At 72.8% G+C, this 230,686-nt stretch carries 170 protein-coding genes, 3 pseudogenes and 1 riboswitch (2 of these 174 only partly in view); of the genes and pseudogenes, 99 read left to right on the top strand and 74 right to left on the bottom strand.

What is annotated here, in order from left to right:
- From WMF26_RS02630 to WMF26_RS02595, 8 genes are all read left to right on the top strand, one after another.
- Positions 1-1,550 carry the 3' portion of an Eco57I restriction-modification methylase domain-containing protein gene (locus WMF26_RS02630; protein WP_437999034.1) on the top strand. The gene continues 142 nt to the left of window position 1, outside the view, so the window shows 1,550 of its 1,692 coding nt (coding positions 143-1,692); its start codon lies beyond the left edge, outside the window; the stop codon is at positions 1,548-1,550.
- Between the two features lie 74 nt (positions 1,551-1,624).
- The gene (locus tag WMF26_RS02625; RefSeq protein ID WP_437999033.1) at positions 1,625-3,928 is read left to right on the top strand and encodes a DUF4139 domain-containing protein; all 2,304 of its coding nucleotides are present in this window, start codon (positions 1,625-1,627) and stop codon (positions 3,926-3,928) included.
- Positions 3,929-3,947: 19 nt separating this feature from the next.
- Positions 3,948-5,711 (top strand): DUF4139 domain-containing protein, encoded by a 1,764-nt coding sequence (locus tag WMF26_RS02620; protein ID WP_437999032.1) that lies wholly within the window; start codon positions 3,948-3,950, stop codon positions 5,709-5,711.
- Positions 5,712-5,824: 113 nt separating this feature from the next.
- A complete protein-coding gene (locus tag WMF26_RS02615; RefSeq protein WP_437953809.1) occupies positions 5,825-6,181 on the top strand; it encodes a cupin domain-containing protein in 357 nt (118 codons plus the stop codon).
- 16 nt (positions 6,182-6,197) lie between these two features.
- Positions 6,198-7,193 carry a phosphatase PAP2 family protein gene (locus tag WMF26_RS02610; protein ID WP_437999031.1) on the top strand — a complete coding sequence of 332 codons (996 nt, stop codon included), beginning with the start codon at positions 6,198-6,200 and terminating at the stop codon, positions 7,191-7,193.
- A 2-nt stretch (positions 7,194-7,195) separates the two neighbouring features.
- Positions 7,196-8,089: a hypothetical protein gene (locus WMF26_RS02605; RefSeq protein ID WP_437999030.1), complete on the top strand. Its 894-nt coding sequence runs from the start codon at positions 7,196-7,198 to the stop codon at positions 8,087-8,089.
- Positions 8,090-8,127: 38 nt separating this feature from the next.
- The gene (locus WMF26_RS02600) at positions 8,128-8,826 is read left to right on the top strand and encodes a thioredoxin family protein (protein WP_437999029.1); all 699 of its coding nucleotides are present in this window, start codon (positions 8,128-8,130) and stop codon (positions 8,824-8,826) included.
- A 542-nt stretch (positions 8,827-9,368) separates the two neighbouring features.
- A complete protein-coding gene (locus WMF26_RS02595) occupies positions 9,369-12,689 on the top strand; it encodes a protein kinase domain-containing protein (RefSeq protein WP_437999028.1) in 3,321 nt (1,106 codons plus the stop codon).
- 159 nt (positions 12,690-12,848) lie between these two features.
- Here WMF26_RS02595 and WMF26_RS02590 read toward each other — a convergent pair whose 3' ends face one another.
- From WMF26_RS02590 to WMF26_RS02580, 3 genes are all read right to left on the bottom strand, one after another.
- Complete coding sequence (locus WMF26_RS02590) at positions 12,849-13,373, bottom strand: J domain-containing protein (protein ID WP_437999027.1); 525 nt, start codon at positions 13,371-13,373, stop codon at positions 12,849-12,851.
- A 13-nt stretch (positions 13,374-13,386) separates the two neighbouring features.
- Positions 13,387-14,607, bottom strand: a complete 1,221-nt coding sequence (locus WMF26_RS02585; protein ID WP_437999026.1) for a GNAT family N-acetyltransferase — start codon at positions 14,605-14,607, stop codon at positions 13,387-13,389.
- A 70-nt stretch (positions 14,608-14,677) separates the two neighbouring features.
- Positions 14,678-15,841 carry an alpha/beta hydrolase gene (locus WMF26_RS02580; protein WP_437953804.1) on the bottom strand — a complete coding sequence of 388 codons (1,164 nt, stop codon included), beginning with the start codon at positions 15,839-15,841 and terminating at the stop codon, positions 14,678-14,680.
- Positions 15,842-16,175: 334 nt separating this feature from the next.
- Between WMF26_RS02580 and WMF26_RS02575 the strand changes: the two genes are divergently transcribed.
- The 3 genes from WMF26_RS02575 (at position 16,176) to WMF26_RS02565 (ending at position 22,365) form a co-directional block, all read left to right on the top strand.
- Entirely contained in the window at positions 16,176-17,129 is a 954-nt protein-coding gene (locus tag WMF26_RS02575; protein WP_437999025.1) for a hypothetical protein, read from the top strand.
- Positions 17,130-17,141: 12 nt separating this feature from the next.
- Positions 17,142-21,872, top strand: a complete 4,731-nt coding sequence (locus WMF26_RS02570) for a sigma 54-interacting transcriptional regulator (protein WP_437999024.1) — start codon at positions 17,142-17,144, stop codon at positions 21,870-21,872.
- A gap of 145 nt (positions 21,873-22,017) precedes the next feature.
- On the top strand, positions 22,018-22,365 hold the full coding sequence (locus WMF26_RS02565) for a hypothetical protein (RefSeq protein ID WP_437999023.1): 348 nt from the start codon (positions 22,018-22,020) through the stop codon (positions 22,363-22,365).
- 323 nt (positions 22,366-22,688) lie between these two features.
- On the opposite strand, the gene WMF26_RS02560 is transcribed toward WMF26_RS02565, so the two are convergent.
- The 3 genes from WMF26_RS02560 to WMF26_RS02550 all read right to left on the bottom strand — a co-directional run bounded on the left by WMF26_RS02560 (position 22,689) and on the right by WMF26_RS02550 (position 26,390).
- Positions 22,689-24,341 (bottom strand): tetratricopeptide repeat protein, encoded by a 1,653-nt coding sequence (locus WMF26_RS02560; RefSeq protein ID WP_437999022.1) that lies wholly within the window; start codon positions 24,339-24,341, stop codon positions 22,689-22,691.
- Positions 24,342-24,657: 316 nt separating this feature from the next.
- Positions 24,658-25,986, bottom strand: a complete 1,329-nt coding sequence (locus WMF26_RS02555; RefSeq protein ID WP_437999021.1) for a LysM peptidoglycan-binding domain-containing protein — start codon at positions 25,984-25,986, stop codon at positions 24,658-24,660.
- Positions 25,983-26,390 (bottom strand): hypothetical protein, encoded by a 408-nt coding sequence (locus tag WMF26_RS02550; protein ID WP_437317709.1) that lies wholly within the window; start codon positions 26,388-26,390, stop codon positions 25,983-25,985. Before WMF26_RS02550 ends, WMF26_RS02555 begins: the two co-directional genes overlap by 4 nt.
- Before the next feature lie 216 nt (positions 26,391-26,606).
- On the opposite strand from WMF26_RS02550, the gene WMF26_RS02545 reads away from it, so the two are divergent.
- The 4 genes from WMF26_RS02545 (at position 26,607) to WMF26_RS02530 (ending at position 29,563) form a co-directional block, all read left to right on the top strand.
- Positions 26,607-27,125 (top strand): hypothetical protein, encoded by a 519-nt coding sequence (locus tag WMF26_RS02545; RefSeq protein WP_437999020.1) that lies wholly within the window; start codon positions 26,607-26,609, stop codon positions 27,123-27,125.
- Positions 27,122-27,742, top strand: a complete 621-nt coding sequence (gene ruvA / locus WMF26_RS02540) for a Holliday junction branch migration protein RuvA (protein ID WP_437999019.1) — start codon at positions 27,122-27,124, stop codon at positions 27,740-27,742. Before WMF26_RS02545 ends, ruvA begins: the two co-directional genes overlap by 4 nt.
- Positions 27,743-27,970: 228 nt before the next feature.
- A complete protein-coding gene (locus WMF26_RS02535) occupies positions 27,971-29,074 on the top strand; it encodes an FHA domain-containing protein (RefSeq protein WP_437999018.1) in 1,104 nt (367 codons plus the stop codon).
- Between the two features lie 90 nt (positions 29,075-29,164).
- Entirely contained in the window at positions 29,165-29,563 is a 399-nt protein-coding gene (locus WMF26_RS02530; protein WP_437317705.1) for a (deoxy)nucleoside triphosphate pyrophosphohydrolase, read from the top strand.
- A gap of 29 nt (positions 29,564-29,592) precedes the next feature.
- On the opposite strand, the gene WMF26_RS02525 is transcribed toward WMF26_RS02530, so the two are convergent.
- The 3 genes from WMF26_RS02525 to WMF26_RS02515 form a co-directional block, all read right to left on the bottom strand.
- Complete coding sequence (locus WMF26_RS02525; protein WP_437999017.1) at positions 29,593-30,675, bottom strand: FecCD family ABC transporter permease; 1,083 nt, start codon at positions 30,673-30,675, stop codon at positions 29,593-29,595.
- On the bottom strand, positions 30,672-31,547 hold the full coding sequence (locus WMF26_RS02520) for a type III pantothenate kinase (RefSeq protein WP_437999016.1): 876 nt from the start codon (positions 31,545-31,547) through the stop codon (positions 30,672-30,674). Before WMF26_RS02520 ends, WMF26_RS02525 begins: the two co-directional genes overlap by 4 nt.
- Positions 31,548-31,640: 93 nt before the next feature.
- Positions 31,641-32,282: an O-methyltransferase gene (locus tag WMF26_RS02515; protein ID WP_437953791.1), complete on the bottom strand. Its 642-nt coding sequence runs from the start codon at positions 32,280-32,282 to the stop codon at positions 31,641-31,643.
- Between the two features lie 86 nt (positions 32,283-32,368).
- Between WMF26_RS02515 and WMF26_RS02510 the strand changes: the two genes are divergently transcribed.
- Complete coding sequence (locus WMF26_RS02510) at positions 32,369-33,064, top strand: hypothetical protein (RefSeq protein WP_437999015.1); 696 nt, start codon at positions 32,369-32,371, stop codon at positions 33,062-33,064.
- 56 nt (positions 33,065-33,120) lie between these two features.
- Positions 33,121-33,555, top strand: a complete 435-nt coding sequence (locus WMF26_RS02505) for a hypothetical protein (RefSeq protein WP_437999014.1) — start codon at positions 33,121-33,123, stop codon at positions 33,553-33,555.
- Between the two features lie 188 nt (positions 33,556-33,743).
- Here the strand turns inward: WMF26_RS02505 and WMF26_RS02500 are convergent, their stop codons facing one another.
- Positions 33,744-34,148, bottom strand: coding sequence for a GFA family protein (locus WMF26_RS02500; protein ID WP_437999013.1), 405 nt, complete (start codon positions 34,146-34,148; stop codon positions 33,744-33,746).
- Between the two features lie 85 nt (positions 34,149-34,233).
- On the opposite strand from WMF26_RS02500, the gene WMF26_RS02495 reads away from it, so the two are divergent.
- The 4 genes from WMF26_RS02495 (at position 34,234) to WMF26_RS02480 (ending at position 38,953) form a co-directional block, all read left to right on the top strand.
- A complete protein-coding gene (locus tag WMF26_RS02495; RefSeq protein ID WP_437999012.1) occupies positions 34,234-34,440 on the top strand; it encodes a hypothetical protein in 207 nt (68 codons plus the stop codon).
- 40 nt (positions 34,441-34,480) lie between these two features.
- Positions 34,481-35,470, top strand: a complete 990-nt coding sequence (locus WMF26_RS02490) for a hypothetical protein (RefSeq protein ID WP_437999011.1) — start codon at positions 34,481-34,483, stop codon at positions 35,468-35,470.
- Positions 35,471-35,657: 187 nt separating this feature from the next.
- Positions 35,658-38,555, top strand: a complete 2,898-nt coding sequence (locus WMF26_RS02485) for a kelch repeat-containing protein (protein ID WP_437999010.1) — start codon at positions 35,658-35,660, stop codon at positions 38,553-38,555.
- Between the two features lie 41 nt (positions 38,556-38,596).
- Entirely contained in the window at positions 38,597-38,953 is a 357-nt protein-coding gene (locus tag WMF26_RS02480; RefSeq protein ID WP_061622189.1) for a hypothetical protein, read from the top strand.
- A 70-nt stretch (positions 38,954-39,023) separates the two neighbouring features.
- Here WMF26_RS02480 and WMF26_RS02475 read toward each other — a convergent pair whose 3' ends face one another.
- On the bottom strand, positions 39,024-39,806 hold the full coding sequence (locus tag WMF26_RS02475; RefSeq protein ID WP_437999009.1) for an alpha/beta fold hydrolase: 783 nt from the start codon (positions 39,804-39,806) through the stop codon (positions 39,024-39,026).
- Positions 39,807-40,120: 314 nt separating this feature from the next.
- Complete coding sequence (locus tag WMF26_RS02470; protein ID WP_437999008.1) at positions 40,121-41,011, bottom strand: SDR family oxidoreductase; 891 nt, start codon at positions 41,009-41,011, stop codon at positions 40,121-40,123.
- 367 nt (positions 41,012-41,378) lie between these two features.
- On the opposite strand from WMF26_RS02470, the gene WMF26_RS02465 reads away from it, so the two are divergent.
- Positions 41,379-41,957: a protoglobin family protein gene (locus WMF26_RS02465; RefSeq protein ID WP_437999007.1), complete on the top strand. Its 579-nt coding sequence runs from the start codon at positions 41,379-41,381 to the stop codon at positions 41,955-41,957.
- Positions 41,958-42,239: 282 nt separating this feature from the next.
- The gene (locus WMF26_RS02460) at positions 42,240-43,595 is read left to right on the top strand and encodes a hypothetical protein (RefSeq protein WP_437999006.1); all 1,356 of its coding nucleotides are present in this window, start codon (positions 42,240-42,242) and stop codon (positions 43,593-43,595) included.
- Between the two features lie 216 nt (positions 43,596-43,811).
- On the opposite strand, the gene WMF26_RS02455 is transcribed toward WMF26_RS02460, so the two are convergent.
- Positions 43,812-44,018: a hypothetical protein gene (locus WMF26_RS02455; RefSeq protein WP_437999005.1), complete on the bottom strand. Its 207-nt coding sequence runs from the start codon at positions 44,016-44,018 to the stop codon at positions 43,812-43,814.
- Positions 44,019-44,396: 378 nt separating this feature from the next.
- Positions 44,397-47,822: a DUF2126 domain-containing protein gene (locus tag WMF26_RS02450; RefSeq protein WP_437999004.1), complete on the bottom strand. Its 3,426-nt coding sequence runs from the start codon at positions 47,820-47,822 to the stop codon at positions 44,397-44,399.
- Between the two features lie 371 nt (positions 47,823-48,193).
- On the opposite strand from WMF26_RS02450, the gene WMF26_RS02445 reads away from it, so the two are divergent.
- The gene (locus WMF26_RS02445; protein WP_437999003.1) at positions 48,194-50,104 is read left to right on the top strand and encodes a serine/threonine-protein kinase; all 1,911 of its coding nucleotides are present in this window, start codon (positions 48,194-48,196) and stop codon (positions 50,102-50,104) included.
- A 10-nt stretch (positions 50,105-50,114) separates the two neighbouring features.
- Complete coding sequence (locus WMF26_RS02440) at positions 50,115-51,209, top strand: hypothetical protein (protein WP_437999002.1); 1,095 nt, start codon at positions 50,115-50,117, stop codon at positions 51,207-51,209.
- Positions 51,210-51,375: 166 nt separating this feature from the next.
- Here WMF26_RS02440 and WMF26_RS02435 read toward each other — a convergent pair whose 3' ends face one another.
- The gene (locus tag WMF26_RS02435; protein ID WP_437999001.1) at positions 51,376-52,917 is read right to left on the bottom strand and encodes a spermidine synthase; all 1,542 of its coding nucleotides are present in this window, start codon (positions 52,915-52,917) and stop codon (positions 51,376-51,378) included.
- Positions 52,914-53,576 (bottom strand): fused MFS/spermidine synthase, encoded by a 663-nt coding sequence (locus WMF26_RS02430; RefSeq protein ID WP_437999000.1) that lies wholly within the window; start codon positions 53,574-53,576, stop codon positions 52,914-52,916. The genes WMF26_RS02435 and WMF26_RS02430 overlap by 4 nt, the downstream gene beginning before the upstream one ends.
- A gap of 88 nt (positions 53,577-53,664) precedes the next feature.
- Between WMF26_RS02430 and WMF26_RS02425 the strand changes: the two genes are divergently transcribed.
- Positions 53,665-53,949 carry a hypothetical protein gene (locus WMF26_RS02425; RefSeq protein WP_437998999.1) on the top strand — a complete coding sequence of 95 codons (285 nt, stop codon included), beginning with the start codon at positions 53,665-53,667 and terminating at the stop codon, positions 53,947-53,949.
- Positions 53,950-54,116: 167 nt separating this feature from the next.
- Positions 54,117-56,066: a hypothetical protein gene (locus WMF26_RS02420; RefSeq protein WP_437998998.1), complete on the top strand. Its 1,950-nt coding sequence runs from the start codon at positions 54,117-54,119 to the stop codon at positions 56,064-56,066.
- Between the two features lie 185 nt (positions 56,067-56,251).
- On the opposite strand, the gene WMF26_RS02415 is transcribed toward WMF26_RS02420, so the two are convergent.
- Positions 56,252-57,424 (bottom strand): hypothetical protein, encoded by a 1,173-nt coding sequence (locus tag WMF26_RS02415; protein WP_437998997.1) that lies wholly within the window; start codon positions 57,422-57,424, stop codon positions 56,252-56,254.
- A gap of 640 nt (positions 57,425-58,064) precedes the next feature.
- Here WMF26_RS02415 and WMF26_RS02410 point away from each other — a divergent pair.
- On the top strand, positions 58,065-59,177 hold the full coding sequence (locus tag WMF26_RS02410) for a M23 family metallopeptidase (protein WP_437998996.1): 1,113 nt from the start codon (positions 58,065-58,067) through the stop codon (positions 59,175-59,177).
- Positions 59,178-59,401: 224 nt separating this feature from the next.
- On the opposite strand, the gene WMF26_RS02405 is transcribed toward WMF26_RS02410, so the two are convergent.
- Both WMF26_RS02405 and WMF26_RS02400 read right to left on the bottom strand, forming a co-directional pair.
- Positions 59,402-64,330 (bottom strand): AAA family ATPase, encoded by a 4,929-nt coding sequence (locus tag WMF26_RS02405; RefSeq protein ID WP_437998995.1) that lies wholly within the window; start codon positions 64,328-64,330, stop codon positions 59,402-59,404.
- A gap of 521 nt (positions 64,331-64,851) precedes the next feature.
- Positions 64,852-65,676, bottom strand: coding sequence for a 2-oxo acid dehydrogenase subunit E2 (locus tag WMF26_RS02400; RefSeq protein WP_437998994.1), 825 nt, complete (start codon positions 65,674-65,676; stop codon positions 64,852-64,854).
- Positions 65,677-66,266: 590 nt separating this feature from the next.
- Between WMF26_RS02400 and WMF26_RS02395 the strand changes: the two genes are divergently transcribed.
- From WMF26_RS02395 to WMF26_RS02365, 7 genes are all read left to right on the top strand, one after another.
- Complete coding sequence (locus tag WMF26_RS02395; RefSeq protein ID WP_437998993.1) at positions 66,267-67,826, top strand: ATP-binding protein; 1,560 nt, start codon at positions 66,267-66,269, stop codon at positions 67,824-67,826.
- Positions 67,827-68,130: 304 nt separating this feature from the next.
- On the top strand, positions 68,131-68,514 hold the full coding sequence (locus WMF26_RS02390; RefSeq protein ID WP_437998992.1) for a hypothetical protein: 384 nt from the start codon (positions 68,131-68,133) through the stop codon (positions 68,512-68,514).
- A 66-nt stretch (positions 68,515-68,580) separates the two neighbouring features.
- Positions 68,581-69,327 carry a radical SAM protein gene (locus WMF26_RS02385; RefSeq protein WP_437998991.1) on the top strand — a complete coding sequence of 249 codons (747 nt, stop codon included), beginning with the start codon at positions 68,581-68,583 and terminating at the stop codon, positions 69,325-69,327.
- Positions 69,324-70,400 carry a radical SAM protein gene (locus WMF26_RS02380; RefSeq protein ID WP_437998990.1) on the top strand — a complete coding sequence of 359 codons (1,077 nt, stop codon included), beginning with the start codon at positions 69,324-69,326 and terminating at the stop codon, positions 70,398-70,400. The genes WMF26_RS02385 and WMF26_RS02380 overlap by 4 nt, the downstream gene beginning before the upstream one ends.
- On the top strand, positions 70,397-71,389 hold the full coding sequence (locus tag WMF26_RS02375) for a class I SAM-dependent methyltransferase (RefSeq protein ID WP_437998989.1): 993 nt from the start codon (positions 70,397-70,399) through the stop codon (positions 71,387-71,389). Before WMF26_RS02380 ends, WMF26_RS02375 begins: the two co-directional genes overlap by 4 nt.
- On the top strand, positions 71,386-72,009 hold the full coding sequence (locus WMF26_RS02370; RefSeq protein ID WP_437998988.1) for an ATP/GTP-binding protein: 624 nt from the start codon (positions 71,386-71,388) through the stop codon (positions 72,007-72,009). The genes WMF26_RS02375 and WMF26_RS02370 overlap by 4 nt, the downstream gene beginning before the upstream one ends.
- Positions 72,010-72,054: 45 nt before the next feature.
- Positions 72,055-72,663 (top strand): Uma2 family endonuclease, encoded by a 609-nt coding sequence (locus WMF26_RS02365; protein WP_437998987.1) that lies wholly within the window; start codon positions 72,055-72,057, stop codon positions 72,661-72,663.
- 27 nt (positions 72,664-72,690) lie between these two features.
- On the opposite strand, the gene dnaX is transcribed toward WMF26_RS02365, so the two are convergent.
- The gene (dnaX, locus tag WMF26_RS02360) at positions 72,691-75,036 is read right to left on the bottom strand and encodes a DNA polymerase III subunit gamma/tau (protein ID WP_437998986.1); all 2,346 of its coding nucleotides are present in this window, start codon (positions 75,034-75,036) and stop codon (positions 72,691-72,693) included.
- A gap of 300 nt (positions 75,037-75,336) precedes the next feature.
- Here dnaX and WMF26_RS02355 point away from each other — a divergent pair, with 300 nt between their 5' ends.
- The 4 genes from WMF26_RS02355 (at position 75,337) to WMF26_RS02340 (ending at position 79,150) form a co-directional block, all read left to right on the top strand.
- Positions 75,337-75,660 (top strand): YbaB/EbfC family nucleoid-associated protein, encoded by a 324-nt coding sequence (locus WMF26_RS02355; RefSeq protein WP_044985452.1) that lies wholly within the window; start codon positions 75,337-75,339, stop codon positions 75,658-75,660.
- Positions 75,657-76,361, top strand: a complete 705-nt coding sequence (gene recR / locus WMF26_RS02350) for a recombination mediator RecR (protein ID WP_437953738.1) — start codon at positions 75,657-75,659, stop codon at positions 76,359-76,361. The genes WMF26_RS02355 and recR overlap by 4 nt, the downstream gene beginning before the upstream one ends.
- Positions 76,362-76,456: 95 nt before the next feature.
- The gene (locus WMF26_RS02345; RefSeq protein ID WP_061621620.1) at positions 76,457-76,843 is read left to right on the top strand and encodes a RidA family protein; all 387 of its coding nucleotides are present in this window, start codon (positions 76,457-76,459) and stop codon (positions 76,841-76,843) included.
- 54 nt (positions 76,844-76,897) lie between these two features.
- Positions 76,898-79,150: a hypothetical protein gene (locus WMF26_RS02340; protein WP_437998985.1), complete on the top strand. Its 2,253-nt coding sequence runs from the start codon at positions 76,898-76,900 to the stop codon at positions 79,148-79,150.
- 127 nt (positions 79,151-79,277) lie between these two features.
- On the opposite strand, the gene WMF26_RS02335 is transcribed toward WMF26_RS02340, so the two are convergent.
- The 3 genes from WMF26_RS02335 to WMF26_RS02325 form a co-directional block, all read right to left on the bottom strand.
- Positions 79,278-80,090 carry a hypothetical protein gene (locus tag WMF26_RS02335; RefSeq protein WP_437998984.1) on the bottom strand — a complete coding sequence of 271 codons (813 nt, stop codon included), beginning with the start codon at positions 80,088-80,090 and terminating at the stop codon, positions 79,278-79,280.
- Between the two features lie 149 nt (positions 80,091-80,239).
- Positions 80,240-81,223, bottom strand: a complete 984-nt coding sequence (locus WMF26_RS02330) for an aminotransferase class IV (protein ID WP_437998983.1) — start codon at positions 81,221-81,223, stop codon at positions 80,240-80,242.
- Positions 81,224-81,237: 14 nt separating this feature from the next.
- Positions 81,238-92,457, bottom strand: a complete 11,220-nt coding sequence (locus WMF26_RS02325) for a tetratricopeptide repeat protein (protein ID WP_437998982.1) — start codon at positions 92,455-92,457, stop codon at positions 81,238-81,240.
- Between the two features lie 234 nt (positions 92,458-92,691).
- On the opposite strand from WMF26_RS02325, the gene WMF26_RS02320 reads away from it, so the two are divergent.
- The 8 genes from WMF26_RS02320 to WMF26_RS02285 all read left to right on the top strand — a co-directional run bounded on the left by WMF26_RS02320 (position 92,692) and on the right by WMF26_RS02285 (position 102,448).
- Complete coding sequence (locus WMF26_RS02320; RefSeq protein ID WP_437953733.1) at positions 92,692-93,582, top strand: 3-hydroxyacyl-CoA dehydrogenase family protein; 891 nt, start codon at positions 92,692-92,694, stop codon at positions 93,580-93,582.
- Positions 93,583-94,162: 580 nt separating this feature from the next.
- The gene (locus tag WMF26_RS02315; protein ID WP_437998981.1) at positions 94,163-95,479 is read left to right on the top strand and encodes a neprosin family prolyl endopeptidase; all 1,317 of its coding nucleotides are present in this window, start codon (positions 94,163-94,165) and stop codon (positions 95,477-95,479) included.
- Between the two features lie 887 nt (positions 95,480-96,366).
- Positions 96,367-97,188: an enoyl-CoA hydratase/isomerase family protein gene (locus WMF26_RS02310; protein WP_437998980.1), complete on the top strand. Its 822-nt coding sequence runs from the start codon at positions 96,367-96,369 to the stop codon at positions 97,186-97,188.
- A gap of 1,210 nt (positions 97,189-98,398) precedes the next feature.
- A riboswitch (cobalamin riboswitch) is annotated at positions 98,399-98,602 on the top strand.
- Positions 98,603-98,679: 77 nt separating this feature from the next.
- Complete coding sequence (locus WMF26_RS02305) at positions 98,680-99,414, top strand: energy-coupling factor ABC transporter permease (RefSeq protein WP_061621266.1); 735 nt, start codon at positions 98,680-98,682, stop codon at positions 99,412-99,414.
- Entirely contained in the window at positions 99,411-99,713 is a 303-nt protein-coding gene (locus WMF26_RS02300; RefSeq protein WP_437953731.1) for a hypothetical protein, read from the top strand. The genes WMF26_RS02305 and WMF26_RS02300 overlap by 4 nt, the downstream gene beginning before the upstream one ends.
- Complete coding sequence (locus WMF26_RS02295; protein WP_437998979.1) at positions 99,703-100,452, top strand: CbiQ family ECF transporter T component; 750 nt, start codon at positions 99,703-99,705, stop codon at positions 100,450-100,452. Before WMF26_RS02300 ends, WMF26_RS02295 begins: the two co-directional genes overlap by 11 nt.
- On the top strand, positions 100,449-101,285 hold the full coding sequence (locus WMF26_RS02290; protein WP_061626885.1) for an energy-coupling factor ABC transporter ATP-binding protein: 837 nt from the start codon (positions 100,449-100,451) through the stop codon (positions 101,283-101,285). The genes WMF26_RS02295 and WMF26_RS02290 overlap by 4 nt, the downstream gene beginning before the upstream one ends.
- Positions 101,261-102,448 (top strand): CbiX/SirB N-terminal domain-containing protein, encoded by a 1,188-nt coding sequence (locus WMF26_RS02285; RefSeq protein WP_437998978.1) that lies wholly within the window; start codon positions 101,261-101,263, stop codon positions 102,446-102,448. The genes WMF26_RS02290 and WMF26_RS02285 overlap by 25 nt, the downstream gene beginning before the upstream one ends.
- A gap of 104 nt (positions 102,449-102,552) precedes the next feature.
- Here the strand turns inward: WMF26_RS02285 and WMF26_RS02280 are convergent, their stop codons facing one another.
- Both WMF26_RS02280 and WMF26_RS02275 read right to left on the bottom strand, forming a co-directional pair.
- A complete protein-coding gene (locus tag WMF26_RS02280) occupies positions 102,553-103,812 on the bottom strand; it encodes an FAD-dependent monooxygenase (protein WP_437998977.1) in 1,260 nt (419 codons plus the stop codon).
- Positions 103,813-103,898: 86 nt separating this feature from the next.
- Complete coding sequence (locus WMF26_RS02275) at positions 103,899-104,333, bottom strand: MarR family winged helix-turn-helix transcriptional regulator (RefSeq protein WP_437998976.1); 435 nt, start codon at positions 104,331-104,333, stop codon at positions 103,899-103,901.
- Between the two features lie 190 nt (positions 104,334-104,523).
- Here WMF26_RS02275 and WMF26_RS02270 point away from each other — a divergent pair, with 190 nt between their 5' ends.
- The 4 genes from WMF26_RS02270 to WMF26_RS02255 are packed head-to-tail and all read left to right on the top strand — an operon-like array spanning position 104,524 to position 107,508.
- Positions 104,524-105,210, top strand: a complete 687-nt coding sequence (locus WMF26_RS02270; RefSeq protein ID WP_437998975.1) for a TetR family transcriptional regulator — start codon at positions 104,524-104,526, stop codon at positions 105,208-105,210.
- Positions 105,207-105,944 carry an ABC transporter ATP-binding protein gene (locus WMF26_RS02265; protein ID WP_437998974.1) on the top strand — a complete coding sequence of 246 codons (738 nt, stop codon included), beginning with the start codon at positions 105,207-105,209 and terminating at the stop codon, positions 105,942-105,944. Before WMF26_RS02270 ends, WMF26_RS02265 begins: the two co-directional genes overlap by 4 nt.
- Positions 105,941-106,708: a hypothetical protein gene (locus tag WMF26_RS02260; protein ID WP_437998973.1), complete on the top strand. Its 768-nt coding sequence runs from the start codon at positions 105,941-105,943 to the stop codon at positions 106,706-106,708. Before WMF26_RS02265 ends, WMF26_RS02260 begins: the two co-directional genes overlap by 4 nt.
- On the top strand, positions 106,705-107,508 hold the full coding sequence (locus tag WMF26_RS02255) for a hypothetical protein (protein WP_437998972.1): 804 nt from the start codon (positions 106,705-106,707) through the stop codon (positions 107,506-107,508). Before WMF26_RS02260 ends, WMF26_RS02255 begins: the two co-directional genes overlap by 4 nt.
- Positions 107,509-107,513: 5 nt before the next feature.
- On the opposite strand, the gene WMF26_RS02250 is transcribed toward WMF26_RS02255, so the two are convergent.
- Positions 107,514-109,418, bottom strand: a complete 1,905-nt coding sequence (locus WMF26_RS02250) for a CASTOR/POLLUX-related putative ion channel (RefSeq protein ID WP_437998971.1) — start codon at positions 109,416-109,418, stop codon at positions 107,514-107,516.
- A gap of 154 nt (positions 109,419-109,572) precedes the next feature.
- Here WMF26_RS02250 and WMF26_RS02245 point away from each other — a divergent pair, with 154 nt between their 5' ends.
- The 9 genes and pseudogenes from WMF26_RS02245 (at position 109,573) to WMF26_RS02205 (ending at position 117,008) form a co-directional block, all read left to right on the top strand.
- On the top strand, positions 109,573-109,947 hold the full coding sequence (locus WMF26_RS02245; protein WP_061626878.1) for a DUF3209 family protein: 375 nt from the start codon (positions 109,573-109,575) through the stop codon (positions 109,945-109,947).
- Positions 109,948-109,978: 31 nt separating this feature from the next.
- Entirely contained in the window at positions 109,979-110,713 is a 735-nt protein-coding gene (locus WMF26_RS02240; RefSeq protein ID WP_437998970.1) for an FAD-dependent oxidoreductase, read from the top strand.
- A gap of 16 nt (positions 110,714-110,729) precedes the next feature.
- Positions 110,730-111,857 (top strand): cobalt-precorrin-5B (C(1))-methyltransferase, encoded by a 1,128-nt coding sequence (locus tag WMF26_RS02235; RefSeq protein ID WP_437998969.1) that lies wholly within the window; start codon positions 110,730-110,732, stop codon positions 111,855-111,857.
- Positions 111,854-112,561, top strand: coding sequence for a precorrin-8X methylmutase (locus tag WMF26_RS02230; protein ID WP_437998968.1), 708 nt, complete (start codon positions 111,854-111,856; stop codon positions 112,559-112,561). Before WMF26_RS02235 ends, WMF26_RS02230 begins: the two co-directional genes overlap by 4 nt.
- Positions 112,558-113,817: a precorrin-6y C5,15-methyltransferase (decarboxylating) subunit CbiE gene (gene cbiE, locus WMF26_RS02225; RefSeq protein ID WP_437998967.1), complete on the top strand. Its 1,260-nt coding sequence runs from the start codon at positions 112,558-112,560 to the stop codon at positions 113,815-113,817. Before WMF26_RS02230 ends, cbiE begins: the two co-directional genes overlap by 4 nt.
- Positions 113,814-114,617 carry a precorrin-2 C(20)-methyltransferase gene (gene cobI / locus WMF26_RS02220; RefSeq protein ID WP_061626870.1) on the top strand — a complete coding sequence of 268 codons (804 nt, stop codon included), beginning with the start codon at positions 113,814-113,816 and terminating at the stop codon, positions 114,615-114,617. Before cbiE ends, cobI begins: the two co-directional genes overlap by 4 nt.
- The gene (locus tag WMF26_RS02215) at positions 114,614-115,753 is read left to right on the top strand and encodes a cobalt-precorrin 5A hydrolase (protein ID WP_437998966.1); all 1,140 of its coding nucleotides are present in this window, start codon (positions 114,614-114,616) and stop codon (positions 115,751-115,753) included. The genes cobI and WMF26_RS02215 overlap by 4 nt, the downstream gene beginning before the upstream one ends.
- Positions 115,746-116,552 (top strand): annotated as a pseudogene (gene cobJ / locus WMF26_RS02210) (precorrin-3B C(17)-methyltransferase); the annotation flags it as partial. The gene WMF26_RS02215 and the pseudogene cobJ, both read left to right, overlap by 8 nt.
- A gap of 39 nt (positions 116,553-116,591) precedes the next feature.
- Positions 116,592-117,008 carry a precorrin-3B C(17)-methyltransferase gene (locus tag WMF26_RS02205; protein WP_437998965.1) on the top strand — a complete coding sequence of 139 codons (417 nt, stop codon included), beginning with the start codon at positions 116,592-116,594 and terminating at the stop codon, positions 117,006-117,008.
- A 127-nt stretch (positions 117,009-117,135) separates the two neighbouring features.
- Here the strand turns inward: WMF26_RS02205 and WMF26_RS02200 are convergent, their stop codons facing one another.
- The 9 genes from WMF26_RS02200 to WMF26_RS02160 form a co-directional block, all read right to left on the bottom strand.
- Positions 117,136-117,567 (bottom strand): hypothetical protein, encoded by a 432-nt coding sequence (locus tag WMF26_RS02200; RefSeq protein WP_437998964.1) that lies wholly within the window; start codon positions 117,565-117,567, stop codon positions 117,136-117,138.
- A gap of 522 nt (positions 117,568-118,089) precedes the next feature.
- A complete protein-coding gene (locus WMF26_RS02195; protein WP_437998963.1) occupies positions 118,090-119,268 on the bottom strand; it encodes an amidohydrolase family protein in 1,179 nt (392 codons plus the stop codon).
- Between the two features lie 26 nt (positions 119,269-119,294).
- Positions 119,295-121,520: a TOMM precursor leader peptide-binding protein gene (locus WMF26_RS02190; RefSeq protein WP_437998962.1), complete on the bottom strand. Its 2,226-nt coding sequence runs from the start codon at positions 121,518-121,520 to the stop codon at positions 119,295-119,297.
- Between the two features lie 116 nt (positions 121,521-121,636).
- A complete protein-coding gene (locus WMF26_RS02185; RefSeq protein ID WP_437998961.1) occupies positions 121,637-122,485 on the bottom strand; it encodes a BMA_0021/BMA_0022 family TOMM bacteriocin in 849 nt (282 codons plus the stop codon).
- Entirely contained in the window at positions 122,482-126,558 is a 4,077-nt protein-coding gene (locus tag WMF26_RS02180; protein WP_437998960.1) for a TOMM system kinase/cyclase fusion protein, read from the bottom strand. Before WMF26_RS02180 ends, WMF26_RS02185 begins: the two co-directional genes overlap by 4 nt.
- A 51-nt stretch (positions 126,559-126,609) precedes the next feature.
- On the bottom strand, positions 126,610-128,367 hold the full coding sequence (locus tag WMF26_RS02175) for a sigma 54-interacting transcriptional regulator (protein ID WP_437998959.1): 1,758 nt from the start codon (positions 128,365-128,367) through the stop codon (positions 126,610-126,612).
- A gap of 288 nt (positions 128,368-128,655) precedes the next feature.
- The gene (locus tag WMF26_RS02170; RefSeq protein ID WP_437998958.1) at positions 128,656-130,374 is read right to left on the bottom strand and encodes an ATP-binding protein; all 1,719 of its coding nucleotides are present in this window, start codon (positions 130,372-130,374) and stop codon (positions 128,656-128,658) included.
- A gap of 8 nt (positions 130,375-130,382) precedes the next feature.
- On the bottom strand, positions 130,383-132,338 hold the full coding sequence (locus WMF26_RS02165) for a protein kinase domain-containing protein (protein WP_437998957.1): 1,956 nt from the start codon (positions 132,336-132,338) through the stop codon (positions 130,383-130,385).
- Positions 132,339-132,425: 87 nt separating this feature from the next.
- On the bottom strand, positions 132,426-134,327 hold the full coding sequence (locus WMF26_RS02160) for a sigma 54-interacting transcriptional regulator (RefSeq protein WP_437998956.1): 1,902 nt from the start codon (positions 134,325-134,327) through the stop codon (positions 132,426-132,428).
- A 307-nt stretch (positions 134,328-134,634) separates the two neighbouring features.
- Here WMF26_RS02160 and WMF26_RS02155 point away from each other — a divergent pair, with 307 nt between their 5' ends.
- A complete protein-coding gene (locus WMF26_RS02155; RefSeq protein WP_437998955.1) occupies positions 134,635-135,477 on the top strand; it encodes a hypothetical protein in 843 nt (280 codons plus the stop codon).
- A gap of 54 nt (positions 135,478-135,531) precedes the next feature.
- Here WMF26_RS02155 and WMF26_RS02150 read toward each other — a convergent pair whose 3' ends face one another.
- From WMF26_RS02150 to WMF26_RS02140, 3 genes are all read right to left on the bottom strand, one after another.
- The gene (locus WMF26_RS02150) at positions 135,532-136,365 is read right to left on the bottom strand and encodes a hypothetical protein (protein ID WP_437998954.1); all 834 of its coding nucleotides are present in this window, start codon (positions 136,363-136,365) and stop codon (positions 135,532-135,534) included.
- Position 136,366: 1 nt separating this feature from the next.
- A complete protein-coding gene (locus WMF26_RS02145) occupies positions 136,367-136,831 on the bottom strand; it encodes an ABA4-like family protein (RefSeq protein WP_437998953.1) in 465 nt (154 codons plus the stop codon).
- 78 nt (positions 136,832-136,909) lie between these two features.
- A complete protein-coding gene (locus tag WMF26_RS02140) occupies positions 136,910-137,581 on the bottom strand; it encodes a TetR/AcrR family transcriptional regulator (RefSeq protein ID WP_437998952.1) in 672 nt (223 codons plus the stop codon).
- Between the two features lie 251 nt (positions 137,582-137,832).
- Between WMF26_RS02140 and cobM the strand changes: the two genes are divergently transcribed.
- The 6 genes from cobM (at position 137,833) to WMF26_RS02110 (ending at position 143,886) form a co-directional block, all read left to right on the top strand.
- Complete coding sequence (gene cobM, locus WMF26_RS02135; protein ID WP_020465100.1) at positions 137,833-138,624, top strand: precorrin-4 C(11)-methyltransferase; 792 nt, start codon at positions 137,833-137,835, stop codon at positions 138,622-138,624.
- Positions 138,621-139,181 carry a cob(I)yrinic acid a,c-diamide adenosyltransferase gene (cobO, locus tag WMF26_RS02130; protein ID WP_437998951.1) on the top strand — a complete coding sequence of 187 codons (561 nt, stop codon included), beginning with the start codon at positions 138,621-138,623 and terminating at the stop codon, positions 139,179-139,181. The genes cobM and cobO overlap by 4 nt, the downstream gene beginning before the upstream one ends.
- Positions 139,181-140,704 (top strand): cobyrinate a,c-diamide synthase, encoded by a 1,524-nt coding sequence (locus WMF26_RS02125; RefSeq protein ID WP_437998950.1) that lies wholly within the window; start codon positions 139,181-139,183, stop codon positions 140,702-140,704. The genes cobO and WMF26_RS02125 overlap by 1 nt, the downstream gene beginning before the upstream one ends.
- 70 nt (positions 140,705-140,774) lie before the next feature.
- Positions 140,775-141,362 carry a bifunctional adenosylcobinamide kinase/adenosylcobinamide-phosphate guanylyltransferase gene (gene cobU / locus WMF26_RS02120; RefSeq protein ID WP_437998949.1) on the top strand — a complete coding sequence of 196 codons (588 nt, stop codon included), beginning with the start codon at positions 140,775-140,777 and terminating at the stop codon, positions 141,360-141,362.
- A complete protein-coding gene (gene cbiB, locus WMF26_RS02115) occupies positions 141,359-142,297 on the top strand; it encodes an adenosylcobinamide-phosphate synthase CbiB (RefSeq protein WP_437998948.1) in 939 nt (312 codons plus the stop codon). The genes cobU and cbiB overlap by 4 nt, the downstream gene beginning before the upstream one ends.
- Complete coding sequence (locus WMF26_RS02110; RefSeq protein ID WP_437998947.1) at positions 142,294-143,886, top strand: cobyric acid synthase; 1,593 nt, start codon at positions 142,294-142,296, stop codon at positions 143,884-143,886. The genes cbiB and WMF26_RS02110 overlap by 4 nt, the downstream gene beginning before the upstream one ends.
- 210 nt (positions 143,887-144,096) lie before the next feature.
- On the opposite strand, the gene WMF26_RS02105 is transcribed toward WMF26_RS02110, so the two are convergent.
- Entirely contained in the window at positions 144,097-147,405 is a 3,309-nt protein-coding gene (locus tag WMF26_RS02105; protein WP_437998946.1) for a cadherin-like beta sandwich domain-containing protein, read from the bottom strand.
- A 501-nt stretch (positions 147,406-147,906) separates the two neighbouring features.
- Here WMF26_RS02105 and WMF26_RS02100 point away from each other — a divergent pair.
- Positions 147,907-148,851 (top strand): hypothetical protein, encoded by a 945-nt coding sequence (locus WMF26_RS02100; protein WP_437998945.1) that lies wholly within the window; start codon positions 147,907-147,909, stop codon positions 148,849-148,851.
- Between the two features lie 46 nt (positions 148,852-148,897).
- On the opposite strand, the gene WMF26_RS02095 is transcribed toward WMF26_RS02100, so the two are convergent.
- Positions 148,898-149,524: a hypothetical protein gene (locus tag WMF26_RS02095; protein ID WP_437998944.1), complete on the bottom strand. Its 627-nt coding sequence runs from the start codon at positions 149,522-149,524 to the stop codon at positions 148,898-148,900.
- A 379-nt stretch (positions 149,525-149,903) separates the two neighbouring features.
- Here WMF26_RS02095 and WMF26_RS02090 point away from each other — a divergent pair, with 379 nt between their 5' ends.
- The 7 genes from WMF26_RS02090 to WMF26_RS02060 all read left to right on the top strand — a co-directional run bounded on the left by WMF26_RS02090 (position 149,904) and on the right by WMF26_RS02060 (position 162,430).
- Positions 149,904-152,120 (top strand): DUF362 domain-containing protein, encoded by a 2,217-nt coding sequence (locus tag WMF26_RS02090; RefSeq protein ID WP_437998943.1) that lies wholly within the window; start codon positions 149,904-149,906, stop codon positions 152,118-152,120.
- 144 nt (positions 152,121-152,264) lie between these two features.
- Entirely contained in the window at positions 152,265-152,921 is a 657-nt protein-coding gene (locus WMF26_RS02085; protein ID WP_437998942.1) for a regulatory protein RecX, read from the top strand.
- 98 nt (positions 152,922-153,019) lie between these two features.
- Positions 153,020-156,427 carry an ATP-binding response regulator gene (locus WMF26_RS02080; protein ID WP_437998941.1) on the top strand — a complete coding sequence of 1,136 codons (3,408 nt, stop codon included), beginning with the start codon at positions 153,020-153,022 and terminating at the stop codon, positions 156,425-156,427.
- Positions 156,428-156,511: 84 nt separating this feature from the next.
- On the top strand, positions 156,512-156,928 hold the full coding sequence (locus tag WMF26_RS02075; RefSeq protein WP_020465086.1) for a GAF domain-containing protein: 417 nt from the start codon (positions 156,512-156,514) through the stop codon (positions 156,926-156,928).
- A 63-nt stretch (positions 156,929-156,991) separates the two neighbouring features.
- Positions 156,992-158,248 carry a radical SAM protein gene (locus tag WMF26_RS02070; RefSeq protein ID WP_437998940.1) on the top strand — a complete coding sequence of 419 codons (1,257 nt, stop codon included), beginning with the start codon at positions 156,992-156,994 and terminating at the stop codon, positions 158,246-158,248.
- Between the two features lie 517 nt (positions 158,249-158,765).
- Entirely contained in the window at positions 158,766-159,236 is a 471-nt protein-coding gene (locus WMF26_RS02065) for a hypothetical protein (RefSeq protein WP_437998939.1), read from the top strand.
- 377 nt (positions 159,237-159,613) lie between these two features.
- Positions 159,614-162,430 (top strand): YncE family protein, encoded by a 2,817-nt coding sequence (locus tag WMF26_RS02060; protein WP_437998938.1) that lies wholly within the window; start codon positions 159,614-159,616, stop codon positions 162,428-162,430.
- Here WMF26_RS02060 and WMF26_RS02055 read toward each other — a convergent pair whose 3' ends face one another.
- The 9 genes from WMF26_RS02055 to WMF26_RS02015 all read right to left on the bottom strand — a co-directional run bounded on the left by WMF26_RS02055 (position 162,431) and on the right by WMF26_RS02015 (position 168,913).
- Positions 162,431-163,384: a S1 family peptidase gene (locus WMF26_RS02055; RefSeq protein ID WP_437998937.1), complete on the bottom strand. Its 954-nt coding sequence runs from the start codon at positions 163,382-163,384 to the stop codon at positions 162,431-162,433. It abuts the gene before it with no gap.
- Positions 163,385-163,778: 394 nt separating this feature from the next.
- A complete protein-coding gene (gene ribD, locus WMF26_RS02050) occupies positions 163,779-164,255 on the bottom strand; it encodes a bifunctional diaminohydroxyphosphoribosylaminopyrimidine deaminase/5-amino-6-(5-phosphoribosylamino)uracil reductase RibD (RefSeq protein WP_437953682.1) in 477 nt (158 codons plus the stop codon).
- Between the two features lie 676 nt (positions 164,256-164,931).
- Positions 164,932-165,165 (bottom strand): hypothetical protein, encoded by a 234-nt coding sequence (locus WMF26_RS02045; RefSeq protein ID WP_437998936.1) that lies wholly within the window; start codon positions 165,163-165,165, stop codon positions 164,932-164,934.
- Positions 165,162-165,362 carry a hypothetical protein gene (locus tag WMF26_RS02040; protein WP_437998935.1) on the bottom strand — a complete coding sequence of 67 codons (201 nt, stop codon included), beginning with the start codon at positions 165,360-165,362 and terminating at the stop codon, positions 165,162-165,164. The genes WMF26_RS02045 and WMF26_RS02040 overlap by 4 nt, the downstream gene beginning before the upstream one ends.
- Before the next feature lie 627 nt (positions 165,363-165,989).
- A complete protein-coding gene (locus WMF26_RS02035) occupies positions 165,990-166,442 on the bottom strand; it encodes a hypothetical protein (protein WP_437998934.1) in 453 nt (150 codons plus the stop codon).
- Positions 166,443-166,483: 41 nt separating this feature from the next.
- Complete coding sequence (locus WMF26_RS02030) at positions 166,484-166,702, bottom strand: hypothetical protein (RefSeq protein WP_437998933.1); 219 nt, start codon at positions 166,700-166,702, stop codon at positions 166,484-166,486.
- Positions 166,699-167,178 carry a type II toxin-antitoxin system VapC family toxin gene (locus tag WMF26_RS02025; RefSeq protein WP_437998932.1) on the bottom strand — a complete coding sequence of 160 codons (480 nt, stop codon included), beginning with the start codon at positions 167,176-167,178 and terminating at the stop codon, positions 166,699-166,701. The genes WMF26_RS02030 and WMF26_RS02025 overlap by 4 nt, the downstream gene beginning before the upstream one ends.
- A gap of 450 nt (positions 167,179-167,628) precedes the next feature.
- A complete protein-coding gene (locus WMF26_RS02020; RefSeq protein ID WP_437998931.1) occupies positions 167,629-167,880 on the bottom strand; it encodes a hypothetical protein in 252 nt (83 codons plus the stop codon).
- Positions 167,881-168,409: 529 nt separating this feature from the next.
- On the bottom strand, positions 168,410-168,913 hold the full coding sequence (locus WMF26_RS02015) for a hypothetical protein (protein WP_437998930.1): 504 nt from the start codon (positions 168,911-168,913) through the stop codon (positions 168,410-168,412).
- Between the two features lie 798 nt (positions 168,914-169,711).
- Between WMF26_RS02015 and WMF26_RS02010 the strand changes: the two genes are divergently transcribed.
- Positions 169,712-173,266, top strand: a complete 3,555-nt coding sequence (locus tag WMF26_RS02010; RefSeq protein WP_437998929.1) for a PD-(D/E)XK nuclease family protein — start codon at positions 169,712-169,714, stop codon at positions 173,264-173,266.
- Between the two features lie 39 nt (positions 173,267-173,305).
- On the opposite strand, the gene WMF26_RS02005 is transcribed toward WMF26_RS02010, so the two are convergent.
- Positions 173,306-173,779 (bottom strand): GFA family protein, encoded by a 474-nt coding sequence (locus WMF26_RS02005; RefSeq protein ID WP_437998928.1) that lies wholly within the window; start codon positions 173,777-173,779, stop codon positions 173,306-173,308.
- Positions 173,780-173,817: 38 nt separating this feature from the next.
- Here WMF26_RS02005 and WMF26_RS02000 point away from each other — a divergent pair, with 38 nt between their 5' ends.
- Positions 173,818-174,984, top strand: coding sequence for an ABC transporter permease (locus tag WMF26_RS02000; protein ID WP_437998927.1), 1,167 nt, complete (start codon positions 173,818-173,820; stop codon positions 174,982-174,984).
- A gap of 66 nt (positions 174,985-175,050) precedes the next feature.
- Here the strand turns inward: WMF26_RS02000 and WMF26_RS01995 are convergent, their stop codons facing one another.
- Both WMF26_RS01995 and WMF26_RS01990 read right to left on the bottom strand, forming a co-directional pair.
- Positions 175,051-178,671 (bottom strand): GAF domain-containing protein, encoded by a 3,621-nt coding sequence (locus tag WMF26_RS01995; RefSeq protein ID WP_437998926.1) that lies wholly within the window; start codon positions 178,669-178,671, stop codon positions 175,051-175,053.
- A 227-nt stretch (positions 178,672-178,898) separates the two neighbouring features.
- Positions 178,899-179,702 (bottom strand): CPBP family intramembrane glutamic endopeptidase, encoded by an 804-nt coding sequence (locus tag WMF26_RS01990; RefSeq protein ID WP_437998925.1) that lies wholly within the window; start codon positions 179,700-179,702, stop codon positions 178,899-178,901.
- 303 nt (positions 179,703-180,005) lie between these two features.
- Between WMF26_RS01990 and WMF26_RS01985 the strand changes: the two genes are divergently transcribed.
- From WMF26_RS01985 to WMF26_RS01975, 3 genes are all read left to right on the top strand, one after another.
- The gene (locus WMF26_RS01985) at positions 180,006-181,526 is read left to right on the top strand and encodes a DUF4142 domain-containing protein (RefSeq protein ID WP_437998924.1); all 1,521 of its coding nucleotides are present in this window, start codon (positions 180,006-180,008) and stop codon (positions 181,524-181,526) included.
- Between the two features lie 171 nt (positions 181,527-181,697).
- Entirely contained in the window at positions 181,698-182,174 is a 477-nt protein-coding gene (locus WMF26_RS01980) for a hypothetical protein (protein WP_437998923.1), read from the top strand.
- 107 nt (positions 182,175-182,281) lie between these two features.
- Complete coding sequence (locus tag WMF26_RS01975) at positions 182,282-182,998, top strand: SDR family NAD(P)-dependent oxidoreductase (protein ID WP_437998922.1); 717 nt, start codon at positions 182,282-182,284, stop codon at positions 182,996-182,998.
- A 61-nt stretch (positions 182,999-183,059) separates the two neighbouring features.
- Here WMF26_RS01975 and WMF26_RS01970 read toward each other — a convergent pair whose 3' ends face one another.
- Positions 183,060-183,485 carry a hypothetical protein gene (locus WMF26_RS01970; protein WP_437998921.1) on the bottom strand — a complete coding sequence of 142 codons (426 nt, stop codon included), beginning with the start codon at positions 183,483-183,485 and terminating at the stop codon, positions 183,060-183,062.
- Positions 183,486-183,644: 159 nt separating this feature from the next.
- Here WMF26_RS01970 and WMF26_RS01965 point away from each other — a divergent pair, with 159 nt between their 5' ends.
- From WMF26_RS01965 to WMF26_RS01950, 4 genes are all read left to right on the top strand, one after another.
- On the top strand, positions 183,645-184,310 hold the full coding sequence (locus tag WMF26_RS01965) for a hypothetical protein (RefSeq protein ID WP_437998920.1): 666 nt from the start codon (positions 183,645-183,647) through the stop codon (positions 184,308-184,310).
- 294 nt (positions 184,311-184,604) lie between these two features.
- Positions 184,605-184,799 carry a hypothetical protein gene (locus WMF26_RS01960; RefSeq protein ID WP_437998919.1) on the top strand — a complete coding sequence of 65 codons (195 nt, stop codon included), beginning with the start codon at positions 184,605-184,607 and terminating at the stop codon, positions 184,797-184,799.
- A gap of 514 nt (positions 184,800-185,313) precedes the next feature.
- Positions 185,314-185,466 (top strand): hypothetical protein, encoded by a 153-nt coding sequence (locus WMF26_RS01955; protein WP_437998918.1) that lies wholly within the window; start codon positions 185,314-185,316, stop codon positions 185,464-185,466.
- Positions 185,467-185,785: 319 nt separating this feature from the next.
- Positions 185,786-187,426, top strand: a complete 1,641-nt coding sequence (locus WMF26_RS01950) for a sigma 54-interacting transcriptional regulator (protein ID WP_437998917.1) — start codon at positions 185,786-185,788, stop codon at positions 187,424-187,426.
- 50 nt (positions 187,427-187,476) lie between these two features.
- Here WMF26_RS01950 and WMF26_RS01945 read toward each other — a convergent pair whose 3' ends face one another.
- The 4 genes from WMF26_RS01945 to WMF26_RS01930 form a co-directional block, all read right to left on the bottom strand.
- On the bottom strand, positions 187,477-187,836 hold the full coding sequence (locus WMF26_RS01945) for an arsenate reductase family protein (protein WP_437998916.1): 360 nt from the start codon (positions 187,834-187,836) through the stop codon (positions 187,477-187,479).
- Positions 187,837-188,100: 264 nt separating this feature from the next.
- Positions 188,101-188,484, bottom strand: coding sequence for a hypothetical protein (locus WMF26_RS01940; RefSeq protein WP_437998915.1), 384 nt, complete (start codon positions 188,482-188,484; stop codon positions 188,101-188,103).
- Positions 188,485-189,119: 635 nt separating this feature from the next.
- Positions 189,120-189,440, bottom strand: a complete 321-nt coding sequence (locus WMF26_RS01935; RefSeq protein WP_437998914.1) for a hypothetical protein — start codon at positions 189,438-189,440, stop codon at positions 189,120-189,122.
- A gap of 45 nt (positions 189,441-189,485) precedes the next feature.
- Positions 189,486-189,638 (bottom strand): hypothetical protein, encoded by a 153-nt coding sequence (locus WMF26_RS01930; protein ID WP_437998913.1) that lies wholly within the window; start codon positions 189,636-189,638, stop codon positions 189,486-189,488.
- A gap of 807 nt (positions 189,639-190,445) precedes the next feature.
- On the opposite strand from WMF26_RS01930, the gene WMF26_RS01925 reads away from it, so the two are divergent.
- Both WMF26_RS01925 and WMF26_RS01920 read left to right on the top strand, forming a co-directional pair.
- The gene (locus tag WMF26_RS01925; protein WP_437998912.1) at positions 190,446-191,786 is read left to right on the top strand and encodes a sigma-70 family RNA polymerase sigma factor; all 1,341 of its coding nucleotides are present in this window, start codon (positions 190,446-190,448) and stop codon (positions 191,784-191,786) included.
- A 652-nt stretch (positions 191,787-192,438) separates the two neighbouring features.
- The gene (locus WMF26_RS01920; RefSeq protein ID WP_437998911.1) at positions 192,439-192,924 is read left to right on the top strand and encodes an SRPBCC family protein; all 486 of its coding nucleotides are present in this window, start codon (positions 192,439-192,441) and stop codon (positions 192,922-192,924) included.
- Positions 192,925-193,549: 625 nt separating this feature from the next.
- On the opposite strand, the gene WMF26_RS01915 is transcribed toward WMF26_RS01920, so the two are convergent.
- Both WMF26_RS01915 and WMF26_RS01910 read right to left on the bottom strand, forming a co-directional pair.
- On the bottom strand, positions 193,550-194,470 hold the full coding sequence (locus WMF26_RS01915) for a transposase (RefSeq protein WP_437998694.1): 921 nt from the start codon (positions 194,468-194,470) through the stop codon (positions 193,550-193,552).
- 504 nt (positions 194,471-194,974) lie between these two features.
- A complete protein-coding gene (locus WMF26_RS01910; RefSeq protein ID WP_061621297.1) occupies positions 194,975-196,099 on the bottom strand; it encodes a Gfo/Idh/MocA family protein in 1,125 nt (374 codons plus the stop codon).
- 177 nt (positions 196,100-196,276) lie between these two features.
- Here WMF26_RS01910 and WMF26_RS01905 point away from each other — a divergent pair.
- The 4 genes and pseudogenes from WMF26_RS01905 to WMF26_RS01890 form a co-directional block, all read left to right on the top strand.
- Positions 196,277-196,420: pseudogene (locus WMF26_RS01905) on the top strand (LysR family transcriptional regulator); the annotation flags it as partial.
- Positions 196,421-196,535: 115 nt separating this feature from the next.
- Positions 196,536-196,943 carry a LysR substrate-binding domain-containing protein gene (locus WMF26_RS01900; RefSeq protein WP_437998910.1) on the top strand — a complete coding sequence of 136 codons (408 nt, stop codon included), beginning with the start codon at positions 196,536-196,538 and terminating at the stop codon, positions 196,941-196,943.
- Between the two features lie 193 nt (positions 196,944-197,136).
- A pseudogene (locus WMF26_RS01895) lies at positions 197,137-197,644 on the top strand (catalase); the annotation flags it as partial.
- A gap of 335 nt (positions 197,645-197,979) precedes the next feature.
- Positions 197,980-200,514, top strand: a complete 2,535-nt coding sequence (locus WMF26_RS01890) for a PAS domain-containing protein (protein ID WP_437998909.1) — start codon at positions 197,980-197,982, stop codon at positions 200,512-200,514.
- Here WMF26_RS01890 and WMF26_RS01885 read toward each other — a convergent pair.
- From WMF26_RS01885 to WMF26_RS01875, 3 genes are all read right to left on the bottom strand, one after another.
- The gene (locus tag WMF26_RS01885; protein ID WP_437998908.1) at positions 200,466-201,446 is read right to left on the bottom strand and encodes an MBL fold metallo-hydrolase; all 981 of its coding nucleotides are present in this window, start codon (positions 201,444-201,446) and stop codon (positions 200,466-200,468) included. The two genes, WMF26_RS01890 and WMF26_RS01885, sit on opposite strands and share 49 nt — an antisense overlap.
- A 357-nt stretch (positions 201,447-201,803) precedes the next feature.
- A complete protein-coding gene (locus WMF26_RS01880) occupies positions 201,804-203,075 on the bottom strand; it encodes a cytochrome P450 family protein (protein WP_437998907.1) in 1,272 nt (423 codons plus the stop codon).
- Complete coding sequence (locus WMF26_RS01875) at positions 203,072-203,689, bottom strand: TetR/AcrR family transcriptional regulator (protein WP_437998906.1); 618 nt, start codon at positions 203,687-203,689, stop codon at positions 203,072-203,074. Before WMF26_RS01875 ends, WMF26_RS01880 begins: the two co-directional genes overlap by 4 nt.
- A 168-nt stretch (positions 203,690-203,857) precedes the next feature.
- On the opposite strand from WMF26_RS01875, the gene WMF26_RS01870 reads away from it, so the two are divergent.
- The 4 genes from WMF26_RS01870 to WMF26_RS01855 all read left to right on the top strand — a co-directional run bounded on the left by WMF26_RS01870 (position 203,858) and on the right by WMF26_RS01855 (position 209,113).
- Positions 203,858-204,610, top strand: coding sequence for an AzlC family ABC transporter permease (locus tag WMF26_RS01870; RefSeq protein WP_437998905.1), 753 nt, complete (start codon positions 203,858-203,860; stop codon positions 204,608-204,610).
- On the top strand, positions 204,607-204,936 hold the full coding sequence (locus WMF26_RS01865; protein ID WP_437335524.1) for an AzlD domain-containing protein: 330 nt from the start codon (positions 204,607-204,609) through the stop codon (positions 204,934-204,936). The genes WMF26_RS01870 and WMF26_RS01865 overlap by 4 nt, the downstream gene beginning before the upstream one ends.
- A 90-nt stretch (positions 204,937-205,026) precedes the next feature.
- Positions 205,027-208,248: a P-loop ATPase, Sll1717 family gene (locus WMF26_RS01860; RefSeq protein WP_437998904.1), complete on the top strand. Its 3,222-nt coding sequence runs from the start codon at positions 205,027-205,029 to the stop codon at positions 208,246-208,248.
- Between the two features lie 100 nt (positions 208,249-208,348).
- Positions 208,349-209,113 carry a glutathione S-transferase gene (locus WMF26_RS01855; protein WP_437998903.1) on the top strand — a complete coding sequence of 255 codons (765 nt, stop codon included), beginning with the start codon at positions 208,349-208,351 and terminating at the stop codon, positions 209,111-209,113.
- A 57-nt stretch (positions 209,114-209,170) separates the two neighbouring features.
- Here the strand turns inward: WMF26_RS01855 and WMF26_RS01850 are convergent, their stop codons facing one another.
- The 6 genes from WMF26_RS01850 to WMF26_RS01825 form a co-directional block, all read right to left on the bottom strand.
- Positions 209,171-209,851 (bottom strand): DJ-1/PfpI family protein, encoded by a 681-nt coding sequence (locus WMF26_RS01850; protein ID WP_437335521.1) that lies wholly within the window; start codon positions 209,849-209,851, stop codon positions 209,171-209,173.
- A gap of 260 nt (positions 209,852-210,111) precedes the next feature.
- Positions 210,112-211,038 carry a hypothetical protein gene (locus WMF26_RS01845; RefSeq protein WP_437998902.1) on the bottom strand — a complete coding sequence of 309 codons (927 nt, stop codon included), beginning with the start codon at positions 211,036-211,038 and terminating at the stop codon, positions 210,112-210,114.
- 51 nt (positions 211,039-211,089) lie between these two features.
- Positions 211,090-212,406, bottom strand: coding sequence for a hypothetical protein (locus WMF26_RS01840; RefSeq protein ID WP_437998901.1), 1,317 nt, complete (start codon positions 212,404-212,406; stop codon positions 211,090-211,092).
- 2 nt (positions 212,407-212,408) lie between these two features.
- On the bottom strand, positions 212,409-214,547 hold the full coding sequence (locus WMF26_RS01835) for a hypothetical protein (RefSeq protein ID WP_437998900.1): 2,139 nt from the start codon (positions 214,545-214,547) through the stop codon (positions 212,409-212,411).
- A gap of 29 nt (positions 214,548-214,576) precedes the next feature.
- Entirely contained in the window at positions 214,577-216,130 is a 1,554-nt protein-coding gene (locus WMF26_RS01830) for a DUF1501 domain-containing protein (protein WP_437998899.1), read from the bottom strand.
- 430 nt (positions 216,131-216,560) lie between these two features.
- Positions 216,561-217,223 carry a TetR/AcrR family transcriptional regulator gene (locus WMF26_RS01825; protein ID WP_437998898.1) on the bottom strand — a complete coding sequence of 221 codons (663 nt, stop codon included), beginning with the start codon at positions 217,221-217,223 and terminating at the stop codon, positions 216,561-216,563.
- Positions 217,224-217,355: 132 nt separating this feature from the next.
- Here WMF26_RS01825 and WMF26_RS01820 point away from each other — a divergent pair, with 132 nt between their 5' ends.
- Positions 217,356-217,964 carry a VOC family protein gene (locus WMF26_RS01820; protein WP_437335515.1) on the top strand — a complete coding sequence of 203 codons (609 nt, stop codon included), beginning with the start codon at positions 217,356-217,358 and terminating at the stop codon, positions 217,962-217,964.
- A 157-nt stretch (positions 217,965-218,121) separates the two neighbouring features.
- Complete coding sequence (locus WMF26_RS01815) at positions 218,122-218,547, top strand: organic hydroperoxide resistance protein (protein WP_061624513.1); 426 nt, start codon at positions 218,122-218,124, stop codon at positions 218,545-218,547.
- A 58-nt stretch (positions 218,548-218,605) separates the two neighbouring features.
- On the opposite strand, the gene WMF26_RS01810 is transcribed toward WMF26_RS01815, so the two are convergent.
- From WMF26_RS01810 to WMF26_RS01800, 3 genes are all read right to left on the bottom strand, one after another.
- The gene (locus tag WMF26_RS01810) at positions 218,606-220,480 is read right to left on the bottom strand and encodes an ABC transporter ATP-binding protein (RefSeq protein WP_437998897.1); all 1,875 of its coding nucleotides are present in this window, start codon (positions 220,478-220,480) and stop codon (positions 218,606-218,608) included.
- The gene (locus tag WMF26_RS01805) at positions 220,477-222,426 is read right to left on the bottom strand and encodes an ABC transporter ATP-binding protein (protein ID WP_437998896.1); all 1,950 of its coding nucleotides are present in this window, start codon (positions 222,424-222,426) and stop codon (positions 220,477-220,479) included. The genes WMF26_RS01810 and WMF26_RS01805 overlap by 4 nt, the downstream gene beginning before the upstream one ends.
- 218 nt (positions 222,427-222,644) lie before the next feature.
- A complete protein-coding gene (locus WMF26_RS01800; RefSeq protein ID WP_437998895.1) occupies positions 222,645-224,210 on the bottom strand; it encodes a hypothetical protein in 1,566 nt (521 codons plus the stop codon).
- A gap of 646 nt (positions 224,211-224,856) precedes the next feature.
- On the opposite strand from WMF26_RS01800, the gene WMF26_RS01795 reads away from it, so the two are divergent.
- On the top strand, positions 224,857-225,768 hold the full coding sequence (locus WMF26_RS01795) for a LysR family transcriptional regulator (protein ID WP_437953645.1): 912 nt from the start codon (positions 224,857-224,859) through the stop codon (positions 225,766-225,768).
- A gap of 130 nt (positions 225,769-225,898) precedes the next feature.
- Here WMF26_RS01795 and ilvE read toward each other — a convergent pair whose 3' ends face one another.
- Both ilvE and WMF26_RS01785 read right to left on the bottom strand, forming a co-directional pair.
- The gene (gene ilvE / locus WMF26_RS01790; protein ID WP_437998894.1) at positions 225,899-226,789 is read right to left on the bottom strand and encodes a branched-chain-amino-acid transaminase; all 891 of its coding nucleotides are present in this window, start codon (positions 226,787-226,789) and stop codon (positions 225,899-225,901) included.
- A 5-nt stretch (positions 226,790-226,794) separates the two neighbouring features.
- Positions 226,795-227,508: an IclR family transcriptional regulator gene (locus WMF26_RS01785; RefSeq protein ID WP_061626131.1), complete on the bottom strand. Its 714-nt coding sequence runs from the start codon at positions 227,506-227,508 to the stop codon at positions 226,795-226,797.
- Between the two features lie 291 nt (positions 227,509-227,799).
- Here WMF26_RS01785 and WMF26_RS01780 point away from each other — a divergent pair, with 291 nt between their 5' ends.
- The gene (locus tag WMF26_RS01780; RefSeq protein WP_061626130.1) at positions 227,800-228,495 is read left to right on the top strand and encodes an alpha/beta fold hydrolase; all 696 of its coding nucleotides are present in this window, start codon (positions 227,800-227,802) and stop codon (positions 228,493-228,495) included.
- Positions 228,496-228,615: 120 nt separating this feature from the next.
- Positions 228,616-229,920: a hypothetical protein gene (locus tag WMF26_RS01775; RefSeq protein ID WP_437998893.1), complete on the top strand. Its 1,305-nt coding sequence runs from the start codon at positions 228,616-228,618 to the stop codon at positions 229,918-229,920.
- 434 nt (positions 229,921-230,354) lie between these two features.
- Here WMF26_RS01775 and WMF26_RS01770 read toward each other — a convergent pair whose 3' ends face one another.
- Positions 230,355-230,686: the final stretch of an AAC(3) family N-acetyltransferase gene (locus WMF26_RS01770; protein WP_437998892.1), read on the bottom strand. Its footprint extends 466 nt past the window's final position; 332 of the gene's 798 nt are visible here — the last part of the coding sequence; its start codon lies off the right edge, out of view; its stop codon occupies positions 230,355-230,357.

Below are 230,686 nucleotides of genomic sequence, written 5' to 3'. Positions count from 1 at the left end.
CGGACCGGGATCTCGCGTCGCTGTCGCTGCTCGAGCCGGCCTGCGGCCACGGCGCGTTCCTCGTCCCGGCCGCCGAGCGCCTGATCCAGTCGGCGCGGCGCCACGACCGCGACCTCCTGCAAATCGCGTCCGCGATCCGGTCGTACGACGTCGCGCGCGATCACGTCGACCGCTCGCGCCTCGCCGTCGCCGGCGCGCTCGCCCGGCTCGGGCTGCCCCACGGCGACGCAGAGCGCCTCGCGGAGGCCTGGATCGCCCAGGGCGACTTCCTGCTCACGAGCCAGGGCCGCCGCTTCGACGCGGTGGTCGGAAACCCACCCTACGTCCGGATCGAGCAGCTCTCGCCCGAGCTCCAGGAGGAGTATCGCCAGCGGTACAGGTCGCTCTACGACCGCGCCGATCTCTACGTCGCGTTCATCGAGCGCGGCCTCGATCTCCTCGCGCCCGGCGGGGTCCTCTCGTTCATCTGCGCCGACCGGTGGACCCTCAACCGGTACGGCGCCCCGCTCCGCCGCATGCTCTCGACGTGGTTCCGGGTGCAGTGCTACGTCGACCTGCACCGCGCCTCCCCGTTCGAGTCGGACGTCGTCGCCTATCCTTCGATCTTCGCCGTGTCGCCCGGCAAGACAGGGAGCGTCCCGGTCGCGACGCTGCACACCGCCTCTCCGGAGGAGTGCGAGGCCGCGTCCGCGGCCCTGCGGGGCGCGCCGGAGCGCGGCGCCGGCGTCGCCGTGGCGGAGTACCCCTCCTGGTTCGAGGGGGACGACCCGTGGGTGCTCAGCTCCCCGGAGCACCTCGAGGCCCTGCGCGCCCTCGAGGCGCGGTTCGCGCCGATCGAGGAGGTGGGCGGGACCCGCGTCGGCATCGGCGTCGCCACCGGAAGCGACCGGATCTACATCGTCGGCGACGAGGTCGATATCGAGCCCGACCGGCTCGTGCCGCTCGTCATGCGAGACCAGCTCGACGGCGGCCGCGTCCGGGACGCCGGGCGGTTCGTCATCAACACGTTCGGCGACGACGGCAAGGTGGTCAATCTGGAAGAATATCCGAAGCTCGCCGGATACCTGCGCGCCCACGAGGCCGAGATCAGGAAACGCTACATCGCCCAGAGGAGCGCCGCGAGCTGGTTTCGCACCATCGATCGCGTGGTCCCCGAGCTCGCCTCCGCCCCGAAGCTCCTCATCCCCGACATCGCAGGATCCAACGAGGTGGTCTACGAGGGGGGCAGGTTCCTCCCGCACCACAACCTCTACTTCGTCACGTCGGAGGCCTGGGACATGGAGGCGCTCGGCGGCCTGCTCAGCTCCAGGGTCGCCCTCTTCTTCGTGTGGTCGTACGCGGTCAAGATGCGCGGCGGCTACCTGCGCTTCCAGGCCCAGTACCTGCGGCGGATCCGCCTGCCTCCGCCGGCGAGCGTCCCCGAGGAGCTGATCGGCGATCTCCGCGGCTCGTTCCGGGAGCGCGATTTCCACCGCCTCGACGCGCTCGCGCTCCGCGCGTACGGCATCGACGCGCTCCCGGGGTTCAGCTTCCTCGACAGGAGGAGATAGCCCGCTATCGGGCGCCGGGCGCGGCGTGATACCGTCGCGCCTCCACACAACGTTCGCGGGCGAGGGACGAACGGATGACGGCGGAGAAGATCGCGTGCGCTAGCCGTATCGAGTCGGTCGTCGTGTACGCGCGCGGGGCGATCGTCACCCGCCGCGTCGAGCTCGCGGCGCCCCTGCCCCGCGGGGCGCTCGAGATCTCGGTGCCCGGGGTCACGCCCCTCGCCGAGCCGGGGAGCTTCCGCGCGCTCGTGGCGGTCGCGGGCGGCCCGCCGGAGGCGGCGGCGGCGGCGCCGCGCGAGGTCGTCGGCGTGCGCGCGCGGCTCGTCGTGCCCCCGGCGCCCGTCTCGCGGGGCGCGCTCTCGGCGCAGCTCCGCGCGCTCGAGCTCGCGATCGAGCGGCTGTCGGCCGAGCACGACCACCTCCGCCGCTGGCGCGACCAGCTCGGGGCCGTCGCGCTCCACCCGGAGCTCGCGCGGCGCTTCCGGCCGGGCGACCCCGCGGCCCGGATCCGCGACGCCCTCGCGGTGAGCGGCCTGCTCTCGGGCGAGCTCGCCGCGCTCGACGCCCGCCTGGCCGCGCTCGAGGACGAGCTCGAGCGCGCCCGCAAGGAGCTCCTCTCCGCGCAGCTCGACGCCGCCCAGGCGACCAGCGGCGAGATCGAGGAGCGCGCGCCGGCGCGCCTCGACGTGGTCGTGCGGCTCGCGCCGGCGCGCGACGGGTCGGGCGGCGCGCCGGCGCTCCGGCTCGAGTACGCGGTCGGCGCCGCGCGGTGGTGGCCCGCCTACGCGGCGCGGTTCTCGCGCGGCGCGACCGAGGTCGCGCTGCAGCTCGACGCCCTCGTCGCGCAGGCGTCCGGCGAGGACTGGAAGGGCGTGCGCGTCGCGCTCGCCACCGCCGACCTCGCGCAGGACACGCGGCTGCCGGAGCTCGCCTCGCTCCGGCTGGGCCGCGCGCAGCGCCCCCCGCGCCGCGGCTACCGCCCCGCGCCGGAGGGCCTCGACGCCATGTTCGAGGGGTTCGACCGCTTCGTCGCCGCCCTCCCCCCGCCGGCCGCGAGGACCACGGCCGCCCCGGCGGAGCTCCCGCCCCCCGCGCCCGACGACGACGACGAGCCCACGCTGAGCCGGGCCGCGCCGGGCCAGACCAGCGACGATCTGCGGGAGGCGATGGCCCGGACGGCGCCGCCTCCCGGCGGGGCCGCGCTGCCGCCGCCTCCTCGCGCCGGAGCCGCCCCGCCGCCGATGCGGCGGGAGCGCGCCGCGGCCCCGAGGCCGCCCCCTCCCCCGGCGCCGGCCGCCGTGCCGATGCCGCTCGCCGCGCCGATGCCGGCCGCCGCGGCGCGCAAGTCGCGCGGGCTGTCGCTCCCCTCGTTCGGCGGCGGCTACGGCGGCCCGCCCCCGCCGCAGGCGCTCCAGGCGAGCGCGCCCGAGGCGCCCATGGCCGCCTTCGCCCACGACGCGAGCGTCGAGCGCTGGGCCGGCGCGGCCGACGAGCTGCTCGACCCTGGCGGCGAGCTCGAGGGCGCCGGCGCGGCCCCGGCGCCGGTCGAGCCCGCGCAGGTCGAAGGGTGGCTCGACTTCGACGCGCTGCACCTCCCCGGGACGGGCCCGCAGCGCGGCCGGCTCGCGCGCGACGAGCCCGGGCCCTCGAGGCGCGCCGCGCGGCGGGCGCAGATGGCCATCGACGACCTCGGACCGCCGCCCCGGGCCGTGGACCCGCGCGACTCGCGCGGGCAGTTCGACCACCTCTACGCGGGCGAGAGCGCCGCCGACGTGCCGTCGAACGGCAGGCTCCACCGCGTCGCCCTGAGCGCCGCGCGCGCCCCGGCGACGCCGCGGTTCGTCGCCGTGCCGCGCGAGGCCGCCGAGGTCTACCGCGAGGCGCGCGTCGAGAACCCGTTCGACGCCCCGCTGCTCGCCGGGCCGGTCGAGATCTTCGTCGACGGCGCCCTCGCCGCGCAGTCCTCGCTCGGGCACGTCGATCGGGGCGGCCTCCTCCGCGCCGGCCTCGGCGTCGAGGAGCGGATCCGGGTCGCGAGGAACGCCCGCGTCGAGGAGTCGAGCGCCGGCCTGCTCGGCGGTTCGCTCTCGGTCGAGCACGCGATCACCATCGACCTCTCCTCGTCGCTCGGCGTGGGCGTCGAGGTCGAGGTCCTCGACCGCATCCCGGTGACCGACGACAAGGACGTCGAGATCAAGCTGGTCTCGTCGCACCCGAGGGCCGAGCCGTACACCCAGGAGGACCTCGGCGAGCCCGTGCGCGGCGGGCTGCGCTGGCGCGTGCCGATCGCGCCCGGCGGCAAGGCCTCGGTCGCCTTCACCTACCGCGTGGCGCTCTCCTCCAAGAACGAGATCGTCGGCGGCAACCGTCGAGAATAACAGGAGAAATAGGCGCGCCATGGCGACGGCAACGAGTGCGAGCGGTTCGGACCGGGCGGAGCGGATCGCCGGCGGAGGGGACGCCGGCGGCGGGGCCGAGGGCGGCGTGATCGCCGGCGCAGCGGGCGCCGCCGAGGGGGCGCCTCACCCGAGCGCCGCGCGCGCGGTGACGCTGTTCGAGGATCGCGCCGAGGTCGTGCGCGCCGCGCGCGTCGAGGTCGGGGCCGGGGCGCAGTGGATCGCGATCGGCGGGGTGTCGGTGTTCGTCGACGAGCGCACCGTGCAGGCGCGCGTCGCGGGCGCGGGCGCCGAGGGCGCGGTCCGGGTGACGGCGGCGCGCGTGCGGTGGAGGGCGCACCGGGAGGCGGCGCTCGGGCGCGAGGCGATCGACGCGCTTTCGCGCGAGCAGCGCGAGGCGTCCCGCCGCGCCGGCGCCGCCGAGCGGGCGCGGGACCGGGCGTCGCGCCGCGAGGCGCACCTCGACCAGCTGCTGGCGAAGTGGTCGCAGGCGATGAGCGAGGTCCCGAAGGACGCCGGCGAGCCCGCGCGGCTCGCCTCGTGGCGCGCCGGCGTCGAGGCCCTGCACGCGGCGCTGGCCGAGGCCCTCGGCGCGTCGGCCGACGCGCGCGCGGCGCGGGCGCACGCCGAGGACGACGCCCGGCGCGCCGCGGCGCGGCTGCGCGAGGGGTCGATCGAGCAGCCGCGCTACGAGGCGGTGGTCGAGGTCGAGGTGCACGCGCCCGCGCCGCAGCCCGTCGAGATCGAGCTGACGTACCGCGTCGCGTGCGCGATCTGGCGCCCCGAGCACCTGGCGCGGCTCTCGGTCGCTCCCGCGGGCGCCGCTGCAGCCGGCGCGACCGCGGCCGGCGCGGGCGGCGCCGGGGCGCAGGGCGCCGGCGGCTCGGTCGAGCTCACCACCTGGGCCGCGGCGTGGCAGGCGACGGGCGAGGCCTGGGAGAACGTCACCGCGCGCTTCTCGACCGCGCGGCCGTCGCGGAGCGCCGAGGCGCCGCTGCTCGCGGACGACGTCCTCCGCGCGCGGCGCAGGGCGGAGGTCGACCGCCGCCGCGTCGTCGTCGAGGCGCGCGACCAGGCCATCGCCACGGCCGGGCTCGGCCGCGGGGCGCGGGCGGTCGACGAGATGCCGGGCGTGGACGACGGGGGCGAGCCGCTGATCTTCGAGGCGGCGGAGCCGGTGACCCTGCCCTCCGACGGCCGCCCGACGCGCATCGAGATCGCGCGGCGCGCGCTGCCGGCCGAGCTCGCGCTCGTGCTGTACCCCGAGGCCCACCCCGCGGCGCACCTGCGCGCGACCGTGACGCTGGACGGCGGCGGCGCCGGCGGGCGGCCGCGCCCGCTGCTCGCGGGCCCGGTCAAGGTCGCGCGCGGCGGCAGCCTCATCGGCCGCGCCCGGCTCGACTTCGTCGGCGCCGGGGAGCCGTTCGAGCTCGGCTTCGGCGTGGACGACGCGGTGCGCGTGCGGCGCACCGTGGACGAGGAGCAGGACACCTCGGCGATCACCGGCAGCCGCAAGATCCGCCGGCGCGTGAAGCTCTCGCTCTCCAACCTCTCCAGCGACGTGAAGCGGGTGCTGGTCACCGAGCGGATCCCGGTCAGCGAGGTGGCCGACGTCGAGATCGCGCTCGGCGAGGCCCCCGGCTGGACGCTCGACGAGGAGGACGGCTTCCTCCGCGGCCGCGTCGAGCTGCCGCCGAAGGGGCTGAAGACGATGTCGTTCAGCTACGAGCTCCGCGCCGCCGCGAGCGTGGTGTTGCCGTTCTGAAATGCCATCGTCACCGTCGCGCTCCTCGCGAGGAGCGCCGTTGACAGGACGCCGCACGCTTCTGTAACTGATGGATTCTCCAGCAGCTTCACTCGCCGAGGAGGAGGATCGCCATGAGGCAGCAGATCGACGGGGCCGTGGTGCTGACCGCGGCCGACGAAGACGCCACCGAGTATTTGCCCAACAGAGGCGTCTTCTTCGCGCAGCTGCTGGGAAAGGGGCTCGGGCAGGCCTTCGGCTTCTACAAGGGCACGATGGACCCCGGCTGCGAGATCTCGCGCGAGCTCCACACCGAGACGAGCGAGACCATCTACATTCTGTCCGGCAAGGCGCTCGGCATCGTCGGCGACCGCGAGGTGCCGCTCGGCCCCGGCCAGATGATGCACGTCGACAAGAACGTGCACCACGGGCTGCGCAACGCGGGCGCCGGGCCGCTGGAGTTCCTCGTCATCGGCCACCCCGACTTCTGATCGCGCGGTCCGCCCCTTGAGGTGCACCGCTGCCCTACGGTCCGCCGCCGGCGCGCTCGCCGCGGCGGCGACGCTCGGCGCGGCGGCGGCGCAGGCCGAGCCGGCCCCGGCGACGCCCGGCGCGGCGCAGGCCGAGCCGGCCCCAGCGGCGCCCGGCGCCGCGGCGGCCGCATGGACGACCGCGGCGCCGCCGGAGCGCGCGCGGCGCGAGGTCGCGTGGGACCCGCGCTGGCCGCGCTTCCGCGTGAGCGAGTACGTGGCCACGGGCCTCCTGGCCGCGACCGCCTTCGGGACGCTGGCGATCCCGCCCTCGGAGGGCCGGTGGACGACCGTGAACGGCTTCGACGGCTCGGCGCGAGAGGCGCTCCGCATCCGGAGCGATCGCCAGCGCGAGACGGCGCGGGACGCGAGCGATCTCCTGCTCACGCTGATGACCAACCACCTCGCGGTGGACGCCCTGCTGGTGACCTGGTGGGGGCACGGGCGCGGCAGCGTCGCGTGGGAGATCGCGATGATCGACATCGAGGCGCTCGCGTTCAACGCGGCGCTGAACGGCGTCGTCGCGGGGCTCACGAGCCGCGAGCGCCCCTACCGCGCCGGCTGCACCGGGCCGGAGGAGCAGCAGGACCACGACTGCCGGGGGAGCAAGCGCTACCGGAGCTTCTTCAGCGGCCACAGCTCGACCGCGTTCACGGCGGCGGGCCTCGTGTGCTCGCACCACGCGCACCTGCCCCTGTACGGCGGCGGCGCGCCCGACGCGCTCGCGTGCGCCGCGTCGCTCGGCACCGCGACCGCCGTGGCGACGCTGCGGGTCGTCTCGGACCAGCATTTCGCGACCGACGCGCTCACCGGCGCGGCCGTCGGCGCCCTCACGGGCCTCGGGCTCCCGTGGCTCCTGCACTACCGCGGCGGCGCCCCGGCCTCGACGTCGGCGCGCGCGCCGCGCGGGGACGGCGTCTCGATCCGCTTCGTGCCCGCGCCGCTCGGCGGGTACCTCGTGGGCAGGTTCTAGCGATGGCGCTGCGCCGCACGCTCGCCGCCGCCGCCGCGCTAGCCGCGCTCGCCCTCGCGCCCGCCGGGGCCCGCGCCCAGGACCCGGCCGACCTGCCGCCGCCCGCCGCCGATGCGCCGCCGGTGTCCTCGGGGGTCGACCTGCTCCAGAAGCGCTCGTACTGGGCGCGGAGCGCGGGCGCGCGCCCGTTCGTCTCCGCGGTGCTGGAGCTCGGCGTCATCTATTACCGGCCGAGCCTCGCGCTCGGCTACGGCAAGCCGCACTGGTCCTGGCTCGGGATCGAGGGCTACGCGAGCGTGTCGCCGAGCGGCGGCGCGGAGTACGTCGGCCTCCGCGCGGCGCTGCCCAGCGTGGAGATCCGCGGCGGCGCGCGATACGCCTTCTCGACGAGCCAGTATTTCCTCGAGCCCCGGGCGTCGTACACGCGCAGGGAGACCGAGCTCATGCAGGGTCCCCTGTCGCGCTACGTCGCGGGGGAGATCGAGGTGTCGGGCTCGATACCCCTGCTCGGAGGCAGCCTGTTCGGCGTGGCCACGGGCTACGCGGTGCTCGGCGCGCCCGAGGGGTTCTACCTCTACGAAGAGGCGCTCCACACGGTGATGAAGCCGCCGTACCTCTACCGCGCGCGGCTCGGGTTCATGGGGGAGATGGACAAGTTCGGCGAGCTCCGGTTCGGCGCCGCCGCCGAGGTGATCGGCAACCCCGGCCGCGGCAGCGTCGTCGTGCGCGTCGGCCCGATGCTGGCCATCGCGCTGACACACCACCTGGACGCGGTGGGGACGGCGATGGTGGTGGCGGCGACGCCCGATCGGCTCGGCCTGCTGGGCGCGGATCTCGGGCAGCTCGGCTTGCGGTACCGGTGGGCGACGGGAGATCGCTGGCCGGAGTTCCCCTGACGCATGCGCTCATCGCGGGGCGTGGTAAGCGTCTCGGCATGCACAAGCTCATTCCCCTGACCTTCCTCGCCGCGGCGCTCGCGGCGTGCACTCAGCCCGGCGAGCCCAGCGCGCCGGCGGCGAACGGCGCCGCGGCGGCGCAGCCCGCCAAGGCCGCCGAGGCGAAGCCCGCGGAGGCGAAGGCGGCCCAGGCGCCGGCGACCCAGGCGAAGATCGGCCAGCCCGCGCCCGATTTCACGCTGCCGGACCTCGACGGGAAGCCCGTCAAGCTGGCCGACTACAAGGGCAAGACGGTCGTGCTCGAGTGGTTCAACCCCGGTTGCCCGTTCGTGCAGCTCTCCCACAGGAAGGGCGGCCTGAAGGGCGTGCCGGCGCAGCACATCCAGAAGGGCGTCGTGTGGCTCGCCATCAACTCGGGCGCTCCGGGCAAGCAGGGCACCACCCGGGAGGAGAACGCGAAAGCAAAGCAGGAGTTCGGGATGAGCTACCCGCTCCTCATCGACGAGAAGGGCGATGTCGGTCGCGCGTACGGCGCCCAGCGCACACCACATATGTACGTCATCGACCCGCAGGGCACGCTCGTCTACGCGGGCGCCATCGACAGCACCAAGGGCGGTGAGCCCGAGCCGGACGAGCAGGTCACCAACTACGTCGACGCGGCGCTCGCCGAGCTCACCGCCGGAAAGCCGGTCTCCACGAAAGAGACCGAGGCGTTCGGCTGCACCGTCAAGTATTGAGCGCCCCGGAAGCGGGCCCATCCGCAGCATCGCATCTGGACCCACCCCGGCGTCACGTCGCGCGCCTCACCAAAATCGCCACGGACGTTGTCGGTCGCGTCAATCTCCTGCGTCCGCCCTGAGCAGCGCGCCCCCGCACCTGCGCGCCCGCCGCGCGGACATCGCCCCGCGGCCAGCATCGCACCTCGGCGCCGTCCTGAACGACAGCACGATACCGGGGCTCGGGCCGCCCGGGTGTTGACATGGACATAAACTACAGCTTACCGTTGCACGAAAGTTCTGTAACGACATCGCTCGTAGCTCACGCCCAGGCGAGACGCTCACTGGCTGGCGACCAGGCGTTCGGGAGATGGCGAGTCGAGGCCATCGCGCTGGGAGCTGCCGAGGCAGGTGCGGATGCGAAGGTTCATGTCGGTGCGCTCGCGGGCGATGAGCTATGAATCGAGCAGCGGCTCGCGCGCGGTCGTCGTGCCCCTCCTCGGGCGGGATCGGCGCCCAGAGCCCGGGGGGCTCCGCCTTCGATGTTGAAGAGGGTCCGGATCATGAGCCGAGCGGGGAGAGCGAGCCAGGAGAGCGCGAAGGTCGCGCGTCCGGCGGACCCGGAGCCCACGTCGAGGCCCGTCCCGCTCGCGCCCGAGAGCGGGCCGTCGCGCTCCGCGGCGCCGGGAGGCTCGGGCGCCACGCAGGACACCGTGTTCGCGTGCGTCGATCCGCCGTCGTCGCGCGTGCCGAGCCGGTTTCCCATCCGCGACTGGGACCGCTACGAGTGCGTGTCGCTCATCGGCAGGGGCGGCATGGGCACGGTCTACAAGGCCAAGGACCCGCGGCTCCAGCGGTACGTGGCGCTCAAGCTCATCCGGGGCAACGACCCGGATCTCGCCCAGCGCTTCATCTGGGAAGCGCAGGCCCAGGCCCGGGTCGAGCACCCGAACGTCTGCAAGGTGTACGAGGTCGGTGAGGCGCAGGGTCAGCCGTTCATCGCCATGCAGTACATCGACGGCCTGCCGCTCCACCGCGTGGCGCAGCAGACGTCGCTCGAGCAGCGGGTGAAGATCGTGGCCGACGTGGCGGACGGCCTCCACGCCGCCCACCGGCTCGGGCTGATCCACCGCGACATCAAGCCGGCGAACATCCTCGTCGAGCGGACGGCCGACGGCGCCTTCCGCCCCTACCTCCTCGATTTCGGGCTCGCGCGGGACATCGCCGCGGACGTCCGGGCGACGACCAGCGGCGAGGGGACGCCGGCGTACATGGCGCCCGAGCAGGTGTCCGGCGGCCAGCGCCAGCTCGACCGCCGCACCGACGTCTACTCCCTCGGCGCCACGCTCTACGAGATCCTCGCCGGGCGCCCGCCGTTCGTCGACCCGTCGGTGACGAGCCTCGTCGCCCGGGTGGCGAACGAGCTGCCCGTGCCGGTGCGCCAGATCGACAGGCGCATCCCGCTCGATCTCGAGACCATCGTGATGAAGTGCCTCGAGAAGGAGCCCCAGCGGCGGTACGACTCCGCGAAGATGCTCGCGCTCGATCTCGGGCGCTACCTCGAGGGCGAGCCGATCGACGCGCGGCCCGCGAGCCTCGCTTACCGCGCCCTGAAGCGGGCGCAGAAGCACAAGCTCGCGGTCGCGGCGGGCGCGGCGGCCCTCCTCGTGCTCGCCCTCTCGGGCGCCGTCGCCCTGCGCGCGAAGCTCGCCGCCGCGCGCCAGGCCGAGCGCTCGGCGCACATGGCGTCGCTGGCCCAGGGCTTCGGGCAGGACGTGAAGGAGATGGAGCTCTTCATGCGCTACGCGTACGCGCTCCCCCTCCACGAGGTGTCGCGCGAAAAGGAGGTCATCCGCGCGCGCATGGGCGAGATCGACCGGAAGATGCAGGCCCTGCGCGACGCCGGGGGCGATCTCGTCGAGGGCCCGGGCCACTACGCGCTCGGGCGCGGGCACCTCGCGCTGCACGAGCCCGAGGAGGCGCTCTCGCACCTCGAGGCCGCGCTCGCGAGCGGGTACGCCGCGCGGGAGGCGAAGCTCGCGGCGGGCCTCGTGCACGGGATGCTCTACAGAAAAGGGCTCGACCGGGCGCGGCGCCTCGCCGACAAGGGGGAGCGGTCCGCGCATCAGCTCGAGCTCGAGGAGCGGCACAGGCTCCCGGCGCTCAAGCACCTCCGGGACAGCGCGCGCTCGGCCGCCGAGCCGTCCTCGTACACCGCGGCGCTCATCGAGCTCTACGAGGGGCGCTTCGACGAGGCGCTCGCCGACGCGCGGCGCGCGTTCGCGCGATCGCCCTGGGAGTACGAGGCGAAGATGCTCGAGGGCGACATCCTGCTCGCGAAGGGGGCGGCGGCGCGCGACCTCGGGGAGCCCGAGGCGGCGCTCGTCGAGTTCCGGGACGCCGTCGCCTCGTACGAGGTCGCGGCGGAGATGGCCGAGAGCGATCCCGACGTCCACGAGGCGGCCGCGCGCGCCCTGAGCGAGATCATGCTGATCGAGGCGCAGCGCGGCGGCGGCGCCGACGAGCTCTTCGCGCAGATCATCGCCCGCTGCGACAAGGCGCTCCGCGCGAACCCGCGCGCGAGCGGCGCCCACGCGAAGAAGGCCTGGGCCCTCGTGCACCGGGCCAGGCGCGACCTCGCGCGCGGCGCGGATCCGCGGCCGGACCTCGTGCAGGCGATCGCCGAGAGCGAGCAGGCGGTGCTGGGCGACCCGTCGGACGCGACCGCGCACGGCGCGATGGGGGCGAGCATCTTCCTGCTCGCGTCGCACGAGAGCTCCCTCGGGCTCGACGTGCGGCCCTCGCTCGGGCGCGCGGTCGAGAGCATGGAGCGGTCGCTCGCGCTCGACCCGAGCTCCTTCTGGGCGTGGAACGACGCCGGCATCGCCTACGGCATGATGGCCGAGGACAGCGCGTCCCGCGGCGCCGACCCCCTCCCCCTCTTCGAGCTCAGCGCGTCGCACACCGCGCGGGCGATCGAGATCGCGCCGAACGACGCGCCGCTGCACCTCAACCAGGGCTGGTTCTACGCGCAGCGGGCGCAGTACGAGCTCGACCACGGGACGCCGCCCGAGGAGTCGCTCGAGCTCGCCAAGGACAACCTCGAGGCGGCGCTCCGGCTGCGCCCGGACAGCCACCCGGCCCACGGCGCCCTGGCCCTCGCCTACCTGATCCAGGGCCGGTACGAGCGGCTCGCCGGCGAGAGCCCCGAGGTCTCGCTCGCGCGGTCGCTCGACGGGTACGGCGCGGCGATGCGCCTCCGCCCGGGAAATCTCGAGGCGCAGCAGGGGGCCGGCCTCGCGCGCCTCGAGGCGGCGCGGTGGACGCTCGACCGCGGCGAGGATCCGGCGGCCGCGCTCCGCGCGGCGCGTGGCGCGGTCGAGCGCGTCCTCTCCGCGAGGCCGGCGAGCGCGGGGGTGCTCCTCGCGCTCGGCCAGGTCGACCTGCTCGCGGCGCGGTGGTTCGCGTCCCGGGGCCGGAGCCCGGCGCCGCCGCTCGACGCCGCGGAGCGCGCGCTGCTCCGGGCCCTCGGGTCGAGCGACCGGAACGCGCGGATCTTCGGCGCCCTGGCCGAGGTCCACCGGCTGCGCGCGACCTCGGCCGCGCCGAGCCTCGTCGACGTGCGCGCGGAGGTCGAGGCCGGGCTCGCGATGATCGATCGCGCGCTGGCCATCGACCCGGCCCTCCCCGCGGCGAGCGCCGAGCAGGGCGCGCTGCTCCTGCTGAAGGCGAAGGCGGAGCCCGAGCCGGCGCAGCGCCGGGAGCTCTCGCTGCGCGCCGCGTCCGCGCTGGAGCGGGCGCTCCGCCAAAACCCCCTCCTCGGCCACGAGTACGCGCCCCTCCTCGACGAGGCGCGGAAGGTCGCGGAGGCGGTGAAGCGCTAGAGCCGTTTTCGCCCGTCTCTGGCACATGCGTTACAGAGCGGCGGTCACCCGCACAGGAGACGGGCCCAGCTCGGCGTTTTCGGCGCGGAAGCGCACTCCGGTGCGCTGAGCACCGAAAACGTCGAGATGGGCCCGTATCCGAAGCGGGTGACCGCCGCTCTACGCCCGGCGCTTCGGGCGTGAGACCCTGGACATGGCTTCGTCGTGGGCCCACTTGACGCGCATGAACTCGCCGGCGTCGCCGCCGCGATCGGGGTGCGTGACCAGCGCGAGCCGGCGGAACGCCCGGCGGACCTCGGCCGCGCCGGCCGCCTCCGGGAGGCCGAGCACCGCGAACGGCGACACGCCGCGCGCGGACGCGGGCCGCGACGGGGCGCGCCGCGACGGCTCGGACGCGGGCGGCGGGGGCGCCTCCCGCCGCGCGCGCGGCTTGGGCCACGGGGGCTCGCCGCGCAGGATGCGCGTCCAGGCCGTCGCCCACGCCGGCTCGATCTCGACGAGCGGGCGCCCGGCGGCGCGCTCGGCCTGCGCCCTCGCCTCCTCCACGGTCCGCGCGCCGCCCTGGCTCGCGTCCGGCGGGCGGAACGGCTCGCGCACGGGCTCGGCCGTCCACCAGGCGGCCCACAGGAAGCGGCGGCGGCGCGTCGGGGTCACCGCGTAGACGCCGCGGAGCGGGAGCGTCATCGGGGGCGGGCCCTCAGAAGATCTCGGGGCACCACGGCGCGCGCGCGGCGCGGAACAGCCGATCCGCGCGCTCGACGGCGCCCTCGGAGAGCTGCTCGACCTGGCCGGCGTCGGCGAGGCACCGGAACGAGACGCCGCCGAGGTACGCCGAGCCGAGCGCCGCGACGTCGAGGCGGAGGTCCGGCGCCGCGCTGGTCCGCGCCGCGCGCCGCTCGCCGCCGTCGAGCCGGAACCGGCCGGCGTTCCAGGGGCAATCGCGGTCGGCGATCTCGAGCGTGAGCGCCTCGGCGCTGCCGTAGGCGCGCGCCGCGAGCGCGGCCTCGACGTCCACGATGCGCACCCAGATCCCGTCGCTCGCCGTGAGGCGCAGGCGCCGCGGCTCGACGAGGAGCAGGCCGAGCGGGTGATCCGGCGGCAGGAGGCTCGCCTCGATCCGCTGCGCCAGGTCGATGTCGAAGAGGTAGCGCCAGATGAGCCGGGTCCCGAGCGGCGTCGCGCCGATCGCCTCGATCACGCGGATCGAGCCGACCGGGATGCTGGAAGCGTCCCACTTGTGGTGCATGCAGTAGATCGCGTACGCCTCCGCGCGCCCGTCGACCTCGATGACGACGCGCTGGAGCGGGCCGCCCCCCTGGCGGGTGAAGTCGTTGTCGGCGAGCCGGCGGACCTGCCACCACGCCTTCGAGCGCGCGAGCATCCCGGGGGCGAACGCGCGGGCGCGCTCCCAGACCGGCGCGAACGCCTCGATCGCCGCCGCCTCGTCGAGCAGCCGCGCACGCCCCTCTGCGCCCGCCTCGTGGCGGAACGCGGCGCGGTCCCGCTCGATCGAGATGGAGCACGCCTGGGACGCGATGCCGTAGCCGAAGCGGCCGTAGATGCCGCCCTCCGTGGCCCAGAGCGAGGAGATCGGCCGCCCCTCGGCCCGCGCGTCGTCGAGGTGCCGGCGGATGAGGCGCGTGAGGATGCCGCGGCGGCGGTGCGTCGGGTTCACCGCGACCATGGTGAGCCCTGCGACGGGCACGGCGCCGCCCGGGGTGGTCATCGTGAGCGAGAACGAGCCGGCGGCCCCGACGACCGACGCGCCCTCGTAGGCGCCGATGCGCGACGTGAGCTCCGGGAGGCGCTTCACGCCCTCGAGGCGCTCGGGGGTCGTGGGCATGCCGAACGCGGTGAGGATGGGCTGACGGAACTCGGCGTGCTGCTCGGCCGCCATCTGCCGGAGCTCGATATCCATGTGGGCACGATAGCAAAGGAGCCGCGCGCGCTGGCGCAGAAGCAAAGGAGCGGCGCGCGCCCGCGGCGGCCTACGCGCTCAGCCGCTCCCGCTCCCGCGCCGCCGCGCGCCGGATGCGCGTCTTCAGCCACGCCTCGATGAGCGGCCACACCGTGAGCGGCGCGTCCCTCCCGACCACGATGTCGAGATGTCCGCGCGGGAACTCGCGGTACGTTTTGTCCGAGGACCGGCTGAAATCGTAGGCCGGCTTCACGGACGCCGGCGGCGCGAGGTCGTCGTGCGCGCCGGCGACGACGAGGAGCGGCAGATCCAGGCCCTCGAACGCCTTGGCGTAGCCGAAGAGGCTCCCCATGTGCTGGCCGCTCTTCCGCGACGCCGCCGCGTCCAGGAACATGTTCCGCAGCACCGTGATGCTGCCGCTGTCCATCGCGAGCGACATGTGCTGCGTGAGCACGCGGGTCTCCATCGAGCCCGGGACGAACCCGCGGATCGGCAGCGGGAAGATCGGGCTCTCGATGAACGCGCGCACGAACCGGAACGGCTCCCCCCACGCCGACAGCGGCAGCGCCCCCTGCCCGAGCGGGACCCGCTGATCGACCGTCAGCATCAGCCGGCCGACCAGCTCGAGCACCCGCGACCCGTGCGTGAACAGGTAAGGGCTCCCGAGGGTGATGATCCCGCCGACCGCGTCGCCCATCGTCGGCGCCGTCGCGTAGCTGATGAGCCCCCCGAGCGAGTGCCCGATCAGGTACACCGGCCGCGGGCCCGAGATGCGCCGGACCTCCTCGATCGCCGCCGGCACGTCCTCGCGGACGAAATCGGTCACGTGACCCGGCCGCCGCGCGCCGAGGTGCCGCGACCGCCCGTGCCCGCGCAGATCCAGGTTGAAGACGTCGAAGCCCGCCCGCGCCAGGTAGTTCGAGAAGCTGCGCGACGGCAGGTGCCAGATGTACCGGTTCTGGCCGTACCCGTGGATCAGCAGCACGCTCGCCACCGTGCTCCGCAGCCGCGCGCTGCGCTTCCGGATCATCGCGAGCGGCACGTCGTGCACCACCGGCTCCCGGTCGACCACCGGGTCCTCCCCGCCCGGCGCGCGCGCCCCCTCGATCCCGCGGCTCGCCGGCGCGACCTCGACCGCCGTGCTGCGGACCCGCACCACCACGAGCTCCTTGATGAACCTGTCCCGCTCATCGCGGTCGACCGTCTGCTCGACCTGAGACTGATGCAGGATCATCCTTTCCGTCTATTGCGGATTATTTTGCCGTGCGCAACCTCGGGCCGACGCGCTTCGCGCGCCGGGGACGCCGGCGCGGCGGCGCCGCCAGCGCCGGTGTCGCACGGCCGCCCAGGTCAGGGCGCGAGCGAGCGCGCTCGGGCACGCCCGGGTGGAAAAAGCTCTGCCTTGGGCGGTCCGCGGGCGTCACACCGCGCGGCGTCTCGTGTACCCTCCCCCTCGGCTGGTCCCCGGTGTACCGGGGCGCGCGGAGAACCGGAGCTTGGCCTCGGCGCGTTCGTTCCGTGCGTGCCCGGATCCGGCCTTGACCTTACGCATCGCTAGGTGACCTACAATGTACCACTTGAAGATGGGTCGGCTGCTCGCGGTCGGGGTGCCTGCCAGGGCCGCCGCGCTCGCCGCGTTGCTCGGCGCCGTGTGCTTCGTCGGGACGGCCCGCGCGCAGTCGAAGGACGGCGGCGGCAGCAATCCGGACGACGCCGTCGCCGCGGACGAGCAGGCCAAGGACGAGCAGGCCAATGACGAGCAGGCCAAGGACGACAAGGCGCCCGCCGCGAAGGACGACGTGCCGGAAGCGCCGCCCGAGGCCGCGGACGACAACAGCCCGTTCGAGAAGGACGGCAAGGCCCACAAGTTCATCGGCCTCCGGCTCCGGAACGTCATCGTCCCGAAGTTCATGATCAACCTGTTCGCCGACGGCGGCGCGACGGTGAACGTGTTCATGATCGGCCCGGAGTTCACCTCGCGCAAGAACGGGCTCGAGATCGATCTCGCGCTGTCCTACGCCGACTACTCGATGGATCCCTTCCTCTTCAAGGGGAAGAACGACGACCAGTTCGCCTGGGAAATGGTGTCGAGCGACATGAAGCTCCTCTATTTCACGAGCGACCTCCTCTTCGACGTCCCCATCGACGACAAGGGCCGCTTCTCGCTCCTCGTCGGCGGCGGCGTCGGGCTCGGCCTCGTGTTCGGCGATCTCCACCGCGCCCAGGCGTACCCGGGCGCCCCGGGGTCGAACCCGAGCCCCGACGACGTGAGCGCGTGGCGGAAGTGCTCCGGCGTGGGCGGCCCGGGCGGCGCCTACTGCGACGGCTCCAACAACCATTACGGCGATTACAGCGAGCCGAGCTGGGTCAACGGGGGCTCGAAGCCGTCGGTGTTCCCGTGGATCTCGTTCCCGCAGGTGAGCTTCCGGTACAAGCCGATCAAGCAGCTGCAGACGCGGCTCGACGCCGGATTCTCCATCACGGGCTTCTTCTTCGGGCTGTCCGCCGGATATGGCCTCTGATCGAGGGATCGCGTGACGTCACACCCGCTGTTTCCCCCGCGATATGAGCCGATCGGGACGCTCGGAAAGGGCGGCGGCGGCGAGGTGTGGGCGGTGCGCGACCGGATCACCGGCAAGGCGGTCGCGCTGAAGACGCTCGGCGAGGACGCGGACGAGCCGGAGGTGCTCGCGCTCGTCCGCGAGGCGGCGGCGCTGTCGGGCGTCGAGGGCCTCGGCGTGCCGCGCGTGCTTCGCTTCGGCCGGCTGCCCGCGTCGGGGCGGCCCTTCATGGTGCGCGAGCTCGTCGAGGGGACGAGCCTCGCCGACCTGCTCGCGCGCAAGGGCGACCTGGCCAGGAACCTCGCGGCCATCGCCGACGCGGCCGACCAGCTCACGCGCCTGCACCGCGCGCTCCTGCTGCACGGCGACGTGAAGCCCGCGAACATCATCGTCGGCGAGGGCGGGCGCGCCACGCTTGTCGACCTCGGCCTCGCCGCGCCGTTCCGCGACGACGGCTCGCGGCCCGTGGGCCTCACGCCCCGCTACGCCGCCCCCGAGCTCTTCAAGGGCGACCCGCTCACCGTCCGCGCCGAGGTGTTCGCGCTCGGCGCGACCCTCGCCGAGGCGCTCCGCCAGAGCGAGGGCGAGGGCGCGCGCGATCCGAAGGTCATAGGCGCGCTCCAGGAGGTCGTCGACCGGGCCACCGCCAGGGAGCCGAACGCGCGCTACCCGAGCGCGGACGAGCTCGCGAACGCGCTCCGGCGCGCCGCGCGGCTCCCCTGCGGGCCGAGCGAGGAGCCCGCAGGGCCCGCCGAGCCGGGCGCGCGGCCCGACGCCGGCGCGGGCGCGGTGGTCTGGCCGATCGTCGGGCTGGACGCGCCGTCCGGCCGGCTGCTCGCGCAGATCATGGCGCTGCCCGCGGGCTCCGGGCTCTCGATCGCCGGGCCGCCCGGGTCCGGGCGGAGCGCGCTGCTCCGGCGCATCGCGTGGTCGCTCGAGGTCGGCGGGTACGCCGTCGCGTGGGTCGAGGCGGCCCGCGTGGCCGACCCGCGCGGGGCGCTCGCGATCGAGCTGTCGGCGCACGATCTCGGCCGGGTGACGGCGCTCGTCGACGACGCCGATCGGCTCGGCGACGCGGAGATCGAGCGGCTCGACGAGGTCCGGAGGGCCGGCGGCAAGCTCGTGCTCGTGCTCGGGGACCCGCGGGAGCGCGCCGCCGACGGCGCCCCGGCGGCCGGCGCGCCCTCGCCCGGCCGCGCCGCCGACTTCGCCCGTGGGTTCCAGCGCTTCGAGATGGCGCCGCTCGACGAGCAGGTCGCCCGCGAGCTCGTGCAGCGCACCATCCTGTCGCTGAGCGACGCGGTGGCCGCGCACGTCGTCGCGCGCGCGGGCCGGTGGCCCGGGCGCATCCGGGAGATCGTCGCGCGCATCGCGCGCGCGCCCGTCGCGTCGACCGAGGACGTCGATCGGCTGCTCGAGGCGCCCCCCGCCTCGGGGGCGGCGGCGTCCGGGCCGGGCGGCGCCGGCGCCGAGGGCGCGGCGCTGCCGCCGGCGGAGATCCACCGGCTGCTCGACCGCGGCCACTTCGACGCGGCCGCGGAGGCGCTCGGCCGGCTCCAGGGCGACGGCTCGCCCGTCGTGGTGATCGCGCGCGCGCGGCTCGCCGTGAACCGCGGCGACACCGCGCGGGCGCTCGCGGAGCTCGCGCGCGCGAAGGACCAGGTCGAGGCCTCGGGCGATCGCGCGCAGGCGGCGTTCTGGTCGCTGCAGATGGCCCGGGCGCTGCTCCGCACCGGCGACTACGGCGAGGCGGAGCGCCGCGCGGGCGAGGCCGTCGAGCGGGTGGGCCCGGTCAAGCTCGAGGCGGAGCTCCCCGGCGAGCCGCGCCCCGAGCTCGCGACGGCCGCCGCGTTCGGCGCCTCGCCCGAGGCGATCGTCGCCGAGGCGGTGGCGACGCGCGGGCTCGCGCAGAGCTTCGCCTCGCGGCACGAGGACGCGAAGCGCACGCTGGAGCACGCGGTGCGGCTCGCGCGGCTCACGGGCGAGCCGCGGATCCTCTCGGTCGCGCTCGTCTCGCTCGCGTTCGCGCTCCAGCGGGACGACCGCCTCAGCGAGGCGAAGACCGTCTACGAGGAGGCGCTCACGGCGGCGGAGCAGGCCGGCGACGCGGGCACGCTCGCGACGACCCGCCTGAACCTCGCCGCGCTCACGAAGCTCCAGGGCGACCTCGGCGCGGCCATCCGCCACCTCGAGGCGGCCGTCGACCTGGGCCGGCGCTCGGGCCGCGTGACGACGATCCGGCAGGCGCTCCTCAACCTCGCGAACCTCGACCTCTACCTCGGGCGGCTCGCGCGCGCCCGGGTGTCGCTCGACGCGCTCGCGGCCCAGCGCGCGGATCTCGCGCCGCAGCAGCACGCCCAGCTGCTCGCGCTCGAGGCGGAGCACGCGGCGCGCTCCGGCGACCTCGAGCAGGCCGAGCGGCTCTGCCTGGAGTGCGCCGAGGCGTACGAGGCGATGGGCCGGCGGATCGACGGGGTCGAGGCGCGGCTCGAGCGCGTGCTCTTCGCGGTGGCGCGCGCCGGCGCGGACCCGCGCGCCCTCGGCGAGGAGATCGACGTGGCGGCGGAGCGCCTCGGGACGACCGGCGCCCACCGGGCGCTGCTCGCGCTCGCGCGCGGGCGCGTCGCGGCGCTCGCGCGCGACGAGCGGCGGGCCCGGGCGGCGTACGACGAGGCGCTCGAGGCGGCGCGCGCGGCGGGCCAGCGCGACTGGATCTGGCGCGCGCTGGAGGCGCGGGCGCAGCTCGAGACGGAGCGCGGGCACCTCATCCGGGCGCGCCACGACCGCGAGGAGGCGCTGATCACGCTGGAGGAGATCGCCTCCAAGCTGCCGCGCGACCTCCGGGAGGTCTTCTGGAACGACGCGCGCCGCAAGGAGATCCGGGCGGCGGCGATGCTCGAGCTGATGAGCAGCCGCACGGTGCCGTTCGCCCAGCCGGGCGCGGCGCCGGCGCCCGGCGCGGCGCCCGCGCAGGGCGGGGCGTCCCAGGCCGCAGCGCCGCCGCCGGGCGAGGACCGGCTGGCGCGGGTGCTCGAGATCAACCGGGAGATCGCGGGCGAGCACGACCTCACGCGCCTGCTCGCGAAGGTGACCGATCACGCGATCGCGCTGCTCCAGGCGGAGCGCGGGTTCATCATCCTGCAGCGTCCGCCGCGCGGCGAGCCGCCGCCCGCCGCGGGCGAGGGCGCGGTCGATCTCTCGATCCACGCCTCGCGCGACCAGGCCGGGGACGATCCGCACGCGCGCTTCTCCAGCTCGATCGCCGAGCGGGTGATCTCCACGGGCGAGCCGGTCGTGACCGCGAGCGCGCGGGACGACGCGCGCATGAGCGATTACGTCTCGGTCCACCAGCTCATGCTGCAGTCGGTCGCCTGCGTGCCGATCCGGCAGCGGAGCGGGCAGGTGATCGGCGCGCTGTACCTGGAGACGCGCCTGAGCGCGGCGGCGAAGTTCGAGGCCGAGCTCCCCACGCTGACGGCGCTGGCCGATCAGGTGGCGATCGCGATCGAGACCGCGCGCCTCGTCGGCGAGAACGAGCGCCGCGCCCGGGAGCTGGAGCGCGCGAACGAGGAGCTGCGCGCCGCGCGCGCGAAGCTGGAGGAGCTCCTCGGCCACCGCACCGCGCAGCTCGCCGCGACGCGGCGGGATCTGCGCTCGGCGCGCGCGGTGATCCGCGGCCATTTCGGCTACGAGGGCCTGGTCGGCACGAGCGAGGCGATGCGCCGCGTGTACGCGCTGATCGACCGGGTGAAGGACACGGACATCCCGATCCTCATCACGGGCGAGAGCGGGACGGGCAAGGAGGTCGTCGCGCGGACGATCCACAACGCGAGCCCGCGGGCGAAGAAGCCGTTCGTGGGCGTCAACTGCGGCGCGATCCCGGAGCACCTCCTGGAGAGCGAGCTCTTCGGGCACGTGCGCGGCGCGTTCACGGGCGCCGATCGCGACCGCAAGGGGCTCTTCCGCGAGGTGACCGGCGGGACGATCCTCCTCGACGAGATCGGGGAGATGCCGCAGAAGATGCAGGCGGGCCTGCTGCGGGTGCTGCAGGAGAAGGTCGTCCGCCCGGTCGGCGGCGCGCGCGAGGAGCCGGTGGACGCGCGGGTCATCGCGGCGACGCACCGGGATCTCGCCGACATGGTCTCGCGCGGCACGTTCCGCGAGGACCTCTATTACCGGCTGCACGTCGTCGAGGTGCGGGTCCCGTCGCTGCGCCAGCGGATCGAGGATATCCCGCTGCTCATCGACTACTTCCTCGGGATCTTCGCCGCGCGCTACGGCCGGGATCGCCGCAGCGTCTCGCGCGCCGCGCTGAAGCGGCTGTCGGCGTACAGCTGGCCCGGCAACGTGCGGCAGCTCGAGAACGTGCTGCTCAACGCGTGGGTCTTGTCGGACCGCCCCGAGCTGGAGAGCGACGACTTCGAGCTCCCCGACGCGGCGCCGCGGTCGCTCCGTGGCGCCGAGGCCCCGCCCCCGTCGCGCGCGCCGCTCGGCGGCGGGGCTCCAGCGAGCGCCGGCCGGGCCCCGCCGTCGAGCGAGCCTCTCCGCGTCGAGACGTCGCTCGACGCGCACAAGGCGAGCGAGCGCGAGCGGATCCTTGTGGCGCTGTCGAGCTGCAACTGGAACCGGGTGAAGGCGGCGCAGGTCGTTGGCTTGCCGCGCCGGACGTTCTACCGGCGCCTGAAGGAGTACGGGATCCAGTGAGCGCTCGCCGCCGCGCCCCGGGCGCCGGCGGGGTGGGGCGGCGCGCGCTGCGGTCTTGCCGGGCCGCGCGCGCGAGGGCACGCTTGGGCCGCGCGGAGCGGGCGCGCCCTGCCGGCGCGCCACCCCGAGACACGCGCAGGATCCCGTGAGCGATCGATCGAACCTCGCAGCCTCCATCGACGGTGCGCCCCTCCAGGACGAGGAGGCGCGCGATCTCTGGACGCGCTTCAGCCGGTACATGGATGAGCATCGCGGCGACATGGCGGGCTTCGCGCGCGAGAACGGCTACGTCAGCGTGACGCCGACCTTCGATCGCGGGCGCGCGCTGCTCGTGGTCCGGACGACGGAAGCGCCGCCGGAGAAGCCCGCGCCGCGGGGTGGTGGCGGGGGCGAGCCGGGGCCGCGCGGCGGCGGCAAGCCGGCTTCACGTGGCGGCGGCAAGCCGGGCCCGCGGGGCAGCGGTAAGCCGGCGCGCGGCGGGCGGCGGCGCTGAGAGACCGTCCTCGGTCTCTCGTCCCGGTCTTCTGTTCTCCTCTTCCCTCTCCCCTCTTCCCCTCTTCCCTCTCCCGTCTTCCCTCTCCCGTCTTCCCTCTCCCGTCTTCCCTCTTTCCTCTCCACTCTCCCCTCTTCGTGCGCGTGCGCGTGCGCGATTCCCCCGGAATCAGCGCGCACGCGCACGCGCACGAAGGACGCGCACGGGAGACGAAAGACGGGAGACGGGAGACGGGAGACGGGAGACGAAAGGCGGGAGATGGGAGACGGGAGAGGGAAGGCGGAAGACGGAAGCTTGAAGTAGAACCTCTGCCCTTCGGCCTCTCAAAACCTCTCTCGCTCGAACCGCCCCGGGCTGATGGGCACCCGGGAGTCGCGCGCGGCGCCCTCCTCCGGGCGCGCCGTGATCCGGCCGGAGAGGACCGCCTCCGCCAGCTCGCGGACCTCGGGGCTCGTCGCGCGATCGGCGCGCGCGAGCGCCTGCTCGGCCGCGGCGCGGGCCTCGGCCGCGCGGCCCGCGAGCGCGTGCGTCCGCGCGATCTCGGCGAGCGTCGCGGAGAGCTCCGCGGCGTTGCCCGAGACGTCCAGGAGCCGCTTCGCGCTCAGGTACAGCGCCAGCGCCGCGCCGAGATCCCCCTGGATGCGCGAGAGATCGCCGCGCGCCCGGAGCACCCCCGCCTGCCCCGCGCCGTCCTCGAGCACCTCGAACAGGGCGAGCGCCTGCTCGTAGTCCGAGAGCGCGTCCTCCAGATCCGACGCGTCGGCCGCCGCGACGCCCACGAGCTCGGCCACCAGCTCGAACTGCTTGCGGCGGAGATCGCCCCGCGCCTTGAGCGTCGCGGCCTGGCCCCGGCGCTCGAAGCCGGTGCGGAACAGCGCGAGCGCCCGGTCGTAGTCGCGCACCGCGTCCACGAGGTCCTCCTGCAGCGAGCGCATGTCCCCGCGCGCCTTCAGCACGGCGGCCTGCCCCAGCACGTCGCGCGTCGCCGTGAACAGCTCGAGCGCCTGATCGTAATCCCGCTCGGCGCCCGCGAGGTCCTCCTGCCGGGTCCGCAGATCGCCGCGCGCCTTCAGCACGCCGGCATGGCCGAGGTGGTCCTCGGTGGCCTGGTACAGCGTGAGCGCCCAGTCGTAGTCGCGCGCCGCGCCCGTCATGTTGTCCTGGCCGAGCCGCATGTCGCCGCGCGCCTTCAGCACGCTGGCCTGCCCGCTTCGATCCCCCGCGCCCTGGAACAGCGCGAGCGCGGTGCTGTAGTCGCGCGCCGCGCCCGGCAGGTTGCGGAGGCGGACGCGCAGATCGCCGCGCGACTTGAGCGCCCGCGCGTGCGCCGCGCCGTGCGGGCGGGCGCGGGGCGACTCCGTGGGCCCCGCGCCGTCGGCGTCGGGGGCGGCCGCGCGCGAGCCGGCACGCGGCTTGAGCGGCTCGCGATCGCCGAGCTGCAGGAAGAGCTGGATGGCCAGATCGTAGTCGCAGACCGCGCCGCCGAGATCGCCCTCCTCGGCGCGCGCGAAGCCCCGCGCCCGCAGCGCCTCCCCCTCCCCCGCGCGGTCGCCCGCGGCCTGGAACAGCGCGAGCGCCTCGTCGTAGTCGCGCACCGCCTGGACGGGGACGCCCTCCCGCAGGCGCAGCGCGCCGCGATCCATGAGCACCTGGGCCTGGCCGAGCCCGTCGCCCGCGGCCTGGAACAGTGCGAGCGCTTCGTCGTAATCGCGCGCGGCGCTCGCGCAGTCGTTGCGCCGGAGCAGCAGGTTGCCGCGCTCGCGCAGCGCGTGGCCGCGCGCCTCCGGCGCCGTGCCGGCGAGGCTCGGGGGCGCGCCGCTCGATCGGGGGGCCCGCACCGCGCCGTCGCCGAGCACCTCGGACAGCGAGCCGCTCTTCGGGGCGCAGCGATCCGACGCGCTCTCGAACGAGCGCTGCGTGGCAGGCTCTCCATCCACGCCCTTCAGCTCGGACTGGGCTTCTGCGCGGCGACGCATGATAGACGGAACATCATACCGCGACCGCGCCCCCCTCGTGGAGACATTGCGCCGACGCCCGCGCGTCGATGCACATTCCGACTCCGCGCCTTCCTCGCCCTCCACGCCTCCACGTACACGCGTCGGCGCGTCGCCGTACATTTCCGCGATGGCGCTTTTCGTCGCGGTCAGCGCGGCCCTCGACCCCGCCGTCCGGGTCGCGAGCCGCAGCGCGGCGACGCCCCGAATGTGCCGCCGCGCACCGCCGCGGTTCGCTCCCCCACGCAGGCGACGGCGACGCGGCGGCCCGACCTCGCCAGGCCCCGCGCCGCGGCGGTCAGAGGCCCTTGCGCGAGACGAGCACCGCGTCCCGCTCGACCTCGTACATCGCGCTCGTCACGAGCGCCGCGGCCGTGCGCTCGCGCACGTTGAGCACGCGCAGCTCGGCGTAGGTCTCGTCCGGGAGCAGCTCCTCGTCGACGCCGAACTTCGGCGCGTCGACCTGCGCCGGCCGCTCGTCCTGCACCCGCGGCCGGAGCGTCGCCAGCTTGCCGGCGCCCCCGAGCTGCTGCACCCAGCGGTCGCCGCGCCGGACCGCGAAGAAGCGCTGCCCCGGCTTCACCCCGTCCTTCTCGCCCTTGTCGATGAACACCACCTGGTGCTGCCCGAACAGCTGGTAGGGGTAGATCGCCGCGATGATCCGCGCCTCGAGGTCCGCGTCGGCGCTCGCCGGCGGCACCACGTCGAAGCGGCGCGCCACCGAGCCGACCCGGTCCCCGCGCTCGACAACGTCGAGCGACTCGATGAGCCGCGCGCGCACCATGTGCGTCTTCGGGTTGTAGCGATCGACGCGCGCGGTGCCGCGCACGGTCACGAGCTCGCCCTTGTCGTCGCCGCCGCTCTTCACCTTCTTGATCTCGCGGAAGATCGTGAGCTCCTGGCCGATCGCGACCTCGTGGTCGCCCGAGAGGCGGAGGTAGACGTCGTCGCCCTCGCTGAGGAGCATCTGGTCGTCGGGGCTGGCGACGAGCTCCCCCCACGTGTCCTTCTTCACGTCGTCGACCCAGCCGAGGTCGCGCAGGAAGATCGTCTTCGCCGGCACCCGCCCCCCGCGGCCCGCCTTGGTCAAGCCGAGCCCGATGCTGCCGCGGGTCGGGGCCTCGTTCGGGTCGCGGAGCCGGATCCGGTCGCCCGGGTAGATCCAGTGCGGGTTCTGGAGCTGCGGGTTCAGCGCCCAGACCTGCGGCCAGGCGTAAGGGTTCGTGTAGTACCTGCCCGAGATGTCCCAGAGCGTGTCGCCGCGCCGCACCGAGTGCGACTCGGGCACGAACTGCCCCTCGACGACGTAGCTCCCGTTCGCGCCGCCCCGCACCGAGGCGGGGCCCTCGCTGCGGCGGCCCAGATCGAAGCCGTCCGACGCGCGGGACGTGTCCGTGGTGCCGCGCGAGCTCGAGGGCAGGTGGGCGTTCGGATCGAACCCCGGCTGCGGGTAGCCCGGCACCACGACCTGCGTCTCGACGGTCGGCTGGGCCGGCGGGAGCTGGACCACGGTGACGCCCGGCCCGGCGCCCTCCTCGCCCCCCTGCTCCTGGGCGAGCGCCAGCGGCGTCGCCGCGGCGAGCGCCAGGGAGACCGGGACCAGCGTTGCCTTCGGGTGGAACTTCATCGCTTGCGCCTCGACGGGGTGGAGGGTGGCGGGCTCGGCGGCGGCGAGCCGCCCGGCGGCTCGTCGATCACGACGCCGTTCGCGGTCGAGCGGAGCACCGGCGGCCGCGCGCCGTCGTCCTCCGGCGCGAGCCGCACGACCTCGAGGTCGGGCCTGTCCAGCTCCTCCGGGGAGGCGGCGCGCGGCTCGGCCTCGTCCGGGCGCGCGGCGACGCGCGGGGCGACCCGCGCGCGCTCCAGCGAGCCCACCCGGTCCGCGAGCACGGCGTTGTCCGCGCGCACCCGGACGAGCTCCGCGCGCAGCTCGGCGAGCTGCTGTTCGACCGCGTCCCGCCCCCCGCCGCACCCGGCGGCGAGCGCGGCGAGCGCGAGCCCCATCGAGCCGATGCCCAGGCCAATCCTCATGCAGCGCCCAGCCTACCCGCCGCCGCGCCGGCCGGCCAAACGCACGGCGATCTCCGCGCGGCGCGCGGGTCGCTCCGGCGCGCCCCGATCGCCGCGCCGGGGCGACGCGCGCTCCGTAACGCGCCCCAATGCGCTCCGACGCCCTGCGCGACGTCGCGCGTTACGGAGCGCGCGCAGTTCTGCTAGGGTCGCGCCCCGAGGATCGAGCTGCGAGGGGTGAACGTGCGGAAATTCTTCTTGATTTTCCTGATCGCGGCGGCGAGCGCCGCGTGCGGCGGCGACGACGGCCCGGGGCCCGCGGAGACCGCGTGCTTCGACTACAGCAAGTTCGACGGGGCGACCCCCGAGGTGAGCTTCGCGACCGACGTCCTCCCCGTCTTCCAGCGGTCCTGCTCGTTCAGCTCGACCTGCCACGGCGCCGAGGCCGGCTCGGCCGGGTTCGCCTACCTCGGCCCGGCGGTGAGCGAGCAGGCCACGCCGGCGCAGATCGACGCGATCGTGGCCCAGAACGTCGGCGTCGCGTCGCGCGCGCCGTCCGGGATGCCGCGGATCGCGGCCGGCGACCCCGCGAACAGCTTCCTCATGCACAAGCTCGACGACACCCTGAGCTGCGGGGACCTCGAGTGCGCCCCCGACCAGTGCGGCGCCCCGATGCCCTACACCGGCGACACCCTGCCCGCGGCGGAGCGCGACGCCATCCGCCGGTGGATCCAGCAAGGGGCCAAGGTCAATTGATCGGCCGGCTCTCCGGCCACATCGTGGAAGAGGGCGACGAGGGCACGGTGGTGCTCGACGTCGCCGGGGTCGGCTACGAGGTGACGGTCCCGCTCGGCGCCGTGGGGCGCGCGCGCGGCCTCGCCGCGCCGTCCGGCTCGGACGCGATCACCCTGTTCGTCCACACCCACGTGCGCGAGGACGCGCTCCTCCTCTACGGCTTCGCGACCCGCGAGGACCGGGCGGCGTTCCGCGTGCTCATCGGCATCTCCAGCATCGGCCCGAAGATCGCGGTGGCCATCCTCAGCGCGCTCGGCGCGGGGGAGCTCGCCGCGGTCATCGCCCGCCGGGAGACCGCGCGCCTCACCGCCATCCCCGGCGTCGGCAAGAAGACCGCCGAGCGGCTCGTCCTCGAGCTGAAGGACAAGCTCGTCAACCTCCCCTCGGCCGCGCCCTCCGCCGCGGCGCCGCCGCCCGCGGCCGCCAGCGCGAAGCAGGACCTCCTGCACGGCGCGCTCACCCGCATGGGCTACCGGCCGGCCGAGGCCGAACGGGCCGTCGCCGCCCTCGGCGCGCGCGTCGACAGCGCCCCGCTCGGAGATCTCGTGCGCGACGCGCTCGCGCTCCTGTCCAAGTGAGCGCCGCGCAGGGCGCGCCGCCGGCGAGGCGAGCCGGCAGCCCCGCCGGGCCCAGCCGCCCGCGCACGCCGCCGGCCGCCCGCGCGCGCCGCCGGCCGCCCGCGCGCGCCGCCGGCCGCCCGCGCATGAAGGAGCGACAGACTGTCGACAGAGGGCGGCCGCGGCGAATATGCTCCCGCCGCCGTTCGCCTTGAGACCCTGTCCGGTCGCTCGTTGTGAGGAGGCCTGGTGATCACCTGTCCGAAGTGCTCCAAGGAAAATCAGGACCATTACAAGTTCTGCCTCGGCTGCGGCGCCGAGTTGCCTCGCGACGTTGCGCCGAAGAAGTTCGCGGCGGGCACCCCGCCCCACGGCGTGCCGGCGGCCTCGCGGTCGAACCAGCCCTACGGCGATGAGCCGACCGCCATCGGCACCGGCGCCCAGAAGGGCCCCGCGGTCGCGCCCCCGCCGCCCGCGCTCATCGATCCGGCGGCGTTCGCCACGCCGGTCCGCGGCGAGGACACCGGCACGAGCAGGAAGGCCGCCGCCGCGCAGCCGGCTTCGCCCGCGGCGTCGGCCGGCGCGGGGACGGTCGTCTGCCCGCAGTGCCAGGAGCCCAACCCGCCGTCGAACAAGTTCTGCGCGCTCTGCGGCTTCAAGCTCGTCAAGCCGGCGGGCGCCTCGGTGCAGCCGCCCGCGCCGGTCGTGTCCACGTCGGGCGCCGCGAACGTCGTGCTGACCGCGCTCCGGGCCGACGGCACCGAGGCCGGCTCGTACACCCTGCCCGCGAACCCCACGACCGTGGGGCGCGACGCGGGCGCGATCTTCGGCGGCGACAGCTACCTCTCCCCGCGCCACGCGACGTTCTCGATCAAGGGCGGGCGCCTCTTCGTCAAGGACGAGAGCTCGCTCAACGGCGTCTACCGCAGGCTGCGCAGGGACACGCCGGTGCAGCTCGAGAACGGCGACGTCTTCCGCATCGGCCAGGAGATCGTCCGCGTCGAGTCGCTCACCCCCGCGCCCGCGACGCCCGACGGGGTCGAGCGGCTCGGCAGCCCCTCGAAGGGCTACGTCGCGCGCCTGGCGCTGATCATCGGCAGGGACGCGACCGGCAACGCGTTCCCCGTCCCCGACACCGGCCTGCACCTCGGGCGCGAGCGCGGCGACATCCTCTTCCCCGAGGACGGCTACGTCTCCGGGCTCCACTGCCAGATCTCGCTCCAGGGCGGCCGGCTGTTCCTCACGGACCTCGGCAGCTCGAACGGCACCTTCCTCCGCGTCCTCGGCGAGACCGAGATCTCCGGGGGCGACATCCTGCTCATGGGCCAGCAGCTGTTCCGCGTGGGCGTGTGAGGCCACGCGGCCCGAGCTCCCAGGACACGCCCGTCCCGCTCGCACAACCCCACGCCCCGTCGTACGCTGGGCATCCCTGAGGCACTCGCCATGGAAATGGTCCGCACCATCCGCGTGGTCGCCGCCGTGATCGAACAGGACGGCCGATACCTCATCACCCAGCGCCGCCCGACCGCCGTGCTGCCGATGCTCTGGGAGTTCCCCGGCGGGCGCGTGGAAGAGTCCGAGACCGACGCGGCCGCGCTGAAGCGCGAGGTCCGGCACCGGCTCGGCGTCGAGATCGAGGTGGGCCAGCTGATCTCGTTCGTGAGCCACCCGTACGAGCGCTACATCGTCGACCTGTACCTCTACGAGTGTCACATCAAGAGCGGCGAGCTCGCCTCGCTGGCGGTGAACGCGTTCCGGTGGGTCACGAGCGCCGAGTTCGATCGCTACCCGTTCACGCCGGCCGACGAGGCCAGCATGAACAAGCTCCTCGGCATGGCCTGACGCGCCCGCGGCGGCCCGGCGCGCCGCCCTCACAGGCGCGGCGAGCGCCGGAGGAGCGCGAGGAACAGCGGCCCGCCGAGGACCGCGGTCACCGCGCCGACGGGCGGCTCCGTGCCGAGCCACCGGAACGAGAGGCGCGCGAGGAGGTCGCACGTCGTGAGCAGCACCGCGCCGGCGACCAGCGACAGCGGTAGCAGCCGCCGGTGATCCGCGCCGGCCAGCCGGCGGACCGCGTGCGGGACGATGAGCCCGACGAAGCCGATGAGGCCGGTGCGGCTGACGATCGCGCCGACCACGCACGAGGACGCGAAGAAGATCCGGCGCTCGACCGCGCGCACGTCGACGCCCAGGGTCCCGGCCGACTCGTCGCCGAGCGAGAGGAGGTTCAGGCGGGCGGCGTCGGCGAGGAGCACCGCGCAGCCGACGGCGACGTAGGCGGCGACGCCGAGGAGGACCGAGGCCGTGGGCAGCTCGACGAAGCCGATGAGCCACCGGAGCAGCTGCTGGGAGCGCGAGGGGGAGACGATCGTCTTCAGGAACGTGATGAGGCCGGCGGCGATGGAGTTCACGATCACGCCGGCGAGGAGCATCGAGGCGCCGGAGGTGCCCTCGGCCGCGCCGCGGGCGATGGCGTAGACGAGCACCGTCGCGACGAGGCCGCCGGCGAGCGCCGCCGCGGGCAGGAGCGTGGCGCCGAGGACGGTCGCCGAGCCGACGCCGAGCGCGATCGCGAGCGCGGCGCCGAGCGCGGAGCCGCCGGAGACGCCGAGCACGTACGGCTCGGCGAGCGGGTTGTGGAGCAGCGCCTGGAACGCGGCGCCCACGGCCGCGAGGCCGGCGCCGGAGATGGCCGCGAGGAGCACGCGCGGCAGGCGCACGTCGAGGAGGAGCGTCCGGTCGAGGCCCGGGCCCGCGAGGGCGCGCTCGACCGAGACGGGCTCGGCGCCGAGCAGAACGGCGAGGAGGAGCGCGAGGGCGAGCGCCGCGGGCGCCGCGGCGAGGGCGAGCGCGCGCGCGGGCCGAGACGCGCGGCCGGGCGCGGGCGCCGCGGCGGAGGCGAGCGCGGGCGCGCCCGCGGGCCGAGATGCGCGGCCGGGCGCGGGCGCCGTCAACCCTGGCCGCCTCCGCCCGCCGCGGTCGGGTGCGGGGACGGCCCGCCGCCGCGCTCGGCGTTCCGCTCGTAGATGAGGCGCAGCCCGGTGAGCGTCAGGTCGTCGTCGACCACCTCGATGGTCTCGGTCTGCGGCGCGATGAGCCGCGCCAGGCCGCCCGTGGCGATGACCCGGCACGGGTAGCCGAGCTCCCGCCGGAGGCGGTTCACGAGCCCGTCGACGAGCCCCGCGTAGCCGTACACGATGCCCGACTGCATCGAGTGGACGGGGTTGCGGCCGACGACCCGGGGCGGGAGCGCGATCTCCACGCGGGACAGCCGCGCGGCGCGGGAGAAGAGCGCCTCGGCGCTGATCTGGATGCCCGGCGCGATGACGCCGCCCAGGTACTCGCCCTTCGGGGTCACGCAGTCGAACGTGGTCGCCGTGCCGAAGTCGACGACGATGACGCCGGAGGCGGCGTGATCGCCCCGGGCGGGCTCGGGCGGCGGCGCGGGCTCGGGCGACCGCTTCATCCACTCGTGCGCCGCGACCGCGTTGACGATCCGGTCGGCGCCGACCTCGCGCGGGTTCTCGTAGAGGATGGCCATGCCGGTCTTGATGCCCGGGCCCACGACGAGCGGCTCGATGCCGAAGGCCCGCTCGACGAGCCCCACCATCGTGTCGGTCAGCGTCGGCACGACGCTCGCGATGATCGCGCTGTCGATGCGGGCGAGGTCGACGCGGCGGAGGTCGAGCATCTGCCGGACGAGCACCGCGTACTCGTCCGCGGTGCGCGAGCGCGCGCTCTCGCAGCGGAGGTGGTGCCGCAGCGCCTCGCCCTCCAGCACCCCGAAGCTGATGTTCGTGTTCCCGACGTCGATGGCGAGCAGCATGCTGGCTGGACTCTAGCGCCGCGCGCTGGAAATCACGGAGGGATTTCGGAAGCGCGCGGCGGCCTGCGGGCGGGGCGGTCCCCTCGGTTCTCCTCAGCGCTTGCGCGCGAGCGTCACCCCGTCGCGCACCGAGAGCATGACCTTCTCGACCCGGGGATCGCGGGCCACGAGGTCGTTGAAGGCGGCGATGGCGCGGCCGTCCGCGGTCACCGGGGCGACGACCTCGCCGCCCCAGAGGGTGTTGTCGGCGACGATCAGCCCGCCGCGGCGGACGCGCGGGAGGGCCTCCTCGAAGTAGGCCGAATACCGCTCCTTGTCGGCGTCGATGAACACGAGATCGAACGCCGGGCTCGCCGGCAGGGCGCGGATCGTCTCGAGCGCGTCGCCGAGCGCGATCCGGATCTTCTTGCCGTGCTCGCTGCGGTCGAAGAACGACCTGGCGACGCGGGTCACGTCGGGGTCGCGGTCGCAGGTGATGAGCTCACCGTCGGGCGGGAGCGCCTCGGCCATGCTGAGGGCCGAGTAGCCGGTGAAGGTGCCGATCTCGAGGACGCGGCGCGCCTGCATGAGGGCGCAGAGCAGCTTGAGCAGGGCGCCCTCGACCCGCCCGACCTGCATGCCTGCGCGCGGCTCGCTGGCGAGGGTGTGCTCGCGCAGCTCGTCGAGGAGCGCGGGAGGCGGCTCGGTGTGGTCGTGGACGTAGCGCTCCAGGTCTCGATCGAGGAGGGGGGCCATCGTGGAGGTTCCTTGTGGGGCCACGGTAGCACGCGGGCCCGTCACCCCACCTTGAGCTGCCGGCGATCTTCGGGGTAGCGTCGACCATGACCTGTTCTTCCTGGAAGACGTGTGCTGTTGTGGCGCTCCTCGCAGCGGCCTGCAGCTCGGCGCCGGACAGCCCCCGGACGGGCGGATCCGGCGGCGCGGGCGGCGCCGGAGCGAGCGGGTCGGGCGGCGCCGGCGCGGGGGGAGCGGGCGGCGCCGGGGGAACCGGCGGGGCGAGCTCCGCGGCGACCGGCGGCGGGGCGGGCGGAGAGGCGGAGTACGCGTGCGCTTCGCTCGGCGATCCCTGCACGACGTGCCTCGCGCTCCGCTGCCAGGAGCGCTATTGCGCGTGCCAGCGGAGCGCGGAGTGCGCCGCCCTGGCCAACTGCCTCCTCGGGTGCGCTCCGGGAGAGGAGCCCTGTCGGCAGACGTGCATGACCGCGCACCGGGAGGGCATCTCCGGCGTCTCGCTCGAAGGCGGCTGTGCGGCGGAGCGGTGCGCCGTGCAGTGCCCGTCGCGCGCCGCGCTGTCCCGGTGCGATTCCTGCCGGTACGCGCGGTGCGCCGCCGAGATGAACGCGTGCGCCGCCGACCCGTCGTGTCGAGCGCTCGTCGCGTGCACCGACACGTGCGCCGCGGGCGACGCCGCGTGCCGGGAGCTGTGCGCGATGCTGTACGAGAGCGGCGCGCCGGCGGCAGCGGAGGTGTTGGCGTGCGGAGGGGCGCAGTGCGGCGCCGATTGCGAGGGTGGGTGAGCCGCCGCGGCGCCGCGGGGGTCGACGTGGGGCGGCGATCCGCCTAACATCTGCGCGTGCCTCTCCACGGATTGCGCGAGATCGAGCGGGACCCGTACACGGCGGTCCATCACGATCCGACCCAGCAGCTCGTGTTCATCCGGCGGTCTTCGCTGCCCTATCCGAGCATCGAGGAGCTCGAGCAGAGCTTCCGGCGCATCGAGCAGGCGATCCGGATCATCTCCCGACCGCGCTCTCTCCTGCTCGTGGACGCCCGGGACGCGCCGATGCGCAACGACGACGGGTTCGAGGTGACGTTCGGGCAGGCGCACGCGCGGTTGTTGCAGGGGTTCAAGAGGGCGGCGGTCATCCTGAGGAGCGCGATCGGGGTGCTCCAGGTGGGGCGGCTCTCGAGGGGGTATGTCACGCCCGTGAGCACCTTCACCCGCCCCGAGGACGCGCTCCTTCACCTGGGCGTCCGCGTCGACCTGACGCAGCTCAAGAGCCCTTAAGGGTGCTGGCGGCGCGGGACGCCTCGCCGAGCAGTGCTCAAAATTGAACATGAAGGCGGGATGGCGGGAAGAAAAGATCGACGATCTTCCTGCCTTCCCGCCTTCATGTGAGCTCTCTCCGGGCAAATTTGAGCACCACCCCTCGCCGGGCTGCCCACCTCATCCACCGCGGGGAGCGGCGGCGACGCTCACAGGTGCCGGGTCTCTTCCGGTGGAGCTTGCCAGTTGTTGTTGCGCCCGTCGGCGTACCGGATCGAAGCGGCGAGGAGCTCGCCGGGATCGACGTCGTCGAGCGAGGCGAGCTGGACCGCCACGTAGTCGCCGCCGATCTCCTTCACGTGCCCGCGCCCGAACGAGCGCACGCCGCAGTGCCGGCAGAACAGGTGGTGCCCGGCCTTCATGCCGAACTGGTAGTCGCTCAGCGCGTCCTCTCCCGCGAGCAACCGGAACGCGTCCGGCTTGATGATCGCGTTCCAGTTCCTCGTCTTGGTGCAGATAGAGCAGTTGCACTTGTTGGTCCCGGCGCTCAGGTCGATATCGGCCTCGAAGCGGACCGCGCCACAGTGGCAGCTCCCTGCGTACGTTTTCTTCATCGATAGACCTCCCGGCAGGATGGGCGCTCACGTTGGAACGCTCGACGGACTGGAGGCCTGACTGTACTCCATCTCGGGGCTCCTCGTGCAGCCGTTCTACCCGGAGATCCCGCGCGGCGGCGAGCGGTCGTTCCTGTCCTTCGGAGGTGTGTTCAGCCATGCGCCCCTGAAGGTGCCGAGCCGCGGCGACTTCCGCTCTCCAACGACCTTCGGCGCGATGGCGGCGGCCGAGGAGCCAGCGCCGGCGCTCCTCGTTGAACCTGCGCGCGCGCCGTGCGACAACGATCCGTGAGCGTCGGCGCGGCGCGCCGGCGGAGAGGACCGGGACAGCGATGATTCACCGTGAGATCCTGGGCGACGGCTCGATCCGCCTCGCGAAGGACGGCTGCTCCTTCGTCTTCCGCCGGCTCCGCCCCGGCGCGGTGCTCGTGACCATCGCCGGGCGCGACACGGGCGGCCTCGGGGACGCGCCGCTCGACGAGCTCCAGGCGGAGATCGCGCGCTATCCTCCGGTCGAGCTCTACGTCGACGCGCGCGACGCCACCTTCGCCGCGGAGAGCGTGAGCGACGCGTGGACGCGCTTCTTCAGCGCCAACCGGGATCGGCTCCGGCGCGTCCGGATCCTCGTCGGCACGCCGTTCGTCCAGCTCGTGGTGGACGTCGCCAAGCTCTTCTCGCGCACGGGCGAGCTGATCCAGATCGAGTCCGACGCGCGGCGGTTCGACGAGGCGGTCGCGAGCGCCGCGCCGGCACGGGCGCCGTCGCAGCCGGGGCTTCCGCACGCCGCCGAGCCCGCGCGCATCGCCGAGCCCGCGGTCGCCCCCGGGGCGGCGCCAGCGGGCATCGCCGGCGCGACCGCGAGCACGGCGATCCGGCGCGAGGTGCTGGCGGACGGCGCGGTGCAGCTCGCGAACGACCGCTGCTCGTACACGTTCCGGCGGCTCCGTCCGGGCGTGATGCTGATCGCGATCGCGGGGCACGACGGCGGTGAATTCGGCGAGCTCCCGCTCGACGAGATCCGCAAGGAGATCGCGCGCTTCGGACCGGCCGCGCTCTTCGTGGACGTCCGCGCGGTGACCGTGGCGGCGCCGAGCGTCAGCGACGCGTGGACCGCGTTCTTCGCCGCGAACCGCGCGACGATCTCCCGCGTCCGGATCCTCGTGGGCTCGAAGCTCCTGCAGCTCGTCGTCGCCCTGAGCAAGGAGGCTTCGCGGACCGGCGACATGATCCAGATCGACGACGATCCCGAGCGCTTCCAGGCGGCGCTCGCCCGCGAGGCGGCCCCCGAGCGGCCGGCGCCGCGCGGGCCGTCGCGCCCATGACGATCCGGACGCGCCTGCGGCGAGAGCACCTTCGGCCCGCCCGCGCGGCGGATCGAGCCGACGGGCACGATTCCGCCGCGATCTCCTGAATCCCCGCGACGCGCGCTGCACCCCACGAGTGCCGGCCGCGCGGGGCGGCCCGGCCGATGCGTTCGCGGAAGACGCGTTCTCGAGGATCGAGGAGGGTATGGGCTCACGCGTGGTTTCCTGGGCAGGGTGGCGCTTCGCGCGATGGGTGGCGCTGCTCTGGACAATCCAACTGACATGCGGGCTCGGCTGCGCGGCGCCCTCGGGCGAGGCGCTCGACGTCGAGGCGACGGGCTCGCCGCTCCTCGTGGACCCGTCATGGACCGTCATGGCGGCCTCTGAGGCGACGATCCGCGCGCAGCACACCGCGACCTTGCTGCCCGACGGCAGGGTGCTCGTCGCGGGCGGGTGGCGAAGGCAGGGCTCGTCGACGCAGGTCCACCTCGCCAGCGCGGCCATCTATGATCCCGCGCTCGGTGCCTGGCTGACCGCTGCTCCGATGAGCGGGCCGCGGTCGGGCCACACGGCGACCTTGCTCGCCGACGGCAGGGTGCTGGTCACGGGCGGCGCCACCGACAGCGCCGCGTGGGTCGCCACGGCGGAGCTCTACGATCCGACGACCGACGCGTGGACCCCCGCCGCGACGATGACCTCGGAGCGCTCGTCGCACACCGCGACCTTGCTCGCCGACGGGCGGGTGCTCGCCGCCGGGGGCGCTCCGGCTGGCGCCGCTCCGTCTGCCGCCGCCGAGCTCTACGACCCCCTGTCGGACACCTGGTCGCCGACGCCTGCGGCGTCGAGCGTGCGCAGGGATCACGCGGCAACGCGCTTGCAGGACGGCCGCGTGCTGCTCGCGGGAGGCAGGGTCATCGGGGGCGACACCCTGTCCAGCGTCGAGTTCTACGACCCCGCGACGGGCGCGTGGACCGCGGGGCCGGCCATGCTCCGCGCCAGGCACCTGCCCACGGCGACCTTGCTGGGGGACGGCGACGTCCTGGTGACCGGCTGGGAGGCCGAGGCCGAGATCTACGATCCCGAGGCCAACGCATGGTCGGTCGCGGGCACGATGAGCGTGCGGCGCGGCTCGCACACGGCGACGCGGCTGTGCGATGGGCGCGTCTTCATCTCTGGGGCCCAGCCGCCCGAGCTCTACGATCCGAGCACGCGGACGTTCTCGACGGCGCCCAGGACCGAGGTGGGCCACAGCGACGCCACGGCGACGCTGCTCTCGGATGGACGGGTCCTCTTCGTCGGCGGCAATTCGAGCGCGCCGGGCGCCGCGATCTATGACCCGTCGGTGCCGCCCTCGGGGACGCAGCTCGGCCCCCTGAACGTCAACCGGAATTTCGCGAAGGCCGTGGCGCTGGAGGACGGGAAGATCCTTATCGCGGGCGGCACCGCCATCACGAAGACAACCGAGCTCTACGATCCATCGAGCATGGCGTTTTCCCTGGCGGCGCCCTTGAGCTTCGCGCGGTATTTTCCCGACCTGACACGCCTCGCCGACGGCAGGGTGCTGCTCAGCGGGGGCCCCCTCGATGGTTTCGAGACGGATCTCTACAACGAGATCTACGATCCGGCGGCGGACGCCTGGACGCTGGCCGCCCCCGACGACGAGCGTCGGACCAATCACACGGCGACCTTGCTCGGGAGCGGCGAGGTGCTCATCGCGGGAGGCGCGGTGATGGACTACCCGATGGAGCCGTACCTCGTCCGCAGGACCGGATCGGCTGCGCTGTATCGTCCAGCCGACGACACCTGGCTCACCGTCGCGCCGATGAACGCAGGCCGGGCGGAGCACGCGGCGACGTTGCTGAACGACGGCAGGGTGCTGGTCGTCGGCGGGATGCAGGGATACGACGACTACGAGATCTCGACCGCGGAGCCGCTCGCCAGCGCCGAGATCTACGATCCCGCGACCCAGAGCTGGTCTCTGGTGGCGCCCATGAGCGAGCCTCGGGGCAAGCCTACGGCGACGCGGCTCCTGGACGGTCGCGTGCTCGTCGTCGGTGGAGCCGCAGAGGTCTACGACCCGGTGACGAACGCCTGGACGCCCACCGGACCCATGAGCCCGGTGTCGAGCTTCGGTCATGTTGCCATGCTGCTGCCGACGGGCGAGGTGCTCGTCATCGAAGGCACGACAGCGCAGGAGTATAGCCCCGCGACGAACTCCTGGACACCTGCCCCGTCGACCTTGCTCTCTCACTTCGCTTCCGCGTCCGTGCTCCTGCCGAGCGGCCATGTCATCATCGTCGGCCCCAACAAGGACGCGGAGCTGTATGATCCTCGATGGCACGGCCCCGGCGACAACGGCTGCAGCACGGGCGCCGGCGGAGAGGGCGGCGCCGGCGGGGCTGAGCCCGGAGCTGGCGGGGCTGAGCCCGGAGCTGGCGGGGCTGAGCCCGGAGCTGGCGGCGCTGGCGGGGCTGGCGGGGCTGAGCCCGGCGCTGGCGGGGCTGAGCCCGGGACTGGCGGTGTTGGTGGCGGGGAGCCCGTGACCGGCGGCGCTGGCAGTGGCGGATCGGGGACTGGCAGCGTCGGCAGCGCCGGTGGCGGTGAGTCCGGCGCTGGCGGCATGGGCGGCGCTGGCAGTGGCGGATCGGGGACTGGCAGCGTCGGCAGCGCCGGTGGCGGTGAGTCCGGCGCTGGCGGCATGGGCGGCGCTGGCGGCGAAGACGCTGGTGCAGGCGGCAGCGGCGGCGATGGCGGCGGAGCCGCCGGCGCCGGAGGCGATGGCGGCGGCTCGGCGAGCGGCAGCTCGACGAGCACCACCGCCGGCGCTGGCGGCGATGGCGGATCGGGGACGGCGACCGCATCCAGCGGCGCTGGCGGCCCGGGGACGGCGACCGCATCCAGCGGCGCCGCGGGCGCGGGCGGCGACGGAGGCCCGGGTCCGACGAGCACATCGAGCGGCCCCGGAGCGGGCGAGCCGGTGGGCGCTGGCTGCGCCATGGGGCCAACGGCGCCCGGCGGCCAGGCCAGCGCCATCTACCTCGCTGTGGTCGGGGTCGCTCTCCGGCGGAGGCTCCGCCGCTCCAGGGCGGCAATCCCGCGGTGAATTCCGATCGCCGGCTGCTCCCGCTGAACTAGACTCCCGGGATGCAGCTACGGATCGAAGAGGATCGACTGACCCTCACCCTTGAGGGTGCCGAGCGGCTCTGGGCCGTGAAGCTCGCTCCCATCGTGGTGCCCCGCGCGCACGTGGTGCGGGCGGAAGCGGCGCTTCCGCCCGCCACGTGGCGGCAGATCCGCGCGCCGGGGACGTCGCTGCCCGGGGTGATCAAGGCGGGGACGTATTATACCGATCGCGGCAAGGAGTTCTGGTACACGCTGCAGAGCCGCAAGGACAATCCGCTGACCATCGAGCTGGAGGGCGAGCCGTATCGACGGCTCGTCCTCACCCCCGACGGCCCCCCTGGCTGGGCAGAGCGAATCAACGCCTGGGTCAGGGGCTGAGCCGCCCCGCTTCCGAGCTCGGGCCGGCCCCCTCTCGCCGCCGGCGAGCCGATGGGGACCCCTCCCCGGATTACTGCTTGAGAAAACGCGAGAGCATGGGCAGCAAAGCCTTCGCGCTGACCATGTGGTCTTGGCCTGCGAGCCGTTCGAACCTCGCGTTCGGGATCGCTTTCGTCAGCTGGCGCGCGACGTCGTGGATACCGGCCGGGCTCTTTTCGCCGACGATGATCTGCGTCGGCACGGCGACCTGGGCGGCCCGCTCGACCGGCGGGAGGTCCTTGGTCAAGGCGATGTCGTACGCGAGGGTCGGCGCGAGCGCGACCATCGTTTTCCAACCAGGGAACAGGGGCAGCAGCCAGACGAAGACGCCAGGCATGCCGATGCCCTTCAAGAAGGCGCGCATCGCCTCCTTGTTCTTGCCGTTATCGAGCAGCCTTTGCACCTCTTGGCTCAGCCGACCGTACGTGACCTTCTCTGCCTCGTCGTGCACATAGGAAGGGTCGTACATCGCCACTTTGTCGACCTTGTCGCCCAGGCGCAGGGCAGCCTCGAGGGCCAGCACGGCACCGGAGGAGTGGCCATACAGGTTGGCCTTGCCGCCGGCTGCGTCGATCATGGCCTCGATGTCCTCGACCTCGCGCTCTATCGAGTACTGCGGCGTGTCGCCGCTGTCGCCGCGCCCTCGGCGGTCGTAGTTGTAGACGGTGAACTCCTTGGCAAATTCCTTGGCATCTTGCAGGATGGGCTTGAAGGAGCGGAAGCAGCTGGCTCCAGTGATGTAAATGAGCGCGGGCCCGCTGCCATAGACATCGTACGCTAGCCCCGTGCCGTCTTTCGATGTGGCGATCTTCATGCTCGTTCTCTTCGGGTGGCTGGCGTCTATTGGCATGGGTCGAGCCTGGCGACGAGGCTCTCGTCGTCCTCCCGGACGAGGACCGCGCTCCCGCGGGTCGTCCCGCTGGCCGCGGCCTTCCGCGAGGCATGCCGCGCGCGTGCGGATCACCCCGGCGCGCCGTCACGGCGGCCCAGCGCCGGACGCGGCGCAGCGCCGGCGCCCCTGGTCGCGGGTCCACAGGAGGCCCCCGGCGAGGAACACCCTCGCCGGGGCCGGGCGGCTCGGCGAGCCCACCTGCGGGTCGAGGACGAGCTTGATCGGCCGAGCCAGCGCTAGGCGAGCGGCTTGCCGCCCGTGACCCCGAGCACCTCGCCGTTGATGTAGGTGGCCTCGTTCGAGGCCAGGAACACGAACGCCGGAGCGAGCTCGGCCGGCTGCGCGGGCCGCTGCATCGGCGAGTCTTTCCCGAAGCTGGCCACCTTCTCCTCCGGGAACGACTGCTGGATGAGCGGCGTCCACACCGGGCCGGGCGCGACGGTGTTCACCCGGATGCCGCGCTTGATGAGGTCCTGCGCCAGACCCTTGCTGAAGGTGACGATCGCCCCCTTCGTCGACGCATAGTCGAGGATGTTCGGGCTCGGCTGGTAGGCCTGGATCGAGGCCACGTTGATGATCGCGCTCCCTTCCTTCATGTGCGGCAGCGCGTGCCGGACGAGGTGGAACATCGCCATGATGTTGACGCGGAAGGTGCGCTCGACGCGCGCGGCGTCGATCTCCTCGAACCGCTCGGCGGACTTGCCCTGCTCCGCCGCGTTGTTCACCAGGATGTCGATCCGCCCGAACTTGCGCGCCGTCTCCTCGATCACCTTCCGGCAATGCGCCTCGTCGGCCAGATCGCCGGGGATCGTGATCGCCTCGCGCCCCGCCTCCTTGACGACCCGCACGGTCTCCTTCGCGTCCTCGTGCTCGCTCAGGTACGCGATCGCCACGTGGGCGCCCTCCCGGGCGAACGCGAGCGCGACGGCGCGGCCAATGCCGCTGTCCCCGCCGGTGATCAGCGCGACGCGGTCCTTCAGCCGGCCGAGGCCCTTGTACGACGATTTGCCGTAATCGGGCCTCGGATCCATCTTGGCCTCGATGCCCGGCCGGTCCTGGCTCTTGCCCTCGAAAGGCGGCTTCGGGCCCGCGCCCTTCGGATCCTCGCTCGGTCCAGTGTTCTGCATGCCTCCTCCTTCCCGCTGTCCTGTGGTGGGAAGCCGATCACGCTCCCAGCGGTACCTGGCCATAAGGACGCCAGGCCAGCCGGACCATCGGTCGCAGCCTGCACTCCGGATCGGAGCTCCCCCTACCCGGCTGCGCGCTTCGTGATCTCCGCCGCCGTCGCCGCGCGTCCGGCGGCGCAGGCGTCTCTCCGCGCTCGATCGCGCGACGCGACGGCATCCAGCGCGCGCAGCGCGCGACGCGACGTCCTGATGAGCCCGCGGCGGCCCGCCAGTCAAGGCTTGACAGCGGACAGCTGCTCCGGTGTCGTCGCCCAGCGTTGTCCCGCAGCACGCCGCGCGCGGCAAGGCGGAGAGGAGCACCGTTGCCATGAAACACATCGACGAGAAGCTGCTAGAGTCGGATCTCGAGTATCGCTTCGGGTATCTCATCGAGTTCGTCGGCTTTGGAGAGGCGGACATCGCCGCGATCCACGGCGCCGCGCTGCACCTCGCCCCGAAGGTCCAGGCGCTCGTCGACGCGGTGTACGAGAAGCTGTTCCTCTACGACGCCACGAAGCGCCACTTCGTGCCGAAGCAGCACGGCTACGAGGGGCAAGGGCCGGCGGACCTCCTGTCGCTCACCCTGAGCCACGAGCAGATCCAGTTCCGCAAGAAGCACCTCGCCGACTACCTCGTCCGGCTCGTGACCCACCCGTACGACCCGAAGATGGTCGCCTACCTCGACATGGTGGGGCGGATCCACACGGCCAAGGCCGGCAATCCAGAGATCGTCGTCCCGCTCGTGCAGATCAACGCGCTCATGGGCTTCGTCTCCGACGCCCTGCTCCAGACGATCCTGTCCCTCGGCCTGGACCGGGAGACCGAGGTGCGCACGCTGCGCGCCTTCAACAAGCTGCTCTGGATCCAGAACGATCTCCTCTCGCGCCACTACGTCCAGACGGCCTGAGCCGCGCTGGCCCCCTGAACGAGGCTGCCGCCTCTGGCCGCGATCGCGGCGCGCCCGCCGGCGACCACGCGGCGGCCCGGGGCGCAGCGCGGCCCGGGTCGCGCCCGGCCACGGCACCCCGGACGTGCGCGCGAGCGCCCCCCGTGAGAATCGTGCGACGCGGGCGCGGCGCTGGAACGCGCCGTCGGCTCGGGCGATGATCGCCGCTTGCCAAGAGCGTGGAGGCCGAAAGCGGTGGCCTCCACGGACCCGGCTCCACGCGAGACTGCGAGGTGAAAGGCCATGCGTCGATTCTTCAGACAACCAGCGCTCGTCCTCTTGATGTCGTCCCTCCCCGCGGCCGCCGGCTGCGGCGACGAGGACGACCCCGAGCCCAGCCGCTTCGCCTGGCTCGCCACGCGCGCCGAAGAGGTGCGCGAGCTGTCGTTCGAGCGCGAGGTGCCGGTCCGCACCATCTCGCGGGCCGAGGTCGACGCCGAGGCGGAGCAGGCCGCGGACGCGATCGACGACGAGGCGCTCGCCGCGCTCGCCGCCACCTACGGCCGACTCGGCTTCTTCCCGCCGGACACCGACCTTCAGGCCGCCTTCGGCCAGTCGATGGACGTGTTCGCCGCCTGGTACTCGACCGAGAGCAAGGCGATCTCGCTCATCGGCGACGTGGAGGACAACGTGCTCGTCCACGAGTACGTCCACGGGCTCCAGGACCAGCACTTCGACGTCGGAGCGCTCCTCAGCGCCTCGCTGACGAGCGACGCGCACCTCGCGCTGAGGGCGGCCATCGAGGGCGACGCGATGCTCGGCGAGGTGCGCTTCCTCATGCAGGAGACCAACGACGCCGATCTGGACCGGCTCAACTGGGCCGTCATCATCGACGCCGCCCAGGCCGCCGGAGAGCAGATCCTCGAGGAGAACGAGCTGCCTGCCCTGTTCGTCGACTATCCGTCGTTCGCCTACGGGTTCGGGTTCGAGTATTGCGCCCACAACCTGACCGGCGCGAGCGCGGCGTCGCCCACGCCCGACCGGGCCTTCCCGTTCGACTGGTCACGGCAAGACGCGCTCTTCTCCGACCGCATCCCCGCGACCACCCAGCAGATCCTCACCCTCGACGGCCAGGATCCCGTGGTGCGGGTCGGGCTGGAGGAGGTGCCGCCCGAGCTCGCCGATCGGCTGGAGGCGCTCGACTGGGACTCGCTCGGCGAGTGGCTCTCCTACCTGCTCCTGCGCCCGCTCGACGGCGCGCCACTGCTCGCGGACATGCGCGCGCTCGCCGCGACCTGGGACGGCGATCGCGCCCTGTTCGTGCGCGACCGGAAGACGGGCGCGACCGGCACCGCGTGGGCCTCCGAGTGGGACGACGAGGGCGCCGCGGCGGGCGTCGAGGCCGCGATGTGGCAGCTCTACGGCGGCGCGGCGCTCGACGAGGGCGAGCCGCGCCTCGGGCAGGCCGAGGACGGCGAGCTCGTCTGGATCGAGCGGCGGGAGGAGCGCGTGGTCGCCCTCAAGAACATCGACGAGGCGCTCCTGCCCGCGCTCGCCGAGGCGGCCTTCGCCTCCGGGATCAAGCCGATGCGCCTCACGCTCCGGAAGCGCCCCTCGCTCTCGGCGTGGCTCTCGCGGCGCCTGCCCGGGCCGCGCTGAGCCGCGCACGCCGCCCGGCCGACCGCGAGCCCCGGCCCGCGGGCCCCGAAATGGAGCGCTCCCGCCTCCGGGCCATCCGGCCTGGAAGCGGGAGCCATCAGCCATGTACGCACGGCGCCGCGCGCCGACAGAACTCCAGCGGAGCGCGCCGCGCGTCAGCACGGCGCGCTCCGGGCCATCAAGGCGCGCTCCGCGCCCTCGACGCGCGCTCGTCGCTCAGACGCACAGAGAATCGCAGTCGTGATCCTCTTCGCACGCCGAGACGCAATCGCCGTCGTCGTCGCACGCCGAGATGCAGTCGTCGCGCTCGGTCGAGCACGCGGTGATACAGCTGTCGTCGCCGTCGCCCGGCGTGTCGTCGTCCGCGTCGACGAAGCAGCCCGCCGCCAGGGGAACCGTGGAGACCAGAAGCATAGCCAACATCTTGCGAATCATGGGTTGTCCTCCTTCGTGGTGTACTGTCCGCATGCGATGCAGGGGACATCGACTCACCAAGCAGGGGACGTACCAACCGCCCTTCCGGCGCGACTCACGCGCTCTCGCGAGCCCCGGAGACGCGCGGCGCCGCGCGCGGCGGGCCCGGCGGCGGACATCGAGCCGCCGCGGCCGGTAGACGCAGCACGTCGCTCCAAGGCAAATCGCCACAGGGGCGCGGGCCAAGGCTGGGCTCGGCCCCCCGATGTCCGGGATTTCCCCGGCTTCAGCGCGGCTCGGGCGCGGTGAGATCGAATGTCACACCCGCCTCGACCGTGAGCGCCCGACATCCGTCCAGGCGCTCACCTCGTCTCCCACGTGGTCCGATCACCCCTCGTCCTCCGGCTTCGGCGGCTTCGGCGGCGGCCGGTCCATCGGGTAGCGCCGCAGATCCAGCGTGTACGGCGCGTCGCCGTGGGGGGCCGCCGGCTTCCCCGTCACCGGCCAGGGCGTCTGTCCCTCGATCGTGAACCGCTGCGCCCGCCGCGCCGCCGCCTCGAACCGCGTGAGCGGCGGCGCGTGGAAGGCGCGGCCCTCCGGGTGCCACACGTGATAGGCGCACGCGCCGATCGAGCGCTTGCCCCACGTGTCCACGATGTCGAGGTGGATCGGGTGGTGGATGCCGAGGTGCGCGTGCAGGCTGTGCGGCGGCGCCCAGGCGCGGAACCGCACGCCGCCCACGTACTCCGCCGCCGTCCCCGTCGGCCGGAGCGGCAGCACGTGGCCGTTCACGAGCACCCTGTGGCGCTCCGGCGTGAGCCCCTTCACCCGCACCTCGATGCGCTCCATCGACGAGTCCACGTAGCGCGACGTGCCCGACGTGGTCAGCTCCTCGCCGAGCACGTGCCACGGCTCGATCGCGTTGCGCACCTCCAGCATCACGTCGCCGGCGTGCAGCGTGCCCACGACCGGGCAGCGCAGCTCGATGAACGGGCGGTACGCGTCCGCGGGCAGGGCGAGCCCGCGCTGCTTCAGGTGATCGAGCACGTCCTCGAAGTCGCGCCACAGGTAGTACGGCAGGAGGAAGCGGTCGTGCAGGGCCTGGCCCCAGCGCACGAGCTGGCCGGTGTACGGCTCCTCGGCGAACGAGGCGAGGAGCGTCCGGACGAGCAGCGTCTGCGCGACCGCCATCCGGAAGTGCGGCGGCATCTCGAAGGCGCGCAGCTCGATGAGCCCCTGCCGGCCGTGCGCCGTCTGCGGATCGAACAGCTTGTCGATGCTCACCTCGGCGCGGTGCGTGTTGCCCGTCACGTCCACGAGCAGGTGGCGGAACAGGAGATCCGAGAGCCACGGCGGCTCGTCCTCGCGGCGCTCGAACGCGCGCGCGAGCGCGATCTCCAGCTCGTAGAGGTTCTCGTGGCGCGCCTCGTCCACGCGCGGCGCCTGCGACGTCGGGCCGACGAACAGGCCCGCGAACATGTACGAGAGCGACGGGTGGTGCTGGTTGAAGGTGAGCAGGCTGGCCAGGAGATCCGGCCGGCGCAGGAAGGGGCTCGAGAGCGGGGTCGGGCCGCCGAACGTGAGGTGGTGGCCGCCCCCGCTCCCCGCCATGCGCCCGTCGATCAGGTACTTCTCGCAGTGCAGCCCGCTGTGCAGCGACGCGTCGAACACCGTCTCCAGGAGCGAGGCGTACTTGCGCACCCCGTCGGTCGGCGGGAGGTTCACCTCGAGCACGCCCGGGTCCGGCGTCACCGAGAAGCGGAGCACGTCGGCGCCGGGCGGCGGCGGGTAGCCCTCGAGCAGCACGTCGACGCCCGTCTCCTGCCGGGTCGCGTCGATCGCGGCGATGAGCTCGAAGAAGTCGGCCGGCGAGAGGAGCGGCGGCAAGAAGACGTGGACGGCGCCGTCGCGCGTCTCGACGCAGAGCGCCGTGCGCACCCCGTAGCCCGATCGCCCGGCGGCCGGCGCGGCGCGCTGGGCGTGCGCGGCGCGCTCGCCGTCGTGGGCGTGGCGCTGCGCCGCGCGCGCGCGCGCCGTCTCGGCGTGCTCCGGGCCGCCGTCGCCCTCCACGAGCTCGACGCGGCGCTGCTGCTCCGCCGCCTCGTCGGCCTCGGGATCGCCGCGCCGCGGGTCGGGCGGCGACACGAGCTCCTCGAGCGGCGGCGGCGGGGCCACCGCGACGAGCGAGCGGAGCGGCAGGCGCAGGCCGATGGCGCTGTCGCCCTGGAGGAGGAAGAGGTGCCCGCGCCGGAAGCTCCAGCGCTCGCTGATCCACGCGCCCGACTGGCGCGCGAGGGGCAGGACGAAGCCGGCCTCGCTGCCGAGCCCCCGGTCGAGCACGCGCGCGAGGCGCCGCCGCTCCTCCGGGTCGTCGAGGTTCGCCTGGAGCGGGTCGACGTCGACGGGCAGGCTCGCCTCGTCCTGGAGGTGGCGCCAGGGGTCCTCGTGGGCCGGCAGCAGGAACTCGGAGAGGCCGAGCCGCGCCGCGAGCGCCTCGGCGAACCTCCGCGAGAGCGCGGCGTTCTTCGCGCGCGGCGAGCGGCCCGTCGAGGTCGCGGGGTCCGCGTGGCGCGCCCCGGACATCTCGGTCCAGAGGCGGACGCCGTCGCGCCGGCCGATGATCTCGAGGGCCCAGCGCGGCAGGCTCTCGCCGGGGTAGTGCTTGCCGGCGCGGAGCAGCACGACGCCGCCCGGCGCCATCCGGCGGCGGAGCTCGTGCGCGAGCCGGAGCCCTTGCGACCACTTGGTCGGCCCGAGCGCGCCCTCGCGCCACTCCGGCGCGTCCGGGTACTCGCGCGAGTTGAACGTCGGCTCGCCGCCCATGGTCAGGGTGAGGCCCGCGGCGGCGAGCCGCTCGTCCGCGCGGTCGGCCACGGCCAGGAGCTCCTGCCACACGGGCTCCTCGTAGGGCGTCGTCGGCCGCGGCTCGTGGCCGAGCCGGCCGACCTTCATCTCGAAGTGCACGTCGGTCGCGCGCGTGTCGCTCGTGCCCTCGACCGGCGCCGCGAGCGCGGGCGAGGCCGTGCAGGCGAGCGGGATGTGGCCTTCGCCGCAGAGCAGGCCGCTCGTCGCGTCGAGGCCGATCCAGCCGGCGCCGTGCAGGAAGACCTCGGCCCACGCGTGCAGGTCGACGACGTCGCGGCTGACGCCGCGCGGCTGGTCGGGGATCATCCCCTCGTCGGTCAGCTGCACGAGGTAGCCGCTCACGAAGCGCGCGGCGAGGCCGCGCGACCTCAGGGCGGCGATGAGCAGCACGGCCGAGTCGCGGCAGCTGCCGCGGCCGTGCGCGAGCGTCTCCTCCGGCGTCCAGATGCCGGGCTCCTCGCGGATGACGTACTTGACGCGCTGGTTCACGGCGGTGTTCAGCGCGACGATGAGCGACACGGTGTCGCCCTTCGAGGGCAGCCCGGCGAGGAACGCGTCGAGCAGCGGCCCGCGGGCGATCGACGGATCGGCGCTGTCGAGGAAGGGGGCGAGGTCCTGCTTGAGCTCGTCCGGGTACGCGAACGGGACCTGCTTGACGCGCTCGTCGAGGTAGAAGTCGAACGGGTTGACGGGGCGGACGTCGACAGCGAGCTCGACGAGGATGTCGAGGTGCGGGACGCGCTCGCCCGCGGGCAGGAGCACCCGGGCGACGTGGTTGCCGTACGGGTCCTGCTGCCAGTGGGCCGCGATCGGCGGGTCGATCTTGAGGCTGTACGACTCGATCTTCGCCTTCGCGTGCGTCGCGGGCCGCAGCCGGATGAGGTGCGGGCCGAGCGAGGCGGGGCGGGGGTACGTGTAACGGGTCCGGTGCTGGATGAGCAGGCGCACGGTGTTTGTCTCCGGGGGTGGTCCTATCCAACCAGAAGTGCCCCCGTTCCGTCTCGCCCTCCGCGACGCGCTCCGGACGTACGACGCCTTCGTTTCCAGGAGGATTCGGCCCGAAGACGGCGGTGTAGCGGCGCGAGGCGCTGCGGTGTGGCGGGCGCGGCGGTGCCTCCGCGCGGCGGTGCCGCGCGCGCGACGAGCGCGGCGCGACGAGCGACGGCGAGCGAGCAACGGCGCATTCGTGCTGCGGCGCGGGCGCGCGGCGGCCCGCGTTGCTGCATCTTTCGCGTTGTTCTGCCTGCCGTGCGGCGCGGCGCCCCGCGCGGGCGCCGCGCGCTTGCCGTCCGAGGGCGAAGCGGTGATCATCGCGCGCTGTGTCGGGTTCCGAGACGAAACAGCCCTCGCTGGCCCCTGTCGAGCTGGGCACCGTGCTCGCCGGCAAGTACCGCGTGGAGCGGATCATCGGCCAGGGCGGCATGGGGGTGGTCGTCGAGGCGCGGCACATCGTGCTCGACGAGCACGTCGCGCTGAAGTTCCTGCTGCCCGCGTTCACCGAACACCCGGAGGGGTCGGCCCGCTTCCTGCGCGAGGCGAAGGCGGGCATGAGGATCAAGAGCGAGCACGTCGCCCGGGTTTCGGACGTCGGCACGCTCGAGAACGGCGCCCCGTACATGGTCATGGAGCTCCTGACCGGGAGCGATCTCGCGCGCCTGCTCCGGGACCAGGGCGTGCTCGGCCTGGAGGACGCGGTCGACTACATCGTCCAGGGCAGCGAGGCGATCGCCGAGGCCCACGGGCTCGGCATCGTGCACCGCGATCTCAAGCCGGCGAACTTGTTCCTGACGGCGCGCGCCGACGGCTCGCCGCTCGTCAAGGTGCTCGACTTCGGCATCTCGAAGATGACGACCGCCGTCGACGTCCTGACGGGCACGGACGCGGCGCTGGGCTCGGCGCTGTACATGTCCCCTGAGCAGATGCGGCAGACGCGCTCGGTGGACCACCGCACCGACATCTACGCGCTCGGCATCTCGCTCTACGAGCTGCTCGCCGGCCGGCAGCCGTACTACGCGGAGACGCTGCCGCAGCTCTGCTCGGAGGTGCTGACGGGCACCCCGACGCCGCTCCGGGACCTGCGCCCCGACGTGCCCGCCCCGCTCGCGACCGTGCTCGAGAAGGCCTACGCCCGCGATCGCGAGCAGCGGTACGCGTCGGTCGCCGAGCTCGTCGTGGCGCTCGCCCCGTTCGCGCCCGCGCGCACGTACCCGACGCTCGTCCGCGTCGCGCGCATGGGCGGCCTGTCGCTGCACGCCGCGGCCGCCGGCGGGCACCGGGCGTCGCAGCCCTCGTTCTCCTCCGTGGACCCGCGGGCCTCGGCGCCGGCGCTGCGCGAGCCGTCGTGGCCGGGGCTCCCCTCGCCCGGGGTCGCCGGTCACGCCGACGCCGCGCCGTCGCCGCGGAACGGCACGCTGCCCGGCGCGGGGTCGCCGCTCTCCCGGCCGCCGCCGGTCGCCCAGGCGACGACGCCCTTCCCGCACCCGCCGTCGCCGTTCTCCCGGCCGCCGTCGCCGGTCGCTTCGGCGACGACGCCCTTCCCGCACCCGCCGTCGCCGTTCTCCCGGCCGCCGTCGCCGGGCGCGCCGCCGGGCGACGGTGGGCCGAGCCCGGCGCCCCCCGGCGACGGCGGCAGGCCGAGCCCGGTGCCGCCGGACGGCTTCTCGCCGCATCAGCAGATCGTCCCCGGCCCGTACAGCGCGCCGATGAGCTCGCGCGCCGCGGCGACCTTCGCCTCGTCGACCCACCTGGGGATCTCCTCGGACGGGCGCCGGCTCCCCGGCTTGCCCGCGTCCCCTGCCGTGGTCATCGCGATCGCGCTGCTCTCGGCGACGCTCGTGCTCGGAGCGCTCGCCGTCGGCGTGTTCATGCTCCGCGGGCGCGACGCGGACGACGCGGGCGGCGCGGCGGCGAGCGCGACCGAGGCCGCGAGCGCGACCGAGGCCGCGAGCGCGACGGCCGCGCCGGCGCCGGCCCCGGAGCCGCCTGTGCCCGGCGCCGGGGCGGCGACGCCGGAGGAGCCGACGATCCTGCCGACCGGAGCGGCGACCGCCGCCGCCGCGGCGAGCGCCTCGGCGTCGGCGAGCGCTTCCGCGTCGGCGCCTGCATCGGCGCCGACGAGGGCTGCGCCCCCGCGGGCGCCTGCGGGGCGCGGCGGGTCGGCCGCCCGCACCTCGCCAGCGCCATCGACCCAGCGTCCTCCCCGAGGCATCGACCTCAACGACCCGCACTGAGCCCACCACCATGATCCTCTCGAGATTGCCTGCGCCCCGCGCGATCCGTCGCGCTCGACTCGCCGTCGCCTCCGTCGTCCTCGCCTCGGCCGCGCTGCTCGCGCCCGCGGGCGCTCTGGCGCAGGGCATGAGCAGCGACCCGACGCTCGCCCAGACGCTGTTCGAAGAAGGGCGCCGCCTGATGGAGGCGAAGGCGTACGCGGAGGCGTGCCCCAAGCTGGCGGAGAGCCAGCGGCTGCGGCCTGGCACGGGCACGCTGCTCAACCTGGCGCTGTGCAACGAGGCGCTCGGCAAGACGGCGACCGCGTGGGGGCAGTTCAAGGAGGCGCTCTTCGCCTCGAAGAAGGAGGGCAACGCCGCGCGCGAGGCGTTCGCGCAGGAGCACATCAACGCGCTGGAGCCGAGGCTCTCGAAGATCGTGCTCAAGGCGGAGGGCACGCCCGGCCTCCTGGTGCGCGTCGACGGCCACGACATCCCCGCGGCCGCGCTGGGCACGCCGATCCCGATCGATCCGGGGGCGCACGAGGTCGAGGCGACCGCGAGCGGCTACTCGGTGTGGTCGACGATTGTGCAGGTCGGCGAGAGCGCGGATCTGAAGACGATCGCGGTCCCGAAGCTCCAGCCCGCGCCGCCCGCGCAGACGGCCGCGGCGCAGCCGGGGCCGGCGGCGGGCGGCGCCGGGATCGCCGCCGGTAGCAGCGCCGGCGGGGGCGGCGGCGAAGGGCTGCGCACCGCGGGCTTCGTGATCGGGGGCGCGGGCGCGGCGGTGCTCGGCGTGGGTGCGGTGTTCGGGATCCTCGCCGCGGGGCAGGCCAGCGACGCGGAGAAGGACCCGGCGCTGTGTCCGGGCAAGCAGTGCACTCCCCTGGGCCGCAAGGAGATCGACGCGGCGGAGACCAAGGCGCTCGTGTCGACGATCGGCATCGGCGTGGGCGTCGCCGCGATCGGCGCGGGGGCGATCCTGGTGCTGACGTCGGGCCGGCCTCGCGCCGAGGGCGCGAGCGCCGCCGGCGCGAGGCCGGGCGCGCCGGGGCGGGTGCACGCGCGCGTGGTGCCGCTCCTCGGCCCGGAGGGCGGCGGGGTCGGCGTGATGGGAGCGTTCTAGCGTCTAGAGCCGTATTCGCCCGTCTCTGGTACACGCGTTACAGAGCGGCGGTCACCCGCACAGGAGACGGGTCCAGCTCGGCGTTTTCGGCGCGGAAGCGCACTCCGGTGCGCTGAGCACCGAAAACGTCGAGATGGGCCCGTATCCGAAGCGGGTGACCGCCGCTCTAAGGGTACGTGTCGAACGCCCACCATTCGGTCGCCATGTTGTCGTCGGTGATGATCGGGTCGCCCTGCGTCCGCTGCAGGATCGACTCCCGGCCTTCCCAGGTGGGCCCGCCGCGCCAGTCCTGTTCTTTCAGCAGATCGAGCTGCGCGGCGCGGCTGCCGGCGGGCAGCACGGGACGGCCGTCGATACGCCATGCGTCGAGTTTCCTCTCGAAGCGCGCATGGTCGATGGTGATCGGACCGTCGCTCGCGATCAGCATGTTCTGGTAGCGGAGGGCGTGCGGGAATACGGTCGCCCCCGTCTTCTGAGCCGCGGTGGACATGGTGGTGTTGTAGTAGAGCGCGCCGCCCGGCTTCAGGCGCCGGCGGGACAGCTCCATCATCTCTCGGGAGAGCAACATCGAGGCATACGAGCGCCAGTACACGATCGTGTTCTCGACGATGACGTCGAAGCGCCGCGAGGTCCTCCCCATGTAGCGCCGGCCGTCGTCGATGAGCAGCTCCACCTTGGGGTTCTCCAGCGCGCTCGCGACGACAGGCGCGCGCCGCGCCGCCTCGACGAACCCGGGGTTGATCTCGACAACGGTGAGGTGCTCGACGTCGGGGTCGTTCGCCAGCACCTGGAGCCAGGAGCCGGATCCGAGGCCGATCATGAGGATGTCGCGCGGCTCGGGGTGGAACGCGGACACCAGGTAGGCCCGCAGCACCCGGTTCTCGTCCTGTTCCGGCAGCGGGCTGACGTTGGCGATGCCCTCGTAGGATCCGCCGCCGTACACGGTGCCCGACCGGGAGACCGTGACGACGCCTTCGCGACGCTCGATGACGTGGGCGAAGCGGCCGTGTTCGCGGTGCTCCTCCCCGTAAAGGAGCTTCTCGTAGAGGTCGCCGTAGAGCGCTTTCGCCGACCCCACGAAGGACCCGATGGCGGCCGCCAGCAGCGCGCCGCTGAGCACGCGCGAGCGCGCCGTCCTCGACGCGGACAGCATCAGCATCACGCCGAGCGCGGCGCCCGCGATCGCGAGGGCCACGTTGAGCTCGCGCAGGGGCAAGACATCCAGCAGCACGAGGCCGGTGATCAGGCCGCCCAGCGTCGAGCCCGCGATGTTGCCGACGTAGACGTAGGACAGCCGCGCGCCGGCCAGCTCGTCCGCGGGGATCGCGAAGTGGCACAGGAGCGGAAACCCCGCGCCGAGGCAGGTGCTCGCGAGCGCGAAGACAGGCAGCGTCGAGGCCGGCTCCACACCGCGGCCGACGAGGTGCGCGACGGCGGGGGCTACGAGGAAGGCCGCGAGCGCCCCGGCGACGATCACCCCGCCCACGCGGTAGAGCTGCCCGGAGCGCTCCGCCGCGGCGCTCCGGCAGTAGCGGCCGGCGAGGAGCGATCCGCCGGCCAGACCGGCGAGGTAGGCCGCGAGCAGGGAGCCGAAGGCCTCCGGCGCGCCTTCGGTCGCAAAGCTGTAGACCCGGATCCAAAGGACCTCGTGCGAGAGCGCGAGATAACCGCCGAGCGCGGCGACGAGGACGGCGACGAGGAGCCTCATGGCTCGCCGCGACGCCGCCGGCGCAGGGCCATCACGAGCACACCGAGGAGGACGTTGAGCGTCGCGGCGACCTCCGTGGTGGCCCGGAGGCCCAGCCCGCCCAGCAGGTAGCGCGCCGCCAGGAACGCGCCGAACGCCGCGCCCAGCGTGTTGGCGAAGTAGAGGTTACCCAGCGAGCGACCGACATTATGCGATCGCGACGCGGCGTGCCCGACCAGGAGGGGAAGTGTGGCCCCCATCAGCATGACCGGGAGCACCACGAGCAGGAAGGCCACCCCACCGGCGGCGACATGGCCAATGCCGTGCGTGACGCCCGCAATCAGGGCGAAGAGGCGGAGGCTGAGCGCGCCGTAGAGGCCGATCCCGAGCTCGGCGATCGCGAACAGCGTCACCGCCGCTCGCGGGTGCCGGCGCGAGAGCGCCCCACCCGCGAGGCTCCCGAGGCCGAGACCCAGCATGAACGCGGTGACGACGACCGTGACCGACAGGATGTCGACACCGTAGATCGCGTAGAGGGCGCGCTGCCAGACGACCTGATATACCAGCGCTGCCGAGCCCGAGAGGAAGAACACCGGGAAGAGCCAGGGCTCCGTGGCTTGCGCCTTCTGCTGCTCGGCGTCCGGCGCGGCGAGCTTGGTCGCGAGGGTCTGCGAGGGCATGCTTGCGGCCCTTGGGGGGCCCTGGCCATGATGCCCTCACAGAGCGGCCTGGCAAGCGCATTCTTCGGTGTCCGGAGCCCCACCGGACGTGGTGGTCAAGCGTGGCTCGGGCGGGGACGCGCTGGCCGAGCTGGTGCTGAAGACCTTCCGCCTCAACGGCCGCTTCCTCGAGGTGGCCGACGACATCACGGAAGGCAGCGGCCTCACCGCGGCTCGCTGGCAGGCGCTGGGTGCCGTGCTGCGCGAGCCGCTGTCGGTGGCGGCGGCCGCCCGGTCGTGCAAACGTCGCACGAGCCCGCCAGGAGGGCGCGCCGATGAGGCGGCGCGGATCCCAACCGACCGCTTGAACGGGGCGCTCCGAGCCGGCATCTAAGCCGGGCGTAACCATGGATCCATGGAGGACGCATGAACATGCACCGCGCGCTCATCGGGTTGGCCGTTCTGGGCTTGACGTCCCTCTCGTCCACCGCGGCTCTTGCGCGAGTTTCCGTGAGTCAATTGACCACCGATCCGAACGACTCGTCAGACAGCTCGGTCGGTGTGACCGGACTGAATTCGATGCGGGTGAGCGTCCGGGCGACACCGCCCGAGGAGGTCTACGCCGTCGAGGCGGAGTACGCCGGGGTGACGATCCCGCTCACGCGCAACCAGGTCAACGGCATGCATTCCGGGACGTTCGACCTGACCCCGATCCCCTACGGTCCGTACACCCTCAAGGTCACCGCGTACGACAGGTACGGGGAGGCTTCGACGGTTCAGCGACTCGTGCACCGGTACGCGCCCCCGACCATGTGGGTGATCAGCCCACGCCCCTACACCCCGATCACCAGGGGCACCCCCATCGTCGCGAGGTGTGTCGGAACGCCCCCCTACTCGTGCCTCAATTTCAGCGCGTTCGTGTCCAGTCAGATCCGCACCGCTGAGAAGCTGACAGGGGGGCCGTCGACGGTGCCAGGTGCGATGGAGATCAACCAGTCCCCATCGTCACCTCCGCTCCAGTCGGGCGAAGTGCTCAGGATCGTGCTCCAGTCCGAAAACCCCGGCGGCGGCAAGATGTCGATACCGGCCATCTATGGCATGTACGCCCCCGTCTACTACGTCGAGGAGAGCCCGAAGCTCTCCATGGTGCAGCGCGCCCCCGGCGCCATCATCGATTTCGACGCGACGCGCATCCTGTTCCTCGATCACAACTACCTGCTCGGCGTCGTCGACCGCGCGACCGAGCTGGTCACCTACATCGGGGAGCTCCAGCCGCCCACCCCCCATACCACGACCGAGGATTACGGCGCCCTCACGCCGTCAGGGGTCGTGATGCAGTCGTGGAACGGGTACCTCTTCGCGTGGGCGAACGGCCTCTTCAGCAGGACCGAGAGGCGAGGATGGATCGACGCGGTGAACGGCGACTCGCTCCTCTGGATGACGCCCGACGAAGACCGGATCAACCTGCTCACGCTGACCACGGACGTCGATACGACGTTCCATCTCAGGCCAGGCACCACCACACCGTTTCAAGCCGACATCGCGGATTCCGGCGACATCTACTACAGCACGTACGAGGAACCGTCGATCCGCGGCCCGGGCGAGCTCCGGCTCGGGGACCATCCCGGCTACCTGCAGCGGCCGATCACGGACGGCACGAACGTCGCCGGCCGGTGGTGGAACGGGGCCGTCTGCTCGAGCTACCTCTATACAGCGGACGGCCAGGAGGTGTTCCTCGGCGACTCGAGGCAAGGCAACGCCGCGGGGTTGCTCCTGCATGCGGGGTATACAGCTTTCCTGAAGAGCGACGGCGCCGTCAATCAGGTCTGGGTGCGGACCCCGGCGGGTGATCTGCACCAGCTCAGCGACTTCCCGACGTCGAGCCGGTTCGACCAGCAGAGGCTCCGCATCGGGCACGACGGCATCAGCGATACGGGGCATGTCGTGTTCCTGAACGACGGGAAACGTTACATCGGGCGCCCGGGGGAAGAGCCTGAAGAGATCGGCTCCGATCTCGGTCATGCGCGCTGGTTCGACGGGGGCTGGTACGTGACGCTCGGCAACACGCTGTTCGAGGTGGCGACCGGCGACGGGGTGACGGGAGATGGCACGGTCGCGGCGGAGGGGATGGCCGGGCGCCCCGTCATGGAACGACCGAAGGAGGAGCTTGAGCTCATGTACACGGCGCCGCTCGCCGCCGACGCCGCCGAACCGCCGGCGCCGGATCGCGGCGACCCCGAAGCCGCGCCGGACACCTTCGACGACCTCGAGGCGGCGCCGCTCTCCGGCGATCTCGCCAGTGCCGGCGCGCTCGGCGATCCGCCGCCGGCCGCCATGGGCTGCAGCGCCGGCCGGAGCGCCGCCGGCCAGAACGCAGGCTTGCAAGGAGCCGCCGCGCTCGCCTCGGCGCTCGTGGGGCTCACGCTCGCGCGACGCGGCCGCAGGCGCTGCTCATCGACGACTCCTCGGGCGGCTCTCGCCGCCGGGCCTGCGCGAGAGCGTTCCGCCTGACGCGCGGTGGTCGCCTCGCTCGCCAGCACCCCATGCCGCGCCGTCGCCCTCGGGGATGAGGTGGCGGCCCGGGTCGTTCACGAGGCGATCGGTCGGCTGCTCGGGCTGCGCTGCTGACGGAGTCCCCCGCGCTGCCGCTCGAGCTCGAGGCGGATGCGCCGCCCGCTCAGATCGGTCGATCGCGCTCAGAAAGAACCCTCATCGGGGTCGACATCGGGATCATAGCAGTCCGAGAAGCCGTCTCTGCTCGTCTTGCACACCTCGTCCCCGAAGCACCAGTAATAGCTCACGCCGGTCGTCGTGCCGCAGTACCGGACCCCGTGTGCCCCGTCCTCGACGACGCACGCTTGCTCACCGAGCTCGGAGCAGTCGGTGACGACAGGGTCCGGCTGGAACCAGCACCTCGGTCGGGCCCCGGCGCCGGTCTGGCACGCGAACGGGCGCGCTGCTTCTTGGCTCGCAGCGCTATACTCGCCGTACGGCGGCACGAACCCCGGGATCTCCGTCCCCGTGGCCTTCACGCTGCACACGGCTCCCGCCACCAGCGTGTCGAGGCGGCACTGGGACTCAGGATGGCCCTCCTTGGTCACCGCGACCTCGGTCGTGTCCGGCGTGTCGAATCGCGGGTAGACGAGCTCCCTGGGGGCCTGCAGCACGGCCTGCTCCTCGTACAGCCGCCCCGTCTGCAGGCTGGCGCGCAGGATCCGCCCGCAGAGCTGCTGGCTCGCCAGGTCGCTGTAGGCCGTCGAGCAACGCTCGCGCGCGGAAGGGTCGAGCTCGGCGAACGCCGCGGCGTTGGCCTCGGTTTCATTCGCCCACAGCCGCGGCAAGCAATCCTTTGTGGCGAAGTAGTCGGCCTGTCCCTCGGCGGCGACCGACGTGCCCAGCGCGCCGGTGCTGTCGCGGCCGGAGGTCTTGAACGGGAACCCGCCGATGAAGTGCCCCATCTCGTGGCACATCGTGAGCGCGAACACCTCCGTCGTCATGCTCGGGGCCGTGAGCCATCCCTTGCTCACCTCGATGATCCAGTCCTCCCCGCGTTTGAGCAGCACATGGGCGCTGACCGCATCGCTGTCCCAGTCGATCCTCCACGAAATCTTGTGGGTACCCGCCGGATTCGCGGCCGCGGCGTGGTCCTGGTAGAGCGCGACCACGCGATCGAGGATCGCCTCCGCCTCCTCGCGCGTCGGCGGGTGCGCCCCCGAGGGCGGCGCGCCCGCGCCATCGGCAGGAGCATCGACCGTGCCTCCGAGGATGGCGGCGGAATCGTCGTCCGTCCCATGGGCGGAGACGCCGTCCACCTCTCCCGTGCACGCCGAAAGGAGAGCTGAAGAAGCAAGAATGACGTAAATTTTCACGTTAGACTCCGTCGAATTGGATCAGGAGGATGGTCAACGTCCGTTCGAGGGGCGTCGCCCGACGTCGCCGAGAGATGGCTCACCGGCCGGATCTCTGCGCCTCACCGGGCTTCATGCCGTCACGGGGAGCGATCCTTCAGATTTTGTTCGTCACGGACTGGCCCCGTCCGCTCGCTCTGCCACGTGGTCATGGTGGCGGATTTTTTCGATGCGCCGACGCGCCGGGCTCGCGGCGCATCGAGGTGCAGAGGGCGAGTCACTCGTCGCGACGTTATCCGCTTGCCAGCCCAGCAGACACGACAATCCTGAAGACCTGAGAGCAGCGCTGAAATCGCATTTCGGCTGCATCAGCAAGAAGGACTTCACGGGAACAAAATCCCTAGCAACCCCTAACTTCGTCATCTACGAGGACAAGAAGGTGACAAACAACGACGGCCCGATCGGATCGCGCAAAAGGATGTTCTGTCGACCCAGGGCAGGCCCCAGCGCCAGCGATGCGGCCGCGAAGGGGGCCTTCCGTGCGGCCGGGCCGGGGTTGACGCGAGCGACGCTCGCGCATAGCGTGCGCGCCGTCTGCATGTCTCGTGCCCCTGTCACTGCCGCCAAGGCGCGTCGATGCCATAGCGCAAGGTGATCTCGGATGCCCGGTGGAAGCCCCAAGCGACCCGAGTCCACGTCTGACGGCTGGTCGCCCCGCACCGAGGCCTCGGTGTGGCTCGGGCTCGGGCTGCTCGGCGTCGTGGTCGTGTGGTTCACGGTGCGCGCCGTCGAGATCGACAGGTCGCTCGATGCCGCGAGCCGGAAGCTCGCGAGCGCCCGGCCGTTGGACGCGCCGCCGCCGCCTGCGCCGGCGCCCGACGCGGGCGCAGGACCGCATCTCGCGCTGGCGTGGACCGCGGGAGCCCCGGGCGAGCCGGCGGAGCCGCAGGCGAGCGTGCGGCGGGCAGCCGAGGGGCTGCTCGCGCGGCGCCTCCCTCACGGGCTCCGTCGCGGGGCGGTGGTCCGCGCCGTCGCCGACGTCGCCAGGGCGCCGGAGGAGCCTCGTGTTCTGGCGCTCGACGTGCGGGCGGCCGGGCAGCCGGAAGCCCGCTTCTACCGGTTCGACGGCGGCGCCACGGGGCGGCTCGTCGACGAAGACGGACGCGAGCCGGTGCCGAGCCCGTGGCAGGCGCCGCTCCCCACGCTGCGTCGGACGTCGCCGTTCAACCCCAAGCGGATGCACCCCATCCTGCACCGCGTGGTGCCGCACGAGGGCACGGACTACGGCGCGCCGTCGGGGACCCCGGTCTATGCCGCGCTCGAGGGCACCGTCTCCTGGGTGGGGCCGCATGGTGGTCATGGCAAGTGGGTCGCGATCCAGCACGACAACGGCGTCGAGACAGGCTACGCGCACCTCTCGAGGTACGCGGCGGGCCTGAAGCGCGGGGACCACGTGGCGACCCATCAGCTCGTCGGCTACGTGGGGTCGACCGGGCGGTCGACGGGGCCGCACCTGCACTTCAGCGCGAGCCGCAACGGCGTCTACTTCGACGCGGAGACGCTGCTCGCGACGCGCCTGCGGGAGCTCCCCGCCGATCAGCGCGACGCGTTCCGCACCGAGAAGGGCGAGCTCGACCGCGAGCTCGACGGCATCGGGGATCCCCTCCCCGCCGCGCCGCGGCCCGGCGGCGAGGACGAGCCGGCGTCGCCGGCGAGCGATTCGGCGTCGCAGCCGCGCGCGGCCGCGTCGGGCGCCCGGCGCCAGCGGCGATGACCCCGGCGAGGCCGCCCGGCGGCCTCGTCTCCCCCTGCGCGTCGGCGAGCCCTACGTACGGGGACGCGTCGCCGCGGCGTCCGGCGAGGACGCGCGCGGGCGCAAGCGGGAAGGCGGGAAGAAAACATTCATGATCTTCCCGCCTTCCCGCCTTCATGTGGACTCTCCCTGGGCAAAGTTGACCACTACCCGGCGGACCGGCGCGACCGGCGGGCTTCAGCCCCTCAGCTCCGCTGTGCCATGCACATCCGCAGGCCGTCGCGCAGCTTCGCGCGCGTCGTCACGCGGCTCAGGTCGAGCCCGTGCGAGATCATGGTCCGGGCGACCTCGGGCTGAATGCCCGTGATGATGCTCCGCGAGCCCAGGAGCTGCACGGATCGGATGATGCGCACGAGGCGCTCGGCCGTGCCGGGATCGATCGCGCTCACCCCGGTGAGATCGAGGATCGTGGACCTCGACTGGGTATGGACCACCCGTTCGAGCAGATCCTGCATGATCGTCGCGGCCCGGTCGTCGTCGAGCCCGCCCACCACCGGGATGGTGAGCACGCCGTCCCACACCTCGAGGATGGGCGTGGAGAGGGTGCGGATGAGCTCTTTTTGACGAGCGATGAGCGCGAGCTTCTCCGAGAGCTCGATCTCGATCCGCTCGTTGGCGACCTCGAGCTCGGCGGTGCGCGTCCTGACCTTCTCCTCGAGGCTCGCATAGAGGAGCGCGTTCTCCATGGAGATGGCCACCTGGGCGGCGAGCAGCCGGGTCACCTCCAGCCGGTCCGGCGTGAACGCTCCGGCGGCCAGCTCGTTCTCGAGGTAGATGACGCCCACGAGGCGCCCCTGCCGGAGGATGGGCGCCGCGAGGATCGAGCGGGCCTGGGTCCTCGCGATGTACGGGTCGCTCGCGAACAGATCGCTGCTGGCGGCGTCGCAGAGGACGACGCTCTCCGCGGTCCGCGTGACGTAGTGCACGACGCTCGCGGCGACATCCCCGCACGCCTCCAGCGGCACGGGCGACAGCACCTTGATCTCCCGCGCCTCGACGTGACCTTCCGCCTGGACCACGAGCCTGTCGTTGTCCCTGAGGATCACGAGCCCCTTCCTGGCGCCTGCGCTCTCGAGGATGCTCTGCATGAGCTTCTTGAGGAGCGAGGGGAACAGGATCTCGCCCGAGATCGCCTGCGAGGCCTTGATGACGGCGAGCGTGTCGAGCTTCGCCTTGCCGTGGTCCACCTCCGCGGCGTGATCGAGGGGGGCGCTCTGGGCGGCCCCGGCGTGGTCGCCCGGGCCCGCCTGGCGCGGCGCCTCCCGCCCTAGCGCCTGCGGGAACTCCCGCTCGAGGCGCTCCGTCACGCGCGCGGCGCCCCAGCGCGCGTAGAGCCGGTGCGCCTCGGCGATGTAGGCGTGCGCGAGGAACTCCCTGCCCATGTCGCGGTAATGGAGCGCGCAGAGCTCGTTCGCGAGCGCCTCGTCGTGGAGGAGCCGCGCCTCCCTCGCGGCGGAGATCGCCTGATCGTAGAGGGCGCCCGCGCCCTCGCGCCGCTCGATCCGCGCGAGCTCGGCCCGCAAGATCAGGCTGCGGTGGCGGAAGCTCTGCGGGTTGAGCCCTGCCCAGAGATCGAGCTTGCCCGCGAACGCCCTGAGCCGCTCGACGTACGCGCTCCCGAGCTCCGGGGCGGCGGCGATCGAGGCCCGCGAGGACGCCACGCCGCCATAGAAATAATAGCAAGGGCTCGCGTGCCAGGCCCCGAGCATCACGTCGGCGCCAGGGTCGGTCTCGCCCCAGACCGCGGCCACCCGCTCGTATTCGCCCTTGAAGACGCCGCCGATGACCGTGAAGATGTTGGTGAAGTAGAGGCTCGCGGTGTTGTTGATCCGCCTGGCCTCCGCGATGATGGCGTCGAGATCGACCCGGCGCGCGCGGGGCCTCTTGCCGTCCCCCTCGGCCGGCGTGCTGAGCTCTTCGCCGAGATCGGCGGCGGCGGCGACGATCCAGGTGATCGCGTTGAACCTGTCGAGCTTGCAGATGTGCTCGCTGTCCTTCGCCTCCTGGACGAGCTCGTGGAGGTTCTTCCCGAGGAGCAGGCTGCTCAGCTGCGAGTTGCACGCATTGTAAAAGGCCCAGATGTACTGGCCCGTCTCGAGGCCGACGTGCATGCCCTTGCGCAGCGACGCCTTGTAGGTCGCATAGCTCTCTTTCCAGTGCTGCACCCACGCGCCCCACATGTTGCACAGCATGGCCTCGGACTTCTTGTCCGGATTGAGCTCGTTGAGGCGGATGGCCGCCCTGCCGAACTCGTAGCCCCGCTCGACGTCGAGCCGGGCGCACAGGATCGTCCCGAAGTTGACGTACGCGTAGATCGAGTTCCTCGAGAGCCCGTGCGTGAGCGAGTTCTGCAGCATCTTCATCACGGTGATGCCGAAGTTGTTCGTCCCCAGCTGGTAGGTGGGCGAGAACATCTCCTGCAGCAGGTCCTGCAGGGCGGCGATCTCGGGATCCGTCAGGGGGGGCAGATCGATGAGCGACGCGATGGGCCGATCTCCGATCATGGCCATGGTCCGCTCGATCTCGGCGGTGAGCATGCCGTCGTCCGGGTACGGCGGAAGGTCGATGTCGAACGCGCGCAGCGCGGCGAGCCCCTCGTCCAGCGCGGCGGGCAGATCGTTCTTCAGGATCTGCACGTTGATCTTCAGGCGCCGGACCTCGGTCTCGTGCACCCGCCCCCTCGCCTTGTCGAGGCAGCCCGAGAGCGTCGCGAGCGCGTCGTCGTGCCGCTCGCAGAGCGACTCCAGCACGCCCTTCTTCGTGTGGTAGGCGAACGTCAGCTCGTACTCGGAGGCCCACGCGTCGACGGGCAGCAGGGAGATGCCGTGCTCCAGGTACTTCAGCGACGCGGAGAAGGCGCTCGACTCCTCGGCGCGCGCGGCCGCGCGGAGGTTGAGCCTGGCCGCGGTGAGCCGCTCCTCCGGCGCCTGGATCAGGTCGCCGGCGCTGTTCAGGTGATTGACGACATCGAACACGCTCTGCCCGTCGTCGGGGTCGAGCTTGCCGAGGAGCAGCCTCCCGATCCGGTGGTGGAACCCCGGCCGGTCCCGCGCGGGGATGAGGGAGTAGGCCGCCTCCTGGATCTTGTCGTGCGCGAAGCGGTAGCCCTCGCCGGCGCTCACGATCAGGCCATCGTCGATGGCCCTGGCGAGGCTACCGTAGGTGGCGTCGGGGGCCTCTGCGCTGACGGTGTTCAGGATCTCCAGCTCGAAGCTGTTGCCGATCGCCGCGGCGAGCCGGAGCACCTCTTGCGTGTCCTCCGGGAGGCGCCGGATGGTCTGCGCCATCAGGCTCAGGACGTTGTCGGTGTGCTCGAGCTCCTTGATCGTCGAGAGGTCCCAGCGCCACCCCGCCGCGGGGTCGAGGACCAGGGCCCTGACCTCCACCAGGTGCCTGAGGAACTGCTTGACGAAGAACGGGTTTCCGCCGGTCTTCTTCAGCACCGCGCGCGCGAGCGCGTCCGTGCCGCCGGTCCGCAGGCTGTCGCTCAGGAGCTCGCTCAGGTGGGCGAGCCGGAGCGGCTCGAGGACGATGTCGACGACCCCGAGGCGCGCCGCCTGGAGCTCCTCGAGCGCGACGAGGAAGGGGTGGGTCGGGCTCACCTCGTTGTCGCGGTAGGCGCCGCAGAAGAAGAGCGACTCCATCCCCTCGTCGGCGAGGAGGGACTTGAGCAGGCTGAGGCTTGCCGAGTCGACCCACTGGAGGTCGTCGATGAAGACGGCGAGCGGGTGGGCTGGGCGGGCGAACACCGCGACGAACTTCTTGAAATAGAGGTTCAGGCGGTTCTGGGCCTCGACCGGGCCGAGCGCCGGCACGGCCGGCTGCGCGCCGATGAGGTGCCCGAGCGACGGCAGGACGTCGCAGATGACCTGCGCGTTGCTCCCGAGGGCGTCGAGGATGGCCCTCCGCCACCGCTGGACGCGCTCCTCGCTCTCGGACAGGAGCTGCTTGACGAGCGCGTCGAACGCATGGACGACGGCGCTGTAGGGCGTGTCGCGGTTGTACTGGTCGAACTTGCCGCTGACGTAATAGCCACGCTCGCGCGCCAGCGGCTTGAGGATCTCCTGGACGAGGGACGATTTGCCGATCCCCGAGTAGCCCGAGACCAGCACGATCGCGCGCCTGCCCCGGATCACGTCGTCGAACGACTCGATGAGCCGCCGGATATCGCCTTCCCGGCCGTAGAGCTTCTGGTGGATCTGGAAGAGATCGGTCCTGTCGTGCTGGCCCGGGGTGAAATCGTCGATGGAGCCGCGCTCTTCCCAGCGCCGCCGGCACTCCTCCAGGTCGTCCCTCAGGCCTTCGGTGCTCTGGTAGCGATCCTCGGCGTTCTTGCCGAGCAGCTTCATGGTGATGGCCGAGAGCGCCGGGGGCACCTTCGGGCTCAGCTCCGACGGCGGGGTCGGCTTCACGGCGATGTGGGCGTGGATCAGCTCGAGCGGGTCCGCGGCCTCGAACGGCCTTCGTCCGACGAGGATCTCGTAGAACACGACCCCGAGCGAGTACAGGTCGGCGCGGTAATCGACGCTGCGGTTCATCCGGCCTGTCTGCTCGGGTGAGGTGTACGGGAGCACCTCCGAGAGGACCTCGCGGCCGTAGATGGCCTCCCGCTCGCGCGTCACGATGGATTCGACGCCGAAGCCGGTGAGCTTGATCTGCTCGCCCTCCCCGAGCAGGATGTTCCGGGGCCTGATGTCGCCGTGGAGGAGGCCGCGCCGGTGGATGTCGGCCAGGGCCTCTGTCATCCGGATGGCGCCGCTCAGGAACCCGCCGACGTCGAGCTCGCCCCGCTCCTTCAGGAGCTCGGACAGCGCGGCGCCCGGGAAATACTCGGTCACGAGCAAGAGCCCGTCCGCGTGCTCCTCGACGCCGTGGACCTTGACGATCCGCTCCGAGTCGATGCGCCGGATGGCGCTACAGGCATGCTTGAAGCGCGTGACATCGGCGATCCGCGAGAGATCGGCGTGGAGCATCCTCACCGCCACCTCCCTACCATCGCCCTCTCGGCGGGCTCGGTACGTGACCGAGGCCGCCGTCTCGCCCGTCTTCGCGGTGATTTGATATCCGTTGATTCGCGCCGTCCCTCGCTCAACCCCCGGGCGTCTCGTTGTCATGGTCGGTCGAAGGAGAGCGCCAAAGGTTCGATGATGTCAAGGACGAATCTCCGCGTTCCTCTCAGAGGATCGACGTTGGATGACGATCCGCTCATCTTCTCGAAAATAGATGAGCAATCAACGGTTTATCTACGCACCAGAGCGTCTGTCTTCACTGTACGGCCTGCGCGTCACAGCGGATGGAGAGCCAGCAAGCTCATGAGCGGTCGCCGACGGCGTCGCTGACGGGCCATCACCAACTTGGGTGAAAGGGAGGGCCGGCGGGATGGGGGCGGCTTCCATTCACGCTGGCCCGGCGGAGCGCGCTGCTTCAATGCAGCATCGTTCCCCCGACGCCCGCGATGAAGAGCACCTCTGGGCAGGATGAAAGAAATGGTTGCAGCAACGCCGCAGCAGTGTCCGTTCCGCTCACCGTATCCCCCTCCGGTGCCCAGCCCCCCTCGACGAAGATGGTTTGTATCAGAAGCGCGTGGCGGTTGGAACGCCGTGCTCGCGATCTCCCGCCGCGTCGGTGCGGTGGGCTACAGAGCGCGTCCAGCCGCTGGGCGGGGCGGCGCCTCGGGCTCGAACGCCGCAGGATCGGCGAGGTAGGCCCGGAAGTGACGGAGCACCTGGCTGAGATGCCATCCGTCCACGACCCGGTGGTCGATGGTCGCCGTGATCGGGATCATCGGTCGTACCTCGACGCGGCCTTCGATCGCGACCGGCTTGTCGGCGATCTCTCCGGCGAGGACCATGAGCGGCACCTTGAAGAACGACGCGAGCGGGGCGAACCCCGTGGGGATGCCGAACATCCCCACGCTGGTGACCATCGCGCTGCCAAAGGGGCTTCGCTCCAGGCCGAGCGCCGGGAGGTCGCGGTCGAGCGTCCCGGTCCACCACGACGAGAATCGGAGCACCTGGCGCAGGACCGGCCCGGGGAGCGCGTTCCCCGTCCGCTTCGTCCGGGCGAAGCCCGGATCGCGGCCCGCCTTGAGCCCACGCGCCCGCTCGGCGAGCTCGCGGGCGAGCTCGACAGCGCTCTTGCGATCGGCAGACGCGATCTTCACGCCGGAGAGATCCCTGTCGCCCTCGACCGTCGTGATGAAGAAGATGTCGATGGATCGGCGGGGCACCGCGCGCCCCGCGGCGATGCGGGTGTTCAGATCGGGCACTTCGAAGAGCGCGTGCGCCACGGCGCGGCCGACGAGGTGGGTCGGCGTGACGTGGTGGCCCGCCGCCCGCGCCGCCTCGATGAACGTCGAGAGCGGGCCGGCGTCGCAGTCGAACGCGCCGAAGATCTGCGGGTTCTCCGGCGCGCGCCAGATGGCCGACGCCACCCTTCGCCACCCGGTGATCTTTGCCATCGGTCCGCGGACCTCCAGAAGCGCGCGAGCAGCAGGGCCAGGCTTCCTGCCTGGCGCCCGAGACCGGTGTGTCTCCCCGGCAGCGCCGTCACTCCATGGTGACGCTTGATCGCTGCCGGAAGGCGCGATGCGCGGGCCGCAATCGCAAGTCGTGGTCAAATTTGAACATGAAGGCGGGAAGGCGGGAAGAAAATCTTGATGTTCTTCCCGCCTTCCCGCCTTCATGTGGACTCTCTCTGGGCAAAGTTGACCACTACCCGATCGCAATAACAAAGCGCCGATGCGAGGGTTTCCTAGCTCTCTTGACCATGACGGCTTTCGCTTTTCTCTCCTCTGGCGTGCTGGCTCCGCGGCGAGGTTGTCTCTCTCTGCTCTCCTCATCGGCGCTCTTGGCTCCTCGGCGGCTCCTCCCCCTCTCTTTTTCGTTTCTCCTCGTGGCGCCCAGAGGCGGCCCGTCTCCTCGCTGTCGCGTCCTCCTTGTCCGTGAGCGCGCTCGGCGCCGGCGCGAGCTCGTATGACGGCCACCGACGCGCCAATCAGGGGGTCCCCTCACGTGACATCCGCGGTGGCGCGCGCTCGCTTTTGTGGCGATGGATGACGCCGGTCCGCCCCTCGAGACCTCCCTCGCTGCCAGGCTGCGCAGCTGCAAGCGCGACGTGATCGAGCGCTGGACGCGCCGGGTGCTCGACGATCCGAGGGCGGCGGCGAAGCGGCACGGGGGTCCGTTGCTGGCGGACGAGGTCCCCAGGCTGTTCGATGATCTCATCGAGGCGCTCGCGGCGAGCCGGCGCGCCGAGCTCCGCGCCGGCGAGGACGGGGAGCCCGCGAGCGCCCACGAGCGCATCGAGGACCAGGCGCGCCTCCACGCCGCGCAGGTCCGCTGCATCGCGGCGACCCTGCGCGAGCTGTCGCACCTCCGGGCGGCGCTGATCGAGGTGTGCGCCGCACAGGGGATCTCCCTCGGCGTGCGGGAGGCGCAGGTCCTCCACGCGGTGGTGGACGCGAGCATGTGGACGAGCGCCCGCGAGATCGAGACGGCGACGCGCGCCGCGCTCGAGGACAGCGCCGCGCGCCTGCGGCTCGCCACGGAGGCCGGCGGCGTCGGGGTCTGGGATTACGACACCGTGACCGGCGCGCTGCGCTGGGACGACCGCTGCCGGCAGGTGTCGGGGGTGGGTCCGGAGCAGGACGTCGATTACGAGCTCTTCGTCTCGGCGATCCACCCGGACGATCGCGCGCGCGTGCAGGAGGCCGTGCTGCGCTCGCAGGATCCGGCGAGCGGCGGTGAGTACAACATCGAGTACCGCCTCGTGGGGCTCTGCGACGGGATCGAGCGCTGGGTCTGCGTGCAGGGGCGCGCCTGCTTCGACGCCGCGGGGCGGAGCGTCCGGATGATCGGCACGGTGATCGACATCTCGGATCGCAAGCGGGCGGAGGCCGCGCGGCGCGAGGAGCTCGCGTTTCGGGATCGGTTCCTGGGCGCGCTCGGCCATTACCTGCGCACGCCGCTCACGTCCGTCACGCTGGCGACGAGCGTGCTGATGCACCACGGCAACCTGACGCCGGGCCAGGCGAAGAGCGTCGAGCGGATCGCGGCGAGCGCGCGCCGCATGGGGCGGACGATCGAGGATCTGCTCGACCTGACGCGGAGCCGCTTCGGCGGCAGCATCCCGATCGCGCCGAGCCCGGGGGACCTCCATCTCATCTGCAAGGGGGCGATCGACGAGCTCGGGGCCATGCACGCGGGGGTGCCGATCCGGCTCGATCTGCACGGGAGCGGCGCCGGGCAGTGGGATCCCGAGCGGGTGGCGCAGATGGTGACGAACCTCGTGCAGAACGCGGTCGACTATGCCGCGCCCGGGAGCGCCGTCCGGGTGGCGATCCGGCCGCGCGGGGAGGACGTGCTGATCGAGGTGCACAACGACGGGCCGGCGATCGCGCCCGAGCTCCTGGCGACGCTGTTCGACCCGTTCCACCAGGCGATGGTCGGCGGGAGGACGAGCTCGGGGCGGGGGCTCGGGCTGGGGCTGTTCATCGCGCACCAGATCGCGAGGGCGCACGGCGGGGGGATCGAGGTCGAGAGCGAGGCGGAGCGGGGGACGACGTTCACCGCGCGGCTGGCGCGGGGGGCGGCGGTGGCGAGGTGTTGAGGTCGCGTGAGGCGATGCAAGAGAACGCGGACAGCGCCGCGCGGGCTCGCGGGGTGGACCGGCGGCCGACGAGAGGGGGAGAGCGGGGGAAGGCCCCGCAGGGCCGGCGACACCGCTCCTCGACAGAAGACACGAGAGCACATGAGCGCCATGAGCGTCACAGAGCAGAGTCAGATTTTCTGTGGTTCGCAAAATGGCTAAACAGGACGCATCGACACACGTAGATCGGATACTGGCACTTTGCGCATCCGCCCTTGAATCGAGGCGAGCGCTCCCGTGTTGCCGGTTTGGAAACCGAGCAGCCGTGGGGGCGCTGCTCGAGGAGAGCTCGACAAACAACGATGGAGGGCCGCTCGCCGGGCATGAGCCGACGGTCGACCACGACGGCGACGGGGTGGCCGTGATCTCGCTCGCGCCAGGCGAGGAGCTGCACGACGCGGGCTTCGGCTATCAGCCCTCCTGCGGCAACGGCGTCTGCGGCGGCGGCGAGAGCTGTTCGACCTGCGCCGCCGACTGCGGGACCTGCGCGCCCGGTTGCGGCGATGGCGTCTGCTCCGCGGGGGCCGAGGACTGCTCGAGCTGCGCGTCGGATTGCGGCGCGTGCGAGTGCACGTCCCCTGGCACGGCCACAATCGCCCTCGGCTACGCCTCGCACTTCGGCCTCGGCACCATGGCCCCGGCCCCCTGATCCGCGCCCCCCAGATCTCCTTCATCCCCTCCCCCCGCCGCCGTATCCTCCTCGCTGGAGGCCCCCATGCCGACCGCGACGAGACCCCAGAACGCCACGCTCACCGGCGCGCTCCCGCTCGACCGCCCCACGGCGGAGCGGCCGCACCGCCTCTACGTCGCCACCACGAACCACTGCAACCGCGCCTGCCCGTGGTGCTGCACCTGCTCGTCGCCCCGCGGCCGGACCTTCCTCGCCCTCGACCGCTACCGCGAGAGCTTCCCGGCCGAGGGCGCCTTCGAGGTGCAGCTCGAGGGCGGCGAGCCCACCATCCACCCGCACTTCGACGAGATGGTGCGGCTCGCCCGCGCCGAGCCCCGCTGCGCGCGCGTCGTCGTCGTCACCAACGGCGTCGAGATCCCGCGCGATCCGGCCGGGCTCGACGCCTGGCTCCAGAAGCTCGGCGAGCCCACCACCCTCAAGCTCTCGGTCAACCACCACCTCCTCGAGCACGACAGCGGCCTCCTCCCCCTCGCGCGCGCCATTCACGCGCGGCTCGCCGCGCTCGGCGGCGACCGCCAGCTCGTCCTCAACGTCCGGCTGCGCAAGACCGAGGCCGACGGCGACGCGTGGGTCGTGGAGGCGGTGCGCGACGCGGGGCTCCTCGCGCTCGCCAACGTGTTCCACCTCCAGCGCTACGGCTTCGCGCAGAAGCGCGAGGACTGGGACGAGCCGTTCCTCGTCGGCGCCCATTTCACGATGCTCAACCCGGACGGCCGCGCCTTCGGCCCCGACCTCGTTGCGCGCTCCGACGCCATGCGAGGCCTGCCGTGAGCGCGCGGCCCTTCCGCGACGAATGGCGCCGCCTGAAGAGCCGCGCCTTCGATCTCACGGGCAACAGCACCGCCGGCGAGACGGTGCGCTTCGACCTGTGGGGCCGGCCGGTCGAGATCTACCGCAACGCGAACTTCTCCATGTACAGCCGGCAGCCCTGCAATGCGAAATGCCACTTCTGCGTCGAGGAGCTCAGGCCGGCGTCGCGCGGGCGGAGCCTCTCGCTGCAGAAGACTGTCGAGGAAGACGACGCTCGCTATTTCGACGCCATGGCCGAGTCCCTCGACGCGCTGAGGCCGCTCGATCCGACGGTATCCATCACCGGCGGCGAGCCGAGCCACGATCCGCGGCTGCCCCGCATCCTCGCCCTCGGACAGGCCCGCCGAGGGCGCAAGCGGACGCTCACCACGAACGGCTCGGGGCTGCTCCAAGAGCGCGACGGAAAGCGGGTGATCGACTGGATCGCCGACACCGGCGTGCAGCACCTCAACATCAGCCGCGCCCACCCCGATCACGACACGAACGCCAGGCTGATGGTCATGAAAGACGGCCTGAGCGTCGACGAGCTGCGCAGCGTCGTCTCGGCGGCAGCGGCGGGCGGCACCCGGGTGCGCCTCTCGTGCGTGCTCCTCTCGGGGCAGATCGACTCGGTCGATGCCATCGTGGCCTATCTGCGGTTCGCCCGGTCCCTCGGCGTGGACAACGTGATCTTCCGGCAGCTGATGAAGACTGACCCGACCGCGGTGGTCGAGAACCACGTCGTGAAATACAGCGATCGCAGCCGCGTCCGGCTCGAGCCGATCCTCGACGCGCTCAGCGCCGACGCGCGGTTCTCGTTCGAGCGGCAGATCGTGGGCTATTATTACTATGTCGAGGTGTTCCGCTTCGAGGACATCGATGTGGTCTTCGAGGAGGCCGACCTCGCCCAGCTCGAGGAGACGAAGCGCTCGGGCCCGGGCATCGTCCACGAGCTCATCTTCCACCCGAACGCGCGGCTCGCGTCCACCTGGCAGCCCTGGGACGGCATCCTGGGCCCGCCCCCGGCGGCGCGCGCGTCCCTCGACCCGTCATGACGCCGCCCGTCATCCCCGTTCCGTACATCGGCCGGAACCTGCTCTTCCTCGAGGAGGTGCTGGACGAGCTCGACGCGCGCGGCGTCACAGGCCCTCTCCTGTTCCGCGCGAGCGAGGCGGACAAGCTGGCTCGCCTCCTCGAGCACGGCACCGACCGCGCCGGATATCCGGGAGAGCGGCCGTGGACCGACGGCCCTGACCAGGGGCGCCCGATCCGGCACGAGGACGTGATCTTCGCGACCACCGCCGAGGAGATCCGGCGCGGAGAGCGGGAGCCGGAGCGGTCCACGTCGCTCAAGAAATTCGCCGCGATCAAGCGACCGCTGTTCGTCGCGCACGACGCCCGCTGCTTCGTCAAGCTGTGCGACCGGCAGTACGAATACCGCGATCCAGCGCGGAAGCAGGCGGCGCTCCTCGCGCTGTTCCCGGTGACGCGGGTCGAGCCCATCCAGGGCTGGTTCTCCGAGGAAGACGGCCTCGCGTACCGCGCGCTGGTGCGCTCGCTCCGGGGCGGCGCGATGGTCGAGGTGGGCTCCTGGAAGGGGCTCTCCACGGCGTACGTCGGGCGGCTCGCGGCGAGGAACGGCGTCGCGCTCCATTGCGTCGACACGTGGGACGGCTCCAGCGATGCCTACGACGCGCGGTATCGCGCCCTCTTGGCCGCGGAGGACGTGCCGGGCGCGTTCCGGGCGAACATGGAGGCGCTCGGGATAAGACCTCACGTCCTCCGGATGCCGTCCACGGATGCGGCGGCGCGCTTCGCCGACGCGAGTCTGGATCTCGTGTTTCTCGATGGCTCGCACGACCGCGCGGCCGTGCTCGCCGATCTCGAGGCCTGGTGGCCGAAGCTCAAGCCGGGCGGCATCGTCGGGGGCCACGATCACAACGAGGAGCACGCGGGCGTCGTGGACGCGACAGCCCACTTCATGTCCGTGGCCGGGCGGCGGATCGAGCGCGGCGCCGGCTCGGTGTGGTGGGCGCGGCGATGAGAGCGCCGGAGACGAGCAAGCGCCTCTTCGTCGCGACAGGCGCCTATTCGTGCGGCAAGACCACGACGCTCCGCCACCTCGCGGCCACGCGGGGCTACCGCGTGCACGGCGAGGCGCACCGGCGCGTGCTCGACGAGCTCGGGGCGCGCACCCACGGGCACCCGCCCGACGCGCCGTTTCGCCCGATCGACGCGCCGGACCACGTCTGTCCCCTGTGCCGCAAGCGAGAGTTCGCCGGGCGGGTGCTGGAGACGCAAAAGGCGATCGAGGCGGAGGCGAGAGACGGGGACTGGCTGGAGCGCGGGTATCTCGATCCGGTCGAGTACTACCTGCGCACGAGCGGAGAGACCGAGTATCCCTGGCCGCCCGGCGAGCCCGCGTTCGAGCGCTATGCGCTTGTGTTCCTGTTCGCCGTGATGCCGGAGCTGCAGGCGCCGCGCTGGGGCAGGAGCAGCGAGGCGCGGGCCGCCGAGGCGGAGCGGATCAACCAGCGGCTCGGCGCGCTGTACCGCGCGGCCGGCTTCGAGGTGGTCGACGTCGGCCCGGGCACCGTGGAAGAGCGGGCGGAGCTCCTGGCGGCGCGGCGCGAGGCGCTCGAGGTGGACCGTCGCGGCGTGTGAGGGCGGCGATGCGCGGGACGAGCGTGCTATCCTGCGTGAGCGCCCATGGTAGCCGCCGCGCACACGCCGTCTCCGTCGTCGACTGCGCCCCCAGGTGAACAGCGGTTCGTGCTCCACGGCGTCTCCTGGCAGTCCTACGTGAGGCTGCGGGACGAGCTGGACACGCCCGGCCTGCGGATGACCTTCTGCGAAGGGACGCTGGAGCTGATGCGCCCGTCCATCGATCACGAATCGGCGAAGAAGAGCATCGCCCGCCTGATCGAGCTCTTCGCGCTGGAGCGGGATGTGCCGCTCTACAGCTACGGCTCGGCCACGTTCCGCCGCGAGGCCAAGGCACGCGGCCTCGAGCCCGACGAATGCTATTGCGTCGGCGAGCCGATCAAGGAATTTCCTGAGTTCGCGATCGAGGTGGCGCTGACGAGCGGTGGAATCGACAAGCTGTCTGTCTACAGCGGTCTCGGCGTCCGCGAGGTCTGGTTCTGGGAGAACGACGCCTTCCACCTCCACGCGCTGCGCGGCGAGGCGTACGAGGCCATCGCGGCCAGCGAGCTGCTCCCGGATCTGGATCTCGTCGCGCTCGCGCGGTTCGTGCGCTGGCCGGACCAGCACGCGGCGGTCAAGGCGTTCCGCGGCTGGCTGCGGAACGCCGGCTGAATCCGCGCGGGCGGCGGCGCCCGACGCTCACCCGTCGGCGAACTCCTGAGAGAGCCGCACGTCCTTGAGCTCCGCGCCGAGCAGCTCGATCGCGGCCGTGACGAGGGGGTGGTCGGCCACGGCCCGCCGGGCGGCCTCGACGCGCGCCTTGCGCTCGGCCGTCTCGACCTGCGCGAGCGACGGGCCGGCGCTGCCGCGGGTGACCGTCTCGAAGACCAGCTCGGCGGGGCCGCCGAAATGGGCATGCAGCACCCGGGCGAGCATGTCCCGGGCCGCGGGCTCGGTGGCCTGGCCCGACAGGAACGAGTTCGCCTCGTAGCCGAGGACGACGCGCGTCGGCGAGAGCTCCAGCACGGCCGCGTGCTCGAGCACCGAGGCGAGCGCCGGCCGCTGCGCCCGGACCGCGGTGATCACCGCGCGCCAGGTAGCGAGGTCGCTGGCGCTCATCGCCGGGGGCGGCGCGCTGCTCGTCCTTGACACCGGGCCCGACGGCGCGGGGGCCGCCGGGGCGCTCTGCGGAACGGAGTACAGCGCGCCGCGCGGCGACGGAGGCGGGGCGCTGTCGGGGCGGTACGCCGGCGCGGCCGCGCCGTTCGCGTACGGCGCCTTCGCGAACGCCGGCGCGGCCGCGCCCGCGAACGCCGGCGCGGCCGCGCCCGCGAACGCCGGCGCGGCGCTGCCCGCGAAGGACGCCGCCGCGCCGTTCACGCCCGGCGCGCCGTTCACGAGGGAGACGACGTTCGCCGCCGCGCCGTTCGCCGCCACGCCGCCGCTCGGGCGCGCCACCACGCCCGCCGCCGGCGCGCCGTAGGCAGCAGCCACCGCGCCGCCCGCAGCCACCGCGCCGCCCGCAGCCACCGCGCCGCTCGCCCTCGCCACCCCGCCCCCGCCCGGCGCGCCGCTCGCGAACGCGACGCCGTTCGCCGCTGCGCCGTTCGCCCTCGCCGGTGGGCCGTACGCCGCCGCGCCGTTCGCCGGCGCACCGTTCGCCGCCGCGCCGTTCACCGCCGCGCCGCTCGCCGCCACGCCGTTCGCCCTCGCCGCCCCGCTCGCCGCCGCGCCGTACGCCGGCGCCGCTCCCGCGCCGCGCGCGTCCTCCGGCGCAGCCTCCGCCGCGCCGCGCCGGGGCGCAGCCGCGCCGCCGGACGGCGCGCCGGGCCGCTGCGGCGCACGCTCCGGCGCACCGCCGCCACCGCCGCCTCCGCCGTTGCCGCCGCCGTTCAGGCGCCGCTCGAGATCGCCGAGGCGGCGCAGCAGCTCGTCGATCGGCAAGAGCGGCGGCCGCCTCGCGAGCCGCACGAGCGCCATCTCCAGCGAGGCCCGCGGCTGGCCGCTCCGGACGATGTCGTCGAACGCGCGCGAGAAGCCCTGGTGCAGCCGCGTGAGATCGTCCGCGTCCGCGCGCGCCGCGAGCGCCCGCGCGTCGGCGACCTCCTCGTCGGCCAGATCGAGCAGCGGCGCCGGATCGTCGCAGACCTTCGCCACCACGAGATCGCGCAGGTGCGCGAGGAAGTCGCGGGCCACGTGCGGCAGGTCGTACCCCTCCTGCGCGAGCTCGCCGACGATGCGCACGCACGCCGCAGGATCGCCGTCCACCAGCGCCTCCGCGAGCCGGTGCAGCACCACGCGATCGGCGACGCCGAGCACCTTCGCCACGCCCTCGGCCGTGATGCGATCGCCGCTCGTCCCCACCCACGCGATCACCTGGTCGAGCAGGCTCATCGCGTCGCGCATGCTCCCCGCCGCCTCCCGCGCGAGCGCGCTGAGCGCCGGATCGTCGGCGGGGATCTTCTCCTGATCGAGCACCCAGCGGAGCCGCGCCGCGATCTGCTGCGCCCCGATGAGCTTGAAGTCGTAGCGCTGGCACCGGCTCAGGATCGTGACCGGGACCTTGTGCACCTCCGTCGTCGCGAAGATGAACTTCACGTGCGGCGGCGGCTCCTCCAGCGTCTTCAGGAACGCGTTCCACGCCGCGTTCGAGAGCATGTGGACCTCGTCCACGATGAAGATCTTGAACCGGTCGCGCGCCGGCCGGTACGGCAGGCTCTCCTGGAGCTTGCGCACCTCGTCGACGCCGTTGTAGCTCGCGCCGTCGATCTCCTGGACGTCGACGTCCGCGCCGACGGTGATCTCGGCGCACGCCGGGCACGCCTGGCACGGCTTCGCCGTGGGGCCGTGCACGCAGTTCAGCGCCTTGGCGAGGATGCGCGCGCTCGTCGTCTTGCCGACCCCGCGGACGCCCGTGAACAGGAAGGCGTGCGCGACGCGATCCCGCGCGATGGCGTTGGCGAGCGTCGTGGATACGTGCTCCTGGCCGACGAGATCCTCGAAGGACTGCGGGCGCCATTTCCGCGCGAGGACGACGTAGCTCATACGCTGCTCGACTAGCACCTTCTCGCGGGCGCGTCGCCGCAGCTGTGACCGGCACGGACGGCGCCCCGCATTCCGGTCAGTTTGCCAGAGTTGCCGCTCGAAACGCACCCCCGCTCCGCGGGGGCCGGGGCGGCCGACGCGCGCCGGGGAGTCACCGGGGAGCCGCCGGGGAGTCCCTGGAGAGGCGGAAGCGCCCGCTCGCGGCGAGACGGACCGGACCGGGCAGGGCCGGCCGGGCTCTCCGCGTCCCCTTCCCGGTTGCGGCGCGGCGCGGTTCACGGCATAGACCGCCGTCTGACCATGCAATTTCGCGGCGGAATGAATGAGCTGGTTCGCCAGGCGGCGCGCATGCAGCGCAAGATCGACCAGGTGAAGGGCGAGCTGAAGGACCGCGAGGTGAGCGCGACCGCCGCCGGCGACAAGGTCACCGTCGTGGTCTCCTGCGAGGGAAAGGTGCGCAGGATCGACGTCGACCCCGCCTTCCTCGCCAGCGAGGGCCTCGAGATGGCGCTCGACGCCATCGTCGCCGCGTCGAACTCGGCGCTCGAGACGGCCGACAAGCTCGTCGAGAGCGAGATCGCCAAGGTGACCGGCGGCGTGAAGCTCCCCGGCATGCACACTTGATCGCGTTGCGTCCCCCGGCCTCGCTCCCCGGCTCCTCGAAGCTCCCGAACGGCGGCCCCGCCGGCTTCCGCAGCGCGCCCGGCGGCCTGCCCGGCCGGCTGTCGCGCGTCGCCCAGCTGCTCGCCCGCCTGCCGGGCGTCGGCGAGAAGACGGCGCAGCGCTTCGCCCTCTTCCTCGTGACCGCCGGCGAGGACACCGCGCGCGACCTCGGCAGCGAGCTCGCGGAGCTCTGCGACCACATCCGGCCGTGCACCCGGTGCGGCCACATCGCCGAGCTCGACGACGACGGCCGGGCGCTCTGCGCCATCTGCCAGGACTCGCGGCGCGACGGCGCCCTCCTCTGCGTCGTCGCGCGCGTCCAGGACCTGCTCGCGATCGAGCGGAGCGGGGCGATGCGCGGGCGCTACTTCGTGCTCGGCCGGCTCCTCTCGCCGCTCGAGGGCGTCGGGGCCGAGGAGCTGCCCCTCGAGGCGCTCCGGGCGCGCGTGCGCGACCCCGAGCAGCCGGTGCGGGAGGTGCTCGTCGCCACCCCGCCCTCGGTCGACGGGGAGGCGACCGCGCTGCTCCTCGCGCGCGAGCTCGGCGCCATGGGGATCCAGGTCACGCGGATTGCCAGCGGCGTGCCGCACGGGGGAGATCTGGAGTTCGCCGACCAGGTGACGCTGGGGCGAGCCATCGAAGGCCGGAAGAGCTTCGGCTAGCGAAAACCGCGCAGCCGGCCCCCGACCCACGCGAGCGAGGGCCGGGGCCGGCGGGCCTTCCGCACGCCGGGGCGCTCCACGATTCAGAGGTCGACATGTCCAAAACCGCAATCACATCCGACCGGGCACCGCGCGCCATCGGGCCCTACTCGCAGGCCGTCAGGGCCGGCGACCTCGTGTTCTGCAGCGGCCAGATCCCGATCGATCCCGCGACGGGCGAGCTCGTCGGAGGGGGGATCGAGGCGCAGACGGCCCAGGTGATCAAGAACCTGACCGAGGTGCTGTCCGCGGCCGGCGCGGGCTGGGACGACGTGGTGAAGACCACGATCTACCTGACGAACCTCGCCGATTTCGCCGTCGTCAACCAGGTGTACGGGGCGGCCGTCGGCGGCGCGCCGCCCGCACGGGCGACGGTGCAGGTGGCGGCGCTGCCCAAGGGCGCCGCCGTCGAGATCGAAGCTGTTGCCCATCTATCGCGATAATCGGGGAGCCGCGGCCGCGGCCCCCCTCTCCAAAATGTCCCCGGGAGCCTCGACATGAGCACAAAGAACGAGAGCGAGAGCACGGAGCGGACCGCCAGCGCAGTTCCCGAACCTGCGCACGAGGGCGCCCCCGATGCAGAGAGCGGAGACAAGCCGCGCGCGCGCAGGGTCGTCCGCTCGGCGAGCACGGCGGCCTCCGCGAAGCGGGCCGACGAGCCGTCCGAAGGCGCCTCGGCGCAGCCCGCAGGCGAAGCGCCGCGCCCCTCGGCGAAGGCCGCCGCAAAGGAGCCGCAGGGCTCGCTGCTGGACGTGATCGCGCCCCGCAAGCGGCCGGCGCTGGCGGACGCGCCGCCTGCGGCCACGACGCCGCCCACGACAGAAGACGCCGCGCCGCCGCCCACGGCCGCGCCGCGCGTCGTGCGCGACTACCGCGCGCCCAGGCCCGAGCGAGCCGCCGCGCCCTCCGGCGCGCCGCGGTTCGACCGGGGGCCGAGGCCCGACCGCGGCCCGCGCCCCGACCGGGGGCCCAGGCCCGACCGCGGCCCGCGCCCCGACCGGGGGCCCAGGCCCGACCGCGGCCCCAGGCCGGAGCAGGGGGCCGGCGCGGCGCAGGGGGCCGGCGGGGAGCAGGGCGCGAGGCCCGACCGGGGGCCCAGGTTCGACCGGGGGCCGAGGCCCGACCGCGGCCCGAGGCCCGACCGCGGCCCGCGCCCCGACCGGGGGCCGAGGCCCGACCGCGGGCTGTCGGCGCGGCCGGGCGCGGAAGGCGGCCGGGCGGAAGGCGGGGGCGCGCGGCCCTCGGGGGCCGAGGGACGAGCGCCCGCGGCGGCGAAGCAGCAGCAGAGCGACCGGATGGTGACCGTGGTCGGCCAGGGCGCCGCCGCGACGGTGGTGACGGGCAAGGGCGGCCGGCCGCAGGGCCCGGCCAAGCCGGCGCACCTCCTGTTCGCGCTGCCGGCGGCCAAGGCGAAGCAGGTCGCGGCGGCGGACAAGCCGGCGCTCACGGCGCGCGAGGCGCTCGCCGCGAAGGCGAAGGCGAAGCAGGCGACCTCGGCCGCGAAGAGCAAGGCCGACGGCGGGGCGCGGCCCGAGGGCAGCGCGGGCGCCGAGGCGGCCAAGGTCGAGTTCGACGCCGAGGTGCTCGCGGCGGGCTGGGACCGGGCGATCGAGGCGCTGCGGTCGGCGGGCGACGCCGCGCCGGCGCTCGTCGATGCCTGGCTCGGCGCCTCCAACGCGGAGGCGATCGCGGCGGCCGCCGAATCGGAGGAGGCCTCCGGCGCGGCGCGGAAGGCGGCGCGGCGCGCGCTCAACGTGCTGAAGTCGCGCGGGGCGGCGATCCCGACGCGGCCGCGCGTGGTGCGGCTCGCCGAGGAGCGCGCCGAGGTGGTCGAGGCGACGCTGATCCCGCCGGACTCGAGCGGGACCGAGGCGATCGCGATCACGAGCCGCGACACCAGCGGCCGCTACCGGATCGCGGAGGTGATCGTGCGCGAGGGGGTCGGCGTGGTGCACGCCGGCGCGGGGTGGCTCAGCGGCTCGCAGCTCAAGGAGGGCCGGGCGCGCGCGCAGGACAACCTGGGCACGGCGCCCGTGCCCGTCTCGCTGGAGTGGGCCCGCCACCGGATCGCGCTCGCGAAGCGGCAGAACGCCGCGTCGGGGCAGGTCCTGCCGCTCGGGCTGGAGGGGTGTCGCGATCTCGTCGAGCCCGCGCCCGAGGCCGAGCCGCGGCACCCGGTGGCCGACCTCGAGGAGAGCCTGACGGACGAGCAGGTGGCGTCGCACATCGCCGGCTCCGCCTCGCTGCACGACGAGCCGGAGTTCCGGCACTGGCTGCCCGCGCGGCAGGCGCTCGACGAGCTCCTGCAGAAGGTCGGCCAGCGGCTCGGGGCCGCCGGGATGCGCGACCCCGCGCTGGTGAACACGGCGCTGCGGGAGGAGCTCGAGCTCGCGACCGACCGGTTCTTCTCGCCCGAGGTGCGCGGGCAGCTCGCGACGCGGATCCGGAGCAGCGCGGTCTCGCTGCGCGCGCGCAAGGGCGACGCGGCGGCCACCGCCGCCCTCGCCGTGGCGCGCGCCATCAAGGAGGCGGGGCTGATCACCTCGCCGCCGCGCGAGATCCCCTTCCTGGCGGCGTTCTTCCAGAAGGCGCTCGGCGTGCTCGCGCAGCAGGGCGGCGGGCAGCTGCGGGTGCCGGTCCCGGCGGGCGCGGCCGCGCCGGCCGGGGGCGGCGAGGCGCCTGCCGAGGGCGCGGGCGGCGAGGCGCCGAGCGGCGAGGGCGGCGAGGCGCAGCAGGCGGCCGGCGGGTGATCGAGGGCGCCGGCGACACCGGCGCGTGATCGAGCGCGCCGGCGACACCGGCGCGCTCGACACAAAGGCCCGAGAGGCGAGCCCGGATCCTTCCGGCGCTCGCCTCTCGGCTTTTGTCCTGGCGGAGCTACTTCACGTCGATGGTGATGTCGCCGTTCTCGGTGAAGAGCTCGAGGAGGCCGCCGTCGCCGTCGCCCATCGTGTACGACGTCGCGCTGCCCTCCCCGGCGGTCGCCCACGTCGAGGGGAGGCCCTGCTCCACGACGTCGCCGTTGAGCGTCTGCGCGGTCATCGTCCCGTCGACCCCCGCCGGTACCGAGAGCTCGATCGCGCCGTTGCCGGAGGAGATCGCGCCGTCCGAGCTGCTCCACGCGTCGAGGTCGACGAAGACGCTGCCGTTCTTGGTGGCCACGTCGATCGCGCCGCGCGCGCCGACCAGGTCGATGCTGCCGTTGTTGCTCACGATGGTCGTGCCGCGGGACGGGACGCCGTCGAGGTCGACGTCGACGCTGCCGTTGTCCTGCTCGATGCGGAGCCCGCCGTCGAAGTCGTTCGGCAGGACGACCTCGATGTCGGCGCCGAGGTACCCCGAGGCGTTGCGCCTGGTACCGGTCGTGATGACGATGTCGCGGTCGGTCTTCGCGGCGAGATCGAGGTCCTCCTCGATCTCCTGCACCGCGAGCTGGTTTTCGTCCTTCTTGCGCATCGTGAACGGGGAGAAGGTGACCACGACGTCGCTCACGTCCCCGGTGCGGACCTCGACGTCGCCGTTGTCGCTCACGATGCGGATGCTCTGGGTCGGGAGGTACTCGACGCGCACGCTCTCGTCGTTGCCTTCGTAGCGCACGAGGGTCTCGGCGGTGATGACACACCCGGCCGTCGCTGCGGCAGAGGCCGCGCAGATCAAGAAGCAGGCGATTCGAAGCGAGCGATTCATCATGGATTCCTCTCGAGCAAATTGTACGGCGGGCGAGGCCCGAGCCCCGTCCGGCCGCGCACGGAGCGCGCTGGCCCGCTTCTTGGACGTGGTCCCCGAGCGGCACATCCTGGATCGCAAGATTTCGACGCGGTCCGGCCAGCCGCCGCGGCTCAGGGCGCCTCCCACGGGAGAGGCGCCTCACCGAGACCGACCTTCTTGCGGAATGCGGCGTGCAGCGCCCGGGTCTTCGGCCCGGGGACGCCCGCGCCGATCGCGTGCCCGTCCACGCGCACGACCGGGACGATCTCGCGGAGGCTCGAGGTGATGAACGCCTCCTCGGCAGCGAGGAGGCGGGCCATCGTGACCGGCTCGCAGCACACGGGGATGCCGAGCTCGCCCGCGACGTCGATGACGTTGGCCCGGGTGATGCCGACGAGGATCCCGGCCTCCCTGGGCGGCGTGATCAAGAGGTGCCCCGCGTCCTCCGCGCCCTCGTGCGCGGGCGGCCGCCGCTCCACCAGGAAGACGTTGGACGTCGTGCCCTCGACGACGTGGCCGGACGGGTCGAGGATCAGCGCCTCGTGGGCCCCGGCGGCCCGCGCCTGGCGCAGGGCGAGGAGGCTCTCGAGGTAGTTCGAGACCTTGGCGCCCGGCGCCGCGTCGCCGGCCCGCTGGGTGGGAGTCGTGATGGCCGAGATCCCGTCGCGGTAGAGCGCGCCCGGCAGCGGCTTGAGCGGCTCGACGACGATGACGCGGAGGGGCGCGCCCGCGAGCGCGGGATCGAGCCCGAGCGGGCCGCTGCCGCGGGTGAGCATCACGCGGACGTAGCTCTCGAGCGGCGCGGCTGCGCCCGCGGCGTCAGCCGAGCCCGCCGAGCCCGCCGCCGCTCCGGCGCCCTCCGCCGCGGTCGCGGCCCGGAGCAGCGCGCGCACCTCGCGGCCGAGCTCGTCGCGGGGGATCGGCAGCGCGATCGCGATCCGCTCGGCCGAGCGCTCCAGGCGGGCGAGGTGCTCCTCCAGCGCGAACGGCTCGCCGCCGTAGGTGCGGATGGTCTCGAAGACGCTGTCGCCGTAGAGGAAGCCGCGGTCGTAGACCGAGACCTTGGCCTCCTCCGGCCGATGGATGACACCGTCGATGCTGACGAGCCGCGTCACACGGCGAGATTACGTCACTTCTTGAGCTGCGCCAGGAGCTCCTTCGCCGGGGCGAAGTCCTTCTCGTTGTCGAGGGCGCGCTCCAGCATCTGGATCGCCTTCTTGTCGTCGTTCTGACGGTGGCTGATCACGCCGAGGTAATAGAAGACCTCGCCCTTGCTGATCGGCGCGCCCTCGTCGAGCTTCTGGAGGAGCAGCGCGCGGAAGGTCTTCTGCGCGCGGTCGATGTGCGCCGCCTTCGCCGCGTCGTCGCCCGACTCCGACAGCTCCAGCGCCAGCACGCCGAGGTCGCGGAGGATGGCGATCGAGCCCGGGTCGATCTTGAACGCGGTGTCGAGCTCGGCGAGCGCGCGCTCCCGCTGCCCCTCGGCCAGGTAGGCCTTGGCGAGGCGGTGGTGGATCGCGGCGAGATCCTTCGAGCGGCGGCCGCCGTAGGACTCGACGATCTGCTGGAGCGCCTCGGCGGCCTTCTGGCCGCGGCCCGAGGCGCTGTACGCGTCGCACAGCGCGAGCAGGAGCTCGCGATCGCCCGGCACGAGCTCCGTGGCCTTGACGAGGAGGTCCGCGGCGCGGCCGGGGTCGTTCCGCTTCGTCAGGTGGATGCCCGCCGCCTTGCGGTAGAGCGCCACCTTCTCGGCCGGCTGCGCCGCCGTCTCCGCGTCGCCGGTGATGAGATCGGCGAGCTCGGTGAAGGCCTGCTGCTTCTCGTAGAGGGCGAGGAGCTGCTTGCGGATGTCCTGCGCCGACGCGTCCGCCGCGAGGCCCCGCTCGAGCACGCGCCGGACCGCGCCCTCGTCGCCGAGGGACCGGTGCAGATCCGCGAGCCGGAGCGACGTGCTCACCGCCTCGGGGCCGCTCGCGTCCTCGAGGATCACCTCGAGCCGCTGCGCCGCCTCGGCCTTCTCCCCGCGCTGCTCGTGCAGGCGGGCCAGCGCGAGGAGCGCGCCGGGGTGGCGCGGCTCGCGCTCGAGGACCGCGCGGTAGGTCTCGATCGCCCGGGCCGTGTCGTTCAGCCGGGTCTCGTAGACCTCGCCGAGGCGGACGCTGTACGAGAGCTCCGCCGCGACGTCGCCGCGGTCCTTCGCGCGCTCGATCTGCGTGACGAACAGATCCGACAGCTCCTGATCGCGGCCGGTCTTCTCGAGCAGCTGCGCGAGCAGGACCGTCGCCTTCTCGTTGTCGGGCTGCTCGTCGAGGACCGCGCGCAGGTGCTCGGTCGCCTCGCTCACCGCGTCGAGCCGCGAGAGGCAGATCTCCGCGCTCTCGAGCCGCAGCGCCGAGCGGGCCTCGGGGGACTCGGCCAGGTCGGTGAGCCGCTCGAGGAGCGAGAGCAGCTCCTTGTGCTTGCCGGCCTTCGCATAGAGCTCCCGCAGCGCGGTCGCGGCGCGCGCGTCGCCCGGGTCGGCCTCGAACAGCGTCTCGTAGAGCTCGATCGCCGCCGCGTCGTCGCCGAGCTTCTCGCGCGCGACCGCCGCGGCGGCGTGCCGCGCGTCGCGGATGCGATCGGCCTCGGCGTAGAGCTCGGACTGGCGCACGAGCAGCCGGAAGACCTCCTTGTGGTCGCCCGCCTCCTCGCGCACCTTCGTGAGCTCGGCGAGCGCCCAGGTGTCGCCCTCGTCCGCGGCGATCATCTCGCGCAGGATCGCCTCGACGAGCTCCCGGTCGGCGAGCGCGCGCTCGGCCAGCTCCTTCGCCTCGCGGCGGAGCTCGGCCGCGGTCCCCTCCATGCCGTCGAGGGCCGCGATGCGGCGGAGCGTGCCGATGAGGTCGCGCTCGCGCCCAGGGGCCCGCTGCAGCTCCTCGATCGACCGCAGGATGTGCTCGCTCGTGGGGTCGTGCGTGAGCGCCGCCTCGTACGCCGCCTCGGCGGCCTTCGGGTCGCCCACCTTGTTCTTCTGCCACTCGGCGATGCGCATCCAGAGGTCGCGCGCCGTGTCGCCGTCGAGGTCGGCCCCGGCCCGCACCGCCCGCTCCAGCGCGGCCGCGGCGCTCGCCCAGCCGCCCGTCAGCGGGGCGAGGCGCTCGATCTCGCCGAGCACGTCGGGGTCCGACGGGTCGTCGGCGAGCGCCTTCTCGAGGGTCTCGAGCGCCGCCCGCGGGTCGTTCGAGCGCACCTCGAGCACCTTGGCGAGGTCGAGGCGCATCCGGATCCGCTCCACGCCGGTCGGCGCGAAGCGGATGCGCTTCTCGTAGAGGCGCGCCAGCGCGGCGTTGTCGCCCCGCGTGCGGTAGACGCCCTCGAGCGCCTCGGCCGCCTCGTCGAACAGCGCCGGATCCTCGGTGAGCGCCTCGATCGCGGCGCTCGCCCGCTCGTGATCGACCGCGCGATCGAGCGCCTGCCGCAGGGTGTTCAGGCCCTGGGCCTTGTCGCCGAACGACTCGATCTGGATCACCGCGAGCCGGTAGAAGAGATCCGCCTGGTCGCGATCGCCGCTCGTCACCGCGACGCGCCGCTCGAGCACGTCCGCGAGCGCCTTCTCGTCGCCGAGGCGGCCGTAGAGCCGATCGAGCGCCTCGAGGAGCTCCGGCGTGTCGCCGGCGTGCTCGACGGCCTTGGCGTAGGCCTGGGCGCTGCGCCGGTCGTCCTTGAGCTTCTCCTCGGCGATGCGGCCGATCCGGAGGAACAGGTCCTTCGCGATCGTCGCGTCGAAGGTCGACGCGGCCCGCTGCGCGAGCGCGTCGCAGTAGCGGCCGAAGCCGTCGGTGCGCTCCGCGAGCCGCTCGATCTCGCCGTGCAGCGACGCGTCGTCCGGCGCGTCCTCCAGGGCGCGGAGCAGCGCCTGCTCCGCCTCGAGCGGGCGACCGAGCTGCACGTCCTGCACCGCCGCGATCGCCCGCAGCGTCTCGGCCCGGTCGGACGGCTCGGTCTGCGCGCGCAGGCGCAGCTCGAGCGCGGCCGCGAGCTCCTCGTGGCGGCCGGCCGCGCGGAGGACGGGCTCGAGGACCTGGGCCGCGTCGAGGCGCAGCTCCTCGCGGCCCTCGCCGATGGCCCGGACCGCCTGGATGGCGTGATCGTTCGCCGGATCCTCGTCGAGGACGAGCCGGTACTGCTCGATCGCGTCGCTCGGGCTCTCGAGCTCCCGCGCGTAGAGGTCGCCGATCGCCGTCCGCAGCTTGACGCGCGCGTCCCGGTCCGCGGCGGCGCTCGCCTGGAGCATGAGGTTCGACAGGAGCTCGTCCCACATCCGCTCGGCCCGGTAGAGCCGCTCGAGCGAGGAGAGCACCGCCGGGTCGCCCGGCTTCGCGTCGAGCGCCGCGGTGAGCGCCGTGATCGCGTCGCGCGGGCTCGAGAGGTCCTTCTCGTAGCGCTCGGCGGCGCGGACGTTGAGGTCGTAGCGCAGCTCCTCCTCGTCGGGGCCCGCGAGCTCGACGCGGCGGCCGTAGAGCTCCACCAGCCGGCTCGCGGCGCCGCGGGGCTCGTGCAGCTCGATGAGCGCGTCGATCGTCATCGCGCTCTCGGGGTCGAGCTCGAGCGCCCGCTCGTACGCCTGGATGGCGCCCTCGGTGTCCTCGAGCATCTCGAGCTTCGTCTCGGCGATGCGCCGGCAGATCGAGGCGTTCTCCTCGTCCGACGCCATCTCGCTCTTCTTCTCGAGGACGGAGATCAGCGTGTCCCAGTCGCTGAGCAGCACGGCCAGGGTGTCCATCTGCTCGAGCGGCTCGGGGTCGCTCGGGTCGAGCGCGGACAGGCGCGCGTAGGCGCGGAGCGCCCGGCGCGGGTCGTCGATGCGCGTGTCGTAGACCTTGGCCAGCGACGAGAGCAGCTCGCGCTTCGTGAGCTCGTCGGACGTGATCGTCACGCCCTGCTCGAGGCTCTCCGCGAGCTCCTCCCAGGCGCCGAGCTGCTCGGCGAGCCGCTCGAGCTCGCCGCGCGTCTCGCCGTCGTCCGGATCGAGGCTGAACGCCGTCCGGATCGCGTCGAAGGCGCGCAGCTCGTCGCTCCCCCGCGTCTCCCAGAGCTTCGCGGTCTCGCGCAGCACGGCGACCTTGTCGCGCGCGTCCGACGCGAGGCCGAACCGCTCCTCGTTGAGCCGGATGAGCTGCCGCCAGTCGTCCGCCCCCTCGTAGAGCGGCCGCAGGATCTCGACGATCCGCGCCTTGTGCTGCGGGTCCTGGATCAGCGCCTCGAGCGCCCGGATCGCCTCGGCGTGCGTCGGCACCTCGCCGACGATCGCCTCGAGCTGATCGATCGCGCCCGCGGTGTCCTCGAGGCGCGTGCGGAGCAGCTCCGCCAGCGCCAGCCGGTAGGGCGCCGCCCGCTCGCCGTTCGGCGCCGCCTCGGCGCGGCGCAGGTAGAGGTCGGCGAGGTCGCGCGGCCGGTCGAGCTCGCGGTAGAGCTCGGTCAGCGCGTCGAGCGCCCGGGCGTCGTCCTCGTCGACGTCGAGCGCCGCGCGGTACGTCTCGATCGCGAGCGCGGGCTCGCGGAGCTCCGTCCGCTCCAGGCGCGCGATCGTGTGCAGGGCGTCGAGCCGGTCCTCGTCCTTCCGGTAGTCGAGCGCGGCGCGGTAGAGCTGGATGCGCTCGGCGTGGCGGCCCTCCTTGATGAGCAGCCCGTCGATCGCGTCGAACAGCTCGCGCGAGTCCGGCTCGAACTCGTGCGCGCGCCGGTACCACTTCAGCGCGTCGGCCACGTCGCCGAGCTCGGCGTAGAGCTCGCCGGTGCGCCGGCTGAGCTTCGCGCTCGACGCGTCGTCCGAGCTGAGCTCGCCGAGCTCCGCCGCGTAGATCTCCGCGAGCCGCCGCTCGGCGCTCGCGACCTTGGCGAGCCGCTCGAGCTCCGCCCAGACCCCCTCGTCGGCGAGGTCCTCGTGGAGGAGCTTCGCCACCGTCTCCAGGGCCGCGCGGTAGTCCTCGAGCTGCTCCTCGTGCAGCGTCGCGAGCCGCTGCAGGAGGTCGCGGCGCTCGACCGGGTCCTGGCTCGCGGCGAGGCGCGCCTCGAGCGCGACCCGCACCCGGTTCCAGTCCGCCCGGCGCAGGTACACCGGCTCGAGCATCTCGCCGGCGCGCGCCCGGTGCTCGGCCTCGGCCGAGCCCGCGAGGATCGTCTCGAGCAGCGAGACGGCGCCCTCGTGCGCCGGATCGATGAGCAGCGCCTCGGACAGCTCGTCGAACGCGCGCTCCAGGTCCTCGGTGTGCCGGTGCGCGACGAGCGCGATCTTGACGTGCAGCTCGGCGAGATCGCCGGCGCGCACGTCGAGCTGCCGCTCGTAGAGCCGGATGAGGTCCTGGAAGCGCCCCGCCTCGCGGTAGAGGCTGTCGAGCGCCGCGATCGCGTCCGGGTGGAGCGCGATGTCGAGGATCGTCTCGTAGGTCGCGATCGCGCCCGCCTGGTCCGCGAGCGGGCCCCGCTCGAGCTCGGCGATCCGGAAGAGCAGCCCCGTCTTCTCCTCGTCGCTCTCGGCGTTCTCGACCCGGAGCTTCAGGATCTCGAGCAGCCGCCCGGCGTCGTTCGCCTCGCCGTAGAGCTCCTCCAGCGCGATCATCGCCCGCCGGTCGTCGCCGTGGGCCTCGAGCGCCTTCTTGTACTGCTCGACCGCGAGCTCGCGGTTGTCGAGCTTGTGCCGCGCGAGCTCGCCGACCCGGAGCCGGACGTTCTGCTGCACGTCGCCGTCGAGGATGTCCGGCGCGATGCGCTGGAACAGCTCGCACACCTCGGCCCAGCGCCCGGTGGCCTCGCCCAGCCGCTCGACCGTCTCGATCCAGGTCGTCACGTCGGGCTCGCCCGCCGCCTCGCGCACGCCGCGGAGCGCGTAGCCGAACGCCCGCGACGTGTCGCCGAGCGGCCCCTCGGCCGTGCGGAGCGCCTTCTGCAGCGTGGCGAGCCGCTCGCTCGGCAGATCCGAGGTCTCGACCTTGATCTCGAGGACCCGGAGCAGGCGCTCGGCGTCGCCGTCCGCCTCGTAGAGCGGCTCGAGCGTCTCGGCCGCGTCCCGGCGCGCGTCGTCGCGCTCGAGCATCGCCTCGAGCGCCGCGCGGCAGCGCGCGTTCGACGGGTCGAGCGAGAGCGCCTGGCGGTACGCCTCGAGCGCCCCCGCCGCGTCGCCCTGGTGCAGCCGCCGCACGTCGCCGAGCCGCGCGAGCAGGTCGAGCCGCGCGGGCGTCTCCACCGCGAGCGACAGGTCCGTCTCCAGCGTCTCGGCGAGGTCGACCCAGCGCTCGTCGAGCTCGTAGAGCGCCTCGAGGGCCGCGAGGGTCGAGCGCTCGGGCCCGAACTCGTCGAGCACCGCGCGCCACGCGTTGATCGCCTCGGGCACGTCGGCGAGCCGCTGCGCGAGCGTCTCGGCCGCCTTGGTCATGGCGCGCCGCCGCTCCTCCGGATCGGTGGTCGACTGCTCCCGCGCCCGGAGCACGGAGACGAGCTCGCGCCACTGCGAGGTCCGCTCGTAGAGCCGCTCGAGCGCCGCGAGCGCCGCCGCGTCGGCGCTGTCGTCGCCGAGCCGCGCCTGCCACGCCTCGATCGCCTTGGTCGGGTCGTCGAGCACCGTCTCGTACAGCGTGCCGATGCGCTCGTAGAGCGACCGCCGCGTGTCGGCGTCCTCCTCGAGGCGCACCTCGATCGCGAGCACGCCCGCGAGCGCCTGGTGCTCCTCCTTCGCCGCGTAGATGCGGCCGAGCGCCTGCGCCGCCGGGATCACCAGCGAGGGGTCGGTCGGATCGATGGAGAGCACGCGCCGGTAGACCTTCTCGGCCCGGTCGGCGTCGCCGAGGAGGTCCTCGCAGATCCGCGCGACTTCCATGAGGATCTCGCCGCGGATGGAGGCCGTCCCGCACGCGTCGGCGGCCGCCGTGAGCACCTCGGCCACCTGCTCGTGCTCGCCGAGGCGCCGGCCGATCTCGATGAGCCGCTCGCGCGCCGCGAGGTCCTCCGGCTCGAGCGGCAGGAGCTCCGACAGGCTGGCGAACGCGCCGGCGTCGTCCTTGAGCCGCTCGTCCTGGAGCACGCTCACGCGGCGGAGCAGCTCGCGCTGCTCCGACTCGGTCTCCGCGCCGTGGCGCCGGATCTCGAGGACCCGCACGAGCTGCCGGATCTCGTCCCGCGCCTCGTACACCGCCTCGAGCACGCGCGCCGCCCGGAGCCGGAGCGCCCCGATGTCGAGCAGCCGCTCGACGAGCTCGCGCGCCTTCGGGTCGTTCTGCCGGATGCGGAGCACGTCCTCGAGGTGCCCGAGCGACCCCTCCGGCTCGTGCAGCCGGTCGAGGTAGATGCTGCCGAGCGACAGCTTCATCTCCACGCTCTCGGCCTCGGTCGCCGTCTTCAGGCGCTGCTCGAGGAGCGCCGCGAGGTCGCGGAAGCGCCCCTCGCGCTCGTAGAGCTTCTCCAGCGAGTCGAGCGCCGCCGTGTAGAACGGATCGAGCTCGAGGATGCGCTCGTAGTAGCCGATCGCCTTGGCCGCGTCGCCGATGATCTCCTCGGCGATCAGCGCCACCTCGTTGAGCAGCTCGATGCGCTCGCTCTGGTCGGTCGTGCCCTTGGCGGCGCGGTCGTAGAGCTCCTCGAGCTCCCCCCAGCGCTCGGCCGCGGTCAGGATCTGCTTCAGCCGCTCGAAGGCGCGGTGGCTGTTCGGGTCGAGGCTCAGCACCCGCTCCAGGTAGGGCTTCGCGCCCTCCGGGTCGCCGAGCTGCTCGTCGTGCAGGCTCGCCGCGCGCTCGCAGAGCTCGACCTCCACGGAGCTGCCGAGCACCTTGTCGCCCTCGGTGCGCCCCGCGACGAGGTGCACGCGGTAGGCCTCCGCGAGATCGGTCGGGCGGCCGGCGCGGCGCGACAGCTCCGCGGCGCGGTCCCAGAGCTCGATGTCGTCCGAGAACTCGTGCAGCGCCCGGAGCAGCGCGTCGAACGCCGTCCCCGCCGCGTGCAGCTTCGTCTCCTCGACGTTCGCGAGCGTGAGGTAGAGCTCCCGCCGGCGCTCCGGATCCCGCTCCGCCTCGAGGATCACCCGCAGGGCCATGGCCTCGCGCCGGTGGTTGCCCGTCTCGGCGTACTCGACCGCGAGCACCCGGGCCGCGCGCACGCGCGTCTCCGGGCGCTCGACGAGCCGCGAGAGCACGGCGATCGCGTCCGGGTCGTGCGCCGTCAGCTCGAGCGCGCGCACCGCCGCCTCGAACGCGTCCGTGGGCCGGTCCAGCCGGTCGAGGTAGAGCGTCGCGAGCTCGATCTCGCGCCGCGCCCGCTCGTCGCCCTCGCTGACGTCGCGGTGCGTGGCCACGATCTCGGCCGCCGCCTCGTACTCGCCCGCGGCGTTCAGGAGGCGCGAGAGCACCCGGAGCGCGTTGATGCGCCCCGGCGCGAGCGCGATGACCTTGCGCAAAAGCTCGATCGCCTTCGCCGGGTCGCCGAAGACCTCCTCCTCGAGCGTCGCCCACTCCTCGAGGATCTCGGCGCGGTCCTCGCCCCCGACCTGGCTCGCCCGGAGCTCGAACAGCCACCTTAGGTCGGCCTGCCGCTCGTTCGCGCGGAGGAGCGCGTCGAGCGCCCTCACCGTGGCGTCGTCGGACGGGTCGTCCTCGACGAGGCCGCGGTAGACGGTCACCGCCTCGTCGAGCTTGCCCATCTCGCGCGCGTAGACCTCGGCGAGCTTCAGCCGGAGCGTGCGCTGGACGTCGGTCGTGAGGTCGGTCGCCGTCCGGAGCCGGCCCTCGACCGCCTCGACGAACGGCCCCCAGGAGCCCGCCGCCCGCGACCAGGCCTCGAGCAGATCGAGCCCCTCCTCGTCGGGCTTGAGCTCGTAGGCGCGGCGCGCGTAGCCGAGCGCGCTCGCCTTATCCGAGAGCGGGCCGCCCGTCACCGCCGCGAGCTTGCGCAGCATGCCGACCTGCGCCTCGGCGTCGTCGGTCGCGTCGAGGAGGATCTCGTAGAGCGCCGGCAGCCGGGCCCACTTCTCCTCCTCCTCGTAAATCGGCACGAGCGCCGCCGCGGCGCGCGCGTCCCTCGGCGAGACGCTGAGCACGCGCTCGTACGAGCGCGCGGCGCGCTCGGGCGCCTTGAGCTGCTCCTCGAAGATCCGCGCCGCGCGGAAGGAGATGTCGAGCTTCGTCGCGGGGTCGGTCGCCTTGTCCGCCGCGCCCGAGAGGAAGTCGACGAGGCCCTCCCAGTCGTTCTGCGAGGCGTAGAGCTCCTCGAGCCCGTCCCAGTCGCCCGCGGCGAAGTACGCGTCGCGCAGGACGCGGAGCGCGCGCGCGTGCCCCGGCGAGAGCGTGAGCACCCGCCGCCACGTCCGCGCCGCCTGGGCCGGGTCCTTGAGGCGCTCGGCGTACACGGCCCCGAGCTTCTGCAGCGAGACGAGGCGCGCCGCGTCGTCGGCCGCGAGGTCGACGCGCCGCTCGAGCACCTCGGCGACCGTGGCGAAGTCCTTCTCGCGCTCGGCCTGCTTCTCCAGCGCGTCGAGCACCCCGGGGGCGCTCGGGTCGAGCTCGAGGATCCGCTTCTGGAGCGCGATCGCGTCGGCGCCGCGATCGAGCCGCTCGGCCGCGAGCTTGGCCATCTCGCCGAGGAGCTCGATCTTCGCGGCGCCCTCGGCGCTCTCGAGCTTGCGCTCGTAGAGCGAGTAGAGCTGCGGCCACGCGCGCCGCTTCAGGTACAGCTCGCGGAGCTTCTGCTGCGCCTCCTCGTCGATCGGCTCGACGGTGAGCAGCGCCTCGTACGCCGCGATGGCGTTCTGCACGTTCGAGAACTGGTCGAACCAGCGCCGCGCGACCGCGCGGTAGAGCCCCGCCTTCTCGGCGCGGCTCTCGGTCAGCTCGGCGAGGCGCTGCTGGTACGAGAGCAGGTCGCGCCAGCGGCCGAGCGCCTCGTAGATGCGGGTGAGCTCCCGCACGGCGTCCACGTCCTTGTCGTCGAGCTGGACGATCTGGGTGAGGACCGTGACGAGCGCCGCGTCGTTCTTGGCGCGGTCGCGGTAGATCCCGGCGATCTCGCGGAGCACGGCGACCCTGCCGGCGACGTCGTCGGCGGGCGTGCGCTCGAGGTCCTGCCGGTAGAGCTCGACGAGGGCGTTGTACCCCTCGGTCTGCAGGTATAGGCGCTTCAGGGCGTCGCGCGCCTGGCGGTTCTCCGGGTCGGTCCGGAGCACGGACTTGTACTGCTCGATCGCCTTGGCGGCGTTCTCCTGCGACTCGGCGAGCCGCGCGAGCTCGGTGGCGATGGCGCGCTTCTCGGGGCCGTCGGGCAGGGCGCGCTGCGCGTCCGTGAGGATGGTCGTGAGCCGCGGCTTGTCGCCGCGCTGCTCCAGGACCTCGCGGTAGAAGTTGAGCATCCCGGCGTGCGCCGCGTCGGCGCGCCGCACGCGGTCGAAATAGGGCTCGGCCGCCTGGGGCTGGCCGCGCATGCGCCAGTGGACCATGGCGATCTGCACGAGCATGCCGAGCTCCTCGCCGGGCTTCACGCCGCCGCTGCGGAGCTGGTCCTCGTACAGCGCGACCAGGCGATCCCAGTCGCCCGCGGCGGAGTACGCCTCGGCCAGGAACGAGAGCGCCTCGGGCTGGCCCGGCGAGAGGTCGAGCACCTCCTCGTAGGCCGCGACCGCGCGGGCCGGGTCGCTCAGGTGGGTCTTGATCGTGCGCGCCGCGCGGAGGCCCGCCGCGACGCGGTCCTCCTTGGCCTGGGCCTCGGCCTTGACGAGCGACTGCACGCGGACGACGGCCTCCCAGTCGCCGGCGGCGGCGAAGGCGATCTCCGCGAGGTTGGCGGCGCGGCGGTTCTTCGGGTCGAGCTTGAGGGCGAGATCGATGAGCTCGGTCACCTTCTCGCCGAGCTCGGCGCGGCCGTAGCGGTAGGCGATGTCGGCCGCGCTCGTGGTGAGCGCGCTCTTGAACGCGCCGTCCGTGGCGGCCTCGGCCTCGGCCACGTAGCGGTCCACGAGGTCGCGCCACCGCTCGCGCTTCGAGGCGTCGGTCTCGAGGGCCTCGGCGGCGTCGTCGTCGTCGGGGCGCAGCTCGAGCAGCCGCTTGTAGGCGGCCGTCGCGCGGTCCACGTCGATGAGCTCCTCGTGGTAGACGCGGGCGAGCTCCGCCTGCATCGCGCCCTCGACCGGGCTGCCGGCGGCGAGCGCGATCTCCAGCTCGAGCAGGCGGGCGACGGCCTGCCACTCGCGCCGCTGCTCGTGCCGCGCGCGGGCGGCGCCGAGCAGGCGCTCGACGTCCCCGGCGCCCGCGCCGTTGTTCGGAGCGGTCACGGCCTCCGCGAGCTCGTTCCAGGCCGCCTCGTTTTCGGGCTCATCCTGCAGGCGCCCAAGGGCCATCCGAATCGTCTCAACGCTCATCGTCTCTCCGCGGACCTCGCGAGATCGGTCCGGTCCGTTCACGGGCCGGGCGAAGATAGCCGGGCGGCCGCCGCGGTTTCAAGGTTCCTCGCCCCCGCGGGTCGGGAAGCGCGGGCGGAGCTTTCGCGTGCTTCTGCTGCGGGGACGGCCAGCGGGCGGGCCGTCGGCATGGGCGGTTCACCGCGCCCTCGGCTTCGGGTATCAACCGCGGCCATGGAAGCTACGACGATCAAGCGCTTCGGGGTGATCGGCGCGGGCCAGATGGGGCGAGGCATCGCCCAGGTCGCCGCGGCCGCGGGCCTCGAGGTGGTCCTGTGCGACGTCTCGAGGGCGCTGGCGGAGTCGGGCAAGGCCCAGATCGCCGCCATCCTCGCGAAGCTGGTGGAGAAGGGCAAGCTGGCCGCCGAGGCGCGGGAGGCGCTCCTCGGCCGCGTGGCGGTCGCGGACGGCATCGCCGGCCTGTCGGGGGTCGACCTGGCCGTCGAGGCGGTGACCGAGAACTTCGAGGTGAAGAGCGGGATCTTCAAGCTCGCGGACGCGGCGATGCCGAAGGGGGCGATCCTGGCGTCGAACACGTCGTCGATCTCGATCACGCGGCTCGCGGCGGTGACCGGCCGGCCTGAGCTGGTCATCGGTATGCACTTCATGAACCCGGTGCCGCTGATGAAGCTTGTCGAGCTCGTCCGGGGGGTGCAGACGTCGGACGCGACGTACGAGGCCGTCCGGGCGCTCGCGGTGGGGCTCGGCAAGACGGTGATCACCTCGAAGGACCAGCCGGGGTTCATCGTGAACCGGATGCTGATCCCGTTCCTGAACGAGGCGTGCTTCGCGCTCCAGGAGGGGCTGTCCACGCCGGAGGACATCGACGCGGGGGCGCGGCTCGGGCTGAACCACCCGATGGGGCCGCTGGAGCTCGCGGACCTGATCGGGCTGGACACGGTGCTCTCGATCGCGGAGGTGCTGCACCGGGAGTTCGGGGACTCGAAGTACCGGGCGCCCACGCTGCTGCGGAACCTGGTGGCGGCGGGGTGGTACGGGAAGAAGAGCGGGCGGGGGTTCTACGTGTACGACGAGAAGGGGCAGAAGACGGGGCGGGCGGTGTAGCGGAGGGGGCGCGGCTGCGACGGAGCCAGCGGAGGAGGGGGCGCGGCTGCGACGGAGCCAGCGGAGGAGGGGGGCGCGGCTGCGACGGAGCCAGCGGGGGAGGGGGTGCCGCGCGGGGGGCCGGCGGGGGCCCCTCCCACAAACTCGCGCCTTTTGGGGGGCTATTGCCGTGGGAATGGGTGGGTCGGTCCCGGAGGGCGGCGCGAGGAGCACGCCGGCGCTCGGGTTTGTGGGGCCCTACCCCGCCGGCCCCCCGCGCGGCACCCCCTCCCCCGCTGGCTCTCTTCGGAGGGGGTACCGCTGACTCTCTTCGGAGGGGGTACCGCTGACTCTCTTCGGAGGGGGTACCGGGAGGTGGACATGTCACGCTCCCTTCGTGACATGTCACGCTCCATTTGTGACATGTCCCGTGACATGCCACGGTGAACTTCCGCCTCTTGAATTGACACAGCCGCATAAACCGGCCTGATCGCAGCACCGGGAGCATGGCTCGACGATTGCAACAGGCCGCGCGCGTGCGTCGTTGAGCGGTCACCTGCGACAGCGCTGGTAGCCAACGGCCACCCAGGGAGGCACCTGCATGAACACGCGCCCACTCTCACGGTACACTAGCCTCGCCACGAGCGCAGCGCTCTGCGGCCTGGTCGCTACCCTCCTCGGAGGGTGCGGCGAAGCACAGCCCGATGACGTCTCTATCGAAAGGAACCCGGAAGAGCGACAGGTCTCGCAGGAGGTCGCAGATTGGCTCGAGACGCGGCAGCGAGGCCTCCAGGTCGTCGCGACGACGCGCACGCGCAGCGGTCAGATCGTCGACTGGGTGCCTATCGAGTCTCAAGTTCCACCGGGAGAGTCCGTCGCCACGCCGCCTCCTGCCCCGCCTGCCAGAGCGCTGCTGAACGTGCCCACCACGGAGCTCGAGGCGGACACCGAAGAGCGAGGCCCTGCGGGCACCGTACCCCTGCTCAGGCCTGACGTGGAACGAATCCATGCCCCTGGATCGGTGGCGGACTTCCTCTCGAGATCAGGGCGCGCCGGCGTCCCCAACGGCGTGATATGGCAGGAGCAGGAGAAAGAGGACAGCCCGGGCATCAAGCCGCGCGTCAGCGGTGGCAACGAGCGCTTCTACGCCGGGAGCTTCAAGAGCGTGACGAACTACGGCGTCGACGCCATCGTCAACGTATGGAATCCCTTCGTCGAGCAGGGATTTTTCACGAACGACATGTCCCTTGCCCAGATCGCTGTCACGCGCGGAAGCAACGAGACACTGCAGACCATTGAAGCAGGTTGGCAAGAGGATCCGAAGAGATACGGCGACGGCAACCCGCGCTTTTTCATCTACTACACACGAAACGGATACACCATGGACGGCCACAATCTCGGTGGCTACAACAGCGTCGTCACCGGATGGGTCCAGACATCCACCACCGTGTTTCCGGGCAGTGTCGCGCTGTCACCGACCAGCACTGTTGGCGTAGCCAATCAGTACGAGATCTGGCTTACGTGGCAATATTTCAACGGAAACTGGTGGCTCTGGTACATAAACCAATGGGTCGGCTACTATCCAGGGACCCTCTTCGACACGACCGGGCTCCAGAGCCAGGCTTCTCATGTGGCTGTTCAAGGCGAGGTTGCCGACTCCAACATCATCTCAACCACCTCGACCGACATGGGGAGTGGAAGCTTCGCTTCTGCCGGGTTCGGAGCGGCCGCTTACATGCGACAAATTAATTATTTTGCCGCAGCGAACGGCCTCAGCCCTACAAAGTATACATCTCCGACGCTCAAGGTAACGAACTCCAACTGCTACGACCACGTCTCCGGATTCAGCTCGACCGATCCGTTCTGGCTCAGCCACTTTTTCTTCGGGGGGCCTGGGCACAACCCTAGCTGCCTCTAGTCTCGACGTGGGCACAGCTGCCCGGTGTCAGGCAGCTGTGCCCAGAGAGCGATCGAGGAATGCCGCACCTTTCCAGCGAGCTCGACAGACGCATCGGGCCGGGCAACCCGGCGAGAGATCCCGTACAACGCAACCTTATTTCGCCCCCGCTGGAACTCACCCAACATACGCCTCGATTATTTGGTTGTAAACGGAATCGCATGACATCCTCCGCACGTCCGGGAAGTTTGTCCCTACTCGATCACGGATGGACTGGCTAGCATGGTACCAGCATGCATCACGCATCAACTCTCGTTCACCTGAAGCTCGTGCTTGCTCTTTTCGCCCTCGGCGGGTGCGGTTCGCGCCCGACCGGGAATCAGGCTGCCGCGACGTCTGAGCCCGCTTGCCGGGCCGACGGCGACTGCGCGAGCGGGTTCTGCGATCGCGGCCGCTGCGCCACGCCGGAGCCGAACCCGAACCCCGCACAGCGCGGCGTGTTGCTCGGTGGAGCCTGCGAGACGGGACACAAGGGCGCCCTGTGCATGAACCTGCTGTGCATCGATGGCAGGTGCCGCTCATGCCTCCAGGATCAGGAGTGCAACCCCTCGGGTGCCCTGGAGGGCGTGAGGTGCGATAACGGCAAGTGCGTCGCGTCTGCAGCGCAGCCCCGCCAGGTCGCGACACCTCCTCCGCCGCTTCGCCCGAGCAGCCCATTCGTGGAGCTCGGTCCTTCAGGAGAGCCGATTCCCCAGCGCGCGCCGTCGCGAGGTCCACAAGACCCCTCGCCCGGACGCTGAGCCTCATGACGGGTGGCGAAGGCCGCTCGCTCGCGCACGCCCTCGCCGCCGCTCCCCGCCGCAATGCCCCGGCTTCCCCCCGGCGCCGCGCGCTGCTAACCACGCGCCATGACCGCTCAAGAACAGCAGCCGGGGGTCCCTGCTCGCGGCGCCCTCCAGCTCGTCGCCGTCGAGCGCGCGGGCCACGTCGCCACCGTGACCATCCAGCGGCCCGACAAGCTCAACGCCCTGAACCCCGCCGTCCTCGGCGAGCTCACCGCGGCCTTCCACGACCTCCTCGCGCAGGGCAGCGAGGTGCGCGCGGCCGTGCTCACCGGCGCCGGCAAGGCGTTCGTCGCCGGCGCCGATATCGCGGAGATGGCCGCCATGAACAGCATCGCCGCGAAGCGGTTCGCCGAAGCAGGCCACCGCCTCGCCGACCTCATCGAGACCGCCCCGTTCCCCGTGATCGCCGCGGTCAACGGCTTCGCGCTGGGCGGCGGCTGCGAGCTCGCCCTCGCCTGCGACTTCATCTACGCCGCGGAAGGCGCCAAGCTCGGCCAGCCCGAGGTGAACCTGGGCGTCATCCCCGGGTTCGGCGGCACCCAGCGGCTGCTGCGGCGGGTCGGCCCCGGCCGCGCGCGCGAGCTCATCTATTCAGGCGACATGATCACCGCCGAGCAGGCGCTCTCGATCGGCCTCGTCAACGCCGTCTTCCCGGCGGCCGAGCTCCTCGCGCGCGCCCGCGACACCGCCCTCAAGATCGCCTCGCGCGGGCCGCTCGCCGTCGCCGCCGCCAAGCGCGTCCTGCTGCGCGGCGAGAGCCTCGACCTCACCGCCGCCAACGAGCTGGAAGCCCAGGCTTTCGCCGCGCTCTTCGGCAGCGAGGACCAACAGCTCGGAATGAAAGCGTTCCTGGCGAAATCGCAGGCGGCATTCACAGGGAAGTAAGTCTCCGAACAGCGCGCCAGGAGAGCCAAAAAAAGACCGCGTGTCATGCTGGAGGGGGGCCAGACATGACCGCGGTAGGGAAACCGCAGCGGCGCGGAGAACGTCCGCTGCGGTGCTCGAGATAGCCCGCACGCGCTCCGGGCCGGGGGGGAAACCGCGCCGGTGCGCATGCGGTGATCGGAGTGTGGCACCCGGAAGCTGGTTGTCGATAACAAAGTGCAACCGCTGCACGCGGATGAGCGAATTGCTACCGGCACGATGACAGCCAGGTGACAGCGCAGCGCGCACGTCGCCGATTTTCGCGAATGCGCGTTCGAGCCGGGCATACCCGCGCCGGAGCAGCGTCCGGCGGAGTCGCTCGCCGCGCCCTCGAAAAGAGAACACGAGAGCCCGCCGCCGTTCACGCCAGGCTCCGCGACGAAGCGAGCCTGGCACGGAACACTTGCTCACAAGTAAAGAGCCAGGACGAACAAAGCACACTGCAGCGAGAAAATCACCGGAACGTGCGCCGCACGCGCGGGGCGGCGCACGCTCCGAGCGGGCCCCCGGGGAGCGAGCGGCGATCCCGGGATGAACAAGTAAAGAGACTTTAACCACAGAAGCACATCGCTTGCAGCTTTTTCGAGGAAGCTTGTCCGCGTGCGTCTCGGTCAATTTCGCGGAAGCCACGTTGCACCCGGAGGGCGCGAGCGCGCGCAGCGCAGCCTGTCGGCTCGGCAGGACGGCACCACACGCGGTGGACACCGCGGCAGCGGCTGACCGGCCGCTCGCAATGCCGTGAACCCGGGCGCGGTACAGCGCGCCCCTCCGCCGCGCCGGACCTCCGGACGCCGGGAGCGCTCGGCGGCCCGCGACGCGCTGGACGGCCCGCGGCGGTAGCCCGCGCGCGCGGCTCATCACGGAGCTCGTTCCGGCGTGAGACGCGCCAGCGCGCGCCGCCAGACGGCCGCCGCGAACGCGCCAGCGCGCACCGCCAGACGGCCGCCGCGAACATGCCAGCGCGCGCCGCCAGACGGCCGCCGCGAACGCGCCGGCGCGCGCCGCCAGACGGCCGCCGCGAACGCGCCAGCGCGCGCCGCCAGACGGCCGCCGCGAACACGCCAGCGCGCGCCGCGGCCGCGGGGCAGCCGCCGCAGGGCGAGCGCCTGCCCCACGGCCGCGGCGCGACGTCCTTGACGCCGGGCGCGAAACGGGACTACCGAGCATCCATCTGACAATCCACACCTCGGGTGCCCTCTGGGCATAACAGGGAAGCCGGTGCGAAACCGGCGCGGTACCGCCACCGTGAGTGGGGAGCCGCCTCCAAAGACCACTGGGCCTCTGATGAGGCCTGGGAAGGTGGACGCGGCGCTGGGAGCCCGAAAGGCCCCCTGAACCCATCAGCCGGGAGACCTACCCGAGCCCCCCACGAGGTGCAGCTTGCGCACGTCTTCGTGGCGTTCGGGTGCGGACTTCACCCGGAGCGCCGAAATCGGTCTTCACGGCCGCGCTGTGTCCATCGCCGCCGTGCTCCTCGCGACGCTGCTCGCGCCCCGGCCCGCGGCCGCGATGCACCTCGCGGAAGGCGTCCTGCCGCTCGGCTGGTGCGCGGTCTGGAACGCGCTCGCCCTGCCCTTCGTCGCCGTCGCCCTCCACCTGCTCCGGCGCCGCACCCGGGACGACGCCTTCTACAAGCCGTTCGTCGGCCTCGTCGCCGCCGCCGTCTTCGCGATCTCGTGCATGCCCGTGCCGGTGCCGACCGCAGGGACCTGCTCCCACCCGTGCGGCACCGGGCTCGCCGCGGTGCTCATCGGCCCCTGGATGACCGTCCTCGTCACGGTGGTGGCGCTCCTCATCCAGGCCCTCTTCCTCGCGCACGGCGGGCTCACCACGCTCGGCGCCGACGTCGCGTCGATGGGCATCGCGGGCGCGTTCACCGGATACCTCGTCTTCCGGCTCGCGCGGCGCTGCGGCGCGAGCCTCTGGGTCGCGGGGTTCCTCGCCGGCGTGACGTCCGACTGGGCCACGTACGCGACCACGGCCCTCGAGCTCGCGCTCGGGCTCGCGGGCGACGGGTCGGTGGGATCCATGTTCACCGGCGTCGCCCTGGCCTTCGTCCCCACCCAGCTGCCGCTCGGTTTGCTCGAGGGCGCCATGACCGCGGGAGCGCTCGTCTTCCTGCGCGCCCGGCGGCCCGACATCCTCGAGCGGCTCCAGGTCGTCCCGCTCCCCGCGGGGGCGTCGTGACGCGGCGGGCCGCGCAGCGCGCGCTGCTGGCCGCCGCCGCGCTCTGGCTCGCCGCGTGCGGCGACGCCTCGTGGGACGGGGTCGACGAGGCCGTCGTCCGCCGCGTCGCCGAGGACGCCGGCCGCCACGACACGGGGCCGCTGTTCGCGGGCCTCGAGGGCGACCTCCTGCTCTTCGCCTTCCTCTGGGCAGGGCTCCTCTCCGGCTTCGCCCTGGGCTACTTCTCGCGCGTGCTCTTCGTGGAGCGCGCCGGCCAGCCCGCCGGCAAGCCCGGCGGCGACGGGCTCCGTGCGGATTGACCCCCCCGCGCGGCTCCGCGACGTGGATCCCCGGCTCCGCCTCGGGGCCGCCGTGGCCGCGTGCTGCGTCGCCGCGGGCGCGCGCTCGCCCTGGACGCCGGCCGCGCTGCTCGCCGTCGCGTGCGCGGCCCTCGCCCTCCAGGGCGTGACCGCCGGCGCCATCCTGCGCGCCTTCGCGCCCGCCGCGTGGCTCGGAGGGGTCGCCGCGGCCCTCGCGCTCGCGCTCACCCCGGGCGAGCCGCTCCTCGCGGGCGCGCCGTTCCCGCTCGACGCGATCGCGCGCGACGGCGCCCGCCGCGCCGCGGCCATCGCCGCGCGCGTCCTCGCGGCCGCCGCGGTGCTCCGGTGGCTCTCGAGCGCCGCCGCGCCGGCCGAGATCGAGGCGGCGCTCGCCGGGCTCGGCGCGCCCGCGGCCCTCGTCGAGCTGCTCGCGCTCGCGCGGCGCTTCGCCGGCGTGCTCCAGCGCGCCGCCGACAGCGCGTGGAGCGCCGCCGCGCTCCGCGGCGGGTTCGCGCGCCCAGGCGCCGCCGCGCGCTCGGCCGGCGCCGTCGCGGGCGTCGTGGCGCTCAGGACCCTGGAGCGCTCCGAGCACGCCGCCGTCGCCATGCAGCTCCGCGGCTACCGCGGGGAGCTCCCCGTCGCCGACCGCCGGCCGAGCGCGCCCGCCGCGAACCTCGCGTTCGCCGCCCTCGCCCTCGCGGCCCTCGGCCTCAGCGTCGCCGCCGGAGCGGCGGGATGAGCGCGATCGCCCTCCGCGCGCCCAGGGTGGGCTACCGCGGCGCCGAGCCCGCGCTGCGCGACGTGCGCCTCGACGTCGCCGAGGGCGAGTCGGTGGCGGTGCTCGGCGGCAACGGCGCCGGCAAGACCGCGCTGCTCCGGACGCTCGTCGGGCTCCTCCCCGCGCCCGGCGGCAGCGTCGAGATCTCCGGCCGCCGCGTGGGCTCGCCCTCGGACGCCGTGGCCGCGGGCGCCGCGCTCGTGCTCCAGGACCCGGACGACCAGCTGCTCGGCGCGACGCTCCTCGACGACGTCCTGTTCGGCCCGCGGAACCTGGGCCTGCCCGCGCCCGAGGCGCGGCGCCGCGCCGAGGCGGCGCTCTCGGCCGTGCAGATCGCGCACCTCGCCGGCCGCGCGATCGAGGCGCTGAGCTTCGGCGAGCGCAAGCGCGCGTGCATCGCCGGGATGCTCGCGATGCAGCCGCGCGTGCTGCTGCTCGACGAGCCGACCGCGGGGCTCGACCCGGAGGGCGAGCTCTCCCTGTGCCGGACGCTGCGCGCGCTCTCGGAGCAGCAGGGGACCACGCTGGTCGCCGCGACGCACGCGGTCGACCTCGTGCCGCTGTTCGCGACGCGCGCGGTGCTGCTCGGCGACGGGCAGGTGCTCGCGGACGGGCCGCCGCGGGAGGTGTTCGCGGCCGGCGAGCTCCTCGCGCGGGCGCGGCTCAGGCGGCCGTGGGTCGCGGAGCTCTGGACCCGGCTGGGCCCGGCCGAGCCGCTCGACCCGCGGGGCCGCGCAATGCTCCCGCTCACCCTGGAGGAGGCGCTCGCATGCATGACGAAGGGCTCCTGCTGATCGGCCACGGCAGCCGCGACGCCGCGTCGAACGCCGAGTTCGAGGCGCTCGTCGCCGATTACGGCGCGTCGCGGCCCGGGCTCGTGGTGCAGCACGGCTACATCGAGCTCGCGACGCCGTACCTCGCCGACGCGCTCGCGGCGCTCGCGGCGCGGGTGTCGCGGGTGGCGGTCGTGCCGCTGTTCCTGTTCGCGGCCGGGCACGTGAAGAACGACATCCCCCTGGCGCTCGAGCAGGCGCGGGCGGCGCACCCGGGCGTGCGCTTCTCGGCGGCGCGGCACCTCGGCGTGCACCCGGCGCTCGCGGAGCTCGCGTTCGAGCGCGCCGCGTCCGCGCTGCCGGACGACCCGGCGGCGCGCGCCCGGACGGCGCTCGTCGTGGTGGGGCGCGGGTCCAGCGACCCGGACGCGAACGGCGATTTTTGCAAGATGACGCGCCTCATCGGCGAGGGCCGGGGGCTGCTCCTGGTCGAGCCGACCTTCATCGGCGTCACGCGGCCCTCGGTCGAGGAGACGCTGGAGCGCGTCGCGCGCCAGCGGCCCGAGCGCGTCGTCGTCCTCCCCTACTTCCTCTTCGCCGGCCGGCTCATGACGAAGCTCGCCGAGCAGGTCGACCGCTTCGCGTCGACGTACCCGTGGATCCGCGCGTCGCTCGCGCCGCACCTCGGCCGGTCGAGCGCGCTGTCGGGGCTGATCGACGAGCGCGCGCGCCAGGCGCTCGCCGGCGAGGCTCCCCTCCCCTGCGACACGTGCATGTACCGCACGGCCCTGCCGGGGCTCGCCCGGGAGGTCGGCGGGCTCAAGGCGATGCTCTACAGCGTGCGCCACACGCTCACGCACACGCAGGCGTCGAACCACCCGCACGCCCACCGCCCGCTGCGCAAGCACGTGCTCGTCTGCGGCAACGCCGACTGCGTGGACCGCGGCAGCCTGGCGCTGCTCGAGTCGCTGCGCCGCGGCGTGAAGCAGGCCGGCCAGCAGCAGCAGATCCGCGTGACGAAGACGTCGTGCATGGGGCGCTGCGGCGAGGGGCCGACGGTCGCCGTCTACCCGGACGGCGTGTGGTACCGCGGCGTCCGCGAGGAGGACGCGAAGGACCTCGTGGAGGAGCACCTGCTCGGCGACCGGCTGGTGGCGCGGCTCGTCGACGACATCATGCAGTGAGGCGGGGCGAGGCAGGGCGCTGTCGCGCCGCGCTCCTGCGCGATCCGTGCCTCAAGCCCGCGCGGGCGGACGGTCCCCTTTCGGCATCCGGCAGCGCCGGTGTTTCACGAGCCATGGGGGGATGGCCGGCTCGGTGCGCTGCGGCCCATCCTCCATCCCCAGCCTCCGTCGTTGGTTCGCTCCGAATCGATCGGCGCGGAGGTCACGTCGTAGCCGTACAGCCAGTCGAAGCTCTCGAGCGACAGCCTCCTGAGCAGGAGATCGCGCCCCCGCTGGCGCAGGCCGTCCGGCAGCTGGAAGAGCTTCCCGTTGCGCACCGACAGGCGCTGGATCTGCGCCGCGCGGCGCGCGCGCGCCCGCTCGTAGAGGCGGAGGGCGCCCGCCACGCCCTCGGGGGCGATCCCTTCGAGGCAGCGGCCGAGCACCCAGGCGTCCTCGATCGCCTGCGCTGCGCCCTGCGCGAAGAAGGGGAGCATCGGATGCGCGGCGTCGCCGAGCAGCGTGACCCGCCCTTCCCCGAGTCGAGCGAGGGCGGCCCGGTCGTAGAGCGGCAGCTCCAGCGTCCCGTCGGCCGCGTTCATGATCGCGCGGAGATCCTCGTGCCAGCCGGCGAGGCTCTCGAGGGCATCTTCGCGGCGCCCCTCGCGGATCCACGACTCCGCCGCCGGGGAGCGCGAGGGCATCGCGGTGGCGAGGTTCAGGAGGCTCCCGCCCGACACCGGGTAACAGACCATGTGCTGGCCGGGCCCCAGCCAGATGCGCACGGTGGGCGGCGATGCGAGCGCCGGGACCCGCGCGGCGGGGACGAGCACGCGGCAGGCGACGTGCCCCGAGAAGCGCGGCGCATCGTCGCTGAGGCTGCGGCGGATCTGGGAGCGGATCCCGTCGGCGCCGATCACCGCGTCGGCCGCGTGGGTCGACCCGTCCGCGAAGCGGGCGATCGCCTCCCGCTCCCCGTGGGTCACGCCCACGCACCGCGCGCCGAGGCGCAGCGCCGCGTCCGGCACCCCCGCGCGCAGCGCAGCGTGCAGATCGGCGCGGTGCATCGTGTAGTACGGCGCGCCGTAGCGCCGCGAGATCTCCGGGTTGCCGGGGATCGCGCTCAGCACCCGCCCCGTGTCCCAGCGCTTGATCTCGACGGCGACGGGCTGCACCGCGACCTTCGCGAGCGGCTCCGCCAGGCCGAGGCGGTGGAGGACGCGTGAGGCGTTGGGCCCCACCTGAATGCCGGCGCCGACCTCCCGGAGCTCGGCCGCCTGCTCGAAGCACGTCACCTCGTGCCCCGCGCGCAGGAGCACCTGCGCGGCGGTCAAGCCGCCGATCCCACCCCCGATGATCGCGACCCTCACCCGCGGCTTCGACATACGAACCTCCTATTTTACTTATTTAGTAAAGTACGAATATCGTACAAATGAGCGCGAGAGCGCCGCCGCGGCCCCTCCGCGCCGGCTCACACCTTGCTGGCGATCTTGCGGAACAGCTCGACGAACTGGGCGCGCTCCCCGGCGTCCGGGAGGGCGTCGAGGATCTTGCGCATGATCAGGCGCTCGACGCGGTGGTGCTCGCGCTGGAGCTCGATCCCCTTCTTGGTGAGCTCGATCAGGTAGGAGCGCCTGTCGGTCGGGTGGACCCCGCGCCGCACGAGGCCCCGCTGCTCCAGGCGGTCGAGGATGCTCGTGAGGGTGCTCTGCGGGACCTGAAGGTACGCGCGCATCTCGGCGAGCGTGTGGTCGGGCTTCTCCTCGACGAACGACATCGCGTGCAGATCGAGGTAGCCGACGCCCGCGAGCTTGTCCGACCAGAGATCGAGGCGGGCCAGGTTGAGCCGCAGCAGCAGCACGTGGAGCGCCGCGTTCAGCTGCTCGGTCTCCGAGGCGTCCGACATTGTACGAGATTCGTAGCATACGAATATCGTCTAAACAAGCCGGCCGCAGCCAACGGCGAATCCCGGAGCCGCCGCGAACGAGCCGGGCCGACCCGAAGGCGGCGCACCTTCACCCACCGGCGCACCGGCGCTCGCCTCCCCCGAACTTGATCAAATTGACTTAATCAGTCATTTGAGTCATATACCGACCGTGCCCGTCCGCCGCCCCGAAAAGCCCCGCGACCCTGCGCGTCGCACCCGGATCCTCGAGGCCGCCAGGCGCCTCTTCGCCGAGCGCGGCTTCAAGGGCGTGAACCTCGACGCCGTCGCCGCCGAGGCCGGCTGCGCGAAGGGCGCGCTCTACCTGGAGTTCGCCGACAAGGAGGCCCTCCTGCGCGAGGTGGTCGAGCAGGCCTTCGCCGCGATCCGCGCCCGCTTCGCCGCCGAGGTGATGGGCCTCGACTCGCCGCTCGATCGCCTCGTCGCGACCCTCCGCTTCGCCTACCGCCAGCAGGCCGCGGAGCCGCTCTTCGGCAAGCTCCTCCGCGAGGACCCCGACCTCCGCGCGCTCCGCCTGCAGGACGACGCCGCGAGCGCCGCCGCCGCGAAGGCGCAGGTCGCCCAGATCGTCGGCTGGGTCGACGAGGGCATCGCGCGCGGCGAGATCCGGCCCGACGTCGATCGCGACGCGATCCCCTTCGTGCTCGGCGTGCTGCGCTTCGCGCCCCAGCACCTCGGGCTGGTCACGTCGTTCGGCTCCTTCGCCGGCGAGCGCGCGCTCGACGCGATCGCCGACATCTTCCGCGCCGGCCTCGCCGCGCGCCCCGCGGCGGCCTCCACGACCACGGTCTCCACGACACACCGCGCGACCGCATCGCGCGCAGGGAGAGAGCGATGAACCAGGCGATCGAGGTGAACGCGCTCGGCAAGCGCTTCGGGAAGGTCACGGCCGTGGACGGCGTGAGCTTCACCGTCGCGCCGGGCGAGATCTTCGGCTTCATGGGGCACAACGGCGCCGGCAAGACGACCACGCTGCGCATGCTCCTCGGCCTGACCCGGCCGACCTCGGGGTCCGCGCGCGTGCTCGGGCGCGATGTCGTCCGCGAGACGCTCGAGGTCCGACGGAGCGCGGGTTACCTGCCCGCCTCGTACGCGCTGCCCCCCGACATGACGGCGCGCGGGTTCCTCCGCTACGTCGCCGCGATGTTCGCGCTGCCCCGCGACGTCGCGGCCGCGCGCGCCGACGCCCTCTTGCGCCGCTTCGGGCTCGAGCGCGAGGCCGACCGCCCCCTGCGCGGCTTCTCCACCGGCATGGCCCAGAAGGTCGGGATCGCCCAGGCGCTGATCAACGAGCCCGCGGTGCTCCTGCTCGACGAGCCGACCTCGGGCCTCGATCCCCTCGGCCGCCACGAGCTCCTCGAGCTGCTCCGCGAGCTCGCGCGCGAGCGCGGCGTCACCGTCGTGTTCTCGTCGCACATCCTCTCCGACGTCGAGGCCCTCTGCCGGCGCGTCGCGGTGATGCACCGCTCGCGCCTCGTCGCCTGCGACGAGGTCGAGCGCCTCAAGGACGCGCACGGCGCCCGCACCATGGACGATCTCTACCTCGCGCTCGTGCGCCGGGAGGCCGCGTGATCCGCCTCCTGTGGCTCGACTACCTCGCGACGCTCCGCGAGCGGAAGACCTGGCTCTGCGTCGCGATGCTCGCTTACGCCCTGGTCGCGATCCCCGTCGTGCTCGCGCGGCCGCCCGAGCACGTGCGCGCCGCGATGGCCGCCTGGTTCGGCGACGCCGGGCCGTTCCAGACCTTCATGTACGTGTGGATCGACCTGACGATGAACAAGGCGATCGCGTTCATCCCCGTGGTGCTCGCCAGCGGCGTCGTGCTCCGCGAGCGCGACACCGGCGTGCTGCCGCTCCTCGCCAGCAAGCCGCTCTCGATCCCGCGCTACTTCGTCCTCCGCGCGCTGAGCGCGTGCGCGGTGATGGGGACCCTGCACGTCGCCACCCAGCTCGCCGGGGCCGTCTACTTCGCGGCGCGCGTCCCCGGCTTCCGCCCCGGCCCCTTCCTCGGCGCGATGTCGCTCCACGCCTTCGCGGCCCTGTTCGCGACCGCGCTCTCTGCCGCGATCGCCGCGTGGGTGAAGCACCGCGGCGCCTCGGCGCTGATCGGGTTCGCCACGCTCGGGGGCCTCGTGGGCCTCTCGCTCATCGGCTTCTATCAGCCCGCCTGGCGGGCCATCACCCTCGCGAACCCGATCACCCTCGGCGCGCTCGGCCTCGGGAGCCTCGACCGCCTCGGCCCCGCCGTGCTCGGCCCGCCGATGCTCGCGCTCGCCGCCCTCACCGCCCTCACCGTCGCGGTCGGCGCCGCCGGCGTCCGGAGGATGGAAGCATGACCCGGGCGACCGCCCCCGCGGGCTCGCTCCGCGGCTACTTCGCGCTCGAAGCGCGCCGCGCCCCGCGCCGCACCTCGCTCGTCGCGGCGATCGCGGGCGCGCTCGTGGTGCTCGGCACGCACGCGCTGCTCGTCCGCGTGCCGGCCCAGGTCATCCACTTCCTGGAGCAGGCCTTCGGCATCGAGGGGATGGCCGCCGTGCTCCTGATCAACGATCTCCTCGCTACCTATTTCGTCGCCTACTTCGTCGCCCTGACGGGCCTCGTCGACGCGACGGTCACGGCGCGGGAGGAGCATCGGCTCGAGATCCTGCTCGCCAAGCCGATCCGCGCCCGCGTCCTGCTCGCCGCGCGCACGGCGCCGTCGCTGCTCGCCGGGGCCGGGGCGGGCGTGGCGGTCGCGGCCTGTACCGCGCTCGCCGTCGCGCCGCACATCGCGACGAACGACATGGTGAGCGCGGCGGGCGCGCTCGGCGCCGGCCTCGCCCTCGTCGCGCTCGCGATCGCGCTGCTCTCGGCGCTCCTGCCGCTCCTCGCGCGGATGCGCGACAGCTTCCACGCGCTCCTGGTCGCGTCGGCCGTGTGGATCGCGCCGCTCTTGCCCACGGCGGCGTTCATGTACCGGCCCGACGCGTTCGAGGCGCGCGAGGGCCTCCGCGACGCGATCGTGCTCGCGTCGCTGCTCTGGAACGACGCCACCTCGGCCTGGCTCGGGCCGGCCGCGCTCGCGCTCGCGATCCCGCTCGCCGCCCTCGCCATCGCCGCCGCGGGCGTGCTCCTCGAGCGCGCCGACGCCCGCTGACCCCGCTACTGCTCGGCCAGGACGATGATCCTGTCGCCCTCGCCGAGCGTCACCGGCGCGCGCTTCCTCGGGTTCACCTTCACGCCGTAGGCCTGCGCCGCGTCGTCGGCCTGCGCCGCGAGGCGGTAGCCGACCGCGACCTCGCCGCGGCGCCGCGCCGACTCGACGATCGTGGCGAACGTCACCGGGCGGGCGAGGCGCACGTAGTCGCGCGCGGGCTTCAGGTACAGCTCGGACCCCTCCGGATCGAACAGGTCCTCGAAGACCGCGGCGAGGTCCCGGTTCTCGGAGATCTGCGCGAGCATCAGGCTGACGAGCTTGTCGCTCACGATGAAGTCGTCCGCGTGCGCGACCTCGGCGAGCTCGCGGTTCCGGAGATCGAGCATCTCGCTCACGATGCTGAAGCTCTGGCCGCGCTTCGCCTCGAGGTCGCGCAGGTGGAGCAGCGTGACCAGCGTGCGCGCGTCGGCCTCCTGCGGATCGAGCGCGTCGGAGTAGCTCAGCGTCACCACGTGATCGTAGGCGCCCACCACGCGGTCGAGCGTGCGCCGATCGGTCGTGTCGCCCCGCTCGATCCTGACGGCGAGGTTCCGGAGCTCGCCGCATTCGGCCTCGAGCTGCTCCCTGGCGTCGGGGACGTCGGCGACGACGGTGACCTCGGAGCCCTCCGCGACGTAGTGATCGAGCTCGTTGATGAACGCCGCGGCCCGGCGGTTCCAGCCGAGGAGGAGCGTGCGCTCGGGCCGCGGCGCGGCGGGCTTGCCGTCCCGGATCGCCCGCTCGTCGACCTTCGGCGGCTTCTTCGAGGGCGCGCCGATCGCGCTGTCGTCCTCGGCGATGAGGATGACGGCGTCGCCCGGCTCGATCCGCGCGTCCATGGGCGGGTTGAGCAGCACCTCGCCGCCCCGCCGCCGGATCCCGATCACCGCGCAGTCGTCGTACGCGAAGAGCGCCTCGCCGAACGACCTGCCCACGAGCGCGGGCTCGTCGCGCGTGTAGATCTCGTGGCCCTTGAAGTCGAGCAGCTCGCCGTAGACCACGCTCAGGCCCTCGCTGCGGCAGGTCTGCACGGTGATGCGCGAGAGCACGTCCTCCGTGGGGATGAGCGCCGCCTCGTCGCGCGCCACGAGCCGCGCGGCGTCGAGGTTCCGCCGGTCGCGGATCTGCGTGACGATCGGGTAGCGCCCCTTCTTGCGCCCCGCCTTGTTGGTGAGCGCCAGGATCGACTTGATCACCTGCGAGTCCGGGTTCCCCTCCTCGGGCGAGAGCAGGATGATCGACCGCGCCGCGTCCGGGTTCACGATGGCGATGTCCGCGGGATCGCACGGGTTTCCGGTGCGGCAGACCACGCGCGTCTTGCCGGTCGACCCGACGCGCGCGCGGATCTCGTCCTCCATGTCGACCTTGTCCTTCTCGGCGAGCACGGCGATGGCCGCGCGCGGGCGGCTCTCGTTGGCGATCGCGAGCTCCTGGATCATCGAGAAGATCTGGGGCGACCAGCCGAGGATGACGGTGTGCCCCTCCTCGCAGACGACGGAGCGGCCCTTGCGGAGCTCGGCCACGCGGTCCTCGATCCCGCTCGTGATGATGCCGATGAGGATGCTGACCATGAAGATGCCGCCGAGCGTGACGGCGAACATCGCGGCGAGGTAGCCGCGGCTGCCCGTGTCGCCGGCGACGGTGCCGGCGTCGAGGGCGCGCATCAGCGTGATCCAGAGGGCGGAGGGGAACGACACCGGCGCGCCCTCCTCCCCGTCGGGGGCGAGCCCGAGGAGCACGACGATCGCCGCGAACACGACCACCATCGCGGTCGAGAGCACGAACAGCCAGGCGATGAGCGCGGGCGCGCCCTTCGCCATGGTGAGATCGAAGCGGTAGCGGAGGCGATCGAGGAGGGTGATCTTCTGCATGGGCGCGCGGGCGCCGCGCTCGCTGGGCGCGCGGCGGCGGGCCCACCTAGCACGGACCGAGCGCCCGTCGAAGCGCGCGCACGGGCCGCCCCGCCTGCTCCTTCCCGCCCTGTTCTCTAGCTGGTAGGAGGGGGCGGATTAGGAGGGAGCCGACATGGCCTGTCACGAAATCGCCGCGCTTCGCCTGGGGCTCATGAACATCCTCGGCATCGACGATCCCGCCGAGCGCGCGCACGAGCTCGCCGAGCTCGGCCCCGCGGCCGAGGCGCCCGGCCCGATCTCGGCGATGCTGCGCGCCGGGGATCTCAAGAGCCTCTCGCGGCTGTTCGAGGGGTCGCTCGCGGAGCTCCAGGAGAAGGTCGCGAAGACGCCCGCGGGCGACGAGAAGATCGCCTACCTGCGCTCGCTCCTCATCCTCACGAAGCAGGTCGAGCTCGACCTCCGCGCCCAGGTCGACGGGCTCGGCCGGCTCTACCGCGAGCTCGAGGAGATGCACGACTTCGTGCACGAGGTCTACCCGGCGGAGTAATCACGGCAGGAGCAGGAGCAGGAGCGGACCGATGGCTCAAGGCAGCGCCAAGATCAGGATCGTCCACGCCGAGCCGCTCGGCCACGGGGCGCGGCTGCTCCGCGTCGAGCGCGTCGACGGCGCCGCGCTCGGCTTCGCCGGCGGGCAGTACGTGATCATCAACACCGGGGTCACCCTGCCCGGCGGCAAGCTCGCGAAGCGCGCCTACTCGCTGCTCTCGAGCGACGCCGAGCAGCGCAGCGTCGAGATCGCGGTCAAGCGCATCGGCGCCGGCCCGGGGTCGAACGTGCTCAACGACATCGCCGTCGGGGCGGAGCTCGAGTGGAGCGGCCCCTGGGGCAAGCTGCGGCTCCCGGACGGCTTCTCCGGCCGCGCGCTCGTCGTCGCCACCGACACCGGCATCACCGCCGCGCTCGGGATCGCGCGGGGCGCGGCCGCGGCCGGCGCGGCGCAGCTCGACCTGCTCTGGCTCGTCGAGTCCGACGACACCTTCGTGTCCGAGCGGTTCGTCCGGGAGCGCCTCCCCGAGCGCGCCCGCCTGACGGTCCTCGGCGGCTTCCTCCCGGTCGGCCACCCCGAGCGTCCGGCGCGCGCGTGCGCGCTCGTCGGCGATCACCTCGCGGCCGGGCCCTACGACGCCGCGCTCTGCGCCGGCGACGGCGCCGTCATTTACCCGCTCCGCGACCGGCTGGCCGCGCTCGGCGCGCCGGAGGGCAGCGTGCTCCTCGAGAGCTTCTTCAACAACCCGCTGAAGAAGTCCGCGTAATCGTTCAGGATCCTGGATGGCAGAGGTCCGGCCGAGAGACCCGAAAGGGCAGCGCGAGGGGTTCACGACGGGCGCGTGCGCGGCCGCCGCGGCCAAGGCGGCGGCGCGCGTGCTCACGCGCGGCGCGGCCGTCGACGCCATCGAGACGACCCTGCCGAACGGGCAGCGGGTGACCTTCCCGCTGAAGCGCTGCGACCGCGAGGGGCCGCGCGCCACGTGCAGCGTCATCAAGGACGCCGGCGACGATCCGGACTGCACCCACGGCGCCGAGCTCGTCGCCGAGGTCGAGCTCCGCCGCGAGCCGGGCATCGAGATCCGCGGGGGCGACGGGGTCGCCGTCGTCACAAAGCCCGGGCTCGGGCTGCCGGTCGGCGCGCCGGCCGTGAACCCCGTGCCGCGCCGGAACATCACCGAGATGGTGCTCGAGGAGCTCGAGGGCTCGGGCTTCGCCGGCGCCACGGTCACGATCAGCGTCCCCCAGGGCGAGGAGATGGCGAAGCAGACCATCAACGCGCGCCTCGGGCTCATCGGCGGGATCTCCATCCTCGGGACGAGCGGGATCGTGAAGCCGTACTCGACCGCCGCCTTCCGCGCGAGCGTGGTGCAGGCGATCGACGTCGCCGCCGAGCGCGGCATCGCGACGCTCGCGCTGACGACCGGCGGCAAGTCCGAGGCGTACGCGATGAAGCTCTACCCGGAGCTCCCGGAGGACGCGTTCATCCAGGTGGGCGACTTCATCGGCACCGGCGTCCGCCACGCGGCGCGGCGGCGGATCGCCCGCGCGGTCATCGTCGGCATGATCGGCAAGCTCTCGAAGATGGCCGACGGCAAGATGATGACGCACGCCGCCGGCTCGGAGGTGAGCATGGAGCTGCTCGCGCAGATCGCCGAGGAGCTCGGCGCGCGGCCGGAGATCGCGGCCGAGATCCGGCAGGCCAACACCGCGCGGCACGTGCTCGAGCTGTGCCAGCGCGAGGGGCTCACCGGCGTGGCCGGGGGGATCTGCAGGCGCGTCGTCGAGCACACCTCGCGCCACGCGGGCGGCGGCCTCGAGGTGCACGCCTGCCTGGTCGATTTCAACGGGGCGCTGCTCGGCCGGTACCCGGCCGAAGGCGCCGGCAGAGACAGAGCGGAGGAGCCATGAGCGGTGAGGAGGCGCGCGCGGTGAACGACATGCGGCAGATGACCGCGCTCGGGCGGCGCATCGAGGACAAGAGCTTCGCGATCATCGACGAGGAGGCGGGCGTGCACGGCTTCCCGGACGCGGAGTGGCAGGTCGTCCGCCGCGTGATCCACGCGACCGCGGACTTCGAGTTCTCGTCGCTGATGCGGCTCCACCCCGAGGCGATCGCGCGCGGGATCGAGGCGCTCCGGGGCGGCGCGCCGGTGCTCGTCGACGTGAAGATGATCGGCGTCGGCCTGAACGAGCAGCGGCTCGCGTCGTACGGCTGCAAGATCCACTGCTTCATCTCGGACGACGACGTCATCCAGGCCGCGTCGGCGGCCGGCTCGACCCGCGCGATCGAGTCGATGCGCAAGGCGCACCGGCTCGGGCTCCTCGACGGGGCGATCGTCGCGATCGGCAACGCGCCGACCGCACTGCTCGAGGTCGTGCGCCTCGCCCGCGAGGAGGGGGCGCGGCCGGCGCTCGTGATCGGCGTGCCGGTCGGGTTCGTGTCGGCGGCGGAGTCCAAGGAGGCGCTGCTCGAGTCCGGGCTCCCGTCGATCGTGGCGCGCGGCCGCAAGGGCGGCAGCCCCATCGCCGTGGCGATCGTCCACGCGCTGCTGCTCCTCTCGGCCGAGGCGGCGCCCGCTCCGGCGGGCGAGCCGGCGCAGGGGGCGCGGTGAGCGCCCGCCGCGCCGTGACCGTCGTCGGCATCGGCGACGACGGGTGCGCCAGCCTGTCGAGCCGCGCCGCGTCCGCGGTCGCCCGGGCCGAGGTGCTCGTGGGGGGCGAGCGGCACCTCGAGTTCTTCCCGCAGTTCCGCGGCGAGAAGATCGCCCTGAAGGGCGGGCTCTCCGCGGCGCTCGAGCGCGTGGAGGCGCTCTCGGCCGAGCAGAACGTGTGCATCCTCGCCTCGGGCGATCCGCTGTTCTTCGGCGTCGGCGCGCTCGTCGTCCGGAAGCTCGGCGGCGAGCACGTCGAGATCATCCCGAGCCTGAGCTCGGTCCAGTGGGCGTTCGCGCGCACGGGCATCGCCTGGGACGACGCCGCGTTCGTCTCGGTCCACGGGCGCTCGCCCGAGGGGTTCGCGACGCGCCTCCGCCGGCTCTCGAAGGTCGCGGTGCTGACCGACGGCGAGAACGGCCCGGCCCGGCTCGCGGCGCGGCTCCTCGAGCACGGCGACGCCGGCTGGAAGGCGTGGGTCTGCGAGAGCCTCGCGGGCGCCGGCGAGCGCGTGCGCGCGTTCGACCTCGCCGCGCTCGCGGCCTGCGAGGACATCGGGCCGCTGAACGTGCTCCTGCTCCTCCGGAGCGATCCGGCGTGGCGGCCGCCGCCTTCCGTCCCGTACCTGCACGAGGACGCGTTCGCGAAGCGGATGCCGAAGAACGGCCTCATCACGAAGCGCGAGGTGCGCCTGCTCTCGATCGCGTCGATGGCGATCCGCCCCGACGCGGTCGTCTGGGACGTCGGCGCCGGCTCGGGGTCGGTCTCGATCGAGGCGGCGATGCTCTGCCCGCTCGGGCGCGTCTACGCGATCGAGGTCGACCCGGAGGGCGTCGAGATCTGCCGGGACAACGTCCGCACGCACGGGGTCGACAACGTGCGCGTGATCGCGGGCCGCGCGCCCGAGGCGCTCGCGGGGCTCGAGGATCCGGACGCGGTGTTCGTCGGCGGGAGCAAGGGGAGCATGGAGGAGATCATCGCGGCGGCGCTCGATCGGCTGCGGCCGGGCGGCCGGCTCGTGGTCAACGCGATCACGATGGAGAACGTGGCCGAGACGTACCGGGCGCTGCGGGCGCGGGGGCTCGACCCCGAGGTCACGCTGCTCTCGGTCTCGCGCGGCGTCCCGCTCGCGCGGTACATGCGGTACGAGGCGCTGAACCCGATCCACGTCTTCGCCGCGACGAAGCCCGCGGCGAGCGCCTCGGAGGCGTCATGAGCGGCCTCGGCAAGCTCTACGGCGTCGGCGTCGGCCCCGGCGCGCCGGACCTGCTCACGCTGCGCGCCGTGCGCGTGCTCGAGGGCGCGGACGTGCTCGCGCTCCCCCGCAGCTCGGACTTCGGCGCGTCGATGGCGTACCGGATCCTCGAGCCCGTCGTCGGCAAGCAGCGGGACAAGGAGCGGCTGCTCCTCACCTTCCCCATGAGCAAGGACCCGGATCGCGTCCGCCCCTACGTCGACGCGGCGGTCGACAAGATCGGCGACCGGCTCTCGCGGGGCCTGTCCGTCGCGTTCGCCACCGAGGGCGATCCGTCGCTGTTCAGCACGTTCGTCTACGTGCGCCGCGAGGCGCTCCGCCGCTACCCCGGGCTCGAGGTCGAGGTCGTCCCCGGCGTCACCTCGGTCACGGCGGTCCCGGCCGTGAGCGGGCTCTCGCTCGCCGACGGGCAGGAGCGGATCGCCATCCTCCCCGCCACGTACGGCGTCGACGACCTGACCGACGTGCTCCGGCGCTTCGACACCGTGGTCCTGATGAAGATCGGCTCGGAGATGCCCAAGGTGACCGAGGCGCTCACGCGGGCGGGCCTCCTCGACCGGGCGGTGTTCGTCTCCAAGGCGACGATGCCCGAGCAGCGGATCGTGCGGGACCTCAGGGCCGCGCAGGGCGAGCGGGGCGACTGCTTCGCCATGGTGGTGGTCACGCGCGGGGAGCGCAGCGGGCTGCTCGTCGGCGAGGCCGAGGCGTCGCTGCCGGGCAGCTTCGACAAGAGCCTGAACGAAGAGCCGGAGGCCCCGTGACGCCCGAGCGCAAGCCCTACGCCGTCTACGCCATCACGCGCCACGGGATCGACATCGCGCGCCGGCTCGTCCCGGGCCTGCCGGGCGCGGATCTCTACGTGTCGCAGAAGCTCTTCGACCGGGCGCCGGAGGGCGCGAGGCCGCTGCCGCTGCCGATGGGGCCGCTCCTGACCGAGGCGTTCACGGCCTACGACTGCCACGTGTTCGTGATCAGCGTCGGCGCCGTGGTGCGCATGGTCGCGCCGCTGCTCAAGAACAAGAAGGTCGATCCGGCGGTCGTGTGCGTCGACGACGCGGCCCGGTTCTCGATCTGCGTGCTGTCCGGCCACGTCGGCCGGGGCAACGCGTTCACCGAGAAGGTGGCCGCGCTCCTCGGCGCGCAGCCGGTGGTGACCACGGCGTCCGACGCGATCGGCACGCTGACGGTCGACATCCTCGGCCGCGAGCTCGGGTGGACGCTCGACGACCCCGATCGCAACGTGACGCGCGGCTGCGCCGCGGTCGTGAACGCCGCGCCCGTGCTGTTCGTGCAGGAGACGGGCGAGCCCTCGTTCTGGCCCGAGGGGACGCCGCTCCCGCCGGGCGTGCGCTACGCGACGTCGCTCGACGGCGTGGATCCGGGCGCGTGGGAGATCCTGCTCGTCGCGAGCGACCGCGATCTCGGGCGCTCGCACCCCGAGATCGTCGAGCGCGCCGTCGTCTACCGGCCGAAGAGCCTCGTGCTCGGCGTCGGCTGCGACCGCGGCGCGCCGCTCGACATGGTGGAGCGCGGCGTGGACCGGCTGCTCGAGGAGCACGGGCTGTCGGCGAAGTCGGTGAAGGCGCTGGCGACGATCGACAAGAAGGCCGACGAGGAGGCGCTGCTCGCGCTGTCGGCGCGGCGGGGGTGGCCGCTCGTGACGTTCACGGCCGAGGAGCTCGACGCGACCGAGGGGATCGAGAACCCGTCGGAGACGGTGAAGAAGCACGTCGGCGCCCGGGGCGTCGCCGAGCCGGCCGCCCTGCGCGCGGCGGGGGCCACGAAGCTGCTCGTGCCGAAGCGGGCGTACACCGAGCCGGGCGTGGGCCGGTCGATGACGCTCGCCGTGGCGCGCGTCCCGTTCGCGAAGCGCAACGTCGAGGAGAGCCATGGGTGACAGCAAAGGAGTCCTGTCGATCGTCGGGATCGGCCCCGGCGCCGAGGAGCACGCGACCCGCGCCGCCCTCGAGGCGATCGCCGCGTCGGATCTCATCGTGGGGTACACGACGTACATCCGGCTGGTGAAGCACCTCATCGAGGGCAAGGAGGTGATCAAGACCGGCATGACCGAGGAGATCGGCCGGGCGCGCGCCGCGGTGGAGCGGGCGCGGGACGGCGCGCGCGTGGCGATCATCTCGTCGGGGGACGCGGGGGTGTACGGCATGGCCGGGCTCGTCTTCCAGGTGCTGGAGGAGATCGGCTGGAAGCGGGGCGAGTCGCCGGAGCTCCGCCTGGTGCCCGGGATGACCGCGCTCAACGCGTGCGGGTCGCTCGTCGGCGCGCCGCTCGGGCACGACTTCTGCGCCATCTCGCTGTCCGACCTCCTGACCCCGTGGCCGGTCATCGAGCGGCGGCTCGAGGCGGCGGCGTCCGCCGACTTCGTGATCGGCCTTTACAATCCGGCGAGCGGGCGGCGCACGCGCCAGATCGTGCGGGCCCAGGAGATCATCCGCCAGCACCGGGCGGGCACGACGCCGGTGGCGCTCGTGAAGAGCGCGTATCGCAAGCTGGAGAGCGCGGTGCTCACCGATGTCGATCACTTCCTCGACTACGAGATCGGGATGCTGACCACGGTGCTCGTGGGGTCGACCAACACCTTCGTCTTCGAGGGGTACATGGTCACGCCGCGCGGATATACGAACAAGTACACATGGGATGGGGAAGCGCTCCCGGGCCAGACGCCGGGGCGCACGCTCGTGCTCTCGGACGAGAGCGTCACCGCGGAGGAGGTCTAGATGGCACGCGTAGGGAGGCTGGGCGGCGCGATCCTCGCCGAGACCCAGGGAGAGTATTACCTCGTCGGCAACACAAAGGCTCCGGTCAACTTCCGGGAGGCGGGGTTCGAGCCGCCGGACGAGGCGGAGCTCGTGAAGGGGGCGTATCTGCGCCTCAAGCCGCTGCGCGAGGTGAAGGTGGCGGCGCCGGTGCTGCTGCTCGACGTCGAGGGCGAGGAGCTCGCGAAGAAGCTCGTGCAGCGCTTCGTGATCGATCGGAACGGCTCGGTGAGCGAGCGGCTCTGGCGGCTCGTCTACAGCCCCGACGACCCGCTCGACGACGCCGAGGCGCCGGTCGAGCGGGACGCGCGGTGGCTCGGGGACATCCCCGAGACCATCTGGCAGCTCGTGCGCGACAACGTGCTGCGCTGCCTCTGATCTCGGGCTCTCTTCCTCCGCTGCCGCCGGCGTCCCGCCCGGCCGGCCGTCGCGCTCGCTCGAGGGGCAGAGCCACTTCGGCCCCTCTGGGCGACCTCTTGGCGAGGGAGCGATGGGCGTGCTCGCCCTACCCCCTCGTGGTGACCGTCCAGCCGTCCGACGTGGACTGGCCGCCTGTATCGGACTTCACGTCATAAACGATCTTGTCGCCCTCGATGACGACCGTGATGGTGCCGTCGAGATAGCTGAGCGCCTGCGGCGACAAGGGCGTCACGAAGAAGCCCTGCGGCTTGCACTGCCCGGAAGAGACCACGCTGGGGAAGATCACCTTACCTCCCTGCGTGAAGGTGACCGCGAAAGCCGACGTCACATCCTGCGACTTGTTGCTGCCTCTGGGCGTGTACAGGACGTGGACATCCGCCTGGTCCAGGGTGACGTTCTGCAGCTCGTAGCCGCTGCTGTTGGCCACCGCGACCTGCAGGGTATTCGGGACGTTCACGATGAGGTTGCTCTGGCCGTTGACCTGCGTGAAATTGATCGAGACCGTCTTCGGGTCCACCGTGAGAACTGCTGGCTCTTGCTCATGATTAGCTGCTGCTCATTGGTTAGAGTTGCCGTTTGATCGGCGACCTCGGGTCGAGGCCGCCTTGGCCTCGACCGGGACACGAGGAGTCGGCCTTCTCCGCGGCGAGGAGCGCAAACGTCGCGTCCCTCGCCGGCGGTTCCTCGAACGGTCGATAAAGCCGGGTCGCCTCGATCTCCTGTCCTTGTCCTGTCCTCGCCTATTGCAGCGCGCATACCAGGCGCCCGAACCGCCGCGCGCGAGCCGCCGACGCGGCGATCGGCGCCGCGTGCGTGGGCGGGCAGCGGCCCCCGACAGCCGGCGACGACCGAGGCTGCTTCACCTGGAGACGCGGCGCATCACCTGGAGACACGCGCGGTCGCCCCCGGCGTCGGCGGGACACGCGGGCAGACCAATCCCACCCCGAACGGCCGGCTGCGCCCCCAGGTCGCGGCGAGCAATGCCGAGCGCATCGCCGCGCGCGCAATGCCCACGCGCGCTCCGTCCAGCGCCGGATACCTACGCGCTCGTCGATACGTTGGGATTCACGCCCATCAGGCCGCACGGGCTGTCCCAGAGGATCGCCCGCAGCGCCTCGTCCCCGATCGCGCCCCGCAGCGCCATCATCTCGTCGACCATCCCGGGCCCGTGATCGAGGTGCGGGAAATCGGTCCCGAACACCATCCGCGTCGCGCCGATCTCCCGCACCACCCGATCGAGCATCGCCTCGCCGGGCTCGAGCGCGATCCAGCACTGCCGCTGGAAGTACTCCGAGGGCGGCCGGCGCACCCGGCCGCGCACCTCGCCGCGCATCTGCGCGTACTCGACGTGATCGAGCCGCCAGAGCCAGTAAGGCAGAAAGCCGCACCCCGCCTCGAGCAGGCCCACCCGCAGCGCCGGGTGGGCCTCGAGCACGCCGCCCTCGACGAGCGAGAGCAGCGCCATCATCGCCTCCATCGGGTGAGAGCACGCGTGCTGGCCGAACCGCGTCTCGAAGCGATCGGCCCCCGCCGTGGCGACGCGCGCGTGCGTGCCCTCGTGGAGGAGCACGGCGATCCCGTGGTGCGCGCACGCCGCCCAGAACCGCGCGTGGGCGGGCGCGCTCAGCGTGCGGCCCTGCACCGGGTTGGGCCGGAGCACCACGGCGCGCGCGCCGTCGCGCGCCGCCTGCTCCAGATCGCCCGCCATGGCCTCCGGATCGTGGCGCGAGAGCAGCGCCGGGCCGAGGAGCCTGTCCGGCGCGCTCGCGCAGAAGTCGCCCAGCCATCGGTTGTAGGCGAGGGCGTAGGCGCGCGCGCGCTCGGCGCCGATGCCGTCGTCGTGGACCAGATAGGACGCGTACGTCGGGAGCAGGACGGCGACGTCGACGCCGGTCGCGTCCATCTCGGCGAGGTGCCCCTCGGGCCGCTCCGAGGCGGCGAGGAGCTCGCGGCGGCGCGCGGCGGCGAGCCCGAGCTCGATGTAGGCCGCCTCGGGGACGCGCAGGATCGGCTCGCCGTCCACGCAGAGGATGGGGGGCGTGGGCAAGAGCGCGTGCTCGCCCAGGCGGCGCATCCGCGCGGCCAGCGGCTCGGGCGGCCCGAAGGGCGCGAGCCGAGGAGCATACGCCCGCATCGCTGATGGCAGGTACTCCGCCCACAGGGCGACAGGCTCGGAGACGTGACGGTCGATATCGAGGATCCGGAAGCCATCTCGCATGCGCAGCTCCTCGGCGGCTATCGGGGCTAGACGAACAGAGGGACCGGGTTGAGCTCGCCCTCCTCGAGCGGGCGAGGGAGCCACCCCAGCGCGCACGGCACCTGGTACAGCCTCCCCGGGCCGAACCGGGGCCAGAAATGGCGCAGCCCCGGGACGATCACCTGGACCACGGGCAAGCCGATGTCGGGGCGGGTCTTGTCCACCGCGACGAGCTCCAGGCCCGCCTCGTCGAGGCGCCTCAGGCATCCTTCGATGTCGGCGCGCAGATCGGCCCCGCCGATCCGGGGCAGGCGCTCGGCCGCGACCCGGGGGAGATCCGGGCTCGGGAAGAGATGCGCGCGGCCCTGCAGCCGCTCGTGATCCCACGGCGCACGGCGCGCGCCCTCGGGATCGAAGAGCTGGTTCAGCTCGGTGAGCGAGCGCTGCACGGCGAGGCGCGGGTCGAGGTGGCAGCCGAACCCGATGGTGAACCGATCCTCCCGGGCCTCATGGGCGAGCGCGACGCAGGTGGGGATACCGAGGTCGTGCGTCAGGTCGAGCACCCAGACGGCCCAGCCGAGGCGAGCGTAGTCCGCCTGGAGGGCCTCGAAGTACGGATCCCCGAAGCTGTCGAGCTCTATGGCCGGGCGCGCGAGCCGGTTGTACCACCAGACCGCGGCGGCATCGCGCTCCACGAGCTCGAGCAAGGCCTGCAATACGGCCTCTTCGAGGCAGGTGCCGGCCGCCACGCCGTTGCTGCAGGGGCCGCAGAACGCGGTGCCGCTCTCGGCCGGGGCCTCGGCGTAGCAGTAGGCCAGCGGGACGTAGCGCCGCTCGCGCTTGCTCAGCGACCACGCCGGGGTCCAGTCGATCCGGGTGCCCGCATCGAGCGGCTCCGGCACCCACTGCCGGCGATCCGCCGCCCGCGCGTTGAGGCGCGCGCGCTCGCGATACTGCGCCTCGCTGAAATTCAGCAGGTCCCCGAGCGCGAGCGCCGCCGCGCCGAGCTCGTGCTTGCTGCCGCGGACGCGCGCCTCGTCCCCCTGGTACACGCCGCTGTAGCGCTCGAGGGCCTCGCAGAGCGCGCTCACCCGGGCCTGGTCCGCGCTGCGCCCCTTGCCGGCGCAGCCCTTGTCGAAGACGTTGGTGCTCGGAACGCCCTCTCGAGGGCAGACGAGGTAACCGGACGCGTACACGGCGCGGAGCTCGGTGTCCCGACCCGGCATCGGGACGAGGTGCGTCACGGCGCCCGTGATCGGGCTGACGAGGTGCTGATAGCGCTCGTAGGTCCGCCGCGGGTTCTGCCGGCGATATCCGCCGTCCTCGAAATGCGCCTTCTCGATCGGCTGCAGTTCGATCGGCCGCTCGCCGACAGCCGCCATCCGCGCCGGATCTCCGCACGCCGGGCACTGCGGCCTCCGGACCACCGCGTGGGCCGTGAGCTGGAACGTGGCCAGATCCAGGGCGAGCACCCGGGCGCTGAGCGCGTGGGGGGAGCTCGACTCGTTTTGGGCGAGCGCGCGGGCGATGGCCGATGCGCCGAGCCCGCAGGCGGTCCGGACGCTCGCCTCGGTGGCCGCCCCGGGGGGAGCGACGTGGCCCTCGTGCCCCCGGCGCCGGCGAACGAGCTCCTCGACCGGGCGGTTCTGCCGCATCCAGAACGCCAGGCAATCCCAGCAGGGGCCGGCGCCGGGCTCGAAGGCGGGCCCGAGGAGCGGCTGGACGCCAGCTGGCTTGATCAGGAACCAGCGCGCGCCTTCGCGCAGCGCGCGGCGGTTGATCGAGGCGAGCTCGGGCCGCAGATAATCGTCGGTCACGATCACCTTCACGGCGGCATCGCCGTCGATCCGCGCGCCTGCCTGTTCGAGCGCCTCGGTCATCCACCCGGCGAAAGCGGCCTCGCCCAGGGCCAGGACCGACACCGGCGTGCGGCTCAGGGCCTCGGCGGCCGCCCTGCCGTCGAGACCCACCCCGCGCCAGAACGCCGCGCTCTCGGACGGGAGCTCCGGTGTTGCGGGGACCAGGTAGCCGCGCGCCGCGAGCCGGCCCAGGGTGTACAGGGCCTCGGGCTCGGAGAGCCGGCCGGCCGCGGCGCGCAGGATCTCGCCCACCGTGCGGCGGCCGTCGACGAGCGCCGCCACCTCGGCGGTGCAGGCGCCGGAGAGGACGAAGCGCTCGCGCTCGCCGATCAGGAAGATCGCCCCGGTCTCCATGCGCTCGACGCGCAGGGTGGGCTTGAACGCCAGCACCTGGCTCAGCTCGAGAGGCTCCATCGTCGGTCCCGGTCCCAGCCATCAACGAGCGCGGGTGAACAGGGTCGCTCTGGCCGCGGCGCTGCGCCCCGGCCAGAGCTCACCCCATCGATCCTCCGCCGCCGTCGTCGCCTCCATCAGCAGCAGCACGTGAAGGGGTACTCCGCTCCCGTGGCGTTGTACACGGCGAGCGCGACGGGCTCGGCGTTCTCGTCGCTCGGCGCCGTGGGCAGGTAGAGCGTGAGCGCGTGCGGCCGAGAAAACGTCCAGTATGACTGGCCCTTCGACGGCGGGTCGCTCGACGCGTCAGGCTTGATCCACTGGGCCCCATCGTCGTTCATGACGCAGATGTTCATGTTCCAGGGCAGCCTGTAGCCGCGGATGGTCCTCAGCGCCGCGGCGCAGTCGATCAGGAGCATCTGCTTGAAGTCCTCGCTGGCCCAAGCCTTGGCGATCGCCGCGAGCAGCACGACCTTGAACGCCTCGAACCCCTGGTCGGACGGGACGAAACCGCCGATCGGGGTGCCGCTCTGAGGGCCGAGGGCCGGCGTGATGAGGACCGGTTTCTTCCCACCCGGACCGTACTCCGCCCCCCAGTCGTCGTCGAACAGCGACGCGCGCTGGCTGTAGTAGTCCGCGAGCGCCATGGCGCGCTCGGCGGCGCCCGTGGACGGGGCCGTGAGCGGCAGGTACATCGTCAAGGTGTCGAGCAGGTTCTTGGACCAGACCCACTCGTCGCCGATCCACTCGAATCGCCCCGGGGGGAGCCCGTCGCCCGCGATGTCGCCGCGCTGCGCGGACCGCCCGGCGCTCACGATGTGGAGGATGCACGCCTTCTGCCACGACCCCCAGTCGAAGCCGAAGTAATCGCGCAGCGTACCGGTGGGGTCCTTGGTGAGCTTGTCCTCGAAAGCGGGATCGGCCCACGCCTTCGCGATCGCGCGCAGGTAGGTCGTGCGAAACTCCATCAACTTGTTCATGCTCATCCATTGTCTCCTTCGTGGCTTTCGACCTGGATCGCTCGCAGGCCAGGGTGAAGCCCGAGCAGCTCGTCGAGCCGCGCTCGTCGTCGCTCGTCGCCCCCGGAGCGCTGGAGCAGCGCCAGCGTCGCCAGCGCCTCGACCCTCGGCACGGCGAAGCGCCGCGCGAGGAGGGCCGCTTGCTCCAGCGAGGTCCGCACGCCTTCGGCCGCAGGGTCTCGCCGCGCCGCGACCATCGCGCGGCGGAGGTGGAGCTCGGGCTCGTAGAAGTGCTCGTCGTTCTCACGGCACATGGCGAGACAGCGGTCGATGCGCTCGATGGCCGCGGTGAGCTCGCCGCGCGCCGCCTGGGTATCGGCGACCAGAGAGGCGTAGTACGAGAGGCCGAGCTTGCACCCGAGGTCCAGGAGGACGCCCACCATGGCCCGCGGGCGCTCCTCGTCGCCAGCCGCCCAGCCGTGGAGGATCACCCCGTATCCTTCGTAGGCGGGCAACCCGTACTTCCCGCTCAGGGCGAGGAGCTCTCCGGCCATGGCGGCGACCTCGCGCCGATCGCCGGCGAGCTGGCGGACCATGGCGCCGTACATCAGACAGAGGGCGATCGAGGGCACGTGGCCGACCTCTCGAGCCCACTCGAGGGCGCTCGCGATGAGCGCGAAGGCAGCTGTTGTGTCGCCCGAGAACCAGCAGAGCAGGGCCACGAACGACCTCGCCAGGACGAGCGAGTCCAGCCCGAAGCGCGCCCCGTGATCCCGATGCAGGTCGGGATCGTAGAGCTCGACGGCGCGCTCGACGGCGCGCCTCGCGTCCGCGTGGTCGCCATCCATGAACAGGGCGATGCCGTGGAGCGCCGAGGCGGCGGCGCGGAGCCCCTGATCGCCGGAGCGCTCGGCGAGGGCGACCAGCCCTTCGGCCAGCGCGCGCGCCGCTCCGCGGTTGCTGGCCACGTGATGGTAGGTGAACAGGAACCACAGCGTCGGCACCCTGTGCTCGCTGTCCTGATCGAGCCGCTCCAGCAGGCTGGCCGAGCGATCGGCGGTCGCCTTGACCCGCGGGTCGGCCCAGCCTCGAGTCGCCATGAGGGCCTGGGTCAAGACGCCGTTCGCGGCCAGCTCCGCCTCGACCGCTTCGGCGCCCGGCAGGGCGCCGGCCCACGCCGCGGCGCTGGACGCGTGCGCGATGGCCTCGGCGTAGGCCGAGCGCTGCAGCGCCTGCTCCGCGGCGCACCGCGCGTACCCGACCGCCCGCCCCTCCTGCTCCGCCGCCGCGTGATGGTGCGCGAGCAGATCCGGCCGCGTCCGGACCACCTCCGGAAACCCCTCCTCCAGCGTCTGAGCGATGCGCGCGTGGATCCGCTGCCGCGCGCCGGTCGACAGCGACTCGTACGCCGCGTCCCGCATGAGCGCGTGCTTGAACATCCCCACCGCCTCCTTGCCCCGCCGCCTGCGCAGCGCGAGCCCCGCGCTCGTCAGGCGCTCCAGATCCTCCGCCACCGCCTCCGGGCCGAGCGGGCTCGCGGCCGAGAGCACCTTGAGGCTGAACTCCCGGCCCAGCGCCGCCGCGAGCTGGGCCGTCTGCTTGGCGCGCGCGAGCCGATCCAGGCGCGCCGTGAGCAGCGCCCGCAGCGTCCCCGGGATCGCCGCGCCCGAGAGCGGCCGGGTGAGCTCGTAGCGATCGTCCCGCTCCACCAGGAGCAGCGCGTCGAGCATCATCCGGAGCAGCTCCTCCGCGAAGAGCGGCACCCCGTCCGCGCGGTCCGTCACCTGCTCGATCACGGCGGGAGGCAGCGCCTTGTCGCCCACCAGCCCGGCGAGCATCTCCTCCATCGGCGCGCGCTCGAGGCGGCTCAGCGGGAGCAGCAGCACGTCGGCCGTCGAGAACGACGGCGAGAACTCGGGGCGCGCCGTCATGACGGCGCACAGCGGGACCGCGGGCGCCTCGCGAACGAGCTGCTCGAGAAACTCCATCGTGGTGGGGTCGGCCCAGTGCAAGTCTTCGGCCAACAGGAGGACCGGCCGCCTGTCGGCCATCGCGAGGAGCAGCGACGTGACCGCCTTGAGCGTCAGCGCCTTCTGCCGCTGCGCCGAGACGTCGAGCGGGGCGTACGGCGCGCCGAGGGGCAGGGAGAAGAGCGGCACGAAGAGCGGCATCGACTCGGCGAGCGCGAGGCCGTGGCCGGTGAGCTCCCCCTCGAGCCGCGCGATCTTGCTGCCCGCGTCGGGCTCCTGGTCGAGCCCGAGCGCGCGCTCGAGGAGCTCGATCACCGGGCGGAGGGGGCTGTTCTGCGTGTCGGGCGAGCACCGCGCCTCCAGGAAGGTGGGGTCGTCGCGCACGATCCGATGGCGCAGCGCGCGCGCCAGACAGCTCTTGCCGATGCCGGCCTCGCCGGTGATGAGGCTCGACTGGCCCGCCCCCTCGCACGCGCGGCGCCACCGCTCCACGAGGAGCCCGAGCTCTTGATCTCGGCCGCAGAGCGGCGCCCTCGAGCCCTCGGGGGTCGGCCACCTCGCCGCGTCGCCGTGCTCCTGCCGGAGGCGGAAGGTCTCCACCGGCGCCACGATCCCCTCCAGGGAGCGGATCCCCTCGCTCTCGAGGTCGAAGGAGGCGCGCAGCAGCGCTTGCGACGCGGCGCTGACCGTCACGGCGCCCGGCGGCGCCAGCGCGGCGAGCCGCGCGGCGAGCCGCGGGGTGGCGCCGGTGACGAGGCACGCGCCGTCGAGGTCTCCCAGGTTCCCGTCGACCACCAGGCCGGTGTGGAGGCCGACGCTCGCCGCGATCCGGACGCCCCGCGCGGCGCTCGGAGGGCCGTCGGTCTGCTCGGTAGGCACGGCGCTGGCCATCGCCAGCGCCGCGCGGGCAGCGCGCTTGGCGTCGTCCTCCGCCGCGCTGGGGTAGCCGAAGTAGACGAGCAGATCGTCGCCGAGCGCCGCGGCCACGTACCCCCCGTGCCGGCGCCCGACGTCCGCGCAGAGGGCGAGCGCCGCGCGCAGCGGATCGTCCAGCGCCTCGGCGTCGGCGGCCTGCCCGGCGGCGGCGCGGGCCCTCAGGTGACAGCAGAGCGCCGTCAGCTGCCGGCGCTCGCCGTCGAGCGCGGGCGCCCTCCGCCGGTCGAGCGACCCGGCGACCGTCGCGGCCGAGGCGAGCGACCGCGTGTCCGCACGGGACGCGGTGCCGCCGGCGCCGAGCATCGCCTCGCGCGACAGGCCGCGCAGGCTGCAGGCCTCGAGCGCCTCGAAGAGCCCGCGGGCGGTGACGTCGCGCGCGCCTTCGTCCTTGCGGAGCGCGCGGGCGAGCAGGTCGCCGAGGGGGTGGCGCTCGAGCGCGGCGGGGAGCGGGACGGGCTCGGGGCCGAGCAGCCGGTAGAAGATCTCGGCCTCCGTGCCGCCGTAGACCGGCGCGCCCGTCAGGCACTCGAGGAACACGAGGCCCCACGAGAACAGATCCGCGCGCGGCGAAGGCTCGGCGCCGCGCCACTGCTCCGGCGCCCCGTAGCCCGGCGTGCCCAGCGCGTCGTGGCTGCCGGTCAGGCGCATGGATCGTCCGTCGTCGAGCGCGGCGCCGATCCCGAAGTCGAGCACCAGCGCGTTGCGGCGGGCGCCCGTGGGGATCACCATGATGTTGCTGGGCTTGAGGTCGCGGTGGACCACGCCCGCCGCGTGGGCGCAGGCGAGGGCGTCGAGCACCTGGAGCATCAGGTGCCGCGCCTCGGACGGCGCGAGCGCGCCCTCGCGCTCGAGCAGCGCGGCGAGGTCGTCGCCGGGCGCGAAGGCGAACGCGGTGTAGAGGGTCCCGTCCTCGATCTGCCCCGCGTCGACGAGCTGGACGATGTTGGGGTGGTGGAGCTGGGCGCAGAGCCGCGTCTCGCGCAGGAAGCGCGCGGCCCGCCTGTCGGCCTGCGCGGCGCCGCCCTGCTCGGCGAGGCGCAGGATCTTCAAGGCGATCGGCTGCCCGGTGGTGAGCTGGCGGGCCTTGTGCACCACGCCGAAGCCGCCTTCGCCGAGCTTGGTCAGGACCTCGTAGCGCCCCGCGAACGTGGCGCCTGGTGCGAGTGCTGCATCGTTTGCAACGTGGCGCTGCATGCTCGAGCTCTTCGTCGCCGGAGGCGCGCGGAGCGCGCCGGCACCTCTCCGTCAGGGCTCCCTGTCGGCGTCGAGCACCGCCAGGAGATCCGGATCGACCTCGCCCCCGAGCAGGTCCAGGACCTCGCGCACCCGCGAGAGCTCGCGGCGCAGCGCCCGGTGGTGGTTGCGGTTCTTGAGCAGCGGCTCCTGGCCGAGCAGCGTGAAGGCGTCGTCGCGGTTGCCCGTCCGCTGCACCGCCGCGCCCAGGACCATGCCCCGGAAGGCGTCGGTCAGCTCGAGCGGGAGCGGGGCGCCGCCGCCCCGGCGCCGCTCGGCCTCGCTCACGAAGCTGAGCGCCGCCCGCCAGAGCAGCTTGGCCAGCGCGCTCGGCTCGGCGTCGCCGTCGAAGGTGAGCGCGCGCTCGACGTGGCGCCGCTGGATCACGAGATCGCCCCCCAGGCCGCTCTGCCCCGCGAGCTGGAGCGCGTAGGCGCGCCGGACGATGTTGTCGAGCTGGCGCAGGTTGCCCGGCCACGGCGCGGACACGAGGAGCTTCATGGCCTCGGGCTCGAAGCGCGCCGCGCCCTTGCCGTCGGCCTCCTGATGGCGCCGGTTCAGCATGTACTCGGCCCAGCGCGGGAGCTCGTCGAGCCGCTCGGCGAGCGGGAGCAGCCGCACCGGCAGGACGTTGATGCGGTAATACAGGTCCTCGCGGAAGCGGCCGGCGCGCACGGCGGCGCGCAGATCGGCGTTGGTGCCGACGAGGAGGCGCGCGTCGGCGCGGCGCTCCCCCGCCCCGTCGTCGCCCAGCATCCGGTAGGCGCGCTCCTCGATGAAGCGCAGGAGGCCGGCCTGGGCCTTGAGCGAGAGCTTGTCGATCTCGTCGAGGAAGAGCGTGCCCTTCGCGGCGCGGGCGACCGCGCCCGGGTTGTCCTTGACCGCGCCGGTGAAGGCGCCGCGCTTCCAGCCGAACAGCTCGGCCATCTGCAGGTCCTCGGGCACGCCGAGGAGGTCCAGCGACTCGAAGGGCTGGCCCCGTCGCTGCGAGTGCTCGTGGCACCAGCGCGCGAGCCTGGATTTGCCGGCGCCGGTCGGGCCGGTGATGAGAATGGTGTCGTCCCGCGGGGCGAAGGCGCGGAGCAGCTCGACGAGGTGCGCGGTGCTCTGACCGACGACCGGCAGGAACTCGTCCGGGCTCGCCGGCTCGTCCGAGCGGAGCGGCAGCGCGCGGGCGGCGATGAACGCCCCGGCGATGCTGGCGAGGATCTCCAGCCCCTCGTAGCACTCCGCCCAGGGGAGCTCCCGTCCGACGGTCCCCCTGCAGCTCGCCTCGAGGGTGATCATGCCGTCGACGCTGCCGCCGGGCGCGCGCAGCGGGACGACGTGCACGTGGGTCGCGTCGCGATCGAGCATGCGCCTGCGCGTGGCGTCGCCGGGCACGCCGGCCGCCTCCGGCGGGTCGCGGAGCTCGACCGCCCCGTCGCGCATCCAGGAGCGGATCGAGGCGCGCTGGACGTCGATCGAGACCGAACAGCGGTGCTGCTCGATCCAGCTCCAGACGCTGCCGGAGGTGAGATAGCCGGTGCCCTCGATGCGCGCGCCGCTCGCGCGGTCGATGCCGAAGAGGCGCTGGTAGCTGCCCTCGGGGCGGAGGTGGACGACGCCGCGCAGGACCCGAGCGCGGCTGGCGAGCGGGCCGTCGGCGAGCGCCTCCTCGACGCAGGCGAACATGGCCTGGAGGACCGCCGTGGCTGCTTCCTCGAAGTACGTGGCCGACACGAGGCGCGGGACGAGCGCGGTGAAGATCTCGTCACGGGATACGGTCACGGTAGGCAGCAGGTAAGCAGGATAACGGGGGCGGGTCCAGGTGGAACGACCACGTTGGTGTCCCCCGCGGACGCAGCGCGTCCGGGCGGGACGCGAGCCCCCTCCTGGCTCGGAGGTCCGTCGCCGTCTCCTTGATGTTCTCGGACCTCACCCACCCGGCGAGGTTCGCCGGCGGCTCCGGCCGACCCTGGGGCGGGAGCGCTCCGTCCACGTGTCCGCTCGGCCAGCGTCGGCGCCGGCGGTGGTGGCGTCCGCCGGCTGCGTGGGTCGTGCGAGAAGAGGTCGACGTCAGCCCCGAGGCGGCGCGCCGGCGGCCTTCGGCAGCGCGATCACCAGCTCGGTATACTCCCCCTCCTCGCTGTCCACCCGCATCGTCCCCTGGTGCCCCTGCGTCACGATTTCGCGGCTCAACGACAGCCCCAGCCCCGTTCCGTCTCCGGGCGCCTTCGTCGTGAAGAACGGCTCGAACACCCGCGCTTCGACGTTCTTGGGTATCCCCATCCCGTTGTCCCGAATGCGCACCTCGACGCGATCGCCCCGATCCGCGGTGCGGACGCGGAGCTCCGGCGCATAGCCGGCCCCGCGCTCGCGCTTCTTCTGCCGCATCGCATAGAGCGCGTTGTCGACGACGTTGAGGAACACCCGCCCCATGTCGAGCGTCGCCATCTCCACCGGCGCGAGCCCCGGATCGTAGGCCGCGACGACGCGCACGTCGAGGTCGCCGCCCTGCGCCCCGGCGAGCGCGAGCCGCACGCTCTCGTCCACCACCGCGTTCAGATCGGCCAGCGCGCGTTCGCCCGACGGGCGCCGGGCGTGCTGGAGCATCCGCCGGATGATCGCGTCCGCGCGCCGGCCGTGCTCGGTGACCCGGGCCATGCTGTCGCGCAGCTGGGCCAGGTTCTCCTCGATCCGCGCGCGCCCCCCGGGATCGAGCCGCGCCTCCTGCGCGCGCAGGCCCTCGGTCACATCCTGGGCGAGATCGGCGGCGATGTCGGCGAAGTTGTTCATGAAATTCAGCGGATTGCGGATCTCGTGGGCGATCCCCACGACCACCCCGCTGAGCGACGCGAGCTTCGCGTCCAGCACGAGCTGCATGCGCTCCACCGTCTCGCGCTCGAGGCGCCGGTACAGCGACGCGTTCTTCACGGCGACGGCGGCCTGGCTCGCGAACGCGACGAGGAAGTCCAGATCCGGCTCGGTGAAGACATGCGACGCGCTGAGGTTGTCGACGTAAAGCACCCCGATGATGTCGTCCTTGGGCTTGAGCGGGACGCACATCGAGGCTCGGACCGACGGGGCGACCACGGAGCGCGCCGCGCCGAGGCGCGGGTCGAGCACGGCGTCGGCGAACAGCGCCGCCACGCTGTTGCGCAGCACGTAGTCGACGATGCTCTGGCTGAAGATCGGCTCGTCGTCCGGCGAGGGCCGCGACGTCCTCACCGCGCGCCGCTCGAGCTGCCCCGTCGCCTCGCTGACGAGCAGGATGACCCCGCGGTCCACGTCGAGGATCTGAACGATGAGATCGAGGACCTTGTGGAGCAGGGTGTCGATGTCGTCGGAGACGGGGAGCAGCTTGGCAATCTCGATCAGGATCTGTAGCCGAGCCTCCGCGCTCGGCCGCCCGGCGCGGCCTGGCTTGGTGTCCCCCACGAGCTCGCTGATCGAGGTGTGCGTCAGGGGCCGGATCGCCTGCGGCCGGAGCGACGACTCCGTCGGTGCACCGTCCACCGTGAACAAGAGGTCCAGATCGCCCAGCGTGATGGTGTCGCCGCTCCGGATCTCCCCGCGCTGGATCCGCGCGCCGTTCACGAACGTGCCGTTCTTGCTCTGCAGATCGACGATGAAGAACTTGCCCTCGGACAGCTCGATCCGCGCCTGGCTGCGCGACAGGCTCCTGTGCGGGATGCAGATCGCCTGATCCTCCGCGCGGCCGATGGTGACGGAGGCGCCTCCGATGAAGAAGACCTGCTCCTCAGGACCGCCGGGATTGTGGATGAGCGTCGGCACGGCTCGACCTATCGCATGGTGGTAGTCGTGGCGACCCGCACGGTCGCCTCGCTGTTCGCGGGGAGGGCGGCCCGATCGCGTCGCACCACGTTGAAGACGCTCACGGGAGGAGCGTCCGGCAGGAGGCTCCTCGCGCCGACCTCGTCGAAGTCGAACAGCTCCGGCGCCGCGTCGCGGACCGCCGCGTCGACGAGGATCTCCCCCGGCATCGCCGCCCTGGCGAGGTGCGCGGCGGCGTTGACCGCCTCGCCGAGCACCGTGTAGTCGAGCCGGCCGTACGCCTGAGAGCCCACGCTGCCGGCGAGCACCTGCCCCGTGGACAGGCCGATGCAAATACCCTGCGCGTAGGGCGAGCTCTCTCCGGCGCGGCGCGCCACCGCCGCCATCTGCGCGCGGACGGACACGCACGCGCTGAGCGCCCTCGACAGGTGCTCGGGCCCCTGGAACACCGTCATCACGGCGTCGCCGAGGAACTTGTCCACGACTCCCCCTTTCGCCACGAGCTCCGGGACGATCACCTCGAAGTTGGCCCTGAGCAGCCTCATGGCCTCTGCAGGCAGCTTCTCCTTGATCACGGGCGTGAACTGGAAGACGCCGATGAAGGCCACCGTGGACATGACCGCCTCGCTCGCGAGCGCGATGGCAGGCCCCATCGCCCGGATCCGCTCGACCAGCGCCGCGCTCGTGTACTGGCGGAGGATCTTGTTCTCCTCGTCCGAGCGGGCGTTCCTCCGCAGCTCCGCCACGTGCTTGACCGTCTTGTCGATGGTCGCCTCGAGATCGGAGCGATGGAGCGGCTTGAGCAGGAAGTCGAAGGCCCCCTGGTTCATCGCGCACCGGATGTTGCCCATGTCGCCATAGGCCGACATCATCACCGTCTTCGCGAACGGGTTCACCTCCGGGACGCGACCGAGGAACGTGAGTCCATCCATCCCAGGCATCTTGATGTCGGTCAAGATGACGTCGATATCGGGGTGGCGCCGGAGCTCGTCGAGCGCGACCTGACCGTTCTCGGCGAAGATGAACTCGTAGACCCCGTCGCGGATCTTCTGCCGGAAATGCAGCTTCATCATGAGCTGCATATCCGGCTCGTCGTCGGCGACGAGGACCTTGGTGGGGCCGCTGCTGGCCTCGGTCACGGCCGCGAACGCCGCGACGAACTCGCGCGCGGACTGGAACCGCTGCGCCGGATCCTTCGCCAGCGCGCGCTCGAAGAAGGCGTCGAAGCCGGGGAGCAGGCCGGGGACGAGGCTCGACGGCGGCGGGAACCGATCGGTGCAGATGCTGATGAACAGCTCCCCGATCCCGCTCGCCGCGAAGGGGAGCCGGCCGGTGAGGGCCCGGTAGGCGATGACGCCGAGCGACCAGAGATCGCTGAGGTGGTTCGGCACGACGGCGCGGACCTGCTCGGGGCTCATGTACGACGGCGTCCCGATGGTCTTGCCGGCCGCCCCCTGCGGCTCCTCGTCCGACCGCTCGAAGACCGTCCACACCACGCCGAAATCGAGGAGCTTCACGCACTCCCCGGGCTCCTTCCGGGCCATGAAGACGTTCGCCGGCTTCAGATCGCGGTGCACGATCCCCGCGGAGCTCGCCGCCTGGAGGCCGACGGCGATCTGCCGGAGCAGCGCGAGCGTGGCCGACGGCGAGAGCTGCCGCTCCCGGACGAGCCTGCCCTCGAGGTCCTCTCCTTCGAGGAGCTCCATGACGATGTAGGGGCAATCCTCGTCGATACCGTACTCATGTATCTGTACGATGTGCTCGTTCCGGAGCCGGGCGATCGCCATCGCCTCTTGCTCGAAGCGGTGCCGCGCCGTGCTGGAGGTGACGTGCTCGGGCGTCATCACCTTGAGCGCCACGGGCCGGCGGAGCGCCTGGTCGAGCGCCTCCCAGATGACGCCCATCCCACCGCGGCCGATCTCACGTATCAGCGTGTACTTCCGCGCAATCGTACGGTTCGACATGTTCATCGCGAGGTGGCGCGCTCCCGGCGGCGCGCGTCCGCCGGGGTGCATCGAACATTGGCAAGAGTAGCAATCAGCACTCAGGAATCAGCAAGAAGAGGGCCGTTTCACGCCCAGCACCTTCATGCGGTACGACAGGGTCCGCACCGGCATCCCGAGCTGCCGCGCGGCTTCGGCCCGGCTCCAGCCCGCGGCTTCCAGCGTGTCGTGGAGGAGCTTGGCCTCGTACTGCTGCACTTTCCCGCGGACCGGCCGCCCCGCTTCGGCCGGCGCCTCCTCCGGGGGGGGCGGCGCCGAGGAGCGTGACCCCGAGTCCAGCGGCGCCGCGAGGCCGCCGGGCTCTGAAGCGCGGCCCGCGTGCGATGCGCGCTCCGGCTCTGCCGCGCGCTCCGCCGCGCGCACCCGCGGCGGCAGGTCCTCCGGCTCGATGATCGCGCCGCGCGCCACCACGACCGCGCGTTCGATCACATTCCGCAGCTCGCGCACGTTGCCAGGCCACGCGTAGGCGCCGAGCAGCGCGAGCGCCTCCGGGGCGACGCCCTCGACGTGTCGACCGTTGGCCTCGCCGGCCGCGCGCAGGAAGTGCCGCGCGAGCGGCTCGATCTCGTCCCTCCGCTCGCGCAGCGGCGGGATGTCGACGACGACGCCGCTCAGCCGGTAATACAGATCTTCCCGGAATGCGCCGGACGCGGCCATCGCCTCCAGATCCCGGTGCGTCGCCGCGACGACGCGCACGTCGACCTCGATCTCGCGGCTCGAGCCGACGCGGCTGAACGCCCCCACCTCGAGCACGCGGAGGAGCGCGGCCTGCGCCGCCGGCGGCAGCTCGCCGATCTCGTCCAGGAACACGGTGCCGCCGTCGGCCTCCTCGAAGACGCCCTTCTGCTGCTGCAGGGCGCCCGTGAAGGCCCCGCGCTCGTGGCCAAAGAGGGTGCTCTCGACGAGGTCCTTCGGGATCGCCCCGCAGTTGACGCGCACCATGCGCATCCCCTTGCGCGGCCCGCCCTCATGGATCATCCGCGCGAGGACCTCTTTGCCTGTCCCGGTCTCGCCGTGCAGGACGACCGGGATGCGCGAGGCCGCCACGCGCTTCACCGCCTCGATCAGCGCGCGCATCCGCTGGCCGGCGATGAGCCCTCCCACGGCCGGGACGGCCGGGTCCTCCCCCGCGAGCACCGTGGCCGCAGCCGCGGAGGGGCCGCGCGCGACCGGGTGCTCGGGCGAGGCGCGGCGGGCGGCCTCGTGCGCGGCCGCGAAGAGCTCGTTCGCGCTGCTGCCGGCGTCGGGGTAGACGATGCAGCCCACGAGCAGCCGGGCGTCGCCGCCGATGGACGAGGCCGCGATGGCCTGGGCGATGCGGTCCGCCTCCTCGGCGCCGGTCTCGGGCAGCAGCACTTGGGCCGCGCCGGTGCCGTAGAGCGCCACGCGGTGCACCGGCTGCAGGCACGCGCGCACGACCTTGATCCAGCCCTCGGCCGTGACCGCCGCGCCGATACGCACATGGAGCAGCGCGAACGGGCGACGAAAATGTCGCGCGCGCGTGAGCTCGTCCTCCACGCGGCGCAAGAGCCTCTCCTCTCCCTCGAGATCGAGCGACTCTCCGCCGGCGCCGAGCGCCTGCACCCGCAGCGCGACGTTGCCGAGCACGATTTCATCCCCGACCGCAATCCTGGCGCGCGAGACGCGGCGGCCGTCGAGGAATGTCCCATTCTTGGATCCCAGGTCGTCGACCCACACCCGCCCGCCGGAGAGGACGAAGCGGGCGTGCTCCCGCGAGAGGGTGCGATCATCGATCCAGAGCGCTGCAGGCACGCTGCGCCCCACGACGAGCGGCGTGTCCGGCGAAAGCAAGCGTGTCTCGATTTTCCCGGCGTGGCGCCACATGAGGGCGATGCGCAGGGCCGCGCTTTGCTGCAGCGCCGAAGGCACCCCCGCCTCCAAGGTCCAGGTCGTCCCCGCGTCGTCCCGAACCGGTTCGCTTGACTGCATGTGACGCCCCTCGCCGCTCTCCATACCAGGTTCGTTCGACCGGTCCAAGCGACGCCGCCCGAGGGCGTCGCGAGATGTGGACAAAGGTAGGCACCGTGACAGTCACGACAGCCGACCTGCGGCCTGAGCGGATGTGACCGCTGGGACTCGACTGCCGAGCTCTGGACATTGGGGCCCACGGTTTGCGCACCGCGCGAGCGGAGCGAGGGGGACGCGTGCGGCAGCAGGGTGCCGCCGGCGGTCCAGCGCGCGGGTGGACCGCGCCCGCGCGGTGGACCGCGCCCGCGCGGCGGTGGTAGGAGGAGATATGGCGAAGAGGCGCGCAGCATGGATGTGGGCGGCGTGGACGCTCACAGCCGGCGGGTGCACCGCCCTCGTGGGGCTGGATGAGCGCTACCACCTGGTGGACGGGGCGGGCGGCGCGTCCAGCGCGACGGGCGGCGGGTCGTCGGCCTCGGCCACGGGCGGCGGGGGGGCCGGCGGGGGGGCCGGCGGGGGCGACGTCGACGTCCCGACGGACATCGAGCTGATCGACGACATGGAAGATGGCGACAGCGCCATCACGGAGACCGGTGGCAGGCTCGGCCACTGGTACAGCTACAATGATGGAACTGGCACGCAAACTCCCCCGGTCTACACCGAGGAGATGCCCGTCGGCTTCATCCCGGAGGCGCTCATGCCGCCGCGCGGCGAGAGCACGAGGGCGATGCACACGTTCGGGTCCGGCTTCACGGAGTGGGGTGCCGGGATCGGCTTCGCGCTGAACGGCGAGGACATGCAGATGTTCCCCTACGACGCGTCTGCGTTCGCCGGTATCGTCTTCTGGGCCAGGCTCGGCGACGCGGGCGCCGAGGCGACCATGAAGGTCAACGTCTCGGACAGGGTCTCGGAGCCCGCGGGCGGGATCTGCGATGAAGCGGCGGGCGCGGGCGAGCCCAACCGGTGCTTCGATCACTGGTTCTACACCGCGCACCTCGGCACGGAGTGGGCCGAGGTCGTCATCCCCTTCGACGAGCTCACGCGCGAGGGCTTTGGCGCCGAGCCCGAGGCCCCGGCCCTCGACCGCGCAGGGCTCTACGTGATCGAGTTCCGGTTCGCGCAGGACCAGGATTTCGACGTCTACGTCGACGACGTCGCCTTCTACAGGTGATCGCCGGCGTCGGCGCCTCGAAGCGCGGGACCGCCGTCGTCCTTGGCGCGCGCGCTACATGCGAATCAGCGGCTGCCCCGCGAGCGCCATGAGGAAGAGCCCCAGCGCGACGACGCCGTAGACGACGCCGAACGCGATGACCCACCGCACCGCCCGCCGGGTGCGCGACGCCGACCCCGACGCCCGCGCCGACAGCCAGGCTCCGAACAGCGGGACGGCCTGCAGCGCGTGCATCCCGAAGAAGTGCGCCGCGCGCAGGTCGCCGCCTCGCGTGCTCCAGTCGACGATGGGGAGCCCGGGCCCGCCGTCCGCGACGCCGACGCTGTGCGCGTTCTGCCCCGACATGAAGCCGCCTTCCGCGCACGCCAGCATGAACAGGAGAAAGCCCAGCCGGATGCCCCAGAGATAGGGCGCGGGCAGCGGAGGTCGCGTCGTCCAGAACCTGGACGCGAGGTACCCCGCGAGCCCCGTGTTCACCAGGATGGCGATGCCCATGAGCGCGAACACCGCCCCGTCGAACAGCGACGATTGGTTGAAGTGCGACGCCACGCCCCGCGCCGCCTGCATAACGATCGCGAGCATCTCGAAGCTCACCATCGCCACCGTGCCCCAGACGACGGCCCGCCGCCCTCTCGGCGGGAGCGCGACGTCGCCGACGAGCCAGTTGATCGTCAGCAGGTAGATGGCGATCGAGGCGGCGAATTTCGCCGGCTTGATCCACGGGTTCAACCCCGTCACGAGGCGCGCGTCGAGCGGGGCGACGCCGAGCAGCAGGACGAGCAGCGCGACGTGGACGGCGGCCGCCGTGAACAAGACCGGGCTTCGCCGGAGGAGCTCCTCGATCGGGCGAGGGAGCTGGAGAGAGGTGTGCAGCGATCGCGCGCTCATCTCAGGCCTCCTCGGCGCGGAGGCTCGCCGCGATCCCGCCGCGGGCGCGCGCCGAGCGCTCGGCCACGGCGCGCACGGCGAGGTAGAGCGCGAACCCCATCGGGCCGAGCATGAGCGTCAGGTAGAGCACGGGGGCCATGATCCAGGGCGAGATCCCGCGATCGCGGCTGTCGAGGTACACCCACCGGCCCACGAAGAGATCGAAGGCGAGGAAGTGGACCCAGCCGATGGTGGCGCCGGCCGGCGAGCCGAGCAGCGAGGCGACCGCCGCGAGGCTCGGTCGGTTGACGATCGGCAGCACCTCGCCGACGACCGGGAGGACGAGCGCCGTATAGAGCAGCGCGGGCGCGACGATCACGAGCGGCGACTCCATGATCCGCCGCGTCCAGCGAGAGCGCGGCAGAAAGATCATCAAGGCCCAGAACGGTAGTACGAGGAAGCCACTCAGACCAAAGACTCGATCCATCACACCCTCCATCGACGAAAAAGTAACGTCGAAATCATTCGTAACAGTGTTAACTTTGCGAGAAAAAAAAGAGAGCGGTCAGGGGCGCAGGCCTCGAACCATCATCTTCATGGCGATCCCCATGGTCCGATCGACGTCATCGGGGCCGAAGCGGCCGCCGTTGGCCAGGGCGAGGGAGGCGATCCCGTGGACCAGGGCCCAGACCACCTGGCTGTGGCGCTCGACGTCGCCGCGCTCTATCGCGCCGGCATCCATCGCGGACGCGACCGCTTTTTGCAGCACGTCGAACGACCCGACCATCGGCTGCTGCTGCTCCTTCCGCTGGTCGAAGACGAAGTCGAACCGCTGCATGAACATCAGCCGGTAGTGCACCGGGTTCTGCATGCCGAACCGAACGTACGCGGCGCCGAGCGCCACGATCCGCTCGATCGGGTCCGCCGTGCTCTCGGCCGCCGCGACGAGCTCTCGTTGGAACTCGGTGAAGCCCTCGTGGACGATGGCGAACAGGAGATCGTCCTTGTTCTCGTAATAGCGGTAGATCGTCGTCGCCGAGTAGCCGATGCGCTCGGCCACCTGGCGCATCGAGAACGCCTCGTACCCCTGCTCCAGAAACAGCTCGCCCGCCGCCGCCAGGATCGCGCCCCGCAGGTTCTCTTTCTGCTGCTCGCGGCGCTGCAAGCTCGACGCCTGCAGGCGCTCCGCCTGGGTCGCGCCGCCGGTCTTCGTGGTCTTCACGCGCGTGCTCGCCATGTCCGTGTCGTGTGGCCGCTGGGCGGCGACGCAGGCCCCCGCGCCGCCAGTCCGTAACAGTGTTACTTTGTATAACAGTGAACCAACCGCGGTCAAGGATCTTTCTCGGCGACGCGGGCGGAGCTGCGCCCGCGGTGGCGCGACCGGAGGCTCCACGATGAGCCCTGGCGTTCGCCGCGCGTTCGCTCTAGCTTCGCGCGCCCGCAGTCCCCGGCGCGACCGCCGGCGCACGACACGAGGAGAGAACCCCCATGCGCGTCTACATCATCGGCGCGGGCCCGGGCGATCCCGGGCTCATCACGGTCCGCGGCGCCGAGCTCGTCGCCCGCTGCCCGGTCGTCATGTACACGGGCTCCCTCGTCCCGCGGGAGATCGTGGCGTCCGCGCGGCCGGACGCCCGGGTCATCGACTCGTCGGGCATGACCCTCGACCAGATCGTGGAGGTCTTCGTCGAGGCCAGGGACGCGGGGCACGACGTGGCGCGCGTGCACACGGGCGATCCGGTCCTGTTCGGGTCGACGGCCGAGCAGATGCGCCGGATGGAGGCGCTCGGGATCCCCTACGAGATCGTCCCCGGCGTCTCGTCGTTCACCGCGGCCGCCGCGGCGCTCGGGCGCGAGCTCACGCTGCCCGAGCTCTCGCAGACCGTGATCCTGACGCGCGCCGAGGGGCGCACGCCGGTGCCGCCCGCCGAGCGGCTCGAGGAGCTCGCGCGCCACCAGGCGACGCTCTGCCTGTTCCTCAGCATCACCCTGCTCAAGGACGTGACCGCGGCGCTCATCCCGTCCTACGGCGCCGACTGCCCGGTCGCCGTGGTGCACAAGGCGAGCTGCCCCGATCAGAAGATCGTGACGGGCACGCTCGCCGACATCCGGGAGAAGGTGCGGGCCGAGGGGATCAAGAGCCAGTCGATGATCCTCGTGGGCCGGGTGCTCACGTCCACGGATTTCGCCGACTCGCGGCTCTACGATCCGGAGTTCAGCCACCGCTTCCGCAAGGCCGAGAAGGCGCGCGCGCCCCGCCCGGCGGAGGAGGGCTCGTGAGCGCGGAGCAAGGGGCCGGGGCGGGCGCGGCGGCGGCGGGCCGACGAGGGCTCGTCATCGTCTATACCGGCCACGGCAAGGGCAAGACGACGGCCGCGCTCGGGATGGTGTTCCGGGCGCTCGGCCGGGGCATGCGCGTCGCCGTGGTGCAGTTCATCAAGGGGAAATGGAAGACGGGAGAGCGCCTGTTCGCCGAGACGCTCCCCGGGCTGACCTTCCTCGTGATGGGGCGCGGCTTCACCTGGGAGAGCGACGACCTCTCGCGCGACAAGGCGGCGGCGCGCGCGGCCTTCCAGGAGGCCGCGGCGCTCATCGGGGGCGGCGAGCAGGACATCGTGGTGCTCGACGAGATCACGTACGCGCTGCACTACGGCTTCATCGCGGAGGACGAGCTCCTCGCGGCGCTGCGCGCGAGGCCCCCGCACGTGCACGTCGTGATCACCGGCAGGAACGCCCCCGACGCGCTGGTCGCGCTCGCCGATCTGGTGACCGAGATGCGGCCGGTGAAGCACCCGTTCGACCAGGGGATGAAGGCCCAGATCGGAGTCGATTTCTGATGTCCCCGGCCATCCCCCGGCTCGTCGTCGCCGGCACGGCGAGCGGCGTCGGGAAGACGACCGCCACCGTGGCGATCGCGCGCGCGCTCCGCGCCCGCGGCCTCCGGGTCGCCCTGTTCAAGTGCGGGCCCGACTACCTCGATCCGACGTACCACGGCCGCGCCGTCGCCGGGACGTCGCACAACCTCGACGGCTGGATGATGGGCCGGGACGCGGTCCTGTCGACGTTCGCGGCGGAGGCCGCGGGCGCCGACGTGGCGCTGATCGAGGGGGTGATGGGGCTGTTCGACGGGGCGAGCCCGACCGGGGAGGAGGGCTCGACGGCGGAGATCGCGAAGTGGCTCGAGGCGCCGGTCGCGCTCGTGGTCGACGCGTCCGGGATGGCCCGCAGCGTCGCGGCGCTGGTGCAGGGCTTCGCGGGCTTCGATCCGGCGCTCCGCGTGGCGGCGGTCGTGTGCAACCAGGTCGGCAGCCGGGGGCACCTCGACATCCTCCGACAGGCGCAGCGCTCGCCGCCGGTGATCGGCGGCTTGCCGCGCGACCAGGCGCAGCGCTTCCCCGAGCGGCACCTCGGCCTGCGGACGGCCGACGAGGCCGCGATCCCCGAGGAGCGCTTCGATCACTGGGGCGCGCAGGCCGAGGCGTGGATCGGGCTCGACGCGCTGCTGGAGATCGCGCGCGGGGCTCCGGCCTTGCCGGCGGCCTCCGATGCGGCGACGTCGGCGGCCGCGCCGGCCGCATCCGACCCGACGGCGGCGACGGCCGGCGCTGCCGCCGCCGGGGCAGCGCCGCGCCGGGCGCGCATCGGCGTGGCGTTCGACGAGGCGTTCCACTTCTACTACGCGGACAACCTGCGCCGCCTGGAGGCGGCGGGGGCGGAGCTCGTGCGGTTCTCGCCGATCCGCGACGCGCGCTTGCCCGACGTCGACGCGCTCTACCTCGGCGGCGGCTACCCCGAGGTGCACGCGGAGCGCCTGACCGAGAACGCCGCCCTGCGCGCCGAGATCCGCGCCTTCGCCGGCGGCGGGGGCCCGATCTACGCCGAGTGCGGCGGGCTCATGTACCTGACCGAGGCGATCCGCACGCTCGACGGCCGCGCGCACCCCATGGTCGGGCTCGTGCCGGCCGAGGCCGTGATGTGCGAGAAGCTGCAGGCGCTCGGCTACGTCGAGGTCGAGACGCAGGCGCGCACGATCCTCGGCGGCGCGGGGCTGCGCTTCCGCGGGCACCAGTTCCGCTACTCCGAGCTCCGCCCCGCGGCGACCGCGACGCCACCCTCGCCCGGCGCTGAGGCGCCCTTGCCGATCGAGCACGCCTACTCGGTGCGGCGCCGGCGCGGCGGCCAGGTCGCGCGCGAGGGGTACCGCGCGCAGGGCGTCCTCGCCTCCTACGTGCACGCACACTGGGCCTCGAACCCGCTCGTCCCCGAGGGGCTCGTGGCGAGCGCCGCCGCGCACCGGAAGGAGCGGGTGGTGGCCGGATTTGAACATGAAGGCGGGAAGGCGGGAAGAAAAGATCAATGATCTTCCTGCCTTCCCGCCTTCATGTGAATCACTCCGGGGCAAATTGGGCCACCACCAAGGAGCGGGCGCGATGACCCGGCGCGGCGCGGCGCCGCGGCGGGTCGCGCTCGTCGGCGGCGGCGTGCGCTCCGGCAAGAGCGCGTTCGCGCTGGCGCTCGGGCGCTCGCTCGGGGAGCGCCGCGCCTTCGTCGCGACCGCCGAGCCGTTCGACGACGAGATGCGCGCGCGCATCGACGCCCACGCCCGCGAGCGCGGCGACGCGTTCGTCACCGTCGAGGAGCCGGTCGCGCTCCCGGAGCGCATCGCCTCGCTCACCGGCGTCGACGTGATCGTCGTCGACTGCCTCACCCTCTGGCTCTCGAACCTGCTGCTCCGCGACGAGACCGAGGGCCGCGCGCCCGAGCGGATCGAGGCGCGCATCGAGGCGCTCGCGGCCGCCGTCGAGTCGGCGGCGCCCCACGTCGTCCTCGTCTCGAACGAGGTGGGCATGGGCGTGGTCCCCGAGAGCCGGCTCGGCCGGGTCTTCCGCGATCTCGCCGGCCGCACGCACCAGCGGCTCGGCCGCTCGGCGAGCGAGCTCTACGTGGCCGTGATGGGCGCGATCCTGCGCCTGCGCCCCGGGCCGGTCGCGCTCGTCGGCGGCGAGGACGGGCGATGACGGCCGCCGCGGCGCTGCTCCTCGCGGTCGCGCTCGACCTCGCCTGCGGCGAGCCGCCCGCCGCCGTCCACCCGGTCGTGTGGATGGGCTCCGCCATCGGCGCGCTGAAGCGCCGCGCGCCGCGGGGCGGCCGCGCGGCCGAGCTCCTCTTCGGCGCGCTCATGGCCCTCGCCGTGCCCTGCCTCTTCGCGGCGCTGGGCGCCTTCGCCACCGCGCTGATCGCCCCGCACCCGGTCCTCGGCGTCGCTTTGGCAGGGCTCCTTCTGAAGCCCACCTTCGCCCTCCGCGCGCTCCGCGACGCGGCCTTCGGCGTGCGCGACGCCCTCGCGGCCGGCGACCTCCCCGCGGCGCGCGGCGCCCTGCGCAGCCTCTGCAGCCGCGACCCGTCGGAGCTCGACGAGCCCGCGCTGGTCGCCGCGTCGGTCGAGTCGGTCGCGGAGAACGCGTCGGACAGCTTCGTCGCGCCGCTCTTCTATTTCGCCCTCTTCGGGCTGCCGGGCGCGCTCTTCTACCGCGCCGTGAACACCCTCGACGCGATGATCGGCTACCACGGCCGCTACGAGTACCTCGGCAAGGCGTCGGCGCGGCTCGACGACGCGCTGAACTTCGTGCCGGCGCGGCTCACCGCGCTCCTGCTCCTCGCGGCCGGCTGGCTCCGCGGCGCCGACGCGCGCCGCGGCCTCCTGGTGCTCCGGCGCGACGGCGGCCGCACCGAGAGCCCGAACGCGGGCCGGCCGATGGCGGCCATGGCGGGGCTGCTCCGGGTCGAGCTCGAGAAGCGCGGCCATTACCGGCTCGGCGACGCGATCGAGCCGCTCCGGCGGGAGCTCATCGACGAGGCCTGCCGGATCGTGGTGCTCGCGGCGCTGCTCTTCGCCGGGCTCGCGGCGGCCGCGCTGGCGGCGACCTCCCTCGGACAGGAGCTTTGGCGATGACAGCGCTCACGGTGATGGTGCAGGGCACGGCGTCCTCGGTCGGCAAGAGCCTGCTCTGCACGGCGCTCTGCCGGATGTTCCAGCGGCGGGGGCTCCGGGTCGCGCCGTTCAAGTCGCAGAACATGGCGCTGAACTCGTTCGCGACGGTGGACGGCGGCGAGATCGGCCGGGCGCAGGCGGTGCAGGCCGAGGCGGCGCGCGTGCCGCCGACGGTCGACATGAACCCGGTGCTGCTCAAGCCGGAGGGGGACTCGCGCTCGCAGGTGGTCGTCCTCGGCAAGCCGATCGGGAGCCTGCACGCGCGCGACTACTTCGCGTACCGGGGGGAGCTCAAGGAGATCATCGCCCGGTCGCTCGGGCGGCTCCGGGAGGCGCACGACGTCGTGGTGATCGAGGGGGCGGGCAGCCCGGCGGAGATCAACCTGAAGGACCGCGACATCGTGAACATGCACGTCGCGCGCGTCGCCGACGCGCCGGTGCTCCTCGCGGGCGACATCGATCGCGGCGGGGTGTTCGCGGCGCTGGTCGGGACGATGGCGCTGCTCGAGCCCGACGAGCGGGCGCGCGTCGCGGCGTTCGTGATCAACAAGTTCCGCGGCGACATCAAGCTGCTCGAGCCGGGGCTCGAGATGCTCACGGCGCGGACGGGGGTCCCGGTGCTCGGGGTGGTGCCGTACCTGAAGCAGCTGCGGATCGCGGACGAGGACTCGGTGTCGCTGGAGGGCCGGCGGCGGCGGGCGCCGGCGGGCCCGGGGGAGCTCGACATCGCGGTGGTCCGGCTGCCGCGGATCTCGAATTACGACGACGTGGAGCCGCTGGAGCACGAGCGGGGCGTGGTGGTGCGGTTCATCGAGCGGCCGGACGAGCTCGGCGCGGCGGATCTCGTGGTGCTCCCCGGGACGAAGAGCACGATGGCCGATCTCGCGTGGCTGCGCGAGAGCGGCCTGGCCGAGGCGGTGGCGGCGCGCGCGCGGCGGGGCGGGTGGACGCTCGGGATCTGCGGCGGCTGCCAGATGCTCGGCGGGGCGATCGAGGATCCGGAGGGCGTCGAGTCGGCCGAGCCGTCGGCGCGGGGGCTGGGGCTGCTCGACGTGTGGACGCGGTTCGAGCGGACCAAGACGACGGCGCAGGTGCGGGCGCGGATCGCGGGGAGGTCGTTCCTCGGCGCGGGGGGCGATGGAGAGGGCGGAGAGGGAGCGAGCGGAGAGGGAGCGGGCGGAGAGGGAGCGAGCGGGGGGGCGGGAGAGCTGAGCGGCTACGAGATCCACATGGGGCAGGTGGAGCGGGGGGGCGGCGCGCGCGCGGCGTTCGCGATCCGGTCGAGGAGCGGCCGGGCCGAGGCGGCGCTCGACGGGGCGGTGTCGGCGGACGGCGCGGTGGTGGGCACGATGATCCACGGGCTGTTCGAGAACGACGGGCTCCGGCGGTCGCTCCTCGCGGCCCTGCGCGCGCGGCGGGGGCTCGCCGCGCCCGCGGGGGAGCCGGCGATCCCGAGCCGGCACGAGGAGTACGACCGGCTCGCCACGGCCGTCGAGTCGAGCCTCGACCGGGGGCTGCTCGACCGGATCGTGGGGCTGGATCGGCGCTGAGCGGCGGTGGTGGGGAGCTCCGGTTCGCGGGGGAAGCGAAGGACTGGAGCCGTCGAGCCTTGGAGATGAGAATTCAACGCAAAGGTGCAAAGGCGCGAAGGCGCAAAAAAAGAGCGCAAAGATTCGGAGACGGAGAGATTTAGAGGCGTGTAGAAGCCCGCGATGGGCTCTCGGGGATAGTGAGAGCGCTCCCGCGGGCGATCGTCGCGGCTACCAGCTCGCCGTGTAGCAAGCGCCGCTGCCGTCGGCCGCGTCGTTCGCCCCGTCGCCGTCGACGCCGGTGGCGCTGCTGTCCTCCGAGGCCGCGGCGACGAGGAGCGTCGTGCCGGACAGGGCGAGGCGCGCCCCGAAGGCGTCCAGTGCCCCGGTGTTCGACGCCTTGATGTACGCGTCCTGAGACCACACGCCGCCGGAGCGCTCGAACAGGTACGCCGCCCCGCTCCCGGGAGCGCCGTTGTCCGACTCGAGCCAGCCCCACGCCGCGGAGCTGCTGTCCTCGCCTGGCGCGCCCACGGCGAGGAAATCGTTGTCGATCGAGACCGAGGCCCCGAACGCGTCGCCGCTCTCCGCGTTGGAGGCCTTGAGATAGGTGTGCTGCGACCAGCTCGTCCCGCTGCGCGTGAACACGTAGACGGCGCCGCTCCCGGGCGCGCTGTCGTCGGCCTGCGCGCCGTTCGCGCCCGTCGCGGCGCTCGCCTCACCGGTCGCGCCCACCGCGAGGACGTGCGCGGAGATCGCGACGCTCGCGCCGAACATGTCGCCCGCGCCGGTGTTCGACGCCTTCAGGTACGCCTGCTGGGCCCAGGTCGTCCCGGCGCGCGCGAACACGTAGACGGCGCCGCTCCCGGGAGCACCGTTGTCCGCCTGCGCGCCGTTCACGCCCGTCGCGGCGCTCGCCTCGCCGGTCGCGCCCACCGCGAGCGTGTCCCCGGAGATCGCGACGCTGGTGCCGAACGCGTCGCCCGCGCCGGTGTTCGACGCCTTCAGATACGCCTGCTGGGTCCAGGTCGTCCCGGCGCGCGTGAACACGTAGGCAGCCCCGGCCTGCGACGCGCCGTTCCCCTGCCCTCCGTTCACGCCGGTGGCGTTGCCATCTTCGGTCGGCGCGCCCACGACGAGCGTGTTTCCCGCGAGCGCCACCGCGTAGCCGAACTGATCCTGCGCCTCCGTGTTGGAGGCCTTGAGATAAGCCTCCTGAGACCACACCCCTCCGCTGGATCGGAAGACGTACACGGCCCCGGAGCCCGGCGCGCCGTTGTTCGCCTGATTGCCGTTCACGCCCGTGGCGCTGCTGTCCTCGCCCCGCGCGGAGACCGCCAGGGTGTCCCCGGACAGGGAGAGGCTGTAACCGAAGTAATCGTTCTCGTCGGCGGTGCTCGGCTTCAGGTACGCCTGCTGGACCCAGGAGCCGCCGTCCCGCACGAACACGTACACGGCGCCGCTGCGCTTCGAATTGTCGGTCTGGTCCCCATCGACTCCGGTCGCGGCGCTGCCCTCCTCGAGCGCGGACACGGCGAGCGTGTTCCCGTCGAGCGCGACCGCGAAGCCGAACTGGTCTCCTGGGTCCGTGTTGGACGCCTTGAGGTACGCCGAGGCCACCCCGCCGCGGAGGACCACCACGCCGTAGCTCGTCACGTCCCCGCTCGGCGCGGTCACCTCGATGGTGATCGCCGTGCTCCCGCCCTCGATCAGCGGTATCGGCGGCGAGGCGCTCCCGGAGGCGACGGCGATCCCGTTGACCGCGATGGTGGCCCCCTCGGCCGACGCCGTCGGCGTCACCTCGATCGAGGCGATTTGATCCTCGACGGACACGACATAGAGCTTCGACCCCGGATCGAAGGCCGGGCTCAGCGCTCCACTGGAGACCGCGAGCCCGGAGAGGCTCGCGTCCGCGCTCGCGCAGGCCCCCGCGACGCACGCCTCGCCCGCGCTGCACGTCGCGCCCGCGCTGACCCCCGCGCAGTCGCCGGTTGCGCCGCAGTAGGTCTCATCGGTCGACGGGTCGACGCACGCCCCGCCGCACGCGACGAGCGGCGGCGCGCACGAGGCCTCGCAGGCGCCGTGGGTGCAGATCTCGCCCGCGCCGCAGATCGCGCCCGCGTCGCTCCCGGTGCAATCGCCGCTCGCCCCGCAATGGTCGCGATCCGTGTCCGGGTCGACGCACGTCCCGTCGCACGCGACCAGCCCGCTCTGGCACGACAGCTCGCACCGCCCCGCGCCGTTGCAGATCTCCCCGGCCGCGCACGCCACGCCCGCGTCGCTCCCGGTGCAATCGCCGCTCGCACCGCAGTGGTCGCGGTCCGTGTCCGGGTCGATGCACGTCCCGCCGCACGCCACGAGCCCGCTCTGGCACGACAGCTCGCACCGCCCCGCGCCGTTGCAGATCTCCCCGGCCGCGCACGCCACCCCCGCGTCGCTCCCGGTGCAATCGCCGCTCGCCCCGCAATGGTCGCGGTCCGTGTCCGGGTCGATGCACGTCCCGCCGCACGCGACCAGCCCGCTCTGGCACGACAGCTCGCACCGACCCGCGCCGCTACAGATCTCCCCGGCCGCGCACGCCACCCCCGCGTCGCTCCCGTCGCAATCGCCGCTCGCACCGCAGTGGTCGCGGTCCGTGTCCGGATCGATGCACGTCCCGTCGCACGCCACGAGCCCGCTCTGGCACGACAGCTCGCACCGCCCCGCGCCACTACAGATCTCCCCGTCGGCGCACGCCACCCCCGCGTCGCTCCCGTCGCAATCGCCGCTCGCACCGCAGTGGTCGCGGTCCGTGTCCGGGTCGATGCACGTCCCGTCGCACGCCACGAGCCCGCTCTGGCACGACAGCTCGCACCGCCCCGCGCCATCGCAGATCTCCCCGGCCGCGCACACCTCCCCCGCGTCGCTTCCGCGGCAATCGCCGCTCGCACCGCAGTGGTCGCGGTCCGTGTCCGGGTCGACGCACGTCCCGCCGCACGCCACGAGCCCGCTCTGGCACGACAGCTCGCACCGCCCCGCGCCACTACAGATCTCCCCGTCGGCGCACGCCACGCCCGCGTCGCTCCCGGTGCAATCGCCGCTCGCCCCGCAATGGTCGCGGTCCGTGTCCGGGTCGATGCACGTCCCGCCGCACGCCACGAGCCCGCTCTGGCACGACAGCTCGCACCGCCCCGCGCCGCTGCAGATTTCCCCGGCCGCGCACGTCACGCCCGCGTCGCTCCCGGTGCAATCGCCGCTCGCACCGCAGTGATCGCGGTCCGTGTCCGGATCGATGCACGTCCCGTCGCACGCGACCAGCCCGCGCTGGCACGACACCGCGCACTCCCCCGCCCCATCGCAGAGCTGCCCCTCCTCACACGAGACGTCGCACGCCCCGCAGTGGGCCGCGTCGGTGGCGAGGTCGACACACACATCGCCGCACAATGTCTGCCCCGTCCCGCACAGGGGTGCTCCGCCGCTGGTATCCCCGGGGGAGTCGCTCGAGCAAGCCGCGAGGAAGATGGTGAGACCGAGGAGGAAGAAAATCCGCACGTGGGGCATGGTCAACCTCGATGGGGAGCCACGGCTCCGCCGGTCGAATCAAGGTCGGAACGGACGATTTCGCTGGACGAGGACCCGTGATTCGACGTGATGCCTGGCTGGTGCGCTCCGTCGCCGGATCGAACGCGGCATGAGGCGGCGCAGCGCCACGCGCGCTCGGAGAGGAGCGAGCGTCGAGACTAGACGATTCACGCCCGGCGAGGTCAACAGGAACGACGCCGCTCGTCCCGGCGCGACCTGCCCGCTCCCGCCGCCGCGGCGCCGCCGGCGCCCACGCCGTGCGCCTCCGGGGCCGCCGAGCCCGACGGAGCACGCCGCGAAGCAGACGAACCCGGCGGACGCCATTCCGTCGGCGCGGACGGCGATCGTCCCACGGGCCTTCGCGCCCCGGCGCGGCAAAGGAGCTCCCGGGCAGCCCCGCGGGGCTCGGCAGCCGACAGCATGGAATAAAATCGCGGCGACCCCGATGCCGGCGATTCGTGGACGACACACCCTGTCGCCATGATTCGACTCGGCTACGTCTGTCAGTCGCTCGGAATGCCGGAGCCCTCGCTGAAGACCGCCCAGCTCGGGCGCTATCTGAAGGGCCTGGTCGATCTCACGCCGATCTACAGGTACAACGCCGAGTACGTCCGGCGGTCCGTGGCGCACTCGACCGGCCTCGGCTTCACGGCGCACCGCATCTCCAGCGACCTCTTCCCGCTGCTCGACATCGCGCCGGGGGCGCGCATGCTGGTGCCGGATCTGCGCTCCGTCCGGCGCGCCGCGGAGCGGGGCGGCGTGCACCTGTCGAATCATCCGAGCCAGTTCGTGGTGCTCTCCTCACCGCACGAGGAGGTGCTGATGAACTCGCTCGCGGTCATGAACGACCAGGGCTGGGTGATGGATCTGCTCGGCGCGCAGGGCTCGATCACCCTGCACGGCGGCGGCGTCCACGGCGATCGCGAGCGCACCGCCGCCCGGCTGCGGGCGGGCATCGCCCGGCTCGCGCCGCCGGCGCTCGCGCGGCTCGCGCTCGAGAACGACGAGCGCTGCTGGACGGTGCCCGAGCTGCTCGAGGCCACCGGGGGCGAGGTGCCCATCGTGTTCGACAACCTGCACTGGGCCGCGAACCCGCGGAGCGCGCCGTTCGAGGTGGAGCTCGAGCGCGCCCTCCGCAGCTGGCCGGCCGATCGGGTGCCCGAGCTCCATTACAGCGAGCAGTGCAACGGCAAGCTGGCCGGGGCGCACGCCGAGCACATCACCGGGCGCGGGCTGCTCCGCTTCTGCGAGGAGGTCGCGGCGGCGTCGGACGGCCGCGAGGTGGCGATCCTCGTGGAGGCGAAGCAAAAGGATCTCGCCCTGATCCGCGCCCTCGGCGAGCTGACGAGGCGGCAGCGGGCGCGCATCGAGGGGCTCGTCCCGGGGCTCTCCGTCGCGCGGCCGCTGCAGGCGTGCTCCGCGTGAGCGGAGCACGGCGGCGGCCTGGAGCGGCTCCCGCGCGCGCCGCGGCTCACTGCTTCGTGAGCCGCATGTAGCTCTTCCCCGTCCCCGGAGCGCCGCCTTCCTCCCCGGCCTGGATGGCCATCGTGAGCGAGGATCCCTCCACGCAGAACGGCACCTCCTGCGCCGCCTCGCCGTCCGCCTGGACCGTCAAGCTCGAGCCCGAGACCGACCAGGTGCCCGCCCCCGTCGTGGTGGTCCCCTCGAGGACCAGGGTGCACGCGCAGCCCGCGCCCGCGGCTACGCACGACGCCGAGGAGAAGGACGCGGCGCCTTGCGCCAGGAGCTCCTGCATGGTCGCATCGAGCTGCGCGCACGTGATCGTGACGCCCTCCATGGTCAGGCACGACGGCGGGTACACGATCTTCATGGGCCCTTCCATCGTGGATGTCGTGACATAGGTGCTGTCGGGCTTGAACTCGGCCGTTCCGACCATCTCGACGCCGCTGATATCGATCGTCGCGTCGCAGGTCTCGGTGAGCTCCGCGAACATCGAGGGGTCGAGGCACGTCTCCTCGATGGTCCACGATCCGGTCGGGTCCCCGCCGCACGCCGCGAACTCTCCGCAGGCGGCGCCCCCGCCATCGCTGTCGCCGCCGTCGTCGCCGCACGCGGACAGCGAGAGCAGGGATGCCACGAGCAGGATTGAGCACGTAGAAAAGCGGGATTTCATCGGTTCCTCCAGGAAGGGTCGTCAAGAGAGCCCCAGGCCCCGCCGCGCGCGGCGCGGCGGCTGTCATGGCAGGGGAAGCCGCGCCTCCGATCGCGCCGTCACGGCAGCGCGGCTTCCGGACGACAAGGAATCGAGGCTCGTCCTCTGTACGCATCCGGGCGGCGGATCCCTTCCCACCTTGCACGTCGCCCCGCCGGGTCGGTCGCCGGAGCGGGCGTCATCGTTCATCCATCCATCCCGCGCGCGGTTCCAGGCACGCCCCCGGCGACCGCGCGGCGAGGCGCGAGCCCCTCGACGTTCTGCCTTCACCCGGGCGCCGTTTCGCTCCATCGTGCTCGCGAGGATGAACCGGATACCGACGTTCCACGGCCGCCGAGCACGGCGGTCTTCCCGCGCGATCGCGGCGCTCCCGGCGCTGCTCGCCCTGCTCTCGGGCTGCGAGGACCCGCAGCCCCAGCCGGCCGGCGGCCCCGGCGACGGCGGGCCCGCCGCCGCGCAGCCAGCGCCCGACGCGGCGCCGCCGGCCTCGGTCGCCGCGCCCGCGCCGGCGGCGAGCGCCTCCTCGTTCGCCGCCGCCTCCGCGCACCCGGCCGTGCCCACGGCCGTGCCCGCCGCGTCGAGCGACGTCGTCGCGGGCGCCTCGCTGCGGTACGACCCCGGCCCCTCGGTCATCGCGTCGGACAGCATCGACGGCGCCGCCCTCCGGAAGCGGCACGTCGAGCGCCTCAAGGCCGACGGCTCGCCCGTCACCGTGCTCCGCGGCCAGGGTCCCCTGGAGCTCGGCAAGCGCATCTGCGAGGCGGTGGTGCCCCGCCGGCCCGCGGAGACTCCCGTGCTCCTCAAGCCGAACCTCTGCGGGTTCGACAGCGTGAAGGACCCGGCGAAGCACAAGGGAGACGACGGCGTGACCGGCCGCATCACGCAGCCGGAATTCGTCCGCGGCGTCGTCCAGTGCCTCAAGGCGCGCGGGCACACGAAGATCACGATCGCCGAGGGATGCGGCCACTCGCACAAGTTCTGGAAGGATCTCGTCCAGCGGACCGGCTACGAGGCGATGGCCGCCGAGGAGGGCGCCGCGCTCGTCGCCATGGACGACGACGGGGTCTTCGACGTCGCCGGCGGCAAACCCGGAAAGCCCCTCGCGATCCGCGGCATCGAGGCGAGCCACGTCCCGACGCTGCTCATGCCCAAGGTGCTCGCCGAGCACCTCGATCGCGGGCTGTTCCTGTCGCTCCCGCGGCTCAAGATGCACCGGTATTCGGTCATCTCGGCCGGCATCAAGGGCATGCAGGGCACGGTCATGCTGTCGGACAGCGCGCCGGCCTACAAGCAGAAGTGGCGAATGCACCGCGAGCTCAAGCCCTACCTGGACGCGAAGGCCGCCGGCCAGGAGGACCGCGCGCTCTACCTGTCGTCGCTCCGCGTCTTCGCCGAGCGGATGGTCGACGTGCTCGAGATCTCGACGCCGGACGCCGTGCTCGGCGACGGCGCGCCGGCGATGGGCGGCGACGGCTTCCAGGTCCTGCGCCCCACCGCGGAGATGGTGGCGGTCGGCGGCACGAACCCGGTGCGGGTCGACCGGGTGGTGGCCGAGCTCCTCGGCGTGTGGAACAGCCCGGCGCTCGCGCGCGAGCTCGGCGGCCACCGGACATCGCCGCTCATCGACGCGGCGGCGAAGCGCTTCGGGCTCGATCTCAAGACGACGTCGATCGCGGGAGACGGCGCCGACCTCCTGAAGACCCCGAGGCCGGTCCACTACAAGGCGATGGCGCCCTTCCGGCTCGACTGGGAGCCCGGGCAAGCGCCCTTGCCGGGCGGCGGGCCCGCGAGGGGGTCGGAGCCCGCGCCGCCCCCGCGAGCGGCGCCCGGGGGCGCGCCAGACGGCGGGACCGCCGCGCCAGACGGCGGGACCGCCGCGGGCCCGGCGAAGCCGGAGGCGCGCGCGGCTCGGCTCCCGCCCGGAGAGCGGGTCGTGCTCGACGGCAAGGCGGACGACCCGGCCTGGGGCCGCGCGACGGCCGTCGCGTGGGACACCGATTACGCCGGCGAGCGCACCGGGTTCCCCACGCGGGCGCGCTTCCTCTGGTCCGAGGCGGGGCTCCACGCCCTCTTCGAGCTCTCGAACGCGGGGCTCAACACGGATCGATCGAAGCCGGTCGGCGAGGAGCGGAAGGGGCTTTACAGGGAAGACTGCATCGAGCTGTTCCTGACGCCGGATCCCGGCGCGCCGAAGCGGTACTTCGAGGTGGAGATAGGGCCGTTCGGTCACTTCTTCGATATCGCCGTCGACCGCGGCGCGCGCCTGGAAGACACGGCGTGGTCGAGCGGCGCGAGGATCGCGGCGCGCCAGAGCGCGGAGGAGCGCACGGCGGTCATCGAGGCGCTGCTCGCGGCGCCGGAGATCGTGAAGGCGCTCGCCCCGAACGCGCGGCTGCCCATGAACCTCTACCGGATGGAGGGCAAGGAGCCGCGGCGCTACCTCGCGTGGAGCCCTCCCCGCACGAGCAAGCCGAACTTCCATGTCCCCGAGGCGTTCGGCGTGCTCGTGCTCGACCCCTGACGCGACCGCCGAGCGACCGGTCACCGGGCGGCTGGCCGCGGCGGTCGCCGGGGCCTACCGGACCGCGGCGGTCTCCGGGCCCACCGGGCTCCGGGCCGAAGCGCGCTTGCGGCCCGCGCGGGCTGCGCCATCGTGCTCCCGCGCATGCCGATCATCACGGGGATCGTCCCCTCGCCGGACAAGCCAGGCCACGTCGTCATCCTTGTCGACGGGGTCGCCTTCGCCACCGTCCCCGAGGCGAGCGCCGCGGGCCTCGCGCCCGGGCAGGACAGCGCCGCCGCCGCGGCGGAGCCGCCCCGGAAGGCCGCCGCGGGCGAGCAGAAGACCTACGACCGGGCGCTGCGGCTCCTGTCGTTCCGGGCGCGGTCGGCCAGGGAGCTGGAGAAGCGCCTCATCGAGAAGGGCGAGCCCCGGGAGCACGTGGCGACCGCGATCGCGCGGCTCTCGGCGAATGGGCTCCTCGACGACGCGCGCTTCGCCGAGGCGAAGGCCCGCTCCGGCATCGTGGGCAAGCCGCGCTCGCGCCGCAGGATCGAGCAGGACCTGGCCCGGAAGGGCGTCGCGCGCGACGTGGCCGAGGCGGCGATCCGGCGGGTCATGGCCGACGAGGGGACGGATGAGCTCGCCGTCGCCGAGCGGGCGGCGCGCAAGAAGCTTCGCTCCCTCTCTGGCCTCGATTCGATGGAACAGCGGCAGAAGCTCTACGCGTTCCTGGCGCGGCAAGGCTACGCGCCCGACGTCGTGCGCCGGGCGCTCCGCGAGGTCCTCGACGCGCCGCCGCCCGAGGACGAGGGCGCGTAGCGCGGCTGCCCCGTTCGCCGCACTGGGCCGCCGTCTCACCCGGAGCGCACCGGCCTTTCTGCTCTTCTCCGGCCACCTTCCCCACGCTACAAGGAGCCATGTCGCTCAAGCAGGAGGGCCCGCCGCCCGATCGCGCGGACGCCCACGCCGTGCTCGCCGGCGGAGGAGAGATGGGCGCCCGCATGCGCGCGATCGACTGGTCGACGACGCCGCTCGGCCCGGTCGCGTCGTGGCCGCAGAGCCTGAAGACGTGCGTGCGCATCATCCTGACCTCGCGCCAGCCGATGTTCGTCTGGTGGGGCGACGCGCTCATCAACCTCTACAACGACGCTTACAAGTCGATCGTCGGCGGCAAGCACCCCGAGGCGCTCGGGCAGCCCGCGTCCGTGGTCTGGCGCGAGATCTGGGGCCAGGTCGGGCCGCGCGCCGCGTCGGCGATGCGCCGCGACGAGGGCACCTACGACGAGGCGCTCCTCCTCATCATGGAGCGGCACGGCTACCAGGAGGAGACGTATTACACGTTCTCCTACAGCCCGGTGCCGAACGATCAGGGCGGGACCGGCGGGATCATCTGCGCCAACACCGACGACACGCAGCGCATCATCGGGGAGCGGCAGCTGGCGCTCCTCCGCGACCTCGCGGCGCAGACCGCGAACGCGCGCACGTGGGAGGACGCGTGCGCGCACAGCGCGCGCTCGCTCGCGACCGACGCCAAGGATATCCCGTTCGCGCTCATCTATGTCGTCGACGCCGACAAGCAGCGCATGCAGCTCGCCGGGACCACCGGGATCGCGCGCGGCCACGCCGCGGCCCCGGAGACGATCGCGCTCGCGGAGGAGTCGCTCTGGCCGGTGGCCGAGGTGCTGCGCGGGCACGAGGCCTGCCGGGTCGTCGATCTGCCGCCGGACCTCCGGGATCTCCCGACCGGCGCGTGGCCGAGGCCGCCGGCGAAGGCCGCCCTGCTCACGATCTCCCCGTCGGGCGAGACCGGGCGCGCGGGGGTCCTGATCGTCGGGTTGAATCCGTTCCGCCTCCTCGACGACAACTACCGCGGCTTCCTCCACCTCGCGGCCGGCCAGATCTCGGCCGGCATCGCCAACGCGCAGGCCTACGAGGAAGAGAGGCGGCGGGCGGAGGCCCTCGCCGAGCTCGATCGCGCGAAGACGACCTTCTTCAGCAACGTGAGCCACGAGTTCCGCACGCCCCTCACGCTGATGCTCGGGCCGCTCGAGGACGCGCTCGCATCCTCGAAACGGAGCCTGTCGGGCGCCGATCTCGACACCGCCTACCGCAACGCGGTCCGCCTCCTCAAGCTGGTGAACGCGCTGCTCGACTTCTCGCGCATCGAGGCGGGCCGGATCCAGGCGTCTTACGAGCCGACCGACCTGTCCGCGCTCACCGCGGACCTCGCCAGCGCCTTCCGCTCCGCGATGGAGCGGGCGGGCCTCGCGTTCGAGGTCGACTGCCCGCCGCTGTCCGAGCCCGTCTATGTCGATCACGACATGTGGGAGAAGATCGTGCTCAACCTCCTCTCGAACGCGCTCAAGTTCACGTTCGAGGGCACGATCGCGCTCTCGCTCCGCGCTCACGGCGGTCGCGTCGACCTCACCGTGAGGGACACGGGGACGGGCATCCCGGATCACGAGCTCTCGCACCTGTTCAGGCGGTTCCATCGCGTCCAGGGGGCGCGGTCCCGCACCCACGAAGGGTCCGGGATCGGGCTCGCGCTCGTCCACGAGCTCGTCCGGCTGCACGGCGGGACGATCCAGGTCGCGAGCAAGGTCGCCGAGGGCACGTCGTTCACGATCTCCATTCCCCTCGGGACCTCGCACCTCCCGCAGGACCGCGTGAACGCCCGGCGGACGCTCGTGTCGACGGCGACGGGCGCGGCGCCCTTCGTGCACGAGGCGCTGCGCTGGCTGCCCGGGGCGGAGCCCGACAACGACGTCGCTCCGCTCGCGCCGGCGGGGCTGACCTCGCCGGTGGACGCCGCGCTCGCGGCGGGCCCGGCGGCGCGGATCCTCCTCGCGGACGACAACGCCGACATGCGCGACTACGTCGGGCGCGTGCTGCGCGATCGGTGGACGGTCGAGGCGGTCGCCGACGGCGTCGCGGCGCTCGAGTCGGCGCGCGCGTGCCCGCCGGATCTCGTGCTCACCGACGTGATGATGCCGAACCTCGACGGGTTCGGCCTGCTGCGCGCGCTGCGCGCCGAGGAGCGCACGAGGAGCGTCCCGGTGATCATGCTCTCCGCCCGCGCGGGCGAGGAGTCGCGGGTCGAGGGGCTCGAGGCGGGCGCGGACGACTACCTCGCGAAGCCGTTCTCCGCGCGCGAGCTCGTCGCCCGGGTGGCGACGCACCTCCAGATCGCGCGCCTGCGGGCGGCGGCCGAGCGCGAGCGCGAGAAGCTGTACGACCTCTTCATGCAGGCGCCGGTCCCCATCGCGGTGTTCGTCGGCCCCGAGCACGTCTACGAGGTCGCGAACCCGCCGTACTGCGAGATGGTCGGCCGGCCGGAGATCGTCGGCAAGAGCGTGCGCGACGTGTTCCCGGAGCTCGGCGAGCACGAGGTGATCGCGACCCTGGATCGTGCGCTGAAGAGCGGCCAGCCGCTGCACATCATCGAGCTGAACATCCCTATCGTGCGCGGGGGCGTGGCGAGCGACGCCTTCTTCAACTACGTCGCGCAGCCCATCCGCGACCCGTCCGGCGCCGTCACGGGCGTCATGGTGGTCGCCTTCGAGGTGACCGATCAGGTGCTCGCGCGGCGCCGCATCGAGCAGCTGAGCCAGCACCGCGAGGAGCTCATCGCCGCGCTCGCGAAGACGAACCAGGAGCTCGATCAGTTCGCCTACGTCGCCTCGCACGACCTCAAGGCGCCTCTCCGGGGGATCGCGAACCTGTCGGAGTGGATCGAGGAGTCGCTCACGGGAAAGATGGATGACGAGACGCAGGAGCAGATTCACCTCCTGCGCGGGCGGGTGCGCCGCCTGGAGGCGCTCATCGACGGGATCCTCCACTACTCGCGGGCGGGGCGCGTGCGCGGCGACACGGTCAGCGTCGATACCGGCCAGCTGCTCGCCGAGGTCGTCGAGCTGCTCTCGCCGCCGGCGGGCGCCCGGATCGAGATCGCCCCCGGGATGCCGACGATCCTCACGGAGCGCGTCCCGATGCAGCAGGTGTTTCAGAACCTCATCAGCAACGCCCTGAAGCACGCGCGCCGGAGCGATCCGCGGGTCGAGGTGACCTGCAAGGACGCCGGGGCCTTTTACGAGTTCGCCGTCACGGACAACGGGCCCGGCATCGCGCCCGAGTACCATGGTCGCATCTGGGACCTGTTTCAGACGCTCGAGTCGCGCGACAAGGTGGAGGGCACCGGGATCGGGCTCTCGGTCGTGAAGAAGGCCGTGGAGAGCCGCGGCGGGAGCGTGGGTGTCACGTCGCGCCCCGGCGAGGGAGCGACGTTCTTCGTGCGCTGGCCGAAGCGCGCGAAGGAGGAGGCGTGAGCGCGCGAGAGCCCCCGTCCGACGGACCGCCCCGCCCGGGTCCTCGCGATTGACGCGCGCGCCGCGCCGGTCGAGGGTGCGGGCATGCATGCGCGCCAAGCGTCGTTCGAGCCGTGGCTGCGGAGCTTCGTCGCCGAGAACGGGGGCATCGCCGGGACGGTGCACCTCGTCGAGGGCGACGCGCTCGCGCTGGCCGCGGCCGTGAACATCCCGGAGAAGGTGCAGGAGATCACGCGCCTCGTCCCGCGCGGCAAGGGCATGGCCGGGCTCGCCTGGGAGCGCGGCCAGCCCGTGCAGACGTGCAACCTGCAGACGGACACCTCCGGCGACGTGCGGCCGGGCGCCAGGGCGGTCGCGGCGCAGGCCGCGGTGGCCCTGCCGGTGCGCGACGCCTCGGCGAGCGTGCGCGCCGTCGTGGGGATCGCGTTCGCCGGCGAGCGCGAGCTCGGCGAGGACGAGCTCGCCAGGCTCGCCGAGGGCGCGGGCGCGCTGCCGGCCTGACCGTTCGTCCAGGGCGCCGGCCCTTGTCTTTCGCGGCGTCGATGCGAGGATGGGCGCCTCCCCATGGAGACGAACGGCCAGAGCGCCCCGGAAGCAGCGACGGGCGATCCGCTCGACCCGGGCTGCCGCCCGCACGTCCGCGTCGAGGACCTCGTGCGCGGAGCGGCGCCCGCCGGCGAGCGCGCCCCCGCCGACGCGGGCGCGGGCTGCGCCGGCGGCGAGCGCGCCCCCGTCGCGCCCGTCGTGGGCGGCGCGCCCGGCGAGCCGCTCACGGCGAAGCTCGCCCGCCGCACGGTGCCCGGCGAGCTCTACGAACGAGGGCCCGAAGAGGGGTATCTCCGGTGCACCGCTTGCGCGCACCGCTGCGTCCTCTCGCCGGGGCGCGCGGGCGCGTGCGGGATCCGCTTCGAGCAGGACGGCGAGCTCCGCGTCCCGTTCGGCTACGTCGCTCGCCACTACGTGCGATCGGTCGAGACGAACACGATCTTCCACGTACGCCCCGGCGCGCGGTCGCTCACCTTCGGGATGTTCGGGTGCGACCTGCGGTGTCCTTATTGCCAGAACTGGAAGGTCTCGCAGGCGCTGCGCGAGCCCGAGGGCGACGGCGAGCCGATCGACATCAGCGCCGCGGATCTGGTCGAGACGGCCGTCGCCGCCGGCTGCGGGGTCCTCGCCAGCGCCTACAACGAGCCGATGATCACGGCCGAGTGGGCGCGCGCGGTGTTCACCGAGGCGCGGCGGCGGGGGCTCGTCACGGCGCTCATCTCGGACGGCAACACGACCCCCGAGGCGCTCGCGTACATGCGCCCGGTCACCGACGTGTTCCGCGTCGACCTGAAGGGGTGGAGCGCCGACCAGTACCGGACGCTCGGCGGCCGCGTGGAGCCGGTGCTCGCGGCGATCGGCGAAGCCCGCCGCCTCGGCTACTGGGTGGAGGTCGTGACGCTCGTCGTCCCGGGCTTCAACGACAAGGCGGACGGCCTCCGCGCCCTCGGCGCCGAGATCGCCCGCGTCGATCCCGACATCCCCTGGCACCTCAACGCCTTTTACCCGCGCTACAAGATGCGCGATCGCCTGACGACCGACCCGGCGTTCCTCGTGGACGTGGCCGGCGTCGCGTACGCGCGCGGCATGCGGTACGTCTACGTCAGCAACGTGGCCGACCGCGTGCGCGAGCTCTCGCACACCCGCTGCCCGAGCTGTTACGAGGTCGTGGTGCGGCGGTTCAACTACGAGACGCAGGAGGTCCTCCTCTCCGGCGGCGCGTGCCCGGCGTGCGGGACGCGCGTGCCCGGCCTGTGGGGGCCGGCGACCGCGTAGCGCTGCCCCGCCGGCCGCGCTCCACCGGTGGGGCGCGGCCCGGAGCCGTCCCGGCGTATTGCCGAACGATTTCCGTCTCGTTCCACCAGAGGCCCAGTCCGGAGACCCGGGACTCCGCAGCGCATATTGCGTCCGGGCGGAACTCCTCCGATCGCGCTGGGCTCGATGCCGGTCTGGCAGCGCGGACGGCTGACGCGTAGTCCGGCTGACCCGCCGAGCCCGCCGCCCCGGCTGGCCGGACTGGCCGGCCATTTCAATGGCCCATTGGCCGGCCAGTCAGGCCAGCGCGAGTGCCCGTTTTCGCCGGGAAAAATTCGAAGGATGGTTCTCGCCGCTTCGCCGCGTGTGGTAATTTATGAGCATGTCGTCGCCGTCCGAACGTCTTGCTCAGATCCTCAGGGAAAGCCGATTCGTCGCGACTCGCGAGCTCGGCGAAGAGTGCGCTGCGGAGCTCCACACGCACGCCAAGGAGAGGTATCTCGCGCTGGAGGCGACGATACCTGAGTTCCAGAGCAGCATGAGCCGCAAGCTCTTCGAGCTCGGCCCGCCGGTGCTCGCGATCTACCAGGCGCTCCTGCACGACCTCGGTGTGGACCGGGGGCCGGCCCTGCGCCTCGCCGAGGACATGCTGCTCGCGTTCTACCGCAAGCAGCTGGACCGGAGCCCGCTCCTCGGCGCCGCGATGGATATGGTGTTCCGGCTGGAGCCCGCGCGGCGCCTGATCATGAAGAGCGTGGCCCCGGGCTCGCCGGGCGGCTCCCGCTTCGACAAGGTCAGCGACGCCGGCGCGCGCCTCGCCTCCGGCGCGCGCGAGTGCCCGCTCGTGGCCTTTGCGAGGCGGCACGGCGCGCCGGAGATCGTCGCCATGATCGGCCAGCTCGACGACCTCAGGGCGAACGCGCCCCGCGGCATCGCGCTCCGCCGCACCGGCGCGCTCGATATGGGCGCCGAGCGCGGCGGCATCCGGTACGTGACGGGAAAGAAGTAGCGCCCCCCCGCCCTCGCACCCCGCTCAGGCGTCGTCGACCCCTCCGGCGCCGACCGCCTCTCCCTCGTCCTTCCAGCCCCCCTCCTGCGCCCGCCAGCGCTCCGGCGCCGGCGCCCGTCACGCCGCGCCGTCTTGTCGAACGCTGGCCCGCCGAGCCCACCGCCGCGCACGCCGCGCTCCGCGGCGCAGGGATTCGACGTTTGCCCCGTGACGCGCCGCGACCTCGAAGGCCGGAACGCGCGTGGGACGGCGCACACATTTCAACATTGAAACATTCGCGCCGATTCGTGGATCTCAAGGGAGCGTGGTTGTGTTAATCGATTGATGATCGCCCGATCTCCGATCGCTCCCTGAAGTCGCTTGCTCGAGGAGGCCCCATGAAGTCACCGTTCGCTCTGCGAAGGGTCGCCGCCGGATTTTTGTCCGCCGCGGCGGCCACGACCGTCTTCGCGTCCAGCGCTCCTTCGCTGGCCGGCTCAACCACGCTCTTCGAGAGCGGGCAGGTGCGCCCGCTCGCGCTGTCTCCCAGCGGAAATCTGCTGTTCGCGCTCAACACGCCGGACGGCCGCCTCGAGGTCTTCCGCGTGCGCGACGGCGCGCTCGTCCACCGGAGCTCGATCCCGGTCGGGCTCGAGCCGGTCGCCGTGGCGGCGCGGAGCGACACGGAGGTATGGGTCGTGAACCACCTGTCGGACAGCGTGAGCGTCGTCCAGCTCTCCCCCGGCGGTCACGGCGGCCGCGTCGAGCGCACGCTGCTCGTCGGCGACGAGCCGCGAGACATCGTGTTTGCCGGCCCGGGGCGGCGCCGCGCCTTCATCACGGCCGCGCACCGCGGCCAGAACAACCCGAACGACCCGCAGCTCACGACGCCCGGCGTGGGCCGGGCCGACGTCTGGGTGTTCGACGCGAACCACCTCGGCACGTCGCTCGGGGGCGCGCCGCTCACCATCCTCACCCTCTTCACGGACACGCCGCGCGCGCTCGCCGCCACGCCCGACGGCGCCCGCGTCTACGCCGCCGGCTTCCATTCGGGCAACCAGACCACCGTCATCACCGAGCTGCTCGTGCCCGACCAGAGCGCGCCGGGCCCGGCCACCAACGCGGACGGCGACCCGGCGCCCCCGGTCAGCCTCATCGTCAAGTTCGACGGCGCGCACTGGGTCGACGAGCTCGGCAACCCCTGGGACTACCGGGTGAAGCTCTCGCTGCCCGACAAGGACGTGTTCGCCATCGACGCGATGGCGAGCCCCCCGCGGCCCGTCGCCGGGCCCTCGGGGGTCTTCACCGGCGTCGGGACGATCCTCTTCAACATGGTCGTCAACCCGGCGAACGGGAAGGTCTACGTCTCCAACACCGACGCGAGGAACGAGCAGCGGTTCGAGGGCCCGGGCGCCTTCGCCGGGCAGAGCCTGCGGGGCCACCTGCACGAGAGCCGGATCACGGTGCTCCGCCAGAGCGGCGCGCCGCGCGTCGCCCCGCGGCACCTCAACAAGCACATCGACTACTCGGTCTGCTGCGCCCCGACGCCGAACGCGGAGAGCGAGGCGAGCCTGGCCCAGCCGGTCGACATGGCCGTCACGAGCGACGGCGCGACGCTCTATGTGGCCGCGCTCGGCTCGAGCAAGATCGGCGTGTTCAGCACGGCCGCGCTCGAGGCCGACACGTTCGTGCCCGACGCGGCCGACCACATCGAGGTGAGCGGCGGCGGCCCGTCGGGCCTCGCGCTCGACGAGGCGCGCGGCCAGCTGTTCGTCCTGACCCGCTTCGACAACGCCATCTCGATCATCGACACCGCCACCGGCGCCGAGACGGCGCACGTCGCGATGTACAGCCCCGAGCCGCCGAGCGTCACGCTCGGGCGGAGGTTCCTCTACGACGCGCGATCGAGCTCGGCGCACGGCGACTCCTCGTGCGCGAGCTGCCATATCTTCGGCGACTTCGACAGCCTCGGGTGGGATCTCGGCAATCCGGACGCGGCGGTCACGACCAACCCGGGCCCGTTCGTCGGCCCGCTGCTCAACCTGTTCACGCAGCAGCCGATGGCGCAGGAGTTCCACCCGATGAAGGGCCCGACCACGACCCAGAGCCTGCGCGGCATGGCGAACCACGGGCCCATGCACTGGCGCGGCGATCGCACGGGCGGCAACGACGCCCCGACCGTCCAGCCGGACAGCGGCTCGTACGACGAGCGCGCCGCGTTCCGGAAGTTCCAGGCCGGCTTCACCGACCTGCTCGGCCGGAGCGGCCCGATCCCGGCCGCCGACATGGAGGCGTTCGCGGACTTCATCCTCCAGGTGACGTATCCGCCCAACCCGATCCGCCGCCTGGACAACGCGCTCACGCCGGATCAGCAAGCCGGGCGCGACACCTTCTTCGACAGCAACCTGGACGGGACGGCCATCTGCAACGGCTGCCACGTCCTCGACCCGGACAGCAACCCCGGCACGGACAGGCCCGGCTTCTTCGGCACCGACGGCAACATGACGTTCGACTTCCAGCCGCAGCTCATGAAGACGCCGCACCTGCGCAACCTGTACCAGAAGGTCGGGATGTTCGGGATGGAAGCCCCGGATTTCGGCATCCTGCCGGGCGACAACGCGCACAAGGGAGATCAGGTGCGGGGGTTCGGCTTCCTGCACGACGGGAGCTTCGATACGCTGTTCCGGTTCTTCCGCGGGATGGGGTTCTCGCCGTTCACGGGCTTCACGAACCAGTTTGGCACCTTCCCCGACAACCCCGACGGCCTGCCGGACTCGCCGGCGGGCGACGCGGTCCGCCGGCAGCTCGAGGCGTTCCTCCTCGCCTTCGACTCGAACCTGGCGCCGATCGTCGGCCAGCAGGTGACCCTGAGCTGGGATAACCAGGCCGCCGCCGGGCCGCGCGTCGATCTCCTGATCCAGCGGGCCAATGCGGGCGAGTGCGACCTCATCGCGAAGAGCCACGTGATCTTGCAGGAGATCGGCTTTCTCTACACCGGCGCCGGGAAGTTCGCCGCCGACCGGCTGGCGCTGCCGCCGATCCCGGACGCCGTGCTCCGCCAGATCGCGCTCGCGACGGGGCGCCCGCTGACATACACGTGCACGCCGCCAGGCTCGGGCTACCGCGCCGGCATCGATCGCGACGAGGACGGCTTCCTCGACGGCGACGAGCGGGGCGCCGGCAGCGACCCGGCGGACCCCTCGTACACGCCCTGATCACTCCTCCGCTCCATCGTCGCCGAGTGCGCAATCCGGGTCGGGCGGGGACACGCAGGCGAGCGCGCACACCCCGTCTGCGCCGCAGTGGCGGTCGGCGCAGTCCGGGTCGACGAGATCGGGGCCGACATCGCAAGATGCGTCGCAGAGGCCGTCCGCGCGGCATGGGTTGTCCGCCTCGAACTCGTCGATCGTCGGCTGGATGAACCGGGAGATCTGGTCGTAATCGGTGCGCGCCTGCACCCCGTCGAGGGTGCAGGGGTCGTCGCCGAACGACGTCACGCCGGCGTGGCGCTCGACGCCCCGCCGCACGAGGAACGCCGGACCTCCGGAGTCGCCGGCGCACGTGTTCATGGCGGGGACCTGGTAATAGAACTGGGTCTCGTCGATCGTCCCCGGCGTCCCGCCGACCTGAGCGGGGCCGATCGCCAGGATGGGAAACGCCACGGCGCGCCGCATGCCGAACCCCGTCCCGGCGACCCCGTCGGAGACGCCATAACCGACAAAGGTGTAGTCCGGCCCGATGTACCAGCCGCTGTTGTCCATCGACTCGCGCAGGAGCGGCGCAGGCTGCACGGGCGCGTCGCTCTCCAGCTTGAGGAGGGTGAGGTCGTTCTGGAGGGTGCCCGGGTCGTACTCGGGGTGGCGCCTCGACGTTTCGACCTGCACGCTCGCCGAGCGCCGCCCGAGGTTCGTGCCGAAGAAGACCCGCGTGAGCCCGCCGTGGCAGTGTCCCGCCGTGATCACGGTGCGCCGGGAGATCACGGTCCCGCTGCAGTACGCCCGGCCGCGATTGCCCACGCCCACGACATAGGCGTGCGCAGTGTCCACAGCGCCGCCGACGATGCGCTGTCGGGACGTGAGCAACGGTTGCTCGCCCTCATCCCCAGCTTGCGTATCTGCGCAGCCGAGCCCGCCGAGGCACAGGATCGCGATCAGGATAGCATTCTTCATACTGCCACCTTTCCGTCTACAAATGATGTCTACAACGGCCATGGCGTGAGGACGCACACAGTCTTTGCGCTGCCCGGGCCCACGGGTGGGCGGAGGGCATAACAAGCGTGGTGCCAGCGCGGTGCGCGGCGCGCCTCCGAGCCTCCGAGCCGGATCCACGCGCGGCGGGGGCCTGGAAATGGCGCGCGAGCGGGGGATCTCGCCGGGTCGCGTCCTGGAATGGCGCGCGAGGGGCGAGATTCGCCGGGCGCCTGGCCGCGGCGTGTACGGCCGTGGGGTTCATGGGGGGAGAGGTCGCGGCGCCGCGCTCGTCAGGGGGGCACGCGGGCGCTGGACGCGTGGGGTACGCGACCGCCGCCGCTCGCGGGGGTGTCGGCGGTGCCGGAGCGCGGCGTCAGGACGTCGGCGTCGCTCGAGCGGGCGCGGCGCTGCGCTCGGCCATGCGCGCGATGTAGGCGCGGTTGAGCTCGCGGCACGCGAGCTCGCGGACGCCGATCGTGACCTCGATCCCGGCGCTCTCGAGCAGGGCCACGCCCTTGCCGGAGACGAGGGGGTTCGGGTCGATCATCCCGATCACGACGCGCCGGACGCCGGATCGGAGGAGGGCGTCGGTGCAGGGCGGCGTGCGGCCGTGGTGGCAGCACGGCTCGAGGTTGACGTAGAGCGTGGCGCCCTCGGCGCGGCCGGCGAGCTTGCGGAGGGCGTCGACCTCGGCGTGGGCCAGCCCGGCTCGCTCGTGGAACCCCTCGGCGAGGACCTCGCCGCCGCGCACGATGACCGAGCCGACCATCGGGTTCGGGGCGGTGCGGCCGGCGGCGCGCCCTGCGAGCTCCAGGCAGCGGTCCATCCAGCGGAGGTCGACGTCGTTCATGCCGGCCCCGGGGCACGGCGGTCCATGAGAGGGCGGAGGGGTGGCCCCGCCGCGGCAGCGCACAGCATGACGCGGCGAGTATAGCGGAGGGCGGCGGGCGAGGTAGGACCGCGAGCGAGATCGCCCGCTCGCCGGGTCGGCGGCTGCGGCGCCACCTTCGGCGGGCAGCGGCTCACCCTGGGGCGCGTCGCGTCGGGGAGCTGGGCCCGGAGCGCCGACGGGAAGGGGCGCGAGGGGCTGGCGGAAGATCCGCGGGGGTCGGTGGAGGGAGGCATCTCCAGCGCGGAGATGGGTGCCACCCATGTTTTTGTGGAGGCTCGTCCTCCGGGAGACGGGTGCCACCCATGTTTTTGTGGAGGCTCGTCCACCGCGGAGATGGGTTCTACCCATGTTTTTGTGGAGGCACGTCCACCGGGAGACGGGTGCCACCCATGTTTTTGGGGAGGCACGTCCACCGCGGAGATGGGTGCCCCTCATGTTTTTGTGGAGGCACGTCCACCGGGAGACGGGTGACACCCATCTCCCGCGTGGACGAGCCGGCTCACCCGGATGGGTTCACGGCGTGCCGCCCGCCCCGGGCGGGGGTGCCCGGACGGCTCCGGCCCTCCTGGCCGGGGCTCTTCGACGGCCCGCCTCGGCATCGTCGACCATCTCGACATAGGCCTCGGTTTGGCGTTCAGCGGCGGCGCGAAGCGCTGCCCGCCGCAATACCTTGTTGGGCGGTCTCTTCGGCCAACGTGGAGTCGTTTGAACTAGGCGCTTTTCGGGTATGTGGAATGACGTGGGGTCTTCCGCTTGCCTCTTGCATGCGTCGAAACGCCTCGAAGATCGCGTCGATATCATAGCCGTGCTCCTGTGCGATGGCATCGCGGATTGCGCGGACCTCGTCCACAATCGGATCGGGGATCATGTCTCTTCTTCGAGTGCGAGTTGCTCCGGTGTACAGATGATAGGCGGACGAAAGCCGCTCTGGCGGCACACGGCCTCGACATGGTCGCGCATAACGGCGTTGGCGAGATGAGCGCAGCTCCATGTCAACAGGAAGTTGATGTCGTGAACTGCTGCAATCGCCACATGCGCAGCGTCGATCGCCGCCTTCCGTGGCATTGCTGCCGCCTCGAGAGGTTTTCTCGCGACCGTTTGCGCCTCGATGGTAGCGGACAGGGCCAGCAGCCCCTCCGCGGCGGCGATGCGGCGTGGTAGCGCACGCGGAGCAGCCGTCGAGGCGAAGCAGTTCGCGGGCCTCGCCCGGTAACCTCGACGGGCCCGAAGCCGGCGGCCTCAACCAGCCCCGCGCCAGCACCGTCCTGCTCGGCGGCGGGTTTCCTCCACCGCCGTTCTGCTTCACACTCCCGGCCTGCACCGTCGTGCAGCGGTCTCCGTCGCCGCGGCCTCGGCCGCATCCCTCATCGCCCTCGTGCCCCACGCCGTCATCACCTCGCCCAGCGCCGTGGGCTGGCTGCGCCGCCGGCGCCCCGCCGAGCGCGTGCTCCTCGTCGGCGCGCCGGTCGAGGCCGCGAGCGAGCTCGCCCGCGCGTCGATCCGCGTCTTCCATCCATCCGACACGACAGAAGAAAATCGGACCGGGAATGTCAATTGCTTGAGCGATAGCGGGGCACCGCAACGCCATATCAACCCGTCCAGACAGGCACGATCTGCTCCTTCAGCCCGCACGCCTCATATCTTGCAAGCCTCCTCTCCCCGTCGCACGACCAGTCCCAGTTCTTCGGCATCTCATCCTTCAAATTTGTTCTTCGTGAGCGCGTCGTCCTGTGTCTTGGTTACGATTACTGCGAAGCACAGCCGTTCCAGGACCCTGAGCACCACCTCGGCGGACAGCGGCGCGGGTAGGGACAGGAGATGATCGATCAGTGCCTTACGCGGCACCGCATGCTCGTGACGCAGGCCGGTTCCACGTTGGCCGTTGTTCTTCCACAACGTTTGCGCATCACGCGTGTGCATCTGGTGGCGCAGGTCGTACTTGATGCCATCGCGAACGGAATTCCCCTCCGCATCGAGCCCATCTGCAGTCCAGCACCATAACAGTGAGTCGATCAGGAACCGCGCCACACGTCTCATCCGATCGTTTGGATCGCGAGCACGCTCGCTGAGGCGCGCGATCTCCTCGGCGATGAATTGCCGGTGGACGTCCTGAAGCGGCTGGCACAATCTCCGCTTCCTACCCATGGTTCCCTCCGAGCGTCTCTGTCCCGCTAACGATCGAGCAATCAGCGGCGAGGTGCGGGCGTCGCCTGCGCCTCGTCCGCTGCATTGCCTTGGGCGGCCTCCGGGCCACCGCCACGAGGAACGAGCGAGACGTGGTCTATGGCATTGCCTGCTTCAAGGCGCCGAAGCACCTTGAACAGCTCGTGAACGTCATAGCCACATTCCTTCGCAATCTCGTCGCGAATTGCGCGGACTTCATCGACGATGGCATCGCGGATCATTTCTCCTCCTGTGGCGGCAGCTCGTCTGGCGTGCAGATAACCGGCGGTCGAAACCCACTATCCCTACACACGGACTCTATGCGCGGCCGCATCGCAGCGTTAGCAATATGCGTACAGTTCCAGGTCAGCAGAAAATCCAGGCCATGAACGGCCGCTATGGCCACGTGCGCGGCATCGACGATTGCCTTTGGGGGCATGGCTGCCCGCTTGATGAGGGCCGCGGCAAGCGTCTCCGCTTCCTCGGTTCCTGATAGGACAGCGATCCCCGCGGCTGCCCCAAGCCGCCGAGCAGCCGCGGCGGGGTCGCCCCGGCGCGCCTCGGTCAGCACCGGGTCGGAGAGGAACAGCTCGAACTCGTCTCTCCGCGCCCACCAGCCGATCGTGACCTGCTGGCGGGCGGCCTGGATCACGTCGCGGCTTGGCAGCGCGGTCAGATAGCTCAAGATCGACGTTTCGACATAGACGCGCGGTTTCACGGGCGGCTCCTAGCGAAGGCGCGCTCCCGCCGACGCACCTGGAGCATACCAGGCCCAGGCGCACGCGCCCAGGTCGTCCCGCGAAGCTCTCGGACTACGCGGCAAATTCGGGAGGATCAGGACGGTTCAGAGTGGGCGGCCTGCTGGTCGTCGAGACGGGCCCATACGCGCGTCCCCTATCGTCGAGACGGGCCCGTCCGCGTGAGCCCTCCAGGGGCAGACGCCTAAACAGAGGCAGACCGCCTGAGATACTGTGCTCCGCCGGAGGCGTGGCTGCCTCTACTCATGCGCGACTGCCTAACGACTAGCCGGTCTGCCGCGGCCGCGTGGGCAAGCGGAGCGAGGCTGCGCGGACCGTCGGCAGCAGCGGCTTGTTGGGCGGTGGCGGCGAGATCGGCCGCCAAGCCAGTAAAACGAGCGAGCGAATGCCTATCTCCGTTCGATGAGCTCTCACTCCCAAGGGCGGCTCCGCGAGGCGGGAATCTCTTGCGCGAACGTCGCGAAGATCCGCTCGGCTGCCGAAAGAATCGCTTCTGCGCCGGGTTCTCCGAGCCATCGGAAGATGTACGCGCCGTCCGACTTCTCGGTCAGGTAAAGCCCCGCCGGCCGGCCGCAAGCCTCGGAAGCGACGCGCTTGAGCGCGGCGATGTCCTCGGCGCTGATGGGCCGGTCCACGATCAGCTCTCGCGCTTGGCCCTCCATGAAGAACTGGAGCGTCAACCTGGACCAGGGCGGTCCCCTGCGCCCCGGGACGATCACCTCCGCGTGCTCCCGGTCCGCAGCCACCGCCCCGAGCATGCGGTGCGCGGCATCGGCGACGGCCCTCGCGATGGCCGCTTGCCGGCGGTCCCCGAGCCAGAAGATCCGCAGAACGCCGTTCGTCTGCAGCGCTGCTCCAAGGTCGACGGGATGGCCCGTAGATTACTTGACAGCGTGCTCGGCGGCGCGGATCTCGTCGGGGGTGAGCGGCCGTTTCACGGACAGGCGGCGCCACGGCTAGATGAGGTCAGGGTCGAAGTGCCCAATGGTCAGGTAGTGGAACATGGAGGGGCCGGGCGTCGTCATTCACCATCTCCGTGATGCTGTCCAACGACCTGGGGTTCAGCGGCGAAGCCCGCACCGGGCGATGCCAGGATACCACGGTGGCCCGGCGTTCCAGGGAGCAAGCCTGCCCCAGGCGGGGTTCATCCGCTGCAAGCCCCTGTTCGGAGGCAGACGTCACGGGCGACGGCTACCACCAGGCCACAACCGATTCGGCGTCGAATTCGACTCTACGAGCACCTGCGGCTTGAGGCGTTGCAAGACGGACGACGGTCGCAAACCGAAGCGATTCAAGGACGGCAAATCTATATTTACCGATGTCGTATCGCCAATACTCCCCTGGATCGGCCACACCGTACCCACTCGGATGTCCGACGACAACTGTGGCAAGTTCGTAGCCTCGGCGACGGCTAAAATTCTCTATGGCGGAGCGACCTACCATCACACCGTGATAAAATCCACGAGCCTCAGCCGCGGTCTGGTAGTGCTTCGCGAACTCACGATCGGCAACGAGAAAGTTGATGGTTGGCCGATCCGGTTTGTCCACGCCATGGTGGGGCGTCGCAACGAGTAGCCACGCGCCGCCGCCGTCGAACGTCTCGGAGCACCTGCGGAAATAGTTCATGCGCTCAGGCCAGTAGAGGTGAACAAGGAACTCTCCTCTCGGCGAGCAACGCTCGAGCACCTCGTCCACCGAGCTCCGACGCCGCTGGCCTCCGTTGCCAATCCCGCGCGAGGCTGACGGCGGCTGCGTTGAGCAGTTGCGGCGATCATGGCCGCGCCCTCCGCAGACGCTGCAACGTCGGACCGAGCTGCAGGTCTGAACGTTGTGACCATCGAGTCCACAATAGGAACACGCCATGGCTCCTCCTTCGTCCGGTGCAAGGTTAGCCGAGCTCCGCTCTGCTCGGCGACAAGAACTAGGGACCGCCCGACGTCGCTATGATCTGTTACGCACGGCCTATGTGCGCATTCCAGCATGTAGGCCGCGAGCCACCGCGGCCTACGATCCGTATTCCCACGGACGGATCGCATCTCCCCCGCGGCTTATGTCCGTATTCCCGTGGATAGGTCATGACCTTCTGCGCCCTATCGGCGCATCTCCATCGATAGGCCGCAGCATGAGCACGTACTCCGGCCGTTCGGCGGCCGGCGCTCCGGTCCGTCGAGCCGCACAGATTGCACCCAGGACACCGCGCCCGTGCGGCCGGAACCAGGGCGAAGCTGGCGTATGCATGCTCCATCGACGAGTGCGGTGGGAATCCCGCCCGCGATAGCGTACACGGAGCAGCCGTCGAGACCAACCAGCGCGCAGGCCTCCGCCCGGTAGCGTCGGCTGACCCGAAGCCGGCGGCCTCGACCGGCCCCGCGCCGTCCCGCTCGGCGGCGGGTTTCCTCCACCGCCGTTCTGCTTCACACTCCCGACCTGCACCGTCGTGCAGCGGTCTCCCCCGAGCCCCCGGCGGCCTCCGCCGCATCCCTCATCGCCCTCGTGCCCCACGCCGTCATCACCTCGCCCAGCGCCGCCGCCCGCCTCGATCGCGCCGTGGGCTGGCTGCGCCGTCGGCGCCCCGCGGAGCGCGTGCTCCTCGTCGGCGCGTCGGTCGAGGCCGCGAGCGAGCTCGCCCGCGCGTCGATCCGCGGCCGCCGCGCCACCTTCGGCTGGCACCGGCTCACCCTGGGGCGCGTCGCCGCCGCGCTCGCGATGCCGGCGCTCGCCGCGCGCGGCCTCGTCCCGGCCAGCGCCCTCGCGATCGAGGCGCTGTGCGCGCGCGCCATCGGCGGGCTCGCGCAGGACGGGCTGCTCGGCCGCTTCGCCCGCGTCGCGGATCGGCCCGGACTGCCGCGCGCCGTGGCGCGGACCCTCGACGAGGTGCGGCTCGCCGGCGTCGATCCGGACGCGCTCGCCCCGGCCGATCTCGACGGCATCGCCCGCGCCTTCGACGCCGCCCTGGACGCGGCCGGGCTCGCCGATCGCGCGCTCGTCCTGCGGCTCGCGGCCGAGCGCGCCCGGGCCGACGACGGGGGCGACCCGCGCGCGAGGCACCCGCTGCTCGGGCTGCCGATGCTCCTGCTCGACCTGCCGGTGCGGTTCGCGCTGGAGCGCGAGCTGATCGAGGCGCTGGCCGCGCGCTCGCCCGACGCGCTCGCCACCGTGCCCGCCGGCGACGCCGCGTCGCTGCGCCACCTCGAGGCCGCGCTCCGGTCGCCGGCGCGGCGGATCTCGCTGACCGCGGTCTCGGCCGCACACGACGGCGCCGGCGCGGCCAGCGACGCGGGCGGCGACGCGGACGACGCGCACGACGCGCACGACGGGCCGCCGCCGGGCGCGCCCAGCACCTCGCTCGCGCGCCTGCAGGAGCACCTGTTCGATCCGCTCACCGACGAGGCGCCGGGGCTCGGCGACGAGGTGGAGATCCTCTCCGCGCCCGGGGAGAGCCGGGAGTGCGTGGAGCTCGCCCGCATCGCGCTGCGCGAGGCCGGCCGCGGCGTGCCGTTCGAGCGCATGGCGATCCTCCTGCGCGCGCCCGAGCAGTACCGCGCGCACCTCGTCGAGGCGCTGCGCCGGGCCGGGATCCCCGCGTACTTCGCGCAGGGCTCGGTCCAGCCCGATCCGGCCGGCCGTGCGCTGCTCGCGCTGCTCGCGTGCGCGGCCGAGCACCTCTCGGCGTCGCGCTTCGCCGAGTACCTCTCGCTCGGGCAGGTGCCCGACGCCACGCCCGCGGGCGCGCCGCCCCCGGCCGCGTCCGAGGCCGACCGGTGGGTGCCGCCGGACGACGACCTCTTCCCCGCGCTCCTGCGCGGCGAGCTCGACGACGGCGCGGAGGAGCTCGGGGACGCGGAGGCGATCGGAGATGAAGAGGAGGCGCTCTCCCGCGGCGGCGCGCTGCCCCGCGCAGGCGCGCCGGGCGCGCTGGAACCGCCGGGCGCGCTGGAACCGCTGAGCGCGCCGGAACCGCCGGCCGCGCCGGGCGCTTCGGAATCGCAGGCCGCGCCGGGTGCGCCGAGCGGCGACCGCGACGCCCCTGTGCAGGACGGCACCCTGCGCGCCCCGCGGCGCTGGGAGCGGATCCTCGTCGACGCGGCGGTGATCGGCGGGCTCGACCGGTGGAAGGCGCGGCTCTCCGGCTTCGAGCGGGAGCTCCGGCAAGAGCTCGCGCGCGCCCCGGAGGAGCGCGACGCCGCGCGCATCGCGCGGACGCTCGCCGACCTCGCGGCGCTGCGCGACTTCGCGCTGCCGCTCCTCTCGGCGCTGCCGAGCCCGGGCGAGCGGGCGACGTGGGGCGCGTGGCGCGACCGGCTCTCGGCGCTCGCGACGCGCGCGCTCCGGCGCCCCGAGCGGGTGCTCGCGGTGCTCGCCGAGCTCGCGCCGATGGCCGACGTGGGCCCCGTCGACCTCGGCGAGGTGCGCCTCTGCCTCGCGCACCGGCTCACCGACCTCGTGCTGCCCCCGGCCGCCCGCCGCGACGGGCGCCTCTTCGTCGCGCCGATCGAGGCCGCCCGCGGGCGCTCGTTCGACGTGGTCTTCGTGCCCGGGCTCGCCGAGCGGATCTTCCCGCAAAAGGTCGTCGAGGACCCGATCCTCCGCGACGCGCTCCGCCGGGCGATCGCCGGGGGCGCCTCGGGCCTCGACACGAGCGACGACCGGGTGGCGCGCGAGCGCCTCGCGCTCCGGCTCGCGGTCGGCGCGGCCCGCCGCAAGCTCGTCGTGTCGTACCCACGCGTCGACATGGACCAGTCGCGGCCGCGGGTGCCGTCTTTCTACGGGCTCGAGCTCCTGCGCGCGGCCGAGGGCAGGCTGCCCGGCTTCGGCGAGCTCGAGCGCCGCGCCGAGCAGGGCGGCGCCGCGCGCATCGGCTGGCCCGCGCCCGCGCGGCCCGAGGACGCCATCGACGCGGCGGAGCACGACCTCGCGCTCCTGGAGACGCTCTTCAGCCTCCCGGAGGACCGGACCATCGGCACGGCGCGCTACCTGCTCGGCGCGAACCCGCACCTCGCGCGGGCGCTCCGGTTCCGGGCGCGGCGCTGGATCCCGGCGTGGACGAGCGCGGACGGGCTGTTCAAGCCGGTCGCGGAGGCGCGCGAGGCGCTCGCGAAGCACGCGTTCGGGCGCCGGTCGTTCTCGCCGACCGCGCTCCAGCACTTCGCCGCGTGCCCCTACCGGTTCTTCCTCTACGCCGTGCACAAGCTCGCGCCGCGCCCGGCGCCGGAGGCGATCGAGGAGCTCGACCCGCTCCAGCGCGGCCGGCTCGTGCACGACGTGCTCTACGAGGTGCTCGTCGCGCTGCGCGACGCAGGCAAGCTGCCGGTGAGCGTGGCCTCGCTCGACGAGGCGCGGGCCGAGCTCGATCGGGCGCTCGACCGCGTGGCCGCGCGCTACGCCGACGAGCTCGCGCCGGCGATCCAGCGCGTCTGGGACGACGGGATCGCGTCGGTGCGGGCCGATCTCCGCGAGTGGCTGCGGCGCGCCGCGGAGGACCGCGACTGGGAGCCGATCCATTTCGAGCTGTCGTTCGGGCTGCCGCGCCGCTTCGCCACCCGGGATCCGGGGAGCTCGGACCAGCCGGTGGAGCTCGACTGCGGGGTCAAGCTCCGGGGGTCGATCGACCTCGTCGAGCGGAGCGTGTGGGGCGCGATGCGGGCGACCGACTACAAGACGGGCAAGGCGCGGGCGCCGCGCGACGCGGTCGTGAGCGGCGGGGGCACGCTCCAGCCGGTCCTCTACGCGCTCGCGCTGGAGAAGCTCATGCCGGCGGGGACGCAGGTCGAGTCGGGGCGGCTCTATTACTGCACGTCCGCCGGCGGCTTCACCGAGGTGCCGATCTACCTGGACGCGCGGGCCCGCGAGGCGGCCGCGCAGGTGGCGGGGATCATCGGCGACGCGATCGACAGGGCGGCGCTCCTGCCGATGCCGGCGGAGGGGGCGTGCGCGCAGTGCGATTACCGGCCCGTGTGCGGGCCGTACGAGGAGCTCAGGACCGGGAAGATCAAGCGGCGCGACATCGACCAGCGCCGGCGGCTGGAGCAGCTCCGCAGGCTGGCGTGAGCGCGGGTGTCGCGCTCGGACGCGGGCGGAGGGTGCCAGTCACCCGGGCTCGCCAGGAGCCGACGACGCGCTCGGGGCGCCGGCGACCCACGGCGGATCTTCCGCGTGCTGCTCCGTGCCCGAGAGCGGCGGCAGCCACGGCTCGCGGCGCTTGATCCAGATCTCGTAGCTCGGAGCGAGATCCGTGGGAGCGTCGTCCAGACATCCCAGCTTGATCTCGACCTCGCCCTCCGCCTCCCGCAGCGAGAACAGCCGCGACCCGCACGTCGTGCAGAAGCTGCGTCCCTCCCAGCACCTCGTCTCGCCCGTGGACTCGAAGCTCGACCACGGCCACACCGCGTACGGCATGAAGACGCCGCCGGTCTCCTTCCTGCACGACGTGCAGTGGCAGAGCCCCACGCGCACAGGCTCGCCACGAAGCTGAAACCTCACGGCGCCGCAGGCGCAGCCGCCGCTCCGGACACGCTCGAATCCAGCTCGCATCTCGCCTCCCATCGCGCGCTCTTGGCCCATCGTAGCCAGCGCCGCGCGCGCGTTCTATACACTTCGTCATGCACAAGGAAATCGCTCTGCCCTGCGCCCTGCTCGCGCTCGGAGCGGCGGGCAGCGGTTGCAACCTCATCTTCGGCATCGAGCCCGGCACGGACGCGACCCTCGCCGCATCCTCGGCGACGGCGACCACGGGCCCCGGAGATGGCGGCTCGGCGCAGGCCACGTCGGGCGCCGGTGGCGCCGATGGGGCGGGCGGGCGCGCGCCCTCGTGCCCTCCATCGAGCTGCGCCGCGGGAGAGTGCCCCGTGACGCAGATGCCAGGGGTGCTCGGGTCCAACCCGAAGGGCATGGCGGTCACCCCGGAGGCCGTGCTGATGGCCAACGACGAGGCCATCGTCGCCATCCCGAAGGACGGCGGGGCCGCGCGCACGCTCCCGGGCACCCTCGGATTCGGCGACACCACCTGGGTCACCTACTCGGGCGGGCAGCTCTCGTGGATGAACTGGAGCAACGGAGACGTGCTGGGGATCTCCGTCGATCCGCCGAGCTCCAGCCCGATCCGGATCGCGGAGGTCCCTCGGCAGGAGGACGAGGATGTCATTCCGGGCTTCGGCCGGATCGCCTCGTTCGGCGACAGCGTCTACTGGGCGACGCAGACGCCCCCGGCCATCTGGCGGGCCAAGGCGGACGGCAGCCAGCCCGTCGCCGAGCAGGTCGCCACCAGCGACCACCCGATCGGCGTCGCCGTCGACGCGACGCACGTCTACTGGTCGGATTACTGGGCAAGCCAGATCCTGCGCAAGACGAAGGAGCCGCTCGGCGAGACCGCCGAGGTCTTCGCGGAGACGAACGGCAACCCGACCGAGATCGTGCTCGCGGGCGGCGTCGTGTACTGGGTGACCGACAACACCGGCGCAGTCCAGTCCAAGGCGACGGACGCGGCGCCGGGCGCCCCGCCCTTCACCACCACGGTCGACGCAGAGGCCGTCGCCAAGTCGCTCGCGGTGGACGACGAGTTCGTCTACTGGACCGTTTACGAGAACAGCGAGGGGCAAGGCGAGGTGCGCAGGGCGCACATCGGCAAGGGGGACACGATCACCCTCACGACCGGACAGCCGTACTTCTTCGAGATCGCCGTCGACTGCGGGTTCATCTACTGGAACGTCAACGACCTGGAAGCCGAAGAGGACGCCGTGGTGTTCCAGATGCCGAAGCCCTCGAACTGAGCGCCGAGGCGGGGTATCCATCCCGTATCCGCACCTCCAGCAGGGAGCGCCCCCAGGCGCCGTGCGCTACGCCGCGCCCTGCGCCTCTTCCCGCTTCGGCCACGTGAACCGGAAGGTCGCGCCGCTCTTGCCGTCCGACTCCACCCACGCCCGCCCGCCGCGGCTCTCCACGATCTTCCGCACGATGGCAAGGCCGATCCCGGTGCTCTCCACCTTGTCGCGCGCCTGCAGCGTCTGGAACATCCCCCACACCTTCTCCTGAAACGCAGGGGCGATGCCAGGCCCGTTGTCCAACACCGAGAACTCGTACTGATCGCCCTGCTCCCGGGCGGACACGGACACCGCCGCATCCTCGCGGCCAGCGTGCTTGAGCGCGTTCGTGATCAGGTTCATCAAGACCTGTTGCAGCGGCACCCGGTACGTCCGCAAGCTGGCGGGCGGCACGTCGAGCGTGACCCGCGCAGGCGGCTTGGGGGCGATGAGCTCGACCACGTCCCGCGAGAGCTTCTCGATGTCCACGCTCTCCGGCTTCTCGCGGAACCTCGTGGCGCGGGAGTAGGCCAGGATCCCCTCGATCAGGGCCTCCATGCGGCGCACGCGGCCGCGCAGCATCTCCATCTGCCGGCGCGTGTCGGCGGTGAGCTTGTCCGACAGGTCCTCCTCGATCCACTGGGCGAGGCTCGCGATGCCGCGGAGCGGCGCCTTCAGATCATGGCTCGTCACGTACGCGAACTGGTCGAGCTCGGCGTTGGTGCGCTCCAGCGCGCGGATGAGCGACTGCGCCTCCCGGAACAGCCGGGCGTTGTCCATCGCCACCGCCGCCTGGGCGGCGAGGCCGACGGTGATGCGCTCGGAGCGCTCGGTGAAGACACCCGGCTTCGGGTGCCCGAAGAACATCGCGCCGATGACCTTGCCGCTCCGCGAGACCACGGGGACGGCCAGGTAGCTCGCCACGGGGAGGTGCCCCTCCGGCAGGCCGTGATGAGGAGAGCTCTTTCCGTAGCGCGGATCCCGGGTCACGTCGTCGAGGCGGATCACGCCCTCTCCGCGGAACGTCGGCGCGAACAGCGCGGTGTTGCGCGGCATCGGGAAGCGCGAGAAGGCCTCCCTCGGCGCCCCCGAGAGCGCGTACAGCATGTAGCTGCCGCTCTGCGCGTCGCTCACGTTGTAGAAGAACGCGCCGAACTCCGCGCCGGAGAGCTTCGTCCCCGCGTCCGTGACCGACTGGACGAGCGCGTCGAGCTCGAGCTCCGCCGACAGCACCTGCCCCACCTCGTGGAGCGTCTCGAGCACCTCGGCGTGCTCTCGCGTGAGCCGCTCGGCCTCGCGCTGCTGGCTGATATCCATGTTGCAGCCCACGTACTCGCGCACGCTGCCGTCCGTGGCGCGGACCGGCGCCGCGCGCGCCACCGTATAGGCATACGAGCCGTCTCTCCGGCGGAGCCTGTACTCGGCTTCGTACACGGCGCCGCGCGCCGTCGCGTCCGCCCACGCCCGCATCATCGCCTCCCGATCGTCGGGGTGGACCGCTCGCAGGAAGCCGCTCTCCAGGTACTCGGCCTCGTCCTGGCCCGTGAACTCGAGCCAGCTCGGCGAGCTCTCGATGACCTTGCCGTCCGCCGTGGCCGTCCACACGACGGCCGTGGTCGCCTGGACCAGCGTCCGGAGGCGCGCCTCGCTCGTGGCGAGCTCGATCGCGAGCTGCTCGACGTGGCGGCGCGCCAGCACCTGATCGGTCACCTCGAACGCGAACGCCATGACGCCCTCGGTGCTGCCGTCCGGCGCGCGCATCGCCTGGTAGACGAAGTTGAAGAAGCGCTCTTCCTCCGGTCCGGCGGCGCCGCGGCGCAGGCGGAGGGGCACCGACGTGCCGACGTAGGGTTGACCGCTCCGGTAGACCGCGTCCAGGAGCTCGAAGATGCCTTGGCCGTCCAGCTCGGGGAGCGCTCCCCGGATCGGCCTGCCCAGCACCTCTCGTCCGCCGAGGATGTCTCGATACGTCGGATTCACCAGCTCGAAGACGTGCTCGGGGCCCCGCATGATGCAGATGCCGGCCGGCGCCTGGTTGAACAGGCCCGCGAGCTGCTGGCGAGACGCGTCGACCTGCTGGAACAGCCTCGCGTTGTCGATCTGCAAGGCCACGCGGTTCGCGAGCTCCTCGGCGAGCGCGACGTCCGCCTCGCAGAAGCGCCGGCCCGACTCGGCGTGGACCAGCGTGAGCGCCCCGATGTTCCGATCGCGCCCCCGGAGCGGGACGACGACATAGGACCTGAGGCCCAGCGACCGGATCAGGCGCAGGTGCTCGGGGTTCATCGCGGCGGACTCGAGCATCGAGCCCGGGATGTCGGCCATCCACTCGGGGCGACCGGTGCGGATGACCGCGGGCACGCCCGTCGGAGCGTCGTGCCGGGGCGGGGACATCGCCCGCAGGCGCGCGCCCAGCTCGATCTTCGCCGGATCGCAGTGGTGAACGGCCACGCGCTCGACGGTGTCGCCGTTCAGCATGTCGACGGCGCACCAGTCCGCGAGCGTGGGCACGGCGAGGTGGGTCAGGTGCGCGAGCCGCGCCCCGACGTCGAGCGAGTTCGAGAGCACGGCGCCCGCCTCGCTCAGCAGGCGCAAGGTCGCCTGCTGCCGCTCGAGCTCGGCCGCGAGCATCTCCGCGCGCGCCCGGGCCTGTCGCTCCTGCTCGAGCAGGCGCGCACGGTCGAGCGCCGACGCGCACTGCGCGGCCACGCTGAGCAAGAACTCGCGCTCTTCGTCGGTCCACGCCCGCTCGGCCGCGAACGAGAACGAGAGCGCGCCGAGCAGCTCTCCGTGGGCGACGATCGGCAGGACGGCGAGCGCCTGGATGTCGTCGCGAGCAGGCCTGAGCGCCGCGAGCTCGGGGTACGCCGCGTGCAAGCTCCTCTGGGTGCCCACCCAGATCGGGCGGCGCTGCCGGAGCGCCTCCGAGAGCGGCAGTCGGGCGTCGAGCGGCACGATCGCGTAAGGGCTCGCGCGCTGCTCCTCCAGCCCCGATTGGGCGATCAGCGTCGCGGCCCCGGCCGCCGCGTCCGCCGCGTACATCATCGTGGTCGAGGCGCCGAGCACGCGGTGGACGTCGCAGACGACGGCGGAGGCCATCTGTTCGATCGTCATCGCGCCGCTCAGCGCGGAGCTGATCGCGAGCAGCGCCTGCGTGAGCCGGGCGCTGCGATCGAGCTCCTCGAGGCGCCGCGAGAGCTGCGCCGCGAGCTCGCCGCGCTCCGCCTCGACCTGCTTCAGGCGGGAGATGTCGGCGAACACCGAGATCCCCCCCTCGAGCTCGCCTCCGGGCCCGATGATCGGCGCGGCGCTCCCGAGGACCATGCCGCGCGTCCCGTCGAAGCGCTGGATGCGGGTCTCCTCGCTCTCGATGACCTGCCTCGCGGACATCGCGCGCGCCATCGCCCAGTCGGCGGCCTCGTACGGACGGCCGTCCTCGTGGAAGGCGCGATACAGCGTCCAGTCCTGCATCGACTCGGTCGAGGCGCTGCCGGCCCAGATGCGCTCGGCCGACCGGTTGTGCAGGACGAGCTTCCCGGAGGCGTCGCAGATGATGACGCCGTGCGGGCTGTGCTCGAGCACCGCGTTGAGCCACCCGCGATCGCGGGAAGCCACGGCGCGGAGCCGCTCGAGCTCGCGCTTCAGGGCTTCGATGTCCATGGCGTCGACGCTGATCGAGGGCCCGGAGGACGGGCGGGGGTGCGCGGAGGTTCCCATAGAGTGACCGCAACCGGAGGCTCGGGGCGGGGCCGAGGCGTCGCTCGGGCGGCTATCGCCCGGAGCTTACGCTCATCGGCGGCGCTGCGAAAGGCGGCGCAGCCTCGCTCGCGCGCGGCGCGGGCCGGATCGCGCGCGGCCCCGCCTCGCGAGGCCGCGGCCGGAGCGGCTCACGCCGCGCGCGAGCGAGGCTGCGCCGCCGCGGCCTCCGTCCACGCCTGCCGGGTCTGCATGCGCCGCGCCGCGACCGCGGCGGCGGCGATCGCGGCGATCGTCGTCACGAGGAGCGGCGTCGCGCCGTCGCCGGACAGGTGCGCGCGCGAGACGTTGTCGAGGTGGAGGCCGAGGTGCGCCGCCCACGCGACGAGCATGCTGCCGCCGGAGGCGAGGTGCAGCGCCGTCATCAACACGCTCAGAGAGGTGATGAAGAGCGCGCTCAGCGGGAGCGACCACCACGGGACGCCCGGCAGGCACATCATGGGAAGGTGCCAGAGGGTCCACGCAGCGCCGATGATGAGGCTGGCGCGAACGGGCCCGTGCGCCGGCAGGAGCCGCGGGAGGGCATAGCCGCGCCAGCCGAGCTCCTCGCCGAGGGGCGCGAGCACGGCGATGCCGCGCTGCTCCGGGGTGACCGGGGCGTAGAGGAGCGTCGCCGGCGCGCTCCCGCCGGCGAGCGCGAGCAGCGCGAGGCCGAGGAGGTGCAGTAGCGCCGGCATGCACAGCGCGAGCGGCGCGTAGGCCCAGCCCGCGGGGGCGCGGCGCGGTGAGAACAGCCCGGAGAGCCCGGCGCGGCCGCGCTCCTTCCAGGCGCACACCGCTGCTGCGATCGAGGGGCCGACGGCGCCGAGCGCGAGCGGCGCCATGGCGGCCTCCGGCGGGATGGGCGCGCCCCACTGCTGGAGGAGGAGCGGCAGCTGGCACAGCCAGGTGATGGCATAGGCGAGGACGAAGAACCGAACGACGGTCGGCGGCATGGTCCCGTGTGACAGCCGCGCGCGCCGGAGGGTTCCCGCCGGCGCGCGGCGAGCAGGTTCTTGGGGGCGCGCACGACGGCTCGGCTGTCAGGCGGCCTGTCCGGCCCGCGCCGGCGCGGACGGGGGCGAGCGGCGGCTCCGGGGCGGCGCTCCGGGCGGGCGCATGCGCGGAGAGGTCAATGAGCGTGAGAGAGAGCCGCAGCTGCGGGCAGGCTGTTTTGCGACGGGCAGGGTCGACGTTGAGCGCGACTACGATTCTCGCGCAGATCGCGCCGGAGGCGTGGTGCTCTCGGGGAAAAGACGATGCCGGCTTCGGGCTCCCCCTCGCTCACCATCCCCGCGGCGCGAACCCAGATGTTGGGGGCCGATAACCGGCAGGTGAGCGCGACAGCGCGCCGATATCGAGCAAGGAGCAAGCAGATGTTGGGCAATCGTTCAGGTCGCCTCATGGCGATCATGTTCGCGGGGAGCTTTGTCCTCGCGGGGGCTGGCGGCTGCATCGGCGGCGACGACGATACCGAGGCGGGCCGCGAGGGGGCGGCCGGCGACCAGGGGACCGGCAGGGGCACCACGGACGCAGACAGGAGCGGCGGCCAGACAGGCAGAGACGGCGCGAGGGGCGGTGGCGGGCAGCGCGGCGGGCACCGCGGCGGGCAGGCCGGCCAGCAAGGCGGGCACCGCGGCGGGCAGGCCGGCCAGCAAGGCGGGCACCGCGGCGGGCAGGCCGGCCACCAAGGCGGGCAGCGCGGCGGCGGCCAGCGCGTCGGCGGCGCGCACGAGTGTGGCGAGCAGGCCGGCTATCAAGGCGGCAGGCAGGGAGGCCGCGGCGAGATCGGCAGTCGAGTCGACAGGCAAGGCGACCGCGGGCAGGGCGGCCGGCAAGGCGCGATGCAGCAAGGGTCGGAGGCGGAGATCACGCTGCTGGTCTCGCTCATTCACCAGAAGGAGGTCCAGCTGTCGGAGATCGCCCGAGACAAGGCCGAGTCCCCGGAGGTGCAGCGCTACGCCGAGCAGATCATCGAGGAGCACTCGCAGGCGGGGCAGCGCGGGGCGGAGCTGTCGAAGGGCGGCAGGGCCAGCATCGAGGCCTGCTCGCGCTGCGAACAGCTCCAGGCCAGCTCGACCGAGCTGAGCGAGTCGCTGGAAGACCAGGAAGGCGCCGAGTTCGACATCGCCTACATCTGGGCGCAGGTCTCCTTCCATCGCCGCGCCCTCGAGCTCCTCGACATGCCGTTCGTCGCGAGCGCGGACAACGCGAGGCTGCGCGCTCAGGTGAAGGCGATGCGAGCGGACGTCGAGCAGCACCTGAGAGAGGCCGAGCAGCTCTTCTGCACGCTGCTGCAGGAGCAGCAGCAAGGCGGCCAGCAGCAAGGCGCCCAGCGCGGGCAGCAAGGCGGCCAGTACGGGCAGCAAGGCGGCCAGTACGGGCAGCAAGGCGGCCAGTACGGGCAGCAAGGCGGCCAGTACGGGCAGCAAGGTGTCCAGCAGCAGGGCCCGCAGAAGCAAGCGCAGCAGCAGCGCGGCCAGCAGCAGGGCGCCCAGTTCGGGCAGCAAGGCGTCCAGCAGCGAGGACAGCAGGGCGCGCAGTCCGGGCAGCGGGGCGCCCAGTTCGGACAGCAGGGTGCCCAGCTCGTCCAGCAGCAACGCGGCCAGCAGCAGGGTGCCCAGCTCGTCCAGCAGCAACGCGGCCAGCAGCAGGGTTCCCAGCTCGGCCAACAGCAACGCGGCCAGCAGCAGGGTTCCCAGTTCGGCCAGCAGCAACGCGGCCAGCAGCAGGGCGCCCAGCTCGGCCAGCAGCAACGCGGCCAGCAGCAGGGCGTCTAGCTCGGCCAGCAGCAACGCGGCCAGCAGCAAGGCCCGCAGGCGTACGCGCAGCAGCAAGGCAGTCAGCAGGATCAGCGGTAAGGGGAATCCCTCCCCGATCGTGGCCGCGTTCTTCAGGTTCGCGCGGGCCGCGGATATATTGGCCCTCACGCCCGACGCCTGAGAGGCCCCATGATCCCCCGCCGCCGACTGCACCGCGCCGTCTTCTCGCTCGCCGCCCTCTACAACGCCTGCTGGGGGCTTTACGCGGCGCTCGACCCGCAATGGCTGTTTCGCTTCGCGGGCATGCCGCCCCTCAACCACCCCGCGATCTTCGCCTGCCTCGGGATGGTGGTCGGGGTCTACGCCATCCTCTATGCGGAGGTCGCGCGCGCCCCGGAACGCGGCTTCCTCCTCGCCGCCGTGGGCCTCCTCGGCAAGCTCCTCGGGCCGATCGGCCTCGCGGCCCTGCTCGCGACCGGGCAGTGGCCGCCCCGGTCCGCCGTTCTCTGCCTGACGAACGACCTCATCTGGTGGGTCCCGTTCGGCGTGTATCTCCACGACGCGTGGCCCTTCTTCGTGCGTCAGTGGAGGGCCCCACCGGAGTGCGACCTCGCTGAGCTTCGAGGCGGATCCCCGTCACGGCGCGGGGCGCATCACGCGCCTTGACGAGGATCTGCTCCAGGCGGGTGCGACGCGCGCGGCTGCGCGCCCCGGGCGAGGGTAATGTGCCAGCGTTCGCCGGGCGCGAGGCCCGGCAGGAAGGTGGTCAACGCATGAGCTCGAACAGGGTAGCTGTCGTCGTCGGTGTGGGCCCCGGCCTGGGAGCCGCGGTGTCCAGGCGTTTTGCGAGCGCGGGGTTCTCCATCGGGCTCGTGGCCCGGACGGCCGCCACCTGCGAGGCCGTGCAGCGGGAGATCGAGCAGGCCGGCGGGCGCGCCCTGAGCGTCCCCGCGGACGCCGCCGATCCGGCCTCGGTCGCGGCGGCCTTCGCGCGGGTGAAGGAGGCCCTCGGCCCGGCGGAGGCGATGATCTACAACGCCGGTGTATTTCGCATGGCCGGCGCCCTGGAGCTCACGCCGCGAGAGCTCGAGGACGCCTGGAAGATCAACTGCCTCGGCGGCTTCCTGAGCGCGCAGGCCGCGCTGCCCGACATGCTCGCGCGCGGCCGGGGAACGCTCCTCTTCACCGGCGCCACGGCGTCGCTCCGCGGCGGCGCGCGCTTCGCGGCCCTGGCGGTGGGCAAGTTCGGCCTCCGCGCCCTCGCCCAGTCGCTCGCGCGCGAGCTCGGCCCGCGCGGCATCCATGTGGCGCACGTGATCGTCGACGGGCTGATCGACACGCCCCGCGTGCGGGGCATGGCGCCGGACCGAGACGCCGCCACGCTGCTCGCCCCGGAGGCGCTGGCGGAGACGTACTTCCAGCTCCACGCCCAGCCGCCGAGCGCCTGGACCCACGAGCTCGACGTGCGCCCGTCGATGGAGAAGTTCTGAGCGGCGCGAGCGACCGCCGACGGCACGGCCTACGCGCCGCCGCTCGGGCGAGCCGCGCGCCTCACGAATCGATCCACGTCCAGGGGAAATCGACGTCCACGATCGTCTCGTGGCCGTCGAGCACGTCGACGCCCTCGACACGCACGATATCGCTGATGGTGTACCCGTCGAAATCCACGAGCCAGACATCGACGTCGTAGTAACCGTCGGAGAGGCCGCCGATCGTGAGGGCGAAATCCTCGCAGTCCACGACACCGTCCGCGACGAGGAAGCCTGCCTCGTCCTCGACGCTGACCGCGAGCCCGCTCACGTCGTGATCGAAGCACTCCCACGAGTCGTCGCTGCCGTCGATGGTCATCGCGACGGTGAGCGAGCCGCTCGCGGCGTGAACGTGGTCATCGTCATCAGCGACGATGATGCACCCCGTGAGCGAGGCAGTGGAGAGGACGCAGCCAGCGAGACCCGAGAGCACCTTCGAGAGTTTCATGGGATCGTCTTCCTTTATCCAAGTCTGGCGCGGTCGCGCCGATGCGCGGAGGGTCAGCAAGCGCTATACCAGGAGCAGGCGCGCTGCCAGGCGCCGGCGGCTGCCTCCGGGCTGCCGGATGGCATCGCAGTTGCTCCTGTGAACCCCATGGAGATGAACGTGCCAGTCCTCGAACACTCGTCCCCCACAGCCACGGCGCATTCCCCGCAGCGCAGCAAGCTCGCCGCGCTGGCCGCGCTCGTCGCGCTCGCGCTCCTCGGCGCGACCGGATGCGCGGCGGAGGTCCACACCAGGGCCGCCGCGCCCGCGACGGTCACGTACCACGAGTTCGCGGTGTACGAGGAGCCAGTCGTTCACATCGCAGCGCCGCCGGTCCACGTCGAGACCTACCCGCGCGTCTACTACCGCGGGAGCTACGTCTACTACGTGGACGGCCGCTGGTACTATCCGTCGCGCCACGGCTGGGTCTACTACCGCGACGAGCCGCGCGCGCTTGTCCACTACCGCGTCGACTTCGAGCGCCGCCGCGCTCACCACCACCACCATCCCCAGGTGCACCACGACCGCGGGCACCACGTGCACCGCGGCCACGTGCAGCACCGCGGCCACGTGCAGCACCGCGACCACGGGCGCCACGCGGCCACGGTCCGGCCGGCGGCGCCGGCGAGGCCAGCGGTCACGGTCCGGGCAGGCGCGACGGTCAGGGCGGGCGCGACGGTCAAGGCGGGGGCGGAGGCCAGGCCGGCGACCCCGGCCCGCCCGGCGAAGAAGCCTCGCGCGGAGCGTCGACGGCACCACGTCGAGGAGCGGCACCGCGAGCGGTGATCGCGGGAGCGCGCTCCGGCCCGCCGCTGCCTATACCTACAGGCCCCGCCGAGCGCCAGGGGCGCGCCCGGACGGGTGGTGGCCGGATTTGAACATGAAGGCGGGAGGGCGGGAAGAAAAGATCAATGATCTTCCTGCCTTCCCGCCTTCATGTGAATCACTCAGGGGCGAATTGGGCCACCACCCCCGGACGACAAGCGCCAGGAGCGCGCCCGGACGATGGGACGACCTCGACCGACGCCGCGGCGGGCCGGCCCGCGCCGAGCCGGGGGCAGCGTGGTGGGACGGAGCCAGATGAGCAGCGTCGCAGCGCTCGCCGCCCCGCCGGCGGCGGGCGGCAATGCGAAACCGGGTACGCACCGGCTTCCCTGCGCGTCGTGGCAGAATGACGCGCGGCGCGCGTGGAGCGCCCTGCGCTCGGCCATGCTGGCTGCGCCGAGCCCGACGAACATCCCGGTGGCCACGAGCGTCGACCCGCCGAGCACGTAGAACCCCGCGTGCCGAGGTTGATGACGCCAGTCCCCGTCTTGTGATCGGACCGCCGATCGAGATTGGGAATGCAAGGGTCGAGGGTCTTCACGTGCCCGTCACCCACGCAGCGCACGCGAGCGCGCATCAGGGAGACAAGCGGGGTCGACCTCGCGCGCTGTAGGCGTCCATCCGCAATCCGGGTGATCGCTGCCGGAGCCGCGACATGCGCTCGATGCACGAGAGGCCTGCTCCCCCGTGAGGGCTCGTCTCGCCGAGATCAACCTTGGCGCCCGAGACGTACTTCGGTACACTTCTCACGGCTAGCTTCCGGGCGCCCCGAGGGCGGGCGAGGCGGCACGCTCAGCGGCCTTTCGGCGCACCCCCTGAGGTACAGATGTCGGCGACGAGGCGGGATTCATTTTACCCGGGAACGCTCGATGGTCCGAAGAGCACGGCCCCTGCGTCGGGTCACACGACGAGAGAGCCGCCGGACAGCGAGCAGCGCGTCGCGCAGAAGTGCGTGGATTGCGGTATGCCTGCACCGAAGACGGAGACGAACTACACGCTCATCAGCTCTCGTTATGGCTGGCGGCTGACGCGGACCGCCGACGCGAACGGGCGGAGGATGATGGAGTGGCGCTGCCCGGGTTGCTACGCGCGCTACCGCGCGAGAAAGCCGCTCTGATCTCGACGCGGCGCACCAGGAAGGTCGGACGCCTCTGACGCGCAGGCCCTCGGCGTGTCGCCATCACAGCTCTCGTGGCGATTCAGGGAGCTACGCATAAGCGCCTCTCGACCGGACCGGTCATGTCGCAGGCGCATCACGACGTCATCCAGGACTACCACGCTCGGCTGTGACGCGCGCTCGCCGGGATGTCTCGTCGAGCAGCGGTCGTGCGGGCGCCGCGCCGCGCGATCCCGGCCGGGCGCGGAGCGGCGCGTCCGAGCCTTCCGCGCGCCCGGCGAGCCACCTATGCTCCGGTCACGCCGACCCGGCAGGCAGCATGCGCGCAGCGGATCTCGATCTCTCGGAGCTCCTCACGGTCGATCCGCAGGCCGGCGAGCTCCGCTTCTCCGGGGCGCGAGCGATCCTGCTCGATACTGTCGCGATGGGCCTCCTGCGCAAGCAGCTCATCGACGCGCTGGGGGCGGCGGCCGCCCGCGCGATCCTCACCCGCTTCGGCTTCGCGCACGGCTTCCGCACGGCCGAGGCGGCGCGCGCCGAGCTGCCGCTGGAGAGCGACGAGGAGTGGCGCAACGCTGGCGGGCGCATCCACGCGCTTCAGGGGATGATCCGCCTCGCGCCGGGCGCGGACGGCCCGCTGTCGCCCGAGGGAGCGACGGTGGAGGCCTCGTACGAGGCGGAGCAGCACCTGTTGCACCTCGGCCGCGCGGAGTCGACGGTGTGCTGGACGCTCGCGGGCTTCGCGAGCGGCTACCTGAGCTGCGTCGAGGGCCGGGACATCTACGTGATCGAGCGCCGCTGCCTCGGCCGTGGCGACGCGAGCTGCCTGTTCGCCGGTCGCACGGCCGAGGCCTGGGGCGCCGAGCTCGATCCGCACCTGCCGTTCTTTCAGGAGGATCGCCTCGACGCCTCGCTGCGCCGTGCCGCCGAGGCGCTGGGGCGCGCCGAGCGCAGGCTGAAGGCGCGCGCGGAGACGCTCCTGCGGACCGCGGCGGCGGCGGAGCCGGGCGGCATCGTCGCGTCGAGCCTGACCATGCAGCGCGTGCTGGAGCTCGCGCGGCGGGTGGCCCAGGTGGACGCCACGGTGCTGATCACGGGCGAGAGCGGCACCGGGAAGGAGCGGGTGGCGCGGCTCGTCCACGACGCTTCGCCCCGCGCGCGAGCGTCGATGCTCGCCATCAACTGCGCGGCGATCCCGGAGCCGCTGCTCGAGAGCGAGCTCTTCGGGCACGCGCGCGGCGCCTTCACGGGCGCGACGCGGGACCGCGCGGGGATCTTCGAGGCCGCGGCCGGAGGGACGCTGTTCCTCGACGAGGTGGGCGAGCTGCCGGCGGGGGTGCAGGTGAAGCTGCTCCGGGCGCTGCAGGCGCGCGAGGTGCGGCGGGTGGGCGAGAACCGCAGCCGCCCGGTCGACGTGCGGGTGGTGGCGGCGACCAACCGCGAGCTCGCCGCGGAGGTGGCGTCCGGCCGATTCAGGAAGGACCTTTACTATCGGCTGAAGGTGGTCGAGCTCCGGCTCCCGCCGCTGCGCGAGCGCCGGGAGGACATCCTGCCGCTCGCGCGGGCGCTGCTCGCGCAGGCGGCCGCGCGCATGCGGCGGCCGGCGCCGCGCCTCAGCCCCGGCGCGGCCGATCGCCTGGTCCGGTACGCGTGGCCCGGCAACGTGCGGGAGCTGGAGAACGCCATGGAGCGCGCCGTGGCGCTCGCCGAGGCCCGGCGGGTCGAGGCCGACGATCTGCCCGAGGAGGTGCGCTCGGCGCTGCAGCCGCCCGACGCCGGCCCGCGCGCGCCGGCGCCCGGAGAGCGCGCGCGGACGCTCGGCGAGGTCGAGAAGGAGCACATCCTGGCCGCGCTGGCGCGCAACGGCGGCAACCAGACGCGGACCGCGGCCGAGCTCGGGATCGGCGTGTCAACGCTGTACCGCAAGCTCAAGGAGTACGGGCGCGCGCCTGGGGGGTGACGGCGTGACGGCGCGCCGTCGGGGGCTCGCGCGGCGGTCGCGTGAGCGCCTCAGCCGGACTTGGCGGCGTCCGCGAACGCCTTCCACGTCGCCTCGGCCTGGCCCACGCACGCGCGCGCGCCGTCGCGCACGATGGGCGTGCGGAGCAGGAGCGGATCGTCCAGCAGGAGCTCCGCGATCCGCGCCTCGCTCGGGCCGAGGTGATGCAGGCCGCGCTCCTTCACCCGCGCGCCCTCCGCGTCGTAGAGCGCGCGCATGCCGCCCACGGCGCGCGCCACGCTCGCGAGCTCCCCCTTGGAGAGGCCCTTCTCGCGCACGTCGACGAGCTGCACCTTGATGCCGCGGTCGGCGAAGAAGCGCTGCGCCGCCCGCGTGGCCTTGCACTTGGCGGTGCCGAAAATCTGGATCATGCGCGTCGCTCCTGCGTGGCGTGGCCCGCACCGCGCCCCGAGGGCAGCGCGGGCGTGGAGCATAGGCGCGGACGCGGCAGCCGACCAGGCGGCAACGAGGCGGGGGCCGGTGGATCGCGCGCCGCGCGAGGAGGGGACCCGGGGGACCGGACCAGGAGCAGGCCGACCGCCGGCGCGAGCGGGCGGGGGCGCGGTGAAGAGCGCCGGTCTGGCGCCGGTGCGGCCGCTGTGCAGCAGCGCTCGATCGTGGGCGGAGGCAGATGATCACCCGTCAGGTGCCGGGGCGGTCGCCGCGCCGCAGCGGTCGGCCGTGTAGTCTCCGTCGAGCGAGAGGTCGTCGTTGGCGGGGCCGCGCAGCTTCACGAAGAGAGAGGCGTCGTCGCTGCTGACGATCTCGAGCGTGACCGGGAACCCTGAGCGGCCTGCGCCCGTGGCCCAGCAACCGGGGTAGGCCAGCTCTTCGCGATGGCTGAGCCGCGAAGCCGACAGATCGATGACGGCGTCCGTGAAGAGCTCGGACGGCACGACCAGGACGATGACCTCGGGGTCCGCGGCGCTGCGGCCGGAGCAGGAGGGGGCGTCGGCGTGGCCCCATCCGCCCTGGAACGGGGAGGTGATCTCGTCACAACCGCGGATCAACATGGCCACGGCTCCGAGAGCCATCATCCGTCGGTTCATGCGCTCATGCTCCGGATCAGGCTCCTGAGATGGAGCCCCCGGAGGGCGCGAAGACGGCTCATCCGAGCTGACGAGCGTCGCCGCCGTCGCGCCGTCGCGCCGACCGAGGTTGCGCCGCCGGCGCTGACTGAGGTTGGGCCGCCGACCGAGGTTGCGGCCGCCGGCGCTGACTGAGGTTGGGCCGCCGACCGAGGTTGCGGCCGCCGAGGTTGCGGCCGCCGCCGCCGACCGAGGTTGCGGCCGGCCGGCCGGCAGCGTCGGTCAACGTTATCGCGTCGATCGGCCCCACCTCGAGCGAGTTTGTCGCGGGCGAAACCACGAGCCGCTCGCCGGCGCGGACGGCACGCGCATCGCCCATGACCAGCCCGTAGGCGGAGAACGCCCCCTCGCGCAGGGGCCACCCCGAACTGCTCGGTCTGCGGATCCCACCGGATTTCGAAGCGCTTCCCGATCACGCGCACCTGGAACGTACCCACCCGCACCGTCCAGCACGAGCGCTCCCGATGGACGACCAACAGGTAGAGCGCCCCCTCGACGGCAATCTCTGCGCCATCCGCATCCACCGTGGCAACGCGGGCGCACCGACCCGGCGTGCGGCGGAGCAGCTATCCGTCGGAGAACCGGTTCCGAAGCTCCGCCGCAGGGCGCCGCGATCCACGCCCCGACCCCCTCGGCTCTGCCATCCCGAGCACGAAGCCGTAGGCGTGCCGGCGCGCCACGAGCACCAACGCGGTCCCAGCGAGGAGCTGCGCCGCCGCGCACCAGGAGTGAGTCGAGGCCGCGTAGGTCGCCGGCAAGGCGTCCAGCACCTCACCCGACGCAACGCCGTACTCGACCTCCAGCAGGTCGTCGCTTGGCAGGAACCGGAGCCAGCTGCACTGTTTCATGCAGCCGATCGACGAGCACGCCTCGTGCACCGCGATCATCGTGAGCCATCCCTCGGGCGCGCTCGGGTCCTCGAGCTTCGACAGCTACTCGAGCGTGCGCACGAAGACGTCGTGGTGCAGGTCCGCGAGGTTGCGATGAAAGCCGAGCAGCCGGTAGAGCACCCGGCGGACGTGCTCGGCACGCCGGTCGTACAGGGCAGAGCACGCCGCGGGATCGCTCCGCCGAAACCCATGCACGAGCGCCACGTCGTCCCCCGCGAAGGCGAACCTCGAAGGCGAACCTGGGTAGGGCCCCGGCAGCGCACCCACGAGCGCCACGTCGTCCCCCGCGAAGGCGAACCTGGGTGGGGCGGCACCGGCACCGGCACCGCGAAGGCGAACCTGGGTGGGGCCGCCGGGTGGGACCGCCGGCAGCGATCGGACGAGCTTCAGGGGGGTCGGCTCTGACGAGGCTCGTCCCCCTGAAGTCCCCGGAAGCACAGCCCCGGGGGAGACGCACGGTTCGCCGGGTCGCTACGCGGACGCCGGACCCCGGCGCCACGCGCGGAGCACGGGCCCTCGACAGTGCGCCGAGCGAAGCCTCTGGAGCGCTCACCCATGAGCCCGCTCCGCCCGTTTCCGACGCCCCATTTGCCTCGATAGGTCGTTCAGCTCGGGAACGCATCGAGCCGCCTCGGCCTTGACGTCCGCGACGAACACGGCCCGGCGACTCGCTCCGCCGTGCGCGTCGGGCGCCGGCTTGGTCACGTCCAGCGACAGTACCCGACGACCAAACCGCACCGGCATGCACCGCCGACGGCCCAGCACGCCCTGCCCGCTCGTCCGGCGGCCCGCGCCCGCGCGCTCCCGCGCCGGCGGAGGAAGCCGCCGCTCCGAGCGGCGGCAGACCCAAGAAAAACGCCTTCAAAATACGCCAAATCGGCGCGCGATTCGTTTTCCTATTTACGTCCTCGGCGGTTAGGATATCGAGGCGCCTCGATGATCGTGCCCCCTCACGCCCTTCGTGGTCAGGCACGACGCAGCGGCAACCCTGGAGCGCATTGAATGAGGTTCCGTTCCTCGCTGTCGGCGAGCGAGTCCGAATCGAGTTTTCCCGTTTCCATCGATTCCGCGGCCGAGCGCGGGGGCGAGCGCGCTCCTGCGCGCCGTGCGAAGGCCGCAGGCACGCACGCGACGCTCGGGGCGACCGAGCTCTACTTCCGGTCGCTCGCCGGCAGCCAGCCGCTCACCCGTGAGGGCGAGATCGCGATCGGCCGTCGCATCGAGGCGGGCGCGCTCGCGTGCTTCGAGGCGTGGGTCCGCTCGCCGATCGCCCTTCGCGAGCTGGCCTTCACGGCGGAGGACGTCGAGAACGGGGCGCTCAGCCTCCGGGACCTCTTGTGCGAGGCCGACGCGAACGATCCCGACGCGGACGCGTGCGCGACGCGGCTCGCGGGCCTGCTCGATGTCGCCCGAGCGCTCGCCGCCCGCAAGCAGGACGACGAGGGCGTGGAGATCGCCCTCGCGGGCCTGGCCGCAGGCCTCGCCGAGCTGCGCCTCGATCCGGCCTTCGAGGAGCGCATCGAGCGGAGCCTGCGCGCCGCGGCGGCCGCCGCCGACAAGGCGGACCGCGCGTCCATCGAGGCGACGCTCGCGGCGATCGCCCGGGGGCGCCGCGCGGTCGCCCAGGCGAAGTCCGAGCTCGTCCAGGCGAACCTCAGGCTCGCGGTCGCCATCGCGCGGGAGCACCAGCGCTTCGGCGTCCCGCTGCTCGACCTCGTGCAGGAAGGCAACCTCGGCCTGATCCGCGCCGCCGACAAGTTCGAGTACCGCCGCGGCCACCGCTTCGGCACCTACGCTGCGTGGTGGATCAAGCAGGCCATCAAGCGGACGATCCTCAACCAGGGCAAGCCCGTCCGCATGCCGGTCCACCTCACCGCGATCCGGAGCCAGGTGGTGCGCGCCCGGCGCGACCTGGTGCAGGAGCGCGGGCGCGAGCCCTCGGTCGAGGAGGTCGCGGAGCGCAGCGGGCTCTCCGTGGAGAAGGTGCGCGTGATCGGCGAGCTCGCCCTCGAGCCGCTCAGCCTCGACGCCCCGGTCGGCGAGGAAGGCGACACCCGGTTCGGCGATCTGCTGGCCAACGAGGAGCCGACGCCCGCCGACATGCTGGCCCGGCGCCGCTTGATCGAGCAGACGCGCGAGCTGCTCGACTCGCTGCAGCCGCGCGAGCGCGAGCTCCTGCGGCGCCGCTTCGGCCTCGACGGCAACGAGGACGAGACGCTCGAGGAGATCGGGCAGTCGTTCTCGTTGACGCGGGAGCGCATCCGCCAGATCGAGGCGAAGCTGCTCGAGAAGCTTCGGATGCGCTCGCGGCAACGAGAGCTCGGCTCGTACCTCGAAGGGTGACCGCGGGGCCGAAGCGCGCGCGAGGGCGCGTGGAGCCGCGCCAGCGCTCGGTCGAGCGACCATCGACCGGGGGGCGCGGTGAGGACGCGCTCGCGAAGCCTTCGATCGGGCCGGCGTCGGCGGCGCGGACGCGTCGCGATCGGCTCAGGGGGCTCGCCGATGCGCAGCTCCAACCACGGAGCGACGTGGTTCGCTGCTCGGCGATGCGCAGGATCCCGCCACACGCGCGAGACCGCACCCCGGCGCCGGGCGCGCGACGCACCTGCGGGACCAGATCGCTCCAGCCCGGTAGGCGCGCGACCGGCTCCTCGGGTGACGGGCATGCCTGAAGCGCGGGAGCACGACGCGCCAGCGCCGTCGTCGCCCGCGCCAGCAGCGCCTCGCCCGTGCCGGCGGATGTCGTCCAGCGCGACGCGAAAGTGCGGCACGCGTCCCCGAAAACGAGGGGCGACCGATGAGTTTCGGAGCGCCGGTCTGTCCAACACTTCGAAGACCGAACGAGCACGAGCCAAGGAAGCCGAGGACCGGAACGACGGTGCCGAGCTCGCGTCCTTCTAGACGCAGAGCGCCACGCGCATCCAGCCGTCTGAGGCGGCGCCTGCCCAGGGCTCTCTCGAACGTCCCACACCCATCGCCGACAAGGAGACGACGCATGACCACCAAGCCCGAAGCCACCTCGACTTCCGACCGCGACCTCGTGTTGACGCGCATCATCGACGCGCCGCGCGAGAAGGTGTTCAAGGCCTGGACCGACCCTGAGCTCCTCAAGAAGTGGTTCGCCCCTCAGCCGTTCACCACGCCCTTCGCCGAGCTCGACGTGCGGCCTGGCGGCGCCAGCCTGATCGTGATGCGCGACCCACAAGGGAACGAATACCCGAACAGGGGCGTCTTCCTCGAGGTCGTCGAGAACGAGCGGCTCGTCTTCACCGACGCGTACACCGCGGCATGGGAGCCGTCGGAGAAGCCGTTCATGACGGTGATCCTGACGTTCGAGGATCAAGGCGGCAAGACGAAGTACACCGCCCGCGCCCGCCACTGGACGGTCGCCGACCGCGAGGCGCACGAGAAGATGGGGTTCCACGAAGGCTGGGGCCAGTGCGCTGCTCAGCTCGAGGCCGTCGTCAGGACCAACGGGTAAGCCGGCCCGGACCTGACGCTGAGTGGGCGGACCTAACCCCAATTGAGTCGGCCGCGGGGCGAACCTGACCCCGGACCTAACCTCCATTGAGTCGGCCCCGGGGCGAACCTGACCCCCATTGAGTGGCGGCGGACCGACCCGACCCGGGTTGCTCACCCGGGCTTACCCGACCCGGGTTGCCCACCCGCGGGCTCCCGAGGGGCGGCTTACCCGACCCGGATGGCTCACCCGCGAGCTACCCGGGTGGATGTCGACCGCTCGCCATCCACAAATCTGTACAGAGCGCCTCGCGCTTGCACACCCACGCTTCGCAAACAGCTTCAAGCGGACCCGTGAAGAGCGACTCAACTCGGGTTGCTACCTGGATTGCCGCCTGCGACCTACCCACCCGAGCCAACCCAGGTTGTGTTCGATCCGATCCGACCAAGCAGCGCCTATAGCGATCTCACCCCGGCACCGCATCGTGGTCGCTCGGCCCGCAACTCCATCCCACGTCGCCATGCGCATGGCTCATGGGCGTCTTGAGTCGCCTCGCTCCGCCATCTTGAGACGCACGTGCCCTCCGGCGACGTGTCGCCCCCGGTGGCCTCTCCGACCGACTCACCGTGCGCCGCCGGCGCAGCAACTACACCGTGAGCACGGCGTCCGTCACGGCGACCCCGTGAAACGCGCGCATCCACCACGTCCCCGCGGGGAATACGGCGCTGCGCACCCCGCTGCGCCACCGTTCGAGCGCCGCGCGGTACGACGCACGAAACGCGCGCACGGCGGCAGCAGCGATTCGCCATGCATCACCCTGCTCGCGGCCGACCGCAAACGTCGGACTGCAGCCGCGCAGCGGCTCGAAGCTCGTGGCACGCTCGTAGGGGGACACCCGGCTGGCGCCCTCCGCGCCAAGGACGTGTTGCCCTCGCCGCCCCACCTCCTCACGGGCCTGCGCTTCCTGGCGCTCCAGCTCGGCGGCGACCTCGCCGCGAAAGCCGTCGCCGCCATCCTGTTCGATGACAGGCGGCAGCGCGAGCGCGAGCGTTACTTCTTCTGGCCACTGCGGATTTTTCGGATCGAGATATGCCGCGGGTCGCGTCGCGCGCAGCACGCCGCAGCCGAGCTCGTTCACATCCACCTTGGCGCCCGGCCACTCGCGCGCATGTCGGACCAGGCCGGCGGCCACAGGATTCGCGAGCACGTAGGCGATCTTCTCCACCACCGCCGTCCGCGTCAGCAGCCGCACCACGCTCGTAGCCTCGTGGTCCCACACTGGCCCTTCCCACGTGCGGAGCACCTTGGTCCCGAGCGCGACGAGGCGATGGAAGAATTGCAAAAAACGCGGCAGGACGCCCATCGTATCGGTCACGACGAGGTGCAGGTGCGACGACATCGCGCAGAGCGCGTGGACCTCGATGCCGAAGCGGCGCGTCGAGACGGTGAGGGTGTAGACCAAGAGCTGGGTGATGGCAGCGTCAGGGCGGAAGAGCAGATGCCTGCGCAGGACGCGACGGGTGATGAGGTAGGTGGCGCCTGCGGCAATTTCGCGGGGCTGGCTCATGGCTGGCGTGCAATGGCAAACGTCGTGCCGGCTGGTGGGGTGAATGATTTCAAGGCATTGGCTCGCTCCTTGGGGTGGCGCCGCCAGGGCGCCAGGTGGTCCGCCACCTGGATAGTCCTTGCGGCTCGCCCAACCTGCAGCGGCTCCTCTGGCCTGGGCTGCCCCGTCCCCGAAGTGGGTTCTCCCTCCTCCCCTCTCCCGACCTGGGTTGGTCGAGAACGGAGAGCGGGGTTGGGTCGTCACCAATCTGGTCGTACCAACCCCGGTCGGTCGTTGAACCTGGGTCGGGAGGTCCGGGTGGTCCGCAACCTGGGTCGGGTGGTCCGGGTGGGGTCGGGTGGTCCGGGTGATCCGCAACCTGAGTCGGGTGACGGTGGTCGGTGATCCGCAACCTGGGTCGGGATGGTTCGCAACCTGGGTCGGGATGGTTCGCGTGGTCCGCGCGACGTGATCGGGTCGACCCGTTCTCTTGCCAACCCGGGTTGGCGTCGTCCGGGTCCTCCCTCACTGCTCCGACGGTGACGGCGCCTTCACCGGCTCCGGCGCGGCAACCGCGGGCTTCTTGATGTTCTGGCCCATATCAGGCCGCTGCTCCAGCTTGAGCGGCGGGACCGCCTCGACCCTCCCGCTCGCCGCGGAGCTCTGGATCGCCAGCATCACCCGGACGTCCGCGAGCCCCTCGAGTCCCGACGGCTCCGGCTCCCTGTCCTCAAGGATGCAGCGCGAGAAATAGACGAGCTCGGGGGCGAACTGGTCGCGCTTCTTGAACGTCTTCTCCTCCGTCTTCCCGCCCACCGTCAGGTAATGCTTGATGTCGGCCGTGTAATCGAAGGCCGGCTCCACGCGCAGGTCCCCCTCAGTGCCCGCGAGGCGGAACGACGACACGCTCGCGAGCCCCTGGCTGACCGTGAACTGCGCCACGGCGCCGCTCGGGAAACGCAGGATGGCCGCCGTGGTCTCGTCGACATCCTTGGCGCGCCTCTCGTCGATCCGCAGGCTCGTGGCGAGCACCTCGCTCGGCTCCTCGCGGAACAGGTACCGAGCGGCATTCACGCAGTACACGCCCAGATCGAACAGCACGCCGCCGCCCGCGTCGCTCCGGGTGCGAATGTCGCCGGGGCGCACCACCTGCGTGAACAGCGACGTGAAGGCGCGCACCTCACCGAGCTTGCCCGAGCGCGCGATCTCGACCGCCTGCAGGTTCGCCTCCTCGAAATGCAGGCGATAGGCGATCATCAACTTCACGCCGCGATCCTTCGTGGCGCGGATCATCGCCTCGCAGTCCTCCTCGGTCATGGCCATGGGCTTCTCGCAGAGCACGTGGACGCCCGCCGCCGCGGCCCGCTCCGTGTACTCGCGGTGCATCGCGTTGGGCAGCGCGATGTACACCGCGTCCGCCCGCGCGCGCCTCAGGACGTCCTCGAGCTCGTCATACCCGCCGCGCTCGGTGACCCCGTAGCGCTCGCCCAGCGCGGCGAGCTTCTCGGGGTCGCCCGAGACCAGCGCCACGAGCTCCGAGTTCTCGGCGGCGTTCTTGAACGCCGGCAGCACGGCGACCTGCGCGATGTTGCCCGCCCCGACGACGGCGTAGCGGATCTTCCTGGTCTCGTTCGACGCTGTCTTGGACATGGTTCCTCCGTGCGCGGACAACCCGCGTTCGCGGGGAACATGGAGAGATGACCGCAGGCGTCAACCGCCGGGCATGGTCGCCCAGGGCGCCCGCCCCCCAAGGCCCCCCACCCCCCCGCCCGCGGCCGCCCCCTCGGCCCCAGAGCCCCCCCGCGCGCCGCGTACTACCCCGCGCCCGTGCGCTGGTCACCGCATCCCCTCACGCTCCGCCAGCTCCAGTACACGCTCGCGGTCGCCGAGCACCGCAGCTTCCGGCGCGCCGCGGCCGCCTGCCGCAGCGCGCAGCCGTCGCTCTCGGCCCAGATCGCGCAGCTCGAGGAGGCCCTCGGCGTGAACCTCTTCGAGCGCGATCGCCGCCGCGCCCTCGTCACCTCGGCGGGCGCCCCCCTGCTCGAGCGCATGCGGCGGAGCCGAACCGCCTCGCCAGGATGCCAGGATGGACGAGCTCGCGGCGGCCAAGGTCCTCCTCCTCGTCAACGGCCACGGCTTCGGCGACCAGGCGCTCGCCCTCTGCCAGCGCGTCGGCGCCGACGAGGCGAGCGTCCGCGCCACAAGCCCCTCCACCCTCGTCCAGAGGGTCGCCGGGGGCGACATCGTGCCCCTCCTGCCCGCGCTCGCCGTCCCCATCGAGAACCGCAGCGGCGCCCTCTCGCTGCGCCGCTTCGCCCCGCGCGCCCCGCACCGCCCCCTCGCGCTCGCCTTCCGCCGCGGCTCCCCCATCGGGAGCGCCCTCCAGCGCCTCGCCGTGACCCTCCGGGACGCCTACCAGCGCGCCACCGCCGCGCGGCCGAGCCGACAGCTCCAGGCTATCACTTCAGCAGCAACGATGTATTGGGAACGATGAGGGCCCGCAGCCACATCGCCCCCAAGGACGGCAGCTTCGCCGGCCCGGGAGGATGGAGCGATGAGGAGCGGCGCCACGAAGGATACGGTTCAGGAGAGCACCCCCACCCTCACCACGCGGCAGAGACACCCGGTGACGGACGACGAGGACAACCGCACCGCCGGCGAGCGCGGCCCGGCCGTCCTCGAGAACCCAGGAGGGCGAGGCGGTCCTCGTGAAGTACCATTTCCTCCCCAGGCAAGGAGAGGTCAACCTCACCAGCGATCAGGCCTCGGCCATCCAGGCAAAGAATTTCAACCACGCGACGCAGGTCCTCCACGACGCCATCGCGCGCGGCGGCGCGCCGGAGTGGGAGGTCTGCGCGCAGATCATGGAAGACGGCGAGCACCCGGAGCTCGACGTCGATCCGCTCGACGCGACGAAGATCTGGCGCCGGAGAAGTCCCCGCTCCGCCCGATCGGCGCATCGCGCTCGACAGCAACCCGACGAACGACTTCGCCGAGGTCGAGCAGGCCGCCTTCGGCACAGGCGTCCTCGTCGATGGCATGGACTTGTTGGACGACAAGCTGCTCCAGGGCCGGACGTTCTCGTACGCGGACACGCAGCGCTATCGGGTCGGCCCGAACTACCTCCAGCTGCCGCTCGACCAGCCGCGGGTGAAGGCATCGACGAACCAGCGCGACGAACAGAGGCGCCGAAGGGCTCTCTTCGAGGACCGACGGATCCAGCAAGGCCTCGGGCCAACGCCGACTCAGCAGCGCGAGGATCGCCGTCCTCCCCGCGAGGGCGAGCTCGACGGCAGAGATCGCGACGCTCACACTGTAACGACGTGCGCTGTCTCCTGCCGTCGAACGTCGCGCAGCCGGAGAGCACCCAAGGCTCCTCCGGCGCCCTGCGCCGGGCTCGAGGCGAGCGCCGCCGGGCGCTGCCCTGAGCCCGGCGCACGGCTGCTGAGCGGACCGAGGTGCCTCCCGAGCGCTCGTGATAATCTCAGCTCGCGTCTGCCAGAATCCTGGTAGAAGGCGCGAGGGGTGGAGTGAACAGCGACGACGAAGGGCGTGGGACCGGGCGGGGTGGACCGTCCGGGGCGGGACGTCACGGGGAGCCGCCGGCGTCGGGCGCGCTGGCCCGCGCCGTGGCCGACGCGTCGCTGGCCCTGTTGCGCGCCGCCGAGGGCGGCACGCCGCGGACGCTCGTCGCGGCGGCGTCGCGTGTCCTGCAGGCCGACATCGCCTGTCTCTACGAGCTCGCCGGGGAGCCGCGGGCGCTCATGCTCGTCGCCTCCGAGGGCGGCGACGGCTCGCTGGACGCGCTCCAGCGCCTGCCGCTCGACGCGCCGAGCCTCGCGGCCGAGGCCGCCCGCGCCGGGGTCGTGCAGCGCGCGCCCGACGGCGAGGGCGCCGCGGCGCTGCTCGACGCCGTCCACCTGCGCGACCGCTGCGGCTGCGCCCACGCGGTCGCGATCCCGCTCGCCTTCGCCGGCGACCTGCGCGCGGTGCTGCTCTGCGCCGCCGCGCAGCCGACCCTGCCGCAGGCCGAGGCGGTCGAGGTCGCGAGCGCCGTGTCGAGCCTCTTCGGGATGGCGCTCGCCGCCGCCGAGCCCCGCGCGCTGCGCGCGCGGATCGAGGAGCTCGAGCAGGAGAAGCGCGCGCTGGAGCGCACGCGCGAGCAGCTGAACACGGCGATCGCAGAGGCCAGGAAGACCGAGGCCGCGCTCCGGCTGAGCGAGGACAGCCTCGCCCGGGCGCAGAAGATCGCCAGGCTGGGCAACTGGGACTGGCACATTCCGAGCGACGAGCTCTTTTGGTCCGACGAGTGCTATCCGATGCTGGGGCTGTCCCGCGACGCCGGCGCGCTCACGTACGAGCGCTTCCTCGCCTGCGTCCACCCGGAGGACCGCGAGGGCCTCATGCGCGCCGTCGACCTCGCGCTCCAGGGGGAGAGGCCGTACTGCATGGAGTACCGGATCCTCCGCCCGAGCGGCGAAGAACGCCTCATCCACACCGAGGCGGACGTGGCCCGCGCCGACGACGGAACCCCGCTCCGGCTCATCGGCACGGCCCTCGACGTCACCGAGCAGCGGCGCGCCGAGGAGGCCTTGCGGCTCAGCGAGGAGCGCCTGCGGCTGATCGCCGAGCACGCGAGCGACGTCATCTTCCGCATGCGGCTCGGCCCGGAAGGGGGATACGAGTACATCAGCCCCGCCGTCCTCGAGCACACCGGTCATCCGCCCGAGGCCTGGTACGAGGACCCGCAGCTGTTCCTCACGCTGATCCATCCCGAGGACAAGGGGCGGTATCACGAGTTCGTCGAGCAGATGGCCGCGGCCGGCGGGCGGCTCACGTTCCGGATCATCGACAAGAGCGGCCGCACGCGCTGGATATCGACCCACATCACGATCCAGCGCGACGAGCACGGCAACCCGGTCGCCGGGATCGGCATCTCGCGCGACGTCACGGCGGAGAAGCTCGCCGACGAGGAGCGCGAGCAGCTCCTCCGGCAGCTCTCGGCCGAGCGGAGCTGGCTCAACGCGGTCATCGAGCGCTCGCCGGTCGGCATCCTCCTCCTCGACCCGTCCGGCGCGCAGATCGCCTGGAATCATCGCGCCCAGGAGCTCGCCGGGATCGGCGCGCCGCCCGGGCAGGCGGGCGCGTGGGGCCTCTACTCCCTGGACGGGCAGCCGCTCCCGGACGGCGAGCAGCCCTCGGCGAGCGCGCTGCGCGGCGAGGTCACGAGCTCGAGGGAGCTCGCGCTGCGGCGCGCCGACGGCGGCACGCTGGCGGTGCTCGTGAGCGCCGGGCCGATCGTCGACGGGAGCGGGAAGCCGCTCGGGGCGGTCGTCGTGTTCGACGACATCACGCGGCTCAAGGAGCTCGAGCGGCTCAAGGAAGAGTGGACGTCGGTGGTGGCGCACGATCTGAAGCAGCCGGTGACGACGATCATCGGCTATGCGGCCCAGATCGAGCGCAAGCCCCAGGTGGCGGCCGCGGTGAAGACGAGGGCGGGGCATATCCTGGCGAGCGCCAAGCGGCTCGGGCGGATGGTGTCCGATCTGACGGACATCTCCCAGATCGAGTCGCGGCGGCTCACGATCGAGAGCGCTCCCGTCGACCTGCCGGCGCTCCTTCAGGCGGTCGTGGAGCGGATGGCGGGCGAGACGGAGGGGCACGCGGTCGAGGTCGAGATCCGGGGCGAGATCCCGGTCGTGTGCGCGGACGCGGGGCGCGTCGAGCAGGTGCTCAGCAACCTCCTCTCCAACGCCGTGAAATACGGTGATCCGGAGACGCCGATCCGGGCGTCGCTGGAGCGGCGCGGGGACGATGTGCAGATCTCCATCCGGAACAGCGGCCGCGAGATCCCGGCCGAGGATCTCCCGCTGCTGTTCGAGCGGTTCTTCCGGGGCAGGGCGAGGGAGGAACGCGCGGTCGGGCTCGGGCTCGGGCTGTACATCGCGAAGGGGCTGGTCGAGGCGCACCACGGCAGGATCTGGGTCGAGAGCCCCAAAGGGGGGTGCACGACGTTCTATTTCACGCTGCCGGTGGGGGCGGCGCCGCGGCGGGACGCGGCGTAGCCCGAGGCCCTCTGCGGCTCAGATCCGCTGCGCTCCGGCCGCGGCGGGGACCCACAGCGGTGGCTCGGCGCGCCCTTCTCCCGGACGCCCGCCGGTACGGCGTGGCTTCGCCCGGTGAGGCGCTCGAACTCCACGACGTCATGAGAGCACACGACGGTCACCTCGTGGCCGTGCTCCCGGCGAAGCGCGCGCAGCCGGCGCTGGTTCTCGAGCCGCGCGCCGCGGTCCTTCTCCATCATGAGCTGATAGGCGCGCAGGCCGGGCGTGCAGGTGGGCCGCACCAGGTCCATCTCGCGGTGATAGAAGTACGCGTCGCCGGCGAGCAGCAACCAGCGGCCATCGCTCCGGATCGCCACGCCCGAGTGGCCGAGCGTGTGACCGATGAGCGGGATGAAGAGCACCTCGTCCTTCAAACCACCCACCGGCCGCGCCCCCTCGAAGCCGAACCAGCGCTCGCCGCCGTCCGAGGGATAGGCGATCCAGTTCGGCTGCGTGGACCACTGGGCCGGCCGGTAACGCATCCGGTCGAGCAGCGTCCGCCGGGCGACCGCGGCGTCGCGCTCGTCCGCGAGCAGGTGGACCTCCGCGCCAGGAAAGTCGTCGAGGCCCCCCGCATGGTCGAAATCGAGGTGGGTCAGCACGATGTGACGGACGTCCTCGGGCCGAAAGCCGAGGCGCTGGATCTGCCGGTACGCCGTCATCTCGGCGCGGAACTCCGGTCGTACCAGGAACAGAAAGAACCGACTGAGCCGCCTCCTCGCCATCGAGACGTCCAGCAAGCCGAGCCCGGTGTCCACGAGGACCAGACCGCTGTCCGTCTCCAGGAGCAAGCAGTGGCACGTCAGCCTCCCGCGGAGCCCCAGCGTCTGGCCATCCATCAGCGCGCCGCCGATCGGACAGGTCGAGATGCAGTTGAGATGATGGATGCGCACGGACGCCTCTCCTTTCGCCGCTACCCTGCCCCGGGGACGGCCGCGCGATGGCCCGGTGTCGAGGCGCGCGCACCGCACGTCGCGCGCTCGGCGCGCTCCCGGCGACCCGCTCGCCGACGATCGCGAGGACAAAGCCTGGGCTCCCCGGAGCGCATGAGGCGCGGTGAGTGCATGGAGCATGCCGGTCGCCGGGCTCCCGATCGCGTGAACGGGAGGACGGCAAAGGCCCAGCCACGGACAGAAACACGTGGGTCCTCCCCCGGTTTTCCCGGCTGCGCGAAGGAAAAGACGACCTTTCTGCCACACCGGGACACTGCGCGACATGGGCGCACGAACGCCCGGCGCGAAGAGCGTGCTCTACAGCGGCGCGCCCGCCTCAGGCGGTCGCGTCGCCCGGGGGACGGAGTAGACCGGCGCCGCCGCGCACTTCACCGGCAGCCGGTCGAGCCCGCGCAGGATGGATGACGGCTTCCACGTCAGGGAAGAACGCGGCACGGCGAGCCGCAAGCCGGGGAGATCCTGGACGATCGCGGGAAACGCGATCTGCGCCTCGAGGCGCGCCAGCGGCGCGCCGAGGCAGTAGTGCACGCCGCTGCCGAAGGCGAGGTGCCGGTTGGGGTCGCGGTCGAGCACCAGCCGCTCGGGGCTCGCGAAGACCTCCTCGTCGTGGTTCGCCGAGCCGAGCACCGCGAAGAGCCGCTGTCCCCGCGGGACCACGCGCTCGCCGAACGCGACGTCCTCCGTCGTGTACCGCTCGGTCGCGAGCTCGACCGGGGTCGTGAAGCGCAGGAGCTCCTCGACCGCCGGCTTGATCAGCGCAGGCTCGCGCCGCAGGCGGTCGAGCGCCTCCGGATCGTCGAGCAGGGCGAGCGTCCCGCTGGCGATCAGGTTCACCGTCGTCTCGTGGCCGGCCACGACCAGCAGCATGACCATCGCGAGCAGCTCCTCCTCGCTGAGCCGGCTGCCCGCCTCCTCGGCGCGCACGAGCGCCGCGATGAGATCGTCCCCGCCCGTCCGGCGGCGCCGCTCTAGAAGCGCGCGCAGGTAGCGCTGGAACATGTAGAGAGACGGCGTCGCGAGCACCATGTCCACGCTCGTGACGATCCCGATCAGGCGGTTCGTCCAGGCCCGGAAGCGCGGCCAGTCCGCCTCGGGAATGCCGAGCAGCTCGCAGATCACCGTCATCGGCAGCGGCAGCGCGATCTCCTCCAGGAGGTCGATCGCGCCGCGCGCCCGGGCTCGCGCGATGAGGCGCTGGGTGATCGCCTCGACGCGCCCGCGCAGCTCCTCCACCCGCCGCGGCGTAAAGACCTGATGCACCAGGGCGCGCAAGCGGGTGTGATCCGGCGGGTCCTGATCGAGCATGTTCTTCGTGAACGGGCGGAAAAACCCGGGCGTCCACGGCACCTGCCTGGCCCGCTCCTCCGGGCTGAGCGCGCGGTACGGGTCCTTGCCGAGGCGCGGGTCCTTGAGCGCAGACGCCACGTCGGCGTAGCGCGTCACGAGCCACGCGGGCTTCCCGTCCTTGAGCACGGTGCGCACGACCGGCGCCTCGGCGCGCAGCCGCGCGTACACGGGATAAGGGTTTGCCTTGTGCTTCGCGCTGGAGATATCGGGGACAGACATCATGCTGGACCGCCTTTCTTGGAAGCTCGTGGCCGCCTGGGCCGGCGCCCCGCGCCCGCCTCGGGCTGCGCGAGCGCGAGGAGCGCGTCGCGCAGCGCCCGCAGCTGGCCTTCGCTGAGCGCCATCGCCCCGAGCGCCTGGGAGAGCCAGAAACCGTCGAGCGCAAACTGGATCGCGATGGCCCGCCCCTCCGGGATGTCCTCGGCCGCGTCGCGCGCGACCGCCTCGGCGGTCAGCTTGCTGCCGTGGCGCGCCAGCGCGGGCTGAGCGCTCGCCGCTTCGATGATCGCGAGGAGCAAGGCGCGAGGCGCCGCGGTCTCGCGCTTGTCCTCATCGAAGGTCAGCGCGATCTGCGCCCGCAGCCGGGCGCCCCGGGGCTCCGGGTCCTGCGCCGCGCGCTTCACGGCGTCGTCGTTCACCCGCGCCGTCAACCGATCGACGATCGCCATCAGGAGCGCGTCCTTCGTCGCGAAGTGGTGAAAGAAGCCCCCTTTGCTGATCCCCGCCTCGGTGATCACCGCCTCGACGGTCAGCTGGTTCACCCCGCGCGAGACGATGAGCCGCTCGGCCGCGTCGAGGATGCGCTCTCGCGCGCTGGAGTAGGTCCGCGCCGGCATCGAGGATGTATACCGACCAGTCGGTCGGTATGCAAGGCGATCGCTCCCCGCCGGCGCCGGGCGCCGGAGGATCCGGGAGCGGGCCGCCCTGGGCGGGCGGCGGCGCCGGGCTGGCGGCCTTGACTTTTGCAGCCCGTCTGGACAGTTCCTACCCCCTCGAGCGACCGCATGTCCTTCGCCGCCTTCGCCCGCGCCACCGCGCTCCACCCCGAGTTCCGCCGCGGCGCGCGCGAGATGCTGCACGTGTCGCTCGGCGTCGCCGCCTGGGGGCTCGTGACCGGCGTCGCGATGGTCAAGAGCGGGCTCACGGCGCCGCTCGCGGTGCTGATGTCGCTCGCGGTCTTCGCCGGCAGCGCGCAGCTCGCCGCGATGCCGCTCATCGCGTCCGGCGCGCCGATCTGGGTCGTCTGGGCCACCGCCGCCTGCGTGAACCTGCGGTTCGTGATCTTCAGCGCGATGTGGCGGCCTTACTTCGCGCCGCTCCCGCGCTGGCGGCGGTGCCTGTGCGGCTACTTCAGCGGCGACCTGAACTACGTGATCTTCATGAAGCGCTTCCCCGTGCCCGGCCCGGCGCCCGAGCAGGAGCCCTATTTCTGGGGCGGCGTCGCGACGAACTGGTCGGCATGGCAAGCCTCGTCGCTGGGCGGCATCGCGCTGGCCAACGTCATCCCGATCGAATGGGGCCTCGGCTTCGCGGGCGTGCTCGCGCTCCTCGGCGTGACGTGCTCGCTGCTCCAGGACAGGGCCACCTGGCTCGCCGGCGGCACCGCCGCCAGCGCCGCGGTGGCCGCCTACGCGCTGCCGCTGAAGCTCAACATCCTCGTCGCCATCGCCGCCGCGGTCGCGGTCGGCCTGGGCATCGAGGCGGCCGAAGGGGCGCACCGACGCGCGCGCCAGGGGGCCGAGGAGGCCCGGCGATGAGCCCCTGGGAGATCTTCGTCGCCATCCTCGGCCTCGCGCTGATCACGGCGTTCACCCGCGCCTTCTTCCTGTACCCCGACCAGGATCTGCCGCTGCCCGGCTGGCTCCGGCGCGGGCTGCGCTACGCGCCGCTGGCCGCGCTTGCGGCCGTGATCGTGCCCGAGGTGGTGATGACGGACGGGCACCTGATCGCGACCATGCAGGACGCGCGGCTGCCCGCGAGCCTCGCGGCGAGCGTCTACTACTTCTCTCGCCGCGACATCCTGGGCACCATCGTGACCGGGATGGCGGTGTTCCTGCCGCTGCGCATCGGACTCGGCTGGTAGCCGCGGGCACACCGGTTCTCCTGAAGCGCCGGGGCTGGTACGCTGCGCGACATGTCGGATGAGAGTGCCCACCGACCGGAAGGAGCCACGGTGTCCTCCGCGGGTCAGAGCGACCCGTCGCGGAAGCGCCTCGGCCCGGGGGACGTCGTTGGCGAGCGCTGGCGGCTCGAGGAGTTCCTCAAGAAAGGGGGCATGGGCCGGGTCTTCCGGGCGGCCGACCTTCACCTCGGCGGTCCGGCGGCGCTCAAGCTGATGGATCCGGGGGTCGTCGGGACCGAGAAGGCGCGCGCCCGCTTCCTCCGCGAGGCGCAGACCGCGGCGAAGCTGCGGGGCACGAACGTGGTGCAGGTCCTCGACTTCAACGTCGATGCCGCGACGCAGGTGCCCTATATCGCCATGGAGCTCCTCCGCGGCGAGGACCTGGCCGAGCGGATCGCCCGCGGGCCGCTCTCCTACGAGGAGACGGTGGCGGTCCTCGGCGACGTCTGCAGCGCGCTCGGCAAGGCCCACCGCCTCGGCGTCGTCCACCGCGACATCAAGCCGGCCAACATCTTCCTCGTCGACGACGATCGCCCGCTCTGCAAGGTCCTCGACTTCGGGATCGTCAAGCTCGAGGACCTCGGGCTCGATCGCCAGGGGACGCCGCAGACCGACGCGGGCGCGACCCTGGGCACCGTGAGCTACATGAGCCCGGAGCAGATCGCCAACGCCCGCGGCGTCGATCACCGCGCGGACCTGTGGTCGCTCGGCGTGATCGCCTACGAGTGCATGACCGGGCGCCGGCCCTTCCGCGGCGAGTCGCTGTACGAGCTGGTCCACAAGATCTGCTTCGATGTCCCGCCGGCGCCGTCGCGGCTGGCCGAGGTCCCGAGCGGCTTCGACGCCTGGTTCGCCCGGGCGACCCACCGCGACCGCGACCGCCGGTTCGCCTCCGCCGGCGAGCTCCTCGAGGCGCTCCGGGCGCTCGCCGGCCGCCCGCCGGACAAGCCCGCGCCGAGGCCGCCCCCCGGCGGCGCGCCCGACCCCCCGAAAGACCACAGCTGGATCTCGGACGCCAACCAGATCGACATCGGCGCCCTGAAGGACCTGACCTTCAAGAACGCCGTGGTCCGCGAGTTCCTCGACAGCGCCAAGAAGCACTTCGTCTCGGGGAGCAAGGGGCTCGGCAAGACGCTCCTCCTCACGTACAAGCGCTCGGTCCTCAGCGAGATCTACCTCGCGACCGGCCGCGAGCGCCGCCACGCCGCCGTGCAGTTCATCCCGGAGGGGCGGCCGTACCTCGATCTGATGGGCGACCTGCCCAGCGTCGACCAGCCCCAGCGCGATCTCATGTCGCGGCTCCACGACTGCAAGCGGCTCTGGAGCTTCAGCCTCCGCCTGTCGATCGTCTCCTACCAGTCCGGCGCCGGCGCCGGCGATCCCGACGACCTCTCGCCGCTCCCCCGGAACCTGCGCGGGCTCCTCGAAGGCCGGCCGGTCGAGCCGACGATGGTGCTGAAGGAGCTCCTCTCGATGACCGTCCGCCAGATCAACCAGGTCGTCGACGCGATGGAGCGCCCGCTCGAGCGGCGGCTCCGCTCGCTCCACAGCGGCGTCTTCATCTTCATCGACAAGCTCGATCAGGCGCTCCGTGGGCTGCCGCGGGACGCGTGGATCCACATGCAAGCCGGGATGATCGAGGCCGCGTGGGACCTGATGAACGCGAACCCGCACGTCAAGATCTTCGCCACGATCCGGGAGGAGGCGTTCTCGGCCTACGAGTCCGACATCAAGAACAACCTCTTCGGCGCGACCGCGAGGCTCCGCTACGAAAAGCACGAGCTCTTCGAGCTGCTCGAGAAGCTCACGTATTATTACGAGAGGCTGCCGCTCCGCGAGTTCATCCACCTCGACGAGGTGCGCGCGGGGCGCTCGTCCCGCGGCGAGTCGACCTTCGACTTCCTCTGCCGGCACACCCTCGGGCGGCCGCGCGATCTCGTGATCCTCGCCTCGGAGATCTCGCGCAACCGGCAGGCCCTCGACGAGCGCACCTTCACGCGGATCGTGCAGAGCACCAGCGCCGGCCTCCTCGTCGCCAACATCTTCGACGAGATGCGGGTCTTCCTCGAGGTGCTCCGCCACCGCGACAAGCGGGCTGAGTTCCTCGCCCTGCTCCCCAGCGACGTCCTCACCCACGACGAGCTCGTCGAGGTGTGGTGCAAGTTTCACCAGGTCGACCGCGCGTACTTCGACGCTCACGGCCGGGACGCCGACGACGTCTACCACCCTTTCCGCGAGCTCTTCGAGTGCGGCCTGCTCGGCGTGCTCGGCGCCGAGCCCGGGGCCGAGCGCCAGGTCCAGCGCTTCCGCCAGCCGCACGACGCCGTGGTCGGCTCGCGCCACGCGCTGCCGCGCTCGCGGTATTACCTGCTCCACCCTTCCCTGCGCGCGCTGATCGAGCCGCTCCCCGGCGGCGGCCGGTTCAACGCGATCCGCAACGTCGTCATCGGCCACGGGGAGCCCTGGCCCCGCCACTGGGACCTCGTGGTCGACGTGCAGCGCGAGCTCTTCCGGCGCCCGGACGCCGACGAGGAGATCGCCGACGCGGTGTTCTCCCTCCTCGACCGCCTCTCGGCCGACATCGCCGACGGCGAGGGCGAAGGCGCCGCGCGCCGTGCGATCGCCGCCTCCCCCACCTTCGCCCGCCTCAGCGCGCACCTGGAGCGCATCCACTGGGACGAGCTCCACGTCGCGCTCCTCGAGCTCTTCCCGGCCGCGCGCCGGGACGAAGAGCCCGAGCTGACCGACCGGGTGGAGGTGGCGATGCTGCTCATCGATATCGTCCGATCGACCCGCCTGCTCCAGGACATCGGCGATACGAGCTTCGTCGACCACCTCCACCGGCTGCGCGGCGCCCTGCGCGGGTCGACGAGCCCGCGCCTCCTCAAGGGGACCGGCGACGGGTACCTCGCGGTCTATTCCACGGTGGCCCGCGCGGTCGAGGCGGCCCGCGTGCTCCGCGGCGCCGTCGGCGACGCTGCCGAGCTCCGGCTCATCGTCCACTGGGGCCGGGTGAGGATGAGCGATCACGACGTCCTCGGCGCGGAGGTCCACCGGCTCTTCCGGATCGAGGCGGTCACCGAAGAGGATCGCGCGGACGAGCCGAGCTCCGGGGTCGCCCTGCCGCGCCCCGGCCGGGTGACGCTCTCGCGCGCGGCGGCCGCCGCGCTCCCCGACGCGGCGCGCGCGGACTTCCGCCGGGCGGGCGCGTTCCGGCTCAAGGGGTTCGACGCGCCCGAGTCGATCTGGGTCGAGCTCGACGCCGGCGCGTGAGATCGCCCGGGGTGGGCCCGAGGGCCGCCGGCGATGAGCCGCGCCCGCGACGGGCGATCGGCCGAGGGCGCGCGGGCGCGTGTGGTAGGCTGCCGGCGCCATGACCGAGCTCCTGGGCCTCGTGTTCTCGCCGTGGACCGAGAAGGCGCGCTGGGCGCTCGACGTCCGCGGCGTGCCGTACACCTTCCGGCACTACCAGCCGCTCCTCGGCGAGCCGGCGCTCCGGTTGAGGCTCCGCCGGCTCACCGGCCGCGTCTCCGTGCCGGTGCTCACCGCCGACGACGGGCGCGTGCTCGCGGACTCGGCCGACATCGCGCGCTGGGCCGACGCGCGCGGCGCAGGTCCGACGCTGTTCCCCGCCGAGCACGAGGCCGAGATCGCGCGGATCGTCGACCTGTCGGAGCGCGCGCTCGCCGCCGGGCGCGCCCGCGCGCTGTCGCGCATGCTGGCCGACGACGAGGCGCTCGCCGAGATGGCCCCGCCGCCGATCCGCCGCGCGCACGGCGCCCTCGCGGCGCGGCTCGGCGCGTTCGGCGTCCGCCGCACCCTGCGCAAGTACGGCGGGCACGAGGACGGCGCCGAGGCGCACCTGCGGACGATGGTCGCGGCGCTGGACGAGCTCCGCGCGACGCTCGCGCGGAGCGCGCCGTCGGGCCCGTCGGGCGACGCGCCGAGGACGCTCCTCGGCCCCTTCACGTTCGCCGATATCGCGATGAGCCAGGTGCTCGTGAACGTGGCGCCGCCCGCCGCGCTGAAGCTCGGCGCCGCGAGCCGCCGGAGCTTCTCCGACCCCGAGCTGCGCGATCGCTACGCCGACCTCGTCGCGTGGCGCGACGAGCTCTACCGCGCCTTCCGGACGGCCTGACGGGCCCCGTCCGGCGCGCGAGGCATCAGCGGGCCCTCGGGGTCGACGCGCCGCGCCTCACCAGCGCACCGCGGCCTGCTCCGCGGCCTCTTTGGCCTGCGCGAGCGCCGGCGCGATGCGGCCGCGCAGCCCCTCCACCACGGCCGCAGGCGCGGACTCGGGCGAGCCCGCCTGGAACGGCGGATCCGGGTCGTACTCCAGCACGAGCTGCGCCGTCTGCGCGGCCTCCTCGCCTCGCATCTTGGCGGCGATCCGGAGGCCGAAATCGATGCCTGACGTCACGCCGCCGCCCGTGATGCGGTTCTGGTCCTCGACGTAGCGCGCGTCGACGCGCTCGGCCTCGAGGAGGGGCAAGACCTCGCGGAACGCCCAGTGCGTGGTCGCGCGGTAGCCGCGGAGCAGCCCCGCCGCGCCGAGCACGAGCGACCCCGTGCAAACGCTCGTCACGTAGCTCGCCTGCTCCGCGCGCGCCGCGAGGAAATCGAGGACCGCGCCGTCCTTCATCACGGCGATCGTGCCCGCGACGCCGCCCGGAACGAAGAGGATCTCGAGCTCCTCGGGACAGGTGTCGAAGGTCGCCGTGGGGGAGAGGGTGATGCCCGAGTCCGTCGTGATGGGGTCGAGCGTCTTCCACACGAGGTGTATTTTCGTATCCTCGAGAATGCTGAACGCGGCCTGGGGACCGATGAGATCCAGCGCGGTGAAGCCCGGGTAAATCAGCATGGCGATGTGCTGCATGGGGGAGCTCTCTCCTTCGGGGGTTGTGGGCGACTGCCCGGGAGCGGCGTCGTCCTGCGCGCATCCGCCGAGCGTTTGCAGGGTGGCGAGCGCGGCGCTCACGGCAGCGAGGTCCAAGATTTGTCGGCGTCTCATGAGGCCTGTGTACGCGCTGTCCTGCGGCCCGCCTATGCGACACGTTGTCCTGCGGCGCCGTGTCGCACGCGGGAACGCCGGGAGGAGCCGGCGCGCTCGATTCCGGAGGAGCGAAGGAGCTCGTCCTAAGGGCGCGGTTCGCCGCCTGCCGCGCCGCCGGCGCCCGCCTCTCGACCTCCGGCGCCGCCTCCTCCGGACCACCCGCCCTCTCCGAAGCCGCCCTCGCCCAGCCAGCCCCCTTCGCCGAACCCACCTTCCCCCGACCAACCACCTTCCCCCGACCAGCCGCCCTCGCCGAACCAGCCCCCGACGCCGGCGCCGGGGTCCGGCGGGCGCAAGTCGCTCAGGTGCGCGAACGCGTCGGATCGCTGGGCCTGGCAGATGCCGAACGGCAAGGGCGGCTGCAGCACGCACGCCGCGCCCTCCCCGCAATCGCCGTCATCGCAGCAGTATCGCTGGCACGCGTAGAGGCCGCCCCTGCACGTGAGCCCCGGGCCGCAGGTCTCGAACGCTATGGAGCAGGTCTCGCAGCTCTCCGCGTCGCCCGTCTGCCAGAGACACTGGAAGAGGCCGGCGAAGGCATCGTAACCGCAGTGCCCCACCTGCCCTTCGCACCCCTCGTTGGTGATGGGATTGCAGGTGACCATGGCCCCGTCGACAACGACGCAGCTCCCGTTGCTCGCGGCCGGGTCGGGCGGCGCGTCGATGCACGCCGGGAGGAAGCCGCTGCCGGACAGGTCGATCTCCGCGTCGATGAGGTCGCCGTCGTCCGAGGTCTGCACCGCAACGCACTCGCCCGCCACCGGCGTGGTCCCTGGCCCGCACCGCACCGCGGGCGGCGTGCCCTCCGGCTCGGCCACGCACTCGTTCCCTCGCTGCACCGTCCGGTCGCCGCACGCGAGCGACGGCGCCGCGGCCGCGGGAGGGGCCCCGCCGCCGTCGCCCTTGCAGGACGGGAGGATCAGCGCGCACAGCAGCGCGCCGAGCAGCGCCGGCCCCGCCGCGCCGCCGCCGGGCGCAAGGCGCGCCCCAGGCCATCGCTTCCCAGACATGCTTCCGCTCTCCATCGCTCGGGTGGGTGCCATCGCTTCGGTGTCTCCGGCTCAGTCCAGCTTCGCCCCGGCCTCGATCCACGCGCGGATCGCCGCCCGCTCCTCGGCGCCGAGCGCTCCCCCGACGGGCATCGGCGCGGTGCCCTGGGCCCGCTCGGCGCAGCCGGGCTCGATCTTGCAAACCAGGTAGCTCTCGTCCGCCGCGCCCGGCGCGATCAGCGCCCGCCCCGGCACCTCGCGGGACGGCGCGCCGATGACCTCTCCCCCGGCGAGCGCGGCCCGCCGCAGGTCGAGCCCCGACGCGCGCTCGGCGCCGTGGCACGGGCCCGACGCGCAGCGCTGGTCGAAGATCGCCTGCACCGCCTCGTAGTCCGACGCCGCAGGGCCGCCGTCCTCCGGGTCGCTCGGGCACCCCGCGTACGCGATGGGCTCGTCGGCGACGCGCGTGTCCGGCTGCCAGCCCTCCGGCAGCCCGCGCACGAAGCAGTAGAGCGCCCGCGTCGCCTCCTCGGACCAGCCGCTCTCGACGAGCGGCATGCGCGGCCCGAGCTCGTCGCCGAGGAGCCGCAGGTAGAGGAAGCTCCGCTCGGGCTTCCCGGGGACGAGCTGCCTCAGCAGGGCGCCGGCGGCGTCACGGCCGTTGCCGTTCGCGTCCCCGACGACCACGTCGGCCCCCCGCCGCGGCCAGCGCCGCAGGTCGAACGCCCGCGCCACGTCCTCGCCCGCCCGGCTCAGGTCGAGCCGCAGCCGCGACGTGGGCTCGAGCGGCGTGAACACGACGCCGCGGAGCTCCTGCCGGAGCTCGGCCTGGCCCTCCACGACCGGCGCGCGCACCCGCGCCACCGCGCTCACGTCGCCCGCGGGGCCGTCCAGCGCCACCGTCACCTCGGCGGGGACCCGCGGCGCGCCCTCGGGGACGATCACGCGCAGCAGCGCGCGCTCGACGCCGTCCGCGAACACCAGGCGGTCGCCCGGGCGCTCGCAGCCGTCGACGATCGCGCGCGGATCGCCGACGCCGGTCTGGCAGAACGCGCCCGCGGTCGCGATGAACGCCTCGAACGACGACAGCTCGGGCTGCGCCCAGCCGCGGTGGCAGCTGCCCTCGGCGCCCGCGCACGACGGCGCCACGGCCCCCTCGTAGAGGGCCCGCGGCGTCGGGAAGCGCGCCGCGACCGGGTCGTCGCCGGTCGACGCCGAGGCGCTCGAGCCGGTCGACGCGGAGGCGCCCTGGCCGCTCGACGGCGGACCGCCGCCGTCGCCGCTCGCCGGCGGCGCGCCGCCACCGCCGTCGTCGGAGCACGACGCGAGCAGGATCGCGCCGAGGAGCAGGCAAGGACGTCCCGGTGCACGGCGCCGCGAGGTGGCCATGGTCACTCCCTCCGCAGCCGGACGCCGCCCGGGGCGCACTCGACCTGGAAGCCGTCGATGGGCGGCTCGGCCGCGAGCCGCGCGCAGGCCGCGCCGTAGGCGGCGTCGGGCGGCGTGAGCTTCGGGGTCGCCTCGACGCCGCGCGGCACCAGCGTGCCCAGCATGAACTGCGGCGACTCGAGCAGCGCCCCGCACACGCCGCGCACCCGGCGCTCGATCTCCTCGGGATCGAGCGCCGCCACCTCGGCGTCGAGCGAGGCCCCGAGGACCTGCTCGAGCGCCTCGCGCTCGCCCGCGTCGCCGAGCCCGGGGTCGCCGACGATGCGGTCCTTGAGCGCCGCGATCAGGTCGGCCACGGTGGCGTCCGGCTGCTCCGACGCCGCCTCGAGGAGCCGTGCCACGAGGTCGCCCTCCGGGGCGATATCGCACGCGGCGAACCGGTCCTCCCAGACGAGGCGCGCCTGGAAGTCCAGCCCCCGGTGCCCGGGCTGGCCGTCGTCCACGAACACGCCGATCGCGCCGAGGAACGCCGCGTCGGCGATCGGCACGGCGATCGGCGCAGGCCAGTCGAGCGCGCCGTGGGCCGCGCTCAGCAGCGTCCGGCCCGACAGCGGCGCGATCGCGTCCCCGACGCTGTTCCTGCGGCGGGCGGGGTCCTCCTCGGCGATGATCCACGGGTCGAACAGGGGGGCGAACGCATACGGCTCGTCCGCGCAGCCGTCCTCCGGCGCCTGCAGGTTGAACCCGGGGCTCCGGAGCACCTCGAGGAGCAGGCGGACGTGCGAGAAGCCCGAGGCCACGAACGCCTCGGTGACGCGCAGCAGCTCGCCGCGCGACGCGGCGCTGCGGGGGTAGTAGTGCGCGACGGTGAGCGGCGTGCCGATGACCTCGCGCCACACCTCCTCGGCGATGTGCGCCGACACGAGGTACGCGAGCGCCTCGTCCGGGTTCGGGATCTCGCCGCGCTCGCCGCGCGAGAGGCCGTGCTGGCGCAGCCCGACGAAGCCCCGCTGAAGCGCGGCGGACAGGTCCCACATCGACGTGCGCGCGCCGCGCACGCTGCCGAGCAGCGCGTCGACCCCCGCCGGATCGTCGGTGATCTCCGAGAAGAACTCGCCGCACGCCGCGGTCCAGCCCCAGGGCCGCACCACCGCGTTCGGGAGCACGACGGGCAGCGGCTCGGCGTCGACCATCGACGCGACCGAGAACCCGCCGAAGCGGAACACGCCGTACGCCCGGGCGATGCCGTCATGGCCGTCCTTCTCCGGGGGGCCGCTCGAGTCCGTGAACAGGCTCTTCTCCAAGAGGCCCGGCAGCGGGAAGAACCGGTTCTTGCTCGGCTCCGGGTCGAAGGTGACCGACGCCTCGCCGTTGTGGCAGCGCAGGCACACGATGTCCCGGTGCAGGTAGGCGCCGCTGAACCGCGCGCCGAAGTTCTGCCGGCGCGCGAGCTCGAGCTTCACCGGGTCCGCGTTCGCGCCCTGGAAGCTCTGCGACACGATGCTGAACAGGTTCGCGACGTAGATCGACGAGACATCGTCGCTCTCGAGCGAGCCGAGCATCAGATCCAGCATCGAGAACTCGTCGCCCTGGGCGCGCGCCGGCTCGCGCCGCACGCGCTCGGCGGCCTTCCGGCGGGCTTCGCCGTCGGCGCTGAGCAGCGTCGAGAAGCACTTCGCGGAGCTCTCCGAGGCGCGCACGACGCGCAGGCTGTCCAGGTAGAAGTCCGTCCAGCGGCGGAGGTAGTCGAGCTGCGACGCCTTGATCATGGCGAGCACCGCGTAGCGCCGCCCCGCGCTGAGCGGCGCGCCCTCGGCGAGCGGCGCCCCGCCGTCGACCTGCCGGATGAGGTCGGTGTAGAAGCGCACCTCGTCCTGGCTGCGCGGCCTCCGCCCCAGCGTCGCCAGGTGGGCGCGGCGCACGAACGCCGCGTCGGAGTCCTGGCAGCGCGCGAGCGGACCCCTCGCCTCCTCCGCCGGCCGGTCCGCGCCGGCGTCGGGGAGCTCGGGCGTCGGGCGCGCGCCCGCGTCGTCCTCGATGGCCGGCGTCTCGGGCGCGCCGGGCGCGGGGTCGGGGCCGCAGGCGCCCGCGCCGAGCAGGGCGCCGGCGAGGCCTGTCGCAAGGAGCAGCGTGGAGCTCAACGTCGCGCGTCTCATCGTGGTCGCCCCGTTCATCCGTGCCCGAGCACCCTCGCGAGCGCCGCCTCTGCGGACTCGCCCTCGTTGCGCGTCCCCTCGACGTCGCTCACGCCGAAGCCCTCCTGGGCGAACGGCCAGATCCCGAGCGCGAGCAGCGCGGCGATCCGCTGCTCCGGCGGCTTCACGAACGTCGTGGCGCGCCCGTCCGGCCCGATGGCCCCGTAGATGCCGCGCTGCTTCTCGCGGATGGGGCCGCCGAGGTACACCGTGACGTAGCCGTAGGGCCAGTGGTTGCGGCCGAGCTCGTTCTGCGCGCCCGGAGAGCGGCCGAACTCCATGTTGAGGATGACGAGGGTCCGGTCGAGGTCGAGCTTCCCCACGGCCTCGGGCCCCTGCTCGTCCGGGCGCCGGACGTGCGACAGGAGCTCGGTGAGCGTGTTGCCGAGGTTCATCGCCTGCGTGCGGCACGTCTCGGCGTGGGTGTCGTAGCCGCCGCCGCCGTCGGCCATGACCAGCCCCGGATCGATGAAGCAGCAGTAGCGCGCCGGCGTCGCCGGGTGCGTGAGCAGGTGCGCGATGACCCGCAGGCAGATGGCCGGGGCGTTGATGTTCTCCAGGCCGCAGAGGGCGGTCACCGTCTGCTCGAACAGCGCGCTGTCGAGCACCGCGTCGAGCTCGTGCGCGCTCGCGACGGCGCGGATCGTCTGGCTCAGCTCGGACAGCCGCGAGGCGCGGAGCGGATCGCCCTCGCGCCTGTACCTCACCCGGTCGCGGTACTGGTCGACGTAGCGCGACAGGAGGCCGTCGAACGCCGCCCGCTCGGGCGCCGCGCCGACCTTCGGCCGCTTCAAGAGCCCGAGGAACTCCTCGCTGCTCGCGCGGAGGAGCAGCGGCCGCGCCGCCGCCGGGTGGAGCCCGGTCGCGAGCGACGCCTGCAGGTTATCGCCGGGGATGCCGAGGTCCGTGAAGGTGTAGGCGTAGGGGGCGGCGCGCCCCGGATCGCCGTGCTCCATCGCGTGGCGCTGCACGTGGGCGCCGAGGCACGCCATCTGCGGCGAGCCGAGCGCGCGGCCGCACAGCGCGTAGGGAATGGCGGCCTCGTGCGGCTCCAGATCGTGCCGGGTCACGACGACGCGCATGCGATCGAGGACGTCCTTGCGGGCGATCAGCGGGGCGAGGAGCGGCCCGAGGCTCACGTTCATCCCGAGCGCGTCGCGGGCGAAGGGGACCAGCCCGAGGTCGCCCGCCGCGAGCCCGCACTCCGTGAGCACCGAGGAGAGCAGCGAGCTCTCCGGCGCGGCGGGGTTGTAGAAGGTGTGGAGCTGCGTGCCCCGCAGGTCCGGGTTCGGATCGTCGGGGCGCCCGTACGCCTCGACTCCATAGAACGTCTCCCACGTGGTCAGCCCGCCGTACAGGAAGACTTCCAGGATGTTCTCGGCGCGGAGCTCGGGCGGGAGCCCGATCTGCCGGTACGGCTCCGGGGTCTCCCCGAAGGCCGCTCCGGCCCTCGAGCTCCGGAAGAGCGTGCCCGCCGCGGCCATCGCGCCGAGCGCCGCCCCGGATTGAAGAAAACGACGACGTTTCATCGCCCCAGCACCTGTCACCCTCGACCCACCCTCGGCGCGGGGCGCGACGCGCCCCTAAGAGAATTGCCGTTCGCCATCGACATCTATGGTTCGATCACGTTCGATCGCGTTCGATCGCGCGCGACCGGCGGACGTGCCGAGTCGTCGCTCGTGTCGCGACCTCATGAATGATGACGGGCCCGTCGATCCTTCACGCGATCGCGCGTGGCTCGTCGTTTTTCACGGTGCGCGCCCAGGGCACAGCGCACCTGTCCGATGGAGAGCTTCGAGAGGGTCGGCGCAGGCGAGGCCTGAGCGCTCGATCTCCCCGCTTCCTCTCCAACGAGACTTCTGCAGAATGCGCCCATCGCGCGCCGGGTGGTATCGCGGCGCACGATCGCGACGTGCGTTCGCCGCGCCGGGGCGGCGGATCGAGGCTCCTGCGCGGCGATCAGGCCTTCCGGCCGCGCGCCGGTTTGCCGGGCGCGGTGGCGAGCCACCGATCGATCTCGCCTGACACGTGGTGGAAGTCGAACGCGCCGGCGTCGATCCCGAGCTGGAGCATGGCGCCCATGATGAAGGACGTGATCGCGGCGGCGGCCGCGCGCGGATCCAGGTCGGAGCGCAGCTGTCCGGCGCGCGCGCCTTGGCGCACGAGGTGCTCGACCCCGCGGTTCCACTCCTTGTGGACGGCGCGAAACGCCGTTCGCGTGGCCGGATCGCGCTGCGCGCGCAGGGACAGCTCCTGGAGGACGGTCGCCAGGTGCGGATGGTCCTGAAAGCTGCGCCATGCGCGCTCGAGGTGCGCTCTCAGGCTCTCGGGCGGCGCCGCCGCGCCCGCGGCGCCCGGGCCGGCGGGCTGGCGCTCCTTTCCGAACTTGTCGGTCACGTGCTCGACGATGGCGACGAGCAGCGCGTCCTTCGTCCCGAAGTAGTAGTGCAGCGTCGAGATGTTGACGCCTGCGCGCGCCGCGATGTCGCGCGTCCGCAGCCCCTCCAGCCCCTTCTCGGCGATGAGCGTGTACGCCGCCTCGAGCAGGTCGCGCCGCCGCGCTGCACCGAGCTCCGAGGTCGAGGCCTTGCCGGCCGCGGCGGCGCGTCTCGTCTTCGCCAAGCCCGCGCAACGCTACAGGTTTCCTCCGGGTCCATCAAGCGCCCCCGGCGCCCCGCCTTGACCGCTCGCCCGCCGTGGCGTAGTGTCAATCAACTGATTGATTGACGTTCGTCATCGGGATGGAGGAAACGCATGACGTCCTTGGGGTTCACGGCCGCGCCGCTGGCTGCGCGGGTTCAGCGAAAGGCGATCGGCGTGGGAATGCGCCTGTTCTTCGCCTGGTCTCACCTTGCTTACCGCCTGCGTCCGCCGTGGGGCGGCAAGCTGCGCGCGGTCGATCATCTCACCGTGCCGTGCGCCGATCTGGCGGTGGCGGAGCGGTTCTATGTCGGGCTGCTCGGCGCGCGCGTGCTGATGCGCGTCGACGCCCCGTTCCTCGAGCGGATGGGGCGGCCGGCGGACGAGGTGGCGCGCGGCGTTCATCTCTCGATCGCCTTCGCGGGCGGGCCGCGGTTCGATCTGTTCGAATCGGCGGTCGGGCAGCCGCCCCGCCACGCGGATCACCCTCACTGCGCGCTCTGGGTCGCGCCGGGCGGGCTGCTCGCGTGGAAGGAGCGCCTGAACCGCGCTGGCGTCCCGACGTACGGCCCCACGCGGCTCGGGCCGCCGGGCCAGGCGTCGCTCTATTTCAACGATCCGTTCGGCAATCGTCTCGAGCTCGTCACGCTCGGATTCACGGGGGAGATCCCCGTCGGCGCGCCGGACGTCTCCGCGCTGGAGTACGCCTGGACGGGCCCCTGAGCCGCGCGCCGCGCGGCCGAGCGATCGCCTCCTTCGTTGCGCACGGTGAGGTTGAGCAGTATGGGGAGCGTATCCGAACGGCGGTCTTGGCCGGGCCCTGCCCCGCGGGGGGAGGATCTTCCGTGCCCGGGTCTGTCGTCACGAAAGGAGCGCTCCGATGCCTGTTGACGTGAAGTACACGACCCAAGCCACTGCTCAGGGCGGCCGCGACGGCCGGGCCAAGACCGCGGACGGTGCCCTTGACGTGAAGCTCTCGACGCCGAAGGAGCTCGGCGGCGCCGGCGGCGAGGGGAACAACCCGGAGCAGCTCTTCGCGGCGGGTTACGCCGCCTGCTTCCTTGGTGCGTTGAAGTTCGTGGCCGCGCAGGAGAAGGCGCGGATCCCCGCCGAGGCCACCGTGACGGCGACGGTCGGCATCGGCCCCCGCTCCGAGGGCGGCTTTGGCCTCGACATCGGCCTGCGCATTTCGCTGCCGGGCATCGAGCGTCCGCAGGCAGAGCAGCTGGTCGAGAAGGCGCACCAGGTTTGCCCCTACTCGAACGCCACCCGCAACAACGTCGCCGTCCGATTGGAAGTCGCCTGATCGCCCCCCGTCGCCCTCCCACGTCGGAGCGACATCCCCTGCATCTCTAGACCACCTCTCAGGGGCCCGTCCCCTCGCGGTGAAGCGCCGCGAACACCCCTCCTCGGGCGAGCAGCTCCGCGTGCGTCCCCTGCTCCACGACCCGCCCGTGGTCGAGCACCACGACCCGATCCGCGTGCCGGATCGTGCTCAGCCGGTGCGCCACCACGAAGCTCGTCCGCCCGCGCAGGAGCCGCCCGAGCGCCGCCTGCAGCCGGGCCTCGGTCAGCGCGTCCACCGAGCTCGTCGCCTCGTCGAGCAGCACGATGCGCGGGCGCGCGACCATCGCCCGCAGGAAGCACACGATCTGCCGCTGCCCCAGCGACAGCCCCGTCCCCCGCTCGCCCACCTCGGTGCGGAGGCCCTCCGGCAGCGCGTCCAAGAGGTCGAGCACGTCGAGGTCCCGCGCCGCGTCGCGGATCTCGGCGTCGGTCGCCGCCGGGTTCCCCATGCGCACGTTGTCGAGCACCGTGCCGCTGAAGAGGAAGTTGCTCTGCAAGACAAGCCCGAGCTGCGCGCGCAGCGACGCCGACGAGGTCGCCGCCAGATCGTGCCCGTCGACGGTGATCGACCCCGCCGTCGGCAGGTACAGCTTCGCCAGCAGGTTCAGGATCGAGGTCTTGCCGCTGCCCGTGTGCCCGACGAGCGCGATCATCTGGCCCGGCTCGGCGACGAGATCGACCCCGTGGAGCACCGGCTTGCCCGGCTCGTACGCGAAGCTCACCCCCTGGAAGACGACCCGGCCGCGCGCGGGCGGCAGCGCCGGGAGGCCGCCCTCGTCGGGCCAGTCAGGCTCGGTGTCGAGCACGCGGAAGAGGCGCTCGGCGCCCGCCATCGCCGTCAGGGCCTGGTTGTACTGGTTGCCCAGGACCGGGATCGGGTTGAACAGGAGGTTCGCGAGGAAGAAGAACTCCACGAGCACGCTGAGCTCGATCGCGCCGTGCAGGGCCTGATAACCGCCGACGACCACGAGCACGGCCAGGAACAGCTGCCCGTTGAACTCGAGGAGCGGGAGGAAAGCGGCCGAGTGGCGCGCCGCATCCATGTTGTAGCGCGAGTGATCGAAGATCAGCGCCCGGAAGAGCCCTCCGTTGATGTCCTGCCGCACGAAGCCCTGCGTCACGCGCACCCCCGTGACCGACTCGGCGAGCGTCGCCGTGACCCGGGTGAAGCTCTCCTGCGCGCGCTGGTGCGCGACCCCGAGGCGCTTGTGGAAATAGACGATCAGCCCCCAGAAGACGGGGACCATCGCCGCCACCACGAGGAAGAGCGGCCAGTGCGCGCGGGCCATCAGCGCCATCGCCACCGCCATCGTGCCGAGCTGCACCGTGCTCACGAACACGACGTCCTGCACCGCCACCCGGATGGCGTCGATGTCGGAGGTCATGCGGCCGATGAGGCGCCCCACCTTCGTCTTCACGAAGAAGCTCATCGGCATCCGCAAAAGGTGCCTTTCCAGCCGATCGCGCATGTCGAACACCACGGCCTCCCCGAGCTCGAGCGCGAGGCGCGAGCGGAAGTGGAAGACCACCGCCGTGAGCAGCGCGAACGCCCCGAAGCCGAGGACGGAGAGCAGCGTGGCGCGCGCGTCGCGCCGGGCCACCGGGCCGCTGATGATGGCGCCGACCGCCCACGTGAGGAGCGGGAGCTGGATCGACCGCACCACGACGAGCGCGAAGAGCGCGTTGCGCTTCCTCGCGTACGGGCGTGTGAACGCGAACACGCGCCGCACGAGCCCGAGATCGAGCCGGCCGTGGGCGTGGTCCCGCTCGTCCTCGATCGCGGCGCGCGACAGGCCGAGGCGCACGTCGATCGGCGCCGGCTCGGCCGCGGCGCGCGCCGGCCCCGCCGCCGCCTTCGTGGCGCGGCGCGTCGCCTCGCCGGCGCGGCTCACGCCGGCTCCTCGGCCGGGCCCGACGACGCGGGGCGCGCGCCGCGCCACGAAGGCGGCGACGGGCCCTCGTCCGCGCGCGCGGCGGCGGCGTGCGCGTCGTGCAGCGACAGCGCGCTCGCGTAGTGGCCGCGCCGCCGGAGCAGCTCCTCGTGGGTCCCCCGCTCGACGACGCGGCCCCGGTCGAGCACGATCACCTGGTCCGCGCGGCGGAGCAGGTGGGCCCGGTGCGTGGCCATGATCGTCGTCCGCCCCCGGGTCGCGCTGAGGATCGCGTCGAGGATCTCGCGCTCGGTGCGCGCGTCCACCGCGGCCGTCGGGTCGTCGAGCAGGAGCAGCGGCGGGTCGAGCAGCACGGCGCGCGCGATGGCGAGCCGCTGCCGCTGGCCGCCCGAGAGGTTGACCGCCGACTCGCTGAGCTCGGTGTCGTAGCCCTCGGGCAGCTCCCGGATGAACTCGTGGGCGCGGGCGACGACCGCGGCGCGCTCGATCTGCTCCCGCGTCGCGTGCGGGGCGCCGAACGCGATGTTGGCCGCCACCGTGTTGCTGAAGAGGAAGTTGTCCTGGAAGACGACCCCCATGCGCCGGCGGATCAGGTCGAGGTCGTGCCGCCGGAGGTCGACGCCGTCGAGCAGGACGCGCCCGGAGGTCGGATCGTAGAAGCGCGGGATCAGGCTGAGCAGCGTGCTCTTGCCCGCGCCGGTCGGGCCGATCACGGCGACGAACTGCCCGGGCGCGACGTCGAGGTCGACGCCGTGGAGCACGGGCCTCTCCGGGTCGTACCCGAACGTGACGCGCTCGAACACGAGGCGCCCCTCCGCGCGGGCGGGGCGCTCGGGCGCCTCGGGGCTCGCGATCTCGACGGGGGTGTCGAGCACCTCGAAGACGCGCCGCGCGCCGATGAAGCTCTGCTGCGCGGTGTTGACGATCGTCGCCATGCTCGCGATCTGCCCGGAGAACTGCTGCAGGATGCCGGCGAACACCACGAGCTGCCCGAGCGTGATCCGGTCGCGCGTGACGAGCAGCCCGCCCATGCCGAGCAGGAGGACGAGGCTCAGCTGCCCGAGCAGGTCGATGGTCGGGCTGAGGACGCTCACCTTCCGGAACGTGCCCTGCTGCTGCTCGCGCACCTCGCGGTTCCGCTCGTCGAAGCGGCGGTGGGCCTCGCGCTCTCGCCCGAGCCCCTTGATGACCTGGATCCCCTGCAGCCCCTCGCTGAAGCTCAGGACCATGCGGTCGACGAGCTCGCGGTTCACCAGGTAGGCGGGCCGCACCCAGCGGGCGAAGAGCGTGCTCGCGATCCAGAGCAGCGGCGTCGGCGCGAGGCACACGACCGTCAGCAGGGCGTGCGTGCGGAGCATGTACGCGACGTACACGCCGAGCGACAGGACCATGATGACGCTCTGCAGCAGCACGCCGTCCACGAACGAGCGCACGAGCTGGACGTCGCCGGTGACGCGGTTGATGAGCGAGCCGCTCGTGTTGGCGTCGAAGAACCGGAAGCTCAGCCGCTGGAGCTTGTCGTACACCCGCGCGCGGAGATCCGGGACGATCTCCATGTGGACGAGGTGGCCCACGGAGAGCGCGTACCCGTAGTTGAGCACCGCGCGGGCGGCCGCCATGGCGAGGATGGCGCCGCCGATCGAGAGGACCGCGGCCATGGGCTCCCGCTCCACGTCGACCAGCCGGCCGACGCCGAGCGGCAGCGCGGGCGCGCGGATCGACGGATCCAGCCGGTGGCGGAGGATGTCGATGGCGAGCCCGGTCAGGCCGAGCCCCGCGAGCCCCAGCGAGAGCAGGACGATCTGGTAGCCGAGCACGCGCGCGACCCGCCCCCGGTACGCCCAGCTCAGCCCGAGGAGCCGCAGGAGGAGCGAGCGCCCGCCGCGGGGGCGCGCCGCTTCGGGCGCGGGGAGCGCGCCGCGATCAGAACGTGAACCGGACGACATCAGAGCAGGACACCTGGCAGACCGGCCACGCCGGGGCCCGTAACCTACCGGCTCGCGCGGCGTTGGCCAGCGGCTGGCGCGCGCGGGGCGGCGGCGCTTGTGCAGCGACGCACGGGGGAGGATCGCCAGGCTGCCGAGGACGCCAAGATGTCCGAGAGATCTCGCCTCTTCGCAGCCTCGGCAGCCTGGCGGTCGTGGTCTCCTTCGCCGGGGCGCCGCTAGTACATGAGGTTGCCCTGGCCGAGCCGGTAGGTGATGTTCGAGCCGAACTCGTCGCGCGCGTTCTGGACGCGCAGGAGCGCGATCGAGATCCGGCTCTCGCGCGCCGACCAGGAGGCCGCCGAGAGGCCCGCCGCGATCTCGGTCTTCGCCTGCCGGAGGCGGTACCGCGAGACCGGGTGCAGCGGCGTGCCGGCGACGCTGAGGACCTGCACCGCGTCGTCGATCTCGACCTCGGCCAGCTCCATCAGGCGCTTCTGGACGTCGTCGCGGGTGTCGTGGAACTGGCGCGCGAGCGTCCGGGCGGCCTGCAGGCGCTGCTTCGCGAGGTCGAGGTTGAACGCGGCGTTCAGGACGCGGAGCAAGCGCCCCATCGTGACGATGTCGGCGTTGGGGAACTGGATCGGGGTGCCGAACCGCGCCTCCAGCTCCCGGCCAGCCGGCGAGCCCTTGAAGTCCTCCCTGATGTAGAAAGAGACCGCGGCCTCGATGTCGTTCCCGAAGGCGTTCGAGTGGAAGAACGGCGGCGTGTCCACGGCCTCGATGATGGGCGGGGTGTTGAACGTGCCGTCGCCGTACCCGTCGAGGATATTGCGGCCGAGGACGTCGATGTTGGGCGCCGGAAGCCCGGCGCCCCCGAACCCGCCGTCGAACGCCCCCGGGGCGCTGGCGGTCCCCGGCGCCCTCCGGGCCCCCGTGTCCAGGTTGCGGTTCCGCCCCGTGTCCAGGTGGTTCGCGCCCGCGTTGGAGTGGCACACGTTGCAGCGGCCCCGCTGCGGATCCAGGAACGCCAGCCGCCCCTCGTTCGCCTCGGGGTCGGTGAGCTTCACCCGCGTGAGGTCGAGCTCGTTCGTCCGTCCCAGGCTCAGCTGGTAGGCCAGCGTGAGGTCGAGCTCCTGCTCGGTGGGGAGCCGGAACGAGACCCCCGGCTCCCGGCTGAGATCCTTCGGCAGGTGCTGCGTGACCGCCCCGGTGAGGAAGTCGCGCAGCGAGCCGCTGCCCGGGGCGCCGTCGCCCGACCACCCCGTGCGCTGGAGCGGCATGCCCTCCCCCTCCTGCGCCGGGTCCGGCGCGATGGTCGTCGCCAGCGAGAGCGTGTGCTGGACCCCGCGCATCACGTACTTGCCGTCGAGATCGTCGAAGCCGTCGATGTTCTCGCGAATCAGGCCGTTCGTCTTCAGCTCGTACGTCTCGAGGTCGGTCAGCGCGGAGTCTTCCTCGTAGACGAACAGCGGGTCAAAAGGGTTGATGTCGAGGAGAGCGTCGATGAAGGGAATGTCAATCGTGAAGTTGTTTTCGACAGGATGACAGGATCCGCAAGTCCGGCCGTTGCCCTCGAAAGTTTCGCGAAAGAAGATGTCAGCGCCTGCGCAAATTTCCCTGGTCACGAGCCCGGAGACCACGCGGGGATCCTGTTCGCAAGCAGCGATCCTGTCCGCGGCGGTGAGCGCGCTCGACAGGGCGGCGTGACGCTCGTCCTGCGGCGCGGAAGGGGCGCACGAGGCGAGGAGGGTGACGGCGACGAGCGGAGCGACGAACAAGGAACCCCAATTCGAACTTGGCATAGCGCTCTCTCTTCCTGTGACCGTTGTTCCGTACAGCTGCCGAAACGCGACGCTCATGGGTGCTGCGCGTCCATCGCGCGTGCAGCACCGGGGAAACGCGGTGGAAACCGGCTCGGCGAGCGTCGGCCGTCGGCGCCACCCGGGCCGGCCATGCGGGCTCAGCCGTAGACGAGATGGCCTCTCTCGGTCACCCATGCCGCCCTCGCGGCGTACCGGAGACCCCTGATCCGCTCCCGGGAGGCAAGGGCGCTCTAGCCGCCCCGCGGTCAGGTGAGCCGCGCGGGACCGGCGCCAGGGCGATCTCGGGGGGCGACTACTTAGCGGACCGGGCCGGGCACATCAACCCTCACCGGCGCTCGCAGCACGATTCCGACTACATCATGACCTACCACAGAGGACCTCGAGACGGTACGCACCGGCGGCTCGATCTGCAACAGGGTTGCGATCACGGGCGGTTCGGACGCGAGGAGGGGCCGGAAGCCAGGCTCCGCGGGCGTGCTCGGGGGATCGAAGCGAGACATGGGCGTGACGACCGGCGGCGTCCCTCCGACCGCTCCCTCGGCGGGGTCTGCGACCGTTCCGGTCCAACGGAGAACGTCTAGACCGGCCGGTGGCGCCCCTCCAACTCATTAGTAGCATGGGCCACATGCATCCCGTGCATCTTGCCTCGATCGATCTGAACCTGCTCGTCGTCTTCGACGCCCTCCTGGCGGAGGGGAGCGTCACGCGCGCGGCGGCGCGCGTCGGGCTGAGCCAGTCGGCCATGAGCCACGCCCTCGGGCGCCTTCGCACGTTGATCGACGACCCCATCCTGGTGCGCACGCCGCGGGGGATGATCCCGACGCCGCGCGCGCAGGAGCTCATCGGCCCCATCCGCGAGGCCCTCGCCCAGATCGAGGTGACCGTCGCGCGTCGCCCCCGCTTCGATCCCGCGACGGCGCGCCGATCGTTCGCGGTCGCCACGGTCGATTACGTGGAGCTCATCCTGCTGCCCCGGCTCGTGCAAAAGCTCTTCACCGACGCGCCGTTCGTCGATCTCATCGCGCGCCCCTACGACAACGACATGTGGAGCTCCATGGAGACCGGCAAGGTCGACCTGGCCATCGGCCTGCTGCCCACCGTGCCCGCGGGGTTCTACCGGCAAAGGCTCATCGAGGAGCACTACATGTGCGTGGTGAGGAAGAATCACCCCGTGGTGGGCAGCAAGCTGAACCTCAAGACCTACACGAGCTTGCCGCACGCGCTCATCAGCCCGCGCGGCGACGGCGGCGGCCGGGTGGACGAGGTCCTGGCCGAGCGGGGGCTCTCGCGCCGCGTGGCGCTGCAGATCCCCCACTTCCTCGTGGCGGCCCACATCGTCGCGCAGACGGATCTCGTGCTGACCGTGCCGGCGCGCATCGCGCGCGTGTTCGCCGAGATGGAGGCGCTGCGCATCATGAAGCCGCCCGTGGAGCTCGGCGGGTTCTCGCTGGATCAGGTGTGGCACGAGCGGCAGGCGAAGGACCCGGCGCACATCTGGCTGCGCGGGATCTTCGCGGAGATCGCCCGCGACAGCTGACGCGCCCTCGTTCGACCTGCCGCGCGCGCCGCGCCCGCCGCGACCGTGTCGCCCGGAGGCGGGGCCGGCGAGGCGGGGAGCGGGTCTATGTACCGGTTAAGTCGCTTTCCTCTTCCATCTGCTCGTCCGTTCAGGTAGGGGCGCCGGGCGCGGCGATGAGCTCGACGCCCTCGCGCTCGGCGAGCTGCCGGTGCAGCGCGGTCAGCCGGGCGGTGACGGGGCCGCGCTCGCCGCGGCCGATCGTGCGCCCGTCGAGGCTCCGCATCGCGATCACGCCGGCGCCGGTGCCGGTCAGGAACGCCTCGTCGGCGGCGAAGAAGTCGAGCCGCCCGAGCGAGCGCTCCACCACGGTGAGGCCGACGCTGCGCGCGAGCTCCATCACGGCCGCGCGGTTGATGCCCTCGAGGCACCCGTCGGTGGCGGGCGGCGTCGCGAGCACGTCGCCGCGGAGCGCGAACACGTTGGCCACCGAGGCCTCGGCCACGTGGCCGCGCGCGTTCAGGAGCAGCGCGTCGTCGGCGCCGCGCTGCCTGGCCTCGAGCTTGGCGAGGGCGGAGCCGAGGTAGTTCAGGCTCTTGATCCGCATGTCGAGCGCGTCCGCGTCCGGCCGGCGGTAGCTCGACGTGATGAGCTCGAGGCCGCGCCGCCGCTGCTCGTCGTCGAAGAGGCGGATCGACCCCACGATGCAGAACAGCCCCGGCCGCTCGCAGGTGGTCGGGTCGACGCCGAGCGGGCCCACGCCGCGCGTCACCACGAGGCGGACGTAGGCCTCGCGCTCGGCGTTGGCGCGCGCGGTCTCCTCGACGATCGCGCGGAGCCCCTCGATCGGGCGCGGCAGCGCGATGCCGAGCGCCTTCGCGCCGGCCTCGAGCCGCGCGAGGTGGCGGTCGATCCGGAAGAGCCGCCCCGCCGCGACGCGGATGCCCTCGAAGATGCCGTCGCCGTAGAGCAGCCCGTGATCGGTCACGTTCACGGTCGCGTCCTTCGCGTCGACGATTCGCCCATCGATCCATGTCTTCATGACGTTCACCTCCTGCTGTCCCCCTCGAGAGCGCGCGCGACGCGCTCGGCGGCGTCGCGCGTGTGTTGCACCGCGGCGTCGCGTCGATCGCCGCGCAGGCTCTGGGCGGCGGCGGCGCAGGCGATGCAGCCGTGCAGGCCGCCGCGCGCGAGCACCGGGGCGGCGATGACGGTCAGCCCGTCGATCCACTCGCCCTCGTTGACGTCGTAGCCGCGCTTCGCGGCGCGCTGCGCGGCGCGCTCGGCGGCGGGGCCCGCGCCCTGTGCGCCGACGAGCTCCGGCGCGTGCGCGAGGTAGAGCCGTCCGCTCGCGGTGACGTCGACCGGGACCTCGGCCCCGACCGTCGGGGCCGCGCGCAGGAGCCCCGTGCCCTCGGCCTTGTCGAGCACGACGAGCCGCCCCGCGCGGGCGGCGACGAGGAAGAACGTCTCGCCGAAGGCGCGCGCCGCCCGCTCGAGCTCGGGCTTGGCCACGCGCGCGACGGGGTCGAGCCCCTGCGCCCCGAGCCCGAGGCGGATGAGGCCGACGCCGAGCCGATAGCGCCCCTCCCCGTCCTGCTCGACCAGCGCGTGCGCGGCGAGCGACGCGAGCAGCCGGTGCAGCGTCGCCTTGGGCATGCCGAGGCGCGCCGCGAGCTCCGCCAGCGAGGCGCTGCCGCCGCCCTCGCGCAGCGCCTCGAGGGCGCGCACCGCCTTGTCGACCGTCCCAGATCGTTCCATTATTCGGAATCCAGTTCCGATATTTGATCTACTCCGTTTCTGGGCCGCCGTCCAGGGCGCGCCTGTCGGGCGCCGTGGGTCGTGGTCGACGTCGCCCAGGGGAGAGTCCCCATGAGGGCGGGAAGATGGGAAGATCATTCATGTTTTCTTCCCGCCTCCCCGCCCTCATGTTCCAATTCGACCCCTGCCGGCGCGCGGGCGAAGCGCTCGCTGGTGTCGCTGGGGGCCCTCGGATAGCGTCCGTTCGATCAAGGTCGAGACAACGTCGAGAGCCGAGGAGGCGAGGAGCTCATGAGCAAGGTCGATTCGGTCGTACTCGTTCACGGCGCCTGGCACAGCCCGGCGTGCTGGTCGCAGGTCGCGTGCCGGTTGCTCGGGGCCGGGCTCGACGTCCGCGCGCCCGCGCTGCCGAGCGCTGGGCCGGACGCGGCTCGGCTGGGCGGCCTCGCGGCGGACGTCGAGGCGGTGCGCGCGGCGCTGGCCGAGGTTCCGGGCAAGGCCGTCGTGGTCGCGCACTCGTACGGCGGGCTGCCGGTCACCGAGGTGGCGGCCCGCACGGGCAAGGTCGCCCACCTCGTCTACCTGTGCGCGTTCCAGCTCGGCCCGGGGGAGTCGCTGCTCTCGTCGATCGGCGGCAAGGAGCCGCCGTGGTGCATCACCTCCGCCGACGGCCTGACGCTGCGGACCGCGGACGCGCGGAACATCTTCTACAACGACTGCGCGGACGAGGTCGCGGCCGCCGCGGAAGCGGCCCTGCTGCCGCAGGCCAGGGCGTCGTTCGTGCAGCCGCTGAGCGCCGCCGCCTGGCAGGAGCTGCCGTCCACGTACGTGATCTGCGAGCGCGACAACGCCATCCCGGTGTTCGCGCAGGAGGCGATGTCGCAGCGCGCGCGGCAGGTGCGGCGCCTCGACGCGGGCCACTCTCCGTTCCTGTCGCGGCCCGACGACGTGGTCGCGCTCGTGCGCGACATCGTCGCCGCGAGCTGAGCCGGCGCTAAATCGGTTAAGTCATCGGGCGATCCGGGCGCCGCTGCCGAGCGCCTTCGCGGGCGGCCCGCGGCGCGAGCTGGCTTGTCGCAGCGAGCGCCGGACCGTAGACAGGCTGCGATGCGTTTTCCCGGTCGGCTGGGCCGCCTCCTCCGCGCCTGCGCAGCCGCCGCGGTCTGTCTCGCGCCGGCGGGCTGCGTCTTCTACACGCGGCTGTCGGCGTACGCGCCGAGCCCCACGGCCGCCGACATCGCCGGCGGGCTCTCGGACGGCGCGCTGCGGGTCCACGCGATCACGAGCTCCCGGGCGGTCACCTCGGTGATCCGCGACGCGTTCCGCGGCCCGCGCTTCGTTTACAGCGAGGAGGTCGTCGAGGACAACTCGGCGCAGCGCGATCCGGGGCGCGACCTGTGCGCGTTGCTCGAGCGCTCGGGCGCCGAGCTGCTGCTCGTCGCCTCGGACGAGCTGGCGTTCGCCGGCGGCGCCCCGGAGCGGGATTGCCTCCGGCGCGAGACGGTGCCGAGCGGGAAGCCGTTTCCGGAGGCGGATCCGCTGGTCAGCGTGTGCGTCGAGCACGAGGATTCCTCGAAGTACGAGGCGCGCCGGGCCAGGTACGGAGAGCTCACGTCGGTGGTCCAGCTGGTCACGCCGGCGCGCTGCGAGAGGCCGCCCGCGCTGGGGGCGAGCGCGTCCGCGCTGTCCGGCACGCCCGAGCGCATCCGGGAGCAGCTCGCGGACCTGCTCCCGCGCGCGGCGGTCGTCGAGGCGCGCGGCGAGCGCGCCTGGGCGCAGGCGATCCCCGGATCCGCGCCGAGCGTGGGCGGCGAGGCCCGGGTCCCCGCGCGGGAGGGCGACGCCGCCAAGACCGGCGTCGTCACGGAGGTGACCGGGGATCGCGCCGAGGTCCGCAGCCTCTGGCCCGATCGGCCGTTCGCGCCGAAGGACGGCGTCGTCTTCGGCGGCCCGCTCTGGGGCGTCGCGTTCGTCCCGGAAGCGCGCGTCTCCGTGGGCAACGCCGTCTCTGCCGGCGTCGCCCTCGAGGCGTATCGCGCGCATCACGGGCCGCTCCTCGGCCTCGGCGTGCACGGAGTCGTCGGGACGTCCGGCCCGGCCGGCGTCGGCGGCTTCGGAGGACACCTCTACGCGGGCTACGTGCTCTGGCCGGTCCCGACGAGGCTCGGCCTGTACATGCGCGGCCATGGCGGCGTGGGCTCCGTGCGCGCGGGAGGCGACGCGGAGACGTTCGGCTTCGTGGGCCTCGCTGCGGGCGTGAAATGGCGCGTGCCGTCCATCGTCGTTATCGACGCCTCGGGCGGGTACGATCTCGGTCCCTCCGCGACGGTGTCCACCGGGGAGCCGGCGCGGACGATCGCGTTCGCATGGAGAGGGCCAGCCATGCGCCTGACGCTGGCGCTCGATCTCTAGACGAAGTCCCCAGACGAAGTCGCCGCGGCGGACCGGCGCGTTCTTCCGATACGCAGGCCAGCGCCGCGCCCGGAGCGCGCGAGCCGCAGCTTGGCCCGGAGCGCGCGAGCCGCAGCTTGGCCCGGAGCGCGCGAGCCGCAGCTTGGCCCGGAGCGCGCGAGCCGCAGCGTGGCGGTCAGCGAGCGTCTCCGCAATAGTTAGAAAGGCTAACTAAAGCTATCCAGCGGTATCGCGGCGCTGGCGAGGCCCCCCGGGCGCGCCGGAGCCGGTCGAATAGTTAGTAAGCCTAACTAAATCTCTCCAGCGGAATCACGGTGCTCGCGGGGGCCTCAGCGCCGCGCCGGAGCCGGTCGAATAGTTAGTAAGTCTAACTAAAGCTATCCAGCGGAATCGCAGTGCTGGCGGGGCCCCCAGCGCCGCGCCGGCGCCGGCCATCATGCGTGCTCTCCGCGGGCCGCGTCGGCCGGCACGCTGGCGCGCGCCGCGTCGCACTCGTCGCAGCCCTCGTCGGGCGGGCAGAGGAACACGAGCGGGCTTTTCGCGAGGTGCTCGACCGCCACGGCGACGAGATCGCGTGAAGCACACAGGCGCGCGTGGGCGCTGCCCACCCTCCCCTCCTGCTGGAGCCCCCGTCCGCGCAACCAGCCATCGACGAGCCCGAACCGCCGGCAGCAATGATCCGTCTCGTGAATCATCGCGGTCCGGGCCACGCCGTCGACCCCGATCACACACGGGTGCGCGACCGAGTAGGGGACCCGCGCGATGG

Source organism: Sorangium sp. So ce185, assembly GCF_051526825.1.
Lineage (GTDB): Bacteria > Myxococcota_A > Polyangia > Polyangiales > Polyangiaceae > Sorangium > Sorangium cellulosum_D.
Note: the sequence above shows the minus strand (reverse complement) of the source record. Positions and strands in the feature narration are given on the sequence as shown.

Bases quoted from the DNA above. Each gene is read 5' to 3' on its own strand.
- WMF26_RS02615 (WP_437953809.1), top strand. From the start codon at position 5,825: ATGAGGCAGCAGATCGACGGGGCCGTGGTGCTGACCGCGGCCGACGAA.
- WMF26_RS01880 (WP_437998907.1), bottom strand. From the start codon at position 203,075: ATGATGTCTGTCCCCGATATCTCCAGCGCGAAGCACAAGGCAAACCCT.
- WMF26_RS02515 (WP_437953791.1), bottom strand. From the start codon at position 32,282: ATGGCCCCCCTCCTCGATCGAGACCTGGAGCGCTACGTCCACGACCAC.
- WMF26_RS01870 (WP_437998905.1), top strand. From the start codon at position 203,858: ATGTCCTTCGCCGCCTTCGCCCGCGCCACCGCGCTCCACCCCGAGTTC.
- WMF26_RS02255 (WP_437998972.1), top strand. From the start codon at position 106,705: ATGACCCGGGCGACCGCCCCCGCGGGCTCGCTCCGCGGCTACTTCGCG.
- WMF26_RS02510 (WP_437999015.1), top strand. From the start codon at position 32,369: ATGACCTGTTCTTCCTGGAAGACGTGTGCTGTTGTGGCGCTCCTCGCA.
- WMF26_RS02595 (WP_437999028.1), top strand. From the start codon at position 9,369: ATGAGCCGAGCGGGGAGAGCGAGCCAGGAGAGCGCGAAGGTCGCGCGT.
- WMF26_RS02085 (WP_437998942.1), top strand. From the start codon at position 152,265: ATGCCGATCATCACGGGGATCGTCCCCTCGCCGGACAAGCCAGGCCAC.
- WMF26_RS02030 (WP_437998933.1), bottom strand. From the start codon at position 166,702: ATGATCCGCGATGCCATCGTCGATGAAGTCCGCGCAATTCGCGACGAG.
- cobI (WP_061626870.1), top strand. From the start codon at position 113,814: ATGAGCGGCCTCGGCAAGCTCTACGGCGTCGGCGTCGGCCCCGGCGCG.
- WMF26_RS02480 (WP_061622189.1), top strand. From the start codon at position 38,597: ATGCAGCTACGGATCGAAGAGGATCGACTGACCCTCACCCTTGAGGGT.
- WMF26_RS01955 (WP_437998918.1), top strand. From the start codon at position 185,314: ATGCCTGCACCGAAGACGGAGACGAACTACACGCTCATCAGCTCTCGT.
- WMF26_RS02310 (WP_437998980.1), top strand. From the start codon at position 96,367: ATGACCGCTCAAGAACAGCAGCCGGGGGTCCCTGCTCGCGGCGCCCTC.
- WMF26_RS02125 (WP_437998950.1), top strand. From the start codon at position 139,181: ATGTCCCCGGCCATCCCCCGGCTCGTCGTCGCCGGCACGGCGAGCGGC.
- WMF26_RS02045 (WP_437998936.1), bottom strand. From the start codon at position 165,165: ATGATCCCCGATCCGATTGTGGACGAGGTCCGCGCAATCCGCGATGCC.
- WMF26_RS01805 (WP_437998896.1), bottom strand. From the start codon at position 222,426: ATGTCGTCCGGTTCACGTTCTGATCGCGGCGCGCTCCCCGCGCCCGAA.
- WMF26_RS01785 (WP_061626131.1), bottom strand. From the start codon at position 227,508: ATGGAACGATCTGGGACGGTCGACAAGGCGGTGCGCGCCCTCGAGGCG.
- WMF26_RS01990 (WP_437998925.1), bottom strand. From the start codon at position 179,702: ATGCCGCCGACCGTCGTTCGGTTCTTCGTCCTCGCCTATGCCATCACC.
- WMF26_RS01910 (WP_061621297.1), bottom strand. From the start codon at position 196,099: ATGTCCAAGACAGCGTCGAACGAGACCAGGAAGATCCGCTACGCCGTC.
- WMF26_RS01935 (WP_437998914.1), bottom strand. From the start codon at position 189,440: ATGATCGCGGTGCACGAGGCGTGCTCGTCGATCGGCTGCATGAAACAG.
- WMF26_RS02460 (WP_437999006.1), top strand. From the start codon at position 42,240: ATGCGTCGATTCTTCAGACAACCAGCGCTCGTCCTCTTGATGTCGTCC.
- WMF26_RS02465 (WP_437999007.1), top strand. From the start codon at position 41,379: ATGAAACACATCGACGAGAAGCTGCTAGAGTCGGATCTCGAGTATCGC.
- WMF26_RS02325 (WP_437998982.1), bottom strand. From the start codon at position 92,457: ATGGCCCTTGGGCGCCTGCAGGATGAGCCCGAAAACGAGGCGGCCTGG.
- WMF26_RS02490 (WP_437999011.1), top strand. From the start codon at position 34,481: ATGATTCACCGTGAGATCCTGGGCGACGGCTCGATCCGCCTCGCGAAG.
- WMF26_RS01900 (WP_437998910.1), top strand. From the start codon at position 196,536: ATGGACGAGCTCGCGGCGGCCAAGGTCCTCCTCCTCGTCAACGGCCAC.
- WMF26_RS02385 (WP_437998991.1), top strand. From the start codon at position 68,581: ATGCCGACCGCGACGAGACCCCAGAACGCCACGCTCACCGGCGCGCTC.
- WMF26_RS02275 (WP_437998976.1), bottom strand. From the start codon at position 104,333: ATGTCGGACGCCTCGGAGACCGAGCAGCTGAACGCGGCGCTCCACGTG.
- WMF26_RS02290 (WP_061626885.1), top strand. From the start codon at position 100,449: ATGAGCGCGATCGCCCTCCGCGCGCCCAGGGTGGGCTACCGCGGCGCC.
- WMF26_RS01950 (WP_437998917.1), top strand. From the start codon at position 185,786: ATGCGCGCAGCGGATCTCGATCTCTCGGAGCTCCTCACGGTCGATCCG.
- ribD (WP_437953682.1), bottom strand. From the start codon at position 164,255: ATGAACGACGTCGACCTCCGCTGGATGGACCGCTGCCTGGAGCTCGCA.
- WMF26_RS02345 (WP_061621620.1), top strand. From the start codon at position 76,457: ATGTCCAAAACCGCAATCACATCCGACCGGGCACCGCGCGCCATCGGG.
- WMF26_RS02455 (WP_437999005.1), bottom strand. From the start codon at position 44,018: ATGTTGGCTATGCTTCTGGTCTCCACGGTTCCCCTGGCGGCGGGCTGC.
- WMF26_RS01775 (WP_437998893.1), top strand. From the start codon at position 228,616: ATGCGTTTTCCCGGTCGGCTGGGCCGCCTCCTCCGCGCCTGCGCAGCC.
- WMF26_RS02250 (WP_437998971.1), bottom strand. From the start codon at position 109,418: ATGCAGAAGATCACCCTCCTCGATCGCCTCCGCTACCGCTTCGATCTC.
- WMF26_RS02335 (WP_437998984.1), bottom strand. From the start codon at position 80,090: ATGATGAATCGCTCGCTTCGAATCGCCTGCTTCTTGATCTGCGCGGCC.
- WMF26_RS02205 (WP_437998965.1), top strand. From the start codon at position 116,592: ATGGCACGCGTAGGGAGGCTGGGCGGCGCGATCCTCGCCGAGACCCAG.
- WMF26_RS01960 (WP_437998919.1), top strand. From the start codon at position 184,605: ATGAGCAGCGTCGCAGCGCTCGCCGCCCCGCCGGCGGCGGGCGGCAAT.
- WMF26_RS02500 (WP_437999013.1), bottom strand. From the start codon at position 34,148: ATGAAGAAAACGTACGCAGGGAGCTGCCACTGTGGCGCGGTCCGCTTC.
- WMF26_RS02405 (WP_437998995.1), bottom strand. From the start codon at position 64,330: ATGACAACGAGACGCCCGGGGGTTGAGCGAGGGACGGCGCGAATCAAC.
- cobU (WP_437998949.1), top strand. From the start codon at position 140,775: ATGACCCGGCGCGGCGCGGCGCCGCGGCGGGTCGCGCTCGTCGGCGGC.
- WMF26_RS02150 (WP_437998954.1), bottom strand. From the start codon at position 136,365: ATGAGCGCGCGATCGCTGCACACCTCTCTCCAGCTCCCTCGCCCGATC.
- WMF26_RS02440 (WP_437999002.1), top strand. From the start codon at position 50,115: ATGATCCTCTCGAGATTGCCTGCGCCCCGCGCGATCCGTCGCGCTCGA.
- WMF26_RS01995 (WP_437998926.1), bottom strand. From the start codon at position 178,671: ATGGACATCGAAGCCCTGAAGCGCGAGCTCGAGCGGCTCCGCGCCGTG.
- WMF26_RS02105 (WP_437998946.1), bottom strand. From the start codon at position 147,405: ATGCCCCACGTGCGGATTTTCTTCCTCCTCGGTCTCACCATCTTCCTC.
- WMF26_RS02430 (WP_437999000.1), bottom strand. From the start codon at position 53,576: ATGCCCTCGCAGACCCTCGCGACCAAGCTCGCCGCGCCGGACGCCGAG.
- WMF26_RS02195 (WP_437998963.1), bottom strand. From the start codon at position 119,268: ATGCGAGATGGCTTCCGGATCCTCGATATCGACCGTCACGTCTCCGAG.
- WMF26_RS02230 (WP_437998968.1), top strand. From the start codon at position 111,854: ATGAGCGGTGAGGAGGCGCGCGCGGTGAACGACATGCGGCAGATGACC.
- WMF26_RS02315 (WP_437998981.1), top strand. From the start codon at position 94,163: ATGAACACGCGCCCACTCTCACGGTACACTAGCCTCGCCACGAGCGCA.
- cbiB (WP_437998948.1), top strand. From the start codon at position 141,359: ATGACGGCCGCCGCGGCGCTGCTCCTCGCGGTCGCGCTCGACCTCGCC.
- WMF26_RS02375 (WP_437998989.1), top strand. From the start codon at position 70,397: ATGACGCCGCCCGTCATCCCCGTTCCGTACATCGGCCGGAACCTGCTC.
- WMF26_RS02000 (WP_437998927.1), top strand. From the start codon at position 173,818: ATGCACAAGGAAATCGCTCTGCCCTGCGCCCTGCTCGCGCTCGGAGCG.
- WMF26_RS02180 (WP_437998960.1), bottom strand. From the start codon at position 126,558: ATGCAGCGCCACGTTGCAAACGATGCAGCACTCGCACCAGGCGCCACG.
- WMF26_RS01840 (WP_437998901.1), bottom strand. From the start codon at position 212,406: ATGGCCACCTCGCGGCGCCGTGCACCGGGACGTCCTTGCCTGCTCCTC.
- WMF26_RS02620 (WP_437999032.1), top strand. From the start codon at position 3,948: ATGGCGACGGCAACGAGTGCGAGCGGTTCGGACCGGGCGGAGCGGATC.
- WMF26_RS02370 (WP_437998988.1), top strand. From the start codon at position 71,386: ATGAGAGCGCCGGAGACGAGCAAGCGCCTCTTCGTCGCGACAGGCGCC.
- WMF26_RS02575 (WP_437999025.1), top strand. From the start codon at position 16,176: ATGTACCACTTGAAGATGGGTCGGCTGCTCGCGGTCGGGGTGCCTGCC.
- WMF26_RS02145 (WP_437998953.1), bottom strand. From the start codon at position 136,831: ATGGATCGAGTCTTTGGTCTGAGTGGCTTCCTCGTACTACCGTTCTGG.
- WMF26_RS02395 (WP_437998993.1), top strand. From the start codon at position 66,267: ATGGATGACGCCGGTCCGCCCCTCGAGACCTCCCTCGCTGCCAGGCTG.
- WMF26_RS02560 (WP_437999022.1), bottom strand. From the start codon at position 24,341: ATGCGTCGCCGCGCAGAAGCCCAGTCCGAGCTGAAGGGCGTGGATGGA.
- WMF26_RS02090 (WP_437998943.1), top strand. From the start codon at position 149,904: ATGAACCGGATACCGACGTTCCACGGCCGCCGAGCACGGCGGTCTTCC.
- WMF26_RS01845 (WP_437998902.1), bottom strand. From the start codon at position 211,038: ATGTCTGGGAAGCGATGGCCTGGGGCGCGCCTTGCGCCCGGCGGCGGC.
- WMF26_RS02165 (WP_437998957.1), bottom strand. From the start codon at position 132,338: ATGTCGAACCGTACGATTGCGCGGAAGTACACGCTGATACGTGAGATC.
- WMF26_RS01985 (WP_437998924.1), top strand. From the start codon at position 180,006: ATGCCGGCTTCGGGCTCCCCCTCGCTCACCATCCCCGCGGCGCGAACC.
- WMF26_RS01920 (WP_437998911.1), top strand. From the start codon at position 192,439: ATGACCACCAAGCCCGAAGCCACCTCGACTTCCGACCGCGACCTCGTG.
- WMF26_RS02140 (WP_437998952.1), bottom strand. From the start codon at position 137,581: ATGGCGAGCACGCGCGTGAAGACCACGAAGACCGGCGGCGCGACCCAG.
- WMF26_RS01800 (WP_437998895.1), bottom strand. From the start codon at position 224,210: ATGCCAAGTTCGAATTGGGGTTCCTTGTTCGTCGCTCCGCTCGTCGCC.
- WMF26_RS02400 (WP_437998994.1), bottom strand. From the start codon at position 65,676: ATGGCAAAGATCACCGGGTGGCGAAGGGTGGCGTCGGCCATCTGGCGC.
- WMF26_RS02020 (WP_437998931.1), bottom strand. From the start codon at position 167,880: ATGGAGGGCCAAGCGCGAGAGCTGATCGTGGACCGGCCCATCAGCGCC.
- WMF26_RS02035 (WP_437998934.1), bottom strand. From the start codon at position 166,442: ATGGGTAGGAAGCGGAGATTGTGCCAGCCGCTTCAGGACGTCCACCGG.
- WMF26_RS02550 (WP_437317709.1), bottom strand. From the start codon at position 26,390: ATGAGGATTGGCCTGGGCATCGGCTCGATGGGGCTCGCGCTCGCCGCG.
- WMF26_RS02410 (WP_437998996.1), top strand. From the start codon at position 58,065: ATGCCCGGTGGAAGCCCCAAGCGACCCGAGTCCACGTCTGACGGCTGG.
- WMF26_RS02055 (WP_437998937.1), bottom strand. From the start codon at position 163,384: ATGAAGAATGCTATCCTGATCGCGATCCTGTGCCTCGGCGGGCTCGGC.
- WMF26_RS01780 (WP_061626130.1), top strand. From the start codon at position 227,800: ATGAGCAAGGTCGATTCGGTCGTACTCGTTCACGGCGCCTGGCACAGC.
- WMF26_RS01875 (WP_437998906.1), bottom strand. From the start codon at position 203,689: ATGCCGGCGCGGACCTACTCCAGCGCGCGAGAGCGCATCCTCGACGCG.
- WMF26_RS02060 (WP_437998938.1), top strand. From the start codon at position 159,614: ATGAAGTCACCGTTCGCTCTGCGAAGGGTCGCCGCCGGATTTTTGTCC.
- WMF26_RS02155 (WP_437998955.1), top strand. From the start codon at position 134,635: ATGGCGAAGAGGCGCGCAGCATGGATGTGGGCGGCGTGGACGCTCACA.
- WMF26_RS01915 (WP_437998694.1), bottom strand. From the start codon at position 194,470: ATGAGCCAGCCCCGCGAAATTGCCGCAGGCGCCACCTACCTCATCACC.
- WMF26_RS01820 (WP_437335515.1), top strand. From the start codon at position 217,356: ATGACGTCCTTGGGGTTCACGGCCGCGCCGCTGGCTGCGCGGGTTCAG.
- WMF26_RS02160 (WP_437998956.1), bottom strand. From the start codon at position 134,327: ATGCAGTCAAGCGAACCGGTTCGGGACGACGCGGGGACGACCTGGACC.
- WMF26_RS01975 (WP_437998922.1), top strand. From the start codon at position 182,282: ATGAGCTCGAACAGGGTAGCTGTCGTCGTCGGTGTGGGCCCCGGCCTG.
- WMF26_RS02185 (WP_437998961.1), bottom strand. From the start codon at position 122,485: ATGAGCATGAACAAGTTGATGGAGTTTCGCACGACCTACCTGCGCGCG.
- ilvE (WP_437998894.1), bottom strand. From the start codon at position 226,789: ATGAAGACATGGATCGATGGGCGAATCGTCGACGCGAAGGACGCGACC.
- WMF26_RS02075 (WP_020465086.1), top strand. From the start codon at position 156,512: ATGCATGCGCGCCAAGCGTCGTTCGAGCCGTGGCTGCGGAGCTTCGTC.
- WMF26_RS02100 (WP_437998945.1), top strand. From the start codon at position 147,907: ATGATTCGACTCGGCTACGTCTGTCAGTCGCTCGGAATGCCGGAGCCC.
- dnaX (WP_437998986.1), bottom strand. From the start codon at position 75,036: ATGAGCTACGTCGTCCTCGCGCGGAAATGGCGCCCGCAGTCCTTCGAG.
- cobM (WP_020465100.1), top strand. From the start codon at position 137,833: ATGCGCGTCTACATCATCGGCGCGGGCCCGGGCGATCCCGGGCTCATC.
- WMF26_RS02340 (WP_437998985.1), top strand. From the start codon at position 76,898: ATGAGCACAAAGAACGAGAGCGAGAGCACGGAGCGGACCGCCAGCGCA.
- WMF26_RS02070 (WP_437998940.1), top strand. From the start codon at position 156,992: ATGGAGACGAACGGCCAGAGCGCCCCGGAAGCAGCGACGGGCGATCCG.
- WMF26_RS02265 (WP_437998974.1), top strand. From the start codon at position 105,207: ATGAACCAGGCGATCGAGGTGAACGCGCTCGGCAAGCGCTTCGGGAAG.
- WMF26_RS02435 (WP_437999001.1), bottom strand. From the start codon at position 52,917: ATGAGGCTCCTCGTCGCCGTCCTCGTCGCCGCGCTCGGCGGTTATCTC.
- WMF26_RS01850 (WP_437335521.1), bottom strand. From the start codon at position 209,851: ATGCAGCACATCGCCATGCTGATTTACCCGGGCTTCACCGCGCTGGAT.
- WMF26_RS02580 (WP_437953804.1), bottom strand. From the start codon at position 15,841: ATGATCCTGCATCAGTCTCAGGTCGAGCAGACGGTCGACCGCGATGAG.
- WMF26_RS02590 (WP_437999027.1), bottom strand. From the start codon at position 13,373: ATGACGCTCCCGCTCCGCGGCGTCTACGCGGTGACCCCGACGCGCCGC.
- WMF26_RS02240 (WP_437998970.1), top strand. From the start codon at position 109,979: ATGGCTCAAGGCAGCGCCAAGATCAGGATCGTCCACGCCGAGCCGCTC.
- WMF26_RS02235 (WP_437998969.1), top strand. From the start codon at position 110,730: ATGGCAGAGGTCCGGCCGAGAGACCCGAAAGGGCAGCGCGAGGGGTTC.
- WMF26_RS02600 (WP_437999029.1), top strand. From the start codon at position 8,128: ATGCACAAGCTCATTCCCCTGACCTTCCTCGCCGCGGCGCTCGCGGCG.
- WMF26_RS01855 (WP_437998903.1), top strand. From the start codon at position 208,349: ATGACCGAGCTCCTGGGCCTCGTGTTCTCGCCGTGGACCGAGAAGGCG.
- WMF26_RS02040 (WP_437998935.1), bottom strand. From the start codon at position 165,362: ATGCCACGGAAGGCGGCGATCGACGCTGCGCATGTGGCGATTGCAGCA.
- WMF26_RS02555 (WP_437999021.1), bottom strand. From the start codon at position 25,986: ATGAAGTTCCACCCGAAGGCAACGCTGGTCCCGGTCTCCCTGGCGCTC.
- WMF26_RS02520 (WP_437999016.1), bottom strand. From the start codon at position 31,547: ATGCTGCTCGCCATCGACGTCGGGAACACGAACATCAGCTTCGGGGTG.
- WMF26_RS01970 (WP_437998921.1), bottom strand. From the start codon at position 183,485: ATGAAACTCTCGAAGGTGCTCTCGGGTCTCGCTGGCTGCGTCCTCTCC.
- WMF26_RS02285 (WP_437998978.1), top strand. From the start codon at position 101,261: ATGCATGACGAAGGGCTCCTGCTGATCGGCCACGGCAGCCGCGACGCC.
- WMF26_RS02245 (WP_061626878.1), top strand. From the start codon at position 109,573: ATGGCCTGTCACGAAATCGCCGCGCTTCGCCTGGGGCTCATGAACATC.
- WMF26_RS01925 (WP_437998912.1), top strand. From the start codon at position 190,446: ATGAGGTTCCGTTCCTCGCTGTCGGCGAGCGAGTCCGAATCGAGTTTT.
- WMF26_RS02065 (WP_437998939.1), top strand. From the start codon at position 158,766: ATGAGCCGCAAGCTCTTCGAGCTCGGCCCGCCGGTGCTCGCGATCTAC.
- WMF26_RS02355 (WP_044985452.1), top strand. From the start codon at position 75,337: ATGCAATTTCGCGGCGGAATGAATGAGCTGGTTCGCCAGGCGGCGCGC.
- WMF26_RS01795 (WP_437953645.1), top strand. From the start codon at position 224,857: ATGCATCCCGTGCATCTTGCCTCGATCGATCTGAACCTGCTCGTCGTC.
- WMF26_RS02475 (WP_437999009.1), bottom strand. From the start codon at position 39,806: ATGAAGATCGCCACATCGAAAGACGGCACGGGGCTAGCGTACGATGTC.
- WMF26_RS01980 (WP_437998923.1), top strand. From the start codon at position 181,698: ATGATCCCCCGCCGCCGACTGCACCGCGCCGTCTTCTCGCTCGCCGCC.
- WMF26_RS02625 (WP_437999033.1), top strand. From the start codon at position 1,625: ATGACGGCGGAGAAGATCGCGTGCGCTAGCCGTATCGAGTCGGTCGTC.
- WMF26_RS02585 (WP_437999026.1), bottom strand. From the start codon at position 14,607: ATGGATATCGAGCTCCGGCAGATGGCGGCCGAGCAGCACGCCGAGTTC.
- WMF26_RS02190 (WP_437998962.1), bottom strand. From the start codon at position 121,520: ATGGAGCCTCTCGAGCTGAGCCAGGTGCTGGCGTTCAAGCCCACCCTG.
- WMF26_RS01945 (WP_437998916.1), bottom strand. From the start codon at position 187,836: ATGATCCAGATTTTCGGCACCGCCAAGTGCAAGGCCACGCGGGCGGCG.
- WMF26_RS01865 (WP_437335524.1), top strand. From the start codon at position 204,607: ATGAGCCCCTGGGAGATCTTCGTCGCCATCCTCGGCCTCGCGCTGATC.
- WMF26_RS02605 (WP_437999030.1), top strand. From the start codon at position 7,196: ATGGCGCTGCGCCGCACGCTCGCCGCCGCCGCCGCGCTAGCCGCGCTC.
- WMF26_RS02110 (WP_437998947.1), top strand. From the start codon at position 142,294: ATGACAGCGCTCACGGTGATGGTGCAGGGCACGGCGTCCTCGGTCGGC.
- WMF26_RS02365 (WP_437998987.1), top strand. From the start codon at position 72,055: ATGGTAGCCGCCGCGCACACGCCGTCTCCGTCGTCGACTGCGCCCCCA.
- WMF26_RS02080 (WP_437998941.1), top strand. From the start codon at position 153,020: ATGTCGCTCAAGCAGGAGGGCCCGCCGCCCGATCGCGCGGACGCCCAC.
- WMF26_RS02005 (WP_437998928.1), bottom strand. From the start codon at position 173,779: ATGGGCCAAGAGCGCGCGATGGGAGGCGAGATGCGAGCTGGATTCGAG.
- WMF26_RS02485 (WP_437999010.1), top strand. From the start codon at position 35,658: ATGGGCTCACGCGTGGTTTCCTGGGCAGGGTGGCGCTTCGCGCGATGG.
- WMF26_RS02320 (WP_437953733.1), top strand. From the start codon at position 92,692: ATGGAAGCTACGACGATCAAGCGCTTCGGGGTGATCGGCGCGGGCCAG.
- WMF26_RS01815 (WP_061624513.1), top strand. From the start codon at position 218,122: ATGCCTGTTGACGTGAAGTACACGACCCAAGCCACTGCTCAGGGCGGC.
- WMF26_RS02530 (WP_437317705.1), top strand. From the start codon at position 29,165: ATGGAAATGGTCCGCACCATCCGCGTGGTCGCCGCCGTGATCGAACAG.
- WMF26_RS02280 (WP_437998977.1), bottom strand. From the start codon at position 103,812: ATGTCGAAGCCGCGGGTGAGGGTCGCGATCATCGGGGGTGGGATCGGC.
- WMF26_RS01830 (WP_437998899.1), bottom strand. From the start codon at position 216,130: ATGAAACGTCGTCGTTTTCTTCAATCCGGGGCGGCGCTCGGCGCGATG.
- WMF26_RS02470 (WP_437999008.1), bottom strand. From the start codon at position 41,011: ATGCAGAACACTGGACCGAGCGAGGATCCGAAGGGCGCGGGCCCGAAG.